Annotated in this window: 151 protein-coding genes and 6 pseudogenes (1 of these 157 running past the window's edge); 106 read left to right on the top strand and 51 right to left on the bottom strand. The window is 73.8% G+C overall.

Annotated elements, in window-relative coordinates; all coding sequences use genetic code 11:
• Positions 1-145 precede the first annotated feature (145 nt).
• Complete coding sequence (locus tag ACFVVO_RS07865) at positions 146-583, bottom strand: hypothetical protein (protein WP_390052699.1); 438 nt, start codon at positions 581-583, stop codon at positions 146-148.
• 171 nt (positions 584-754) lie between these two features.
• On the opposite strand from ACFVVO_RS07865, the gene ACFVVO_RS07860 reads away from it, so the two are divergent.
• The 3 genes from ACFVVO_RS07860 (at position 755) to ACFVVO_RS07850 (ending at position 3,687) form a co-directional block, all read left to right on the top strand.
• Positions 755-1,627, top strand: a complete 873-nt coding sequence (locus ACFVVO_RS07860) for a CBS domain-containing protein (RefSeq protein WP_390052698.1) — start codon at positions 755-757, stop codon at positions 1,625-1,627.
• A gap of 301 nt (positions 1,628-1,928) precedes the next feature.
• A complete protein-coding gene (locus ACFVVO_RS07855; protein WP_390052696.1) occupies positions 1,929-2,792 on the top strand; it encodes a universal stress protein in 864 nt (287 codons plus the stop codon).
• Between the two features lie 22 nt (positions 2,793-2,814).
• Positions 2,815-3,687: a universal stress protein gene (locus ACFVVO_RS07850; RefSeq protein WP_390052694.1), complete on the top strand. Its 873-nt coding sequence runs from the start codon at positions 2,815-2,817 to the stop codon at positions 3,685-3,687.
• Here ACFVVO_RS07850 and ACFVVO_RS07845 read toward each other — a convergent pair.
• From ACFVVO_RS07845 to ACFVVO_RS07835, 3 genes and pseudogenes are all read right to left on the bottom strand, one after another.
• Positions 3,572-4,676, bottom strand: a pseudogene (locus tag ACFVVO_RS07845) (PEP-utilizing enzyme); the annotation flags it as partial. The gene ACFVVO_RS07850 and the pseudogene ACFVVO_RS07845 sit on opposite strands and share 116 nt — an antisense overlap.
• 48 nt (positions 4,677-4,724) lie before the next feature.
• Complete coding sequence (locus tag ACFVVO_RS07840) at positions 4,725-5,519, bottom strand: recombinase family protein (protein WP_390052693.1); 795 nt, start codon at positions 5,517-5,519, stop codon at positions 4,725-4,727.
• 337 nt (positions 5,520-5,856) lie between these two features.
• Positions 5,857-6,795 (bottom strand): GlxA family transcriptional regulator, encoded by a 939-nt coding sequence (locus ACFVVO_RS07835; protein ID WP_390052691.1) that lies wholly within the window; start codon positions 6,793-6,795, stop codon positions 5,857-5,859.
• 211 nt (positions 6,796-7,006) lie between these two features.
• On the opposite strand from ACFVVO_RS07835, the gene ACFVVO_RS07830 reads away from it, so the two are divergent.
• The 4 genes from ACFVVO_RS07830 to ACFVVO_RS07815 are packed head-to-tail and all read left to right on the top strand — an operon-like array spanning position 7,007 to position 8,869.
• Positions 7,007-7,696, top strand: coding sequence for a DJ-1/PfpI family protein (locus ACFVVO_RS07830; protein ID WP_390052689.1), 690 nt, complete (start codon positions 7,007-7,009; stop codon positions 7,694-7,696).
• 56 nt (positions 7,697-7,752) lie between these two features.
• On the top strand, positions 7,753-8,073 hold the full coding sequence (locus ACFVVO_RS07825; protein ID WP_390052687.1) for a hypothetical protein: 321 nt from the start codon (positions 7,753-7,755) through the stop codon (positions 8,071-8,073).
• A gap of 2 nt (positions 8,074-8,075) precedes the next feature.
• On the top strand, positions 8,076-8,543 hold the full coding sequence (locus tag ACFVVO_RS07820; RefSeq protein WP_390052685.1) for a DUF2269 family protein: 468 nt from the start codon (positions 8,076-8,078) through the stop codon (positions 8,541-8,543).
• A 2-nt stretch (positions 8,544-8,545) separates the two neighbouring features.
• The gene (locus ACFVVO_RS07815; RefSeq protein ID WP_390052683.1) at positions 8,546-8,869 is read left to right on the top strand and encodes a hypothetical protein; all 324 of its coding nucleotides are present in this window, start codon (positions 8,546-8,548) and stop codon (positions 8,867-8,869) included.
• A 214-nt stretch (positions 8,870-9,083) separates the two neighbouring features.
• Here ACFVVO_RS07815 and ACFVVO_RS07810 read toward each other — a convergent pair whose 3' ends face one another.
• The gene (locus ACFVVO_RS07810; protein ID WP_390052681.1) at positions 9,084-9,536 is read right to left on the bottom strand and encodes a hypothetical protein; all 453 of its coding nucleotides are present in this window, start codon (positions 9,534-9,536) and stop codon (positions 9,084-9,086) included.
• A gap of 243 nt (positions 9,537-9,779) precedes the next feature.
• On the opposite strand from ACFVVO_RS07810, the gene ACFVVO_RS07805 reads away from it, so the two are divergent.
• The gene (locus ACFVVO_RS07805; protein WP_390052680.1) at positions 9,780-10,064 is read left to right on the top strand and encodes an SHOCT domain-containing protein; all 285 of its coding nucleotides are present in this window, start codon (positions 9,780-9,782) and stop codon (positions 10,062-10,064) included.
• A 250-nt stretch (positions 10,065-10,314) separates the two neighbouring features.
• On the opposite strand, the gene ACFVVO_RS07800 is transcribed toward ACFVVO_RS07805, so the two are convergent.
• Positions 10,315-11,193, bottom strand: coding sequence for a universal stress protein (locus tag ACFVVO_RS07800; RefSeq protein WP_390052678.1), 879 nt, complete (start codon positions 11,191-11,193; stop codon positions 10,315-10,317).
• Between the two features lie 329 nt (positions 11,194-11,522).
• Here ACFVVO_RS07800 and ACFVVO_RS07795 point away from each other — a divergent pair, with 329 nt between their 5' ends.
• From ACFVVO_RS07795 to ACFVVO_RS07775, 5 genes are all read left to right on the top strand, one after another.
• The gene (locus ACFVVO_RS07795; protein ID WP_390052677.1) at positions 11,523-12,341 is read left to right on the top strand and encodes a universal stress protein; all 819 of its coding nucleotides are present in this window, start codon (positions 11,523-11,525) and stop codon (positions 12,339-12,341) included.
• A 160-nt stretch (positions 12,342-12,501) separates the two neighbouring features.
• Positions 12,502-13,908 (top strand): nicotinate phosphoribosyltransferase, encoded by a 1,407-nt coding sequence (locus tag ACFVVO_RS07790; protein WP_390052675.1) that lies wholly within the window; start codon positions 12,502-12,504, stop codon positions 13,906-13,908.
• An 11-nt stretch (positions 13,909-13,919) separates the two neighbouring features.
• Positions 13,920-14,207, top strand: a complete 288-nt coding sequence (locus tag ACFVVO_RS07785; RefSeq protein WP_390052674.1) for a DUF1876 domain-containing protein — start codon at positions 13,920-13,922, stop codon at positions 14,205-14,207.
• 16 nt (positions 14,208-14,223) lie between these two features.
• Positions 14,224-15,135, top strand: coding sequence for a pyridoxamine 5'-phosphate oxidase family protein (locus ACFVVO_RS07780; protein WP_390052672.1), 912 nt, complete (start codon positions 14,224-14,226; stop codon positions 15,133-15,135).
• A 95-nt stretch (positions 15,136-15,230) separates the two neighbouring features.
• Complete coding sequence (locus tag ACFVVO_RS07775; RefSeq protein WP_390053354.1) at positions 15,231-16,106, top strand: universal stress protein; 876 nt, start codon at positions 15,231-15,233, stop codon at positions 16,104-16,106.
• A gap of 189 nt (positions 16,107-16,295) precedes the next feature.
• Here the strand turns inward: ACFVVO_RS07775 and ACFVVO_RS07770 are convergent, their stop codons facing one another.
• A complete protein-coding gene (locus ACFVVO_RS07770; protein WP_390052670.1) occupies positions 16,296-16,736 on the bottom strand; it encodes a cold-shock protein in 441 nt (146 codons plus the stop codon).
• Positions 16,737-16,947: 211 nt separating this feature from the next.
• Here ACFVVO_RS07770 and ACFVVO_RS07765 point away from each other — a divergent pair, with 211 nt between their 5' ends.
• The 4 genes from ACFVVO_RS07765 to ACFVVO_RS07750 all read left to right on the top strand — a co-directional run bounded on the left by ACFVVO_RS07765 (position 16,948) and on the right by ACFVVO_RS07750 (position 18,974).
• A complete protein-coding gene (locus ACFVVO_RS07765) occupies positions 16,948-17,565 on the top strand; it encodes a chloramphenicol phosphotransferase CPT family protein (protein ID WP_390052668.1) in 618 nt (205 codons plus the stop codon).
• Positions 17,566-17,746: 181 nt separating this feature from the next.
• Positions 17,747-17,893, top strand: coding sequence for a hypothetical protein (locus ACFVVO_RS07760; RefSeq protein WP_390052666.1), 147 nt, complete (start codon positions 17,747-17,749; stop codon positions 17,891-17,893).
• Positions 17,894-17,977: 84 nt separating this feature from the next.
• Positions 17,978-18,295: a DUF2795 domain-containing protein gene (locus ACFVVO_RS07755; protein WP_390052664.1), complete on the top strand. Its 318-nt coding sequence runs from the start codon at positions 17,978-17,980 to the stop codon at positions 18,293-18,295.
• 277 nt (positions 18,296-18,572) lie between these two features.
• Positions 18,573-18,974, top strand: a complete 402-nt coding sequence (locus tag ACFVVO_RS07750) for an SseB family protein (RefSeq protein WP_390052662.1) — start codon at positions 18,573-18,575, stop codon at positions 18,972-18,974.
• A gap of 62 nt (positions 18,975-19,036) precedes the next feature.
• Here ACFVVO_RS07750 and ACFVVO_RS07745 read toward each other — a convergent pair whose 3' ends face one another.
• The 3 genes and pseudogenes from ACFVVO_RS07745 to ACFVVO_RS07735 form a co-directional block, all read right to left on the bottom strand.
• Complete coding sequence (locus tag ACFVVO_RS07745; protein ID WP_390052660.1) at positions 19,037-19,435, bottom strand: MarR family winged helix-turn-helix transcriptional regulator; 399 nt, start codon at positions 19,433-19,435, stop codon at positions 19,037-19,039.
• Between the two features lie 73 nt (positions 19,436-19,508).
• Positions 19,509-19,859 (bottom strand): VOC family protein, encoded by a 351-nt coding sequence (locus ACFVVO_RS07740; protein WP_390052659.1) that lies wholly within the window; start codon positions 19,857-19,859, stop codon positions 19,509-19,511.
• Positions 19,860-20,029: 170 nt separating this feature from the next.
• Positions 20,030-20,227: pseudogene (locus tag ACFVVO_RS07735) on the bottom strand (substrate-binding domain-containing protein); the annotation flags it as partial.
• Between the two features lie 2 nt (positions 20,228-20,229).
• Between ACFVVO_RS07735 and ACFVVO_RS07730 the strand changes: the two are divergent.
• The 13 genes from ACFVVO_RS07730 (at position 20,230) to ACFVVO_RS07670 (ending at position 31,356) form a co-directional block, all read left to right on the top strand.
• Complete coding sequence (locus ACFVVO_RS07730) at positions 20,230-20,433, top strand: hypothetical protein (RefSeq protein ID WP_390053394.1); 204 nt, start codon at positions 20,230-20,232, stop codon at positions 20,431-20,433.
• Between the two features lie 184 nt (positions 20,434-20,617).
• Positions 20,618-20,908: an ArsR family transcriptional regulator gene (locus tag ACFVVO_RS07725; RefSeq protein WP_390052657.1), complete on the top strand. Its 291-nt coding sequence runs from the start codon at positions 20,618-20,620 to the stop codon at positions 20,906-20,908.
• A 6-nt stretch (positions 20,909-20,914) separates the two neighbouring features.
• On the top strand, positions 20,915-21,871 hold the full coding sequence (locus ACFVVO_RS07720; protein ID WP_390052656.1) for an SMP-30/gluconolactonase/LRE family protein: 957 nt from the start codon (positions 20,915-20,917) through the stop codon (positions 21,869-21,871).
• A 68-nt stretch (positions 21,872-21,939) separates the two neighbouring features.
• Complete coding sequence (locus tag ACFVVO_RS07715) at positions 21,940-22,401, top strand: CrcB family protein (protein ID WP_390052654.1); 462 nt, start codon at positions 21,940-21,942, stop codon at positions 22,399-22,401.
• Positions 22,398-22,778 (top strand): DUF190 domain-containing protein, encoded by a 381-nt coding sequence (locus ACFVVO_RS07710; RefSeq protein ID WP_390052653.1) that lies wholly within the window; start codon positions 22,398-22,400, stop codon positions 22,776-22,778. Before ACFVVO_RS07715 ends, ACFVVO_RS07710 begins: the two co-directional genes overlap by 4 nt.
• On the top strand, positions 22,775-23,149 hold the full coding sequence (gene crcB, locus ACFVVO_RS07705) for a fluoride efflux transporter CrcB (RefSeq protein ID WP_390052651.1): 375 nt from the start codon (positions 22,775-22,777) through the stop codon (positions 23,147-23,149). Before ACFVVO_RS07710 ends, crcB begins: the two co-directional genes overlap by 4 nt.
• 78 nt (positions 23,150-23,227) lie before the next feature.
• Complete coding sequence (locus tag ACFVVO_RS07700; protein WP_390052649.1) at positions 23,228-24,064, top strand: undecaprenyl-diphosphate phosphatase; 837 nt, start codon at positions 23,228-23,230, stop codon at positions 24,062-24,064.
• Positions 24,065-24,236: 172 nt separating this feature from the next.
• Entirely contained in the window at positions 24,237-24,914 is a 678-nt protein-coding gene (locus ACFVVO_RS07695) for a FadR/GntR family transcriptional regulator (protein ID WP_390053352.1), read from the top strand.
• Positions 24,915-25,006: 92 nt separating this feature from the next.
• Entirely contained in the window at positions 25,007-26,029 is a 1,023-nt protein-coding gene (locus ACFVVO_RS07690; RefSeq protein WP_390052648.1) for an asparaginase, read from the top strand.
• A gap of 42 nt (positions 26,030-26,071) precedes the next feature.
• Positions 26,072-27,481 (top strand): aspartate ammonia-lyase, encoded by a 1,410-nt coding sequence (gene aspA, locus ACFVVO_RS07685; RefSeq protein WP_390052646.1) that lies wholly within the window; start codon positions 26,072-26,074, stop codon positions 27,479-27,481.
• A 44-nt stretch (positions 27,482-27,525) separates the two neighbouring features.
• Positions 27,526-28,464: a glutaminase gene (locus ACFVVO_RS07680; protein ID WP_390052644.1), complete on the top strand. Its 939-nt coding sequence runs from the start codon at positions 27,526-27,528 to the stop codon at positions 28,462-28,464.
• Positions 28,465-28,573: 109 nt separating this feature from the next.
• Positions 28,574-29,968 carry a polyprenol phosphomannose-dependent alpha 1,6 mannosyltransferase MptB gene (gene mptB / locus ACFVVO_RS07675; RefSeq protein ID WP_390052642.1) on the top strand — a complete coding sequence of 465 codons (1,395 nt, stop codon included), beginning with the start codon at positions 28,574-28,576 and terminating at the stop codon, positions 29,966-29,968.
• Positions 29,965-31,356: a glycosyltransferase 87 family protein gene (locus tag ACFVVO_RS07670; protein WP_390052640.1), complete on the top strand. Its 1,392-nt coding sequence runs from the start codon at positions 29,965-29,967 to the stop codon at positions 31,354-31,356. The genes mptB and ACFVVO_RS07670 overlap by 4 nt, the downstream gene beginning before the upstream one ends.
• Positions 31,357-31,415: 59 nt before the next feature.
• Here the strand turns inward: ACFVVO_RS07670 and ACFVVO_RS07665 are convergent.
• Both ACFVVO_RS07665 and rho read right to left on the bottom strand, forming a co-directional pair.
• Positions 31,416-32,249, bottom strand: a pseudogene (locus ACFVVO_RS07665) (D-alanyl-D-alanine carboxypeptidase family protein); the annotation flags it as partial.
• Between the two features lie 137 nt (positions 32,250-32,386).
• Positions 32,387-33,535, bottom strand: a complete 1,149-nt coding sequence (gene rho / locus ACFVVO_RS07660) for a transcription termination factor Rho (protein ID WP_390052638.1) — start codon at positions 33,533-33,535, stop codon at positions 32,387-32,389.
• A 413-nt stretch (positions 33,536-33,948) separates the two neighbouring features.
• Here rho and ACFVVO_RS07655 point away from each other — a divergent pair, with 413 nt between their 5' ends.
• Positions 33,949-35,178 (top strand): cytochrome P450, encoded by a 1,230-nt coding sequence (locus ACFVVO_RS07655; protein ID WP_390053351.1) that lies wholly within the window; start codon positions 33,949-33,951, stop codon positions 35,176-35,178.
• A gap of 164 nt (positions 35,179-35,342) precedes the next feature.
• Here ACFVVO_RS07655 and ACFVVO_RS07650 read toward each other — a convergent pair whose 3' ends face one another.
• Positions 35,343-35,741 (bottom strand): nuclear transport factor 2 family protein, encoded by a 399-nt coding sequence (locus ACFVVO_RS07650; protein ID WP_390052637.1) that lies wholly within the window; start codon positions 35,739-35,741, stop codon positions 35,343-35,345.
• 72 nt (positions 35,742-35,813) lie between these two features.
• On the opposite strand from ACFVVO_RS07650, the gene ACFVVO_RS07645 reads away from it, so the two are divergent.
• Positions 35,814-36,395, top strand: a complete 582-nt coding sequence (locus ACFVVO_RS07645; protein ID WP_390052635.1) for a PadR family transcriptional regulator — start codon at positions 35,814-35,816, stop codon at positions 36,393-36,395.
• Between the two features lie 9 nt (positions 36,396-36,404).
• Positions 36,405-37,151 (top strand): class I SAM-dependent methyltransferase, encoded by a 747-nt coding sequence (locus tag ACFVVO_RS07640; RefSeq protein ID WP_390052633.1) that lies wholly within the window; start codon positions 36,405-36,407, stop codon positions 37,149-37,151.
• Here ACFVVO_RS07640 and ACFVVO_RS07635 read toward each other — a convergent pair.
• The 6 genes from ACFVVO_RS07635 to ACFVVO_RS07610 all read right to left on the bottom strand — a co-directional run bounded on the left by ACFVVO_RS07635 (position 37,121) and on the right by ACFVVO_RS07610 (position 42,640).
• On the bottom strand, positions 37,121-37,864 hold the full coding sequence (locus tag ACFVVO_RS07635) for a GntR family transcriptional regulator (protein WP_390052632.1): 744 nt from the start codon (positions 37,862-37,864) through the stop codon (positions 37,121-37,123). The genes ACFVVO_RS07640 and ACFVVO_RS07635 overlap by 31 nt on opposite strands.
• A 128-nt stretch (positions 37,865-37,992) precedes the next feature.
• A complete protein-coding gene (locus ACFVVO_RS07630) occupies positions 37,993-39,159 on the bottom strand; it encodes a serine hydrolase domain-containing protein (protein ID WP_390052631.1) in 1,167 nt (388 codons plus the stop codon).
• Between the two features lie 145 nt (positions 39,160-39,304).
• Positions 39,305-40,273 carry an acetylxylan esterase gene (locus tag ACFVVO_RS07625; protein WP_390052630.1) on the bottom strand — a complete coding sequence of 323 codons (969 nt, stop codon included), beginning with the start codon at positions 40,271-40,273 and terminating at the stop codon, positions 39,305-39,307.
• A 213-nt stretch (positions 40,274-40,486) separates the two neighbouring features.
• Positions 40,487-41,071 carry a hypothetical protein gene (locus ACFVVO_RS07620; RefSeq protein ID WP_390052629.1) on the bottom strand — a complete coding sequence of 195 codons (585 nt, stop codon included), beginning with the start codon at positions 41,069-41,071 and terminating at the stop codon, positions 40,487-40,489.
• Between the two features lie 203 nt (positions 41,072-41,274).
• Positions 41,275-42,042: a ferredoxin reductase gene (locus ACFVVO_RS07615; RefSeq protein WP_390052628.1), complete on the bottom strand. Its 768-nt coding sequence runs from the start codon at positions 42,040-42,042 to the stop codon at positions 41,275-41,277.
• Complete coding sequence (locus ACFVVO_RS07610) at positions 42,035-42,640, bottom strand: sulfite oxidase-like oxidoreductase (protein ID WP_390052627.1); 606 nt, start codon at positions 42,638-42,640, stop codon at positions 42,035-42,037. Before ACFVVO_RS07610 ends, ACFVVO_RS07615 begins: the two co-directional genes overlap by 8 nt.
• 188 nt (positions 42,641-42,828) lie before the next feature.
• On the opposite strand from ACFVVO_RS07610, the gene ACFVVO_RS07605 reads away from it, so the two are divergent.
• Positions 42,829-43,755, top strand: a complete 927-nt coding sequence (locus ACFVVO_RS07605) for an NADP-dependent oxidoreductase (RefSeq protein WP_390052626.1) — start codon at positions 42,829-42,831, stop codon at positions 43,753-43,755.
• Entirely contained in the window at positions 43,752-44,504 is a 753-nt protein-coding gene (locus tag ACFVVO_RS07600; RefSeq protein WP_390052625.1) for a GNAT family N-acetyltransferase, read from the top strand. The genes ACFVVO_RS07605 and ACFVVO_RS07600 overlap by 4 nt, the downstream gene beginning before the upstream one ends.
• On the opposite strand, the gene ACFVVO_RS07595 is transcribed toward ACFVVO_RS07600, so the two are convergent.
• Complete coding sequence (locus ACFVVO_RS07595) at positions 44,501-44,908, bottom strand: MarR family winged helix-turn-helix transcriptional regulator (protein WP_390053349.1); 408 nt, start codon at positions 44,906-44,908, stop codon at positions 44,501-44,503. The genes ACFVVO_RS07600 and ACFVVO_RS07595 overlap by 4 nt on opposite strands.
• A gap of 133 nt (positions 44,909-45,041) precedes the next feature.
• On the opposite strand from ACFVVO_RS07595, the gene ACFVVO_RS07590 reads away from it, so the two are divergent.
• Complete coding sequence (locus tag ACFVVO_RS07590) at positions 45,042-46,115, top strand: hypothetical protein (protein ID WP_390052624.1); 1,074 nt, start codon at positions 45,042-45,044, stop codon at positions 46,113-46,115.
• 50 nt (positions 46,116-46,165) lie between these two features.
• On the opposite strand, the gene ACFVVO_RS07585 is transcribed toward ACFVVO_RS07590, so the two are convergent.
• Genes ACFVVO_RS07585 through ACFVVO_RS07575 form a run of 3 tightly spaced genes read right to left on the bottom strand, consistent with a single transcriptional unit; the run spans position 46,166 to position 50,095 of the window.
• Positions 46,166-47,419: a VWA-like domain-containing protein gene (locus tag ACFVVO_RS07585; RefSeq protein ID WP_390052623.1), complete on the bottom strand. Its 1,254-nt coding sequence runs from the start codon at positions 47,417-47,419 to the stop codon at positions 46,166-46,168.
• On the bottom strand, positions 47,416-48,669 hold the full coding sequence (locus ACFVVO_RS07580; protein WP_390052622.1) for an AAA family ATPase: 1,254 nt from the start codon (positions 48,667-48,669) through the stop codon (positions 47,416-47,418). Before ACFVVO_RS07580 ends, ACFVVO_RS07585 begins: the two co-directional genes overlap by 4 nt.
• 46 nt (positions 48,670-48,715) lie before the next feature.
• Entirely contained in the window at positions 48,716-50,095 is a 1,380-nt protein-coding gene (locus tag ACFVVO_RS07575) for a hypothetical protein (protein ID WP_390052621.1), read from the bottom strand.
• Positions 50,096-50,399: 304 nt separating this feature from the next.
• Between ACFVVO_RS07575 and ACFVVO_RS07570 the strand changes: the two genes are divergently transcribed.
• The gene (locus ACFVVO_RS07570) at positions 50,400-51,197 is read left to right on the top strand and encodes a putative protein N(5)-glutamine methyltransferase (protein WP_390052620.1); all 798 of its coding nucleotides are present in this window, start codon (positions 50,400-50,402) and stop codon (positions 51,195-51,197) included.
• A 6-nt stretch (positions 51,198-51,203) separates the two neighbouring features.
• On the opposite strand, the gene ACFVVO_RS07565 is transcribed toward ACFVVO_RS07570, so the two are convergent.
• Positions 51,204-53,282, bottom strand: a complete 2,079-nt coding sequence (locus ACFVVO_RS07565) for a SpoIIE family protein phosphatase (RefSeq protein ID WP_390052618.1) — start codon at positions 53,280-53,282, stop codon at positions 51,204-51,206.
• Positions 53,283-53,599: 317 nt separating this feature from the next.
• On the opposite strand from ACFVVO_RS07565, the gene ACFVVO_RS07560 reads away from it, so the two are divergent.
• The 4 genes from ACFVVO_RS07560 to ACFVVO_RS07545 all read left to right on the top strand — a co-directional run bounded on the left by ACFVVO_RS07560 (position 53,600) and on the right by ACFVVO_RS07545 (position 57,794).
• Positions 53,600-54,487 carry a hypothetical protein gene (locus ACFVVO_RS07560; protein WP_390052617.1) on the top strand — a complete coding sequence of 296 codons (888 nt, stop codon included), beginning with the start codon at positions 53,600-53,602 and terminating at the stop codon, positions 54,485-54,487.
• A gap of 119 nt (positions 54,488-54,606) precedes the next feature.
• Positions 54,607-54,978 (top strand): hypothetical protein, encoded by a 372-nt coding sequence (locus tag ACFVVO_RS07555; protein WP_390052615.1) that lies wholly within the window; start codon positions 54,607-54,609, stop codon positions 54,976-54,978.
• Positions 54,979-55,162: 184 nt separating this feature from the next.
• Positions 55,163-57,178, top strand: a complete 2,016-nt coding sequence (locus ACFVVO_RS07550; RefSeq protein ID WP_390052613.1) for an FAD-dependent oxidoreductase — start codon at positions 55,163-55,165, stop codon at positions 57,176-57,178.
• A 31-nt stretch (positions 57,179-57,209) separates the two neighbouring features.
• Positions 57,210-57,794, top strand: a complete 585-nt coding sequence (locus ACFVVO_RS07545; protein ID WP_390052611.1) for a PadR family transcriptional regulator — start codon at positions 57,210-57,212, stop codon at positions 57,792-57,794.
• A 92-nt stretch (positions 57,795-57,886) separates the two neighbouring features.
• Here the strand turns inward: ACFVVO_RS07545 and ACFVVO_RS07540 are convergent, their stop codons facing one another.
• Both ACFVVO_RS07540 and ACFVVO_RS07535 read right to left on the bottom strand, forming a co-directional pair.
• Positions 57,887-58,438, bottom strand: coding sequence for a hypothetical protein (locus ACFVVO_RS07540; RefSeq protein ID WP_390052609.1), 552 nt, complete (start codon positions 58,436-58,438; stop codon positions 57,887-57,889).
• A 193-nt stretch (positions 58,439-58,631) separates the two neighbouring features.
• A pseudogene (locus ACFVVO_RS07535) lies at positions 58,632-59,618 on the bottom strand (fibronectin type III domain-containing protein).
• 264 nt (positions 59,619-59,882) lie between these two features.
• Here ACFVVO_RS07535 and ACFVVO_RS07530 point away from each other — a divergent pair.
• Positions 59,883-60,581, top strand: coding sequence for a glycoside hydrolase family 75 protein (locus ACFVVO_RS07530; protein ID WP_390052607.1), 699 nt, complete (start codon positions 59,883-59,885; stop codon positions 60,579-60,581).
• Between the two features lie 102 nt (positions 60,582-60,683).
• Here ACFVVO_RS07530 and ACFVVO_RS07525 read toward each other — a convergent pair whose 3' ends face one another.
• The 3 genes from ACFVVO_RS07525 to dhaK are packed head-to-tail and all read right to left on the bottom strand — an operon-like array spanning position 60,684 to position 62,740.
• Positions 60,684-61,094 (bottom strand): PTS-dependent dihydroxyacetone kinase phosphotransferase subunit DhaM, encoded by a 411-nt coding sequence (locus ACFVVO_RS07525; RefSeq protein ID WP_390052606.1) that lies wholly within the window; start codon positions 61,092-61,094, stop codon positions 60,684-60,686.
• Entirely contained in the window at positions 61,087-61,701 is a 615-nt protein-coding gene (gene dhaL, locus ACFVVO_RS07520; RefSeq protein ID WP_390052604.1) for a dihydroxyacetone kinase subunit DhaL, read from the bottom strand. Before dhaL ends, ACFVVO_RS07525 begins: the two co-directional genes overlap by 8 nt.
• Before the next feature lie 46 nt (positions 61,702-61,747).
• Entirely contained in the window at positions 61,748-62,740 is a 993-nt protein-coding gene (dhaK, locus tag ACFVVO_RS07515) for a dihydroxyacetone kinase subunit DhaK (RefSeq protein WP_390052602.1), read from the bottom strand.
• 279 nt (positions 62,741-63,019) lie between these two features.
• On the opposite strand from dhaK, the gene ACFVVO_RS07510 reads away from it, so the two are divergent.
• On the top strand, positions 63,020-63,376 hold the full coding sequence (locus tag ACFVVO_RS07510; protein WP_390052601.1) for a DUF3040 domain-containing protein: 357 nt from the start codon (positions 63,020-63,022) through the stop codon (positions 63,374-63,376).
• 125 nt (positions 63,377-63,501) lie between these two features.
• Here ACFVVO_RS07510 and ACFVVO_RS07505 read toward each other — a convergent pair whose 3' ends face one another.
• The gene (locus ACFVVO_RS07505) at positions 63,502-64,065 is read right to left on the bottom strand and encodes a hemerythrin domain-containing protein (protein ID WP_390052599.1); all 564 of its coding nucleotides are present in this window, start codon (positions 64,063-64,065) and stop codon (positions 63,502-63,504) included.
• Between the two features lie 103 nt (positions 64,066-64,168).
• Positions 64,169-65,062 (bottom strand): polysaccharide pyruvyl transferase family protein, encoded by an 894-nt coding sequence (locus ACFVVO_RS07500; RefSeq protein WP_390052597.1) that lies wholly within the window; start codon positions 65,060-65,062, stop codon positions 64,169-64,171.
• 321 nt (positions 65,063-65,383) lie between these two features.
• Between ACFVVO_RS07500 and ACFVVO_RS07495 the strand changes: the two genes are divergently transcribed.
• The 16 genes from ACFVVO_RS07495 (at position 65,384) to ACFVVO_RS07420 (ending at position 80,851) form a co-directional block, all read left to right on the top strand.
• A complete protein-coding gene (locus ACFVVO_RS07495) occupies positions 65,384-66,442 on the top strand; it encodes an NAD-dependent epimerase/dehydratase family protein (RefSeq protein ID WP_390052596.1) in 1,059 nt (352 codons plus the stop codon).
• A gap of 38 nt (positions 66,443-66,480) precedes the next feature.
• Positions 66,481-68,115, top strand: a complete 1,635-nt coding sequence (locus ACFVVO_RS07490) for a carbamoyltransferase (protein WP_390052594.1) — start codon at positions 66,481-66,483, stop codon at positions 68,113-68,115.
• A complete protein-coding gene (locus ACFVVO_RS07485; RefSeq protein WP_390052592.1) occupies positions 68,112-69,113 on the top strand; it encodes a glycosyltransferase family 2 protein in 1,002 nt (333 codons plus the stop codon). The genes ACFVVO_RS07490 and ACFVVO_RS07485 overlap by 4 nt, the downstream gene beginning before the upstream one ends.
• Positions 69,110-69,685, top strand: a complete 576-nt coding sequence (locus tag ACFVVO_RS07480; protein WP_390052590.1) for a D-glycero-alpha-D-manno-heptose-1,7-bisphosphate 7-phosphatase — start codon at positions 69,110-69,112, stop codon at positions 69,683-69,685. The genes ACFVVO_RS07485 and ACFVVO_RS07480 overlap by 4 nt, the downstream gene beginning before the upstream one ends.
• Positions 69,682-70,692 (top strand): glycosyltransferase family 9 protein, encoded by a 1,011-nt coding sequence (locus ACFVVO_RS07475; protein WP_390052588.1) that lies wholly within the window; start codon positions 69,682-69,684, stop codon positions 70,690-70,692. Before ACFVVO_RS07480 ends, ACFVVO_RS07475 begins: the two co-directional genes overlap by 4 nt.
• Positions 70,689-71,651: a glycosyltransferase gene (locus ACFVVO_RS07470; protein ID WP_390052586.1), complete on the top strand. Its 963-nt coding sequence runs from the start codon at positions 70,689-70,691 to the stop codon at positions 71,649-71,651. Before ACFVVO_RS07475 ends, ACFVVO_RS07470 begins: the two co-directional genes overlap by 4 nt.
• Entirely contained in the window at positions 71,648-72,886 is a 1,239-nt protein-coding gene (locus ACFVVO_RS07465; protein WP_390052585.1) for a glycosyltransferase, read from the top strand. Before ACFVVO_RS07470 ends, ACFVVO_RS07465 begins: the two co-directional genes overlap by 4 nt.
• 13 nt (positions 72,887-72,899) lie before the next feature.
• Positions 72,900-73,655: an SIS domain-containing protein gene (locus ACFVVO_RS07460; RefSeq protein WP_390052583.1), complete on the top strand. Its 756-nt coding sequence runs from the start codon at positions 72,900-72,902 to the stop codon at positions 73,653-73,655.
• Positions 73,652-75,088 (top strand): PfkB family carbohydrate kinase, encoded by a 1,437-nt coding sequence (locus ACFVVO_RS07455; protein ID WP_390052581.1) that lies wholly within the window; start codon positions 73,652-73,654, stop codon positions 75,086-75,088. Before ACFVVO_RS07460 ends, ACFVVO_RS07455 begins: the two co-directional genes overlap by 4 nt.
• Positions 75,085-76,128 (top strand): glycosyltransferase family 9 protein, encoded by a 1,044-nt coding sequence (locus tag ACFVVO_RS07450; RefSeq protein WP_390052580.1) that lies wholly within the window; start codon positions 75,085-75,087, stop codon positions 76,126-76,128. Before ACFVVO_RS07455 ends, ACFVVO_RS07450 begins: the two co-directional genes overlap by 4 nt.
• The gene (locus tag ACFVVO_RS07445) at positions 76,118-77,044 is read left to right on the top strand and encodes a glycosyltransferase family 2 protein (protein WP_390052578.1); all 927 of its coding nucleotides are present in this window, start codon (positions 76,118-76,120) and stop codon (positions 77,042-77,044) included. The genes ACFVVO_RS07450 and ACFVVO_RS07445 overlap by 11 nt, the downstream gene beginning before the upstream one ends.
• A complete protein-coding gene (locus ACFVVO_RS07440) occupies positions 77,041-77,961 on the top strand; it encodes a glycosyltransferase family 2 protein (RefSeq protein WP_390052576.1) in 921 nt (306 codons plus the stop codon). The genes ACFVVO_RS07445 and ACFVVO_RS07440 overlap by 4 nt, the downstream gene beginning before the upstream one ends.
• Positions 77,962-78,132: 171 nt before the next feature.
• Positions 78,133-78,552, top strand: coding sequence for an STAS domain-containing protein (locus ACFVVO_RS07435; protein ID WP_390052574.1), 420 nt, complete (start codon positions 78,133-78,135; stop codon positions 78,550-78,552).
• A gap of 133 nt (positions 78,553-78,685) precedes the next feature.
• Complete coding sequence (locus ACFVVO_RS07430; RefSeq protein WP_390052572.1) at positions 78,686-79,936, top strand: ANTAR domain-containing protein; 1,251 nt, start codon at positions 78,686-78,688, stop codon at positions 79,934-79,936.
• Positions 79,937-80,071: 135 nt separating this feature from the next.
• Positions 80,072-80,266 (top strand): hypothetical protein, encoded by a 195-nt coding sequence (locus ACFVVO_RS07425; protein ID WP_390052570.1) that lies wholly within the window; start codon positions 80,072-80,074, stop codon positions 80,264-80,266.
• Between the two features lie 132 nt (positions 80,267-80,398).
• The gene (locus tag ACFVVO_RS07420) at positions 80,399-80,851 is read left to right on the top strand and encodes an RpiB/LacA/LacB family sugar-phosphate isomerase (protein WP_390052569.1); all 453 of its coding nucleotides are present in this window, start codon (positions 80,399-80,401) and stop codon (positions 80,849-80,851) included.
• A 73-nt stretch (positions 80,852-80,924) separates the two neighbouring features.
• Here ACFVVO_RS07420 and ACFVVO_RS07415 read toward each other — a convergent pair whose 3' ends face one another.
• On the bottom strand, positions 80,925-81,290 hold the full coding sequence (locus tag ACFVVO_RS07415; protein ID WP_390052568.1) for a DUF6479 family protein: 366 nt from the start codon (positions 81,288-81,290) through the stop codon (positions 80,925-80,927).
• Between the two features lie 143 nt (positions 81,291-81,433).
• Between ACFVVO_RS07415 and ACFVVO_RS07410 the strand changes: the two genes are divergently transcribed.
• The 12 genes from ACFVVO_RS07410 to ACFVVO_RS07355 all read left to right on the top strand — a co-directional run bounded on the left by ACFVVO_RS07410 (position 81,434) and on the right by ACFVVO_RS07355 (position 95,716).
• Positions 81,434-81,805: a ferredoxin gene (locus tag ACFVVO_RS07410; protein WP_390052566.1), complete on the top strand. Its 372-nt coding sequence runs from the start codon at positions 81,434-81,436 to the stop codon at positions 81,803-81,805.
• Positions 81,806-82,197: 392 nt separating this feature from the next.
• Complete coding sequence (gene kdpF, locus ACFVVO_RS07405) at positions 82,198-82,287, top strand: K(+)-transporting ATPase subunit F (protein WP_037817630.1); 90 nt, start codon at positions 82,198-82,200, stop codon at positions 82,285-82,287.
• An 8-nt stretch (positions 82,288-82,295) separates the two neighbouring features.
• Positions 82,296-83,957 carry a potassium-transporting ATPase subunit KdpA gene (gene kdpA / locus ACFVVO_RS07400; protein ID WP_390052564.1) on the top strand — a complete coding sequence of 554 codons (1,662 nt, stop codon included), beginning with the start codon at positions 82,296-82,298 and terminating at the stop codon, positions 83,955-83,957.
• Entirely contained in the window at positions 83,957-86,086 is a 2,130-nt protein-coding gene (gene kdpB / locus ACFVVO_RS07395; protein WP_390052562.1) for a potassium-transporting ATPase subunit KdpB, read from the top strand. Before kdpA ends, kdpB begins: the two co-directional genes overlap by 1 nt.
• A gap of 5 nt (positions 86,087-86,091) precedes the next feature.
• Complete coding sequence (locus tag ACFVVO_RS07390; RefSeq protein WP_390052561.1) at positions 86,092-86,799, top strand: potassium-transporting ATPase subunit C; 708 nt, start codon at positions 86,092-86,094, stop codon at positions 86,797-86,799.
• A gap of 484 nt (positions 86,800-87,283) precedes the next feature.
• Positions 87,284-89,506, top strand: a complete 2,223-nt coding sequence (locus ACFVVO_RS07385; RefSeq protein ID WP_390052559.1) for a tetratricopeptide repeat protein — start codon at positions 87,284-87,286, stop codon at positions 89,504-89,506.
• 59 nt (positions 89,507-89,565) lie between these two features.
• Positions 89,566-91,125 carry a phytoene desaturase family protein gene (locus ACFVVO_RS07380; RefSeq protein WP_390052558.1) on the top strand — a complete coding sequence of 520 codons (1,560 nt, stop codon included), beginning with the start codon at positions 89,566-89,568 and terminating at the stop codon, positions 91,123-91,125.
• A 58-nt stretch (positions 91,126-91,183) separates the two neighbouring features.
• Positions 91,184-92,686, top strand: coding sequence for an acyl-CoA synthetase (locus ACFVVO_RS07375; RefSeq protein WP_390052556.1), 1,503 nt, complete (start codon positions 91,184-91,186; stop codon positions 92,684-92,686).
• A gap of 175 nt (positions 92,687-92,861) precedes the next feature.
• Positions 92,862-93,716 (top strand): alpha/beta fold hydrolase, encoded by an 855-nt coding sequence (locus ACFVVO_RS07370; protein ID WP_390052555.1) that lies wholly within the window; start codon positions 92,862-92,864, stop codon positions 93,714-93,716.
• A 92-nt stretch (positions 93,717-93,808) separates the two neighbouring features.
• Positions 93,809-94,051, top strand: a complete 243-nt coding sequence (locus ACFVVO_RS07365; protein WP_390052553.1) for a DUF397 domain-containing protein — start codon at positions 93,809-93,811, stop codon at positions 94,049-94,051.
• Between the two features lie 142 nt (positions 94,052-94,193).
• A complete protein-coding gene (locus tag ACFVVO_RS07360) occupies positions 94,194-95,096 on the top strand; it encodes a universal stress protein (protein WP_390052551.1) in 903 nt (300 codons plus the stop codon).
• A gap of 122 nt (positions 95,097-95,218) precedes the next feature.
• Entirely contained in the window at positions 95,219-95,716 is a 498-nt protein-coding gene (locus tag ACFVVO_RS07355) for a hypothetical protein (protein WP_390052549.1), read from the top strand.
• Between the two features lie 9 nt (positions 95,717-95,725).
• Here ACFVVO_RS07355 and ACFVVO_RS07350 read toward each other — a convergent pair whose 3' ends face one another.
• Together ACFVVO_RS07350 and ACFVVO_RS07345 are read right to left on the bottom strand one after the other, a co-directional pair.
• Positions 95,726-97,696 carry an N-acetylmuramoyl-L-alanine amidase gene (locus ACFVVO_RS07350; protein ID WP_390052547.1) on the bottom strand — a complete coding sequence of 657 codons (1,971 nt, stop codon included), beginning with the start codon at positions 97,694-97,696 and terminating at the stop codon, positions 95,726-95,728.
• A 300-nt stretch (positions 97,697-97,996) separates the two neighbouring features.
• Entirely contained in the window at positions 97,997-99,142 is a 1,146-nt protein-coding gene (locus tag ACFVVO_RS07345; protein ID WP_390052545.1) for an aminoglycoside phosphotransferase family protein, read from the bottom strand.
• 266 nt (positions 99,143-99,408) lie between these two features.
• On the opposite strand from ACFVVO_RS07345, the gene ACFVVO_RS07340 reads away from it, so the two are divergent.
• Positions 99,409-100,902, top strand: a complete 1,494-nt coding sequence (locus ACFVVO_RS07340; protein WP_390052543.1) for a hypothetical protein — start codon at positions 99,409-99,411, stop codon at positions 100,900-100,902.
• Between the two features lie 21 nt (positions 100,903-100,923).
• Here the strand turns inward: ACFVVO_RS07340 and ACFVVO_RS07335 are convergent, their stop codons facing one another.
• A complete protein-coding gene (locus ACFVVO_RS07335; protein WP_390052542.1) occupies positions 100,924-102,354 on the bottom strand; it encodes a PP2C family protein-serine/threonine phosphatase in 1,431 nt (476 codons plus the stop codon).
• Positions 102,355-102,707: 353 nt separating this feature from the next.
• Between ACFVVO_RS07335 and ACFVVO_RS07330 the strand changes: the two genes are divergently transcribed.
• Positions 102,708-103,121: an SsgA family sporulation/cell division regulator gene (locus tag ACFVVO_RS07330; RefSeq protein ID WP_390052540.1), complete on the top strand. Its 414-nt coding sequence runs from the start codon at positions 102,708-102,710 to the stop codon at positions 103,119-103,121.
• 8 nt (positions 103,122-103,129) lie between these two features.
• Here ACFVVO_RS07330 and ACFVVO_RS07325 read toward each other — a convergent pair whose 3' ends face one another.
• Positions 103,130-104,155: a Gfo/Idh/MocA family protein gene (locus ACFVVO_RS07325; protein ID WP_390052538.1), complete on the bottom strand. Its 1,026-nt coding sequence runs from the start codon at positions 104,153-104,155 to the stop codon at positions 103,130-103,132.
• 71 nt (positions 104,156-104,226) lie between these two features.
• A complete protein-coding gene (locus ACFVVO_RS07320) occupies positions 104,227-105,321 on the bottom strand; it encodes a chemotaxis protein (RefSeq protein WP_390052536.1) in 1,095 nt (364 codons plus the stop codon).
• A 456-nt stretch (positions 105,322-105,777) separates the two neighbouring features.
• Between ACFVVO_RS07320 and ACFVVO_RS07315 the strand changes: the two genes are divergently transcribed.
• The 5 genes and pseudogenes from ACFVVO_RS07315 to ACFVVO_RS07295 form a co-directional block, all read left to right on the top strand.
• Positions 105,778-107,499, top strand: coding sequence for a fatty acyl-AMP ligase (locus ACFVVO_RS07315; protein ID WP_390052534.1), 1,722 nt, complete (start codon positions 105,778-105,780; stop codon positions 107,497-107,499).
• A gap of 191 nt (positions 107,500-107,690) precedes the next feature.
• Positions 107,691-121,421, top strand: coding sequence for an SDR family NAD(P)-dependent oxidoreductase (locus ACFVVO_RS07310; protein ID WP_390052532.1), 13,731 nt, complete (start codon positions 107,691-107,693; stop codon positions 121,419-121,421).
• A gap of 33 nt (positions 121,422-121,454) precedes the next feature.
• Entirely contained in the window at positions 121,455-123,998 is a 2,544-nt protein-coding gene (locus ACFVVO_RS07305) for a thioester reductase domain-containing protein (RefSeq protein ID WP_390052530.1), read from the top strand.
• Positions 123,995-125,134: an alpha/beta hydrolase gene (locus tag ACFVVO_RS07300; RefSeq protein ID WP_390052528.1), complete on the top strand. Its 1,140-nt coding sequence runs from the start codon at positions 123,995-123,997 to the stop codon at positions 125,132-125,134. The genes ACFVVO_RS07305 and ACFVVO_RS07300 overlap by 4 nt, the downstream gene beginning before the upstream one ends.
• Positions 125,135-125,229: 95 nt before the next feature.
• Positions 125,230-125,997, top strand: a pseudogene (locus ACFVVO_RS07295) (alpha/beta fold hydrolase); the annotation flags it as partial.
• 202 nt (positions 125,998-126,199) lie between these two features.
• Here the strand turns inward: ACFVVO_RS07295 and ACFVVO_RS07290 are convergent.
• Both ACFVVO_RS07290 and ACFVVO_RS07285 read right to left on the bottom strand, forming a co-directional pair.
• A complete protein-coding gene (locus ACFVVO_RS07290; protein WP_390052526.1) occupies positions 126,200-126,721 on the bottom strand; it encodes a DUF4232 domain-containing protein in 522 nt (173 codons plus the stop codon).
• A gap of 130 nt (positions 126,722-126,851) precedes the next feature.
• Positions 126,852-128,501, bottom strand: coding sequence for an alpha/beta hydrolase (locus tag ACFVVO_RS07285; RefSeq protein WP_390052525.1), 1,650 nt, complete (start codon positions 128,499-128,501; stop codon positions 126,852-126,854).
• A 307-nt stretch (positions 128,502-128,808) separates the two neighbouring features.
• Here ACFVVO_RS07285 and ACFVVO_RS07280 point away from each other — a divergent pair, with 307 nt between their 5' ends.
• Positions 128,809-129,462 (top strand): chaplin, encoded by a 654-nt coding sequence (locus tag ACFVVO_RS07280; protein ID WP_390052523.1) that lies wholly within the window; start codon positions 128,809-128,811, stop codon positions 129,460-129,462.
• A gap of 212 nt (positions 129,463-129,674) precedes the next feature.
• On the top strand, positions 129,675-130,529 hold the full coding sequence (locus ACFVVO_RS07275; protein WP_390052521.1) for a GNAT family N-acetyltransferase: 855 nt from the start codon (positions 129,675-129,677) through the stop codon (positions 130,527-130,529).
• Between the two features lie 156 nt (positions 130,530-130,685).
• Here ACFVVO_RS07275 and ACFVVO_RS07270 read toward each other — a convergent pair.
• A pseudogene (locus ACFVVO_RS07270) lies at positions 130,686-130,796 on the bottom strand (nucleoside deaminase); the annotation flags it as partial.
• 116 nt (positions 130,797-130,912) lie between these two features.
• On the opposite strand from ACFVVO_RS07270, the gene ACFVVO_RS07265 reads away from it, so the two are divergent.
• Positions 130,913-131,689: a GNAT family N-acetyltransferase gene (locus ACFVVO_RS07265; RefSeq protein WP_390052519.1), complete on the top strand. Its 777-nt coding sequence runs from the start codon at positions 130,913-130,915 to the stop codon at positions 131,687-131,689.
• 7 nt (positions 131,690-131,696) lie between these two features.
• Here ACFVVO_RS07265 and ACFVVO_RS07260 read toward each other — a convergent pair whose 3' ends face one another.
• The gene (locus ACFVVO_RS07260) at positions 131,697-131,960 is read right to left on the bottom strand and encodes a GlsB/YeaQ/YmgE family stress response membrane protein (RefSeq protein ID WP_390052517.1); all 264 of its coding nucleotides are present in this window, start codon (positions 131,958-131,960) and stop codon (positions 131,697-131,699) included.
• 213 nt (positions 131,961-132,173) lie between these two features.
• On the opposite strand from ACFVVO_RS07260, the gene ACFVVO_RS07255 reads away from it, so the two are divergent.
• The 10 genes from ACFVVO_RS07255 (at position 132,174) to ACFVVO_RS07210 (ending at position 137,767) form a co-directional block, all read left to right on the top strand.
• A complete protein-coding gene (locus ACFVVO_RS07255; protein WP_390052515.1) occupies positions 132,174-133,622 on the top strand; it encodes a hydrolase in 1,449 nt (482 codons plus the stop codon).
• A gap of 111 nt (positions 133,623-133,733) precedes the next feature.
• Entirely contained in the window at positions 133,734-134,054 is a 321-nt protein-coding gene (locus tag ACFVVO_RS07250) for a gas vesicle protein (protein WP_390052514.1), read from the top strand.
• Between the two features lie 36 nt (positions 134,055-134,090).
• Positions 134,091-134,624, top strand: coding sequence for a gas vesicle protein GvpJ (gene gvpJ / locus ACFVVO_RS07245; protein WP_390052512.1), 534 nt, complete (start codon positions 134,091-134,093; stop codon positions 134,622-134,624).
• 2 nt (positions 134,625-134,626) lie between these two features.
• Positions 134,627-135,373, top strand: a complete 747-nt coding sequence (locus tag ACFVVO_RS07240; RefSeq protein WP_390052511.1) for a GvpL/GvpF family gas vesicle protein — start codon at positions 134,627-134,629, stop codon at positions 135,371-135,373.
• 4 nt (positions 135,374-135,377) lie between these two features.
• On the top strand, positions 135,378-135,659 hold the full coding sequence (locus ACFVVO_RS07235; RefSeq protein ID WP_390052509.1) for a gas vesicle protein GvpG: 282 nt from the start codon (positions 135,378-135,380) through the stop codon (positions 135,657-135,659).
• A 58-nt stretch (positions 135,660-135,717) separates the two neighbouring features.
• Complete coding sequence (locus ACFVVO_RS07230; protein ID WP_390052507.1) at positions 135,718-135,975, top strand: hypothetical protein; 258 nt, start codon at positions 135,718-135,720, stop codon at positions 135,973-135,975.
• A 16-nt stretch (positions 135,976-135,991) separates the two neighbouring features.
• Positions 135,992-136,348: a gas vesicle protein gene (locus ACFVVO_RS07225; RefSeq protein WP_390052505.1), complete on the top strand. Its 357-nt coding sequence runs from the start codon at positions 135,992-135,994 to the stop codon at positions 136,346-136,348.
• Entirely contained in the window at positions 136,345-137,232 is an 888-nt protein-coding gene (locus ACFVVO_RS07220; protein ID WP_390052504.1) for a GvpL/GvpF family gas vesicle protein, read from the top strand. Before ACFVVO_RS07225 ends, ACFVVO_RS07220 begins: the two co-directional genes overlap by 4 nt.
• On the top strand, positions 137,229-137,477 hold the full coding sequence (locus ACFVVO_RS07215; protein WP_390052502.1) for a gas vesicle protein: 249 nt from the start codon (positions 137,229-137,231) through the stop codon (positions 137,475-137,477). Before ACFVVO_RS07220 ends, ACFVVO_RS07215 begins: the two co-directional genes overlap by 4 nt.
• Entirely contained in the window at positions 137,474-137,767 is a 294-nt protein-coding gene (locus tag ACFVVO_RS07210) for a gas vesicle protein K (RefSeq protein ID WP_390052501.1), read from the top strand. Before ACFVVO_RS07215 ends, ACFVVO_RS07210 begins: the two co-directional genes overlap by 4 nt.
• 29 nt (positions 137,768-137,796) lie before the next feature.
• Here ACFVVO_RS07210 and ACFVVO_RS07205 read toward each other — a convergent pair whose 3' ends face one another.
• Complete coding sequence (locus ACFVVO_RS07205; RefSeq protein ID WP_390052499.1) at positions 137,797-140,523, bottom strand: exo-beta-D-glucosaminidase; 2,727 nt, start codon at positions 140,521-140,523, stop codon at positions 137,797-137,799.
• A gap of 250 nt (positions 140,524-140,773) precedes the next feature.
• Between ACFVVO_RS07205 and ACFVVO_RS07200 the strand changes: the two genes are divergently transcribed.
• Positions 140,774-142,219: an APC family permease gene (locus ACFVVO_RS07200; RefSeq protein WP_390052498.1), complete on the top strand. Its 1,446-nt coding sequence runs from the start codon at positions 140,774-140,776 to the stop codon at positions 142,217-142,219.
• 164 nt (positions 142,220-142,383) lie between these two features.
• Here ACFVVO_RS07200 and ACFVVO_RS07195 read toward each other — a convergent pair whose 3' ends face one another.
• The 3 genes from ACFVVO_RS07195 to ACFVVO_RS07185 all read right to left on the bottom strand — a co-directional run bounded on the left by ACFVVO_RS07195 (position 142,384) and on the right by ACFVVO_RS07185 (position 145,949).
• Positions 142,384-142,821 carry an SPW repeat protein gene (locus tag ACFVVO_RS07195; RefSeq protein ID WP_390052496.1) on the bottom strand — a complete coding sequence of 146 codons (438 nt, stop codon included), beginning with the start codon at positions 142,819-142,821 and terminating at the stop codon, positions 142,384-142,386.
• 137 nt (positions 142,822-142,958) lie between these two features.
• Positions 142,959-144,335: a cryptochrome/photolyase family protein gene (locus ACFVVO_RS07190; RefSeq protein WP_390052495.1), complete on the bottom strand. Its 1,377-nt coding sequence runs from the start codon at positions 144,333-144,335 to the stop codon at positions 142,959-142,961.
• A gap of 84 nt (positions 144,336-144,419) precedes the next feature.
• The gene (locus tag ACFVVO_RS07185; RefSeq protein WP_390052493.1) at positions 144,420-145,949 is read right to left on the bottom strand and encodes an SDR family oxidoreductase; all 1,530 of its coding nucleotides are present in this window, start codon (positions 145,947-145,949) and stop codon (positions 144,420-144,422) included.
• 194 nt (positions 145,950-146,143) lie between these two features.
• Here ACFVVO_RS07185 and ACFVVO_RS07180 point away from each other — a divergent pair, with 194 nt between their 5' ends.
• The 6 genes from ACFVVO_RS07180 (at position 146,144) to ACFVVO_RS07155 (ending at position 150,577) form a co-directional block, all read left to right on the top strand.
• Positions 146,144-146,311: a hypothetical protein gene (locus ACFVVO_RS07180; RefSeq protein WP_390052491.1), complete on the top strand. Its 168-nt coding sequence runs from the start codon at positions 146,144-146,146 to the stop codon at positions 146,309-146,311.
• Between the two features lie 263 nt (positions 146,312-146,574).
• Positions 146,575-147,480 carry an aldo/keto reductase gene (locus ACFVVO_RS07175; protein WP_390052489.1) on the top strand — a complete coding sequence of 302 codons (906 nt, stop codon included), beginning with the start codon at positions 146,575-146,577 and terminating at the stop codon, positions 147,478-147,480.
• Between the two features lie 153 nt (positions 147,481-147,633).
• Positions 147,634-148,005, top strand: a complete 372-nt coding sequence (locus ACFVVO_RS07170) for a BlaI/MecI/CopY family transcriptional regulator (protein ID WP_390052487.1) — start codon at positions 147,634-147,636, stop codon at positions 148,003-148,005.
• A complete protein-coding gene (locus ACFVVO_RS07165; protein WP_390052486.1) occupies positions 148,002-148,931 on the top strand; it encodes a M48 family metalloprotease in 930 nt (309 codons plus the stop codon). Before ACFVVO_RS07170 ends, ACFVVO_RS07165 begins: the two co-directional genes overlap by 4 nt.
• A gap of 120 nt (positions 148,932-149,051) precedes the next feature.
• Positions 149,052-149,459 carry a VOC family protein gene (locus tag ACFVVO_RS07160; RefSeq protein ID WP_390052484.1) on the top strand — a complete coding sequence of 136 codons (408 nt, stop codon included), beginning with the start codon at positions 149,052-149,054 and terminating at the stop codon, positions 149,457-149,459.
• 47 nt (positions 149,460-149,506) lie between these two features.
• The gene (locus ACFVVO_RS07155; protein WP_390052482.1) at positions 149,507-150,577 is read left to right on the top strand and encodes an adenosine deaminase; all 1,071 of its coding nucleotides are present in this window, start codon (positions 149,507-149,509) and stop codon (positions 150,575-150,577) included.
• On the opposite strand, the gene ACFVVO_RS07150 is transcribed toward ACFVVO_RS07155, so the two are convergent.
• Positions 150,559-151,074: a DinB family protein gene (locus tag ACFVVO_RS07150; protein ID WP_390052480.1), complete on the bottom strand. Its 516-nt coding sequence runs from the start codon at positions 151,072-151,074 to the stop codon at positions 150,559-150,561. The two genes, ACFVVO_RS07155 and ACFVVO_RS07150, sit on opposite strands and share 19 nt — an antisense overlap.
• Before the next feature lie 162 nt (positions 151,075-151,236).
• Positions 151,237-152,127, bottom strand: coding sequence for a LysR substrate-binding domain-containing protein (locus ACFVVO_RS07145; protein WP_390052478.1), 891 nt, complete (start codon positions 152,125-152,127; stop codon positions 151,237-151,239).
• A gap of 111 nt (positions 152,128-152,238) precedes the next feature.
• Between ACFVVO_RS07145 and mgrA the strand changes: the two genes are divergently transcribed.
• A complete protein-coding gene (gene mgrA / locus ACFVVO_RS07140) occupies positions 152,239-153,231 on the top strand; it encodes an L-glyceraldehyde 3-phosphate reductase (RefSeq protein ID WP_390052476.1) in 993 nt (330 codons plus the stop codon).
• Positions 153,232-153,369: 138 nt separating this feature from the next.
• Here the strand turns inward: mgrA and ACFVVO_RS07135 are convergent, their stop codons facing one another.
• The gene (locus tag ACFVVO_RS07135; RefSeq protein WP_390052474.1) at positions 153,370-153,744 is read right to left on the bottom strand and encodes a nuclear transport factor 2 family protein; all 375 of its coding nucleotides are present in this window, start codon (positions 153,742-153,744) and stop codon (positions 153,370-153,372) included.
• A gap of 311 nt (positions 153,745-154,055) precedes the next feature.
• On the opposite strand from ACFVVO_RS07135, the gene ACFVVO_RS07130 reads away from it, so the two are divergent.
• The 4 genes from ACFVVO_RS07130 (at position 154,056) to ACFVVO_RS07115 (ending at position 158,410) form a co-directional block, all read left to right on the top strand.
• Positions 154,056-154,466 (top strand): hypothetical protein, encoded by a 411-nt coding sequence (locus ACFVVO_RS07130; RefSeq protein ID WP_390052472.1) that lies wholly within the window; start codon positions 154,056-154,058, stop codon positions 154,464-154,466.
• A gap of 85 nt (positions 154,467-154,551) precedes the next feature.
• Positions 154,552-156,903 carry an FHA domain-containing protein gene (locus ACFVVO_RS07125; RefSeq protein WP_390052471.1) on the top strand — a complete coding sequence of 784 codons (2,352 nt, stop codon included), beginning with the start codon at positions 154,552-154,554 and terminating at the stop codon, positions 156,901-156,903.
• Positions 156,900-157,451 (top strand): hypothetical protein, encoded by a 552-nt coding sequence (locus tag ACFVVO_RS07120; RefSeq protein ID WP_390052469.1) that lies wholly within the window; start codon positions 156,900-156,902, stop codon positions 157,449-157,451. Before ACFVVO_RS07125 ends, ACFVVO_RS07120 begins: the two co-directional genes overlap by 4 nt.
• Positions 157,451-158,410, top strand: coding sequence for a serine/threonine-protein kinase (locus ACFVVO_RS07115; RefSeq protein WP_390052468.1), 960 nt, complete (start codon positions 157,451-157,453; stop codon positions 158,408-158,410). Before ACFVVO_RS07120 ends, ACFVVO_RS07115 begins: the two co-directional genes overlap by 1 nt.
• Positions 158,411-158,532: 122 nt before the next feature.
• Here the strand turns inward: ACFVVO_RS07115 and ACFVVO_RS07110 are convergent, their stop codons facing one another.
• On the bottom strand, positions 158,533-159,813 hold the full coding sequence (locus tag ACFVVO_RS07110) for a streptophobe family protein (RefSeq protein ID WP_390052466.1): 1,281 nt from the start codon (positions 159,811-159,813) through the stop codon (positions 158,533-158,535).
• 129 nt (positions 159,814-159,942) lie between these two features.
• Here ACFVVO_RS07110 and ACFVVO_RS07105 point away from each other — a divergent pair, with 129 nt between their 5' ends.
• Positions 159,943-161,244 carry a DUF6777 domain-containing protein gene (locus tag ACFVVO_RS07105; RefSeq protein ID WP_390052464.1) on the top strand — a complete coding sequence of 434 codons (1,302 nt, stop codon included), beginning with the start codon at positions 159,943-159,945 and terminating at the stop codon, positions 161,242-161,244.
• A gap of 124 nt (positions 161,245-161,368) precedes the next feature.
• Positions 161,369-161,821, top strand: a complete 453-nt coding sequence (locus ACFVVO_RS07100) for an ATP-binding protein (RefSeq protein WP_390052463.1) — start codon at positions 161,369-161,371, stop codon at positions 161,819-161,821.
• Positions 161,822-161,954: 133 nt separating this feature from the next.
• Here ACFVVO_RS07100 and ACFVVO_RS07095 read toward each other — a convergent pair whose 3' ends face one another.
• Positions 161,955-162,842, bottom strand: a complete 888-nt coding sequence (locus tag ACFVVO_RS07095; protein WP_390052462.1) for an RNA polymerase sigma factor SigF — start codon at positions 162,840-162,842, stop codon at positions 161,955-161,957.
• 244 nt (positions 162,843-163,086) lie between these two features.
• On the opposite strand from ACFVVO_RS07095, the gene ACFVVO_RS07090 reads away from it, so the two are divergent.
• The gene (locus ACFVVO_RS07090; protein WP_390052461.1) at positions 163,087-163,497 is read left to right on the top strand and encodes a helix-turn-helix domain-containing protein; all 411 of its coding nucleotides are present in this window, start codon (positions 163,087-163,089) and stop codon (positions 163,495-163,497) included.
• 20 nt (positions 163,498-163,517) lie between these two features.
• Here ACFVVO_RS07090 and ACFVVO_RS07085 read toward each other — a convergent pair whose 3' ends face one another.
• A protein-coding gene (locus tag ACFVVO_RS07085) for an epoxide hydrolase family protein (protein ID WP_390052459.1) crosses the window boundary here: on the bottom strand, positions 163,518-163,746 show its end. The gene runs 977 nt beyond the window's last position; only the last 229 of its 1,206 coding nucleotides appear in the window; the start codon falls outside the window, past its right edge; the stop codon is at positions 163,518-163,520.

Genomic DNA, 163,746 nt, shown 5'->3' with positions numbered 1-163,746 from the left:
GCGGGCTTCCGGTGCGGCGTTCCGGCCGGCTGCCGCAGGGCTTCGTCGAGGCCGGTGCCGGCCGCGAGCTCCCGCGCCCCGGCGGTGCCCGCGCACCGTTCGGCGAGGGCCCGGGCCCGGACCGTTCCGGCGACCCGTGCGGCGCTCATGGCGTTCCGCCGGCCCCGGTCGCCGGACGCAGGGCGTCGGCCACGGTCCGGTCCACCAGCCCGGGCATGCGCTCACGGGCCCGCTCGCGGACCTCCTCGGCGGCCCGTTCACCGGCGGCGCGCACGTCGTCGGCCTCCCGCCGCGCGTCCTCGAGGACGGGCGCCGCGGCTCGCCGCCGTACCTCGGGCGCCCGCTCCCGCGCGTCCGCCACGACCCGCTCCGCCTCCCGCGCGGCGTCCCGCCGCAGGGCCTCGGCGGCCTCGTCCGCCGCCACGCGAATCCGCGCGGCCTCCTGCTGAACGTCCGTCAGCCGGGCCAGCGCGGGTTCCAGTTCCGTGGCCCGCTCCGCCGCCCGGTCGGCGGGCACGCCGACGGCGGCCGCTCCCGGTGTACCGGTGGGACGGAACCGCTCCAGGAAATCCCGCAGGCTCATCTCCCGGCCTCCTGCCGGTCGGCTGCTCCTCCAGTGTCACCGTCCCCGCCCCGGCCCGCACCGGATAGGGCCGTCACGCCGCTCCACCAGGGCCGTTCGGCTCTAGGCGGCGAGCACAGGAGCGCGGTGACACTGGGACAACAGGCAACCCGACGGAGCGCGGAGGCCACCGTGAACAGGCACGAGAACTTCTCCACGGGGGCGGAGGCCCGGCGGAGCCAGCCCGGCCGTCCCTGGAGCCCCGGTGAGAGCGCCCGGCAGGACATGCTCGTCCGGTACCTGGGCGCCGTTGCCGCCGCCGCGGCCCGGCACGTCGGCACCGAGGAGCTCCCGCCGAGCGAGACCTCCCAGCCGGCCTCCCGGGCCGCACCGCCCACGCGGCCGTCCGCGCCGGAGCACGGCGCCGGCCCGGCGCTGGTGCGGGACGTGATGGACGTGCCCGCCGCGTCCCTGCGGGACGACCTGCCCTACCGGGAGATCGCCCGGCTGCTCGCGCGCGAACAGGTCGGCGCGCTCCCGGTCGTGGACGCGGAGGACCGTGTGCTGGGCGTCGTCTCGGAGTCGGATCTGCTGGCCAAGGTGGCGTTCGAGGCCTCCGGCCACCGGCCCGGACCCATCGGCAGGCTCCGGGAACGGCGCCTGCACGGCAAGGCCCGGGGCGAGACGGCGGCCGACCTGATGACCAGCCCCGCGATCACCGTGCTGCCGGGCACCACCGTCGCCGAGGCCGCCTGGCTCGCCGCGCTGTCCCGGCTGAAGCGGCTGCCGGTCGCCGACCACGAGGGCCGGCTGGTCGGTGCCGTGGGCCGGGACGCCCTGCTGCAGACCCTGATCAGGGACGACGCCGGAATCCGGGCGGAGGTGGAGACCAGAATCCGGGCCGTCTGCTCCCCGCACGACCGCGGGGTCGTGGACGTGACCGTCCACGACGGCATCGTCGAGCTGGCGGGGCAGGTGTCACAGGCGACCGGGGCCCGGCTGCTGGCCGAGGTCGAGCGGATCGCCGACGTGGTCGAGGTGAAGAACCTCCTTCGCGCGGACTGACACCGCGCCCGGTCACGGGCACCGGACGCCGGACGCGGAGCCCACCGGTCCCGCGGCAGGACCCCTGCCCACCGGCCGGACGGGACCCGCGGACCCGGCGAACGCGCACCGACCCGGCCAGTCCGCCGACGGGTGCCCACACCGGCCAGGTCCGCAGCGGCATCGACGGCACCAGCGGCCCCCGGCCGACGGCGCCCGCCGCCCGAGCCGCGCGGCCCCAACGCCAGGACATCCGAACCGGCCCCTCGACCCGAACCGCCCCTCGTCCGATTCGTACCCCCCGACCCCGTAGGTGGAGACCATGACCCGAATCATCACCGCGGGCCTCGACGGCTCGCCCGAGAGCCGGGCCGCCGTCGAATGGGCGGCCCGCGAAGCCCTGCTGCGCCGGCTGCCGCTGAAGATCGTCAACGTCCGCGAGCCCGGCCCCGCCGAAGGCACCGGCGGCATCCCGCGCGAGGCCGCCGAGGGCATCCGGCTGCGCCACCCGGGCGTCGAGGTGGTCACCGACCAGTTCACCGCCAACCCGGCCGAGGCCCTGACCGAGGCGGCGGACGCCGCCGAGCTGATGGCGCTGGGCTCGCACGGGCTCGGCACGGTCGGCGGGTTCCTGCTCGGATCGGTCAGCCTGGCCGTCATCGCCCGCGCCGAGCGTCCGGTGGTACTGGTCAGGGCGGGTGAGCAGGCAGCCGACGAGCACCGGCCGGACCCGTCGGGCGTACCGTCGGCCGGCGCGCCCTTCCGGCCCGTCGTCCTCGGCCTCGACACCGGCGCGCCGGACGACACGCTGCTGGAGTTCGCCTTCGACACCGCCGCGTGCCGGGACACCGCCCTGCGGGTCGTGCACGGCTGGAACGAGCCGCACGGCTCCGTGCACCCCGTCCAGGGCGACGCCGGAGCGCACGCCTCGCACGCGCGCGGGCAGGCCACCGTTCTGACCGAGCTGCTGCGTCCCTGGCGGCAGAAGTTCCCGGACGTCCAGGTGATCGAGGCGAGCCGGTGCGGCAGCGCCGCGCGGGTCCTCGTGGGCGCCGCCCGCGACGCCGCCCTGGTCGTCGTCGGCCGCCGAGTCCGCACCGGCCCCCTCGGTGCCCGCATCGGCCACGTCACCCACGCCGTGCTGCACCACGTCGAGGCCCCCGTGGCCGTCGTCCCGCACACCTGACCCTCGAGTGAAGGAGAGCCCGATGGACCTTCCGATCGTCGTCGGCATCGACGGATCCGGGCCGAGCCTGCGGGCCGTCGACTGGGCGGCCGACGAGGCCGCCCAGCGCGGCGCGCCGCTGCGGCTGGTGTACGCCTCGCTCTGGGACCGGTACGAGGGCGCCCTGCTCGCCCAGGAGCTGGACAGACCGAAGGAGGAGGTCATGGCGCAGGACGTGGTCGGCACCGCCCGGCTGCGTGCCCAGCGCCGGCGTCCCGAAGTCGCGGTCGGCACCGACGTGCTGCCCGAGGAACCGGAGTACGGGCTGGTACGGGAGAGCCGTACCGCCCTTGCCGTGGTGCTGGGCTGCCGCGGCCGCGGCGGCGTGACCGAGACGCTCCTGGGCTCCGTGAGCCTCACGGTGGCCGGGAGGGCGCACTGCCCGGTGATCGTGCTGCGCGGCAGCCACGACAACCGGGCCGGCTCGGCGCCGCGCGGCCCCATCGTCCTCGGCGTCGGTGAGAAGCCGACGGTCTCGGCCGCCGCGCGGTTCGCGGCCGAGGAGGCGGTGCTGCGCCGGGTGCCCCTGGAGGCCGTACGGGCGTGGCGGCACCCCGCGCACGCGACCACCGGGCATCCGCTGCTCGCCGGCGAGCCCGCCCACTTCGAGGAGCAGCGGGCCGCCGAGGCGCTGGAGGAGGCCCTTGCGGACGCTCCGGCCGGTCTCGAGGTGACCCGCCGAGCCGTCGAGGGTCACGCCCGGGACGTCCTGGTCGCCGCATCCCACGAGGCCGGCCTGCTCGTCGTCGGCGCCCGGCACCGGCACGGCCCCTTCGGGCTTCACCTCGGCCGGGTCGTCCACGGCGTCCTGCACCACGCGGCCTGCCCGGTCGCCGTCGTACCCGAAGCCTCCTGAACCGATCGAACCTGACGGGAACCCAACCGCACCGGACGGCATCCCAACCGCACCGGACGGCATCCCAACCCCACCGCACCGCACCGGACGGGAACCGCACCGCACCGGACGGGCGGACCCGAAGAGGGCCGGCCCGTCTACACGTCACCGCTGGAGCCGTCCACCGAGACGACGGTGCCCTCCTCGACGACGGTGCCGGCCCGGGTGGTGAAGCGCCGTGCCCCGGTGTGGACGTTGATGTCCTGCGCGCCGCAGACGCACACCTTGCCCATGCCGCGGGCGACGACGGCCGCATGGCTGGTCTTGCCGCCCCGGCCGGTGAGCACCGCCTGCGCGGCGACCATGCCGGGCAGGTCGTCCGGTGTGGTCTCCTCCCGCACGAGCACCACCCGCTCGCCGGACGCGGCCCGCCGTACGGCCTCCGCGGAGTCGAACACGGCCGCGCCCACCGCGGCGCCCGGCGAGGCGGGCACGCCGTGGGTGAGCGGGGTGCCGGCGGTGGTGGTGTCGAAGCGGGGGAACATCAGCCGCGCCAGCCCGTCGCCGCCGACCCGGGCCAGGCCCTCGTCGGCCGTGATGAGCCCCTCCTCCACCAGCTCGGCGGCGATGGCGAACGCGGCCCCGGCGGTGCGCTTGCCCACCCGGGTCCGCAGCATCCACAGGGTGCCGCGCTCGATGGTGAACTCGATGTCGCACAGGTCGCGGTAGTGCCGCTCCAGGGTCCGCGCGTGATCGCGCAGGCGGCGGTACGAACGCGGGTCCAGCCGCTCGAGTTCCGCCAGCGGCACGGCGTCGCGGACACCGGAGACGACGTCCTCGCCCTGGGCGTTCGACAGGTAGTCGCCGTACAGGCCGGGGCGGCCGGTGGCCGGATCACGGGTGAAGGCGACACCGCTGCCGGAGTCCGGTCCCAGGTTGCCGAACACCATGCGCTGCACGGTGACCGCGGTCCCCAGGTCGTCCGGGATGTGCTCGCGCCGCCGGTACAGGCCCTGTTCTCGTATAGCTACCGCCAGGTGGCGTGTAGCGCCGAGTAACTACTTGAGGGTGCGGTCGCGCTGTTGGAGGGCGGCGAAGTCGGCGTGCGCCGTCTTGACGGCCTCGGGGTACGCCTGGGCTTTCTCGTGCTCGGCGAGTGCCCGGTAGATGCTGGAGAGGCTGGGGTTCCGTCCCTTGCGCTTGCCCGTGGGGATGAGCAGGTCGGGCTGGATGTCCTCGACGGTCTCGCCGTTCGTGCGGCGGCGGAGCACGGTGTGCAGCATGTCGTCAGTGATGACCGGGGGCCGACCTCCGTGGTTGCCCTTGCGTGCGGCGGCGTCCAACCCTTCGAGGGTGGCCTCCCGGATGTTCTCACGCTCGGTCTCGGCCATCGCGGCGAAGAACCCGAACAGGAGACGGCCAGGCCCGCTGGGGTCGTACATCCCTTGGAGGGGGCCGGCGAGCATCTCCAGCACCAGGCCGTGCGCGGTGAGGTGATCGGCGAGCGCGGTCAGCTCTGCGGCGTCACGCCCCAGCCGCTTCATCTCGTATACCGTGAAGATCACCCGGCAGTGCGGGGCGTGGGCCTTGATCTCCCGGGCGGCGGTGAGCGCGGCCTCGAACTGCGGGCGGACCCGGACCCGGGTGCTGATCTTCTCGGCGAAGATCTTGTCCCGCGGGATGCCGTGTCCGGCAAGCGCGTCGAGCTGCGACTGGAGTTCCTGGGTGAGGCTGGAGCACCTCGCGTACCCGATGCGGATGTCTGCGGTTGGGGTATCCGCGTCGATGGGCGCGGGAGCGGGGGTGCCGGGCCGCCACGGCTGGCCGGGGCAGCGGTTGGCGGGGGTGGGCACGCGCAGGAGTTTCGCGAGCCGGGGCACCTTTGTGAAGCGGCCTGTGTGATAGGTGCCGGCGACCGCGCCGGAGCGCGAGCGGCAGGGTGAGCCTGGCTGAGCGTCACAGCGTGGGCAGGGGTGGCGCTCGACGTCGTCCGCGTCGGATCCGAGTGTGGTTTGAGGGTCCGTCATGACCCCGGAGACTGTCACAAATATTTCCCAGAACATGCCCGGTTCCACTTTTGAGTGAGAACGAGTTATGAACAGTGAATCCGTGCTCCGGACCGCTTCCGTCGACCCTTTCCGACCTTGCTCCGGGAAAGGGTCGTTTGTGGGAGCGGCGCGATGGGCTGTGTCAGCTAAAGGCACGGCGGTAGGTCTGCGGGCTGACGCCGGTGGTCTTCTTGAACCGGTCGCGGAAAGCGGTGGGCGAGCCGAATCCGACCTGGGCGCCGATGCGTTCGACGGAATGGCGGGTGGTCTCCAGGAGATGCTGGGCCTGGCGGATGCGTGCGCGGTGGAGCCACTGGAGCGGGGTGGTGCCGGTCTGTTCGCGGAAGCGCCGTATCAGGGTCCGGGTACTTGTTCCGGCGTGGGCGGCGATATCGGCGAGGGTGAGATCGGAGCCCAGGTTGTCCTGCAACCAGGCCAGCAGCGGCTCGAGTGTCGATCCCTGAGGGGCGGGCGCGTGATTGTGGACGATGAACTGTGCTTGTCCGCCCTCGCGTTCCAGGGGCATGACGGACAGCCGGGCGGCGTCGGCGGCGACGGCTGAGCCGTAGTCACGGCGGATCATGTGCAGGCATAGGTCCAGGCCCGCGGCGGCGCCGGCGGAGGTGAGAATCTGGCCGTTGTCGACGTACAGGACGTCCGGGTCCACCTCGATGTCCGGGTGCCCTGCGGCCAGGAGGTCGGCCGCGGTCCAGTGGGTGGTGGCACGCAGGCCGTCGAGGAGCCCGGTGGCGGCCAGGGGGAACGTGCCCGAGCAGATGGAGGCTATGCGCGTGCCGTTCGCGGCGGCTGCGCGCAGCGCGTCGCGGACGGCGGGAGCGAGCGGGGCCGCGGGGTCGGCGATACCGGGAACGATGATCGTGTCCGCGGCTCTGAGACCTTCCAGTCCCCAGGGCACGCGCACGGTGAAGACACCGGCATCGATCTCCGGACGTTCGGCGCAGACGCGGATCTGGTAGCCGGGGCGTCCGTCCGGGAGGCGGGTGCGGGAGAAGACCTCGATCGGCGTGGACAGATCGAAGGGGATCACCTGGTCCAAGGCGAGGACGGCAATGGCGTGCATGGCGAGAAGATACCTGCCCTTCGGTGGCCATGCCTCGGTCTCAGTGTCTTGAGTTTTGCGGTTTAGGCAGTTCAGAGCCTTGCCTACAGTCCTGGCTATATTCCGTTGGAAGGTGTCACTAATGCCACTGGGGGGCGGGCTGGCGGCCGGTTAGCGTCGGGAGCGACTCCGGCATGGGCCGGATGCCGACCGCCCGCGAAGGAACTTCTCCATGCATGCCCAGATCATCCTGTTCGACGGCTTCGATCCGCTCGATGTCGTCGCTCCCTACGAAGTGCTGTACGCCGGCGGCACCGCCTCCGGCGGCGCGGTGAGTGTGGAACTGGTCTCCGCGGAAGGACCGCGTGACGTGGCCAGCGGCACCGGGGGCCTGGTACTGCGCGCCACTGCCGCACTGGACCCCGCACGCGCGGGCCTGATCCTGGTCCCCGGCGCCTCGGGCCGCGTGGGAGAGCCCGGCGAGGTTCCCGACCACGACGCGGCGGCCGGGGAATGGCAGCAGGACGAATTCATCCCCGTACTGCTGGGCCGCGCCCTGACGACCGAGCTGCCCACACTGCTGAAGGCAGCTAGGGACAACCCCGAGGTGACGCTCAGCGCGGTGTGCGGCGGCTCGCTCGTCCTGGCCATGGCCGGCCTACTGGAGGGCCGCTACGCCACCACCCACCACATGGGCCTGGACATGCTCGACGCCACCGGCGTCCACGCGGTCAGCGCCCGCGTCGTCGACGACGGTGACCTCGTCACCGGGGCCGGGGTCACCTCCGGCCTCGACCTGGGCCTGTACCTGCTGGAGCGCATGGTAGGCCCCCAGATCGCCCACGCTGTCGAAGAACTATTCGCCCATGAGCGCCGCGGCACCGTCTGGCGCCACGAAGGCCCCGTGCCCGCCGGCCTCTGACCACACATGCCGCCCCGCACTTCAACCGCACCGCACGTGTAAGGAAGAACAGCACCATGGCCGCAGAAGGCGTCTGGGACCTGTCCATCTCCACCCCAATCGGCAGGATCGAAGCCGTGGTCGAATTTGCCCGGCAGGACGGTGTCCTGACGGGGGCAGCCCACGGGGCGGGAGAGAACGTCCCGCTCAGCGACATCACCCTCGATGGTGACCGAATTACCTGGAAGCAGGCCATCACCAAGCCCCTGCGCCTGAACCTGGCCTTCGCGGTCACGGTTGACGGCGACACTCTGACCGGCACGTCCAAGGCCGGACGTCTTCCGGCCTCGAAGGTCACCGGCCGACGCCGTGCTGTCCCGGCGGCCGTGGAAGACTGAGCATGACGAAACTTCTCCTCTCCCTGCACGTCCTGGCGGCGGTACTGGCCATAGGACCGGTCACGGTCGCCGCGAGCATGTTCCCCAAAGCGCTGCGTCGCGCCCACAGCGCCCCGGATGACTGTGAGGCGCTCGCGGCCCTGCGAACTTTGCACCGCATCTGCCGCGTCTACGCCGGCATCGGCATCGCGGTTCCCGTCTTCGGGTTCGCCACGGCCAGCACCCTCGGCGTCCTCGGCAGCGGGTGGCTGATCACCTCGATCGTCCTGACCACCGCAGCGGCCGCCATCCTGGGCCTGCTGATCCTGCCCGCCCAGGACAACGCCCTCACCGCCGCGCAGGCATTCGGCCCCAGCCCCGCCCTTCACCCCGCTGCCCGACTTGCCATGCTCACCGGCGTCTTCAACCTGCTGTGGGCAACCGTCACCGTTCTGATGATCGTCCGCCCCGGCTCCACCACGGGAGCGTGACCGTGCACCTTCGCCCCCTGCGCATCGCGGCGCACGTCGAACTCATCTCGTTGATCGTCATGCTGGCCAACCTCGCCACCGCCCACCTCAAGCCCATCTCCTCCTTGATGGGCCCCACCCATGGCTGTGCCTACCTGTTCGTCGTGATCGCGACCTGGCGCCTGACGTCGGCCACGACCACCACCAAGGCCGTTGCCGTCATCCCCGGCATCGGCGGCCTCCTCGCACTGCGCCGGCTCCGCCCTTTCGGCGTCATCGACCAACCCACCGAGGACTCCGTCCTGCCCCAAGGGATCGCGCCCGCCACACCCGCGCCGAGGAAGTAGTACGCCGAGCGCTGGGCTGTCCGGGCGGAAGCCGGCGGCCAGCCGCGCCCAACAGCCAGGCGGGCATCCCGTGCCGCTACGTGCACCACGCGCAGGGGCCCGTCCGGCAAGTCATGGCGCCCTATCCGGCCATGACCTGATCAGTCTTCGGTGTCCTCATCATCAACCTTGTTGGGGTCGGGGTCCGAGTATGAACGGACCAGAGCCCGGGGTGTCACGCCGGGGCTGCGGCTGCCTCCTCCTGCGGGGTGCGGGGGCCGGGCACCGTCGCGCGGATGGACAGGTCCAGATCGAGGCGGCTGTTCATGTCCAGCTCGAACCGCCCGTACGGATTCACGGCCTCCGCGACCCGCAGCAGCATGCCCTCCTTGCCCCGGACCTTCTTCAGCTCGGCGTTGAGTTCCTTGTCGACCTTCCGCTCCGCCCGGGTGTTGATCTTCAGCACGAGCTGGATGAACAGGTCCACCAGCGAGTCGGTGATCTCCGTCTGCCGCACATGGCACAGGGCGGCCAGCAGGGTCAGGCGCCCGGGCGGCTTCATCCGCTCCAGGTTCGCCGGGTACTTCTTCGACGCCCGCGCCCGCCACGCGTCCACCAGCTTCTCCGACACGTCCGCGAACAAGTCCGCGGGCAACTCCAGCCGCCGAACCCGCTGGAGCTTGTTCACCTCCGCCAGCAGGCTCTCCAGCCCCGGCGCCCCCGGGTCGGCCTTCAGCTCGGCAAAGTGCCGACCGGCCCCGGGTGCGCGGCCGGGACGGGCATGCGGCCCGATGAGGGTCCAACGGCCCTCCGAACGGGCCTCATCGGCTCATGACGCGTCGCCCGGCGCTGGCGACCGTGGACACAGACAGGTCGGACCCCGCGCACCGGAGCGCTCGTCCCGGTGCCCTCCAGGAAGTGAGTCGCCGTGATGTTCTGGTACGACCACGATGCCGGGTGGGGCTGGTTCGCCATGTCCGTCGGCATGCTGCTCTTCTGGGCCCTGATCATCGCCCTCGGCGTGCTGCTGTACCGCGCCCTGGCCCGGTCGGGCGGGGGCGGTGCTCCCACCGGGTCCCGGCCCATGGGTTCCGCGGCCGAGCATGTCCTCGCCGAGCGCTTCGCCCGTGGCGAGATCGACGAGGAGGAGTACCGCCGCCGGCTCGCCGTCCTGCGCGAGGACATCGGCGACGCCCCGGGGTCCGCCAGACGCTGACCCGTATCCGCACCCGCACCCGCTCGCCTGGGGCTGCCGTGCCCGGGCCGACGAACGGGCCTGCCGTGCCCGGACCAGGGGTCAGGACTCCGCCGCGCCCGCCGGCGGTCAAGGACTCTGCCGTGCCCGGACCACTGGTCAGGCCGCTGTCGCACCCGGCGGCGGTGAGGACTCTGCCGTGCCCGCCGGCGGGCAGGACTCCGCCGAGCCTGAACCAGCGAGCGAAACCCCGCCGTGCCCGGGCCGGCGGTCAACCCCCCGCCGTGCCCCGCACCACGGCGACCGGACAGTGCGCGTGGTGCAGCAGGGCCTGGCTCACCGAGCCGAGCAGCAGGCCCGTGAAGCCGCCGCGGCCGCGGGCACCGGTGACGAGCAGCCGCGCCTCGCCGCTGGCCTCGATCAGCGCCGGACGCACCCGGGAACGCACCACGCGCCGCTCCACCTCGACCTCCGGATGACGCTCCTGCCATGGGCGCAGACTCTCCTCCAGGGACCGTTCCTCCAGGGCCTGGAGCCGTTCGGCTTCCACCACCACGTCCAGCGGATGGGCGGGTTCGTCGGCGCCCTCGCTCCAGGTGTTCCACACCCGTAGCGCCAGCAGGTCCGCGCCACGCAGCGACGCCTCGGCGAAGGCGAAGCCGACGGCCGCCTCGCCCGCCGGTGAGCCGTCGGACGCCAGCAGCACGGGACCGTCCGGATCGGGCCTGCCGCGCACCACCAGCACCGGGCAGCGGCCGTGCGCGGCCAGGTGCACGCCGGTGGAGCCGAGCAGCAGGCCGCCGAACCCGCCCAGCCCGCGGCTGCCGACCACGACGAGCGAGGCGGTGTGCGACTCGATCTCCAGCACCATCAGCGGCTCGCCGACGGCCACTTCGCGGGTGACCGCCGGCTCCGGTACGGCCTCACGGGCCCGCTGTTCGGCCTTCACCAGGGTTCCGTCCACCATCTCGCGCACCCCCGCCGCCGGACTCCACGGGGGCCCGCCGGGCGGCAGGTGCATCGACGGCCAGCCGAAGGCGTGCACCAGGCGCAGCTGCGCGCCCCGTAGGCCCGCCTCACGGGCCGCGACCTCGACCGCGTCCAGGCTCGACGGCGATCCGTCCACTCCGACCACGACCGGGTTCGTCATGACACACCTCCGGGTAGCCGGGTGTTCCTCCCGGCACTGCCCCCGGCACGCGTGGAGCCGGGGGCCGCCCGCTTCTCGCGGGCCCTGATTGCACGGTGCACGGTTTCGCTCCGCTTCACCGTGTCTCCTTGTGGCCCTCGGCTCAACTCCAGGACACCGCGTCTCGGCCGCGATTCCCAGGGCCGTAGGGCCCCGGCCGGGGGTCCGGCAGGCCCCGTCGCCGGTCGCGTGGCGGCCGCACCCGTCCCGTAAGAAGCTGGAGACCCGGGTGACCGGGTCCGCCGGCTCGCATGGGCCGGACGTGGCCGGCCCGAGAGGAGACGACGGCGGTGACGATTCCCCTGGTGGTCGGCCTCGACGGTTCCGAGGCGAGCCTGGCGGCGGTGGACTGGGCCGCCGGTGAGGCGGTCCGGCACGGCGCGCCGCTGCACCTGGTGCACGTGACGACGGGGGACCGGGCCGCCTCCGGCCTGATCGGCGCCGCCACGGAGCGTGTCCGGCAGTACGCCCCCACGGTGCCGCTGTCCAGCGAGGTGCTGCACGCCGACCCGGCGACCGCCCTGGTCGGCGAGGGACGCGACGCCTTCGCGCTGGTCCTCGGTTCCAGGGGACTCGGGGACCTCGACGCCATGCTCCTGGGGTCCGTCGGCCTGGCCGTGGCGGCCCGGGCCGAGTGCCCGGTCGTCGTGGTGCGCGGCGCCGCCGAACACCGGGAGACCAGGTTCGGCAGCGTCGTCGTCGGCGTCGAGAACGGGGAGGGCAGTGGCACGGCGGTCGCGTTCGCCTTCCGCGAGGCCCAGGTGCGGCGCTGTGGGCTGGTGGTGGTGCACGCCTGGACCGCGCCGCTCGACGCGCACGCCACGGCACAGGCCCCCTCTTGGGCCCTGGAGGCCCACCGGCGCCCGCCCGCGCAGGTGCTCGACGACGCCGTGCGCGGTCTGACGGAGCGTTACGGCGACGTCCAGGTGACCCGCAGGGTGATCGAGGGGCCGGCCCGCCGGGAACTGCTCGATGCCGCCTCCGGCGCGGACCTGCTGATCGTCGGCGCTCCCCGGCGGCACGGCCACCCGGGCCTCCAACTGGGCCTGATCAGCCACGCGATGCTCCACCACGCGCCGTGCCCGGTCGCGGTCGTACCCCGGACCTGACCAGGGCCGGGGACCTGCCCACGACCGGCCGGCGGGAGCCGCCCCCGCTGTCCGGCCGCCGGGGCCGGACGTCGGCACGGCAGGGACGTTCGGCCCTGTGAGCGAGGCCCGCCGCCGTCCGATCGTGGGACGACAGAGGGGAGCCGAGGAGGCGACGCCGATGTCGGAGGCGACGACCACCGATCTGTACGAGGTCACGATGGCCCTGTCCTACCTGCGGGAGGGCATGTCGGGCCCCGCGACGTTCAGCCTGTTCGTCCGCGACCTGCCTCCGGAGCGCGGCTTCCTGGTCGCCGCGGGTCTCGAGTCGGCCCTGGAGTACCTCTCCGGCCTGCACGTCGGCCCCGAGGACGTCGAGGACTTCGCCGCCGCGCTGCACCGGCCGCCGGACGAACTGCGGCCTCTGCTGGGACTGGAGTTCACCGGCCGGGTACGGGCCGTGCCGGAGGGGCGGATCGTGCTCGCGGGCGAACCCCTGCTGGAGGTGACCGCGCCACTGCCCGAGGCACAGCTCGTCGAGACGTACGTGCTGAACCGGCTCAGTCACCAGACGCTGATCGCCTCGAAGGCGGCGCGCTGCGCGCTCGCGTCGGACGGACGCCCGGTCGTGGACTTCTCCCTGCGGCGCACCCACGGCCCGCAGGCCGGGTTCCAGGCCGCCCGGCTCGGCGCGATGGTCGGCTGCGCCGGGACCAGCAACGTGGCCGCCGCCACGGCCGCCGGCATACCCGCCGTGGGCACCATGGCCCACTCCTACGTGGAGGCGTTCCCCGGTGAGGAGGAGGCGTTCCGCGCCTTCGCCCGGACCCACCCGGGCCCGCTGACCTTGCTGGTGGACACCTACGACACCGAGGCCGGCGTCCGCGTCGCGGCACGCGTCCTGCGCGACCTGGACCGCGGACCCGGCTCGGCCGTACGGCTGGACAGCGGTGACCTCGGGGCCCTGGCCGTACGCGCCCGGGCCCTCCTGGACGACGCGGGCCTGCCGGACGTACGGATCATCGCCAGCGGCGGACTCGACGAGTACGCCGTGGACGACCTGATGCGCTCCCGGGCCCCGATCGACGTCTTCGCCGTCGGCACCCGGGTCGGCGTCTCGGCCGACGCACCGTATCTCGACTCCGCCTACAAGATGGTGGAGTACGACGGCCGGCCGGTGATGAAGCTGTCGTCGGCGAAGGTGACGGCGCCCGGCCCCAAGCAGGTGTTCCGCCGCCCCGGGTACGCCGATGTGATCGCCCTCGCCGACGAGCGGCCGCCCGGCGACGGCACCCCGCTGCTGGAGACCGTGATGCTCGGCGGGCGACGCACCGGCGGCCGGCCCACACTCGACGACGGCCGGGCGCGCTTCGCCGCGGACCTGGACGGGCTGCCGCCCGCCGCCCGCCGTGTCCGCGCCCCGGTCGCGCCCCGCGCGACGGTGTCCGGGCGGCTCGCCGCGCTCGCCGCCGATGTCCGGCGGCGCATCGAGGAGCGGAGGTCCGCCGCCGGCCCCCGCCCGCCCCACGCGGGACCCACCGTCCGCGGGCCGCTCCGGCCGGCTGCCCACCGACCGGTATCCAGGTGAGGAGAGAAGCGATGTCGCACACGGCTGAGTGGAAGGTCCGACTCCACCTCTACGAGGACGACGAGGGGACGACCAAGGCACATGTGGTGCTGGACACCGGCACCACGGCGCTCACCGGTGAAGGGGCGGCGCACTGCCACCCGGCGGACGCGAACGTGCCGGAGATCGGTGACGAACTGGCGGCGGGCCGGGCGATGGTCGACCTCGCCAAGCAACTGCTGACCACCGCCGAACGGGACATCCAGGGCATGGGGACAACCGGGCCGGGCCCAGGGACCCTGAAGACGGCATCACTCTGAGGAGAGGGCGGCGATCATGCGAGCTCACCTCGGCGACCAGCTCGTCGTAGAAAGCCCGGCGACCGGCATCGCCCGGCGCGACGGCGAGATCGTCGGACTCCACCACGAGGACGGCACACCGCCCTACGACGTGCGCTGGTCGGACACGGAACAGGTGTCGCTGGTGTTCCCCGGGCCCGACGCGCACATCCGCCACATCGGGCACGGCACGCCCCCGTCCGGCCAAGAGGTCTGGGTTGCGTCCGGGGCCGCGTCGGGGGCCGCCCCGGCGTTCGGCGGCGCCCCAGGAGCCGGCGACATCGGCCGGCGCGTGGCGGTGGAACGCCGGCGGCGGGGGCTCAGCCGGGAGGAGACGGCGGGCCGCGCCCGCATGTCGCCCGACTACCTGACCTATCTGGAGGAACATCCCGCCGACCCGACGCTCACCACCCTCGTCAGGCTGGCAGACGCGCTCGGCACCACCGTCGCCGCGCTGCGCGGCGGGGGCGCCGATCTGCCACCCGGCCGGGGCCACGCGCTGCTTCACCCGCACCTGCGGGACCTCGGCCCGGAGGAGTGCCGCGCACTGCTGTCCACCCACGGTGTCGGCCGCGTCGCGGTGACGGCGCCCGACGGCCGGCCCGCGGTCGTCCCGGTCAACTACGAGATCGTCGACGACGCGATCGCCTTCCGGACCGCGCCGGGCTCGATGCCCGCGGCGGCCGTGGGCACGGACGTCGCCTTCGAGGTGGACCACCTGGACGAGGCGCTCAGCCAGGGCTGGAGCGTGCTCGCGGTGGGCCCCGCGCGTGCCGTCACGGACCCGGACGCCGCACGGCGTCTCGCCGGGGGCGCGTACGGCGAACCGTGGGCGGGCGGTGAACGCGAGATGTGGGTGTCGATCCGGCCCACCCGCCTCACCGGCCGCCGCATCAGCCCCGGCCCCTGACCGGGGGCGCGGCGGCAGGACGGCGGCGCGCGAGTGAGGACGAGGGGTTACGACAGGGGGGTTGTGGCAACCGGACGGAGAAGGCGGTGGCGACGATGGAACTCCCGCTGGTCGTGGGTGTCGACGGCTCGGACTGCAGTCTGCTCGCGGTCGACTGGGCGGCGGCCGAGGCGGCGCGGCACGGGCTGCCGCTGCGCCTGGTCCACGCGTCCCTGTGGGAGCGCTACGAGGGCGCCCGGCCGTCCTTCGGCACCGGCCGTCCCGCCGAGGAGGTCATGGCCCAGCACATCGTCGCCTCCTGCGCGGAACGCGTCCGGGCGCGCGAGCCGGAGGTGAAGGTGTCCGGCGAGGTGCTGCCCGCCGACCCGGTGGCCGTGCTGCTGGCGGCGGCGCCCACGGCCTCGGCCCTGGTCACCGGCGCACGCGGGCGGGGCGAGATCGCCGGTCTGCTGCTGGGGTCGGTGAGTCTCGCGGTGGCGGCACGCGCCGTGTGCCCGGTCGTCGTGGTGCGGGGAGCGGAGCGGAACATCGCGGGGTCCCTGGGCCGGATCGTGGCCGGAGTGGGCGAGTCGGCCGGCAGCGCCGGCGCCCTGCGGTTCGCCGCCCGTGAGGCGGAGGCGTGCGGCTGTGCCCTGACGGCCGTACGGGCCTGGCGCACCCCGGCCCAGCAGCCCGTGGACCACATGCTGATCGCCGACGACGCCGCCCGGTCCCGCGAGGAACGGGCCCTGTCCGGCCTCGACGAGGCGTTGCGCGAGACCGAACGGGAGCACCCGGGGCTGGAGATCGAGCGCCGGCCGGCCGAGGGCCCCGCTCACCGGGTCCTGCTGGAGGCGTCGGCCGAGGCCGATCTGATCGTCGTCGGCGCAGTGCGGCGCCAGGGCCATCTCGGTCTGCAGCTCGGCAGGGTCGCCCACACCCTGCTGCACCACTCGCGGTGCCCGGTCGCCGTCGTCCCACACCGCGTCTGAGGTCCGCCGCGACCATCCGGTCTCCCAGGCCGGGACAGCCACCGGCCACGGTCCGGCTCCCGGCAACCGGACCGGTGGCAAGCGGGTGGTGAGCAGGGGCAAGGTCTGACGACATGACGTGACCAGGGGGATCGTCACCGGTGCACGACGTCGTGGTCCCGGCCCGGGCCGGGACCACGGCATGGCGTCTCAGTCCTCGGTCCACCCGTGGTTCCTGCCGAACCGCAGCAGCCCGAGCCGGACCTGAAGGATCTGCTCCCCGGTCAGGGACGGCGCGGCGGCCAGCAGGATCTCGGTGACCTCGTGGAGGTACTCGTCCGGGGTGAGGACGTCGCACAGCGAGTCGTCGCCGTCCGGCTGCCTCGCGGCGACCGGGAAGGGCACCGCGGCCCCGCCCCCGACCAGTGCCGGCGGCCGGCCGGTGGACGCCGGAGCCAGCTTCACCGCCGAGGCCTTCAGACCCCGGTCGCCCTCCTCGACCTCGAACTCCACCGCGAGCCCCGGACGCAACTGCTGCTCGGGAATGAGCAGATCGTTCACGTGCAGGAAGACGTCCTCGGTGCCGTCGTCCGGAGCGATGAACCCATACCCCCGGGAACCGTCGAACCGCACCACCCGACCAGCGACCATGCCACCAACCCCCCAAGAACCGGCCCCGTTGCCCGGGCCGTCATCAGCGCAGAAGACTAGGCCACCGCAGCCGCCGGGGCGAGTCGCGTCCGGCCCCGCCCGCCCGTGCGGGCCGCCGCGCGTGCCACCACGCATGCCGCCGTACGCGCCGAGATGCGATGATCATGGCGCCTCGCCCGGCTCCGGGCCCTCGCCGACGGAAGGACGACCCATGGCGACCGAAGCGGCTCCGCACCCGGCCGATCCGGACCACGCGCGCATCCCCGACACACCGGCCGGGGGCACGGTCGTCCTGCTCAACGGCACGTCCAGTTCGGGCAAGTCGAGCATCGCCCGGGCGCTCCTGGAAGTGCTCGACGGCACCTGGTTCCACATGCCCGTCGACACCTTCCACGCCATGCGCGGCGGCCGGCCGGTCGCCGGCGCGGACCTCCCGGCCGAGATCGACCGCACCGTCAAGGGCTTCCACCGCGCCGTCGCCGGGATGGCGGCGGGCGGCAACAACCTCGTCGTGGACCATCCGCTCAGCCGCCGCTGGCGGTTGCTCGATCTGCTCGGGTTGCTGGTGCCCGACGACACCGTCCTGGTCGCGGTCCGCTGCCCGCTGGCCGAGCTGGAGCGCCGGGAGCGAGCCCGGGGCGATCGGCAACCGGGACTGGCCGCCCTGCAGTACGAGCACGTCCACGCTTACGGGCCGCACGACGTCGAGGTGGACACCAGCGTCCTTTCCCCGCGTGGATGCGCCCTGCGCATCGCCGACTTCATGCGGGACCGGCCACGCCCCACCGCCTTCGAGAGGCTCCGGACGGCATCGCGCGACGGGGAGTGACCCCGATCGGCGGCCCAGGCGTACGCGCGACGCCCGGCCGCCGCGCGCCCTCGATCGGCTGATCCAGGTACCCCCGTCCCCGGGGTGACGGATTCACCCCGAATCCTCCGGTCATGGGACCCGATGCGCACGGGTACTCGGAGACTTCCTACCGGCACGCGACAGGTGTGGAGGAACCGGGATGACCGAGCAGACCCCCTCCCAGGCCGAGGGCGAACGCGACGACGACGCGACGACGGCCGGACCGCCGCGCACCACCCCCTCGCAGGCCGAGGGCGAGCGGGACGACGACGAGAACGACCGCGACGGCCCCGACGGCGGCGAGTGACGACGAGCAGACCTCACCGACCAGCAGCTCTCACCGACAACAAGAACCCGGAACGAGCAGAGGAGATCTCAAGGAGGAGACCCCATGGCACGCACCAGCGTTCCCGACGTGCTGGCCGCGATCAGGGGCGTCGACTTCCCCGCCGGAAAGGACCGGCTGGTGACGGCGGCCCGTGCCGCGAGCGCGCCGGAAGAGGTGATCAAGGTCCTGCGCGGCATGCCGTCCGAGCGGTACGCCAACCGCGAGGAGGTCGCCAGGTCGGTCCGGGTGGACCCCGCCGCGGACCTCGACCACGACGCCGCGCAACGGATCGAACGGGCACGCGAGGGCGGGAGGCCCGGACTGTCCCAGCATCTGCGCGAGGAGCCGAGGACGCCGATCCAGGAGGAGTTCGGCCGCTGAGCCGCGCGGCCGTCACAGCCCCGCGTACGCCTGCCGGGGCCTTTGCGCGCCCCGGTTGACGCCCCACGGGTCCCGCCCCGGCGTCCGCCGGAATGGAGACGTCTGGACAGGCGATCCCGCCCCCGGCCGGCCGGCCCTCACCGGCCGGCCGCCGCACCTCCCCGGAATCCGCACGCATGGCCCGAATCCGAACCGGGTACGCGAGGCGGGAGCACGCCCGGGCCCGCCCCGGTCGTGTGCCCGTACCGCCCGTACCGCCGCTACCTGGGGATCTGCCATGGAGACACCCGCCCACGACGACCAACTGCCCACGCCGGCCCAGCAGGCGCTCGACGCGCTGGCCGTGAACGCCGAGGACCAGATCGCCCTGGACACCCTCGCCCACAGCGAGGTGCTCGTCCCGGTGCCCGACGAGGCGGTGGACGGGGAGGGCGCCGACGCCTCGACCGTCGCACTGCCCATCCTCGAACAGGCCGGTGGCGATCCGGTCGTCCCGGTCTTCACCTCGGAGGGGATGATGGCCGAGCTGCTGCCGTTCATCTCCCGCTACCGCCTGATACCGCTCGGCGCCCTGGCCTCCCAGTGGCCCGAGGAGGACCTCTCTCTCGCCATCGACGGCAGCTCCGCCCACGGGCTCACGCTGACCTCACAGGGGGTGCGCACCCTGCTGGCCCGCTGAGCGGCCCGTACGCACGACAGGACCGCGGGGCATCCGATGGTGCCCGCGGTCCTGTCGTGTGGTCAGCCGGCCCGTTCGGCCAGCATCCGCTCCAGCACGGACCGCTGCAGCGGCAGTACCTCGGCGTGCAGATCGCGGCCCTTGCGGGTCAGCGCGACCCACACCCCGCGCCGGTCCTCCGCGCACACCGAGCGCTTGACCAGGCCGTCCTTCTCCAGCCGGCCGATCAGCCGGGACAGTGCGCTCTGGCTGAGATGGACCCGTCCGACCAGGTTCTGCACCCGGCACTGGTCGCCCTCCGCGGGCGACTCGGCGGCGAGGAGGTCCAGCACCTCGAAGTCGCTGGCGCCGAGCCCGTGCGGATGCAGGGCCCGGTCGATCTCGCACATCGTGCGCGCGTGCACGGTGAGGATGTCCCGCCACCGTTCCTCGAGCCGGGCATCGACCGTCTTGACTGCCATACCCGCACCGTAACACCGTTCCGGCCAATCGTTGAGTGTGCAACTAGTGCGGCTGCCGGGGGCCTCCGGCGGCTCAGGCGGCCGGGTCCTGAAGCAGGCCCACCAGGTTGCCGTCGGCGTCCCTGACGAACGCGATCAGCCGGCCGCCGCCGACGTCCTGCGCGTCCTGCAGCAGCTCGGCGCCGGCCGCCACCAGCGCGGCCAGCCGCTCCCGCAGATCGGTGACGTGCCAGTAGGGGACCGGCCCGGTCATGCCCTTGGCGTGTCCGTTCGGATCGAGACCTACGTCCTGTCCGGCGGCCTTGAAGCCGACGTAGTACGGCTCGTCCGCGTACGGCTCGACACCCAGCAGCGCCGCGAACAGCGGCTTGGCCTTCTCCAGGTCCTTGACGGGGTAGATGATCGTCTGCACGCCGGCGGTCATGGAACTCACTCCTCGGAGGTGACTGTCCCGACGGCTCCCCGCCGGTGACTTCCACGCTAGGGCCGGCGGGCCCGCCGCCGCTTCTTCGATCCTGACCGGTTGCGGCGACGGGGCCCGGGCGCCGTCACAGCGACGACGGCACCGCGCCCGGCGGCGCCGGCCGGCCCCGCTCAGGTCGACTCGCGGCGGACCAGTTCCGTCGGGAGGATCACCGCGGCCGGGTCCTCGCCGCCTATCTGGGCGAGCAGCACCCGCACCATCTCGTTGCTGATCCGGTCCCACGGCTGACGGATGGTGGTGAGCGCCGGGGTCGCCGCGGTCGCGGCGGGGGAGTCGTCGAAACCGCCGACGGCGATGTCGTCCGGCACCGGTGGAGGAGTTCTCACCGCTGCTGCACGGCGAACGGGTGGGCCTGACGGGGGTGGACGGCAACCGGCCGGACTCCGGCCCGACCGGTGACGTCTGGACCGAGTTCGTGGTGCCGCGCGGCGCCGAGACCGTATGGACCTACGCCGACGGCCTCACCGCGGGCCGCAGGGCGCTGTCCTCGATGACCTGGTTCGGCCACCGCTGAACCAGCCCTGACCGGGCCCGGCCGTGAGCGGACGGCCGGGCTCCGCCCCGTCTCCGTGAAAACCCGCCGCAATAACGGCCGTTCGGTACCGGTCAAGGGCCGACGAGTCCCGTACGGGACGTGTCCGGCTGCGCCAGAGTGGGAAGACCGCGCACGAGGAGGCCGGGGGACGGAGGCGGGACGGATGACGGGAACTCCCTCGGGCCGTATACGGCAGACCATCCTTGAGTGGCTCAAGGATCCGGCGGCGTACTTCCCGGCGGGGCGCGGGACCGGCGACCCGGCCGAGACGGGCGTCACCGCGCGGGCTGTGGCCGCCAAGCTGGGCGTGCCCCGCCGGACCGCCGCCGCCCACCTCGACCTCATGACCTGCCTGGGCCTGCTGCGCACCCGGCGCATCCGGTGCCGCACCCACTACCGGCGTGACGAGATCCGCATCGCCGAGGTGGCCCGCATGTTCGAGAAGGGCTGGTGAAGACGTATGACCACCGCACTCGTCCCGCTCCATTACGTCGGCCTCGGCGGCCGCGGCCCCGAGGACGTGGTGACCGACGCCGAAGGCCACGTCCTGACCGGGACGGCGGACGGCCGCATCCTGCGGATCCGCCATCTCGCCGACCCGCACACGGCCCGGGTCGAGACACTGGCCCACACCGGCGGCCGCCCGCTCGGTCTGGAACCGCTCTCCGACGGCGGCCTGCTGGTGTGCGACGCGGAACGCGGCCTGCTGCGGGTCGACCCCGACGGCGCCGTGCGGGTCCTGGCGGACTCGGTGGCGGGGGAGCGGCTGCGGGTGTGCAGCAACGCCGTCGCGCTGGACGACGGCAGCGTGTGCTTCACCGTCTCCAGCCGCCGCTATCCCCTGGACCAGTGGATCGGCGACATCGTGGAGCACACCGGCACCGGTCGGCTGCTCCGCCTCCCGCCCGGCGGCGGCACCCCCGAAGTGCTGCTGGACGGCCTCCAGTTCGCCAACGGCCTCGCCGTGAGCGGTGACGGCACCTTCCTGGTGATCGCCGAGACCGGCGCCTGCCGGCTCACCCGCTATCACCTCACCGGACCGCGCGCCGGCCGGTCCGAACGCTTCGCGGACCTGCCGGGCATGCCCGACAACATGTGGCGCGAGGGCCCGGACGGTCCGGTCTGGGTAGCCCTGGCCGGGCCCCGCGTCCCCCCGCTCGATCTGCTGCACCGCACCCCGCCGGGCGCCCGCCGCGCCGCCGCCCGGGCCGCCGTCCGCGCCCCGTTCCGTCCGGGTGGCACGATCGGCGTGGTGGCGGTCGACGACCACGGCCGCACCGTGCACCACCTGAGCCGCCACCGCCACCGCTCCCGCTTCCGCATGGTCACCAGCGTCTGCGTGACCGGTGGTCTGCTGGTCCTCGGCAGCTTCTGGGAGCCCGGCGTCGCCGTCTGCGCGGCTCCGGCCACCGGGTGACCCGGCGGTACCCTGGTGCCCGGCCGTGATCAGCCGTCGTGATCCGGCCGAACAGGAGACCCACGAGCATGACAGCCCCGGAAGCCGAGAGCCTCCGCGCCCGCCCCGCGCCGCGGGGGCGGTCCGAATGGCGAACCCAGGCCCCCGTCGTCGCGGTGGTCGCCGCCGGCGGGGCCCTCGGGGCGACGGCCCGCTACGCGCTCACCCTGGCCTGGCCCACCCCGCCCGGCGGTTTCCCCTGGGCGACCTTCTGGACCAACGTCACCGGATGCGCCGTGATCGGCGTGTTCATGGTGCTGATCACCGACGTGTGGGCCGCCCACCGCCTGGTGCGCCCGTTCTTCGGCACCGGCGTGCTCGGCGGCTACACCACCTTCTCCACCTACGCCGTCGACATCCAGAAGCTGGCCGACGGCGGGCACCCGCGCACCGCTCTCGCCTGTCTCGCCGCCACCCTGCTCGCGGCCCTCGCGGCGGTGTGGGCGGCCTCGGCCGCCGCCCGTGCCCTGCTCACCAGGAGGCAGCGATGACATCCCTCACCGGCCGGGCCCTGCGGCTGACCGTGTACATCGGCGAGGACGACACCTGGCACCACAAGCCCCTCTACTCCGAGATCGTGCACCGCGCGCACGCCTCCGGCCTCGCCGGGGCCAGCGTCTTCCGCGGTGTCGAGGGCTTCGGCGCCTCCTCCCGCATCCACACCTCCCGGCTGCTGTCGCTGAGCGAGGACCTGCCCGTCGCGATCGTCGTCGTGGACACCGAGGAACGGATCCGGGCCTTCCTCCCGCAGCTGGACGAACTGGTCGGCGAAGGGCTGGTGACTTTGGAGGAGTGCGAGGTCATCCGGTACGTGGGGCGGGGCGCGGACCCGGACGCAACGGACCGGAAGGGTAAGAGGTCGTTGTGAACTGGCTGCTGGTCGTGCTGGGGGCCATGGTCGGCGCGCCCCTGCGCTATCTCACCGACCGGGCCGTCCAGGCCAGGCACGACTCGCTGTTCCCCTGGGGCACCTTCGTGGTGAACGTCACCGGCTGTCTGGTCCTGGGCCTGCTCACCGGCGCCGCCGCCGCGGGAGCCGCAGGTCAGCACCTTCAGCTGCTGCTGGGAACCGGCCTGTGCGGAGCCCTGACGACGTACTCGACCTTCTCCTACGAGACACTCAGGCTGACCGAGGCCGGTGCGGCCCTCTACGCTGCGGCCAACGCCGCGGCGAGCGTGGTGGCCGGTCTGGCGGCGGCCTTCGCCGGGGTGTGGTTCGCCGGCGCCCTGTGGGCGTAGCGACCGGTCCGCCGGACCGGGCATAGTAGGAACGTCTACAGCACTGTCGACCAACTCATCTCCTCAGAACTGGATCCCATGAGCGCCATCTCCGTCGGTCAGGCCGTCGTCCTCGGAGTCGTCGAGGGGGTGACCGAATTCCTCCCCGTGTCCTCCACCGGCCACCTCAAGATCGCCGAGGGGCTCATGGACATCCCCGTCGACGACAAGTCCGTCGTCGGGTTCTCCGCCGTCATCCAGGTCGGCGCCATCGCGGCGGTGCTCGTCTACTTCCTCAAGGACATCAAGCGGATCGTCTCCGCCTGGTTCCGAGGTCTGACCAAGCCCGAGGAGCGCTACCACCACGACTACAAGTTCGCCTGGTGGGTGATCGCCGCGACCATCCCGATCGTCGTGGTGGGCCTGGCCGCGAAGCCGCTGATCGAAGGCCCGCTCGCCTCGCTCTGGGTGGTCGCCGGCTCCCTGATCGTCGGGTCCGGCGTGATGTGGGCGGCCGACCAGATGGGCCGCCACAAGCGCGGTGAGGACGACACCTCCTTCAAGGACGCGATGCTGGTCGGCTGCTCGCAGATCCTCGCGCTGCTCTTCCCCGGCTTCTCCCGCTCCGGCGCCACGATGTCCACCGCGCTCGTCCTCGACCTGGACCGGGTCGCGGCCACCCGGCTGTCCTTCTTCCTCGGCATCCCGGCCCTGACCGGCGCCGGCATCTATGAGCTGAAGGACGCCCTCGGCGCGGGCGTGGGCGCCGCCCCGCTGGCCGTCGGCACGATCGTGTCCTTCGTGGTCGCCTACGCCTCCATCGCCTGGCTGCTGAAGTTCGTCGCCAAGCACTCCTTCAACGCCTTCGTGATCTACCGGATCGTGATCGGCGTGGCGCTCCTCGGCCTTCTCTCCACCGGCACGCTCAGCAGCTGAGCGGAGCCACCGGTCACCCACGGGGTGCGGCAGCCCGGCCCGGGGCGCCGCACCCCGTGCCTGTTTCCCGGATCGGCCCGCCTTGACATCGCCCTCCCGCCCGTCGCAGGATCGCTCCGTGAACCTGTCAGACAGCCAGACAGGTGGTCCCGCTCCCCGGCGCGTCAGCGCCATGGAGGCGGTCCTCGGCCACCTTCGCGGCGCCATCGAACGCGGCGAGTACGCCGTGGGCGACAAGCTCCCCTCCGAGGCCGAGCTGTGCCGCACGCTCGAGGTCTCCCGGCCCGTGCTCCGCGAGGCGCTGCGCGCCCTGCAGACGATGGGCCTGACGGTCTCCCGGACCGGCAAGGGCACCTTCGTCGTCGCGAACTCCGTCGACGAGCCCACCTTCGGCGACTACACGGCCGGCCACCTGCTCGAGGTCCGCCGCCACATCGAGATCCCGGTCGCCGGCTACGCGGCGGTCCGCCGCACACCGGAGAACCTGGACCGGCTCGACCGTCTGCTCGACCGCATGGAGCGGGAGACGGACACCACCGCGTGGGTCGCGATGGACAGTCTTTTCCACCTGGCCGTCGCCGAGGCCGCGCAGAACCCGGTCTTCCGCCGGGTCATCGAGGAGATCCGCGACGCGCTGGCGCGCCAGTCGGCCTTCCTCAACGAGCTGGGCGGGCGCCGCGAGCAGTCCAACCGCGAGCACCGGGCGATCGTCGAGGCGCTGGTCGACGGCAGCGAACACGACGCCGTCCAGGCCATGAGCCACCACCTCGACCGCGTCGAGACGACCCTCACCGACATCGTGCGCGCCGGACGCCCGGACACGCCCGCCGACGGCGGACAAGGCGCGTGACCCGCGGCCGGTCCGCCGGTCCCCGTCCCGCTCCGCCGGTCCCCCTCCCGCTCCTCCCGCCCGTCCCGCTCCGACCACCGATACAGGCAGTGATGTACAGCAGCTCTCCCGCCACCGCGACCGCGCCCGCCGTCCGTGAACCCCGGCACGCCCCCGTCGCCCATCTAGTACGCGGCGGAGTGGTCGAGGGCGTCCACTACGGCTCGGTCGTCGTGCTCGGCGCCGACGGCCGTGTCCGGCTCCAGCTCGGCGACATCGAGGCCGCGTTCTACCCCCGCTCGGCCCTCAAGCCCCTCCAGGCCGTGGCCATGCTGCGCGCCGGGCTCCCGCTGGACGGCGCGCTGCTCTCGCTGGCCGCCGCAAGCCACTCCGGCGAGGAACGGCACCTCGACGGCACCCGGCGGATCCTCGAACTCGCCGGCCTCGGCGAGGACGACCTGCGCAACGTGCCCGACATGCCGTACGGTCCGGCCGTCCGGGACGCCTGGGTCCGCGAGGGCCGGGAGCCCAACCGGCTCGCCCAGAACTGCTCCGGCAAGCACGCGGCGATGCTGTGGACCGCGAAGCTCAACGGCTGGTCCCTGCCCGACTACCTGGACCCGGCCCACCCGCTCCAGCGGGCCGTCGCGGACACGATCGAGGAACTCACCGGCCAGCGGATCGCCCGGGTGACCGTGGACGGCTGCGGCGCGCCGCTGTTCTCCGTCTCGCTGCACGGCCTCGCGCGCGCCGCCGCCCGCCTCACCACCGCCGCGCCCGGCACGCCCGGTGCCCGGGTTGCCGACGCGATGCGCGAGCACGCCGAGATGGCCTCCGGTGCGGGCCGCGACGTGGCCGAGCTGATGCGGGCCGTGCCCGGCCTGCTCGCCAAGGACGGCTTCGAGGGCGTCCAGGTCGCCGCGCTCCCCGACGGCCGCGCCGTCGCCGTCAAGATCGCCGACGGCGCGAACCGGGCACGCATACCGGTGGCCGCGGCGGCCCTGGCCCGGGCCGGCGTCGACCCCGCCGCGCTCACCGCGTTCGCGGGCGAGCCGCTGCTCGGCGGAGGGGAACCGGTCGGCCGGGTGCGGCCGGTGCCGGCACTGGACCCGGTCCCGCTGCCGACCTGCGCCTGACCCCACCCCTCACCCCGTACCTCCGAAAGAGGCCGCACCCCGATGACCGCCGCCACCCGAAGCGAGCACGACCTGCTCGGCGACCGCGACGTCCCCGCCGACGCGTACTGGGGGATCCACACCCTGCGCGCGACGGAGAACTTCCCCATCACCGGAACCCCGATCTCCGCCTACCCGCACCTGATCGACGCCCTGGCCGCCGTCAAGGAGGCCGCCGCCCTCGCCAACGAGGAACTCGGCCTGCTGGAGCCCCGGAAGGCGGCGGCGATCGTCGCCGCCTGCCGGGAGATACGCGCGGGCGAGCTGCACGACCAGTTCGTCGTGGACGTCATCCAGGGCGGCGCCGGGACGTCCACCAACATGAACGCCAACGAGGTCGTGGCCAACCGCGCGCTGGAACTGCTCGGCCACGGCAAGGGCAGGTACGCGCACCTGCACCCCAACGAGGACGTCAACCTCGGCCAGTCCACCAACGACGTCTACCCCACCGCCGTCAAGATCGCGACGGTGTTCGCGGTGCGCGGCCTGCTCAAGGCCATGGCCGTCCTCCAGGACGCCTTCGCGGGGAAGGCCCTCGAGTTCCGCGACGTGCTGAAGATGGGCCGCACCCAGCTCCAGGACGCCGTGCCGATGACGCTCGGCCAGGAGTTCTCGGCGTTCGCCGTGATGCTCGACGAGGACCGCAGCCGGCTCGCCGAGGCCGTGGAGCTGATCCACGAGATCAACCTCGGCGCCACCGCCATCGGCACCGGCCTCAACGCCCCGGCCGGTTACGCCGAGGCGGCCCGGCGGCACCTCGCCGCGATCACCGGACTGCCCCTGGTCACCGCGGCCAACCTGGTCGAGGCCACCCAGGACTGCGGCGCCTTCGTGCAGATGTCCGGCGTGCTGAAGCGGATCGCGGTCAAGCTCTCCAAGAGCTGCAACGACCTGCGTCTGCTGTCCTCCGGTCCCCGTGCGGGCTTCGGCGAGATCAACCTGCCGCCGGTGCAGGCCGGTTCGTCGATCATGCCGGGCAAGGTCAACCCGGTGATCCCCGAGGTCGTCAACCAGGTCGCCTTCGAGGTCATCGGCAACGACGTCGCCATCACCATGGCCGCCGAGGCGGGGCAGCTCCAGCTCAACGCCTTCGAGCCGCTCATCCTGCACTCCCTGTCGGAGAGCATCACCCACCTGCGCAGCGCCTGTCTGACGCTGGCCGAGCGGTGCGTCACCGGCATCACCGCGAACACCGAGCGGCTGCGCGCCGCCGTGGAGAACTCCATCGGGCTGGTCACCGCGCTCAATCCGCACATCGGCTACACGGCCGCCACCGACATCGCCAAGGAAGCCCTCGCCACCGGCCGCGGCGTGGCCGAACTCGTCCTGGAGAAGGGCCTGTTGCCCGCCGACCGGCTGGCCGCCCTGCTGCGCCCCGAGATCGTCGCGGGCAGCGGGGCGCCCGCCGCCTGACCCGCGCGGGCACGCACGCGCGCCCGGACCGGCCCGGAGGCACAATGGCGATCATGACAACGACGTCGTCCCCCGCCTTCCTGCCGGTCCTGGAGCGCATCGCGCAGGAGCTGGGCCGCACGCCCGGCCGCGGGCGCCCCGCCGACTACATCCCGGCGCTCGCGGCCTGTGATCCGCGGAGCTTCGGCATGGCCGTCGCCGAACTGGACGGCACGGTCTACGGGGTGGGGGAGTGGCGGCAGCCGTTCTCCACGCAGTCCATCACCAAGGTGTTCACCCTCGCCCTGGACCTGGCCCGCGAGGGCGACGAACTCTGGGAGCACGTCGGCCGCGAGCCCTCCGGCAACCCGTTCAACTCCCTGGTGCAACTGGAGTACGAGAACGGTATCCCGCGCAACCCCTTCATCAACGCGGGTGCGCTGGTCGTCACCGACCGCCTGCAGACCCGCACCGGGGACGCCGCCGGCGAACTGCTCGCCTTCCTGCGCACCGAGAGCGGCAACCCCGGCCTGGACCTCGACCTGGAGGTCGCCGCCTCCGAGGCCGCGCACGGCGACCGCAACGCGGCCCTCGCCCACTTCATGGCGTCGTACCACAACATCGACAACGACGTACCGGTGCTGCTCGACCAGTACTTCCGGCAGTGCTCCGTCGCCGCCTCCTGCGCCGACCTCGCCCTCGCCACCGGCTTCCTGGCCCGGCACGGCATCCGAGCCGACGGCACCCGGCTGCTCTCCCGCAGCCAGGCCAAGCAGGTCAACGCGGTGATGCTGACCTGCGGGACGTACGACGCGGCCGGTGACTTCGCCTACCGGGTCGGGCTGCCCGGCAAGAGCGGCGTCGGCGGCGGGATCATCGCGGTGGTCCCGGGCCGCTGCACCCTGTGCGTGTGGAGCCCGGGCCTCGACGAGCGGGGCAACTCGGTGGCGGGCGTGGCGGCCCTGGACCGGTTCACCACGCTCACCGGTCTCTCGGTGTTCTGACCCGGGCCGGCCCCGCTCCGCGCACGCCGGTCACGTACGGGCCGCCCGCCGGTGTGGGGAGCGTCGTCTTCCGGCCACCCGGCATTGCCACGCTGACCCGGTGCCCGCCATGGCCTTTCCCCTCGACCTCCGCCGCTGCCAGGTGCTCGGGCTGGTCGGCACCGCCTTCCTCGCGCTGGGCGGGGAGACGGCCGGCGCCCTGCCCGTGCGGGACCTGCTCGCCCCCGCCTCCGCACGGGCCGCGCTCGGCCTGGTCGGGGTCTACTGCGGGGTCGTGCTGCTCACCGCGGCCTGGGCGCTGCTCGGCCGGCTGGTGCGCGGCCCGCGGCCGCCCGGCGAGCGCTCCCTGCTGCTGGTGCTCGCCGTCTGGGCGGCCCCGCTGCTGCTCGCGCCCCCGCTCTTCAGCCGGGACGTCTACAGCTATCTCGCGCAGGGCGCCATGGTCGACGCCCACATGGACGTGTACGCCCACGGCCCCGCCCGGCTCGGCGGCCCGCTGGCCGACGAGGTGGCCCCGGTGTGGCGGCACACGGCCGCCCCCTACGGCCCGGCGTTTCTCGCCCTGGCCTCCGCGCTGTCCGCCCTGACCCGTGGCGAGCTGCCCGCCGGTCTCCTCGGCATGCGTCTGGTCGCCGTGCTCGGCGTCGGCCTCATGGCGGCGGCGCTGCCCCGCCTGGCCCGGCACAGCGGCGCCGACCCGGCCGCCGCGCTGTGGCTCGGCGCCCTGAACCCGCTGGTCCTGCTGCACCTGGTCGCGGGCGCCCACAACGACGCGCTGATGCTCGGCCTGCTGGGACTCGGCCTGGTCGCGGCCCTCGGCCGGTGGCCCCTCCTCGGCACGGTGCTGATCACCCTGGCCGCCCTGGTCAAGGCGCCCGCCGCGCTCGGCCTGCCGGCGGCGCTGATCCTGCAGCTCCATGCCGGCCGCGGCCCGCTGCGCGCCGCGGTGACGACGGCGGCCGGCGCCGCGGCGACCACGGTCCTCGCCACCGCCGTCGCCGGCACGGGGTACGGCTGGATCGGCGCCCTCGACACCCCCGTCTCCTCGCACAACTGGGCCCTGACCAGCCTGCTCGGCCGGGCCACCGGCGCCCTGCTCGAACACCTCGGCAGCGGCCTGGCCCCGCTCGCCGTGCCCACCTGGCATCTGCTGGGACTGGTGGCCACCGCCGTCGCCCTGACGCTGATCTGGCTCCGGCTGCGCCCGCTGCCGGTCTACGCCCTCGGACTGAGCCTGCTCGCGGTCGCCGTGCTCGGCCCGGCCATCCGGCCCTGGTACGTGCTGTGGGGTCTGTTCCTCATAGCGGCGGCCGCGCCCAGCACCTCGGTGCGGCACCGGGTGGCCGCCCTGGCCGGTGCGCTGGCGCTCGCCGTGCTGCCGAGCGGCGGCCCGCCCGGCCCCGGCCAGCTCGCCCTCGCGGTCTGCGGCGGCGCGCTGGGCCTGGTCGTGCTGTGGCAGGCCCACCTGGCCGCCCAGGCGCCGACGGCGGGGCGCACGGCGTGACGGGCCCGCCGCTGCCGCGCACCGGCCGCGGGCGCCTGCTGCTCGTGTCGGCCCTGGCCGCCGCGGTGACCGTGTTCACGGCCACGGTGCCGCTGCTGCGGGACTTCTTCGACCTGCGCGTCTACTACGGAACCGTGCACACCTGGGTCGGGCACGGCGGCCGGATCTACGACTACCGGGTGCCGGGGACGTCGTACGGCTTCACCTACCCGCCGTTCGCCGCGCTGCTCATGCTGCCCCTGGCCGCGATGGGCCGGCCCACCGCGATCGCCGCCTCCCTGCTGGTGAACCTGGCCGCGCTGGCGGTGGTCCTGCGCGTCCTGGCCGGGCCCGGCCGGCGGCGCCACGGCTGGTTCCACTGGTCGCTCACGCTGTGCCTGCTCGCGCTGTTCGAGCCACTGCGCGACACCGTCAGCTTCGGGCAGGTGAACCTGGTGCTGCTGGCCCTGGTGCTCGGCGACGCCTGGCTGCTGCGGACCGGCCGCGGCCGCTGGGCGGGCGCCGGGATCGGGCTGGCCGCCGCGGTGAAGCTCACGCCCGCCCTGTTCATCGCCCTGCTGCTGCTCGCCCGGCGCCGACGGGCGGCCGCCGTGGCGAGCTGCGTGGCCCTCGCGGCGACCGGACTGGCCGCCTGGGCGGACCCCGGCGCGTCCCGTTTCTACTGGACCGGGGCGCTGTGGGACACGAGCCGCGTCGGGCGGCTCGACTACGTCTCGAACCAGTCGCTGCAGGGCGTCCTGGCCCGCCTCGGCGAGTCGGACCGCGCCCTGTGGGCCGGTGCGGTGCTGCTGGTGCTGTGCGGGTGGGCGTGGCGCACCCGCCGGGCGCTGGCGGCCGGCGACTGGCCGGCGGCCTTCGCGCTCACCGGCGCGGCGGCCTGCCTGGTCAGCCCGGTCACCTGGGTCCACCACCTGGTGTGGCTGCTGCCGTCCCTCGCGGTGCTGGCACGCGCCGGGTACCCGCGGCTCGCGGGCGCCCTGTACGCGGTGCTGTGCACCAGCGTGGTGTGGCTCTGGGTCCGGGACGCCTCCGGCCTCGGCGGCTTCCTCGGCGGCAACGCCTACACCTGGGTCACGCTCGGTCTGCTGCTGGGCCTGCCGGCCGGTCAGCCGCGGGCGTCCCGGCCGTTCTTGGCCCGCAGCGCCAGCGCCACCGCCGCCGCGCCTAGCCCGGTGAAGCCCACGACGGCCGCGGTGGGCGACCAGCCCGAGTCCTCGTCCGGCGCCGGGGCGGGCGTCGCCGCGGCGGGTGCGGCGGCCGCGGCCGCGGTGCCTCCGGGGCGCAGTGCGTCCAGCGACCCCACCGGGTCCACCCACCCGGCCGAGGCGAAACCCCAGTCGAGCAGTTGGCGGGCCTCCTCGTACACCGCGAAGCCGCCGCCCTCCTGAGGGTTCATCACGGTCACCACGAGGGTGCGGCCGTCGTGGCGCGCCGCGGCGACGAGGGTGTTGCCCGCGTTGCTGGTGTAGCCGTTCTTGATCCCGATCAGCCCGGGGTACGGGGCCACGCCGTCCTCACCGGTCAGCAGCCGGTTGGTGTTCTCGATCTGGTACGGCCATCCGTCGCCCGGGAACTGGGACCGGGCGGTGGAGCAGTACCGGGCGAAGTCGGGGTTGCGCAGCCCGGCACGCCCGAAGACGGCCAGGTCGTACGCCGAGGACACCTGGCCGTCGGCGTCGTAGCCGTCGGGGGAGACGACGTGGGTGTCCAGGGCGCCCAGGGAGCGTGCCTTGGCCTGCATCTTCCGGGCCGTGGTCTGCCAGCCGCCGCCCAGCGAGGCGAGGACGTGCACGGCGTCGTTGCCCGAACTGAGGAAGACCCCGCGCCACAGGTCGGCCACCTGGTAGCTGTGCCCCTCCTCGACGCCGACCAGGCTGCTGCCCTCGCCGACGTCCTCCAGTTCCCGGTAGTCGACGGTGTGCCGCATGCCGGAGGGCAGGCCGGGCAGCACGGTGAGCGCGAACAGGGTCTTCATGGTGCTCGCGGGCGGCAGCTCGCGGTGCGCGTCGGCCGCGGCCAGCACCTCGCCGCTGTCGGCGTCGGCGACCAGCCAGGACAGCGCGGAGACGTCCGGGACCTCGGGGGCACCCCGACGGAGCTTGACCTGCGTGCCGGACCGGTGGAGCAGGGACGGTTGCGGCACCGACGCACGCGGCCCGGGCGGTGCGGGATCCCCCGCACGGTGTGCGGTGGAGGCGGCGGCTGGTGCGAGGGCGAGGGTGCCCGCCACACACAGGGAGCAGGCCGTGACGGCGACCCGACGAGAGAATCCGGTGATCATAAGATCAACGTAGGAAGGTGGGGCGGGTCCGGCGCGCTGCCCGGGCCGGACGGCCTACGGGAGCAACCCGGATGTAGCACCCACGGGCGCCCCGGAGGGGTTCAGCCCCCGCCGCTCATGGGCGACCGGGAACCGGGTCAGCCGCCGGGCAGGGTCGGCTGGACGCGGCGCAGGAACGTGGCGTTGTCGGGGGTGTCCTGCATGCGCTCGAGCAGCGTCTCGAGGGCGCCGGGCCCGCCCTCGCGGGAGCGCAGGGCCCGGCGCAGGCCCCGGGTGGCCGTCAACTCCGCCCGAGTGAGCAGCAGTTCCTCGCGGCGGGTGCCGGTGGCGTCGATGTCCACGGCCGGGAAGACCCGGCGGGCGGCGGGTTCCCGGTCCAGCCGGAGCTCCATGTTGCCGGTGCCCTTCAGCTCCTCGAAGAAGTAGCCGTCGGCACGCGAGCCGGTGTCCACCAGGACGGTGGCGAGGATGGTGAGCGAGCCGCCCTCCTCGGCCTGCCGGGCGGCGCCGAAGAACCGCTTGGGGCCGAGCAGCGCGCCCGCGTCGACACCGCCGCTCAGGGTGCGGCCGCCGGCGGCGGAGGCGTTGTTGTGGGCCCGGCACAGCCGGGTCAGCGAGTCCATCAGGACGACGACGTCCTCACCGGCCTCGACCAGCCGCTTGGCCCGTTCGACGACCAGTTCCGCCAGGGCGACGTGCTCCCTGGCCGCCCGGTCGAAGGTGGAGGCGTACACCTCGCCGCGCACCGAGCGGCGCATCTCGGTGACCTCCTCGGGCCGCTCGTCCAGCAGCAGCACCATCAGCCGGCAGCCGGGGTGGTTGGCGGCCACGGCGGCGGCGAGCTGTTGCAGCAGCACGGTCTTACCGCTCTTCGGCGGGGCCACGATCAGCCCGCGCTGCCCCTTGCCGACCGGCGCGAACAGGTCGGTGACGCGCCCGGCCAGTCCGGACGCCGGGTGCTCCAGGCGGAGCCGCTCATGGGGGTGCAGCGGAGTGAGGTCGTGGAAGTGCCGGCGGGAGCGGAGTTCCGCGAGGGCGTGGCCGTTGACCAGCGTGATGCCGGTCAGGCCGCGCTGCGCCGTGCTCTCGCCCTGCACGAGGTCGCCCTTGCGCAGGCCGTGACGGCGGATCAGCGCGGAGGAGACCTGCGGGTCGGCGGGGGAGGGCAGCAGGTGCGCGGCCCTCAGGTGCCCCTTCCCGCGCGCGTCGATGTCCAGGACACCGGTGACGGGCCGGGCGGCCGGGGGCTGCTGTGCGACAGGGGGGTGTTCGAGTGTGGTGGTCATGGCGGGAAGGTCCTTTCACGGACGGAAGGCAGAGAGGAAGAGGGAGAGGCCGCGAGCGGGAGGCGGACACACAGGTGCCTCCGGGCGGCGGGAACGGCACCTCGGGTACGGCGCGGAAGGCCTGCTCACGAGGTGGTGCCGGGAAGCCGATGAGCCGGAGCCGGAAACCGGCGGGCGGATCGGTGCGATGAGGGGGGACTGGCACCGGCGTCCGCAAAGGGACGTGCACGAGTGCTGTCGGCACCGTACCACCCGGTCGAGCGGTATGTCCGTGACCACGCCAACACGCCTTCGCCGCGGAACATTCCCCATGGCGCGAAACCCCAGGCCAAGCGGCTCCGGTGAGCCTACGATCGTCGGCGTCACCCTCGTCTTACGACCGTCAGGAGCTGCCGGTGGAGACCACGCCCGCCATGCCGTCGCACCGCCTGGACCCCGCCGGCGGCTGCCCGCACGCCGACAACGCCCGACTGCTGGCCCGCGGTGCCGTGACCCCGGTCGAACTGCCCGGTGGCATCGAGGGCGCCGCAGTCCTCGGGCACGAGGCGCTCCGGGAGTTCCTGCAGCACCCCGGTGTCGCCAAGAACGCGCGTCACTTCACGGCGCTGCACGAGGGGTTGATAGCCGAGGGATGGCCGCTGCTCACCTTCGCGACCGTACCGGGCATGACCACCGCTGACGGCGAGGACCACCGGCGACTGCGCTCCCTGGTCAGTCGCGCCTTCACCCCGCGACGCACCGAGGAACTCCGGCCGCGTATCGAGGAGTTGACCGAGTCGCTGCTGGACGGGCTGGCGGCGGCCGCCGCGGCGGCCGGGGGCGTCGCGGATCTGCGCCGGCACTTCGCGCTCCCGCTGCCCATGGGCGTCATCAGCGAACTCCTCGGTGTGGACGCCGGGTTCCGGGACCGGCTGCACCACCTCAGCAGCCGCATCGTGGCCACCGACACCGAGCCCGCCGCGGCCGTCGCCGCCAACCGTGAACTCCTCGCCGTGCTCGGGGAGATCGCCGCCGCGAAGGCCGCCGCCCCCGGGGACGACCTGACCAGCGCGCTCATCGCGGCCCGGGACGAGGGCGGCGACCGGCTCAGCCAGCAGGAGCTGATCGGCACGCTCGTCCTGATGATCATCGCCGGGCACGAGACCACGCTCAACCTGATCACCAATGCCGTACGCGCCCTGTGCGGCCACCGCGACCAGCTCGACCTGGTGCGGGCGGGCGGGGCGAGCTGGGCCGACGTCGTGGAGGAGACCCTGCGCTGGGACGCCCCGGTCAGTTACTTCCCGTTCCGCTACCCGGTGCACGACCTCACCGTCGACGGCACGCTCATACCCGCCGGCACCCCCGTCCTGGCCGGCTACTCCGCCGCGGGCCGCGACCGGGCGGCGCACGGCCCGGACGCCGACCGCTTCGACGTCACCCGGCCGGCCCGTCCCGACGCCGTACGCCATCTCTCCCTCGGGCACGGCGCCCACTACTGCCTCGGCGCCCCGCTGGCCCGTCTGGAGGCGACCGTCGCCCTGGAGCGGCTGTTCACCCGCTTCCCCGGGCTCGAACTCGCCGTCGGCGAGGCGGAGCTGGCTCCGCACGCCGGCTTCGTCGGCAACAGCGTGCGCGCCCTTCCGGTGCGCCCGGTGCCCTGAGCCGCGGGGCCGCCGCGCGCCGGGAGCCGCACCGCAAGTCACCGATCCGTGCCAGATGTTCCCACACCATAACGATTCGGGATATCAGGGGACTTGACCGTCAACCCCGCACTATCGTCATGACATGTCCACGGCCCCGCCGGGCCACGGCCCGGCCGCGCCGCTCACGCGGACCGCGCCTCCGCCTCCCGCGCGATCGAGTCGAACCGGGCGCCCATGGCCGCGGCGAGCGCCTGGGCGCCCGAGAGCGGACGCACCATCACCGTGAGCTCGTCGATCAGCCCGTCGTCGTCGAGGTGGATGAAGTCGCAGCCGCTCAGCTCCCGGTCGCCCACCCGCGCCCGGAAGACCAGCGCGTGGTCGCGGCCGTCGGCGCCGGCGAGTTCCCGCTCGTACCGGAAGTCCTCGAAGACCTGGGAGACCCCGCGCAGGATCGCGGCGGTGATCGCCTTGCCCGGGTACGGCTTGAAGACGACGGGGCTGGTGAAGACGACGTCATCGGCCAGCAGCGCCTCGACGGCGTCCAGGTCGCCCACCTCGACCGCCTCGCGGAACGCGCGCATCGGATCACCTCACATAGTCAAGAAATTGAATAGGTGCGGATGAGAGTAATCAGCTCCTGCTAGCGTGTCCACATGTCGCTCAAGTACGCCGTCCTGGCCGCCCTGCTGGAGGGGGAGGCCTCGGGCTACGAGCTGTCGAAGGTGTTCGACGTCTCGCTCGCGAACTTCTGGCCCGCCACCCCCCAGCAGCTCTACCGGGAGCTGGAGCGCCTCGCGCAGGACGGACTGGTCGAGGCCCGGACGGTGCCGCAGGAACGCCGGCCCACCAAGCGGATGTTCACCCTGACCGAGGCCGGCCGGAGCCGGCTGCGGGCCTTCGCCGACGAGCCGCCGAAACGGCCCACCGCCATCCGCGACGAACTCCTCATCAAGATCCAGGCCATGGACGGCGGCGACCCCGGGGTGGCCCGGGCGCTCGTCCAGGAGCGCAGCGGCTGGGCCCGCGGCAAACTCGACCGCTACGAGCGGGTGCGCACCCGTCTCCTCGACGGGCGGACCGAGGAGGAGTACCTGCGCACGGCCGACCGGATCGGCCCGTATCTCACCCTCATGGCGGGCATCGCCTTCGAGGAGGAGAACCTGCGCTGGTGCGAGCGCGTGCTGCGCGTCCTCGACCAGCGAGTGCCCTCGTCATCCAGCGACGAGTACGCCTAGGCTGAGGCGATGTTCAGCACCGAAGGCCCCAGCCTGCGCGAACTCGCCGTACAGGCGCTGTCGTCCGTCGAGCACGGCTACGACCTGCTGGCCCCGAAGTTCGACCACACCCCGTTCCGTACGCCCGACTCGGTGCTGGAGCCCGTCGCCAAGGCGCTGGGGCCGCTCGGGCCGTTCGAGGACGGCCTCGACCTGTGCTGCGGCACCGGAGCCGGGACGGAGCTGCTGGCGGCACTGTGCGGCCGGAGCGTCACCGGTGTCGACTTCAGCGCCGGAATGCTCGACGTCGCCCGCCGCCGCGTGCCGTCCGGAGGCCCGGACGTCGCCTGGGTGCGCGGCGACGCCCGGGCCCTGCCGTTCGGGCCCGCCTTCGACCTGGTGGTCAGCTTCGGCGCGTTCGGCCACTTCCTGCCCCGCGAACTGCCGGGGCTGTTCGCCCAGGTCCGCTCGGTGCTGCGGCCGGGCGGCAGCTTCGCCTTCCCCCTCTTCGCCCCGCCCCGCCTCTCCAGTCCCGCGTTCTGGACGCTGCTCGGCTTCGACACGGCGATGCGGGTGCGCAACGCCCTGTGGCGGCCGCCGTTCGTCATGTACTACCGGACCTTCCGGTTCGGCGACGTCATGAGCGGGTTGGCCCGTGCCGGCTTCGCGGTCGGGCTGCGGCCGCTGCCCGAGTTCGGGCGGCGCGGCGACGGCAGCCCCCGGGCCCGCCTCGTCGTGGCCCGGGCTCAGCCGGCCGCCGGCAGGGTGAACTCGTAGACCAGCGCATCCCGTTCGGAGTCGACCACCAGGTCGGTGATCTCCAGCGGGCGCGCGTACTGGTCGTGCACCCGGCGCGTCACCCGGACCGACGAGGCGTCGCCCACCTGGGTGATGGAGTCCCGGTGGTGCAGGGTGAGCCCGGCCTTGCGCATCCAGTCGTAGGCCCGGCGCAACTGCGCCGGGGTGGCCCCGTCCGCCCGGTCGCGGTAGCGGCCCAGCTCCGCGACCTCGCTCAGCGCCACCGCCGAGAACGTTGTCACCGCCGTGCGCAGCGAGTGACCGTCGGGCGCGGCCGAGCGGTAGCGGTGCACCAGCGTGGGCCGGTGCGGGGCCAGCCCGAGCGCCTGTGCGTGCTCCGGTGACGGTTTCTCCCAGGTCACCGTCGCCCGGTCCACCGCGCACGGGTCCGCGGGCCGGGCGCCGACGGGGAAGGTGAGCGAGACCGGGTCCTCGACCGGGCGGCCGGGCAGCGTGGCGTGGCTGCCCCGCCGGTCGGTGGCGACCAGGCCGCCGCGGCGCAGCACCTCCAGGGCCTGCCGTACGGTCTCCCGGCTGACCCCGAAGTGCCGGGCCAGGTGCCGCTCGCTGGGCAGCCGGTCACCGGGCGGGACGGTGCCGTCGTGCAGTTCGTCGAGGAGCTGCGACGCGACCCGCCAGTACAGGGGCCGGTCGTCGGTCTGCGGGGGGTCGAGCGGGGTGGTGCGGGCCATGCCGCGCCTCCTGTGGTGACAAGACGTAGCCGAACGGGCTCATTGCGCGACCACATCTAGCATTGGTCTAAACCACAAGGGAAGAGTGGTCCGGTGGTTCGGCCGAAACCCACCCGCGCGACCGGGCCTCACAGGGCGCTGTAGACCGCGTTCACCAGGGCCGTCTTGCGTGGGTCGTCCGCGATGTGCGGCCCCATCCGGTTCATCGCGTACCCGAGCGAGACCCCCGCCTCCGGGTCCGCGAGTCCGCAGGAACCCCCGAACCCGTCGTGTCCGAAAGCCCGCGGGTTCGGTCCGTAGGAGCCGTGCGGACCGCTCAGCCACAGCCCGAGCCCGACCTCCGTCTCACCCTCGAAACCCGCGCCCAGCACCAGATCGCGGCAACTGCCCTGCCCCTCGCGCACCCGTTCCGCCGCCAGCGGTGACAGGATCCGCCGATCGCCGTAGGAGCCCCGGCCGGCGAAGGCGCCGTACAGGGCGGCGACCGAGCGCGCGGTGCCGTGCCCGTTGGCCGCCGGGATCTCCGCCGCCCGCCACGCGGCCGTGTTCGCCTGTGCCGCGCCCACCGGCGGATTGGCGAGGGCGGCGATCGCGGCCGGCGGCAACTGACCGAAAGCGGCGGCTCGTTCACCGTCGTCCCGGGACCGAGCGTGGACCAGCTCGGCCGCCCGGCCGGCCTCCTTCTCCGGCAGGCCGATCGTGAAATCCAGCCCGAGCGGCCCGGTCACCTCCCGCTCCAGAAACACCCCGGGTCGCAGCCCCGACACCCGCCGCACCACCTCACCGACCAGGAAGCCCCAGGTCAGCGCGTGATATCCGGATCGGGTGCCCGGCTCCCACCAGGGCTCGGTGGCCGCCAGCCGCGCGGTCGTCAGCTCCCAGTCGTAGAGCTGCTCGACGGAGTGCGGCTCCCGCAGGCCGGACAGCCCGGCGCGGTGCGACAGCAGATCCCGAACACGTACGTCCTCCTTGCCCGCCGCCGCGAATTCCGGCCAGTACGCGGCCACCGGCCGGTCGAAGTCGAGCAGGCCCCGGTCGGCGAGGAGATGCGCGCACAGGGCCACCGGCCCCTTGGTGGTGGACCACACGTTGACCAGCGTGTCCCGCTCCCAGGGCCGGGTGCGGGCCGCGTCCGCCCAGCCGCCCCACAGGTCGACCACCGTCTCACCGCCGACGGTCACCGCCACGGCGGCGCCCAGTTCGTCGCGCTCCCGGAAGTTCTCCTCGAACGCCTCCCGCACCGCGGTGAAGCGCGGATCGCAGTCGCCCTGAACCTGTGCCTCGTGCGCGGACATCCAGCCTCCGTCGTCGCCGGGAGCCCGGGCGGCGGCAGCACGGCCCGGGACGCCCCCCGAACGTACCGACTGGTCGGACTGGAGGGAAGAAGGCGGACGGCACCGGGCCGGCTTGCGCGGGCCCGGCCCTGTCCCACCCCTCCGGTCAGGCGTACGCGCGCAGCCAGCGCAGCTTGCGTTCCTCCTGGAACGGGCCGCCGCCCTCGTGGTCGTTGAAGTCGTACACCTCGATCGCCTTGTCCTGGTGCGCCCAGGCGTTGAACGCCGCGAACACGGTCGACGGCGGGCACGTCTGGTCCTCCAGGGCGGCCGAGAAGAGCGCCGGGGCCCGGCCGCGGGCCGCGAAGTGCACGCCGTCGAAGTAGGAGAGCGTGCGCAGCGCGTCCTCCGCGCGGCCGCGGTGCGTCTTGAGGAACAGACCGATCTCCCGGTACGGGTGACGGTCCGTCAGCGTCGTCGCGCGCGGGAAGTCGCACAGGAACGGGACATCGGGGGCGACCGCGACCAGATCGGGCAGCAGTCCGCCGACGGCGAGGGAGATCCCGCCGCCCTGGCTCTCACCGATCACCACGGTCCGCGCCGCGTCGGTGAGCGGATGTGACCGCGCCGCCTCCACGGCACGCACGGCGTCCGTGAACACCCGGCGGTAGTAGTAGTTCTCGGGCGCGTCGATGCCCCGCGTCATGTACCCGGGGAAGGCGGGCGCGGCGCCCACCGGGTCCGCCGTGCCGCCACCGCCGCCCCAGGCGCTGCCCTGGCCGCGCGTGTCCATCACGAAGTGGGCCCGGCCCGTCGACGCCCACAGCAGGTCCTCGTGCGCCAGCCCGCGCCCGCCGCCGTAGCCGATGAACTCCACGACCAGCGGCAGCGGTTCCGAGGCGCCGGCGGGCAGCCGCAGCCAGCCCTTGACCGGGTGGCCCCCGAAACCGGCGAACGTCACGTCGTACACCTGGACCGTGGACAGCCCGGTGTCCACCGGCTCGAACCGGGCGTCCAGCTCGAGCTCGCGCGCTTCCTGGAGGGTGTTGTCCCAGAAGGCGTCGAAGTCCTCCGGCGCGGTGGAGGCGCCGCGGTACTCGCGGAGTTCGTCGAGAGGGAGGTCGAACAGGGCCATCAGGAACCGCCTTTGGGAACGAAAGACTGCGCTGGGTTCACGGTACGTGGGTGGTCGGACGACTCGCCAGGCCCGTCGGGGACACGGTTTCCGTCCGTCGTCGAGACGCGCGATCATCATGCTGGTCACCGAGGCGAAAGCGTTTGCTGCTCCGGCCTGTCGGAAACGGTCAGGTCGATCCAGCAGAACGCAGTGGTCGGGTCACCCGCCCGGTCAGGCCCGGGGCTGGGTCCACTTCGGGCCCGTGCGCGCCCATTCCCGTTCCCACTCGTCCATCCGGTGGCGCAGCGCGGCCCGGCGCTGCACGGCGTACCCGAGGAGGATCACGGCCACCGAGCCGCCCGCCGCGCACAGGCCCACCGTGACGGTGTGCTGCCAGACGGCCACGTCGTTCGGCGGCGGGGCGACGGCGCGGCCCCGGGCGTCGAACCACACGGTGACCACGTCACCCGCCCGGCTCCCGGCGGGAACGCGGGCCACGGCGGTACGTGTTCCGGTGCCCTGCTCCGTCCAGCGGACCTTGGCCTGATAGGGGTGCGCGCGGTCGCCCCGCACGGGGCGCGACCGCTCGGACTCGCCGCCGGTCACCGAGGCGCGCACCTGGTGCCGCTCGGTCCGCAGCGCCGTGGCGCGCGACCGCGCCTGGTCATGGGCGTACAGACCGGCCGCCAGCCCGGCCAGCGGTGTGACGACGAACAGCAGGACGGCGGCGACCAGGACCGTCCAGGCCTCCATGACGTCCGACCGGCGCCGCAGCGGATTGTGCCGCCAGCGCCAGCCGCGCACCCGGGTCCGCATGCCCACCTCCTCGCCGCAGCCGGAGCCGGAGGACGGCCGGACCGGGACACCGGCCGGCCGCCTCCGTCGCCTCGCACGAAGCGTCCGCACCCGTCTGGTACCCCGTACGGCGCGCCTCGCGCGCGCCGCCCACCGCGAGTTCAAGCCCTCCTGGGGCCCGGCGCGCGGCACGCTCCGCACCGCCGCGCCGGCGGCCGGCGGGCTCAGCCGAAGCGCTCGATGCGGATCCGCTCGACCGGCTGGCCGGCCTCGACCAGCAGACGGGAGGCGTGCTCGGCGAACCCGTTGGAGCCGCACACATAGGCCTCCCATCCACCCGGAGGCCGCTCGGCCAGGAGCGGCGCCACATGGGCGGCCGCCATGCGACCCACCGGTACCCCCGAGGGGGCGCTCCGCGTGAACACGGCCGTGGTCTCCGCGCCCAACTCCCCGGCGTAGATCAGCTCCTCGGGGCTGCGCGCCGACACCAGCATCCGCAGCGGCACGCCGAGGCCCTGCGCCCGGTGATACCGGACCATCGACATCAGCGGTACGACGCCGGAACCGGCCCCGAGCAGCAGCGCGGGCCGGTCGCCCGGCCAGGCGAAGAAGCCGCTCAGCGGGCCGCGCATCTCGACCGTGTCACCGGGCCGGGCCGTGGTGTGGAACCAGCCCGAGACCTCGCCGTCCCGCACATGGTCCAGGGTCAGCTCGATGTGGCCCGAGTCGTCGGGGGCGGACGCGATCGAGTAGTGGCGCTGGGCCACGTAGCCGTCCGGCGCGGTCAGCCGCAGCATCAGGTGCTGGCCGGGTAGATGCCGCGCCCAGTCCGGCACCGCGAACCGGAAGGTGGTCGCGTGCGGGGTCTCGCGGCGGATCCCGGTCAGCGTGGCGGTCTGCCACACCGACGCGGCCCGCTCGCTCACGGCGATGCGCCCGGGCACGGCGAAGCGCGTCGGGGGAACGTGGGCCGGGGTCACTGTCTCAGTCACCGGAGTACCGCTGCTCCTCCCAGGGATTGCCCCGCTCGTGGTAGCCGTTCCCCTCCCAGAAGCCGGGCTCGTCGTGATCGAGGAGCGTGATGCCGGCGATCCACTTGGCGCTCTTCCAGAAGTACAGGTGCGGCACCAGCAGCCGCGCCGGGCCGCCGTGCTCGGGTGCGAGCGGCTCGCCGTCGTACTCCCAGGCGATCCACGCCCGGCCGCCGGTGAGGTCGGCGAGCGGCAGGTTCGCGGAGTAGCCGGTGTGCGAGTAGGCGACCGCGTGGGTGGCGGTCGCGGCCGGCCGCACCACGTCGAGGAACGTGTCCAGCGAGACGCCCCCGAAGCGCACCCCGAACTTCGACCAGCCGGTCACGCAGTGGATGTCACCCTCGTACGCCGAAGCGGGCAGTGCCCGGGCCCGCTCCCAGTCCCAGGTGTGCGGCCGCTCCACCAGCCCGTCGATGCGGAAGGACCAGTCGGCGGGGGCGAGGTCCGGGGTGACCTCGGCGGACAGGACGGGCCACTCGTCCCGCGCGTCGTACTGCCCCGGTGGCAGTCCTGGATCGGTGACGCGGGGGCGACCCGTGAAGCCTCGGGTGACGTTCATGGTTTCCACCGTACGCTGTCCCCGCGAGTGCTCCGCCCCAGGTCAGTACGTCGTTCGGGACAGCCGTGCGAACTCGTCGCGGCTGTGTGAACTCTTCGCGGAGCCGGGAATAGCCGTCGGCCGCTCCTCCTTGCCGCTGAGTGCCGGCCGGTGCGCCGGTGACGGTGCGACGGAAGCGAGGAACGAGGATGCCCAAGGCGTACGTCTTCACGCGGTACGGCGGTCCGGAGACCGAAGCCCTGACCGACGTGGACCGGCCCAGCCCCGGCCCGGGTCAGCTCCTGGTCGCGGTGCGCGCGGCCGGGGTGAACCCCGTCGACTGGAAACTGCGCGAGGGCCTGCGCCGCCCCGGCGACCCCGCCGAGCGCGTCTTCCCCGCGGTGTTCGGCAGCGAGGCCGCCGGCGTCGTCGAGGCGGCCGGGCCGGGAGTGACGGGGTTCGCCGTCGGCGACCCCGTGTTCGGCAACACCGTCGACGGCGGGTACGCCGAGTACGCCCTGCTGAGCGCAGGGGCGACCGCGCACAGGCCGGACGGGCTGTCGTTCACCGACGCCGCGACCCTGCCGGTCGCCGCGGCCACCGCCTACGACGGCGTCCGCCAACTCGGCCTGCCCGAGGGCGCGACGTTGCTCGTCACCGGCGCGGGCGGCGGGGTCGGTGCCGCCGCCCTGCAGATCGCCCGCGCCTTGGGCGTGCGGGTGGCGGGCGTGGCGAGCGAGGCCAAGAAGGACTTCGTCGAGTCGCTGGGCGCCGTGCACGTGCCGAGCGGCCCGGGTCTGGCCGAACGGGTGCGCGCCGCCGCCCCCGAAGGCGTGGACGCGGTGTACGACCTGGTGGGCGGCGACACGCTCGCGGAGGCGGCCACCCTGCTCACCGACCGGACGAGACTGATCACGGCCGGGGCCCCGCCCGGCACCGTCGCCGCGCTGGGTGGCTCCCGGGTCGCCCGGGCCCGCACGGCGGCCGTACTGGAGAAGGTGGCGGCGCTCGTGCTGCGCGGCGCCCTGGATCCGCACGTCACCCGCACCTTCCCGCTGGAGCGCGCCGGGGCGGCCCTGCGCGCCGTGGAGGACGGGCACGCCCGGGGAAAGATCGTCATCGAGGTGGGCGGATGAGCGCCGAGGCCTTCGCCTGCCCCCGGACGACCGTGGCCCCGCACGTCCTCGACAATCCCGCCCTCGCCTCTCTGACCGGCCCGCACGCGCACTTCGCCGAGCGGCGCGGCCGGGTGCTGCGCTACCCGCTCGACGTGTCCCCGTGGCTGGCGCTGCCGGACGATCCGGACGCGGACGACTGGGCGGACCTCGCGGCGCTGGCCGGTCCCGGCGCCGAGGTGCCCCTGTCGGGCTACGTCGGGGAGGTCCCGGACGGCTGGGAGGTGACCTTCCGGTCGGAGGGCGTGCAGCTCGTGGACGACGGTCTCGCCGCCGCACCGGACCCGGAGGCGGTCCCTCTCGGCCCGCGCGACGTGCCGGAGATGCTCGACCTGGTGCGGCGCACCCGGCCGGGCCCCTTCCTGGCGCGCACCGTCGAACTGGGCACCTACCTCGGTATCCGCCGCGAGGGCGCCCTCATCGCCATGGCGGGGGAGCGGCTGCGTCCGCCGGGCTGGACCGAGGTCAGCGCGGTCTGCACCGACCCCGCCCACCGCGGCGAGGGACTGGCCGGCCGGCTGATCCGCGCCGTGGCGCACGGCGTCCGGGAGCGCGGCGAGAAGCCGTTCCTGCACGCCAGTGCCCGCAACACGAACGCCCTGAGGCTCTACGAGTCCCTCGGCTTGCGGCCGCGGCGCCGCACGGCGTTCCTCGCGGCCCGCGCGCCAGAGCGCCCGGCGGCCGGCCGGACGGCCGTACCAGTGTCCTAGAGTCCGTCGGGGCCGGCCGTCGGGGCCGGCCCCGCGTTGTACCGCTCCAGGTACCGGGCGAAACGCACCAGGTCCTCCTCCGGCCATGCGGCGAGCCGCTCCCGGAAGGCGGCCCGGCGGCTGCGCGTGACCTGGGCGAGGATCTCCTGGCCGGCCTCCGTCAGGTCCAGCACCTGGACGCGGTGGTCCTCCGGGTCGGTGCGGCGCTCGACGAGGCCGGCCCGCTCCAGCGCGGTCACCTGGCGGCTGACCGTGGACTTGTCCAGGGCGTAGTGCGCGGCCAGATCGGTGGCCCGGCAGCCGCCGCTCTCCTCCAGATGCCCGAGCAACGTGTACGACACCAGGGACAGCTCGGGGTGCATACGCCCCGCCGAGGCCCGGGCCCGGCGGGCGAAGATCGTCATCTCGCGCTGGATGGTCTCGACGGCCGTCTCCGTTGCCGCTGTCACGGAACACCTCCTCCGACGTTCTAGTTGTATAGTACAACTTGAATGGAAGTTGTATAAGCCAACCATCGGACATTGGAGGCCGCCCGCGATGAGGTCACCGGCACTGCGCCATGTGCTCACCCACCTGATCACCCCGCTGCTGATGTGCCTGGGCATGGGGCTCGCGTACATGGGCGCCTTCGTCACGCCGGAGCCGAACCACCTGCCCGTCGCCGTCGTCGGCGCCGGCCCCGGGGCGAAGGTGTTCGCCCAGACCGTCAAGGACACCGCGGGGGACCGGCTGGACGTCCGCACCGTCGCCACCCGCGCCGACGCCGTGCGCCTGCTCCGGTCCCGTGACATCACCGGCGCCTACGTACCGGCCGCGAGGACGCCGGAGCTGCTGGTCGCCACCGCCGCGTCCGACATGGGCGCGACGGCCGCCGAGAAGGTCTTCACCCCCGTCGCCGCGGAGCGGGGCGCCCCGCTGAAGGTGACCGACGTGGCCGCCCCGGTAGCCGACGACCCCACCGGGCAGGGCCTGTTCTTCCTGCTGATCGCGATCAGCATCGGCTCCTACGCCTCGGTCGCCGCCCTCGGCGCCGCGGGCGCCGCCCTCCCGATGCGGGTGCGGGCGCTGCTCGCGCTCGGTGTCTCGGCCGTGGTCGCCGGCATCGGCAGCCTGCTCGCCGGACCGGTGTTCCACCTCGCGCACCACGATCTCGCCGGTGTGTGGGGGATGGCGTGGCTCTACTCCGCGGGCATCCTGCTCATCGGCGTCGGCCTGCACACCTTCCTCAGGCGGTGGACCACGCTGACCATGATGGTGCTGTTCGTGATGCTCAACTTCACCAGTTCGGGCGGTTTGTTCAGGCCCGAGCTCCAGAACGGCTTCTTCGGCGCCCTGCACTCCTTCTGGAACGGCGCCGGCTTCGTCGAAGGCGTCCGCAGCCTCCTCTACTTCGGCGACGACGGCCTCGGCCGCACCGTGTGGACCCTGCTGATCTGGCTGCTCGCCGGCCTCGCGGTGACCGCGATCGCCGCCGCCTTCGAACACTCCCGGACCCCCGAGGCGGCGGCCACGCCTCCCGCGACCGCCACGGCCCCGAAGCGGCCCGAGCGCGTCACCCGGCGGGAGACCGAGGCGGCCGAGGAAGAGGTGGAGGAGACGGTGGGGGTGTGAGGGGCGGTCGTACCGAAGATCCGGAGCCGGTGGGCGCACTGCCCGCCGGCTCACCGGCTCCCCGACCCGAGCGTCACGACCCGGGCCCATTCCGGTGGTGTGTCCGGCCGGTAGTCGGGCTCGTTCTCGTTGTAGGAGGCGCCCGCCCACTGCCGCGGGAACAGACCCACCACCGTCCGGCACGGTGGCCGGGTGTCCGGCCAGGGGGTCTGGCCGTCGGTCAGGACCACGACGACGTCGGGCGCCGGGCGTGTCCGCAACGCCCGGGCGAAGCCCGTCCGCAGGTCCGTCCCGCCGCCGCCCATGAGAGTGATGCCCTCGGCCCGGCACAGCGGATGCACGGACTGTGCCGCCGCGTCGCACGAGACCACCGTGACCAGGTCACGACGGCCGCCCACCGCACGGGAGATGGCGGCCACCTCCAGCAGCGCGCCGCCCAGTTCGGCGTCGCTGACGGACCCTGACGTGTCGACCACCACGCAGACCCGGGGCGGCCTGCGCCGCAGAGCGGGCAGGACGGCGCCGGGCACCCCGGCCGAGCGCCTTGCCGGACGGCCGTAGCTGTAGTCGTCGCCCGAACCCGCCCCGGAGACCGCCGAGCGCATCGCCGCGCCCAGCAACTCCCGCCAGGACAGCGGCGGATGGAACGCCTCCTCGGCCCATCGCCGCCACCCCTTCGGGGCGCTGCCCGGGCGGCCGGCGATGCCCTGGGCCACCCGGAAGCGGACCGCGTCCTGCTCCTGCTCGCCGAGACCGTGGGCGCCGTCCGGCCCGAGATCCCACGCGCGCTCCAGCCCGTCGGCACCGCTGCCGCAGTCCAGCCAGGCAAGCGCCTGGAGCCGGGGCCCGAGCCGGAACTGCCGCAGGTAGTCCTCCATCAGCTCGTCGCCCGGCAGCCCCAGATCCTGGGGGACGACGGCACCCCGAGGCCGTACCAGACCGTCGCCGTACACGTCGTCGTTGATCTCCAGGTCGGCGGCGATGTTCATCCTCAGCCGTTCCCCCGGCCCGGTCAGCCCTCGTTCGCGGGCGACCCGGTCGCTGCGTCCATGATGGTCGCGAAGCAGATGCGCCACCTCGTGCACCCAGACACCGGCCAGGTCCTCCACGGGTGTCCGGTCCACGAAGGCCGGTGACACGTAGCACCGCCAGTGGCGGTCGACACCCATCGTGGGCACCAGCCGCGACTCGACCGGGTGCAGTGCGAACAGCGCCGTCGCCAGGTAGGGCCGTGCCCGGGCCGCGTGCAACCGGGCGGCGAACAGCTTGCCGAGGTCCAGCTCCCCGGGCGCACCCGCCGTCATCGGCGGCTCCCGGTCGCGACCGCGGCGCGGCGGGCGGCTTCGTCGGCCCGCCGGGACAGGGACACCACACCGGCGAGTCGCTCGATCGCCGCCGGTACCTCCCAGTCGTCCCGGCGCAGGGAGGCCAGCGTGGTGGCGGGGACGACCAGCACATCCGGTGCTCCGGTCTCCAGGGCACGCACCAGCAGCGCCCACGCCGCGTCCCAGCGGGCCCGATCGGGGCGGGCGCGGACCGCTTCCACCACACCGTCCAGCGCCGCCTGCCGCCTGTCCCCGCGCCCGGGCAGTTCGGCACCCGCGGGATCGGCCAGCAGCGCCTCGGGATCGGGGAGGTCCATCCGGTCCACGCTCGCCAGCAGCTCAAGACCCGGACCGTCTCCCACGGTTCCCCTGACCAGCAGGGACAACGCGTCGCGCGTGGAGCCGGCGGCGGTCGCGAAGGCGATCAGACGCAACGTCATCTCCCAGCTCCGGGGCGACGGCCAGGCACCGCCCCGACGGCTCTCACCGCTGGGCAGCCGGTGCACGAGTCCCGGGCGGGCCGTGAGGAATCCGCAGACCGCGCGCCGCGCGAAGTCCACGGCGTCCGGCAGCCTTCCCGCGTCCAGCCGGGGAAGGGTGGCCCGGGGCCAGGTGCCGCCCAGGCCGCGCACGACCACGTCATGGTCGTGGGCCCACTGCAGGTGCACGAACCGGTTGGCCAGCGGGGGACTCAGTTCCCAGCCGTCGGCCGCCGAGGAGCGCGGGTTGGCGGCTGCCACGATCCGTACGCCGGGCGGCAACCGCAGGGCACCGATCCGCCGCTCCAGCACCAGCCGGAGCAGGGCGGCCTGGACGGCGGGAGGCGCCGTGGACAGTTCGTCCAGGAACAGCAGCCCGCGCCCGGCCCGGACCAGCCGTACCGCCCAGTCCGGCGGCGCCATGGGGACTCCCTGTTCCGCGGGGTCGTCCCCGACGACGGGCAGCCCGGAGAAGTCGGACGGCTCGTGCACGCTGGCGATGACGGTGGTCAGCGGCAGCTCCAGGGCGGTCGCGAGCTGGTCCAGGGCCGCGGTCTTGCCGATGCCGGGCTCGCCCCACAGCAGCACGGGGAGGTCGGCGGCCACGGCCAGCGTGAGTGCCTCCAGCCGGAAATCGGCGCGCGGTTCGGTGCTCGACTCCGTCAGCAGGGCCAACAGGTCGGCCGCGGTGTCGAGTTGAGAGGGGTGGGCGGGGGAGTCGGGCATCGCGAAGGGGGTGTGTGCAGACATGAGTGATCACCTGGGGGTGTGAAGTCGGGAGGAAGAGGGGGCGGAATCAGCGGAGGAAGGCCGCGTGGCGTGAGCGACCCCGGCGGTGCCGGGCGGCGAGACGCATCGGATCGGGGGGCGTGCGGTCGGATCGGTGAAGACCCGCCCGATAGAGCCCGTAGGTGATCCGGCGCGCCGCGGCCGCCTCCAGCTCGTCCCGCAGGGGGCCGTCCCGCAGCAGCGCGCCGGGACCCAGCAGGCCCTCCACCACGGCCAGCGCGCCCGCGGTGTCACCGTGGTCCAGGCGTTCGCGGACGCCCGTGAGACAGTCCGGACGCCGGTGCGCCTCGTCGATGGCCCGAAGGCAGGGGAGCGGCGGCCCGCCGAGCGCGGCCAGCAACTCCTCCCGACGGATCTCCGCCGGGGAGTGGTCCAGCGGGGCCAGGACGCCGTCGACCAGCGCGATCCGGTGCCGGGTGCCCTCGCAGTCCACGAGGCGCGGCCCCGGCGGGTCGGCCGCACCCGGCGGACCGGAGGGCTCATGGCCCGGTACGAGCGCGGACGCCACCAGCGGGTGCAGCTCACCGGGCCCGAGCAGACCGGCCCGGAGCAGTTCCAGGTCGGGCAGGACCCAGGTCGCCGCGTCGGGCAGGACGGGCGGCGCGGGAAGGCCGCCCTCCGGTGGCGGAGCGGCGACCCGGAGGGCGTACGGCGGACCGCCGTCGCGGCGCGGCTCCAGTGCGAGCGTCAGCCGGCACCGGCCACCGCAGCGCACGGAGAAGGTGCCGGTGGGCCACCCCTCCGCGCCGAGCAGGACGGCCGCCTCCGCCGCCCACCGGTCCACGGCACAACCGAGTCCCGGCGGTACCACGTCCAGCAGTTCGGGATCCGTCACCGGCTGTCCGGCCGGCGACCGTGTCCGCAGCTCCCCGCTGCGGGACGCGTCCCACAGGTGCCGGTGCAGATCGAGCCGGTAGCGGCGGCTGGGCAGCGGATGCGGATGCCCGCCGGCGCCCGGGCGGCACGCCTCCCACAGCGCGAGGCTGATCCGCTGCCCCGCATCCGCCCAGGCCGGCGGAGTGCGCGCCACGACGTGCACCGGGCCGTCCCCGGCACCCTCCGGGCTGTCGTACCGGGCCAGCGTGATGGTCAGCCCCGGCCGCAGCAGCCCGTCCGGGGCGATCCTCGGCAGGTGCCAGCGCAGCAGGTCGGGAGCGAGACGGCGCAGGTCGGCGCGGACCCGTGCCGCCAGTTCACGGCCGTGGGAGCGGGCGACGGAGCGCAGGTCGAGATCGACGTCGACGCGTGCCGCGGCACACGCCCCCGCCCAGTCCCCGGCACGGCGGCGGGCGGTCGCGGTCTCGATCATGGACGGCGGCACGGCGAACCGGCGCACGCGCAGCCACAGGGAAAGCCGGGAATCCCCGTACGCGGTGTGAGTGTGCATCAGCACTCACCTTGCGCGGACGGGACCCCCGATCTGTCAGGAGAATGAGTCGTCATCGCGGCGAGCCTAACGGGCCGCACCGCCCCGCGGCAGGCCTTTTTTCCGGACTCCGTGTGCGGCCCGGCGGGTCCGGGGCGCTGGGGTAAGGTGGCCGTCCGGTCGCGGAGTGTCCGTGGCCGGACGGCTGTTGAGGAGGTGGGACCCATTACCGCTGTGTCAGCCCGGGTGCTCTCTCCTTGTGACAGCTTGCTGTGAGCGTGGGAGCGCCCTTCGGCTCCGGTTCTCCGAAAGGCTCTCGGCCCGCATGTCCTCCGTGCCCTCCCTGCCCCCGCTCTCTGCCTCCGCCGTCGTTTCCGCGTTGCGTGCCGCCGGGTGCGTCTTCGCCGAGGACGAGGCGGAGTTGATCCTCGGCACCGCCCGCACCCCCACCGAACTGGCCGCGATGGTGGAGCGGCGGGCCGCCGGGCTGCCACTCGAACACGTCCTCGGCTGGGCGCGGTTCCACGGTCTGCGCATCGCCGTGGAGCCGGGTGTCTTCGTGCCCCGCCGCCGCACCGAGTTCCTGGTCGACCAGGCCCTGGCCCAGGCCCCGGACGCCACGGTCGTGGTCGACCTGTGCTGCGGCTCCGGCGCGCTCGGCGCGGCCCTGGCCGCCGCGCTCGGCCCCGTCGAGGTGCACGCCGCCGACATCGACCCGGCCGCCGTGCGCTGCGCCCGCCGCAACCTCGCCCCGTACGACGGCCGATCCCACGTGGGTGACCTGTTCGACGCGCTGCCGCCGGCGCTGCGCGGCCGGGTCGGCATCCTCACGGCCAACGTGCCCTACGTACCGAGCGCCGAGGTGCCGCTCCTCCCCGCGGAGGCCCGCGACCACGAGCCGTCGGCCGCGCTCGACGGCGGCGCGGACGGACTCGACGTCCTGCGCCGGGTCGCCGCCGGAGCCCCCGGCTGGCTGGCGCCCGGCGGCGTACTGCTGACCGAGACCAGCGAACGCCAGGCCCCGGCGGCGGTACAGGCCTTCATCGACGCCGGCCTGACGGCCCGTACGGCGGTGTCCGCGGAGCTGTACGCGCATGTTGTGATCGGCGTGCGGGAACGGTGACGCGGCCTACGGCAGCTCCTGCGCCCGGGCGATGAGCAGCGCCACGTCGTCGTGGTTGTCCGGGTGGTGCAGTGTGCGCAGGAGCAGGTCGCAGGCCTCCTCCAGCGGGCGGGCCGGGTCGTCCAGCAGGGACAGCAGGAAGTCCAGGCGCTCGTCCAGCGAATGGCAGCGGGTCTCGACCAGACCGTCGGTGTAGAACACCAGCACGTCGCCCGGCTCGAAGTCGACGGTGACGGTCGAGAACTCCACGCCGCCCACCCCCAGCGGCACCCCGGTGGGCAGGTCGAGCAGTTCCGGGGGGTGGCCCGGCCGGACCCGGGCCGGGGGCAGATGCCCGGCGTTGGCGATCCGGCACTGGCGCAGATGCGGATCGTGGACGGCGTACACGCAGGTGGCGATGGAGTGGTCAAGGGCCGAGGTCGTCTTGTCCAGGTGCTCCAGCAGCAGCGCCGGGTCGAGGCCGAGCGCCGCCAGCGTGGTGGTCGCGGTACGCAGCCGGCCCATGGTCGCGGCCGCGCTGATGCCGCTGCCCATCACATCGCCCACCACGAGCGCGGTCCTGCCGCCGTCCAGCGGGATGACGTCGAACCAGTCGCCGCCGACCTCGCTGGTGGCGTCCGCCGGCTGGTACCGAGAGGCCACCTCCAGGCCGGTCGTCACCGCCGGCTGGCTCGGCAGCAGGCTGCGCTGCAGGGTGAGCGCGGTGTTGCGGGCGTCCTGGTACCAGCGGGCGTTGTCGATGTGCACGGCGGCGCGGGCCGCCAGCTCCCGCGCCAGCAGGACGTCGTCCCCGTCGAAGGGCGCCGGGTTGCGGGTCCGCTTGAGATCAAGAGCGCCGAGCACCTCGCCGCGCGCGATCAGCGGCACGGCCAGATAGGAGTGCAGGCCCGCCCGGCCCAGCAGGGCGGCCGCCTCCGCCGAGCGGGCGATCCGCGGCAGGTCCTCGTCCTTCACCCGCGCCACGAGCACCACCTCGCCCGTGCGCACGCACTCGGTGACCAGCCGGTCCGGCCCGTACCGGGCGACCTGGCCGGGCGGGTCGGCGGCGCACACACCGTCCGAGCTCTCCGCCGGGCGCACCGCGAGGGCCCGGATCACCGCCTCCTCCGACGGGCCCAGCGTGCTGGGCCGGCCCTCCACCACCGCGTCCAGGAGATCCACGGCGGCGATGTCGGCCAGCGCCGGCACCGAGACGTCGGCCAGCTCGCAGGCGGTGCGCTCCAGCTCCAGTGTGGTGCCGATCCGTACGGAGGCGTCGGCGATGATCGCGAGCCGGCGGCGCGCCGTCTCCGCCTCCTGCGAGGCCCGGTGCTGCTCGGTGATGTCGACCAGCGAGAGGGCGACCCCTAGCACGTTGCCCATCGCGTCCTCGAGGCGGTACAGGGACTGTGACCAGGTGCGGTCCCGGTCCGGGTCGGCCGGGGTCCGGCCGACCAGCGGCGAGTCGATGACCGGGACGCCGGTCTCCAGGACCCGGCGGGTGGCGGCCTCCAGCGCGTCGGTGTCCAGCATGGGCAGCACGTCGCGCAGTCTGCGCCCCATGTGCTCCTCGGCCGGTACGCCGTTGTTCCTGGCCAGGGCGGGGTTGACCGTGACGAACCGCAGCTCGGTGTCGAGCACGGCGAGCCCGATCGGCGACTGCTGCACCATCCGCTCGGACAGCGCCACGTCCTGCTCCAGGCGCCGCACGGTCGACTGGTCGGCGGCGAGCCCCAGCGCGTACACGTCCCCCCGGTCGTCCAGCAGCCGCATGTTGCGGAACTCCACCAGGCGGGTGCTGCCGTCCTTGCGGCGGATCGGGAAGCCGCCGGCCCAGCTCTGGCCGGTGCGCATCACATCGGCGAACAGCTTGCCGACGAGCTGGATGTGCCGCTCGTCCACCATCAGCCGGGCGGCGTACTGGCCGAGGGCCTCCTGCGCCGAGTAGCCGAACAGCTCCTCGGCCTGCGGGCTCCACAGCACGATGCGGCCGCTGTCGTCCAGCACCACCGACGCCACGCGCAGCACGTCGAGCAGCCCGCCGGCCCGCACCGGTCCGCGCACCGGCTCGTTGCCGTCCGACACCTCAGGCCCGGCTGCACTCATGCCACGCACCGCCTTCGCCCGATCGCACGGCACGCCGTCCCCCGTGCCGACTCCCTCAGTTTTACCGCGCTCACCCGACTCTCCGCGCCGTCGCACCTATCTCCACCATCTCTCAACCGGGCGGCGGACGTACGCCGAAAGTACCGGGCCGGCGGCGCGGACGGGATGGCCGTGACCCGCGGCGGCCGCGCAGGACGGTGCCCGGGGCCGTGAGAGTTCACGCTCATATTGCTCCATTGGCCTGTACATGACCACTCCTCCGGGCCAGACTGTCCGCCGACCGAGTGCACCCACCCCCCTCCTCCGAGGAGCCGGCCATGCCCGCGTCCCCCTCCGCCAGGCAACGTTGTCACGCAGTCCTCACCGGACTCGTCATCCTGGCCACCGCCGCAGTCGTGTCCCTCGCCGCCCCCGCCCCGGCGCACGCCGCCGACACCTGGACCGAGACCGGCTCCGACCGGGCCGATCCGCTGACCGAGAGCCAGGGGCTGGCCTCGATGGAGGTCCCGGCGAACAGCCCCAACCGGTACACCGGCATCGGCACCATCCCGATCGGGGTGTCCAGCCGCGGCTGGAACCACGTGGGCGACCCCGACGCCTCGTACGACGGCCACTACATCGAGCCCTACCAGCGCGACTCGGGCGACTCGAAGATGTACCGCGTGCAGGCGCCGGGCGGCGGCTGGTCTGAATACGTCCACACGCTGAGCGCCGGAGAGGCCCTGAACAACTCCTGGGTGGCGATCTCGCCCGACGGCCAGTGGATGCTGTCCGGCGAGTGGGGCACCATGAACCGCCTGCTCGTCTTCCCGACCCCGGGCGTGAACCCGGCCACCTCGCCCTCGGCGAACCTGCCGCAGGCCTCCACCGTCAATCTCGACCACGCCGTGCGTGACGTCCAGGGCTGCGACTTCTCCGGTCCCACCACCCTGCTCTGCTCCTCCGACGACCCGGACGGCTCCCTCTTCGGCGTCACCAAGCCGCTGCTGCGGATCGACCTGTCCGCCGCGCCGAACGGCACGGCGGACGTCACCGGCCATGTCACCGCCCTGCGCCAGTTGCCGCTGCGCAGCTCCTGCTCGGGCGGCTTCGAGGCGGAGGGCATCGACTACGACCGCCGGACCGGGGTCCTGCGCGTCATCGTCGTGTCGCCAGGCTTCTGCGTCCTCACGGACAGCAAGACGTACAAGTTCACCCGTGGCTGAGACGTACGGGGCCTCCCGCGGCTGAGGTGTGCTCGCCGGTCCGCGGTGCTTTGCTGAGGATGGACGCGGTTCGGCGGGGTACCCCGTTCCACCGCAGCGCGGCCAGGAAAGGAGCGATCATGGAGAACACGGACCGGTCGCACCAGGAGACCGTCTCGGTGGAGATCAGCGGTTCCAAGGAGGACGCCCGTCTTGTATTCGATGCGTTGAACAGTTGCTTCGCGTCGGATCGGGCCCCCGAGGAGGTTCCGCGACAACTCCACGAGGTCCGTCCGATGGTGTGGCTCGGCACGTACGACGTCGCGGACGCCCGTGGGCCCGGCTGTCCACCGGTCCACCTCGACTCGTCCATCCTCGCGGACGTCCAGGGCGGCTACTGGGCCGTGGACCGGTTCCGCACGACGCTGGACTCGATGTTCACCGTCGAGGAGACCTGCACCGCCTCGGGCGATCAGGAGCGGGACCTGCACCTGCGGCTGGAGAGCCGCTGACGGGGTCCGGCAGGACCGGACCACAAAACACACCACGGCGCCCCGGCCGGCGAAGAGCCGGCCGGGGCGCCGTCGTGTCCGCGTGAAGTGGCCGGGCTCACCTCCCCTCGTTTATGCAACTAGTTGCACAACAGGGTGCGCTTCCTCTACAACAAGAGGCGACCGCACCTGTACGGAGGGCCCGATGAGCCGTTACCCGCACCTGATGTCCCCGCTCGACCTGGGCTTCACCACCCTGCCCAACCGCGTGCTCATGGGCTCCATGCACGTCGGCCTCGAGGAGGCCGAGCGCGGCTTCGAGCGGATGGCCGCGTTCTACGCGGCCCGCGCGCGCGGGGGAGTGGGCCTCATCGTCACCGGTGGCATCGCGCCCAACGACGAGGGCCGGCCCTACGAGGGCGGCGCCAGGCTCACCACCGAGGCGGAGGCCGAGCAGCACCGGACCGTCACCGAGGCCGTGCACCGCGAGGGCGGCCGGATCGCCATGCAGATCCTGCACTTCGGCCGGTACGCCTATCACCGGGACCTGGTGGCCCCGAGCCCGGTGCAGGCGCCCATCAGCCCCTTCGTGCCGCGCGAGCTCAGCGACGCCGAGGTCGAGCGGACCATCGAGGACTACGCCCGCGCCGCCCGCCTCGCCCGGCGGGCCGGCTACGACGGCGTCGAGATCATGGGCTCCGAGGGCTATCTGATCAACGAGTTCATCGCGGCGCAGACCAACCACCGCACCGACCGCTGGGGCGGCTCGTACGAGAACCGGATGCGCCTGCCCGTCGAGATCGTCAAGCGGGTGCGCGAGGCCGTCGGCGAGGACTTCATCATCATCTACCGGCTTTCCATGCTGGACCTGGTCCCGGGCGGCTCCTCCCTGGAGGAGGTCGTCACCCTCGCCAGGGCCGTCGAGGCCGCCGGGGCGACGATCATCAACACCGGCATCGGCTGGCACGAGGCCCGCATCCCCACCATCGCCACCTCCGTGCCGCGCGGCGCCTACACCTGGGTCACCAGGAAGCTGATGGGTGAGGTGTCCGTCCCGCTGGTGACCACCAACCGCATCAACACCCCCGAGCTGGCGGAGGAGTTGCTCGCCGGCGGCTGCGCGGACATGGTGTCCGTGGCCCGCCCGATGCTCGCCGACCCCGACTTCGTCGCGAAGGCCGCCGCCGGGAAGCCGGAGGCCATCAACACCTGCATCGGCTGCAACCAGGCCTGCCTCGACCACACCTTCAGCGGGCAGATCACCTCCTGCCTGGTCAACCCGCGCGCCTGCCACGAGACCGAGCTGGTGCTCTCCCCGACCCGGCTGGCCAAGCGGGTCGCGGTGGTCGGCGCCGGACCGGCCGGACTGGCCTGCGCGGTCAGCGCCGCCGAACGCGGCCACGCCGTCACCCTGTTCGACGCCGCGAGCGAGATCGGCGGTCAGCTCAACGTGGCCCGCAAGGTCCCCGGTAAGCAGGAGTTCGACGAGACGCTGCGCTACTTCCGCCACCAGCTCGACGAGCACGGCGTCGACGTACGGCTCGGCGCCTGGGTCACCTCGACGGACCTCGACGGCTACGACGAGGTCGTCGTCGCCACCGGCGTCACCCCGCGCGTCCCCGACATCCCCGGCGCCGACCACCCCCGCGTCCTCGGCTACCTCGACGTGCTGCGGGACGGCGCCCCCGTCGGCGACCGGGTGGCCGTGCTCGGCGCCGGCGGCATCGGCTTCGACGTCGCCGAGTACCTCACCGACAGCGGCGACAAGGCCGGCGATGACCCGCGGGCGTACTTCCGCAACTGGGGCGTCGACATGGACTACCAGGCGCCCGGCGGCCTCACCGCACCGCGGCGGCCCGCGCCGCCCCGCACCGTCCACCTCCTGCAGCGCAAGACCACCAAGGTCGGCGCCGGACTGGGCAAGACCACCGGCTGGATCCACCGCACCGAACTGAAGCACCGGGGCGTCACCATGGTCCCGGGGGTGCGCTACGACCGGATCGACGACGCCGGACTGCACATCACCGTCGGCGAGGAGAGCACGGTCCTGGAGGTCGACACGGTGGTCCTGTGCACCGGCCAGGAGCCGCGCCGCGACCTGTACGAGGAGCTGGTCGCCGCCGGCCGCAGCGCCCACCTGATCGGCGGCGCCGACATCGCGGCCGAGCTGGACGCCAAGCGGGCCATCAAGCAGGGCACCGAGCTGGCGGCGGCACTGTAGGGGTCCCGGCGCGCGTCCCTAGGATGAGCCCATGTCACTCCCGCACGCCATCCTCACCGCCCTGCTGGAGAAGCCGTCGTCGGGCCTGGAGCTGACCCGCCGGTTCGACAGGTCGATCGGCTACTTCTGGTCCGCGACCCACCAGCAGATCTACCGCGAGCTGGGGAAGCTGGAGGGTGAGGGGTTCATCCGCGCGCTGCCGGCCGAGCAGCCGGCCCGCGGGCAGAAGAAGAGCTACGAGGTCCTGCCCGCGGGCCGCGCCGAACTGGCCCGCTGGACCGCCGAGTCCCAGGACCCCAGGCCGCACCGCGACGCCCTGTTCCTGCGGCTGCGCGCGGCCGCGGTCGTCGGCACGGCGGGTCTTGAGGCCGAACTGGCCCGTCATCTGGAGCTGCACCGGCGGCAGTTGGCCGAGTACGAGGGGATCGAGGGGCGCGACTTCCCACCGGGCCGGGACACCCCCGAGGACCGGCTGCGCCACCTGGTCCTGCGGGCCGGCATCGACCTGGAGACCTTCTGGACCCAGTGGCTCACCCGGGCGCTGACGGAGTTCACCGAACTCCCCGGATCCGCAGGGGAGAACGGCACGGGACCGGGGGACGGCACGCCCGCCTGAGGGCCGCCGGCCCCGGCGGCCGCCCGGGCGGGGCGTGCGGGCGGCCGCCGGGGCCGCCGCGCGCGGGACCGTAGGAGCGCCGGACCGCCGGCTCAGAGCCGGTACGGCTTCGAACGGCGGCGCAGGAACCAGACCGTGGCGGCCACGGCGGCCGTCACCAGGGTCGCGCCGATGCCCAGGGTGAGCGGGCCGTAGTCATGGGAGGCGCCGCCGACGCCGCCCTTCACACCGCGCGAGGGCGCGGGTGTGGACGTGGACGAGATCGTGGGCGGCGCGCTGGGTGCGCTGGGCGCGGAGACGACCACCGACTGGGTGCCGGCGGTCGTGCCGTTGGAGCACATCACGACCACCGTGTACGTCCCCGGACTCACCCCCGACCAGGCAGCGGACTGGCTGACGGTGGTGCCCGAAAGGGCGACCTGCCGCCCCTGGGAGAAGTTCGCCTGGCGGCTGCTGATGAGTGAGGCGTTGCCCCAGCTGCCGTTGCTCTGGGTGCACGCACTGGTGACGACCGAGACCGTGGAACCGGTGGTGCTCACCGATATACCCGTGGCCGCGGCCGACTGCCCGGCGAGTGAGGCCGGAAGCGTGGCGGCGGCCGCCAGGGTCAGACCGGAGCGGAGGAGAAGTCGGGAGTTGCGCATTGGCTGGCCCTCCGGCGGCACGGTTGGCGGTACGTCCCATGCGCCGCCTAGGGTCGGGAAACGTCCGTGCTGCCTCAACGGCAGCAAACGCGGCCCCGGACCCCGCCGCACCCGGACCGCGCCCAGTCGGGTGACCGGTACCCCGTCCGGCGCGCCCCGGCGCGCGCTCCGGGCCGCGGCCCCCTTCCGCCCGTCAGCCGCCCGCGTTCTCGCCCAGGGTCACCGTACGTTCGGCCGAGAAGCCGCCCCAGGTGCCGTCCGGCAGCCGCGCCCCGAGCCGCACCCGGTGCTCTTCGCCCGTCTCGCGTCCGGCGAAGAAGCTGTAGTGCGCCCGGCCGCGCGGCGGATCGCCGCCCCACACCAGTGAGGTGGCCGTGGCGCCGTCGAGCCGGATCCGGTACTCGGTGATCACCCCGTCCACGGCCGGAGGATCCCAGGACAGGTCGATGTAGTACGCCCCGTCGGACCGGTGGCTCGAGGCGGTGAACGAGGCCGGCGCGGTGTTCCGGCCGTCGTCGGTACCCGGCGTGGTGACACGGACCGGCGCGCTCGCGGGGGAGAGGTTGTCGGCCGCGTCCCGGGCCCGCACGGTGAAGACGTAGTGGGTGCCCGGGCGCAGCCCGGTGACCACGGTCGCGCCCTGGCCGCCGCCGACGCTGTGGATCTTCGCGCCGCCCTGCTGTATCTCGTACGACACCACGCCCCGGTCGTCCCGGGAAGCGGACCAGGACAGCTGGACCGCGCGGCTGCCCACCGCTCGCCCGGCGGGGCCGGCCGGGCGGGTCGGCGCCGAGCGGTCCGCCGCCACCGCGGCCGGCGTCCCCGCCCGCACCGCCCGGCTCGGCGGCCCGAGGCGGCCGTCCGCGTCCCGGGCCCGCACGGTGAAGGCATACATGGTGGACGGCCTGAGCCTGGTGACGTCCACCATGTGTTGTTAGCCCGGCACTTCGCTGACTCTCGTGTGGCCGCGATAGACCTCGTAAACGCGGACCGCCGGGCCGCCCGCCACGGCGTTCCACATCACGTGCACGCTCGTGGCGCTGCCGGCCGCGGCGGTGACCCCCGTCGGAGCGCCCGGCGCCCGGCCGCCGTCGCCCTCGGCCGCCCCGCCCCAGCCGCAGGACGCGACCAGCACGAGGACGGCGGGGACCAGCAGGGGCGGAAGAGGAACGCGTCGCACGGCTCTGCCTCCCCGGGGACGGCGTCACGGCAAAGGTCCGGACCAATATGCCCGGTGGGTGCGGGCATGGCAAGGGGGCCGTGCCGGTGCCGTCCGGGGGGTCCGGACCGGCGCCGGATCAGGCCCACGAACACCTTTTGGCTTCTCATCAGACGAACGCGTCAAGGCGCTGCTCCATCCGGACCCAAAGGAGTGTCGCACTCGCCGTTTGGTGCCGTTTTGGGCATGGTGTCCGGAATGTTCCCAAGGAGAGGGTCCCCCAGAGTGCGTGTCCAGACGCTGACGCTGGCCGCGGCCGGTGCCGCCCTACTCGCCCCGACAACGCTGCCCGCCGCGGCCGTCCCGACCCGGGAGAGACCACCGGCCGCGCGCGGCGAGGGTGCCGTGACCGCCGCCGACCTGCTGGACCGGGTGCGCTCCTGCGACCGGGTCTCCCGGGGCACATACCGCACCGACGACGCCTCGTCCGCGAAGGTCTCCGTGTGCGGCACCCGCGGGGCGGTGTTCTGGAAGGCCGACCTGGACATCGACTGCGACGGACGGCCCACCGCCCGCTGCAACCGCCGCACCGACCCGTTGTTCTCGGCCGCCACCGCCTACCAGCAGTCCGACGGCCGCCATCTGAACGCCGCCTCCCTGCCCTACATCGTGCTGCCGGTCCCGAGCGGCATCTGGGACCACCGCGCCTACGGCATCCGGGGCGGCTGCGTGGCGGCCGTGATCTACCGGGACCGGGTGCAGTACGCGGTCGTCGGCGACGCCGGCCCGCGCGACATCATCGGCGAGGCCTCCTACGCCACCGCCCGCGGCCTGGGCATCCACCCCGACCCGATCCGCGGCGGAGCCGCCTCCGGTGTCACGTACATCGTCTTCAAGGACTCGCGCATCACCCCGATCGAGAACCACCGAGCGGCGGTGAAGGCCGGCGAGCGGCTGGCCCGCCACTTCGTGGACCGCCACTGAGCGCGGTCATGCGGGGCCTTGGAGCGGGGCCTCCGCCCGCCGGGCCTGCCGCCGGCGGCAGGCCCGGGTGATCGTCTCGCGGTCGGCCGCCGGCTCCGGATCTCATTCCTTCCGGTAGCTGTACGCCTCTGCCGCCGCCGCCTCGACCGCGTCCAGGTCTGCGCCCGTGGCCGCCGTGACCACCGCGGCGACCGCGCCCTCGACGAACGGGGCGTCCACCAGGCGTGCGCCGGCCGGGAGTTCGTCGCCCTCGGCGAGCAGCGCCTTCACGGTGAGCACCGCGCTGCCGAGGTCCATGAGCACGGCGACACCCGCGCCCCGGTCCACGGCGGCGGCCGCGGCGGAGATCAGCTCGGCGCTGGTGCCGAGCCCGCCGCCCTCGGTGCCGCCCGCCGGGGCGACGGGCACCGCCGTGGCCCCGCCCGCCAGGCTCTTCGCCAGCTCGGCGACGGAGGCGGCGACCTCCGCGCTGTGCGACACCAGCACGATCCCCACCAGCTTCTCGTCACTCACCGCGGGCCTCCTCACCGGCCGCTTCCTCGAGGCCGGCGATCAGCAGGGCCGAGGACGTGGCGCCCGGGTCCTGGTGGCCGATGCTGCGCTCGCCGAGGTAACTGGCCCGGCCCTTGCGGGCCTGCAACGGAATGGTGGCCACCGCGCCCTCCTCGGCGGCCGAGCGCGCCGCGGCGAACCCGTCGCCGAGCGCGTCCACCGCCGGGACCAGCGCGTCGATCATGGTCTTGTCGCCGGGGGTCGCCTTGCCGAGCGCCATCACCCCGTCCACGCCCGCCCGGAGCGCCTCGGCCAGTTGTCCCTCGCTCACCTCGGCGGCGTCCCCGAGCGCCTTGCCGGTCCGGCGCAGCAGCGTGCCGTAGAGCGGTCCGGACGCCCCGCCGACCGTCGAGATCAGCAGCCGCCCGACCAGGGTCAGCAGGGCCCCGGGAGTGTCCGGCGTCTCCTTCTCCAGGGCGGTCACGACCGCCGTGAACCCGCGCTGCATGTTGCTGCCGTGGTCGGCGTCGCCGATGGCCGAGTCGAGGGCGGTGAGCCGGTCCGCCTCCCGGTCGACCGACGCGGCGGTCGCGGTCATCCAACGGCGGAAGAAATCGGCGTCGAGCACTGGATCTCCTTGCGTGGTGGAAGGGCTGGCCGCTTCGTCCGCCTCGTCACATCCCCCAGCGCAGCCCGGGGGTCTTCACCGGCGCGTCCCACAGCCGCAGCAGTTCCTCGTCGACCTGGCACAGGGTGACCGAGGCGCCCGCCATGTCGAGGGAGGTGACGTAGTTGCCGACGAGAGTGCGGGCCACGGTCACGCCCCGTTCGGTGAGCAGCCGCTGCACCTCGGCGTTGAAGCCGTACAGCTCCAGCAGCGGAGTGGCGCCCATGCCGTTGACCAGGACCAGCACGGGCTTGTGCGGGGGCATGTCCTCCAGGATGGCGTGCACCGCGAAGTCGGCGATCTCCCCGGAGGTCATCATCGCCCGGCGCTCCCGGCCCGGCTCGCCGTGGATGCCGATGCCCAACTCCAGTTCGCCGTCCGGCAGATCGAAGGTGGGGCTGCCCTTCGAAGGCGTCGTACAGGCGCTGAGCGCGACTCCGAAGCTGCGCGCGTTCTCGTTCACCTGGCGCCCGATGGCCTCCACCCGCTCCAGGGGCTGCCCCTCGGCCGCGGCCGCGCCCGCGATCTTCTCGACGAACAGCGTCGCGCCGGTGCCGCGCCGCCCGGCCGTGTACAGGCTGTCGGTCACCGCCACGTCATCGTTGACCAGCACCTTCGCGACCTGGATGCCCTCGTCCTCGGCGAGTTCCGCCGCCATGTCGAAGTTGAGCACGTCACCGGTGTAGTTCTTCACGATGAACAGCACGCCGGCCCCGCTGTCGACGGCCGCCGCGGCCCGCGCCATCTGGTCCGGCACCGGCGAGGTGAACACCTCTCCGGGGCAGGCCGCCGAGAGCATGCCCGGGCCGACGAAGCCGCCGTGCAGCGGCTCGTGCCCCGACCCGCCGCCCGAGACGAGCGCGACCTGGCCGGCCACGGGGGCGTCCCGGCGCACGATCACCCGGTTCTCCACGTCCACGGTCAGCTCCGGATGGGCGGCCGCCATACCCCGCAGCGCATCCGCCACGACGGTCTCGGGGACGTTGATCAGCATCCTCATGGGTGCCTCCTGGCAAGCCTGGCGGGGGGCCGTCGGCCCGGTACCCGCTGGTCATATAGGGCGATGTGAGAGGGCTGGAGACCTTGCTACTGGCAGTATCGGCCCTGCGGCACGGAAGGTCACGTGCGCGCCCTCGCGTGCGGCGGCGTCCGGCCCGGTGGCGGCGGGGCCCGCGGCGGCGGCCGCTTCGGGACGGCCGCACGGGGAACTCGGCCCCCCGCAAGAGCCCGGAAGAGGGGGCACGCGGGCCGCCGGCCGGTGCGAGGAGGTGCCGTTTCCGTGGACGACTGGGAGACCCCCGAGGACGTACGGCTCTCGCCGAGCGAGCGGCTCGCGCTGCTGCAGATCGAGGCGAACCTCCGGCAGGACCGCCGGCTCGCCCACCGCATGCACGCCGCCGCGCACCGGATGACAGGGGACCATCGGAGCAGGCGGGGCGTGTGGCTGCCGCTCTCCGTCCTGCTGCTGCTCACGGCGTCCGCCTTCGCGGCCGTCACGGGCGTGCGCACCTCCGCACCCGCGCCGCTGTGGTGCTTCGCCCTGCTGTGGCCGCTCACCCTGATCCAGTCCTTTCGGCTGCTGTGCCGCGTCACCCGCCGTGCACGGCCCGGCCGCCGGCTCACCCGGTGGCTCTGAGCATCCGCGGACGGGGCCCGGGACCGGTGTCCACGGGGCACGGCAGACCTCCCGGTGCCCGCCCGCCCCCCGAGGGGCGGGCGGGCACCGGGAGGTCCCGAGCGGGTCGGCTGCCGTGAGCCTCCTCAGCTTTCCTTGCCCCGCCCCGACATCGCGTCCCGCAGCCGGTCCACCATGCCGGCGCCGGGCGCCAGCAGCTTGTTGGCCGGGGGCTTGTCCGGGGCCATCGGGTGCGGGCGGGTGGGCGCGGTCTTCTTCGCCTTGCGCACCTTCTCGCCGAGCTCGTCCAGCGCCTCCGGTGTACAGGCCGCCTGCAGCCGCGGGAAGAGGTTCCGCTCCTCGTCGGCCAGGTGCGAGCGGATCTCGCTCATCAGCCGGGCCATGAGGGTGTCGAACCGCGCGTCGTCCGCGTCCAGGCCCTCCAGGTCCTTCATGATCTGCTCGGCCTGGGCGTGGTCCTCGAGCTCCTTGTCGGCGAGGGTGTCCCCGCCCTCGATGTGCTTGCGCACCGCCGGGTAGAGATAGGCCTCCTCGGCCACCGAGTGGCGGACCAGTTCGATGGTGGCCTGGTCGGCCAGCGTCTTGCGTTCCCTGGAACCGGGGGGCATCGCCTCGATCCGGCCGAAGATCTCCTCGACCTCCCGGTGATCGGTCGTCAGTTCCTGAATGACGTTTCCGCCGTGACCCATGTCGTTACCTCCTCGGATACGCGCGGGAGCCGTGCGCGGCCCGTCGCTCGTCGCCCCGCCGAGTGCCCCGCCCCGGACCCGCTACACAGCCGGCCCCCGCCCCTCAGCCCATCGAGTGGCGTTCCGCCGCCGTCCGGCCCGCCCCGGACAGCGCCCACCCCCACCAGTGGTCCAGGATCCGCGCGGACAGCGCACTCGCCTCGATCACCGCCGGCCACCCCAGCGCCTCCGCCTGGGCGCTCACCTTGGCGCCGCCCGCCACCGGGTCCACGGCGATCGCCGGGGTGCCGGTGCGCAGGGCGAGCACCAAGCCGTGCAGCCGGGTGGTGACCACCAGGTCGAGCCGGGAGACCAGGGCCAGGAACTGCTCGGCCGTGGCGCACAGCCGCCAGTCGTCCCCGGCCAGCCGGGTGTCGACCGACAGCCGTACGCAGTCCTTGGTGGCGAGCCAGCCGGTGAGGCGCTCGTTCACCCGCTCGTGCCGGCGGCGCCCGCCGTACTCGCCCTGGCCGTGCGTGAGCACCAGCCCGGCCACCGGCGGCAGCGGGTCCACCGGGGCCGCGACGGCCAGGTCGCGCCGGGCGGGTGCCGGGGTGCCGTCCCGGGGCACGACCTCGTGGAAACCGGTGACCGCCGGATCCGCCGGGTCGATCACGCTGACCCCGGCCGCGAGCCGCCGGCAGTGAGCGAACTCACGGTGCAGGGCGGCGACTTGCGGACCGTGCGCCGGACCGCAGACGAAGAGGAGCGTGTCGTACGCGCGCGGGTCCGCCGTCTCCAGGGACAGCGCGCCCGGCCGGAAGCCGGGGCTCCACGCGGTGTCGTGCCGGATGCCGGCCCGGTCCAGCGCCGCCGATACGTGCCGCTGCGCCAGGACGTCACCCGCCGTGGCCTCGCCGTCCAGGAAACTGAACCAGCCGGTGAGGAGCAGCCGCCGGGGCGGATGTCCGGGCCGCCGCAGGAGGGGCAGCAGAATGTCCGGGATCTCGTCGTCCATGGGCGTCTCCCCCCGGGGGTGGGCGATCATCCTGAGTCGCGCGAGTACCCGTCATCCCGGACAATAAGGATCTAAGGTGTGAAGCCAACTGGCACGGGAACACAACTGCCAGTGCCGTCCAGCCAGCGGCGGCCGACGAGGGCGGTCCTCCGGATGAGCGGGGACCGTGGCCCCTTCCGTCTTCCATCACAGTCCCGCTCGACGAGCCGGCGACGAGGCCGGCCGGGCCGCACACACACGCCGAACGCCCGCTTCCACGGGACGTTCCGGCGCCCCGGCGAGCCCGGCGACGCGGATGACGTTGACTAAGGACGAGCCTCCATGACTGGTGAGACCTTCGCGGTTCCCTGGCGCCGTGCCGTCGTGACCGGCGGCGCCGGCTTCCTGGGTTCCCATTTGTGCGAACGGCTGCTGGATTCGGGTGCCGAAGTCGACTGCGCGGACAACCTGGTCTGCGGGCGGCGGGAGAACGTCGCCCAACTGGAGGCCCGGTCCGGGTTCCGCTACGTGCACTGCGACGTCAGCGCGCCCGACTGCCCCAGGTTGCTGCCGGGGCCGTACGACCTGGTCCTGCACTTCGCCTGCCCGGCGTCGCCCGCCGACTACCTCAGGCTGCCGCTGGAGACCCTGGACGCGGGCAGCCTCGGCACCCGCAACGCCCTGACGATCGCCGAGCGCGACGGCGCCCGCCTCCTGCTCGCCTCCACGTCCGAGGTGTACGGCGACCCGCTCGTGCACCCCCAGCACGAGGGCTACTGGGGCAACGTCAACCCGGTCGGCCCGCGCAGCGTGTACGACGAGTCCAAACGGTTCGCCGAGGCGCTCGTCACCGCGCACGCCGGCACCCATGGCGCCGACGCCGGGATCGTCCGGCTGTTCAACACGTACGGACCGCGCATGCGGGCCCACGACGGACGCGCCGTGCCCACCTTCATCAGCCAGGCCCTGGCCGGCGAACCGCTCACCGTGACCGGTGACGGCAGCCAGACCCGCTCGCTGTGCTACGTCGAGGACACCGTCGACGGGGTGCTGCGGGTGGCGGCCAGCCGGTCGGTGCGGCCCGTCAACATCGGTGGCGCCGACGAGATCACCATGGCCGAACTCGCCCGCCGCGTCATCGCCCTGACCGGCTCCCGCTCGCCGATCGCTTTCGTCGACCGGCCCGTCGACGACCCAGGCCGGCGCCGCCCCGACACCGCGCTCGCGCGCGAACTGCTCGGCTGGTCCCCGCAGGTGCCCTGGGAGGAGGGCCTGAAGCAGACGATCGCCTACTTCACCGCCCTGTCCCCGGAGGAGCGAACCCTGCTTCCGCGGGAGCCCGCCAAGCCCCCGGACGGGCAGGCCCCACGCCCGGACGAGGAGCCGCCCGTACAGACCTGACCACTCGACCGCCCCGCCCGCCGCCCAGGAGACAGCGCATGCACGTCCTCGGTATCAACGCACTCTTCCACGACCCCGCCGCCGCCCTCGTGACGGACGGCAAGGTCGTGGCGGCGGCGGAGGAGGAACGGTTCTCCCGTCGCAAGCACGGCAAGCGGCCCGTCCCCTTCTCCGCCTGGGAACTGCCCGAGCTCTCCGCCCGCTGGTGCCTCGAGCAGGCCGGCCTGACCCCGTCCGACCTGGACGCCGTCGCCTACTCGTACGACCCCTCGCTGGCCCGCCCCGCCGAGCGGATGGGCCTGCACGACCCCTGGGACCACCTGCGCCAGGAGTACGCCCGCGGGGCCCCCGGCTTCCTCGCCGAGGCAATGCCCGGCCTGGACCCGGCCAAGGTCCGCTTCGTCCCGCACCACGTCGCGCACGCTGCCTCCGCCGGACCCGTCTCGCCCTACCCGGACTGCGCCGTCCTCGTCCTGGACGGCCGCGGCGAGTGTGGCTCCCACCTGGCCGGCCGGTACACCAACCGCGAGCTGACCGTCCTCGGCACCCAGGAACTGCCCGACTCCCTCGGTCTGTTCTACGAGGACCTCACCCAGCACCTCGGATTCCTGCGCAGCAGCGACGAGTTCAAGGTGATGGCGCTGGCCTCCTACGGCACCCCGCGCTTCGCCGGCCGGCTGCGCGAGTACGTCGGGGCCGACGACCGGGGCGGCTTCCGGGCGCGCCCGGTGCCGTGGGCCTCCATCGTCCCGCCGCGTGAGGCGGGCGGAGTCTGGAGCCAGGACCACGCCGACCTCGCGGCCAGCGCACAGCGGTGCCTGGAGGAGACCGTGCTCGCCCTGGCCCGGTGGCTGCGCGAGCGCACCGGCGAGGACGCCCTCACCATGGCCGGCGGCGTCGCCCTCAACTGCGTCGCCAACACCCGGATCTGGCGGGAGAGCGGCTTCCGGCACGTGTGGGTGCAGCCCGCCGCCGGCGACGCCGGCACCGCCCTGGGCGCGGCCGCCCACGTGGCCGGCCAGAAGGACACCCTGGAGCCGATGCCGACCGCCGCCCTCGGCCGCGGCTGGAGCGACACCGAACTGCGCGACTGGCTCGAGCGGGCGGCGGTGCCCTACGAGGAGCCCGCGGACATCGCCGAGACGGCCGCCGGGACACTGGCCGCCGACGGCATCGTCGCCTGGTTCCAGGGCCGCAGTGAGTACGGGCCGCGCGCCCTCGGCCACCGCTCACTGCTCGCCCACCCCGGACACGCCGCCAACCTGGAACGGCTCAACGCGGTCAAGGGACGCGAGGAGTTCCGGCCGGTCGCGCCCATGGTCCTCGCCGAACGCGCGGCGGAACTGTTCGACGGGCCGCTGCCCAGCCCGCACATGCTCTTCGTGCACGACGTGGCGGCCGGCTGGAAGGACCGCGTCCCGGCCGTGGTGCACGTCGACGGCACCGCCCGCGTCCAGACCGTGGACCGTGCGCAGGAGCCGCTGATGGCCCGCGTGATCGACGGGTTCGAGCGGCGCACCGGCCTGCCCGTGGTGGTCAACACCAGCCTCAACACCGCCGGACGGCCCATGGTGGACGACCCCCGGGACGCCCTGGAGTGCTTCGGCTCCGCCCCCGTCGACCTGCTGGTCCTCGGCCCGTTCGCCGTCCACCGCGGAAAGGCCTTCGCATGAGCGCCGCTCCCGCCTACACCGTCGTCGTCCCGACGATCGGCCGCCCCTGTCTCGCCGAGTGCCTGCGCGCGCTGGCCGCGGCCCAGGGACACCCGCCGCACGAGGTGATCGTCGTCGACGACCGGCCCGCCACCGATCCCGATACCGGCCTGCCACTGGAGGCCGCCGGCCAATTGCTCGACCGGGTAAGGGCCCTGCACACCGGCGGCAAGGGCCCGGCCGCGGCCCGCAACGCCGGGTGGCGGACCGTCCGTACGCCCTGGACCGTCTTCCTCGACGACGACGTCCAGGTGCTGCCGGACTGGTCCCGCAGACTCGCCGACGACCTCCGGACGGCCGGCGAGTACGCCGGCGGCATCCAGGGGCGGCTGCGTGTCCCCCTGCCCCTGGACCGCCGGCCCACCGACTGGGAGCGCACCACCAAGGGCCTGGAGAACGCGGCCTGGGCCACCGCCGACATGGCGTACCGGACCGCCGCGCTCACCCAGGTCGGCGGCTTCGACGAGCGCTTCCCGCGGGCCTTCCGGGAGGACGCCGACCTCGCTCTGCGCATGGAGCGGGCCGGGTGGACCCTGCACCGCGGCACCCGCCTCACCCGGCACCCGGTCCGCCCGTCCCAGTGGTGGGCCTCGCTGCCCGCGCAGCGCGGCAACGCCGACGACGCCCTGATGAGCCGGCTGCACGGACGCGACTGGTGGGCCCGCGCCAAGGCCCCCCGGGGACGGCTGCCGGGGCATGTCGCGGTGACCGGCGCCGCGCTCGCCTCCGCCGTCTGCGCGCTCACCGGCCGCCGCCGCACCGCCGCGGTCTGCGCGGCGCTGTGGACGCTGGGCACGGCCGAGTTCGCCCTCGCCCGGATCCGGCCCGGCCCCCGCACCGCCCGGGAGATCGCCGGGATGCTGGGCACCAGCGTGCTCATACCCCCGCTCGCGGTACGGCACTGGCTGCGCGGAGCCGTCCGCCACCGGGGCGCCGTACCCCTCGGAGGCGCCGCGTGAGCACGGCCCGGCCGCCCGTCTGCGCCGTCCTGTTCGACCGCGACGGAACCCTGCTCGCGGACGTCCCCTACAACGGCGACCCCGACCGCGTCCGCCCGCTGCCCGGTGCCGCCGAGGCCGTGGCGCTCGCCCGCCGCGCGGGGCTCGCCACCGCCGTGGTCAGCAACCAGTCGGGCATCGGCCGCGGACTGCTCACCACCGACCAGGTCCACGCCGTCAACGAGCGGGCGGACGAACTCCTCGGCGGCCTCGGCACCTGGGTCTTCTGCCCGCACACCCCGGACGCCGGCTGCGCCTGCCGCAAGCCCCGCCCAGGCCTCGTCCTCACGGCCGCCGACCGCCTGGGCGTCCGCCCGGACCGGTGCCTGGTGATCGGCGACATCGCAGCGGACCTGCTGGCCGCCCGGGCGGCGGGCGCCCGGGGCGTCCTCGTCCCCAACGCGGCCACCGCGCCCGCCGAGGTACGGCGCTTCGCCGCCCGGAGCGCGCCCGACGTCCTCACCGCGGTGCGCACGGCACTGGGCACCCCGGTGCGCGAACACCGTGCTTGTGGCGGGAGGCCGTCCTCGTGAAAGCGCTCGTCGTCCGGCTCGACAGCTTCGGTGACGTGCTGCTCGCCGGACCCGCCGTCCGTGCCGTCGCCGCGCACCGCTCGCACGTCGCCATGCTGTGCGGGCCGCGCGGCGCCGAGGCCGCCCGGCTGCTGCCCGGCGTCGACGAGGTGCTGGTTTGGGAGGCGCCCTGGGAGGGCTTCGACCCGCCCCCGGTCGACGCAGCCGACGTCCACGCTCTGGCCGGGCGGCTGCGCGCCGCCGCCTTCGACTCCGCCCTGATCCTCACCTCCTTCCACCAGAGCCCCCTGCCGGCCGCGCTCGTGCTGCGCCTCGCGGGGATCGCGCACATCGGCGCCGACAGCGTCGACCACCCCGGCCGGCTGCTGGACGTCCGCCACCGGCGGCAGCCGGGCCGGCACGAGATCGAGGCGGCCCTGGACACCGCCGCCGCGATGGGCTTCCCGCTCCCGCCCGGCGACGACGGCCGCCCGCGGGTCCTGCCGCCGCCGGATACCGACGCCCTGACCGGCCACGGCCCCTACGTGGTGCTGCACCCCGGCGCCACCGCCCCCGCCCGCGCCTGGAGCCCCCACCGGTGCGAGGAGGCGGTCGCGCTGCTGGCCGACGCCGGGCACCGTGTGGTCGTCACCGGCGGGCCGGACGAGACTGCCCTCACCCGCCGGGTGAGCGCCGACCTGGCTGTGGACCTCGGCGGCCGCACCACCCCGCGTACCCTCGCCGGCGTGCTGCGCACGGCCGACGTCGTGGTGAGCGCCAACACCGGACCGGCCCATCTGGCGGCAGCGGTCGGCACCCCCGTCGTGTCGCTGTTCGCGCCCGTGGTCCCGGCCGGCCGCTGGGCGCCCTACGGCGTCCCCGTCATCCTTCTCGGCGACCAGTCGGCGCCGTGCGCGGACACCAGGGCCCTGGTCTGCCCGGTGCCCGGCCATCCCTGCCTGGACGAGGTCACCGGGCAGGACGTGGTGCGCGCGGTGCACAAGCTCATCCAGGAGCGACAGTCATGAACATCCTCGTCTGGCACGTGCACGGATCCTGGCTCACCACCTTCGTGCGGGGCCCGCACACCTACCTGCTCCCGGTCACCGAGGACCGCGGACCCGACGGCCTGGGCCGCGCGGTGACCTGGGACTGGCCCCCGACGGTGCTCGAACGGACCCCTGGGCAACTGCGCGACGCCGGCATCGACCTGATGGTGCTGCAGCGTCCGCACGAGATCGACCTCGCCCGGCGCTGGACCGGCCGCCGGCCCGGTGTGGACGTGCCCGCCGTGTACGTCGAGCACAACAGCCCCGACGCGTCCCCGGGGCGGCAACTCCACCCCCTCGCCGGGCAGACGGACATCCCCGTCGTCCATGTCACCCACTTCAACCGGCTGATGTGGGACAGCGGCAGGGCCCCGGCCGAGGTCGTGGAGCACGGCATCGTCGACCCCGGCCACCGCTGGACCGGCACCGAGCGCCGCGCCGCTGTCGTCGTCAACGAGCCGGTGCGCAGGGGCCGTACCACCGGAACCGACCTGCTGCCCCGCTTCGCCCGCTCGGCGCCCCTGGACGTCTTCGGGATGCGCACCGAGGGACTCGCCGAACACCTCGGCCTGCCCGCCGGGCGCTGCCGCGCCCGGGACCTGCCCCAGCACGAACTGCACCGCGAGATGGCCCGCTGCCGGCTGTACCTGCACCCCGTGCGCTGGACCTCGCTCGGCCTGTCCCTGCTGGAGGCCATGTTCCTGGGCATGCCGGTGGTCGCCCTGGACACCACCGAGGTCCGCGAGGCGGTCCCCGCGGGCGCCGGGGTGGTCTCCAACCGGCTCGACGTCCTCGAGGACGCCGTACGGACATTCCTCGCCGAACCGGACCACGCCCGCCTGACGGGGCAGGCGGCCCGCGTCGCGGCCCTGGCCCGCTACGGAGAACGACGCTTCCTCGAGGACTGGGAGCGCCTGATCAAGGAGGTCACCCGATGAGCCGCATTCTGCCCCCGGCCGGGCGCGTCGCCATGGTCTCCGAGCACGCAAGCCCGTTGGCCGCGCTCGGCGGGCCGGACGCGGGCGGCCAGAACGTGTACGTGGCACAGGTGGCCCGGCAACTGGCCCGCAAGGGGTACCGGGTCACGGTCTACACCCGGCGGGACTCCACCGGCCTGCCGGACCGGATGACCCTCATCGACGGGGTCCAGGTGGTGCATGTGCCCGCCGGGCCGCCCGCACCCGTACCCAAGGACGAACTGCTGCCCCACATGGCCGCGTTCGGCGCCTTCCTGGCCCGGCAGTGGGCCGCGGACCCGCCCGACGTGGTGCACGCCCACTTCTGGATGTCGGGCCTCGCCGCCCTGACCGGAGCCCGGGGCCTGGGCATCCCCGTCGTCCAGACCTACCACGCCCTCGGTACCGTCAAGAAGCGCTACCAGGGCGCCGACGACACCAGCCCGCCCGAACGCGTCGCGATCGAGGAGGCCGTCGGCCACGAGTGCGCGCGGATCATCGCCACCTGCTCCGACGAGGTGGCCGAACTGCGGGCGATGGGCCTGCCGGAGGACCGCGTCACGGTCGTGCCCTGCGGGGTGGACCCCGACCAGTTCGCGCCGTCCGACCGCCCCCGGACCCTGCCCGGCGGCCGCAGACGGCTGCTCGCCGTCGGCCGGCTCGTGCCCCGCAAGGGCTTCGACCGGGCCATCCGCGCCCTCGCCGGGATACCCGACGCCGAACTCCTCGTAGCCGGCGGGCCCGAGGCGGATCTGCTGGGCACCGAGCCGGAGGCCCGGCGGCTGCACGCCATCGCCGGCGAGTACGGCGTCACGGACCGGGTGACCCTGCTCGGCGGGGTCGGCCGGACCCGGATGCCGCGCCTGATGGCCGGCGCCGACCTCGTGCTGTCCCTGCCCCGCTACGAGCCCTTCGGCATCGTCCCGCTCGAGGCCATGGCCTGCGCCACCCCGGTCGTCGCCACCGCCGTGGGCGGCCAGCTCGACACGGTCCTAGACGGCACCACCGGCGTCCACGTCCCGGCGGACGACGACCACCACCACCTCGGCGACCTCGTCCGCGAACTCCTCGACGACCCGGACCGGCTCGCCCGCCACGGCGCCGCCGGCCGCGAACGGGTGCTGGCCCACTACACCTGGGACCGCGTGGCCGACGGCGTGGCCGGGGTGTACGGCGCCGTGTCCTCGATGCCCTCGCGCTCGGAAGTCGTCCGATGAAGGGAGCCGTCCGATGAAGACCGTCACCGACACCGCGCACTGCGACGACCTGATGAAGGCCCTGGAGACGTTCCGCGACCAGGGCTCCCTCATCGAACGCTGGGGCGCCGAACTCGCCCGGCGGCTGGGCTCCGGAGGCCGGCTGCTCGTCGCGGGAAACGGCGGCAGCGCCGCTCAGGCGCAGCACCTCACCGCCGAACTCGTGGGCCGCTACCGGGACGACCGGGCGCCGTTCTCCGCACTCGCCCTGCACGCCGACACCTCCTCCACCACCGCGATCGCCAACGACTACGGCGTCCAGGAGGTGTTCGCCCGCCAGACCGCGGCGCACGGCCGCCCCGACGACGTGCTGATGCTGCTGTCCACCAGCGGTGCCAGCGCCAACCTGCTGGCCGCGGCGGACCGCGCGCACCGGCTCGGCATGACCGTCTGGGCGCTGACTGGCCGGGCCCCGAACCCCCTTCACCTGGCCGCAGACGACGCGCTGTGCGCGGACGCGCCGGCGGCCGCCACCGTGCAGGAACTGCATCTGGTCGCCGTGCACATGCTCTGCGAGTCGTTCGACCGGGCCGTCGAACGGGGCGAGGCGGACGGAGGCACGGCGGACGGCCGGGGTGACGGCCGGCCGGGTGTGAGAGGCCGGATGGACGGCCGGGTGGACGGCGCCCGGCCGGACGGCCATGGCGGCGCCGCGGGCCGACCCGCCGACCGGCCGGTGGGCCCGCGCACCGCGGGCACCCGGGCACGGCGCGGGGAAGGAGACGCATGAACACCTCCCGTACCCCCCTGGTCGTCGTCGGGGATGCGCTGCTCGACCACGACCTGTGCGGCCGGGCCGAGCGGCTGGCCCCCGACGCGCCCGTGCCGGTGGTGCACGGCACCCGGCGCAGCTCCCGCCCGGGCGGCGCGGCCCTCGCCGCCTGCCTGGCCGCCTCCGACGGCCGCCCGGTCACCCTCGTCACCGCCCTCGGCGACGACGGGACCAGCGGCATCCTGCGGGACCTGCTGGCCGGCCGCGTCGATCTGGTCGAGGTGCCGCTGGACGGCGAACTCGGCAGCAAGACCCGCGTACTCGCCGGAGACCGGCCGCTGCTCCGCCTCGACGACGGCGAGGGACGCGCCCGCGAGACGAGCCGGGCCGCCCTGGCCGCGGTCCGCGCGGCGGACGCCGTCCTGGTCGCCGACTACGGCCGGGGCACCGCCGACGTGCTCCGGGAGGCACTGGCCGGCGCCGCCGCGCGGGCGCCCGTGGTCTGGGACCCGCATGTGCGGGGCGGCCCGCCGGTCCCCGGAGTACGGCTGGCCACCCCCTCCGCGCAGGAGGCCCGCCTCCTCGCCCGGCGGCCGGCCGAGGACACCGGCACCGCGCCCGGCGACGGGGGCGCACTGCGCACGGCCGCCCAGGACGCCGGCGCGCTCGCCCGGGCCTGGCGCGCGCACGCCGTCGCGGTCACCCTGGCCGAACGCGGCGCGCTGCTCTCGTACGGCGAGACCCCCCTGCTGGTGCCGGCCCCGGCCACCGCGGCGGGCGACCCCTGCGGGGCCGGGGACCGGTTCGCCGCGACCGCCGCCGGGCTGCTCGCCGACGGCGCCTTCACCGAGGCGGCCGTCCAGGCCGCCGTGCACGCCGCCACCCGGTACGTCGCCGAGGGCGGCGCCCGCGCGGTCGCCGTGCCCGGGGCGCCGGACACGCAACCGGAGCGGCCGGCCGGCGAGGACTCCACGGCCGCCGCCCGGCGGACCGCCGCCCGGGTACGGGCCGCGGGCGGCACCGTGGTCGCCGCGGGCGGCTGCTTCGACCTGCTGCACGCCGGCCATGTCGCCCTGCTGCAGGCCGCGCGCCGGGCCGGCGACTGCCTGATCGTCTGTGTTAACTCCGACGACTCGGTGCGCAGGCGCAAGGGCGGCGGCCGGCCCCTGGTCCCGGCGGCCGACCGGGTACGCGTGCTGAGCGCGCTGGAGTGCGTCGACGCGGTCGCCGTCTTCGACGAGGACACACCGGAACGCGTCCTCGGCGAACTGCGCCCGCACATCTGGGCCAAGGGCGGCGACTACGCCCGCACCCGACTGCCCGAGCAGCCGCTCGTGGAGAGCTGGGGCGGCCAGGTCCTGCTGCTGCCCTACCTCGACGGCCGCTCCACCACCGGCCTCGCCCGCCGCGCGGCCCTGGCACCCGCCCGCACCGGAGGACCCGTCCAGTGACCCGCTTCCCGCCCCCGCCGTCCGGGGCCGATACGGTGATACCCGACTCGCATTCCCCGGCCGTGCTGGTGCTGCGCGCCCTGGGCCTCGGCGACCTGCTCGCCGGGGTGCCCGTGCTGCGCGCGGTCCGACGGGGCTTCCCGGGGCACCGGGTGGTCCTCGCCCTGCCGCCCGGGCTGACCGGCATCGCCCTTTCCACGGGGGCGGTCGACGAAGTGCTCCCGGCCGAGGCGCCGGGCCGGGCCGTACCCTCCCTCGCGCACTGGCCGGGACCGCCGCCGGACGTCGCGATCGACCTGCACGGCAACGGCCCCGAGAGCCGCGACGCGCTGGCCGCCCTGCACCCGCGCCGGCTGCTCGCCCACGCCCTGCCGGACGGCCCGCCCTGGCAGCCGCACGTCCACGAACGGGACCGCTGGTGCGGCTTCCTGCGCGCCCACGGCATCCCGGCCGACCCCCTCGACCTGCGCCTGCCGACTCCGTCCACGCCGTCCCCGGCGCCGGGCGCGGTCGTGGTGCACCCCGGGGCCGCGTCGGGCGCGCGCCGCTGGCCGGGGGAGCGGTTCGCCGCCGTCGTGCGGTGCCTGCGCGCGGCCGGACACCGCGTGGTGCTGACCGGCGGCCCGGGGGAGGACGCCCTCGTCGGGTCCGTCGCCGAGCGCGGCGGCGGGCCCGCGGCGGACGTGCTCAGCGGGGGCCTGCCCCTGGACGAGCTGTCGGCGCTGGTGGCCGGGGCGTCGCTGGTGCTCAGCGGCGACACCGGCATCGCACACCTCGCGGTGGCCCACGGAACCCGGTCGGTCACCCTGTTCGGCCCCGTCTCCCCGCGACTGTGGGGACCGCCGCCCGGCCATCGGCACCTGGCCCTGTGGAAGCCCGGCCGGCCCGGGGACCCGCACGGCCGGAACCCGGACGCCCGGCTGCTGCGCGTCCACACCGGCGATGTTGCCGCCGCCTGCCTGCTGCAGCTCCGGGGCCGGCAGGTCCGCGCCGGAGCGTCCGGAGCCTCCGGACGGGGGGTGGCGGCGCGTGTCCACTGACCGGGCCCCCGGACCCACCCGCCGGCCCACCGCCGGACCGGACCCCAGGATCACGGTGGCCGTCATCACCCGAGACCGGTCCGGCAGCCTGCTACGCACCCTCGACGCCCTGGCCGCGCTGCCCGAACGGCCGCCCGTGATCGTCGTCGACAACTCCCGCCACGACACCACCCGGCTGGCGGTGCACGGCCACCCGGCGGTCACCCGTCTGCTGCGGCCCGCCACCAACACCGGCGCCCTCGGCCGCAACCTGGCCGTCCGGCGCGCCCGCACCCCTTACGTCGCCTTCAGCGACGACGACTCCTGGTGGGCCCCGGGCTCCCTGCGCCACGCGGCCGACCTGCTCGACGGTCACCCACGGCTCGGGCTGCTCGCCGCCCGCACCCTGGTCGGTGAGCGGGGGACGGAGGACCCGCTGAACGCCGTCCTCGCCGCCTCGCCCCTGCCCCGCGAACCGGATCTGCCCGGCCGCCCGGTGCTCGGCTTCCTCGGCTGCGCGTGCGTCGTGCGCCGGGAGGCCTTCCTGGGCGCCGGCGGCTACCACCCGCTGCTCTTCTTCGGCGGAGAGGAGACCCTCCTCGCCTACGACCTCGCGGCCGGCGGCTGGGGCCTCGCTTACGAACCCTCCTTGTGCGCCCGCCACCACCCCCAGGCCGACGGCCGCACCGGCCGCTCCAGCCTGGTCAGGCGCAACTACGTGCTCACCGCCTGCCTGCGCCGCCCCTGGCCCGTCGCTCTGCGCGCCGGCGCCGACCTCGCACTGGCCGCCGTCGCCGCCCGGCCCGGCGCCCGCCGTGCCCTGCGCGAGACCCTCGTACGGCTGCCCGCCGCCGTCGCCCGGCGCCGGCCGCTGCCCCCGCACGTCGAACACGCCGCGCGCCTGCTCGACTGGCAGCCCGCCGGAGGCACCCGATGAGCCGGACACGCCCCCAGGGACACCCGGACGGCCGTACGACGGTGGTCCTGATCACCCACGACCGCCGCGACGAACTCCTGCGCACCCTCACCCGCCTCAGGCGGCTCCCCGAGCGGCCCCGGGTGATCGTCACCGACAACGCCTCGGCCGACGGCACCGCCGAAGCCGTCGCCCGGCACTTTCCGGAGATGACCCTGCTGCGCCCCGGCCGCAACCTCGGGGCCGTCGGCCGCAACCTGGCGGTACGCCACGTCCGCACGCCCTACGTCGCCTTCTGCGACGACGACTCCTGGTGGGAGCCGGGCAGCCTGTGCCGGGCCGCCGACCTGCTCGACACCCGGCCCGGCCTGGCGGCCGTCTCCGCGCGGATCGTCGTCCAGCCGGAGGGCACCGAGGACCCCGTCGTGCGCGAGCTGCGCGAATCGCCGCTGCCCGGTCCGGGCTGGCTGCCAGGACCGGCGCTCGGATCGTTCCTCGCCGCCGCCACCGTGCTGCGCACCGACGCCTTCCGGGCCGGCGGTGGTTTCCACCCCGGGCTGTGGCTCGGCGGCGAGGAGGAACTGCTCGCCTGCGACCTGCTACGGCAGGGCTGGTGGCTCGCCTACGCCGAGGAACTCACCGTCCACCACCAGGCGTCCCGGCTGCGCGACAGCACCGCGCGCCGCGTCCTCGGGATCCGCAACACACTGTGGTTCACCTGGCTGCGCCGCCCTCTGCTGCCCGCCCTGCGCCGCACCGTGCACCTGATGCGCACGGTGCCCCGCGACGCCGCCTCCGCGCGCGCGTTTGCCCGCGCCACCGCCGGGCTGCCCTGGGTGCTGCGCCAGCGCGACCCGGTGCCGCCGGAGCTGGAGCACCGGCTGGCCGCGCTGGAGCGGGCGCGCCGGACGTCAACCGCGCGGCGATACGTCGGGTAGGGGCTCGGAGGCGGGCAGGGGCGCCGAGGAGCACGGAGCCCGCGAGTCCGGCCGGGCGGCGACACGCCCGGAGACACGTCGTTGCTTCGGGCACCCGGGGGCGGCACAGTGGTCCCCTCCCCGGTCAAGAAGCGGCTGGCCGAGCCCTCCCTCCCAGGAAGTGCCCCGCCCATGGAAAAAGGCCAGCTTCCCGCTGCCCCGCTGCTGCTCCACGCCGTACGGGCGAGCCGCCCAGAGTCCGGCCGGATCACCCTTCTCAAGGCGCGCGGAACGGTCGACGCGTCCAACGCCACGGAGTTCTCCGAGGCCCTGGCGGAGCATCTGCGGCAGTCCGACCGGGCCGGCGAACACCTCGTACTGGACATGACCGAGGTGTATCTGGCCAGTGCCGTCGCGGTGCGCTCGCTGGACCGGGCCACCGGCGGGCTCGCCCTGTCGGGCCGCTGCCTGCCGATCGTCCAGCCCAGGCCCCATGTGCGCGAGGCGCTGCGGCTGGCTGGTCTGCCGGGCGTCCGGGTGCACGCCACCACGACGTCCGCCCTGGACTCCCTGCCGGCGGGCGAACCGGCGCGGCCCGGCGGCCGCCACTGAATCGAATCGACGGCCGGGGCCCCGCGCGGTGCGGTTGAGGGCCGGGCACCGAGCGTGCAAGGTGGTGGTCCAAGGCCAGAAAGAGGCCTTTGCGGATATTCGAGGCTTTGTGACGTCCTGGTGTGGTGATGCCGTGAAATCCTCCTCCGCCCGCCCGGGCGCACCGGCCCCTCTCGTCATCGAGTCGTCCCTGGTGGAGGGCCTGCCCGCCGAGGGCGCCCTGCTCCTGCGCATGTCCGGCAGCCTGAGCCCGGACGGGGCCGAGGTCTGGTCGGACGAGCTGCGCGGCCATCTGGAAGAGGCCGACCGCGCCGGACTGCGGCCGGTTCTCGACATGGCCCATGTGCAACTGGGCGGCGCCGCCGTCCTGCACGCGCTGAGCGAGACCACCCGGGTCCGCGCCGGGCGCCCCGACCTCATCATCATCCGGGCCCGCCCCGGCGTACGCGAGGCCGTGCACCTCGCCCGTCTCGACGGCGTGCGCCTGTACGCCACCCTCGACGAGGCGCTGCGGGAGCTGGCGCGGGCCACGGCCCCGGTGGAGGACCTGCCGGCCTGGCGTTCGCAGATGGCCGACCTGTGGCGTCCGTCGTACGAGGACCTGCACAAGGAGGTCCGGGCCCTGCGGGCCCGGGTGCGCACCGCCCCGGTGATCGGTATGGCGCAGGGCACGCTGATGGCCCGCTACGGCCTGCCCGACTCCGGCAGCGCCTTCCGGGTGCTGCGCGAGGCCTCCCAGCGGTTCAACGTGCCGCTGCGCGTCCTGGTCTCCGCCGTCGTGGTGGCCCGGCCCCCGGACGGCGGGGTGTGGTTCCCCGGCCGCCGCTCCCTGCCCGTGCCGCAGCTGCGGATCCTGGCCCGGGAGGGCCGGGACCCGCGCTGCCGGCGCCAGATGATCGACGCGGTGCTGCACGAGGCACTGGCCGTCGGCCGGGCCACCGCCGGTTACGTGCAGTTCGTGGACCCGGCGGTGAACGCCCTGACGCTGGAGACCCACTACGGCTGTGACGAAAGGTTTCTGGACCACCTCGTCCGGGGCCAGGACGAGGGCATGGCCGACGCGGTGGCCCGGGTCCGGGGCCGCCGGGTGAGCGTGCCCGACGTGGCGGCGGAGCCGTTGCTGTCCGACGAGGCCAGGCGCGCCCTGCTGGCCACGGACACCCGCGCCCTGCACAGCGTCCCCGTCGTCACCGCCGCGGGATCCTGCACCGGCGTGATCACCCTGCACTGGCCCGAGGCCGGCTGCCTGCCGGCCGGCGCCCGGAGCGAGACTCTCGACGTGCTCGCCGCCGACACGGCCGCCTGGCTGAGCTGGTACCACCGCTCGGTGCTCCTGGACGCGCTGGAGCACCTGCACAGGCTCCTGACCCGCCGCGCGCCCTGAAGCGGTCCGGCACCGCGGATCGCAGGCGTGGGCCGCGGTGTGCGCCGGCCGGGTGCGCCGCGGTGTGCGTCACCCGTGGCACCCTGGGAACCCGGACTCCGCAAGCAGCACGTACACCCGGAGGGAGCCCGGAGCATGTCCAATCCGCAACAGCCCGAACAGCGGCGCAGTGACAAGGGGGGCGGTACCCCGCAGGACAGTGGCGAACTCAAGGCCCGCCAGACGGCCGGACGCGATGCGGGTGCCCGCCCGCACGGCTCGGACAAGGGCGATAAGGGCGGGGGAGAGGGCGGCGGAGTGCCCCCGGCGCAGCAGCCCGACCACCCCTGACCGTCGAAGGGTCCGCAGACCCGATCGGCCGGCCCCGGAGGCGTCACCGGACGCCCTCCGGGGCCGCTCACCGGCCGGGCCGGCAACGCTTGGGCCGGGAGCCGTGGGCCGGCAACCGTTAGGCTCCGGAGCATGCGGATCTCCGTCTCCTCCGACATGGACGAACCCGTGGCCCGGTACCTCGTCGAGGAGCTGCGCCGGCGCGGCCACGAGGTGCGCGAGCACGGCGCGCTGCGCCCCGGCGCCGACACGGAGTGGGCGGTCTGTTCCGAGGCCGCCGCCCGGGACGTCGCCGACGGCGCGGCCGATCAGGCGGTGGTGTGCTGCTGGACCGGCACCGGCGCCTCCATCGCGGCGAACAAGGTACCGGGCGTCCGCGCGGCCCTGTGCACGGACGCCGGTACGGCGGAGGGGGCGCGGCGCTGGAACGACGCCAACGTCCTGGCGCTCGGACTGCGGCTCACCTCCGCGCCGGTGCTGCGGGAGATCCTCGACGCGTGGTTCGCGGCCGAGCCCAGCCAGGACCCCGAGGACCTGCGCAACGTGGCCCGCGTCGGCCGCCTGGACGCCGGGAGGGACTGCTAGTGCTGTGGCCCGGCGCGGGCCACGTGCAATCGGGTGTCGGGTCGGGTGTCGGCTCTTGTGTCGGGGTTCGGGGTCAGTGGGCGCCCAGCCCGCCGCCGCCGAACGAGCCGCTCGACCCCTTGCTCCAGCGCCGGCGCTCCTTCGAGTCGCTGGGCCTGGAGTCGAGGTTGGTCAGCTCGTACGGTGTGAGCGGGCGACCGCCCTTGGGAGTGACGGGAACATCCTGGGATTCCCTGTTCTCCCGGATCTCGTGCACCGCGCCCTCCGGTGGCAGGTGCGGTTGCTCCTCGGGACGCGGTCGGGGAGGCTCGCGGTACTTCTCCCGGGAGTTCATCCAGAAGCCGCCGGCGAGCAGCGCCAGCACGGCCACGGCTATGACGAAGAACACGAGGCCCATCAGGCCGCTTGCCGCGGCCAGCTGCATCTGTGCAGTACTCATAGCTCAGGAATACCCCGCCCAGAATGGGACGAACCGGACACCTTGCGTGACCGTCCGTCACGGTCGGCGACCTGTCTCCGGTTGCGGTATCTCCCTTCGCGGCCTAGGCGTTTGCCCTGCCCGGGCCCGGCTACCCGCCGGGTGTGACCTCGCCTACGCAGCAGCAGCTCTACCGGTTCCTCGAGGACCGGTTCACGTGCGCCCAGGCGTGCGCGGAGTGCGCCAGGGCCTGTGCGGTGCGCGCGAGCCTCCTGGACCCGGACGGCACCGAGCAGCAGGAGCGCGTACGCCGGCTGGGGATCATGTGCGCCGAGGTGTGCGACGCGACGTGCCGCACGCTCTCCGAGCAGAACGGTCAGGACGAGGAAGGGATCAGAGTGCAGCTCGAGTGGTGCCGCTCGGTCTGCCTCGAGTGCGCCCACGCCTTCGACGAGCACCCCGGCGCCGAGTCCGCCGCGGCGGTGTGCCGCGCCTGCGCCGTGGCGTGCACGGACTTCATGGTGGCGCTCGCCTGAGCCCGGGCGGCTCCCGTACGAACGTCGACACCCTCGCCTCCACGGACACCGACAGCCTCGCCTCCACGGGCATCAGCACCCTGCCCCCAACGGGCATCAGCACCCTCGCTCCTCCCCACGGGCATCAGCACCCTCGCCTCCCACGGCGCCACCGCGAGCCACGGACGAGAACTCCGGAGCAGAGGGCCGTCAGGGTCCCGTCAAAGCAGGACGCACGGCCGTAAGAGAGCCGTCAACGGCGGTCGCGACCGGTCGCGGAGGCGGTTTCCTCGAATCGTCCGATGCAACCGCACCTCACTCCAGGAGTTCACGATGGCCGATCTGGCCTTCGTCGTCACCGTGCTCGCGGCCTTCGCGCTGGTGGCCCTTGTCGCAAAGGGGGTGACCAAGCTGTGACCGCCGAGAACGTCGTCGGCCTCGTCGTGGCCGTCGCCCTGCTGGGCTATCTCGTCCTCGCCCTGCTCTTCCCGGAGAGGTTCTGAGCACACACATGGGTCCCGTACTCGCCGGCGTGCTCCAACTGCTCGCCCTGACAGGCGCGCTGGCGCTCGTCCACGTCCCGTTCGGCAACCACATGGCCCGGGTCTACTCCTCCGGCAAGCACCTCAGGGTGGAGAAGTGGGTCTACAAGGGCATCGGTGCCGACCCCGACACCGAGATGACCTGGCCCGCGTATCTGCGCGCGGTCCTCGCCTTCTCGGCCGTCGGCGTCCTGTTCCTCTACCTGCTGCAGCGCCTGCAGGGCGTCCTGCCCGGCTCGCTCGGCTTCTCCTCGGTCGACCCCGCGCAGTCGTTCAACACGGCCGTGTCCTTCGTGACGAACACCAACTGGCAGTCGTACTACGGTGAGCAGACCATGGGCCACGTCGTGCAGACGGCCGGCCTCGCCGTGCAGAACTTCGTCTCCGCGGCCGTCGGCATGGCCGTCGCCGTGGCCCTCGTCCGGGGGTTCACCCGGTCCCGCACCGGTGAGCTTGGCAACTTCTGGTCCGACCTGGTGCGCGGCACCCTGCGGATCCTGGTGCCGGTCGCCGTCGTCGCCGCGGTGATCCTGGTCGCCTGCGGCGCGATCCAGAACTTCTCCGGTATCCACGAGGTCGGCCGGTTCGTGGGCGGTTCGCAGCAGTGGAACGGCGGCGCGGTCGCCTCCCAGGAGGCCATCAAGGAACTGGGTACGAACGGCGGCGGCTACTTCAACGCCAACTCCGCCCACCCCTACGAGAATCCGACCCCGTTCACCAACCTCTTCGAGATCTTCCTGATCCTGGTCATCCCGTTCTCGCTGACCCGCACCTTCGGCGTGCTGGCCGGAAGCGTCAGGCAGGGCTACGCGCTCCTCGCGACGATGACCACCATCTGGCTCGGCTTCACCGCGCTGATGATGTGGACCGAGTTCGCCCACCACGGCCCGGCGTTGCAGGCGGCCGGCGGTGCGACGGAGGGCAAGGAGGTCCGCTTCGGCGTCGGCGGTTCGTCCATCTTCGCGGTGGCCACGACCCTGACCTCGACCGGTGCGGTGGACTCCTTCCACTCCTCCTTCACCGGGCTCGGCGGCGGCGTCGCGATGCTCGGCATGATGCTGGGCGAGATCGCGCCCGGCGGCACCGGCTCGGGTCTCTACGGCATCCTGATCATGGCGGTCATCGCGGTGTTCATCGCCGGTCTGATGGTCGGCCGCACCCCCGAGTACCTGGGCAAGAAGATCGGCGCCCGCGAGATGAAGCTCGCCGCGGCCTACATCCTCGTCACCCCGGCGCTGGTGCTGGTCCTCACCGCTGCCTCCATGGCGCTGCCCACCCCGCCGCACTCGACGCTCAACTCCGGTCCGCACGGGTTCTCCGAGGTGCTGTACGCCTTCACGTCGGCCGCGAACAACAACGGTTCGGCCTTCGCCGGCCTGAACGCGAACACGGACTGGTTCAACACCATGACGGGTCTGGCGATGCTGCTCGGCCGGTTCCTGCCCATGGTGTTCGTCCTGGCCCTGGCCGGCTCGCTCGCGCGACAGAGGCCGGTGCCGGTGACCGCGGGCACCCTGCGCACCGAGAAGCCCCTGTTCACCGGCCTGCTGGTCGGCGCGATCCTCATCATCACCGGTCTCACGTACTTCCCGGCCCTCGCGCTGGGCCCGCTCGCGGAAGGGCTGGCGTGATGACCACCGACACCGAGAAGTACGAGGACTCCATGTCCACTCCCACCCTCGCGCCCCACCAGGACGCGCCGACCGGGCACGATCCGGCCGGGAGCCGCGTCGGCGCGGGCCTCTTCGACCCCAGGCAACTGGTCAGGTCCTTGCCCGAGGCCTTCCGCAAGCTCGATCCGCGGGTGATGGTCAAGTCGCCCGTGATGTTCGTGGTGTGGATCGGCTCGGTGCTGACCACCGTCTTCTCCTTCAAGGACCCCGGCGACTGGTTCGGCTGGACGATCAGCGCCTGGCTCTGGCTGACCGTGGTCTTCGCCAACCTCGCGGAGGCGGTCGCCGAGGGCCGTGGCAAGGCCCAGGCCGACACCCTGCGCAAGGCCAAGACCGACACCGTCGCGCGTCGGCTCCGGAAGGACGGCCCCGAGGAGCGGGTCCCGGGCACCGGCCTGACCATCGGCGACCTTGTGGTCTGCGAGGCCGGCGACGTCATCCCCGGTGACGGCGACGTCGTGGAGGGCGTCGCCAGCGTCGACGAGTCCGCGATCACCGGTGAGTCCGCGCCGGTCATCCGCGAGTCCGGTGGCGACCGCAGCGCGGTGACGGGCGGCACGAAGGTCCTGTCGGACCGGATCGTCGTCCGGATCACGACGAGGCCCGGCGAGACCTTCATCGACCGGATGATCAGTCTCGTCGAGGGCGCCGCCCGGCAGAAGACGCCCAACGAGATCGCCCTGAACATCCTGCTGGCCTCGCTCACCATCGTCTTCCTGCTGGCCTGCGCCACGCTGCCGCCGTTCGCGGACCACGCGGGCACGCACCTGACGACGGTGGTGCTGGTGGCCCTGCTGGTCTGCCTCATCCCGACCACCATCGGGGCCCTGCTCTCCGCGATCGGCATCGCGGGCATGGACCGTCTGGTCCAGCGCAATGTGCTGGCGATGTCGGGGCGCGCGGTCGAGGCCGCCGGTGACGTGTCGACCCTGCTGCTCGACAAGACGGGCACCATCACCCTGGGCAACCGCCGGGCGGCGGAGTTCGTGCCGGTGAGCGGCACGACGGAGGCCGAGGTCGCCGACGCCGCCCAGCTGTCCTCGCTGGCCGACGAGACCCCCGAGGGCCGCTCGATCGTCGTCCTGGCGAAGGAGAGGTACGGGCTGCGCGAGCGGCACCAGGGTGAGCTGGCGCGCGCCGAGTGGATCGCCTTCACCGCCCGGACCCGGATGTCGGGCGTGGACGTCGACGGCCACCGCGTCCGCAAGGGCGCCACGGCCTCCGTCATCGCCTGGGTGACGGAGCAGGGCGGCGAAGTCGCCGCCGACACGCAGAAGTTGACCGACCGGATCGCGGCGGACGGCGGCACCCCGCTCCTGGTCGCCGTCCACGACGACGACGGTGCCCGCGTGCTGGGCGTCATCCATCTCAAGGACGTCGTGAAGCACGGTATGCGGGAGCGGTTCGAGGAACTGCGCCGCATGGGCATCAGGACGGTCATGATCACGGGTGACAACCCGCTGACCGCGAAGGCGATAGCCGAGGAGGCCGGCGTCGACGACTTCCTCGCCGAGGCCACTCCCGAGGACAAGATGGCCCTGATCAAGCGGGAGCAGGCCGGCGGCAAGCTGGTCGCGATGACCGGCGACGGCACCAACGACGCGCCCGCGCTGGCCCAGGCGGACGTCGGTGTCGCGATGAACACCGGCACGTCGGCCGCCAAGGAGGCCGGCAACATGGTCGACCTCGACTCCAACCCGACCAAGCTGATCGAGATCGTCGAGATCGGCAAGCAACTCCTCATCACCCGGGGTGCGTTGACGACGTTCTCCATAGCCAACGACGTCGCGAAGTACTTCGCGATCATCCCGGCGCTGTTCGCCGCCGTCTATCCCGGTCTGGACAGGCTCGACATCATGCGGCTGTCCTCGCCCGACTCCGCGATCCTGTCCGCCGTCGTCTTCAACGCGCTGATCATCGTCGCGCTGGTGCCGCTGTCCCTGAAGGGCGTGCGGTACAGGCCGGTCGGCGCCGACAGGATGCTGCGCCGCAATCTCGGGATCTACGGCATCGGCGGCCTGGTGGCGCCGTTCATCGGCATCAAGCTCATCGACCTGCTCATCTCCCTCATCCCCGGAATCGGCTGATCGGCATGAACAACTCCTCTGTGAACACGGCCCGGTTGCTGGGCGCGGGTCTGCGCGCGCTGCTCGTGCTGACCCTGGTCACCGGCGTCCTCTACCCGCTGGCCGTCACCGGCATCGCCCAGGGGCTGTTCCACGGCAGGGCGAACGGCTCCGAGGTCGAGGCGGACGGCCGGGTCGTCGGCTCCTCCCTGATCGGGCAGTCGTACGACCTGCCGCCGAAGAACGGCCGGCCAACCGCCGGGCCCGACCTGAAGTGGTTCCAGGGCCGCCCGGCCGACGGACTCGGCGCCAACAGCGTCAACACCCAGTACAGGCTGATCCTGTCCGGCGCGACCAACCTGGCCGCGGACAGCGGTGCGGTGCACGGCAAGTGCCCGGCCGAGCCCGCGGACGGCACGCTCTGCGCGCGGGTGCTCGCCGCCAGGGCGGCCGTGGTCAGGGACAACTCGGTGCCCGGCTACACCGTCAGGCCGTCCGACGTCCCCGCCGATGCCGTCACCTCCTCCGGCTCCGGCCTGGACCCGGCCATCTCCCCGCAGTACGCCGAACTCCAGGCGCACCGGGTCGCCGCGAGGAACGGCCTGCCCGTCGCACGGGTCGAGAAGCTGGTCGAGGACCACACCGAGGGCCGCACCCTCGGCTTCATCGGCGAGCCCCGCGTCAACGTCCTGAAACTCAACATCGCGCTGAGGGAACTCACGGCGAAGAGGTGACGCCCCCCGGCGCGTCCCGTACGGGGGCCGAGGGGGCAGGCGTCGGCGGTTGGGAAACCGGGCACGCCCGGTGGGTGACCGCCCTCTCCGCCCGCCGACGCATCCCCTGCTCGTCCGGCGCGCGAGGCGCGATGGCGGCGGGTGGCGCATCCGATGTACGCCGTCCTGCTCCCGTACGCCGACGAGGTGTACGGCGGACCGGCCCCGCACCGCCGTCGTCACCGGCCGGCGCAGGGCCGGCGGCGTCCTGACGCATCGCGTTCCCGCAGGTCCGCGTCGGCGGCCGCGGTCCAAACACCTCGCACGGGGCGTGGCGGGGCCCGGTCCGGGTGGCCGGCCGGCACCGTACAAAGTCGGACGATAAGCCGCCATACTGGACGAGCAGGGGGGTGTGTCACTGATCGGGCCGGGTTCCTCGCGGCCCCGCCGTCGTGACGACGTCTCCCAGGGGGCGGGCGTACAGCGACGGGGGCGACGGCGCGCGATGGGGGAGAACAGGCTGATTCAGGGCCGCTACCGGCTGCTCGAACCGATCGGGCGGGGCGGCATGGGCGACGTGTGGCGGGCCCGCGACGAGTCGCTCGGCCGGCAGGTCGCGGTGAAGTGCCTCAGGCCGCCCGGCCCGCAGCACGACGCGTCCTTCATCCGCGTCCTGCGGGAACGGTTCCGCCGGGAGGCGAGAGTGGCCGCCGCGCTGTCCCACCGGGGCGTCACCGTCGTCCACGACTTCGGCGAGCACGACGGCGTGCTCTACCTCGTCATGGAGCTGCTCGACGGGCGCGACCTGAGCCGGCTGCTCGAGGACAACAAGGGGCATCCACTGCCCGTGGACGACGTGCTCGCCGTCGCGGAACAGGTCGCCGCCGCCCTCGCCCACACCCACCGGCAGGGCATCGTGCACCGCGACCTGAAGCCCGCGAACATCGTGCGGCTGACCGACGGCACGGTGAAGATCTGCGACTTCGGCATCGCCCGCCTCGGCCAGGACATCGGCTTCACCACCCGGCTGACCGGCACCGGCGTCGCGATGGGCACCCCGCACTACATGTCCCCGGAGCAGATCGGCGGCTCGGGGGTCGACCAGCGCAGCGACCTGTACTCGCTGGGCTGCGTGCTGTACGAGATCGCCACCGGGGCACCGCCGTTCGACCTGGAGGACGCCTGGGGGATCCTCATCGGCCACCGTGACACCCCGCCCCTCCCGCCCCGCGGTCACCGTCCCGAACTCCCCGCCCACCTCGAGCGGATCATCCTCGACCTGCTGGCCAAGCGACCCGAGGAACGGCCCTACGACGCTGTCGAGTTGGGACACCGGCTGGCCTCGGGGCGTACGGCGGCGGGGCACTCGCCCACGGTCGTGGCCGAGCGGCCGCGGACCGGCGGGGCGGCCGTGCGCGCGAGGCGCCCGCCGTCGTGGACCCGGGACGTCACCACCGGGCACAAAGCGGTCGGGGCTGCGCTGAGCCCCGTCCCGCCGGACCCCGGCGCCGCGCTCACCGTCGCCTGGACCGCCCGCCGGTACATCGCCGGTGCGGAGGTGGCGGTGCCGCCCCGGCCGTCACCGGACAACGTCGCGGCGCTCGCCGCCCGACACCACGAGGGCCTGTCCCTGGCGCGGAGCGGTCGCTGGGCCGAGGCGCGCGAGATCCACCTGGCCGTCGCCGCCGAACGGGCGGCACTGCTCGGACCCGGCCACCCCGACACCCTCACCAGCCGCTACGAGGCCGCCTTCGCCCTCAGCCGCACCGGCCGGGCCGCCGACGCGCTGCGCGCCTACACGGACGTCGCCGAGGCCAGGGAGCGCGTCCTCGGCCCCGACCACCCCGGCACCCTCGCCGCCCGTCAGGAAACGGCGTACGTGCTCGGTCAGTTGGGCCGCCACTTCGAGGCGCACCAGCGTTACACCTCGGTGCTGGCCGCCCGGACGCGCGTCATGGGCCCCGACCATCCGGACACCCTGCGCTGCCGCCACAACCTCGCCGTCAGCCTCGGCAGGCTCGGCCGCCTGGAGGACTCGTACCGGACGGCCCTCGACGTGGCCGCCGCCCGCGCCCGGGTGCTCGGCCCCGACCACCCCGACACCCTGGTCAGCCGCTGCGAAGTCGCCTACGCGCTCGGCCAGTCGGGCCGCTGGGAGGAGGCGCTCGGCACCTACCGCGAGGTCGCCGGGGCGCGCGCCCGGACCCTCGGCCCCGACCACCCGGATACCCTCGCCGCCCGCTACGAGACCGGCATCAGCCTGGGCCGCCTCGGCCGCAGCGCGGACGCCCTCCTCCTCTACCGCGACCTGATCGCGGACCGCGCCCGCGTCCAGGGGCCCGCCCACCCCGAGACGCTGCGCGCCCGACACGGCCTCGGCGTCAACCTCGGCCGTCTCGGCCGCTGGGAGGAGGCCCTGGCCGAGGCCCGCGACGTGTGCGCCCACCGCGACCGGGCCCTCGGCGCCGACCACCCGGACACTCTCGTCAGCCGCCGAGAGGTCGCGGTCGCCCTGGGCTGGCTGGGCCGCTGGACGGCCGCGCTCACCGAGTACCGCCGGGTCGCCGCCGCGCGCGAACGCGTCCTCGGCCCCGCCCACCCCGACACCCTCGCCAGCCGCAACGACGAGGCCCACTGCCTGGAACAACTGGGCCACGACGCCGAGGCCGCCGAGCTGTACCGCAGGATCGCGACGCTGAGCCGCCAACGGGGGTCCGGCGGCCGCTGAGTCCGCGCCACCCGCGCACGCCTCTGGCCCGTCTTGATCATCACGTGTTACGAAGGACCATGCCTGCCAACGAGGGAACCCGGACCTACGACGCCGTCATCGTCGGTGGTGGTCACAACGGACTGGTCGCCGCCGCCTATCTGGCGCGGGCCGGGCGGTCCGTGCTGGTGTTGGAGCGGCTCGGCCACACCGGTGGGGCCGCCGTCTCGACGCGTCCGTTCGCCGGGGTGGACGCCCGGCTGTCGCGCTACTCGTACCTGGTCAGCCTGCTGCCGCGGAAGATCGTGCGCGACCTCGGGCTCCGGTTCCAGGTCCGCGGGCGCACCATCTCCTCGTACACGCCCACCGAACGCGGCGGGCGGGCCACCGGGCTGCTCGTCGGCGGAGGGGAAAGGCGCACCCGAGAGGCGTTCGCCCGGCTGACCGGCGGCGAGCACGAGTACGCGGCCTGGCAGCGCTTCTACGACATGACGAGCCGGGTGGCCGAACGGGTGTTCCCCACGCTCACCGAACCGCTGCCCGGCCGGGACGAGCTGCGCCGGCGCATCGACGACGAGACCGCCTGGCGGGCGCTGTTCGAGGAGCCGATCGGGGTCACCGTCGAGGAGAACTTCACTGACGACCTGGTGCGGGGCGTGGTCCTCACCGACGCGCTCATCGGGACCTTCGCCGACGCCCACGACCCCTCCCTCGCCCAGAACCGCTGCTTCCTCTACCACGTCATCGGCGGCGGCACCGGAGCCTGGGACGTACCCGTCGGCGGCATGGGCGCCCTCACCGACGCGCTGGCCGCCGCGGCGCGCACGGCCGGCGCGGTGATCGCGACCGGGCACGAGGCGGTCCGCGTCGCCACCGACGGGAAGACCGCCGAGGTCACCTACCGCACGGCCGACGGCGAGGGTGTCGCCGCCGCCCGGCACGTCCTGGTCAACGCCTCGCCGCAGGAGCTGGCCGCCCTCACGGGAGACCCGGCGCCGGAGCCGGCCGAGGGTGCCCAGCTCAAGGTCAACATGCTGCTCACCCGGCTGCCCAGGCTCCGCGACGACTCGGTCGACCCCCGTGAGGCCTTCGCCGGCACCTTCCACATCGCCGAGGGCTACCGGCAACTGGCCACCGCCCACGCCCAGGCGGCCGCCGGGGAACTCCCCGCCGCGCCACCCTCGGAGATCTACTGCCACTCCCTGACCGACTCCACCATCCTCGGCCCCGACCTCGCCGGGCGCGGCTACCAGACCCTCACCCTGTTCGGACTGCACACCCCCGCCCGGCTGTTCGCCCGGGACAACGACGCCGTCCGCGAGGAACTGCTGAAGTCCACCCTGGCGCAGCTCGACGCCCATCTCGCCGAACCCCTCGCCGACTGCCTCGCCACCGACGCCGACGGCCGCCCCTGCATCGAGGCGAAGACCCCACTCGACCTCGAACGGGACCTGCGCCTGCCCGGCGGCAACATCTTCCACCGCGCCCTGTCCTGGCCGTACGCCCAGGAGAGCACCGGGCGCTGGGGCGTGGAGACCGGGCACCCGGGCGTGCTGCTGTGCGGCGCGGGCGCGGTGCGCGGGGGAGGGGTGAGCGGGGTGCCGGGGCACAACGCGGCGATGGCGGTGCTGGAGTCGTAGCGCGCGAGCGGCCACGGGTTCTTGACCCGCCCGCCCGGCGGGCCGAGGATCGGCTGTCATGACGCAGGGACACGGCAGCACGGTCGACGGGGTGCTGCGGCGCAGCGCCCGGCGCACCCCGGCACGCATCGCACTGGACTACGGCGAACGCGGCTGGACGTACGAGGCACTGGACGACGCCGTCACGCGCGCGGCGGGGCTGCTCCGCGCGGAAGGCCTCGCCCCGGGGGACCGGGTCGCCGCCTACGGGCACAACTCCGACGCCTATCTGATCGCCTTCCTGGCCTGCGCCCGCGCCGGCCTGGTCCATGTGCCGGTCAACCAGAACCTGACCGGCGACGACCTGGCGTACATCGTCCGCCAGTCGGGCAGCGCCCTGGTGCTCGCCGACCCGGACCTCGCCGGCCGGCTACCGGAAGGCGTACGGGTGCTGCCCCTGCGGGACGCCGACGGCTCCCTGCTCGCCCGGCTGGCGGACGCCCCGCCGTACGACGGGCCCGAGCCGCGCACCGAGGACCTGGTGCAGCTGCTGTACACCTCCGGCACCACCGCCTCGCCCAAGGGCGCGATGATGACGCACCGCGCGCTGGTGCACGAGTACCTCAGCGCGATCACCGCCCTCGACCTGAGCGCCGGCGACCGGCCCGCCCACGCGCTGCCGCTCTACCACTCGGCGCAGATGCACGTGTTCCTGCTGCCGTACCTCGCGGTCGGCGCGACCAGCGTGCTGCTGGACGCACCGGACGGGGACCGGCTCTTCGACCTGATCGAACAGGGCCGGGTGGACAGCCTGTTCGCGCCACCCACCGTGTGGATCGGCCTGGCCAACCGGCCCGACTTCGCCACCCGCGACCTCGACGGACTGCGCAAGGCCTACTACGGCGCCTCGATCATGCCCGTTCCGGTGCTCCAGCGCCTGCGCGAACGCCTGCCGAAGCTCGCCGTCTACAACTGCTTCGGGCAGAGCGAGATCGGCCCGCTCGCCACCGTGCTGGCCCCCGACGAGCACGACGGCCGGCCGGACTCCTGCGGCCGGCCGGTGCTGTTCGTGGACGCGCGCGTGGTGGACGAACGGGGCGAGGACGTGCCGGACGGCAAGCCCGGTGAAATCGTCTACCGTTCACCGCAGTTGTGCGAGGGCTACTGGGACAGGCCCGAGGAGACCACCGAGGCCTTCAGGGACGGCTGGTTCCACTCCGGCGACCTCGCGGTGCGCGACGCGGAGGGCTACTACACGATCGTCGACCGGGTGAAGGACGTCATCAACTCCGGTGGCGTGCTGGTCGCCTCCCGCCAGGTGGAGGACGCGCTCTACACCCACGAGGCGGTCGCCGAGGCCGCCGTCATCGGCCTTCCCGACGAACGGTGGATCGAGGCCGTCACCGCGGTCGTCGTCCCCCGCGGTGCGGTGACGGAGGAGCAACTCCTCACGCACGTACGGGAGAAGCTCACTCCCTTCAAGGCGCCCAAACGGGTGCTGTTCGTGGACGAGCTGCCCCGCAACGCCAGCGGCAAGATCCTCAAGCGCGAGCTGCGCGACCGGTTCGGAGGCGGCTCCTAGTCCCACGGACGACGGATCATTCGGTCGGTCCGTTCGAGGCCGGTGATGCGGGCCATCCGGCCGGCAGGCAGGAGGGGAGCCCGAAATGCTCCGGGCGGGACCGCGCAGAGGGATGAGGGCCTCCGTCCGGGCAAAGGCGTTGCGGCCGGGCGGTGCGGGCCTGAATGATCACGGCATGTTGACCTTCACCGCCGCCGACGGGACCACGCTCGCCTACCACCTCAGGGGCGAGGGCACGCCTCTCGCCGTCCTGCCCGGCGGACCCATGCGCGCCTCCGGCTACCTCGGCGACCTGGGCGGCCTCACCGCGTACCGCCGGCTGGCCCTGCTCGACCTGCGGGGCACCGGCGACTCCGAGGCGCCGGCCGACCCGGCGACCTACCGCTGCGACCGCATGGTCGACGACGTGGAGCGGTGGCGGGCCCACCTGGGCCTGGAACGGATGGATCTGCTCGCCCACTCGGCGGCCGGCGGTCTCGCGCTGCTGTACGCGGCCCGCCACCCCCACCGGATCCGGCGGCTGGCGCTGATCACCCCCAACCCCTCGGCCCTCGGCATGCGGGCCACGCCCGACGACCGGCTCGCCGCCGCCCGGCTGCGGGCGGACGAGCCGTGGTTCGGCCGTGCCTTCCCCGCCTACGAGGCATGGCTCGCGGGTGACGCCGACTTCGACGAGGTGTTCCTGCCGTTCTTCTACGGCCGCTGGGACGACGCGGCCCGGGCGCACGCGGAGCCCGAGGAGACACAGACCAACGACGAGGCGGCCGAGCGCTACTCCGCCGACGGCGCCTTCACCCCGGACGCCACCCGGGCCGCGCTCGCCGCCCTCACCGCCCCGGTCCTGATCCACGCGGGGGAGTACGACGGCGGGCCCCGCCCCGCCCTGGCCCGCCGTGTCGCCGAGGCCCTCCCCAACGCCGAGGTGAGCGTCCAGCCCGGCGCCGGTCACTACCCCTGGCTGGACGACCCGGAGCACTTCGTCCGCCGCGTCCTCCGCTTCCTCGGGGAAGACGGTGCCCCGTCCCGGTGAGGCGACCCGAAAGTCCTCCTCACGTGGCCTGTCCGCCGTGGGAACCGGTCGCTAGGCTGGCTCGCGGACGACGAACCGGGAGGAGCACGGACGTGGCCGAGACCATCACCCAGCAGCAGTCGCTCGTGGGCTGGGACAAGCCGGAGCTGGACCTCAGCGGGGCCGAGTGGCAGTCCAGCAGCCGAGGACTGGGCGATGTGCAGATCGCCTTCGTCGAGGGATTCATCGCGATGCGCAACAGCGGCCGCCCGGAGAACCCGTCCCTGATCTTCACGCCCGCGGAATGGGGCGCCTTCGTCTCCGAGGCGCGCGAGGGCCAGTTCGACCTCACCTGAGCCCATCGCCCATCGCACGCCGATCCGGGGGTGTTCCCCGCGGAATTCCGGACACGCGACCCACAGCGCCCTGCCGGGGCCGCAGCCTGCGCCAGGCTTGGCCCCAGCAAGGGGAAGGTCGTGTTCCGGAGGTGGGCAAGGAATGAGCACTGCGCCGGTCATCGCCGCGGTCGACGGCTCCGACGACAGCCGGCGGGCCCTGGAGTGGGCCGTGGACGCCGCCCGGCGCCGCGCCGCACCGCTGCGGGTGGTGCACGTCCGGCAGTACGCCGCCTGGGGACAGGCCGACGTCCTGGTCGCCGGGCCGCCCGAGGCGGAGGGCGACCCGGTGCTCGACGAGGTGCGCGCCCTGCTGCGGGACAGCGCGGACGCCCCGGCCGCCGAGTACGTCGCCGTGGAAGGCGTGCCCGGCGCGGTGCTGCCCGAACTCGGCGTCGACGCCCAGCTGTTGGTGCTGGGCTCCCGGGGCCGGGGCGGCTTCGCCGGCCTGCTGCTCGGCTCCAACTCACTGGCCGCCGCACGCGACGCCGACTGCCCGGTGGTCATCGTGCCCCGGCCCGGCCGAGAGATCCCCGAGGGCGGCCCCGCCGGACCCGGTACCCGGGTGGTCCTCGGCGTGCACGCCGACAGCCCCGACGAGGCCACCCTGGAGTTCGCCTTCACCGAGGCCGCCCTGCGCCGGGCCCGTGTCCAGGTGATCGCCGCCTACCCGTGGCCGGCGCAGACCTGGTCCGCGCCCGGCCAGATGGTGCCGCCCCCGGTCGGCCAGGACGCCGTCGAGCACGAGACCCGCTCCCTCGTCGAGGGCTTCCTCGCCCCGCATCGCGAGCGGCACCCCGGCGTCGACACCGAGGTCCAGGTCCGGCCCGGCGACGCGGCCGGCCATCTCGTCACCGCGTCCGGGGACGCCGCCCTGGTCGTCGTCGGCCGTCACCGGCGGCGCCTGCTCGCACCCGCGCGCATGATGGGCTCCGTCACCCAGGCCGTCCTGCTGCACGCCGCGTGCCCGATCGCGGTCGTCCCGCCGGCACCACCGAAGGAGTGACGCCCCCGCTCCCCGGTGCCGCCCGGCCCGGACGAAAGATCCAGGCCGGCCGGGGTAATCCGGGTGCCGCCGTGCGGGCGCCCGCACGGCGGCGGACACGGGCGTGCACGTACCATTGCGGCATGTCGTTCCTCCGCCGCCGCAGCGCCACTCCCGCCGGACCCGAATTCGACGTGCTGGCCATGGACCCGGGCGACTGGCCGGGCAACCTCGGCGCGGGCCTGCTGCCCGCCCCCGACGGATCCTGCCAGGGCGTCTTCCTGCGCTACGACCTCTTCGGCGGCCGCGGTCCCGCCATGATCATCGGCAATCTTCCCGAGGGCTCCCCGGCCCGCGAGGTGGCCGAGGGCGAGATCCCCTTCGAGGTGGCCCAGCTGCTGATGGCGCTGGAGAACGACGAGGAGATCACCGTCGTCGGCACCGAGGACACCCCGGTCCTCCAGGGCGACAACCTGCTGATCGTGCGGCGCCTGAAGCTCTCCGAGGGCCGGATCTCCTGCGTCCAGTTCGACCGCAGCGACGGCGTCCTGGTGACCATCGCCGCCTGGGACCGCCCCATCACCGACGACCTGTACGCCCTGCTGAAGCCGCTCCCGGCGGAGCTGTTCCAGCAGGGCTGACGGCAGGTCCTAGCGGGCCGCTCCCGCCACGGTGACGTCCGCCGCGCGCACGAACGCCACCCGGTGCCCGTACTGGATCTCGTAGTACAGGTCCTTGCCGATCACGACCCGGTGCGAGTCGGGGGTGAAGGTGACCGCGTAGTAGTACTCGCCGGGCACCAGGTCACCGACCGCGTACTTCTGCCCGGCCGGGATCGTGTACTTCAGCGGCACCACCGACTGGGCGGGCACCCCCGCCGGGTAGGCCTCCTTCTCCGGGTACGCCCTGCCGTACACCGGGATGCTCGCCGCGCCGTCCTTCGGGGTGACGACGAGACCCGCGGCGCGCACCGCCGTGGGCTGCTTGCGCGGGTTGTGGAACCAGGCCTTCTGCCCGAGGTACCAGATCGCCGTCCAGTCGCCCCAGCGGTCGGCGACGGCGAACCGCTGACCGGTCGAGACCCGGGACGACAGGTCGTTGACCCCGTCGGTCGGTGCAGTGCCGAGGCCGATGTCCTGGATCAGCGGGGCGCTCTCGTCGTGGTCGGAGTACAGCCGCACCTCGCCGGAGCCGTGCGCCGCGCAGGGCTCGCCCTTGGTGGTGCAGCCCGTGTACACCGGCTGGTTGGAGGCGTAGTCCGGCAAAATCGTCACCAGCGAGGAGTGCTTGCCGCCGGTGCGCTTGAACGGGTGGCCGAGCAACTGGAAGTAGTGCCGCCAGTCCCAGTACGGCCCGGGGTCGGTGTGCATGCCGGGGACCGTGGCCGCCGTCGGGCCGGGCACGTTGTCGTGGCCCAGGATGTGCTGCCGGTCCAGCGGGATGCCGTAGCTGCGGGACAGGTACTTCACCAGCCGCGCCGAGGACCGGTACATCGCCTCCGTGTACCAGGCGTCCGGCGAGGTCAGGAAGCCCTCGTGCTCGATGCCGACGGAGCGGGCGTTGATGTCCCAGTTGCCCGCGTGCCAGGCCACGTCCTTCGCCTTCACGTGCTGGGCGATCAGACCGTCGGTGGAACGGATGGTGTAGTTCCAGGACACATAGGTGGGGTCCTGGATCAGCTTCATGACCCCGTCCCAGGAGCCCTCGGTGTCATGGACGACGATGTACTTGACGCGCTGCGACTGCGGACGGTCGCCCAGGTCGTGGTTGCCGTAGTCGTTGTCGCCGAACTCCTCGTACGGCGCCGGGACCGACTCGCAGGACACCGACTTCGGGCACTCGACGCCGTCCGCCGGGGCCGTGCGCAACCCGGCCCGCTTCAACTGCTCGGTTTCCGGTTTCAGTTGGGGCTGGGCGGCGAGCGCCACCCGCAGGCCCTCGTCCGTGACACGTTCCTCGCCCGTGTGCAGCACGTCGTAGACGTCGTTCGCGTACGCCGCCGCGGTCGCCGTATCGTCGGCGCCGGAGAAGCGGGCCACCGCGCCGTACCAGCCGGCCGGACCGGCGCTGAGCGGCTCGCCCAGCTCCTTCTGCGCGGCGGCGAGCAGCGCGGCACCGCCGGCGATGTTCGCCGCCGGGTCGGTGCGCAGCTCGGCCGCCGGCAGGCCGGTCAGCTCGGCGGCCCGGGGCAGCGTCCTGAGACGGGCCGGCAGCGCGGAACTCGCGGGCACCTGGACGTCGGGGTGAAGGGCCGGGCGGGCACTGTCGCCGCGGGCGTCCTCGGTGCCCTCGGCGAAGTGCTCGGCCGTGGCGAGCGCGGTGCGCGCGTCGGTGAGGTGCATGGGGCCGTAGCCGCCGGTCACGCTGGGCGCCCCGGCGTGCGTGTCCCAGCGGGACTGGAGGTAGGAGACGGCCAGCAGGACGCTCTGCGGTACCTGGTACTCGGCGGACGCGGTGGCGAACGCGCTCCGCAGCTCGCCGCTGGAGGAATCAGGGGCGCTCTGGGCCGGGCCCGCGCCGAGCAACGGCAGCAGCAGAGCCGCGGAGGCCAGGGTGACGGCGGTGTGCCGCAGATGTCTCCGGCCGGGTGTGGACGTGGGGTCGGTGGCGGATCCTCGCAATGCGGACTCCTGTGACAGGCGGATCGTGGCGGGGCGTACGGGGCCGAGCTTGGTCAGTGGTACCGGCTTGCCGACGATCCGTCAATGATGCCTTCGGCGGGGTGATTTCCCATGTCACGCAGGGGTCCGGCGAGTTTCGCAGCGGTGGTGCACGGGCCTGCGGGGCGTCAGTGGCGTACACCAGTGGGAGTGTCCGGCGAGGCGGGGACCCTACCCCGGGGGAAGGTTCCGCGCGAGGCCCAGACGCACGAAGGTCCGCGGTGCGCCGCCGTTTGGGGCGCACCGCGGACCTTCGTCCCGTCAGCGAGTGCCGACCGCCGCGCGTACAGCCCTGCGGGCCAGCTGGCAGTCGTCGTGCAGCCGCCTGAGCAGCAGCCGCTGTTCCTCGCCTGTCGGCGCGGCGCCCGGGAGGGCCGTGCCGGGTGCCGCCGGGGGCGCCTCGTGCATCGACCGCTGTACGGCCGTCTCGTAGGTGCGGATCTCACGGGTCAGCAGGAGCATCAGGTTTACCAGGAACGCGTCCCGGGAGGCCGGTCCCGCCGACTGGGCGATCTGGCTGATCTGACGCCGTGCCACCGGCGCGTCCCCGAGCACCAGCCACAGCGTCGCCAGGTCGTATCCCGGCAGGTACCAGCCCGCGTGCTCCCAGTCCACCAGCACTGGACCGGCCGGTGACAGAAGGATGTTCGAGAGTAAGGCGTCGCCGTGGCAGAACTGACCCATCCCCTGGCGGCCCGCCGCGTGCGCGATGCCGTGCAGCAGCTTCTGCAGATCGCCCAGATCCCGGTCGGTCAGCAGACCCAGCTCGTGGTACCGGGCGATGCGCGCCGCGTAGTCCAGCGGGGCGTCGAAGGTGCCCGCCGGGGGCCGCCAGGCGTTCAGCCGGCAGATCGCGCCGAGCGCGGCCCGGATGTCCGGCCGGGGCGGGGCCTCCACCGGATGCCGCTGGAGCGCGGCCACCCGGCCCGGCATGCGCTCGATCACCAGGGTGCAGTTGTCCGGGTCCGCCGCGATCAGCCTCGGCACCCGCACGGGCGGGCGGTGCCGGACGAACGAGCGGTATGCGGCTATTTCGTGGCGGAACCGCTCCGCCCAGGCCGGTGACTGGTCCAGCAGACACTTGGCCACGGCCGTGCTGCGTCCCGTCGTCCCGACCAGGAGGACCGAGCGTCCGCTGCGGCGCAGCACCTGCACCGGGGCGAACTCCGGGCAGATTCGGTGCACCGAGGCGAGCGCGGTGCGCAGTTGCGCGCCCTGCGGACCGGAGAGATCGAGTCTGCCGCTGAGCGGCTGGGAGCCGGGCTGCCCGGGAACGCGCCGCGGCCGGCCCGCGCCCAGCACGGGGGCCGCCGGCCGGGCCGCCGGGTCGAGGTAGGGTCCGCCGCCCACCGGGCGGGGACGCAGCGGCCGGGGCGGAGCGGACACGGAGGATGATGCTGCGTACATGGGAGATACAGATCCCTTCGTGTGCCTGCGGTGCCTGCCTGTACATCCACGCTGTGCGTGCGCCCGCCCGGCCCGGCCGCCCGGGCACACCCTGGGGAGTGGGCCCGCTCTGGATGGTGACGACCGGGGCGGGGTGGCGCGTTCCTACTCGACACCCGATGCCCAGTGGCACACCATCTGGCGCACCCTGGCGAACCCTGGCGAATAGTCGCCCGGCAACCTCCACGGGGCTACTGTCAAGTCAGCCGAGAACCTGGGGGCTTGACGTGAGCGGACAACCCAACACCCGCCTTGCGGACCTGTTCGGCCTGGCCGGCTGGTCGAAGGGCGAACTCGCGAGGCTGGTCAACAAGCAGGCGGCGGCCATGGGCCACCCCCAGCTGTCGACCGACACCTCCCGGGTGCGGCGTTGGATCGACACGGGAGAGATCCCGCGCGATCCCGTACCGCGGGTGCTGGCGGCCCTGTTCACCGAGCGTCTCGGCCGTGTCGTGACCACTGAGGACCTCGGTCTGGTACGGCACGGGCGTGCGGGAAGACGGCAGGGCGACGGGATCGATGAACATCCCGACGGTGTGCCGTGGGCGCCCGAACGTACCGCCGCGGTCCTCACCGAATTCACGGGAATGGACCTCATGCTCAACCGACGCGGCTTGGTGGGCGCGGGTGCCGCGCTCGCCGCGGGATCCACACTCAGCAGTGCCATGCACGACTGGCTGCACACCGACCCTGCCCTGAAGGCCGACTCCCCTGTCGTCGACGACCCCCTGCACGCCGACCCCGCCGGGTTCGACCGCTATGAGGCCGCCCCCATCGGGTCGCAGGAGATCGAGGAACTGGAGCGCTCCGTAGAGGTGTTCCGGGCCTGGGACGCGGCCCGTGGCGGCGGGCTCCAGCGCAAGGCGGTCGTGGGCCAGCTCAACGAGGTGGGCGGCATGCTCGCCTACAACCACCCACCCCATCTGCAGCGGCGCCTGTGGGGCGTCGCCGCCAACCTCGCCGTCCTCGCGGGCTGGATGTCGCACGACGTCGGCCTCGAGCCCACGGCCCAGAAGTACTTCGTCATCGCCGCACACGCCGCCCGCGAGGGCGGTGACCGGCCCCGCGCCGGGGAGGCGCTGTCCCGGGCGGCCCGCCAGATGGTGCACCTCGGCCGGCCCGACGACGCGCTGGACCTGATGAAACTCGCCCAGTCCGGGGCGGGGGAGCGGCTCCAGCCGCGTACGAAGGCGATGTTCCACACCATCGAGGCCTGGGCGCAGGCGTCGATGGGCAAGGGCCAGGCGATGCGCCGAACGCTCGGCCAGGCGGAGGACCTGTTCGTCTCCGACCGGCAGGACGTGGAACCGCCGGGCTGGATGCAGACCTTCAAGGACGAGGATCTGTACGGCATGCAGGCCCTCGCCTACCGCACGCTCGCCGAGTTCGACCCGGACGCGGCCGTGCACGCCCAGCACTACGCGGAGAAGGCCCTGGCCCTGCGGGTGGACGGCAGGGAGCGGTCGAAGATCTTCGACCATCTCTCCATGGCCTCGGCCTGCTTCATCGCCGACGACCCCGAACAGGCCGACCGCTACGCACGGCTGGCCCTGATGTCGATGGGCTCGAACTCCTCCCGGCGCACCTGGGACAGGCTGCGCGAGATGTACCGGCTCACCGCCGAGTACGCCGGCTACCCGGGCATCCACGAACTGCGCGAGGAGATCAGGCTCGCCCTGCCGAAGCCGAGGGGCAGGAGCGACGGCAGCGCGCCGGCATAAGGGGCGGTGCGCCGCGTCCGGTCAGCCGGTCACCCTGGCCACGAGGACGCAGCCGTCGTCCTCGCGCTCGGCTCCGCCGAACTCCTCCATGACCGTACGCACACAGTCCTGGGCGGTGCGTGCCGCGCCGAAGCGGGGAGCGAGGTCGAGCAGACGGTCCATGGCGCTCGTGGAGCTGTGGCCCGGTACGAGTCCGTCGGTGTGCAGCAGTACGAGGTCGCCGGGCTCCAGGGTGACTTCGGCCTGCCCGTAGGTGGCGCCCGTGGTGGCGCCGAGCAGGACGCCGTCCGGCGCGTTCAGCGGATGCCCCGTCCCGTCGCGGTACAGCACCGGGGCGGGGTGTCCGGCCTGCGCCCACACCAGCGTGCGGTCCTCGGGCCGGTAATGGCAGCAGACGGCGCTGCCGAGGGCGGGCTGCACGGTGGCGTCCAGTAACTGGTTGAGCATGGCGAGCAGTTCCCCGGGGCGGGTGCCGGCCATGGCCATGCCGCGCACCGCGCCGAGCAGCATCGCCATGCCGGAGGTGACCGCGACCCCGTGCCCGGTGAGGTCGCCGACGCTGAGCAGGGTGGCGCCGTCGGCCAGCTCCAGCGCGTCGTACCAGTCGCCGCCGATCAGCGTGCCGGCCGTGGCGGGCAGATAGTGGGCGGCCAGGTCGAGGGTGCGCGGCCCCTGGTGCGGGAGCCGCAGCGAGCCGCGCCATGGCGGCAGCACGGCCTCCTGCAGCTCGACCGCGATCCGGTGCTCGGTCTGCGCCCGCCTGCGGTGGTGCTGCAGCGAGTCGTGGCTCTCCCGCACCGTCCGCCGGTGCCGGCGCAGCGCGCTGACGTCCCGCAGCACGGCCCACATCGAGGTGGTGCCGCCGTCGTGGCCGAGCACGGGCTCGCCCATCATGTGCACGGTCCGTACCGAGCCGTCCGGCCGTACGACGCGGAACTCGCCGTCGATGGGCCGCGCGTCCACCAGGCAGTCGGTCACCAACGCGGTCAGCTTCGGCCGGTCCTCGTCCAGGACCAGGGACGGCAGCTCGTCCAGGGTGAGCGCGGGGGCGGCCGGGTCGCGGCCCAGGATCTCGTACAGCTCCCCGGACCAGCTCGCCTCGTCCGTCAGGAAGTTCCACTCGGCGCTGCCGACCCGGCTGAGCAGTGAGCCGCGGGTGGTGCCGGCCGGTACGGGCCGGACGGCCGGGACCTCGGCCGGTTCCGCCTCGGTGGGCACCGGCCCGTCCCGCAGTTGGGCCAAGTGTGCGTCGAGGTCGTCCAGTTGATGCAGTGCGAGGTCGTACAGAGCTCGCTGCCAGCGCTCCTCGGGGTCCGATCCGTCATTCCGCGTGTCCCTCCGCACGGCGACCATGTCGCCTTTGAGCCGCCGCGTCTGCGTTATCAACGCCTCGACCGAGCCGCGCCCTGGCGGCTGGGCGGCTGAGCGGTCCGCGGAGACTGGGGACGGCATGACGCACTCCGAATGGGGAGGGGACGGTACGGCCAGGAAGGACGGAGGGACCGTTATGACTGTTGCACAGCCCGCGACGCCCTGTAAGGGATTTGGCAACACACGATACGGTGGTGCTTCCGGCATATGCCAGAGTCTTCCCGGAGTGTTCCGAGGGTACGTACGGCGTACGCGCACGGGAGAGCAAGTCGTAGGCGCACTACGGGACTTGTGCCATGGCGAAGGCTTTCCGAGTCGCGCTCAGTCGTGTGTTCGATGTTCTGGTGTTCCATCGCGGCGCCCGCTGTTCGACGCGCATCAATTCTGTCCGGAATTGACGTCCTGTGAAAGGCCGTCGCGGACTCCTTAATTGCATGGACCTCATTGTCGAACAGGCCGCCCTTGCCCGTCTCATCACCGCCGAGGACCGGGAGCTCCCGGTGTCGGCGACCCTGCGCTACACGGCGGACGATCCACTGGCCGTCTTCGTGGACTTCCCGCCCGAGGCCACCCTGGTGGGCGACGAGGTCACCTGGACCTTCGCCCGCTCGCTGCTGGACCAGGGACTGCGGGCCCCGGCGGGCCACGGCGACGTGCGGATATGGCCGTACGGCCGCACGCGGACGGTCCTGGAGTTCCACGCGCCGTGCGGCCTCGCCCTGCTGCAGTTCCCGACCTCGGCGCTGCGCCGCTTCCTGCTGAACAGCCACGCCCTGGTGCCGGCCGGACAGGAGGATCTGGCGGCGGTCGTGGAGCGGGGGCTTAGCAGCCTGTTCGACGGGGTCTGAGCGCCGGCTCAGCGGCCGGCGCCGGCGTACAGGGCCGGGCGCGGCGCGAGGTGGACGGTCACCCGGCCGCCGGTCTCCAGCGCCCGGACCCCGGCCTCGGCGACGACGGAGGCCGCGTAACCGTCCCAGACGCCCGGGCCGGTGACCTCGCCGCGCCGGGTGGCGTCCACCCACGCCTGCACCTCACGGTCGTAGGCGTCGGCGAACCGGACCAGGTAGTCCTGCGCCACCTCCTCGCCCGCGCCGCCCCGGGTGGTCACGACCATGGAGTGCCCGTCGCCGATCCGGGCGCTGCCCGCCTCGCACACGGCCTCGCAGCGCACCTGGTAGCCGAAGCCGCAGTTGACGAAGACCTCCACGTCGACCAGCGCGCCGCGCTCGGTCTCGAAGAGCACGAACTGCGGATCGGCCAGGCCCTCGGGCGCGCCCGCCGAGGGGGCCGGACGCAGCACTGTCACCGCCGTCAGCTCCTGCCCGAGCAGCCAGCGGGCCGCGTCGATCTCGTGCGACACGGAGCTGTTGATCAGCATGGCGCTCGTGAAGTGACCGGGCGAGGAGACGTTGCGGTGCGTGCAGTGCAGCATCAGCGGACGGCCCAGGGCGCCCCCGTCGAGGAGCGACTTCAGCCGGCGGTACTCGGCGTCGTAGCGGCGCATGAAGCCGATCTGCGCCAGCCGGCGGCCGAGCCGGGCCTCGGCCTCGACCACCCGCAGCGCACCCGCCGGGTCCGGCACCATGGGCTTCTCGCACAGCACCGGCAGGCCCCGCCGGAAGGCCGCCAGCAGCGCCTCCTCGTGCGCGGGTCCGGGGGAGGCGATCAGCACGGCCGCGACGCCGGGCGCGTCCAGCGCGGCCACCGGGTCCGAGTGCACGGTGACGCCGTCGATGCCGGCGACCGCCTCCTTCGCCCGCTCCGGCTCGGGGTCGGCGACGGCGGCCACCCTGGCGCCACTGACGACCCGATCCAGGCGCCGTATGTGGTCGGCTCCCATGTGTCCGGCACCCAGTACGGCCACACCCAGCAGGTCACCCACGCGCGTGCTCCCTCTCGCCGACGATCACGCCGTAGCGTACGCCGCCGGGCAAGCGCTGTCCGTGGGGTGCGTCAGTACCGCAGCACCCCCGCGATCCCGCCCGCGTCGCCCAGCGCGCCGTCGGGTACGAACCGCACGTCGGCGCCGGTCTGCAGGCACTGCTCGACGATCTCGTCGACGATGTCGTCCCGGGCGTCCATGTCACCGGGCTCGGCCGGGACGAGGTGGTCGCCGTCGTCGCGGACGGTCGTGCGGTAGTTCTCCTCCACGGCGAGGAGCCGCACCCGGCCCTCCCGGGCGTTCTGCCACAGCTCGTCCACCCCGGCCGCGAAGTTCCGCCGGCCCCGCGCGGAGACCAGTTCCCCGACGATCAGGTCGGTGCCCTTCCAGTCCTCCTCCCGCAGCACGGGTTGCAGCGCCTGCCAGACCGCTTCGGCCCCGGCGTGCGCGAGACCGCCGTGCCGTACGTGGACGGCGCTCCCGGCGATCTGGCCGGCCTCCTCCAGCAGTGACAGCGCCGCGTCCTCGCCGGTGATGTACAGCCGGCGGGGCTGGTCGCGCAGGACCATGCTCATCGCGGTGTCCGCCTCGCGCAGGAACTGGCGCGTGCCCTCGTCGGTGAAGGTGCTCGGCAGGTCGCCGCGGCGCATCTCGCGCTCGGCGTCGAAGTTCTCCTGTCTGCGGATCAGCGGGAAGCCGCCGGTGCGGTCCTCGACCACCCGGTCCTCGCCGCCGCTCCACAGGGTGACGCGGTCGGCGGAGACGGACATGACCCAGAAGGGGCGCTCGGCGACCTGCGCGGAGACGAGGTTGCGGGTGAGGAAGGTGTCCGAGAGCACCACGCGCTCGGGGACGGTGCGGGACAGGGACCAGACCTGGTGTTCTCCCGGGGCGGCGAAGATCACCAGGCCGTCCTCGGCGTGCGCCAGATCCACCTCCGCCAGCGCGCGGTCGAGCTGGGTCACGACCTCGGCGCGCCGCTCCCGGGTGACCGAGGGGTCGGATTCCAGCCGCTTCTTGGCCTCGGCGACCACGTTGCGCAGCCGGACGGGATCCTGCCCGTTCTCGGGTTCGCGGCGGTGTGTCGGCGTCAGGACGGACACCGCCGGGTAGGGACGCGGGCGCCGCAGTTCGGCGAGGGTTGCGGGACTCAGTGCGTGCTCCATGACAGAACGATAGGGCGGTTTCACATATCCGGCACTTGGGCCGAAAGGGCGACATGGGGTTGCGCTGTGTGGCGGACCGGGCGCGCCCCGTGAGAAGCCCCGGCTTGACGCCGGGGGGAGGCCGGGAACCCCGCTTCGCCGCCGGGGCGGGACGGCCCTCCGGTAGCGTCTGTTCACGCCGTCGTCATCAACGCGGTTCCGGCCGATGTGCTTGGATACGAAGCGTTTACGCGCAGTCGGCATTTCGACCAAACAGACTTGCTATGGTGCTACTTGTCGGTAGCAAATGCTGCGGGGGGACCGCGAGGAGCCGTCGGACCACGGCGTCCTGTGCGGAGGGTCGAGCTCGACGACCCGGCAACGAGGCCGGGTTGCCGCGGGCTTTCGGGTGTGCGCGTGACGCCGCACCGAACTCCTGTCTCCTCGCCACCTATTCAGACAGGTGAGACTCGTCCCATGGCACGATCCCTGGTCGAATTACTGACCACGCACGCCTCGAACCACCCCGAGCGCACCGCGTACCGTCACCTCGTCACCGGTGACTGCGACGGAGAGATCCAGGAACTCACCTACCACCGCCTGGCCGTACGCTCCCGTGCCGTCGCCGCCTGGCTCCAGGACCGCGGGCTGGCCGGCTCGCGGGCCATGCTGCTGTACCCGCCCGGCCTCGAGTTCATCTGCGCGTACCTGGGCTGCCTCGCCGCCGGTGTGATCGCCGTACCGGGCGTGCCCCCGCAGGGCCGCGCGCAGAACCACCGGGCGCTGACCCGGATGAAGCGCCTGATGGCGGACGCGGACGCCAAGGTGGTGCTGGGCGACCGCGGTGTGCTCGCCGCGCTCGACGGCATGGCGGAGCACCTGCCCGAGCTCGACCGGATCGCCCGCGTCGCCACCGAGGACATCCCCGACGACGCGGCGGCCGGCTGGCGCGAACCCGAACTCACCCCGGACACGGTCGCGTTCCTCCAGTACACGTCCGGCTCGACCTCCGCGCCCCGCGGGGTCGCCGTCACCCACGGCAACCTGCTGGACAACGAGGCGGTCATCACCGAGCGCATGGGGCACACGCCCGAGGCGATGGCCGCCCACGACCACGAGGCGTTCGTCAGCTGGCTGCCGGTCTACCACGACATGGGCCTCATCGGCCCGGTCCTGAACACGGTCTACCTCGGCGCCACCGCCACCCTGTTCTCGCCGCTGCACTTCCTGCAGCAGCCGGCCCGCTGGCTCACCGCCGTCAGCCGCTACCGCCCGCACACCAGCGGCGGCCCCAACTTCGCCTACGAACTCTCCCTGAAGCACGCGGACCCGGAACTGCTCGACAGCCTGGACCTCAGCTCGTGGAAGGTGGCCTTCAACGGCGCCGAACCGGTGCGCGCGGCCACCCTGCGCCGGTTCGCCGACACCTTCGGCGCGGCCGGCTTCCGCCGCGAGGCCCTGTACCCCTGCTACGGCCTGGCCGAGGCCACCCTCATGGTCACCGGCGGCACCGCGGGCACCCCGCCGACCCTGCTCGCCGCGGCCGACGGGACCCCGAACGCGGGCGAGGCCGACGCGGCCGCCGTCGGCTGCGGCCGGCCCGGCCCCGGAGTCACCGTGGCGGTCGTCCACCCGGAGAGCCGGCAGGAGCTGCCCGAGGGCGAGGTCGGCGAGATCTGGGTCGGCGGAGCCAGTGTCGCCAAGGGCTACTGGCGCAACGCGCTCGCCACCCGCCAGACCTTCCGGGCCGAACTCGAGGGGCACGACGGCCGGTTCCTGCGCACCGGCGATCTCGGCCTCCTGCGGGACGGCGAGCTGTTCGTCACCGGCCGGCTTAAGGACCTCATCGTCATCGACGGCCGTAACCACTACCCCCAGGACCTGGAGCTGACCGCCGAAGTGACCCATCCGGCGCTGCGCCCCGGCTGCACCGCCGCGTTCTCCGTGGACGCCGGGGCGGACGGCGAACGGCCCGTGATCGTCGCCGAGATCGCCCCGGACAGCGCCGGTGAGTCCGAGAAGATCACCGATGTGATCCGGGCCGCCGTCGGCGAGGCCCACGGCCTGACGTTGCGCGACATCGTGCTGGTCCGGCCCGGCACCATCCCCAAGACGTCCAGCGGGAAGATCCAGCGCCGCGCCACCCGGGGCGCGTACCTCGAGGGCACGCTCGCCGTGGTGACCGAGCCCGCCGTGTGACACCGCCCGCCGCCGGCGCCCCCTAACCGGCGCCGGCGGCCCGGCACGCCCCCGGCCACTTCCGTACGGCCCCGACCACCCTGCCGTCCGGCCCCGGTCAGGGGCGTACGGCCCCTACTTCGCCGTACCGCGCACCCGAAGCCCGGTACGGAGCCCCGCCTGAGCCCGAGTTCACGAGGACACCTGCCCAGATGCCTGCGAACGAGTCCCCGAAGCAGACCCCCGAGCCGTCCCTGACGACCTCCGAGGGCGTCCGGGCCTGGCTGGTGTCGGCCGTCGCCGAGGCCGCCGGGACCGACCCGGCCCGCCTCGACCCGAACCGTCCCCTCGCCGAACTCGGCCTCGGATCACGGCATCTGGTCACCCTGGCCGCCGAACTCGGCACACTGACCGGCCGCCCCCTGGAACCGTCCCTCGTCTTCAACCACCCCACGATCGACGCCGTCGCGGAGGCCGTCTTCGCGCCGTCCCCGGCGCAGCCGCCCACGCCGGGCGCCGCCCCCGACCGCACCGACCCTGATCGCACCGGCCCCGGCGACGACGTGGCGATCATCTCCATGGCCTGCAGTTTCCCCGGCGGCGCCGATCACCCCGAGGCCCTGTGGCGGCTGCTGGACGCCGGGCGGGACGCCATCGGCGAGGTCCCGGCGGGTCGTTGGGACACCAGCGCGCTGTACGACCCCGACCCGGAGGCCACCGGCAAGGCGTACACCCTGCGCGGCGGCTTCCTGGACGGCGGCATCGACCGCTTCGACGCGGCCTTCTTCGGCATCTCACCGCGCGAGGCCGCCGCCATGGACCCCCAGCAGCGGCTGCTCCTGCAGACCTCCTGGGAGACGTTCGAACGCGCCGGCATCCTCCCGGAGTCCCTGAACGGCAGCTCCACCGGCGTCTACCTCGGCCTGTACGACAGCGGCTACCTCGCCGCCGCCTCGCTGGGGCAGCTCGACGGGCACGTCGGCACCGGTTCTTCGGCCGGCGTGGCCTCCGGGCGCATCGCCTACACCCTCGGCCTGCAGGGGCCCGCCGTGACCGTGGACACCGCCTGCTCGTCCTCGCTGGTCGCCCTGCACCTGGCGGCGCGCGCCCTGGCGAGCGGGGAGTGCGACCTCGCCCTGGCCGGCGGCGCCACCCTGCTGGTCACCCCGCGCGGACACGTCGAGTTCAGCCGGCTGCGCGGGCTGTCCCCGTCCGGGCGGTGCAGCCCCTTCTCCGCCGACGCGGACGGGGTGGTGTGGGCCGAGGGCTGCGGTCTCGTCCTGCTCAAGCGGCTCACCGACGCACGCCGGGACGGCGACCGGATCCTGGCCGTCGTCAAGGGCTCGGCGATCAACCAGGACGGCCGCAGCCAGGGCCTGTCCGCCCCCAACGGCCCGGCACAGGAACGGGTGCTGCGGGCCGCCCTGCACGCGGCCGGGCTCGGCCCGCACGACCTGGACCACGTGGAGGCCCACGGCACTGGCACCCGGCTCGGCGACCCCATCGAACTCAGGGCGCTGGCCAACGTGTTCGGCCCGGACCGCCCGGCCGACCGGCCGCTCGTCATCGGCTCCCTGAAGTCCAACATCGGTCACACCCAGGCGGCCGCGGGCATCGGCGGCGTCATCAAGACCGTCCTCGCCCTGGGCCACGAGCACATACCGGCCTCCCTGCACGCCGAGCACCCCACCGACCACATCGACTGGTCCGGCACCGGGTTGCGGGTGCCGGCCGAGGGGCTCGCCTGGCCGCGCGGCGCGGAGCGGGTACGCCGGGCGGGGGTCAGCGCCTTCGGGATCAGCGGCACCAACGCCCACGTGATCGTCGAGGAGGCGCCGCACACCCCGGCCGCCACCGCCACCCCGGCCGCCACTGCCACGCCGGCCGATACCGTCCCGGCCGCCGCCCCCGCCGAGCGGCGCGCCCCCGCCCTCTTCCCCCTCTCCGCGCGCAGCCTCCCCTCGCTCCGGGGACAGGCCGCCCGGCTGCTGGAAGCCGTCGAAGCCCGCCCCGAGCTGCCACTGTCCTCGGTCGCCGCGACCCTCGCCCACCACCGCACCCACTTCGAGTACCGCGCCGTGCTCCACGCACCCGACCGCGCCGGGCTCCTCGACGGCCTGCGCGCCCTCGCCGGCGGCAGGCCCGACCCCGACCGCGTCACCGGACCCCAACAGGCCGCCCCCGGCGGGAAGCTGGCCTTCGTCTTCCCCGGTCAGGGCAGCCAGTGGGCCGGGATGGCCCGCGACCTGCTGGACCGGGACCCGGTGTTCGCCGACGAACTCGACCGCTGCGACGCCGCCCTGCGCCCCTTCACCGACTGGTCGGTGGCGGCCGTGCTGCGGGGCGACGAGGGCGCCCCGTCGCCGGACCGCGTGGACGTCGTCCAGCCCGCCCTGTTCGCCGTGATGGTGTCGCTGGCCGCCGTGTGGCGGGCCCGGGGCGTGCTTCCGGACGCCGTGATCGGGCACAGCCAGGGCGAGGTGGCCGCGGCCTGTGTCGCCGGCGCCCTCAGCCTCAACGACGCGGCCGCCGTGGTCGCCCTGCGCAGCCAGGCCCTGACCAGCCTGGCCGGCACCGGCGGCATGGCCGTCGTCGCGCTGCCCCACACCGAAGTCGAGCCCCTGCTCGGCGACGGCGTCTCCGTCGCCGCCGTCAACAGCGGCCGGGCGACCGTGGTCGCGGGTGCCGTCGAACCGCTCGAGGCCCTGCTCACCGGTCTCGAGGCGCGCCAGGCGTTCGTCCGCCGCCTCGACGTCGACTACGCCTCGCACAGCGCCCAGGTCGAGCCCGTCCGGGCGCCGGTCCTCGACGAACTCGACGGTGTCGTCACCTGCCCCACGGACATCGCCTGGTACTCCACGGTCACCGCCGAACCGGTCACCGGGGAACTGGAGGCCGACTACTGGTATGCCAACCTGCGCGAGACGGTCCGTTTTGGACCCACCGTCGAGCGCATGCTCGCCGACGGCTACCGGCACTTCGTCGAACTCAGCCCCCACCCCGCCCTGCTCACCGCGCTGCGCACCCTCGGCGAGGACACCGGCCACGAACTGACGGCCGTCGGCTCACTGCGCCGCGACGAGGACGGCCCCGGCTGTCTGGACCGGGCCGCCGCCGAACTCCACGCCCACGGACGCCGGATCGACTGGCGCCGGCCGGTCCCCGACGACACCGCCGCCGATCTGCCCACCTACGCCTGGGACGTGCAGCGCCACTGGACCGAACCCGAGTCCGGCGCCGACGGCCCCGCCCTGTTCGACCGCGCCGCGCACCCGTTGCTCGGGGTCCAGCTCCAGTCCGCCGACGAGACCCGCTGGACCTTCCGCAACGAGTGGTCCCCGGCCACCGCCGACTGGCTGCCCGACCACACCGTCTTCGGCCGCACCGTGGTCTCCGGCACCACCCTGCTGGAGCTGTGCCGTGCCGCGCTCGCCGTGGCCCGCCCGGACGAGGCCGCCGACGTCACCGACCTGCTGCTGGTGGGCCCGCTCGTCCTGCCCGGCTCCGGTACGGTCGAGGTCTCCGTCGAGGTCGTCACTGCCGGCCCCGTGCCCGAGGTCACCGTGCACAGCCGTCCGCGCGGCCAGGAAGCCCCCGGCTGGACCCTGCACGCCACCGCCTCCGCCGCCCCCTCGACCCCGCTCACCCCAAAACGCCCGCCCGCCTGGCCGGAGTCCGCCCCAGAGGCCTGGACCGAGGGGACCTACGACCGGCTGGCCGGGCTCGGCCTCGGCTACGGGCCCGCCTTCCAGGGCGTACGGTCGGCGGTCCTCACCGGCGACGGGGAACTCCTCGCCCGTCTCTCGCTGCCCGCCGAAGCCCGTGACACCGCCGACCCGTACCCCGTGCACCCCGCCCTGCTGGACGCCGCCCTCCAGGTGACGGCCGCGCTCGGCCCGGCCGGGCAACGCGCCCTGCTGCCCGTAGCCGTGGGCCGCTGCGTCCTTCCGGCCGTCACCACGGGCGACCTGACCGCGCGGGTGCGGCGCACCGGGGACACCGGCACCGACCTCACCCTGGACGTCACCCTGTGGGACGCCGACGGCCTCCCCGCCGGACGCCTGGAGGCCGTACGGCTGCGCGCCGCCGACCCCGCCGACCTCGACGCGGGCTCGGAGAACGCCCGGCACCTGTACGAGGTGGCGTGGACGGCCGTCGGCGAGGAGTCCGCCGACGCGCCGGACCTCACCTGGGCCGTGGCCGGCGACCCCGCCGACCCGCAGGTCGCGGCCGCCCGGCACGGCCTGCCCGGCGCCGAGGGCCGCGCCGACGTCGCCGTACGCTTCTGGCCGCGCCCGGTACCGGATGCCGGACCGGCGGCCGTCGCACACGAGACGGCCACCGGCGCCCTCGAAGAACTGCGGCGGCTCATCGCACTTCCCGAGGACCAGGCACCCGCACGGACCGTGTGGGTGACCCGCGGCGCGATCGCCGCCGCCGACGGCGACCGGGTGCCCGCGTACGCCCAGTCGGTGCTGTGGGGCCTGGTCCGCGGCGCGCGTGCCGAACACCCGGACCTGGGACTGACCCTGCTCGACCTGGACGACGCCGACCCCGATCCCATCTCCGCGCTGAGGACGGCCGCCGGTCTCGCCGACGAGCCCGAACTGGCGTGGCGTGATACCGAGTTGCTGGCGCCCCGGCTGGTGCGGGCCCGCCCGGGGAAGGCCGGACGAGGACCAGAGCCGGGCCATGACCGGGCCCCCGCGGTGCCCACGGACGGCACCGTCCTGATCACCGGCGGTTTGGGAGCCGTCGGCGGGCACATCGCCCGCCTCCTCGCCGAACGCGGCGTGCCGAGGCTGCTGTTGACGGCACGCGGCGGTGCCGAGGACCCGCGCGCCCAGGAGGCCGTCGCCCGGCTGGCCGCGCTCGGCGCGCGGGCCGAGGTCGTCGCCTGCGACGTCACCGACGCGGCCGCGATCGCCGGCGTACTCGCCTCGGTGGGCGAGGAGTTCCCGCTGCGCGGTGTCGTCCACTGCGCCGGAGTCCTCGACGACGGCGTGATCGGCGAACTGACGCCCGAGCGGCTTGAGCGGGTGCTGCGCCCCAAGGCCGACGGCGCCGCCCATCTGCACCGGCTCACCGCGGGCACCCCGCTGGACCTGTTCCTGCTGGTGTCCTCGGCCGCCGGTGTCGTGGGCAATCCCGGCCAGGGCAACTACGCGGCCGCCAACGTCTTCCTCGACCAGCTCGCCCACCACCGGCGGGCCTCGGGCCTGCCCGGCCTCTCCCTGTCCTTCGGCGCCTGGGCGGGCGAGGGCCTCGCCGCCGCCCACGCCGACCTGGACCGCATGGCCCGGCTCGGGCACCGGGCCCTCACCCCGGAGCAGGGCCGCGACCTGGTGGCGCTGGCCCTGCGCGGCGACGCCTCGCACCTGGTCGGCTGGGTCCTGGACCTGCCCCGCCTGCGCACGACGGACGCCGCGGGCACCGCCCTGTGGCGCACGCTGCTGCCCGCGCCCCGCACCGCCACCGCGGCGGGCGACGCCCTGGCCGGGCGGCTGGCCCGGCTGCCCGAACCCGAGCGGTCCGAACGTGTCCTGGCCCTGGTCCGGGAGGAGGCGGCCCGCGCGCTCGGCCTGCGCTCCGCCGAGTCCGTACAGGCCGGCCGGCCGCTGCGCGACCTCGGCATGGACTCCGTCACCGCCGTCGAACTGCGCAACCGCCTCGCGGCCCGGCTGGGTGTCCGCCTGCCCGCCACCCTGCTCTTCGACCACCCCACCGCCGACCGGCTGGCCGAGTACCTGCTGGCCCACGCGCTCGGCGACACCGCCCCGAGGACGGCCCCGGCGCGGGCGCGCCGGAGCGATCCGGCCACCGACGAGCCCATCGCCATCGTGGCCATGGCCTGCCGGCTACCCGGCTCGGTGGGTGACCCGGAGGGGCTGTGGCAGTTGGTCGCCGAAGGCCGGGACGCGGTCGGCCCGTTCCCGGCGGGACGCTGGGACGTCGAAGCGCTGTACGACCCCGACCCGGACGCGCCCGGCAAGTCCTACGCCCGCGAAGGCGGCTTCCTGGACGACATCGAGTCCTTCGACGCGGGCTTCTTCGGCATCACCCCGAAGGAGGCCGCCGCCATGGACCCCCAGCAGCGGCTGCTGCTGGAGACGGCCTGGGAGGCGCTCGAGCGGGCCGGCATCGTGCCCGCCCGGCTCGCGGGCAGCACCACCGGCGTGTACGTCGGCATGTTCGGCAGCGACTACCTGGCCGGCTCCCGCCTCGACCAGCTCGACGGCTACGTCGGCACCGGCTCGGCACTCAGCGTCGCCTCCGGTCGCCTGGCGTACGCGCTCGGCCTGCACGGCCCGGCGCTGACCGTGGACACGGCCTGCTCCTCCTCACTGGTCGCCACCCATCTCGCCGCCCAGGCACTGCGCGCGGGCGAGTGCGATCTGGCGCTGGCCGGCGGGGTGACCCTGATGGTGACCCCGCAGACCTTCGTGGAGTTCAGCCGGCTGCGCGGGCTCTCCCCGACCGGGCGCTGCCGCGCCTTCTCCGACGACGCCGACGGCGCCATCTGGGCCGAGGGCGCGGGCATGCTCGTCCTCAAGCGGCTCGGCGACGCGCGACGGGACGGCGACGAGGTGCTGGCCGTGCTGCGCGGCACGGCGGTGGGCCAGGACGGCCGCAGCCAGGGTCTGTCCGCGCCCAACGGACCGGCCCAGGTACAGGTCGTCCGCCGCGCGCTGGAACGGTCCGGACTCGACCCCGCCGACATCGACTACGTCGAGGCCCACGGCACCGGGACCACCCTCGGCGACCCGATCGAGGCGAACGCCCTCGCCGAGGTCTTCGCCGGCTCCCGGCCCGGGGGCCGCCCGTTGTACCTGGGATCGCTGAAGTCCAACATCGGCCATGTGCAGGCCGCTTCGGGCGTCGCCGGACTCATCAAGGTCGTGCAGGCGATGCGGCACCGGACCCTGCCGCCCACCCTGCACGCCGGCACGCCCAGCCGCCACGTCGAGTGGGAGGGCAGCGGACTGCGGCTGCTCCAGGAACCGGTGGCCTGGCCGGCGACGGGGGAGCGGGTGCGGCGGGCCGGTGTCAGTGCCTTCGGGATCAGCGGCACCAACGCCCATGTCGTCGTGGAGGAGGCCCCCGCCCGGCCCGCCGTGGAGACGGAACTCCCGGACCGCAAACGGTTGTTCGTGCTCTCCGGGCGCAGTGAGGCCGGGCTGCGCGGACAGGCCGCCCGGCTGGCCCGCCACCTCACCGCCGACACCGCCCTTCCGGACGTCGCCCACACCCTGGCCCGGCACCGCAGCCACTTCGAGTGGCGCGCGGCGGTCGTCGCGGACGGCCGGGAGGAGCTGCTGTCCTCGCTCCGGGCACTGGGCAGCGGCCGCAAGCCGGTACCCGCGCCCCACGAGGAGCAGGCCGGCAAGGTCGCCTTCGTGTTCGCCGGACACGGCGGCCAATGGACGGGCATGGGAATGGAGTTGATGGACCGGTCCGAGGCCTTCCGGGCGGAGCTGACCCGGATCGACGCCGCCGTCGAACGGCACGCCGGCTGGTCGGTGCTCAACGTGCTGCGCGCACCGGAGGAGTTCTCCCCGCTCGACCGCACCGAATACCTCCAGCCGGTCCTGTTCGCCGTGAACGCGGCCCTCGCCGCCGCCTGGCGCGAACTCGGCGTCGCCCCGGACGCCGTGGTGGGCCACAGCCTCGGCGAGATCGCCGCCGCCTACAGCGCGGGCGCCCTCACCCTGGACGAGGCGGTGACCGCCGTCACAGGCCGGGCCCAGGCGGTGGTCCCCCTCGTCGGGCACGGCGGCATGCTCGCCGTCGAACTGCCGCCCGCCGACGTCGAGGACCTGCTGCGCCCCTACGCCGGGAAGCTGTTCGCCGGAGCAGTCAACGGCCCCACCGCCACCGCCGTCTCCGGCGAGTCTGAGGCGCTCACCGCGCTCCGCGCGGAACTGGAGGAACGGGGCGTCCCCACCAGGGTGCTGTCGACACCGTTCGCCTCCCACACCCCGCTCATGGAACCCCTGCGCGCGGACCTCCTCGACCGCTTCTCCGGCATCCGCGGCACCCGCACACCGACCCCCCTCTACTCGTCGGTGCTCGCCGAACCGGTCCCCGGCGACGCTCTGGACGCCGCCTACTGGTACGCGAACCTGAGCCGGCCGGTCCGCTTCGCGGACACGATCAGGCGGATGCTGGACGACGGCTACCGCTACTTCGTCGAACTCAGCCCGCACCCCTCGCTCCTCCCGGCGATCGAGGCGGTCGCGGGCGAAGCGGGCGTCGAAGCGGCCGGTGTCGGCTCGTTGCGCCGCGGCCGCGACGGGCACGACGTACTCCTCGGCAGGCTGGGGGAGTTGTACACGGCCGGGCACACGCCCGACTGGACCGCGCTGTACCCGCGCGGCCGCCGCACCGACCTGCCGACCTACGCCTTCGCCCGGGAACGCCACTGGCTCGCCCCGGTCCAGTCGAGCGCCACCGGAGGCTCACCGCTCCTCGGCACCCACGTCCAGGCCAGCGACGAGCCCGGCCGGGACCTCTTCCAGACCGAGATCGACCTGAACGACGGCCGCTTCGCCTACCTGACCGACCATCGCGTCACCGGCGAGGTGTGGCTGCCGGGCGCCGCCCTCCTTGACATGGTGCTGGAGGCCGCCACCGGCTTGGCGGCGGACGGTGACGGGGTGCGGCTGACCGACGTCCGGTTCGTCCAGCCGCTGCGCCTGGACGCCGACCGGCCCGTACGCCTGCAGTTGGTGCTGCGCCCGGCCGAGGACGGCCACCGGGACTTCACGGTCGCCTCCGCCCCGGCCGGCCGCCGGCAGTGGGAGCGGCACGTCACCGGCCGCATCGCCCTGGGGCCTGTCGCGAACGCCCCGGAACCCGGCCCGGCCGACGGGCCCGGGCTCGCCGCGCTGCGCCAGCGGTGCACCGAGCGGGTCGACGTGAGCGCCGTGTACGCGGGCCTCGCCGCCCTCGGCATCGACTACGGGCCCGCCTTCCGGGGCCTGGAGGAGGGCCACCGGGACGGAGGCACGACAGCCCTCGCCCGGCTGGCCGCCCGGCCCGCCGCCGGGCACCTGCTGCACCCCGCCACCCTGGACGCCTCCTTCCACAGCGCGGCCCTGCCCGCCGCCGCGCCCGCCGGCCGGGCCTTCGTCCCCGCCGGCGCCGGCCGCGTACACCACGGCGGTGCGCGCACCACGCCCGCCTGGGTGAGCTGCGACCTGCGCTCGGTGGACGGCGACACCGCCACGCTGGATCTGCGCCTGTGGGACGAGGACGGTCAACTCGTGCTCGCCATCGACGAGTTCCGGCTCGCCGCGCTGTCCCCGCTGGACGGCGCCCTCTTCGAGACCCGCTGGCAGCCACGCCCCGAGGCGCAGGAACCGCCCGGCGAGGGTGGCTGGCTGATCCTCGCCGACGAGACCGGTACAGCGGACGAACTCACCGCCCGGCTGGACGGCCTGGTGCCGTACGTCGTCGCCCGCCGGGGCACCGGGTACGCCGTCGAGGCCCCCGGCCGCCACGTCCTCGACCCGGCCGACCCGGCGCAGCTCGCCAGGCTCCTGGACGAGGCCTTCGGGGACGCGCCGCCCGAGCGTATCGTCCAGCTCTCCGCGCTCGACGCCCCGCCGGTCGCGGACGGCGGCAGCGCGGAGGAAGCGGCCCGGCTGTGCTGCCTGACCACCCTCCACCTGGTCCGGGCCCTCACCGGACGCGACCGGCCGCAGGGCGGGACACCGCGCCTGTTCGTCGTCGCACGCGGCAGCCAGGCCGCCGGCGACAGCACCGCCGTGACCCATCCGCAGCAGGCCCTCGCCTGGGGGTTCGCCCTCGCCGTGGCCCAGGAGCACCCGGAACTCGCCACCACCCTGATCGACCTGCCCGCCGAAGGCGGCACCGACCGGCTGTGGACGCAGCTGTGGCACGCGGACGACGAACGCCTCGTCGCGCTGCGCGACACCGGCCGGCTCGTCCCGCGGCTGGCGCGCACCCGCCCTGACGACGGCGGCCACCCCGAGCGGCCGGACGGCGTGCACCTGATCACCGGTGGCCTCGGCGGGCTCGGCCGGGTCGTCGCCGAACGGCTGGTCCGCCGCGGCGCCCGGCGGATCGCCCTGCTCGGCCGCGGCACTCCGGACGCGGCCGCCGCCGCCTGGATCGCCGACCTGGAACGGCGTGGGGTGGGCGTGCACCTGGCCCGCGCGGACGTCGCCGACCGCGACGGGCTCACGGCCGCCCTGGACGCCGTACGCCGCGCGGCCGGACCCATCACCACCGTGGTGCACGCGGCCGGTGTCCTGGACGACGCCACCCTGGCCAACCTCACCGAGGAACGCGTCCTGCGCGTCCTCGCGCCCAAGGTGCTCGGCACCGCGCTGCTCACCGAACTCGTCCCCGAGGCGGACAACCTGGTGCTGTTCGCCTCGGCGGCGGGGCTGCTCGGCTCGGCGGGACAGAGCCCGTACTCGGCGGCCAACGCCTTCCTCGACGCCTGGGCGCACCATCTCTCCCGCACCGGCCGGCGGGCGCTCAGCCTGGACTGGGGTGCCTGGGCCGGTGTCGGCATGGTCGCCGGGTCCGGCACCCGGGCCGCCGAGACCGGCCGCTCGGGTCTGGTCGCCTTCTCCCCGCAGGACGGCGGCGAGCTGTTCGACCGGGTGCTGACCACCGGCCGCCGCCAACTCGCGCCGATGGCACTGGACATGGAGCTGCTCGCCCTCGATCCGGACGCGGCGCGCGGCCGGCCCCTGCTCGCCGACCTGGTGACCGTCCCGGCCGCCGGCGCGGACGGCGACGACCTCGTGCGGCGGGTACTCGCGGCCGCCACCGAGGAGGAGCGCGCCGAGTGGCTCGAAACCTATGTACGGGCCCGGGTCGGTGAGGTCTCCGGCGGCGCCGTGGACGTGTTCGCCACCACCGCCCTGAAGGAACTCGGCCTGGACTCGCTCATGCTCGTCCGGCTGCGCAACGCCTTCGCCCGCGAGCTGGGCGTCGAACTCCCGGCCGCCGACGTGTTCTCCGCCGCCGACATCCGCGGCCTCGCCCGCGCCCTCGGCGAGGGGCTGCCCGAGCGCACCGCACCGGCCGAAGCCGGGCGGGACGCACCGGCGCGGGAGGTCCCGGAGACCGAACTGCGGCCCGCCACCCGGGACGTCGTACGCCTCCTGCGCAGTGCCCAGCCGGACATGCCGCACGCGGCCCACGGCGTCGGCCTCGCCGTACGGCTCACCACCCCGGTCACCCGGGAGGATCTCACCGGCATCCTGGACCGGCTCGTCGCCCGGCACGCCGCCCTGCGCACGGCCGTCGTGACCGGCGCCGAGGGCCGACGGCAGCTCCGGGTGGACCGGGAGCTGCCCGCGCCGCCGCTGCGCTGGACCGACGGCACGGACGTGGACGCCGCAGAGCGGCTGCGGCTGCTGCTGGAGCCGCCGTTCGACCTGGCGGCCCCGCCGCTGTGGCGGTTCGAGCTGGCCGACGGCGGCCCGCGGGGCCAGGTCCTGCTGTTCGGCGCCCACCACGCGGTCAGCGACCTGCAGTCCCTGCTGCTGGTGGCCGCGGAGATCGACGCCGAGCTGTCCGGCACCCCGCTGGACGGCACCGTCACCAACCGGGACCTGGACCTGCTGATCGAGGCTCAGCAGGGCGGCGGAGAGGGCCCCGGTGACGAGTGGCGCGCGGCCTTCCGGGGCAGCGAACGGCTCGACCTGACCCTCGCGCGTCCCCGCCCGGACACCCGCTCGTACCGGTCCGGCAGCGTCAACGTGACCGTCCCCGACGGGCTCATGCGGCGCGTCGCGGACGCCGCGAGCGGCCTGGGCGTCACCCCCGCCGCCTACTGCCTCGGCACCCTCACCGTGCTGCTGGCCCGGACGCGGGAGCGGGAGCGGTTCGTGCTCGCGGTACCGGTGGACACCCGTATCCACGTCGACGCCTTCGGCGCGGTGGGCTTCTTCGGCGTCCCCGTGCCGTTCCCCGCCCAGGCGGCGGCGGGGGAGCGGGTCGCGGACGTACTGCTGCGCACCGACCGCCGGCTGCGGCAGATCCTGGCGAAGGGCGCCATGTTCTCCGACGTGCTCGCCACCCTCGCCCGGCAGGGCCTGCACCGGGCCAACGCGCCACTCGTCGAGGTCTACTTCAACTACGTACGCTTCTCAGGCGAGTTGAAGCACCTGGAGGTGCTGCCCGCCGGGGTCGGGCACACCGACCTGGACCTGATGATCACCATGACCCCGGACGCGGGCACCGTCCGCCTCGACCACAACCTGGACATCCTGGACGCGGACACCGCCGCTCGACTGGGAGAGGAGTTCCTGCTGTTGCTCGCCAGGACCACCGAGGACGCGACCGGCCCGGTGCGCGAGCGGCGGCCCGAGCCGCCCGCCGAGGGACCGCGCCTCGCCCTGGCCGCCACCTTCGCCCTCGGCCATCTGCCCCTGATGTGCGAGGCGGCCCTGGAGGACGAGCGGGCGAGTACCGCCGAGGCGCCCTACCACCAGGTACTGGCCGCCCTCCAGGACCCGTCGGGCGTCCTCGCCGACCCGGCCACGGCGGTGGGCGTCGTCCTGCTGCGCGCCGCCGATCTGGAACGCTTCGGACCGGTCGACGACGCCCTCCTCGCCGAACTGCGCGGCGCCTACCCGGCCGCCCTGAAGTCCCTCGCCGAGCGCACCCGCAGGCCCCTCGTCGTCGGCATCCTGCCCAGCGCCGGGACCACCGACCGGCTCCTGGACTGGGAGCGCGGTATCGCCGCCGACCTGGCCGAGCCGCCGGGGATCGCGGTGCTCGGCCCCGACGAGTGGACCCGCCACCACGCCGTCGGGCAGCGCTTCGACGAGCGCACCGAGCGGCTCGCCCACCTGCCCTTCACCCCCGACTTCCAGGCCGCGGTCGCGCTGCGCCTCGCCGAGGTGGTCCGGGCCGTACGACGGCCCGCGCCCAAGGTGATCGCCGTCGACGGCGACGAGACCCTGTGGGGCGGGGTGGCGGGCGAGATCGGTCCCGACGCGGTGGACCTCACCGGCCCGCGCGCCCTGCTGGCCCGCAGGCTGCTGCGGTGGCGGGCGGCGGGCGCGCTGCTGGCCCTGGTCAGCAACAACGACGAGGCCACCGTCCGGGCGGTCCTCGACCGGCCCGACAGCACCCTGAAGGCCGAGCACTTCAGCGTGATCTCGGCCGCCTGGGGGCCCAAGCCCGCCCGTCTCGACGAGGCCGCCCGCGGCCTCGATCTCGGCCTGGACAGCTTCCTGTTCCTGGACGACAACCCGGCCGAGATCGCCAAGATGCGCGCGGCACTCCCGCAGGTGCTGTCGGTGACCTGCGCGCCGACCGGTGAACTCCAGGCTTTCCTCGACCGGTTGTGGCCCCTGGTCCCGGCCCCGGCGACGGCCGAGGACGGCCTCAGGGCCCGGTTCTACGAGGCGGAACGCGCCAGGGACGCCGTCCGCGCGGACGCCGGGTTCGAGGACTTCCTGGCCCGGCTCGACCTCGAGGTCGACATCCGTGAACTCACCGACGCGGACGTCGAACGCGGTGAACAACTCATCCGCCGCACCAACCAGTTCACCCTGCGCGCCCGCTCCGCCGACGGCGGTGACCTCACCCGGTGGCGCGAACGGGGCGAGGTGTGGACGGCGGCGGCCCGCGACCGCTTCGGCGACTACGGCCAGATCGCGCTGCTCGCGGTCGCCGCCGACGGCGACCTGCTCGACGTCCTCGCCTGGCCGATGAGCTGCCGCGCCCTCGGCCGCGGGGTCGAGGAACGGCTGCTCGCCCGGCTCGCCGACCGGGCCGAGGAACTGGGCTGCACCAAGGTCCGGCTCACCGCGGAGCGCACCCCGCGCAACGCACCCGCCCGCCGGCTGCTGGCCGCACTCGGCGGCGGCGACCCGGACGACGCGCGGCTGGACGTCGTCGTCACGCCCGAGCACCTGCGGGCGTTCCGCTCCTGGGAGCAGCAGTGAGCGACAAGACCAAGCACAACGCGAAGGGCTCTCATGCGTGACGTGAACGAGGCGATCGCCGAGTCGATCGAGCGGGGCGGCGGCGGAATCGGCGTGTCCGACCTGCTGGCCAGGGTGCGGGCGGCGGGCGCCGGCCCCGAGCCCGCGCCGGCCCCGGCGCCGGACCTGGACGGCCTGACCGCCGCCGTCGCCGCCGCGGCCGGCCGCCACCTGCCCGCCGGCCGGCTGGACCCCGACGCCGACTTCTTCGACGCCGGCGGCACCAGCGTGGACGCGGTGGAACTCATCGCCGAACTCGAGGGCGAACTGGGCATCGAGGTCGACCTCGACGAGGTCTTCGCCGACGCCCGCCCCCGCAGCCTGGCCCGCCGCTGGCTGCCGCTCCTGGCCGCCGCACCGCCGGCGGCGCCCTCCGGAGCCGCCGGCGCGGCACCGGACACCACCACATCTCCGCCGAGCCCGGAGTCCATCGCCGCCGAGGCATCCCGCACGGCTCCGCCGGGCCCGTCCTCGGCTGCCGCTGAGGTCGGCGGCGCCGCCCCGGCCCCGGCACCCGGCCCGGCACCCCGCGCCACGGGAACCCCCGCCGCGGCACCGGCCTCCGCCTCCGCCCCGGCGTTCGCGGACGCCCCGCCCGCCTTCCCCGCACCGGCGGCGGCCCCCGGCACCCTCCCCGTCCCGTCCCCCCGGACCCCGCCCGCCGTACCCGGCACCCCGCACCGCACCGACGGCGACCGCTACTCCCGCGCCCGCCCGGAGGATCTCGAGCAGATACTCGCCGACCTGGCCCTCGCCGACCGGCTGCCGTTCACCGATGTGCCCGAGCCGGTGCCGCCCCGCCGGGTCCTGCTGACCGGCGCGACCGGCTTCCTCGGCAGCCACATGCTGCTCGACCTGCTGCGGCACAGCGACGCCCATGTGTACTGCCTGGTCCGCGCGGACGACGAGGCGGCGGCCACCGCACGGCTCGGCGAACAACTGCGCGGCTACCGGCTGCCGTGGTCGTCCGAGGTCCGCCGCCGGATCACCGTGCTCCCCGGCGACATCCGCCGCCCGCGCCTCGGCCTCACCGACGAGCGGTGGCACACCCTCGCCCACGAACTCGACAGCGTCGTCGGCGTCGCGGCCGCCGTGGACTTCCTGCGCGGCTACCAGTCGCTGCGCGGCAGCAACGTCCTCGGCGCGCTCACCCTCGCCGAACTCGCCGCGACCGGCCGTCCCAAGCCGCTGCACCACATCTCGTCGATCGCGGTGTTCAACGAGGTGGGCATCACCTCGATGGGCGAGGACGACCCGCTCGCCCACATCGACCGGCTCGTCTCCGGCTACGACCAGTCCAAGTGGGCCGCCGAGGTCGCCCTGCGCCGGGTCCGCGACCACGGCCTGGTCGTCACCGCGCTCCGCCCCGGCGGCATCGGCGGCCACACGAAGACCGGCGCCTACAACCCGCAGGACCTCAGCAGCGGCCTGATCTCCGCCTTCGGCCGCTTCCGCACCGTGCCGGCGTTCCGCCATCTCAACGCCGCTCCGGTGGACTGGGTCAGCAGGATCGCCGTCGCCACGATCTGCGAACCCGACGCGTGGGGCTTCGACTACAACCTCACCGGCGTACCCAACACCCTCGACGACGTCGTACGGGACATGGCCTTCGGTGGCATGCACGTACGCGTCCAGGACTGGGACGAGTGGCGCACCGGCGCCCTCGCCCGGCTCGAGGCCGAGCCCATACCCGAACTCGGCTTCCTGTCCCGGGTGTTGCAGAGCCCCACCGCCCTGAAGCTGTGCGAGGCCACCCTCAAGGGCCCGGCCGCCGAGGCCGAACGCACCGACGCCCTGGTCGCCGCGCTCGGCCTCGCCCCCGCCGCCCGCTACGACGCCCAGGCCCAGTTGAAGACCTTCGAGAAGCTCGCCGGCGACGGCCTCGCCCGGCTGCCGCACAAGGACGACCAGCCCTACCTCTGGTTCTCCGAGACCACCGAGGGCACCGTCGGACCGGTCGGCGCCAACGCCGCGACCCCCTGCTCGATGGCGCTCACCCTGTCCATCGCGAGCATGTACCAACTGGTGAAGGAGCGCCGGGTGGACGTCACCGGACAGGTGACCTGCGCCGCCCTGCACCCCGAACCGCTCACCGTGGAACGCGGCGACCTGTGGGTGCGCCCCGAGGAGGGCATTCCGCAACAGCACGGCATGCGGCACCAACTTCTGCGATACCGGCTCAAGTTGCGGGACGCGGACGGTGGCCGGTGGTGGCTCGAGGGCCGCAAGTACGCGCGCGCCCGCCGGGACCTGTGGCGGCAGACCCGGGCGCTCACCGTGGAGATCGGCCGCGACGGCGAGGCGGCGAGCCTGCTCGGCGAGGTCGTGGTGCCCGCCGACTCCTACGTCCGCGACCAGATCGACGGCATGCGTGTCGACCCGCGCCTGACCGGCCAGGAGAAGCGGGCCGCCAAGCTCACCTGGCTCGCCTGGTTCGGCCTGGAGATGGGCCGCGGCCTGGTCGCCCCGTTCGCCCGGGCCGCCGCCGACCTGCTCGACCTGCGCCGGACCCCGACCCCCACGGAGCACAACCGATGATCTTCAGGACCACCCCCGCCAAGGCGGCCCGCCCGGCGCTCCGCAAAGTCCGCACCGGCGTGGCACCGCGCCCCCTGCGCCACCGCCTGGACCCGGCCCACGTCGAAGAGGTCCCGTTCCGGACCGGCGACGGCGTCCGTCTCGGCCTGACCCGGATCGGCCCGGGTGACCCGGGCCGCCCCGCCGTGCTGCTGCTGCACGGGCACACCGCCTCCGCCGACATGTTCCTGCTGCCCGAGACCCGCAACCTCGTAGACGTCCTGCTCGACGACGGCTACGAGCCCTGGCTGCTCGACTGGCGGGGCAGCCGCAGGCTCCCGTACAACGAGACCGGGGGCCGGTACACGTACGACGACGTGGCCCTGTACGACATCCCCGAAGCCGTCGCCCACGTCCGTGAACGCATCGGCGACCGGCCGCTGTTCGTGATCGCGCACTGCATCGGCTCGCTCACCCTGTCGATGAGCATGGCGGCCGGTCTCGTCCCGGGCCTGGCCGGGGTGGTGTCCCAGGGGGTCTTCCTCACGCCGAAGCTGGCCGGGCGGACCTCGCTGCGTATGTCCGTGGCGGGGGAGCTGCTGAAGACCCGGATCGACCACATCCCGGTCGACATCCGCAAGGTGGGCCTGTGGTCGAAGTACACCCCGCTGTTCGCGCTCGCCTCCCGCAAGGCGGCCTGCCCGGACCCGACCTGCCAGATCCTGCACAACTCGGCCTGGGGGACCGGCGCCTCCCTCTTCGTCCACGAGAACCTCGACCCGGCCACCCACGACCGGCTCGCCGAACTGCTCGGCCCCGCCCCGCTGTGGATCCTGCCCCACCTGCGCCGGATCGAGCTGGCCCGCACCGTCGTCCGCTGGCACGACACCGACCACCGCTACCGAGCGCTCCCGCCCAACGCGCTGGACGCCGCCGGCCGCATCGACACCCCGGTGCTGCTGCTGTCCGGCAGCGAGAACGGGCTGTGGCTGGACTCGCAGAAGCTCTGCCACGAGGTGCTGTCCCGTCGGCAACCGCAGCTCGACGTGTCCTACACCGAGATCCCCGGCTACGGCCACCTCGATCCGTTCCTGGGCCGCGGCGCCGCGCTGGACGTCTTCGGGTACATCCTGGAGTTCCTCGGCGCACACCGCTGAGAATCATCCCCGGAGGCCGGTGACGGCGGAGGGCGCCGCCGGTACCGTACCCGTCAGTAACCGGACTCGCCCCGATCCGCACCCCAGGAGGCCCCATGCCCCAGCTCGACGTCGCCGGCGCCGTACTGACGTACGACGACGAGGGCCCCCGCGACGGCGCGGCGGTGCCCCTGGTCTTCGTGCACGGCTGGACCGCGAACCGGCACCGCTGGGACCACCAGGTGGCGCACTTCTCGGCCGGCCGGCGGGTGATCCGGCTGGACCTGCGCGGGCACGGGGAGAGCACCGGGGCCGGGGTGCGGACGGTCGCGGAGCTGGCGACGGACGTCCTGGCGCTCCTCGACCACCTCGAGGTCGAGCGGTTCGTGCTGGTCGGCCACTCCATGGGCGGGATGATCTCCCAGACCATCGCCCTGTCCCACCCCGAGCGGGTCGAACGGATGGTGCTGGTCAACTCCATCGGCCGGATGACCTACAGCCGTGGCCGGGGACTTCTCATGGCGGCCTCCACGCTGGCACCGTACAAGCTGTTCATCGCGGCCAACATCCAGCGGGCCTTCGCGCCGGGCCATCCGCGCGAGGAGGTCCGCGAGTACATCCGCGCCTCCGCGGAGACCCCGCGCGAGGTCGTCATGACGCTGTACGGCGCCATGCGCGCCTTCGACGTCCTCGACCGGGCCGGTGAGATCCGCACGCCCACCCTGATGGTGCACGGCTACCACGACATCCAGCTGCCCGTGCGGCAGATGCTGCGGCTGGCCAAGGCCTACCCGGACGCGGTCGTCCGCATCATCGACGCGGGCCATGAACTGCCGGTGGAGAAGCCGGCCGAACTGACCGCGGTCCTGGACATGTTCCTGACCCCGAAGCCTGCGGAGGCCGAGCAGCCCGAGGAGACCCCGAAGCCTGCGGAGAACGAGAATCCCGAGGAGACCCCGCAGCCTGCGGAGAGCGAGCCGCCCGAGGAGACCCCGAAGTCCGAGGAGACGGCACAGCCGGCGAAGCCCGCGGCGACCACACAGCCGTAGCGCCGGCCCGGGAGCGGCCGCGCGCCCGGAGCGGGTCTCAGCCGACGCCGAGAGCCCGGTCCGCGGCCGCCGCCGTCGGCTGCCACCTCGTCGTCACCGGCTCCCACACCAGCACCTCGTTCCCGGTGCCCAACTGGGCGGCGGTGAAGGAGCGGCCCCACTGGGACGCCGACGCGGCCACCGTGACCGAGCCCGTCCGGCGGGCCTCGGGATCCACCGGGTCGGCGATGGTGCGCACGGCCGCGTACGCCGTCCTGCCCGCCTTGAGCGCGTACGTGCCGCTGCCGCCCTCGGGCACCGGCAGCGCGGCCCCGTCCAGGTCGCCGAACGTGATCGTGGGCACCCGGTCCACCACACAGGCGTGGCCCCCGCGATTGGTCACGGCCACGCGCAGCACGGAAGGATCGGCGGACGCGGCCTTCGCCCGTACGGTCAGGGCCCGTTCCGCACAGCGGGCGGGCCCGGCCTGCTGGGCGGCCGCCTGGCTCTGCGGTGCGGCGCACAGCAGTGCGGCGGCGGCGCAGACGGCGGGTACGGCGACGGCGGCTCGGATGTGCATGGCGGGCTCCCCCTGTCATGGTCGGGTGCGGTACGGCGGGCCGGGGCGCGCCTTGTCGGATGTGACGAGCCGGGCGGCCGGGAGGTTGCGCCGCGATCGCCCCTGTCACCCGTTCGCTCCATGTCCGTCGTCAGTGGGCGGTGCCGGACGTGGGACTCCAGCCCTTCCGGTCCGCCGGGCAGGAACTGCCGTCGGCCGGCAGGGAGCCGTACAGCAGGAAGTCGTCGACCTTGCGGTGCACGCACTTGGACGACGAGTAGCCGGTGTGCCCCTCACTCCTGTTGTCCAGCACGACGGCCGCCGTGCCGAGCCGCCGGGCCGTCTCCTCGGTCCAGCGGTACGGCGTCGCCGGGTCGCCGCGCGTGCCGACCAGCAGCATCTTCGCCGTGTCGACGTCCTTCACCCGGTCGCGGATGAAGTCCGTGCCCCTGGGGCGGCCGTAGCACATGAGGAGCTGGGTGAGCTTGAACCGGCCGAAGACCGGTGAGGCCTGGTCGTAGGCGGCCCGCAGGCTCTTCAGGTCCTTGGTGAGCTGTGCGTCGGTGGGCCGGTCGGGGTCGTCCGCGCAGTTGATCGCCAGCAGTGCGGCCGGCAGGTTGTCGGCCGGGACGTCGTCGGAGTTCACGAGCCCGCCGTCCCGCTTGTCCACCGCCGGCCCCTGGGCGGGTCCGGGCCGCCGGACGGGCGGGGTGAAGCCGCCGCCCGGCCAGAAGGCGCCGGCGGAGAAGCTGAGCACGCCCCGGGTGTCGCCGTCGTCGACCAGCGAGGCGAGCGCGCGTTCCAGGGTGGGCCACAGCTCCTCGCTGTACAGGGCGGTTCCGATGGCGCCCGCCAGGTCCTGCCCGGAGAAGGCGCCGCCGAAGTCCGTGGGCACCGGGTCCTCGTCGAGCGAGCGCACCAGACGGAGCACCTGGCTCCCGGCCATGCGCCGGTCCCGCCCGAACGGACAGGCGATGTCCGTCGTGCACCAGTCCAGGAAGTCGTCCAGCGCCGTCTGCAGCCCCTCGGCGCCCGCGACACCCTGTTCGGACAGTGGTTCGGTCAGGGTGTCGACACCGTCCAGGGTCATCCGGCCGACCCTGTGCGGGAACTGCGCCGCGTACACCGCGCCGAGCCGTGTTCCGTAGGAGAAGCCCAGGTAGTTGAGCTTCTTGTCGCCGAGTGCCTGGCGTATGACGTCCAGGTCGCGGGCGGCGTCCATGGTGCCTATGTGCCGCAGCACCGGGCCGGAGTTCCGGGCGCACTGGTCAGCGGCCTGCCGCAACCGCTTCAGCAGGGACTGGGGCCGGGTGATGTCGAGGGTCTGGCCCGTCGCCACCGAGGTCTGGTCGCCGCCCTCGCCGCAGCTGACGGGGGAGGACCGGCCGACCCCGCGCGGATCGAAGGTGACCACGTCGTAGCCGTTGGTCAGGCCCATGAACGGCTTACCACCCAGCGCGAGTTCATGCACGCCGGAGCCGCCGGGACCGCCGAAGTTCAGCAGTACCGAGCCCCGCGATCCGCCTGTGGCCCGGTAGCGGGCCAGCGCCACGTCGAGCGTGCCGGCGCCGGGGTGGGCGTAGTCGAGCGGGACGGTCACCTTCCCGCACTGCAGGTCTCTGGGCATGTCCGCGCCGTCACAGGCCGCCCATGCCACCTTCTGCCCGTAGAAGCGGGACAGGCCGGGCCGCGGCTCGTCGGCCGCCGCCGCGGGCAGCCCGGACCCGAGCAGCGCCAGGGTCAGCGCGCCGGCGCCCGCGCACTTCCGCGCGGCGGGCCGGGTGGACAGCTTGGCCAGCATCGTTCGCCTCCCGGGGGCGCACCCGACGGGGACCGGGCGGCGCCCTCGCTCACCATAAGCGGGCTCCGGAAGGGCCGCCTCCGGGCGAGCGGCACGACTGTCGATGATCTATTCTTCGCACTTTCTGCGACGATCGATGACTATTCGAAACTTTACGTGCGACTCGAAAGATCATGTCGCTCAATGGGGTGAAAGACTGATACGCCATAACCCCGATGGTTCGTCTGCGTTCTATCCGGTGTGGGCAAGTGCCCGCGACGATGTCTAGAAAGCAGGGAAATCCATGAGACGGGCTACCCGAAACGGTGTGATCGCTGTCGTTGCCGCCTCAGGCGCGATGGCCGTGGCGATGCCGGTGTCCGCTGCGTTCGCGGCCGACGGGGCCTCCGCCGACGGTGCGGCGACCGGTTCGCCCGGGGTGATCTCCGGCAACACCATCCAGGTCCCGGTGCACATCCCGCTGAACGTGTGCGGCAACACCGTGAACGTCGTGGGACTGCTCAACCCCACGGCGGGCAACGCCTGCAGGAACGGCGGTGACGAGGACGGCTCGGACAGGGCCGGTTCCTCCTCGTCCAGGGGCGGTGCCTCCGCGCGCGGCGGCAGCAAGGACTCGCCGGGAGTGATCTCCGGCAACAGCATCCAGCTCCCCGTGCACGTGCCGGTGAACGTCACCGGCAACTCGGTGAACGTGGTGGGCGTGGGCAACCCCGCGGTGCGCAACCACTCCTCCAACCACCACTCGGACACGCCGGTGACCACCACGCCGGAGCCGACCCGCACGACTCCGGTCAAGTCCCACCCGGCCCCGCACACCCCGCAGGCCGCTCCGGAGCCCTCCGTGGCCACCCTGGCCCACACCGGAGCGGACATGATGGCGCCCGCGGTCGCCGGCAGCGCGGCTCTGCTGCTCACCGGAACGGTCCTGTACCGCCGCTTCCGGCCGAGCCGCATGCGCTGACCCCATCGGTAGTAAGGCCCCACCGGACGCCGGCCCGGTGGGGCTCACCGCTGTCCCGGTCCCGACAGCGACTGTCCGAAAGCCGGTTGGGAACCGCGCCACGGCCGGTCCCGGCATGGCGCGGGCCCGGGGTGATCGGGAAGGATGCCCGGTGCGCGGCCGAGCGCCGCGCCGTACGGCAGCCCGAACCTCACGGACAGTGGAGCGCACCGATGACCTCACCGGCCCCGCAGGACCTCGTCGTCACCCAGGCCACGCTCGCCGACTGGCCGGTGATCAGCGAGTGGGCGGCGGCCGAGGGCTGGAACCCCGGGCTGTCCGACGGGCCCGCCTTCTTCGCCCAGGATCCCGACGGCTTCTTCCTCGGCCGGATCGACGGGGAGCCCGTCTCGGCCATCTCCGTCGTCACCTACGGCTCCGGCTACGCCTTCCTCGGCTGCTACCTCGTCCGCCCGGACCTGCGCGGCCACGGCCACGGCCTGACCACCTGGAAGACCGCCCTGGCCCATGCCGGGAACCGCACCGTCGGCCTCGACGGAGTCGTCGCCCAGCAGGACAACTACCGCCAGTCCGGCTTCGAACCCGCCCACCGCACCGTCCGGTTCACCGGCGTCGCGCCCGGCACCGGATCACCCGCGGGCGTCCGCCCCGCGAGCCCCGCCGACCTGCCCGCCATCACCGCGTACGACGCCCTCTGCACGCCCGCCGACCGCCCCCGCTTCCTCGCCGAGTGGCTCACCGGCCCAGGCCACCGTGCCTTCGTCCGCCACATCGGCGACCGGCTCACAGGCTACGGAGTGATCCGCCCCGGCCGCGACACCCTCCGCATCGGCCCCCTCTTCGCCGACACCGCCGCCGACGCCCGGGCGCTGTTCGCCGCCCTCACCGCCGACGCCGCCGGCCGCGCGGTCGCCGTCGACGTGCCCGAGCCGAACACAGCCGCGATCGCACTCGTCGAGGAGGCCGGCTTCAGTGCCTCGTTCGAGACGGCCCGCATGTACACCGGGCCGGTCCGCGCCCACGCCCAGGAACGGGTGTTCGGCGTGACCACACTCGAACTCGGCTGACCCGCGCGGCACGCTGCCCGCACGTCACCGGCTGACGCGGCACCCCGGCTCAAGCGGCCCCGGCCCGCGCTGCACGCCGGCCCGCGCGGCGCAGCACCGGCCGGCGCGAGACCCGGTCGGCACGGCGCCCGGCTCACGCGGCACCTGCTCTCGGCGACCCCGGCCCCAGCGGCACACCGACCCGAACGGCTCGTCGCCGGACTCCAGCGCCTCGCACGCGAGTTCCACGCAACGGCGCAGATCGCGCAGCTCGCCGTCCGTCACCATGACCTCCGGCCCTCCTCACCCGACAGCCCCGGCGTGGCACGCCACGGGCCCCGCCCGCTCCCGGCGACCGGAAAACCCCGTTGCCCCGGAGGGGAAGCCGGTGCTGGAGTGGGGGCATGGATCATGCCGCGGTGCTCGCCCTGTACGACCGGGACATGCGCGAGGGCGCCCGCCCCGACGGGCCCGGTGCCCGGATCGAGCGGGCCGGTGCCGTGGTGCGCCAGACCGGCGACGCGCACGGCTGGAGCGGGGTTCTCTGGTCCGGCCTGGACGAGGCGACGGCGGACCGTGTGATCGGCGAACAGATCGCCCACTTCACCGGCCTGGGCCTGGACTTCGAGTGGAAGCTGTACGGCCACGACCGGCCGGCGGACCTCGGCGCCCGCCTCACCGCGGCCGGCTTCCGGGCCGAGCCCGAGGAGACACTGCTGGTCGGTGAGGCCGGCCGACTGGCCCTGGATCCCGGAACACCCGACGGGATCCGGGTCGTCCAGGCCACCGACGCGGCCGGCGTCGAACTCGTGGTGAAGGTGCACGAGTCGGCCTTCGGCACCGACGGCACCCGGTTGCGCCACCAGCTGCTGGCCCGGCTGGCCGCCGACCCTGGCACGGTCGTCGCCGTGGTGGCGCTCGCCGGGGACGAGCCGGTCTGCTCGGCCCGCATGGAACTGGTGCCCGGCGCCCGCTTCGTGGGCCTTTGGGGCGGCGGCACCGTGGAGGCCTGGCGGGGCCGGGGCGTCTACCGCGCCCTGGTCGCCCACCGGGCCCGCGTCGCCGCCGCCCGGGGCTACCGCTACCTCCAGGTCGACGCCTCACCGATGAGCCGCCCGATCCTGGAACGCCTCGGCTTCCACGCGCTCAGCACCACGACGCCCTACCTGTACGGAAGCTGACCGCCGCTCAGCGGTGGGCCCTGGCCCGGTCCAGCGCGGCCACGCCCACGGCCGCCAGGGCGATCTGGATGAGCCACTCGATCCAGTCGGGCCCCTTGGTGTCCGCGACCCCGATGCCGGCGGCGATCGCCGAGCCCACCAGCGCGGCCACGATGCCGACCACGAGGGTCCACAGGATGCCGATGTGCTGCCGCCCGGGTACGACGAGCCGGCCCAGCACACCGATGATGACGCCGATGACGATGGCACTGATGATGCCTGATATCTCCATGTCAGCCCCTCGGTTGTCGCCCCCGCCGATGTGCCGTCTGCCCGCTGCCGCCGGATGCACGCCGGCGCGGTCATTGCCGGGACTTTCTGTTCACCGGACCTTTATGCCATGTACCTTTCAATCAATCGACGCGTGTAGAACCCTCATGCGTGCTCTACGCGCGCAGACAAGGCGCCCCCACCGCCTCTCCCCACTCCCATGGAGGTTCGCCGGATGTTCGGATCGAGGAGATCCCCCCGCTCGCTCACCACCGCGCTGGCCGGACTCGGACTGCTCGTCACCGCAGCGGCACTGCAGTTCGGCGCCGCATCCGCCCCCGCCCACGCGGCCACCACGCACCGGATCCTGTTCGACAACGCCCATGCCGAGACGGCGGGCAACGCGGACTGGATCATCTCCACCAGCCAGCCCGACCCGCTCGGCCAGGACTCCACCCCGTCCGCGGAGACCGACTGGACCGGCGCCCTGTCCTCCTGGGGCGTTTCCCTGCAGAAGGCCGGCGGCTACAGCCTGAAGACACTGCCGTCCGGCTCCAGTCTGAGCTACGGCGGCTCGTCGACCACCGACCTGTCGAACTTCGACACCCTGGTGCTGCCCGAGCCCAACACGCTGTTCACGACCGCCGAGAAGACGGCGATCATGAACTTCGTGAAGAACGGCGGCGGCCTGTTCATGATCTCCGACCACACCGGCGCCGACCGCAACAACGACGGCCAGGACGCGGTCGAGATCCTCAACGACCTGATGACCAACAACAGCGTGGACTCCACCGACCCGTTCGGCTTCTCCATCGACTCGCTGAGCATCAGTTCGGACTACCCCTCGGCGATCAGCGACAGCACCGACCCGGTCCTGCACGGCTCGTTCGGCACGGTCAGCAAGAGCCTGATCGCCAGCGGCACGACGGCCACCCTCAAGCCCGCCGACAACTCGAGCGTCAAGGGCCTGCTCTACCGCACCGGCTACTCCGGGAACACCGGCGCCTTCTTCCTCACCAGCACCTTCGGCAGCGGCCGGGTCGCCTTCTGGGGTGACAGCTCGCCCATCGACGACGGCACCGGCCAGTCCGGGAACACCCTGTACGACGGCTGGAACGACACCGGCGCCACCAACGCGGCCCTCGCCCTCAACGCCACCGCCTGGCTGGCCGGTTCCGGCACCACGGGAGGCGGTGGCGGCACCGGCACCTGCACCGCCGCCCAGCTGCTCGGCAACAACGGCTTCGAGTCCGGCGCCGCCTCCTGGACCGCGTCCAGCGGTGTCATCACCAACGACTCCGGCGAGGCCGCCCGCACCGGCTCCTACAAGGCCTGGCTGAGCGGCTACGGCTCCGCCCACACCGACACGCTCGCGCAGACGGTGACCATCCCCGCCGGATGCACGAACGCCAACCTGAGCTTCTACCTCCACATCGACACCGCCGAGACCACCACCTCCACGGCCTACGACACCCTGAAGGCGCAGGTCCTCAACAGCGGTGGCACGGTGCTCTCCACCCTCGCCACGTACTCGAACCTGAACGCGGCGAACGGCTACACCCAGCGCGGCTTCAGCCTCGCGGGCTACGCGGGCCAGACGGTCACGGTCAAGTTCACCGGCACCGAGGGCTCCACCCTGCAGACGTCGTTCGTCGTCGACGACACCGCGCTCAACGTGAGCTGACCCCTTCAGCGACACCATGGGCCCGGCACCTGGTGCCGGGCCCACAGTGCTGTCTACCGGACGGCCCAACCCCACAAGCGCTCACCACCCCCTGCGGTCAGAGTGGGCAGCATGACAGAACCTGGCGGGCGACGGCGTGGCGGCACGGCTTCGACCACGGCGCGCAGGCGCGAACCCCGCGGCGCCCAGGACGCCGCACGGATCGCCGCCGACGAGCTGACCGAGCTGATCAGCCACCGCCTGGAGGGCGTCTCCGCGGTGAGCCGCAGCGAGGACGGCGGCTGGATCGTCAACGTCGACGTACTGGAGCTGGCCCGCATCCCCGACACGACCAGTCTGCTCGCCACCTACGAGGTCGAGCTGGACTCGGCGGGCGAGCTGCTGCAGTACCGCCGGGTCGCGCGCTACCGGCGCGGTGCCCAGGATCAGTGATCAGCCCGTCGGGCTCGTATCCGGAAGGACCGCCGCATGATCACCTACGACGACGAAATAGTCTGCGCGCCTCGCGCCGGAACCCTCTACGACGTCCTCGAACTCATCCTCGACCGCGGCATGGTGATCGATGTCTTCGTGCGCGTCTCCCTGGTCGGGATCGAGATCCTCAAGGTGGACGCCCGGATCGTGGTCGCCAGCGTGGACACCTATCTGCGCTTCGCCGAGGCGTGCAACCGACTCGACCTGGAGCACGACGTGCGCAGCAAGACCGTGCCCGAGCTGTTCGGAGGAGGGGCCGCCAAGACCGTGGCCAGGGCGGGTGCCAGGCGAACCGCCCGCTCGCTGACCTCGAAGGTGCGGGACATCCTCACCCCGGAGGAATCCGAGGAACCGGAGGAGTCGGAGGAGCTGGAGGAGGAGCCCAGGAGGGCCCGAGGCACTCGCGAGCCGGAACGGAAGCGGCCGCTGCGCCGGCCGCCGGAGGAGGGACGCGGCGGTACGGGCCGGCGCCGCGATGACGACGAGCGGCCCCGTCCGCGCTCCCGACGCCCCGCCAGAGAGGACTGACCGTGACGGACACCGCCACCACCCAGGGCACGCTCTACGTGTACGGCATCGCGCACGCCGGTGTACGGGCCCCGCACACGCCGGGCGTGGGCGGGGCCCAGGTACGGCTGCTCACCGAGTCCGGTCTGTGCGCCGCGGTCTCCGACCCGCCCGAACAGGTCCGTGCCCGGCGCCGCGACCTGACGGCCCACCAGGCGGTGCTCGGCGAACTCACCGCGCAGGGCCCCGTCCTGCCCATGAGGTTCGCGGTCGTCAGCCCCGATCCCGCCACCCTGCGGGCGCAGCTGCGCGCCGACCAGGGCCGTCTGTCGGCACAGCTCGACACCGTGCGGGGCTGTGTGGAGATGAACGTCAAGGGCTCGGTCGTGTCCGGCTTCTTCGCCGATCTCGTGCGCCGGGACGAGAAGCTGCGTGATCTGGCCCGCCGGACGCGACGCAGACCCGACTACGAGGCCAACGTACGGCTGGGCGAGGCCCTCGCCCGCAGTGTCCGGCGCGAGGCCCGGCGTGCGGCGCAGGAGGTCCTGGCCCGCCTGGCGCCGCTGGCGGTGCGAACGGCCCAGGGACCGCTCGACGACGAACTGGTGCTGAGCGCCTCCTTCCTGCTGCGCTCCGCCGACGAGGAGCGGTTCAGGCAAGCGGCGGCCGCGCAGGCGCGAGGCTTCGGGGACCGGCTGGCGCTGAGTGTGACCGGCCCCCTGCCGTGCTACAGCTTCGTCGAGACGCGCCCCGCGCCGGCCGGGCGGTGAAGCGATGGGCATCGTGAGCGGACTCCTGCTGCTGCCCCTGGCTCCGGTACGCGGCACGGTGTGGGTCGCCGACCATCTGCTGCACGAAGCCCGGCGTCAGACCCACGACCCGCGTGCGGTGCAGGCACGGCTGGCCCAGCTCAACCGGGACCTCGACGACGGCGTCGTCGACGAGGCGGCCTTCGAGCAGGAGGAGGAGCGGCTGCTCGGTCTTCTCGACGATCCGGCGCGCCCCATGGGCCATGCGCCGGGGCCCACCGGCTCCGCGCGGGGGAGGCGCGGGTGAGCGACGACGCGGCGGAGACGCGGACGAGGGCTCACCGCCCCGCCGTGCGCCCGGGACCGTGCCGGTCCGCCGGTGCGCCGTACGGCACGGGGACGAGGAGGTGGAGGGCTGGCACGGTGAGATCCGCGACGGCGAGGTCGTCCGCACGCACGAGGAGGCGTGCTCCGAGGAGGACGGCGAAGAGGACGAGTACCGCGACGCGTACGACGAAGAGGACGAGTACGGCGAGGGCGAAGAGAACGAAGAGAACGAAGAGGACGAGACCGCCGACGAGTACGACGACGCCTTCCGTGACCGCGTCGCCCGGCAACGCTGAAATCCCTGGAGCCCCTGTGACCGACGTCTCCGCCTGGCACACCGATCCGGCGCCGCAGGATTACGTGCCCGCGACCACCAACCTCGCGGACCTGCTCGAACGTATCCTCGACAAAGGCATCGTGATTGCGGGCGACATCAAGATCGACCTGCTCGACATCGAGCTGCTCACCATCCGTCTGCGGCTGTTCATCGCCTCGGTCGACACCGCCCGAAGGGCGGGCATCGACTGGTGGGAGACCGATCCGGCACTGTCCTCGCGGGCCGCCCACGACGTGCTGGCGGAGGAGAACGAGCGTCTGCGCGCGCGACTGGACGCCCTTGAGGGCACCGAGACCGACGCGCTGGGCACCTCCCGGGAGGAGGTCCGGTGAATCGGCCTCCGGCACGCGCCACCGTCCCCGCCGGCCGGCAGAGCACGCGGGACACCCTCACCTATGTGTTCGCCGTGACCCGCACCCCGCCGTCCTCCGACGTGCTGACCGCGACGACGGGCCACGACGAGGGCGGTCCGCTGCGCCTGGTGGCCGCCGGACCCCTCTGGCTCGTGGCCCAGGACGTCCCGGCCGCGGCCTTCGACGCGTCCTCGCTCGGGGAGCGGCTGAACCGGCCGGAGGAGCTGGAGCGTTGCGCCCTCGCCCATCACCGGGGCGTGGGGGCGGCCGCCCGGCCGGGCCCCGTGGTGCCCCTGCCGATGGCGACCCTCTACCTCGGTGACCTCAACGCGGCGCGCGCCGTGTCCGGGCGGGAGGCGGATCTGTGTGTCCTGCTGGACCGGCTGCGCGGCCGCACGGAGTGGTCGGTCAAGGTGCACGCCGCAGAGGCGTCCGCTCCCGGTGGCGCGGGCTCCGGCGCCGCCGAGGAGGCCCCGGCCGGCGGGCGGTCCTACCTCAGCCGGGTCAGCGCGCGACAGCGCACCCGCTCGGAGGCACATGAGCGAGCCCTGGCCGGGGCCCACGAGGTCGACCGGGAGCTGCGGCGGTACGCCGTCGCCGCGACCCGGCACCGCACGCAGAGCGAGCAGCTGACCGGCCGGACCACCCCTCAGCTGCTGAACGCCGCCTATCTCGTCGACGACGCGGAACGCGCGGGCTTCGCCGGGGCGCTGGCACGGCTCGCCGCCGTTCCGGCCCGCCCGGGGATCGAGGTCACCGCGTCGGGGCCCTGGATCCCGTACTCCTTCGCGAGGCTCGACCAGGAGTGGGACGTCCTGGCGGACCCGGAAGGGGCCACCCCGGAGCACGAGGGCCGCGCATGACCGCACCGGCGAACCGCGAATCCGCCCCGGCGGCCGTGCCCTGGGAAGTGCCCGAACCGTACGCGCCGATCGGAGTGCCCCTCGTCGACCTGCTCGACCGCGTGCTGGGGACCGGGGTCGTGATCAGTGGCGACCTGGTCCTTGCGGTCGCGGACGTGCCACTGGTGCGGATCTCCCTGCACGCCCTCCTCGCGTCGGTCAGCGACCGGGTGCCGGCGCCCTGGCCGGACAGCGGGCCGCTGTGACCACGCCGCGCGCCCACACCCTGGACCTCGACCCCGAGGCGGTCGCGGGCGACCTGGCCGCTCTGGTCCTGACCGTGGTGGAGCTGCTGCGCCAGCTGATGGAACGTCAGGCCGTGCGCCGCTTCGACGAGGGGACGCTGAGCGCCGAGCAGGAGGACCGCCTCGGGACCGCGCTGATGCTGCTGGACCGGCGGATGGACGAGCTGTGCGCGCAGCACGGTCTGAGCCGAGCCGACCTCAACCTCGACCTGGGCCCGCTCGGCCCGCTCCTGGCCGATCCCGGTCCCTGACCCCCGCGCCGCTGCCGTCCGGGACCGCGTCAGCCGGCCGGCAGCGTCCGCTCCGGGGTGTTCCATCCTGACACCCGCACATGCGGCGCCGAGCCGTGCAGATCGGCGGTCCGGTAGGTGGCGGTCAGCGTCACCGACTCGCCCGGCCAGAGACCGGCCTCGTTGTCCGACCACCGCACCGGCAGCACCGGCCGGCCCCGGTCGTCGACCACATGCACGTCCGTGAACAGGGACGGCGTCCTCCCGCTCCCGGTGCGCCGCAGGGTCACCGTCGTCGTGGACGTGTCGCCGGACGACCTCGTCGCGGCCGTCGCCTCCACCGGCACCTGGGCCATCGAGGCGAGCCCCTTGAGGTCGGCGTAGCGGCTGGTCGGCGTGTAGTACCAGTCGGTGTGCGCCCAGTCCAGCGTGTCCTGTGCCGTGGAGAGCCAGTAGACGTTACGGCTCACCTCCCGGCCGTCCTCGTCGGTCAGCGTCAGCCGGAGCAGATATGTGGAGGGCAGGCCGCTCACCGACGCGGGCAGGGTGAGGGCGGTGCGGCGCGCGCCGTCGCCGTCCACGGACACGTCGCCGACGGACCTGTCGTACCTCTGCGTGCCGTCGGGGTCGAACAGCGTGGCCCGGGCGGTGAGCCGGCCGGCCGGGCCGTGCCGGCCGTTCACGACGACGACCGAACGGTCGTCGTAGGAGTACTGGATGTGCAGCGGCTCGTTCGCCTTCTTCGCGCCGAAGTAGGCTCCGCCCTGGTCCAGGTAACGGTCCGTCAGTTGCCAGTGCAGGGACGTCCAGCCGCTGTTGAACATCCAGTAGACCACCCCGGTGGCGGGCTTGTCCGCGTCCGTGGCGTTGCGCGCGTAGGCCTCGTACTGGGCCCGGACGTTCTCGTACTGGGCGAGCTGCGCCTTGCGGACGTAGTCGGTCAGGTCCTTCGGAGCGCCGTAGCGGCCGGTGAGGGCGGCGTCGTAGATCTTCAGCGTGCCGAAGACGGACGAGGGGGAACGGTGGTACTGCCGGGCGCCCGGGTCCTTCCAGAGGGTGTCGAGCTCGGCCGGGGTCATCATCCGGCGCAGGGTGTCCAGGGTCGGGATGTCGGGGCCCGCGCTGGTCTCGGAGTTGAAGCCGGTGGCCCCGCCCTCGCGCTTGGCGTACCAGTAGCCGGGCGGGACCCAGTCGTACGGCCCGGTCATCTTCATCCCCGAGCGGCCGAGTTGCGGTGAGGACTTCTCGGAGGCGGCCGGGATCACCGGGTTGGGCCAGTCGGCGGCCTTCAGTGCGTCCAGGTAGTTCCGCTCGATCTCCGCGTCCGGAGCCGCGTCGCTGCCGATCAGGAACGAGATCACGCTCGGGTGACCGCGCAGCCGGGCGGCCTCGGCGGCCATGGACGCCTTGGCGACCCGGTGGTCCGCGTCGGTCCACTTCTCGCCGGAGCCGTCCTCGTTGACGTTCCCCTCCCACTTGTCGCAGCACTCCCAGCCGGGCAGCGCGAGCAGGCCGTAGCGGTCGGCGAGGTCGAAGAACTCGTCCGGCTCGATGTGGCCCTCCAGCCGGAGGGTGTTGAGCCCGAGGTCGCGGGCGTACTCGAGCCGGTCCGCGGCATAGGTGGGGTCCCAGCGCAGGAACTCGTCCGGGGACCAGCCGCCGCCCTTGATCAGCAGCCTGCGGCCGTTGATCCGGTACTGGCGGGCGCCGTCGGCGTCGAGGGGGGCCTGGACGTCACGGATGCCGAAGGTCTCGTGGGCGGTGTCCGAGGCCGTGCCGGACACCGATGCGGTGAGGTCCAGGTCGTACAGGGACTGCTCGCCCATGCCGGCCGGCCACCACACGCGGGGGGAGGCGAGGCGCAGAGAGGGGACGTCGGCGGGGGAGAAGGTGACGGCCTTCGTCTCGTGCGGGGCGAGCGGCACGCTCCGGGTGAAGGCCTTCCCGGCGACATGGCCGGTCACCTCCGCGGTGACCGGCTCGGCGGAGTCGTTGCGGGCCCGCGCCTCGACGGTCAGGTCGGCGGTGGCGAGGGACGGCACCGCCAGCCGGGTCACCACGTGCGCGTCGCGCAGCGCCACCGGGCCACCCCGGCGCACCAGGACGTCACGGACGATGCCCATGTTCCGGTCGGGCGGCGGCTGGAGCCAGTCGAGCCAGCCCATGGTGAGGTCGGCGTCCGGGTTGTTGGGCCGGATCCGGAACGCGACCGTGTTGGTGCCGGGCCGCACCAGCGAGGTGATGTCCAGCTCGTGACGGGTGTAGGCGCCGGTCACGTCCGCCGCTCCGGCCACCGCGTGGCCGTTGACGTAGACGTCGGCCGCCGAGACGACCCCGCTGAAGTCCAGGTGGGTGCGCCGGCCGGTGTCCTCGACGGTGAAGTCGGACCGGTACCACCAGGGGACGTCGAAGTCCTTCCGCGCGATCTTCGTCAGGTTGGTGGAGTGGAAGGGATCGGCGTACACGCCGTCGGCGAGCAGGGCGGCCAGGACCGTCGACCGGGGGCCCGCCGGATGCCAGCCGGCGGCCCGGTAGCCGGGGGAGGAGACGGCCGCCGCCGGGTCGCTCACCTTCGCCGTCGACTGGATGGCGTACCCGGCGAGCGGGGTGGCGGAGCCGGCCGCGGAGGGCACGCGGGTCACCGCGGCCGGCTGTTCGCGGGGCGCCGCACTCCGGTCCGCCGTCGCGGCTCGGGCGCTGGTGCACAGCGTGGCCAGCAGGCCCAGGAGTACGACTGCCGTGGCCGGCCGGCGTCCGGGGGCGGGGCGAGCGAACACGGCGGTCTCCAGCCTCGTGAAGTCAGGAGCCCAGTAAAGTCAGGAAACTTTACTAACCTGGCTCAAGGTAGGGCGCGGCGCGGGCCGCGTCAACGACCGTAGGCCCCGCCCGCCTTGACGAGCGGCACGAACCGCTCGGCTGTCGCCCGTCCGGCGCCGTAGGGCCGCACAACTTCATCCGCCAGCCAGTCCGGCCGGGCGGACCGCCGCCGCGCACGCGGTCCGCGCGCCCGTCGCGTCAGGAGTCCCCATGTCCGGTAGCCCGCCACCCACGGGTGGCTTCGTCCGCCGTGTCGGCCCTTTCCAGGCCACGGCCATCAACATGAGCCAGATGTGCGGCATCGGCCCGTTCGTGACCATCCCGCTGATGGTGAGCGCGTTCGGCGGCCCTCAGGCGGTCGTCGGTTTCGTCGCGGGCGCCGTGCTGGCCCTGTGCGACGGGCTGGTCTGGGCCGAGCTGGGCGCCGCCATGCCCGGTTCGGGCGGCAGCTACGTCTACCTCCGCCAGGCCTTCCGGCACCGCACCGGCCGTCTGATGCCGTTCCTGTTCGTGTGGACGGCGATGCTCTTCATCCCGCTGATCATGTCCACCGGCGTGGTGGGCTTCGTCCAGTACCTCGGCTACCTCGCCCCCGGCCTCGGCCGGACCTCCGGCGACCTCGTCGGCCTCGGTGTCATCGCCCTGGTCGTGCTCCTGCTCTGGCGCGGCATCGAGCACATCGCCCGCATCACCGCCGTGATGTGGACCGTGATGATCGCCTCGGTGCTCCTGGTGATCGTCGCCGCGGCCACCGGCTTCAGCCCGCACCTGGCCTTCACCTACCCGGCGCACGCCCTCGACGTCACCTCTGACCACTTCTGGCCCGGCTTCGCGGCGGGCCTGACCATCGGCATCTACGACTACCTCGGCTACAACACCACCGCCTACATGGGAGCCGAGATCAAGGACCCCGGCCGGACCCTGCCGCGCTCCATCATCTTCTCGATCCTCGGCATCATGGCGATCTACCTGCTGCTGCAGATCGGCACCCTGGGCGTCGTCGACTGGCACCGCATGACCGACCCGCACGACATCGCCTCCACCTCCGTGGCCTCCGCCGTGCTGGAGCGGACCTGGGGCAGGGGGGCCGCCGACACCGTCACCGTGCTGATCCTGATCACGGCCTTCGCCTCGGTCTTCACCGGCCTGCTCGGCGGCTCCCGGGTGCCGTACGACGCCGCCCGCGACCGGGTGTTCTTCCGGCCGTACGAAAGGCTGCACGCCAGGCACCGGTTCCCGGCGCTGGGGCTCGCGACCATGGGGGTGATCACCGCGATCGGCTTCCTGATCGGCCGGCACACCGACCTCGCGACACTGATCCAGCTGCTCACCACGGTCATGGTGATCGTCCAGGCGCTGGCCCAGATCGTGGCCCTGACGGTCCTGCGCAGACGCCGGCCCACCCTGCGCCGGCCCTACCGGATGTGGCTCTACCCGCTGCCCGCAGCCGTCGCCTTCACCGGCTGGTGCGTGATCTACGGGTACGCCGACGAGAACTCCCCGGGCCGCCACCCCATCGAGTGGTCCCTGGCCTGGCTGGCCCTCGGCTGCGTCGCCTTCCTGATCTGGGCACGGCTGGAGCGGTCGTGGCCCTTCGGGCCGAAGGAGACCCCGCAGGAGCACACGGGGGGACACCCGGCCCTCGAAGTGGGCTGAACCCCGGTCGACCGTGAAGTCCGGGGGCATGGGGAGGCCGGTCCGCCCGGGCGGACCGGCCTCGCATTCTGCGTGTCCTTCACTTTCTTCGCCTGGTCCTCCTTCCACGCGTCCGTGTACAGGAGCCCTTCTCCCAACGGCCGGTCTCTCTTTGGCCGGCCTCTCTACGCTCGTGGGGCGCTCTTCTGCGCCGTACCGGCGCACATCAGCCCGAGGACCACGGCCAGCGCGCCGATGACGATGTTGTTCACGGTCACGCCTGCGTCCGGGCCGCTGCCCACGATCCACGGGGCGATGATCATCCAGACACCCATGGCGCACATGGCCCAGCTCAGGCCGTACATCCGTGCCGGAGCGGTGGTGAAGCCCAGGGCCAGCAGCCCGATCGCGATGCCCATGATCAGGTTGTGGGTCGCGAGCGCCGGCTGACTCGCCGTGTAGTGCAGGATCCACGGGGACGCCGCGCAGTACAGGCCGAGCAGGAAGACCGGCCCGTCCACGAGCGCCACGTCGCGGCCGCCGAGCATGCGGGCGTAGCGCGTCCGCATCTCGGATATGTCGGGGTGAGTCGCCATGTCACCCCTGTGCGAGACGTTGGTCATGTCCCGCCTCCTTCGTGACTCGCAGGCCCGACCGCGCCCGGATGGAGCGCGCGGTAAGCGCCGCTTCTTCGCATTCTGCCCTTGTTTCCCGCTTATGTGTAGGGTCTGAACGCGCGGAGCCCGGCGGCGGCCGCGTCTCAGTCCTCGCGGCCGCGGGCCCGCCTGAACCGGGCCAGGCCCTCGGACAGGTCGACGATCGGCTCCGGGTAGTCCAGCGCGGCCCGGTCCGGTCCCGGCAGCTTCCACGGCTCGTGCACCAACGGGGCGTGCAGCGGCTCCAGTTCGGGTACCCAACGGTGAACGTACGTGCCGTCGGGGTCGTACCGCTTGCCCTGGGTGACCGGATTGAGGACGCGGTTGGGACGGGTGTCCGTACCGGTACCGGCCATCCACTGCCAGTTGAGCTGGTTGTTGGCCACGTCCCCGTCGACCAGCAGGTCGAGGAAGTGCCGGGCGCCCACCCGCCAGTCGACGTAGAGCGTCTTGGCCAGGAAGCTCGCGGCCAGCAGCCGGCCGCGGTTGTGCATCCAGCCCTCGTACCTGAGCTGACGCATCGCGGCGTCGACGATCGGATAGCCGGTACGCCCCTCCCGCCACGCCTGGACGTCCTCCCGGGCCGTCCGCTCGGTACGCCAGCGGTCGTGCTTGGTGCGGTAGTCGGCGCTCGAGGCGGCCGGCCGGGCCGCCAGCACCTGCCGGTGGAAGTCGCGCCAGGCGAGCTGCCGTACGAACGCCTCGGCGCCCGGGCCGCCCGCCCTGCGGGCGCGGTGCACCAGTTCCACGGGGGAGAGCGTGCCGAAGTGCAGGTGCGGGGAGAGCCGGCTGGTCGCGTCGCCGGCCAGGTCGTCGTGCCGGTCCTCGTACCGCGCCACACCACGGCGCAGCCAGGCGGTGACCAGCTTGCGGCCGAGCACCTCCCCGCCCCCGGCCAGCCCCTCGGACACGCCCGTCAGCCCAGCGCGGGAGGGGAGCTCCTCGGACCCGACGCCCTCCGGTACCAGGATCGTGCGCGGCGGGCCGAGCGCATCGCGCAGTCCCACCTGCGACCACTGCCGGAAGTACGGGGTGAACACCGCGAAGTGGTCCGAGGAGGCGGGCGTCACCGCGCCCGGCGTCAGCGCCGTGGTCACGGTGTCGTGGACGTGCAGCCGGCGCCCGTCCGCCTCCAGGGCCCGGCGCAGCCGCTCCTCCCGGCGATGCGCGTAGGCGCTGACGTCGGCGGCCATGTGCACCTCGTCGGCGTCGGCCTCGGTGACCACCTTGCACACCTCCTCGACCAGATCGCCGGAGCGGAGCACAAGCCGGCCGCCCCGCTCGCGCAGGCCCACGTCCAGATCGCGCAGGCAGTCGGCGAGGAACGCCAGCCGGTTGGGCGCCGCGTATCCGGCCTCGTCCACTCCCCGGTCCCGCACGAAGAGGGGCACCACGTGCCGGGAGCCGTCCAGCGCCGCCCGCAGCGGCGGATGGTCGTGCAGACGCAGGTCGGCGGTGAACAGGACGACCGAGACGTTCATGGTGCGGCTCCGGGGCGTCGGGCGGGAGAGCGGGCGCTGGACGGTGGTTGCTTCCGGTCCGCGGCGCCCGGTGGATGCGGGGCGTCAGCGAGCTGCCGCCCGTTCCCTCCGGCGGGGGAGCGGGGTCGTGGTGGCGGCGCGGGCGATGTTGCGGGCCATGCCGCCGAACACCACGGCGTGGAACGGGGAGACGCCCCACCAGTAGGCCTGGCCGAGCAGCCCGTGCGGATGGAACAGCGCGCGCTGCCGGTACCGGCAGCGCCCGGCGCCGTCGGGTTCCACGTACATCTCCAGCCAGGCCTGCCCCGGCAGCCGCATCTCCGCCCGCAGCCGCAGCAGGTGCCCGGGCTCGATCTCCTCGACCCGCCAGAAGTCCAGCGAGTCCCCGACCCGCAGCCGCTGCGCGTCCCGGCGGCCGCGGCGCAGTCCCACCCCGCCCGCCATCCGGTCCAGCCAGCCGCGCAGCGCCCAGGCGAGCGGGAAGGAGTACCAGCCGTTCTCTCCGCCCACCCCCTCGACGACCCGCCACAGCGCCTCGGGCGGAGCGTCCACCGCGGTCTCCCGGACGTCCGTGTACAGGCTGCCGCCGGCCCAGTCGGGGTCGGTGGGCAGCGGGTCGCTCGGCGCTCCCGGTACCGCGGCCGACGTCCAGCGGGTGACCACCTGGGCGTCGCGGACCCGCTGCAGGGCCAGCCGTACCGCCTCGTCGAAGGGCAGCGGCTGCCCGGGCGGGTGCGGCAGATACGTCTCGATGTCGCGCTCGTGGCACACCACCTCGTGACGCAGCGACTCCGCCAGCGGCCGGGCGATGGACGCGGGCACCGGTGTCACAAGACCGACCCAGTGGCTGGACAGCGCCGGGGTGAGGACCGGCACGGGCAGGATGACCCGGCGCGGCAGCCCCGCCACCGCCGCGTAGCGGACCATCATCTCCCGGTACGTGAGTACCTCGGGGCCGCCGATGTCGAAGGTGCGGTTCACGTCCGCGGGCAGATCCGCGCTGCCGACCAGGAGGCGCAGCACGTCCCGTACGGCGATGGGCTGGATACGGGTGTGCACCCAGCTCGGGGTGACCATGACGGGCAGCCGCTCGGTGAGATAGCGCAGCATCTCGAAGGACGCCGAGCCGGAGCCGATGATCACGGCCGCGCGCAGCACCGCGGTGGGCACCCCGGAGTCCATCAGGATGCGGCCCACCTCGGCGCGGGACCGCAGGTGCGGGGAGAGCTCGTGCTCGGGGACGTCCTCGGGGGTGAGCCCGCCCAGGTAGACGATGCGTCTCACGCCGGCCGCCCGGGCCCGCTCGCCGAAGATCCGGGCCGCCTCGCGGTCGGTCTTCTCGAAGCCGTCGCCGGTGCCGAGGGCGTGGACAAGGTAGTAGGCCACGTCGACGTCCCGCATGGCCTCCGCGACGGAGTCCGCGTCGGTGACGTCCCCGCGCGCCACCTCGATGTCGCCGGCCCAGGGATGGTCGCGCAGCTTGCCGGGGGAACGGGCGAGGCAGCGGACCCGGTGGCCGGCGGCGAGCAGCTCCGGGACGAGCCGGCCGCCGATGTACCCCGTGCCGCCCGTCACCAGACAGCGTGTTCCGCCCTTCACGTCGTCGCCGTACATCCGTATCCGCCCTTCGCGCCGCTGATCCGGGTCCTGCCGAGTTCCCCCCGTCCGACTCTTCGACGCGGGCGCGCCGTACGGATGCGGGATGCGCGCCGTGCGGATGCGGGACATGACGGCGGCCGTCCCGGGCAGGCGGACTACACGGGCCGCGAACGTCCGGGCCGGTCCCGACGCTGGAGGTGTGAGCCGCCATGAGTGCGAAGGTGCTGGAGCGATTCCCCGCGGGAGCCCCCCGCGGATCGTGGCCCGCGGAGGAGTACGCGGCCGCGCGCCGCGCCCTGGGCGAGGCCGCCACCGTGGTGATGGACCTGAAATCGGACGCCTTCCTCGTCGTGCTGCCGGGCCAGGACGAGGACTGACCGCCCCGTCGGACGCCACGGCCGTCCCGGCGCGGGTGCCGCGCGCCAGGCCGCCGACTCCGTTCGACGGGCTGCGGGTCCATGACACGAGAACCGCGGGAGGTGGGCGCGTCCGTCACCCTCGGACAGCCGGCCGCCGCCGCGAAGGGCACCCCGCGCCGGCCCGGCGCCTCGTGCGCCGCCGCGGCTGAGCGTGCCCTCTCGGGGATCCATGGGGATCCATCACCCGTGCCCCGCGGGGTGCCGCGTGCGAGACTCCGCCGATGACCTTCGAAACGATCACCGCGGACGCCTCCGGCACCATCCGTCTCGGTGACCTGCCCGTCCACCGCATCGGCCTCGGCGCGATGCGGCTGACGGGCAGCGCCGCCTTCCATCTCGGCACCCCGAGCGAGCGGGAGCGTTCCCTCGCCGTGCTGCGCAAGGCCGTCGAACTCGGTGTGAACCACATCGACACCGCGGCCTTCTACTTCTCGTCCCTGCGCTCCGCCAACGAGCTGATCAACACCGCGCTCTCCCCGTACCCCGACGACCTGGTCATCGTCACCAAGGTCGGCCCCCACCGCGACGAACAGGGCGAGTGGGGCGCCTCGGCCCGCCCCGACGAACTGCGCGGGCACGTCGAGGAGAACCTGCGCCAGCTCGGCCGGGACCACCTCGACGTCGTCAACTACCGCCGTCAGAGCCAGGATTCGATAGCCGAGCACTTCGGCGCCCTCGCCGAACTGCGGGAGGCCGGGCTGATCCGGCACCTCGGCGTCTCCGGCGTCGAACCGCGGCACCTCGCCGAGGCCCTCAAGATCGCGCCGGTGGTGTGCGTGCAGAACCGGTACGCGGTGGACCGGCCCGACCCCGTCGGCGACGAGGTCCTGCGCCTGTGCGCCGAGCACGGCATCGCCTTCGTCCCCTTCTACGCCGTCGCCGGCGAGGCCGGGCAGCACGGCGCGACCACCGCCCACGACGACGCGGTCCTCTCCGTCGCCCGGGCGCACGACGTGAGCCCCGCCCAGATCCGCATCGCCTGGACCCTGCACCAGGGCCCGCACGTCCTCGCCATCCCCGGCACCGGCGATCCCGCCCACCTCGTGCAGAACGTCGCCGCCGGCGCGCTGCGCCTCACGGGTGAGGAGCTCGCCCGGCTCGGTGAGGCCCGCTCCCAGACCGGCTGACCGCCGGACCCGCCACGCACGCGCGGGCGGCCGCGACCTGGGTCGGTGCCCGGTGGCGGAGGCACCCGCCCGGGTGGGCGCGGCGCCCGGCCGACTACACTGGTGTCGCCGGTCCGGTGGACCGTGGACCAAGACGGGGTGAGGAACGATCCGATGACCGACGCCAGGGACGCGCGCAGGCCGGCCGGCGAGCTCGAAGCGAGCGTGATGGCCGCCCTCTGGGCCGCCGGCACGCCCCGGACGCCCGGCCAGGTCCAGCTCGGTCTCGGCGGCGACCTCGCCCGTACGACGGTCACGACGATCCTGACCCGGCTGCACGACAAGGGCATCGTCGACCGGCGGCGCCAGGGGCGCGGCTACGCCTACTTCCCGGTCCAGGACGCACAGGGCCTCACCGCCCGCCGGATGCACACCGAACTCGACCGGGACAGCGACCGCGAGACCGTCCTCGCCCGCTTCGTCGCCCAGCTCGGCCCCGACGACGAACGCATCCTGCGGGACCTGCTCGAACCCGGCGACCAATGACCGCCCTGCTCCTGCTGCCGCTGCTGCTGCCGTTCGCCCTGCCGGCCCTGGCCCGGCGGGCACTCGACCGGCTCGCCCCGGTCGCCGCGCTGTGGGCCGTCACCGCGTGCGCGGTCGTGCTGGCGGGCTGCTCGCTGGGCGCGCTCGGCGTCCTCCTGCTGACCGGTCTGCTCAAGTTGCCGCTGTTCGCCGCGCTCGGCGAGCTGGTTCACCCCCTGCGCACCGCCTCCGACCTCGTCGTCCTGCCCGCCGCCGCGGTCTCCGTCGGCGCCCTCGCGGTGTGCGCCTCGACCCTGGCCCGCTCCGTCCTGCGCCAGGCCCGCGCCTTCCGGGTCGCCCGCACGGAGGCCGGACGCGGGCCCGCCGCGGGGGACCTGTGCGTGGTGGACTCCGTCCGCCCGGACGCCTACGCCCTGCCCGGCCGCCCGCACCGCATCGTCGTCACCACCGCCATGCTGCGCTGCCTCGACGGCCCCGAGCGTGAGGCGCTGTTCGCGCACGAGCGGGCGCACAACGAGGGTGGCCACCACTACTTCCTCGCCGCCGCCGAACTCGCGGCGCACTGCCACCCCGCCCTCCGCCCGGTCCGCGAGAGCATCCGGCTCGCCGCCGAGCGCGCCGCCGACGAGGCCGCCGCGGCCCGGGTCGGGGACCGCCGGCTGATCGCCCGTGCCATCGCCCGCGCCGCCCTCGCGGCCCAGGACGACCACTCCGAGCGGCCCGCCTTCGCCGCCGCCGCGACGGCCGGCCCCGTCCCGCAGCGGGTCCGGGCCCTGCTGACCGGCGGCCGAGCTCCCCGCCGGGCCGGCCGCCCGATCGCCGCCCTGCTCCTCGTCTGCGCCGCCGTCTCCTGCGTGGCCTCGGCGGCCGGCCTGGCCGACGTCCACCACCGGGTCGAGGTCGCCCAGGGCGATCAGAGCCCGTAACCGGACCGCCGGACCACGGGCCATCGAGCCCGCGTCCACCCGCCTCCGCGGCGGTGACTGGCGCTCGCGGGGTTTTACGTATAACCTCACCCGCCAGTCCACCCCCACCGGAAGGTCCCGATGCGTCGCGTTGCCCTGGTCACCCTCGTCGTGGACGACTACGACGAGGCCGTCCGCTTCTACACCGACGCCCTCGGGTTCCGGCTGGTCGAGGACGAGCCCCGGCCGGACGGCTCCCGCTGGGTCGTCGTGGAGCCGGGCGCGCGGGGCGAGGACGTGACGGGCCACGGCACCGGCCTGCTGCTGGCCCGGGCCAAGGGCGAGGAGCAGCGCGCCCGGGTGGGGGACCAGACCGGCGGCCGCGTCGGGTTCTTCCTGCACACCGACGACTTCGCCCGCGACCACGCCCGGATGACCGCCGCCGGCGTGACCTTCCTGGAGGAGCCGCGGCACGAGCCGTACGGCACGGTCGCCGTCTTCCAGGACCTGTACGGCAATCGCTGGGACCTGCTCCAGCCCGCCGGCTGACCGCTCCTCCCCTCACTCAGAACCGCCCGCCCAAGGAAAGAACCGCCATGACCGCTACGCGCGTAGACACCGACGTCCTCCGCCGCCTGCCCAAGGCCGTCCTGCATGACCACCTCGACGGCGGCCTGCGCCCCGCCACCGTCGTGGAACTCGCCGCCGCGGTCGGCCACACCCTGCCCACCACCGACCCCGACGAGCTGGCCGCCTGGTACTTCGAGGCCGCCAACTCCGGCGACCTGGTCCGCTACATAGCCACCTTCGAGCACACCCTCGCCGTCACCCAGAACCGCGAGGGCCTGCTGCGGGTCGCCGAGGAGTACGTCCTCGACCTCGCCGCCGACGGTGTCGTCTACGCCGAGGTGCGCTACGCCCCCGAGCTGAACACCGGGGGCGGGCTGTCGATGAGCGAGGTCGTGGAGACGGTCCAGGAGGGCCTCGCCGCCGGCATGGCCAAGGCGGCCGCCGCCGGCACCCCGGTGCGCGTCGGCACCCTGCTCTGCGGCATGCGGATGTTCGACCGCGTCCGCGAGGCCGCCGACCTGGCCGTCGCCTACCGCGACGCCGGTGTCGTCGGCTTCGACATCGCCGGCGCCGAGGACGGCTTCCCGCCCGCCGACCACCTGGCCGCCTTCGAGCACCTGCGCCGCGAGAGCGTGCCGTTCACCATCCACGCCGGCGAGGCGCACGGTCTGCCCAGCATCCACCAGGCCCTGCAGGTGTGCGGCGCCCAGCGCATCGGCCACGGTGTGCGCATCACCGAGGACATCGTGGACGGCAAGCTCGGCCGACTGGCCGGCTGGGTGCGCGACCGCCGGATCCCGCTGGAGATGTGCCCGACCTCCAACCTCCAGACGGGCTGCGCCGGCTCGATCGCCGAGCACCCCATCACCGCGCTGAAGGACCTCGGCTTCCGGGTCACCCTCAACACCGACAACCGTCTGGTGTCGGGCACGACGATGACCCGGGAGATGTCCCTGCTGGTCGAGGAGGCCGGCTGGACGGTGGAGGACCTGCGCACGGTCACCGTGAACGCCGTCAAGAGCGCGTTCCTCCCGTTCGACGAGCGCAGGGCGCTCATCGAGGACGTGGTCCTGCCGGGCTACGCGGCCGCGCTCTGACCGAGCCCCCGCAGATAGGCGGCCTGTCCGACGTGCTGGAGATCGTCGGACAGGACGCTCACCAGACGCGCGCCCAGCGTGACCGGAGGGTCCCAGCGCTCGTCCACGATCCGTTCGAGATCCTTGGCGGCGAGGCCGCGCAGGGCGCCCAGGGTCTGTTCGTGCACGGCGTCGTAGTACCCGGTGAGCAGTCCCGCCGACTCGACCCGCACCTTCGCGACCTTCTCGGGGCCGTGCCCGTAACCGGTGTCGTGGCGGGGCAGATCGAGGCCGAAACGCTTCTCCCAGTCCTGGGACAGCCAGACCTGGTCGAGGCCGAAGGCGTCGGCGACATGGTCGTCCTGCACCCGCGTGAGGTGCCAGACGAGCCAGGCGGCGGAGTTGGCGCCGGGCGCCGGACGGAAGTGCAGCTCGTCGGGTCCGAGGCCCTCGAGGGCGGCATGGACTTCTTCCTGGATGCGGCCGTAGCCGTCGATGAGGATGTCCTTGGCATGCATGACGTCCACCTTCGCGCATCGCGGCCGCCCACGCGCCCGCAATCGCCCGGCCGGCGCCGGGGGCCGGCCCGGCCGGCCCCCCGGCCCCCGGCCCCCGGCCCCCCGGCCCCCGGCCCCCCGGGGGCCGGCCCGGCGGGCCGGGGGCCGGCCGGGCCGGCGCCGTCAGGCGGCAGCGCCGTCCGTCTCCAGGAGCGTGACCAGGGCGCGGGCCGCGGGGCTGGTGGCGCGCTCCGGCGGCAGCAGGGCGACGGTCTCGTACTCCGCCTCGACCGCCCCCTTCACCGGCAGCGCCGTCAGCGAGGGGCGCTTGTGCCGGAAGTGCCGTGGCACGACGGCGATGCCGAGGTTCTCGTCGACCAGGTCCAGCAGGCTGTGCACGTCGTTGACCTCCAGCGCGACCGTGCGCCGGACGCCGGCCGCGGTGAAGGCGGCGTCGGTGGTGCGGCGCGGGCCCCAGTCCGGGTGGAAGTCCACGAACACCTCGCCGGCCAGGTCGTCCGGCGCGAGCACCGCGCCCGCCGCGGCGAGCCGGTGGCTCGGATGGCACAGCACCGTCATGGGCTCGCTGGTCAGCGACACCGAGCGGAGCTGGTCGGTGTCCGCCTGGGTGCGGTAGGCGAAGGCCAGGTCCAGCCGCCCGGCGGCCACCTCCTCGGACAGTGCCCCCGAGCCCGTCTGCCGCAGCCGGATCTCCACGTCCGGGTGCAGGCGCCGGAAGGCCGCCAGCAGCCCCGCCACATGCACCCCGGCGATGCACTGCTCGGTGCCCAGCGCCAGCGTGCCGCGCAGCACACCCTGCACCGCGGCCACCGCCTCGTGCGCCGAGCGCACCTGCGCCAGGATCCGCTCGGCCTCCACCAGCAGCGCACGCCCCGCCTCGGTGAGCGTCACCCGGCGGGTGGTCCGCACGAAGAGCGGCGCCCGCAACTCCCGCTCCAGCGCCCGGATCGAGGCCGACAGGCCGGACTGGGACACCATGAGGCGCTCGGCGGCCCGGGTGAAGTGCTGGTCCTCGGCGACCGCGACGAAGTGCTGGAGATGGCGCAGTTCCATGATTGAGAAGCCTATCCGCTGAATTCCATCGGATTCTTCTGTTGGACCGCTGCCCGACGTTCGGTGAAGGGTGGAACTGGTAGATCTTGTGCCAACCCCTCTGGAGTCGCGTTGTACACCGCACACCCCGACCGCTACGCCGACATGCCCTACCGGCGCACCGGACGCAGCGGCTTGAAGCTCCCCGCGCTGTCGCTCGGCCTGTGGCACAACTTCGGGCCCGACCGGCCCGCCGAGACCCAGCGCGCCATCCTGCGCCGCGCCTTCGACCTCGGCGTCACCCACTTCGACCTGGCCAACAACTACGGCCCGCCGCCCGGTGCCGCCGAGTCCGCGCTCGGCGAGGCCCTGAAGGCCGACTTCACGCCCTACCGCGACGAACTGGTGATCTCGACCAAGGCGGGCTACCTGATGTGGCCCGGCCCGTACGGCGAATGGGGCTCGCGCAAGTACTTGCTGTCCTCGCTCGACCAGAGCCTGAAGCGGATGGGCCTGGACTACGTCGACATCTTCTACTCGCACCGCTTCGACCCGGACACTCCGCTGGAGGAGACGATGGGCGCCCTGCACACGGCGGTGCGGCAGGGCAAGGCGCTCTACGTCGGCGTCTCCAACTACTCCGCCGAGCAGACCCGCGAGGCCGCCCGGATCCTCGCCGGCCTCGGCACCCCGCTCCTCGTCCACCAGCCGCGCTACTCGATGCTCGACCGGCGCCCCGAGGACGAGGGTGTGCTGGACGCCCTGGACGAACTGCAGGCAGGCTCCGTCGTCTACTCCCCGCTGGAGCAGGGCCTGCTCACCGGGCGCTATCTCGACGGCATCCCGGAGGACTCCCGGGCCGCGAGCGACAGCCCGTTCCTGAACTCGGACGCCGTCACCGAGGACCTGGTCGGCCGGCTGCGCGCCCTGAACGCGATCGCGGAGTCCCGCGGGCAGACCCTGGCCCAGATGGCGCTGGCCTGGGTGCTGCGCGGCGGCCGGGTCACCTCGGCGCTGGTCGGCGCGAGCAGCCCGCGGCAGCTCGAGGACAGCGTCGGGGCGGTGCGCAATCTCGACTTCGACGACGAGGAACTGGCACGCGTCGACGCCATCGTGAAGGGCTGAGCACACCGGAAGCGGCGGCCGGACGCAGCTGCGTCCGGCCGCCTTTCGCCGCGCCACCGCGATTTCCGCGCGGCACCGCGATGCGTTCCCGGAATTCCGAATCCGGAATTCCGTTTGACGTCCTCGCCGGTCCCGGCCTCAGGCCGCCGGCGGAATCCGGTCCAGGAAACCCAGCACCTGCCGGATGCGGCCCTCACCGTCCAGGGTGACCACGTCGAACCCGGCCACCGGGGCCGAGCCGTCCTCTTTGTTCACCAGCTCCCAGCCGAAGCGCGCGATGTCGTGGTGCCCGTCCACCGCGCCGTGGGGACGGAACACGAAGCCGGGGAACTGCTCATGGACCGCGGCGATCACGGCCGCGATGCCCTCGTGACCGCGCACCTCGGCCAGCGGATCGGTGTAGCCGCCGTCCTCCGTCCAGGCCGCGGCCACCGCCTTCCTCAGCGCCTCCGGCTCGACGGCGTTCCAGGCCTCGAAGTAACGGGCGACGGCGCTCTCGTAGTTCACGGACATGGTGAATCAGCCTCCATCGAGGTCGTAACCGCTGGTCAAGAACCGGATCCGGGATTCGCCGATCCGGTGTGACCACCATGCCCGAGCGGCGCGGGGCCGGTCGATTACCTCCCGGGTAATGACGCGCCTCCGTATACCCGGGGTATTTCGGCCAGAGAGTGCGGTGAATATGCCAGGACACTGGCCGGAAAGTCATGGTGACAGTGTTTCGGGAGTGGCGATACTCGAATAGCAGGGGCACTTCACCGCACAGGGGCCGCACGGGAAGCGAGGGCCGGCCGGCACACCAGCGAGGCGACGGGGGAGTGATCGTGCACGACGAATTCCTGTGCCATGTCACCGCGTACGGCACGTGCGGCGGGCGGCGTATCGGCGTTCCGCTCGGTACCTATCGCGCGCCCACTCTGGCGCTGGCCCTGTGGTGGCTGCGCGACCGGGCGTCCTGGATCGCCGAGCGGCTGGATCCGAGCCCGCAGGCTCCCGCCTTCCCCGCGGCCGCGCTGGTCCCGGTCGCGGACACGGTGGCCGACGTCCCCGCCCTGCTGCGCGCCTGGTGCGCCGACGACGCCCGGCAGGAGCTGATCGCGGACGAACTGGCGGGCGGACGGCTGGTGCGGATCGCCGCCAGCGACGACACCACCGAGTACGAGCTGCTCGCCGAGTCGGTGGACGCGCTGCGCATGCAGCGCACTCTCCCGGCGCTCGTCGTGCCCGTCGCCTGACACGTGCCACGGTGCCCGTCGCGTGCCGCCGGGTCACTTCCCCCAGCCCGGGCACACGGATGGTCGAATCGGTACAATTCTGGGCATGGCGGAGCGGCCAATCGCCCCGGCGGCACCCGAACTCGTGCTCGAGACCGACGCGGGTTCCACGGTGATGAACCCGGGCCACGACTACCACGTCGGGCGCGATCCGCTGAGCGACATCGTGTTCGACGACGACCGGGTCTCCTGGCACCACGCGGTGCTCCGCTGCGACCACGACCGCTGGACGCTGCGGGACGCGCAGAGCACCAACGGCACCTACGCCGACGGCCGACGCATCGACGAGTGGGACGTCCGCCCCGGCAGCGTCATCCGCTTCGGCAACCCCTCCGACGGCCCCCGCGCCGTCCCCGTGGGCCCGCCCGAGCCCGCCGCGCACGGCCCCTCGGTCGTCTCGCACCCCGAGCTGACCGGTACCTACCGAGCCCCGAGCAGCGTCCGGCCGCTGCCCGTCCGCACCATCCGCATCGGACGCGCCGAGGACAACGACCTCGTCGTCGACGACCTGACCGTCTCCCGCCACCACGCCGAGCTGCGCGCCCACGCCGACGGCAGCTACGAGATCGCCGACCTCGGCAGCCACAACGGCACCTATCTCGACGGCGCCCCCGTCACCCGGGCCCCGGTCGGCCCAGGCGACCTCGTCGGCATCGGCCACATCACCTACTGCCTGGTCGACGACGAACTGCAGGAGTACGTCGACACCGGTGAGGTCTCGCTCGACGTGCAGGACCTCACGGTCACCGTCGACGACGGCGGCAAGGTCATCCTCGACCACGTGTCCTTCCCGGTGGGGGAGAAGTGCCTGCTCGCGGTCGTCGGGCCGAGCGGCTCCGGCAAGTCCACGCTGCTCGGCGCCCTCACCGGACAGCGCCCCGCCGATCACGGCACCGTCCTGTACGACGGCCGAGACCTCTACCACGACTACGCGGAACTGTGCCGGCGCATCGGCCTGGTCCCGCAGGACGACATACTGCACCCCCAGCTCACCGTGCGCGCCGCCCTGTCCTACGCCGCCGAGCTGCGCTTCCCCGGAGACACCGCGCAGGCCGAACGGCGGGCCCGGGTGGACGAGGTGATCAGGGAGCTCGGCCTCGAGGCACGGGCCGACCAGGCCGTGCACAGCCTCTCCGGCGGCCAGCGCAAGCGGGTCAGCGTGGCCCTGGAGCTGCTGACCAAACCGTCACTGCTCTTCCTCGACGAACCGACCTCCGGACTCGACCCCGGCATGGACCGGTCGGTGATGCACATGCTGCGCGGCCTCGCCGACGACGGCCGCACCGTCATCGTCGTCACGCACAGCGTGCTCAGCCTCGACGTCTGCGACCGCCTGCTGGTGCTCGCCCCCGGTGGCCGGATCGCCTACTACGGCCGGCCCGAGGACGCCCTCGCCTTCTTCGGCTTCGAGCAGTGGCCGGAGGCGTTCGAGGCCTTCGACCGCGACCAGGACCGCGACTGGGCGGAGGAGTACCGCGACTCCCCGTTCCACCGGTACTACGTCACCGAGGCCGGCACCCAGCCCCGCCTGCCGTCCGCCGCACCGGCCGTACCCGTGCCCCCGCTCCGCCCGCGCGGCTGGGGCGCCCAGCTGCGCCCCCTCGTGCGCCGCTACACCGCCGTCCTCGCCGCCGACCGCACCTTCCTCGCCGTGATGATCGCGCTGCCGTTCGTCATGGGCGCCATGGCCCGGGCCCTGGCCGGCAGCCGGCTCACCCGGGACACCGCGATGAACGCGCTGCTCATCCTGTGCGTCGGCGCCGTGCTCACCGGGGCCGCCAACGCGGTGCGCGAACTCGTCAAGGAACGCGCGGTCTACCGGCGCGAACGCGCCGTCGGCCAGCCCAGATCGGCCTATCTGATGTCCAAGGTGGTGGTGCTGGGCACGATCACGGTCGTCCAGGCCGTCGTCCTCACCCAGGTCGCCCTGCTCGGCGTCGACCTGAACGCCCCCGGCGGCCGGGGCGTCCTGCTGCCACCGCTCGCCGAGATCACCCTCGCCGTCGCGCTGCTGGCCTTCACGGCGATGATGCTCGGTCTGCTGGTCTCCGCGCTGGTGCGCAAGGAGGAGGTGACGATGCCGCTTCTGGTGCTGCTCGCCATCGTCCAGGTCGTCTTCTGCGGCGCGCTGCTCCCGCTGCACGGCGTGCCCGGCCTGGAACAGCTGTCCTGGCTGGTGCCCTCCCGATGGGCGCTCGGCGCAATGGCCGGCACGATCGGGCTCGCCCGGATCGTGCCGGGCACCGTCACCGCCGACCCGCTGTTCCGGCACTCGGCCGGCATCTGGCTGCTGGATCTGGGCATGCTGCTGGTGCTCTCCACCGGTTACGGCCTGCTGGTCGTCCCGCTGCTGCGCCGGCACGAACCCGCCGTGATGCGGAAGCGGGCGGCCCGATGAGCGGGCAGCGCGCCTCCGCGTTCCGGCCGACCCACGTCGTCCCGCCCGACGGCATGCCGGCCTGGGAGGCCCCGGACCCGGCCCGCCCCACGGTGTCCCTCGACCCGCTGCTGCCCGTCGAACTCGTCGAACGGCTCGGCGACTGGGGACACATCCGCTGCGCCAACGGCTGGGCCGCCTGGGTCGACGGCCGTCACCTGGTCGCCGTACCCCGGGACCCGCCCGCCGCCGAGGACCCGCCAGCCGGCACCACCGACCCGCTCCCGCTGCTGGCCCGCGCCGAGCGGGCCCTGGCCGGCTACCGGGCGGCCCTGCGCGAACTCGCGGACGGCGGCCTGGACGGCCGGGCCTTCGAGGACCGCACCCGCGAGCTGCGCATCGGGGTCGTGGTCGACGGCGAGTCGATGTGGGTCTACGACCCCGACGAGGGCCGCTGGATGTACGGCGACGGACGCCGGCTGCACACCTACGCCACCGAGCGCCCGGCCTCCGACGGCACGTCCGATCACGCCCCCACCCGGTACGCCGCCCCCGGGGGTGAGCCCTGATGGCCGGCCGGGCGGGCCTGTCGTCGGGGCGGCCCCCGGAACTCGTGGGACGCCGGGTGGCGGGCTACCTGCTCGAGAGCGTGATCGGCCGCGGCGGCATGGCCGTCGTCTACCGCGCCCGCGACCTGCGCCTCGACCGCACCGTCGCGCTCAAGCTGCTCGCCCCGGAACTCGCCCGCAACGACACCTTCCGCAGGCGTTTCACCCACGAGTCGCGGGTGGCCGCCGCCATCGACCATCCGCACATCGTGCCCGTCTTCGAGGCCGGCGAGACGGACGGCGTGCTCTACATCGCCATGCGTTACGTCCCCGGCAGCGACCTGCGCCATCTGCTCGACGAGCGCGGACCGCTGCCCTTCACGGACGCCGTGCGCATCGCCGCCCAGGTGGCCTCCGCACTGGACGCCGCCCACGAACACGGCCTGGTCCACCGGGACGTGAAACCCGGGAACGTCCTGATCGCCCGCGGCACCGACAGCGACCACCCCGAGCACGTCTACCTCACCGACTTCGGGCTGACCAAGAAGTCGCTGTCCCTGACCGGGTTCACCAGCGTCGGCCAGTTCGTCGGCACCCTCGACTACGTGGCCCCGGAACAGATCTCCGGCCGGCCCGTCGACGGCCGCTGCGACGTCTACGGCCTCGCCTGCGTGGTCCAGGAGACTCTGACCGGACGCCCGCCGTTCCAGCGCGAGGACGACATGGCCCTGCTGTGGGCCCACCAGTACGCCGAGCCGACCCCGCCCAGCGCCGTCAGCCCCGGCCTGCCCCGAGGCCTCGACGCGGTCTTCGCCCGGGCCCTCGCCAAGAGCCCGGACGCCCGCTACGACACCTGCCTCGACTTCGTCGCCGCCCTGCGCGCCGCACCCGCCACCCCGGCACCGGACCGCCCGGCGCCGGTCGAACCCCAGCCGCCACCGAGATGGGCCGAACCGGTCTTCCGCCGCGCCGGGTCCTAGGTCGGGTCCGCGAAGTCGCGTCGTTCGCCCGCAGGACGGGCGTCGCGGCGCAGGCGTGACTTCATGGACATTCACCCATCAGCCGTGTGAACAACCCTGCGGGCCAGTACACCTGGGGCCGGTCAGGCCGGGCCCTCAGGGACGTCGACCCGGCCCCGCCGGTGCACCGGCCGGGCCAGCAGGGCGCCCGCGAAGCCGGCGACCAGCCCCCACAGCGCGCCCAGGCTCACCGCCTGCCACAGCCGGGGCCTGAGGAACAGCTCCCCGGACAGGCCGCCGCCCAGATCGCCGATGCCGAGCAGCGACAGGCCGTAGTGCGCCGAGATCCGGCAGAGCAGACAGACCATCAGGACCGTCAGGGCCAGGGCGACGGCCAGACGCACCGCGTGCTGCCAGACCCGGACCCCGGCCGGGCACCGTGCCGCCATCAGGAAGGCCACCGCCGACGTCAGCACCACCTGGGCGACCAGCAGCCACCACATCCCGCTGTCCTGGTCGGTGAGCGTGCGCAGGTTCAGCGTGGCGATGCCCGGCGTGCGCAGGACGTGGTCCAGCACCTCGGGCATCGGCAGCCCGAACGGGCCGTCCACCCGGCCGTGCCAGGTGGCGCCCTGGCCGAGGGTGAGAGCGAGCCAGGCCAGGTTGGGCAGACCGAGCAGGATCACCGCGAACGTCTCGGCGGGGTGCCCGCGCGTCGCCGCCGACACCAGCGCCACGACGAGGCCGACGACGACGTAGCCGAGCAGCAGCAGGACCATGGCGTGCGCGGCCGGGCGCACCGGCTCGCGCAGCCGCAGCAGCCGCCCGGGCAGCGGCGCACCGGGCGCCACCAGCAGGGCGAGCAGCAGTACCCCGGCCAGCCACAGCAGCCCGAACAGCACGGTCGGCGGCACATCGGTGGTGAACCCGACCGTCGGGGCCCCGCCGAACAGATCGGTGAGATCGCTGAGCGTGCCGTTGCCCACGTCCACGGCGAAGGTCTGGCGTGCGGCGAGGCCCAGGCCGATCAGCGCGAGCAGCCAGAGCAGTGCGAGCCGGGCGGCCCAGCCGGCCAGTTCCCCGGCCGAGGCGACCGCCCGGTGCCGCAGCGGCCGAAGGAAGCCCGCGCCGATCACCAGGGCGCCGGCCAGGGTCACGGAGAGCGGCATGACGGTGAGACCTGCCCGGGTCCGCGCCAGCGGACCCGCGTCCCCGGTGAGTTCGAGCGTGCCGCCCACCGCCGTCACCACGGTCGCGGCCACGACCCGGGCGAACGCGCCGTCGGGCAGCCCCGCGGCGCCGGCCGCCCACAACCCCAGTGCCGAGAGGACGAACATCACGGCCAGCCCCGACAGCACCGTCACCACGGCCCGCACCCAGCCGTGGCGGGCGGCGGGCCGTGCGGCGACGGTCACAGGGGTCACCCTTGCCAGGCTAGGCAGGACCGGGACGCCCCGCCCGCCGGATGAGCCGTCCGGCGTCGGCTTGCGAGTGCCGGGGGACCGGAGCACACAATCTGATATGAGTCGCGATCGCGACGGGAAGAAGTGCTCGTGAGCGTCGAACCTCCGTCCTCCGGCCCTCCGACCGGGCCACCCTCCGGCCCGCTGTCGGGGCCCTCCCAGCCGCCCACGGGACCACCCTCACCACCGCCGGGCGGCGGCTCCGGCCCATGGGGCGGGGGAGGGGGACCCCACCGACCGTGGTGGAAGTCCGCGCCGCGCGTGGCCGCGCTCACCGCGGTCGTGGTCGCGGTGGCCGTCCTGGCGGTGGTCCTCACCCGTCCCGGTACCGGCTCCTCCGCCAAGGGCGGCGAGGTCTTCCTGCAGCCCGCCGGCCAGACCGGCCCGGACCCCTTCACGGAGTCGACCGTGCGGGAGGCGGGCGCGCCGACCTCCACACCGAGGACACCCACACCGGGCACCCCGACGGCGCCCTCCGCACCCGCCAACGCGGTGCGCGGGGTGGACGGAGGCGCCCCGGGGCTCTACAGCGGGGTCAGGAACCGCCCGAGCTGCGACGTCGAGAAGCAGATCAGGGCCCTGCGGGCCGACCCGGCGAGGAACCGCGCCTACGCCGCCGCGGCCGGCGTCCGTCCGTCCGACGTCCAAGCCCACCTGCGGTCGCTCACCCCGGTCACACTGCGCGCCGACACCCGCGTCACCAATCACGGCTACCGCGACGGCCGCGTCACCGGCTTCCAGGCGGTCCTCCAGGCGGGCACCGCCGTCCTGGTCGACGGACACGGCGTGCCCCGCGCCCGCTGCGCCTGCGGCAACCCCCTCACCCCGCCGGTCGCACAGCACGGCACCGTGCGGCTGACCGGCGACCGCTGGGCCTCCTACCGGCAGTCCGACGTCGTCGTGGTGACACCCGCCCCGGCGGCCGTCAGGGCCTTCGTGATCTACGATCCCCAGCGCGACGACTGGTTCCGCCGTGAGCCCGGCGACGACACCGGCCGCCAGGACGAGCACACCGAGCCCCCGAAGGACACGCACCCCTGGATCCCACCGGCCGGCTGTGTGTCACCCGGGGCGACCGGCACCTCGGGCCGGCCCTGCCCGCCGACGTCGACCCTGAACAATCCGTCCGGGTCGCCCTCGTCCTCCCCGGCTCCGTCCGGCTCGGGTTCACGGCCGCCGTCGTCCGAGTCCCCCTCGCAGGCGCCGTCGTCCCCGTCGCCCCCCACCGGGGCGCCGTCCTCCGGGCCCTCGACCGAGTCGCCCCCGACCCGGGCGCCGGCCTCCGAGCCTCCGTCGTCCCGGGCCCCCTCGTCCGCGCCCTCCGCGCCCGGCTCCGAACCGGCCCGGACCGCGACCTCGGGGCCGCCCGCCGGGACCCGGTCGGCGGCGTGACCGGCGGGCATGACAGGCTGTGCGCGGTGGGCGAACGCACCAGGGGGACTGCCGGGCCCGGCTCTGGGTACGAGGACAGGTGCAACAGTGACCGGCCGGACCGGGCCTTCCGAGAGAGACACGCATGACCGAGCACCTGGGCGGGGCAGTGATACCGATTGGTTTCGACGTACCCGTGGAGCCGCTGAGACGCGCGGCGCACTACACCGGCGAACCCGGATGCATCGCCGAGGCGCGGTCCTTCGCGGCCCAGTTCCTGGAGCAGCTCAGGCACGAGTGGTGCGCGGGCATCGACGGCCGGACCGACGGTGAGCTGCTCCTCGTCGTGAGCGAACTGGTCACCAACGCCGACCGGCACAGCAGCGGCCCGTACATCCTGGAGCTGGAGGGCACGGACGCGTCGGTCACCGTCGCGGTCTACGACAGCAGCGCGACCCTGCCCCGGCGCTATCCGAAGAATCCCGAGCGCGTCGGCCGGCACGGTCTGGAGATCGTGCACGCGGTGGCGGCCCAGGTCACCGTGGAGCGCGTACCGGTCGGGAAGCGCGTGTGCGCGCGGGTCGAACTGAAGCGGTGAACCCTCCGGCGGTCCTGGACACGGGCTCCTGAGCGCGGTTGGACGGCCCTGCGGGGACTCGTGGGAAGGCCCCCTCTACGGCAGACGTGAGCCCGGGCGCGCCGAGCGCCCGGGCTCACGTCGTGGTGTCGTGTCAGGCGCAGCCGAGTTCGCCCAGCATCCCCTGGCGCAGCCGGGAGATGATCCGCTTGATCAGCCGGGACACGTGCATCTGGGAGCATCCCAGCCGCTCCCCGATCTCCGCCTGGGTCGCCTCCTCGACGAACCTCATGTGGATGATCTGCCGGTCGCGGTCGCTGAGCTCGTTCATGAGCGGGGCCAGCGCGTGGAAGTCCTCGACGAGCCGCAGGCCCTCCTCCTCCACGCCGATGAAGTCGGCGAGCACGGCCTCGCCGTCCTCGGGGCCGTCCCCGGTGAGCGCGGCGTCCAGGGAGGCGGAGTTGTAGCCGTTGGAGGCGAGCTGGGCCTCGACCACCTGGCTCTCGGTGATGTTCATGAGGGTGGCCAGCTCGGCGACCGTCGGGTCCCGGTCCAGCCGGCTCGACAGCTCCTCGCGGGCCCGCGCCAGCTCGACGCGCATCTCCTGCAGCCGCCGAGGCACGTGCACCGCCCAGGTGGTGTCGCGGAAGAACCGCTTGATCTCGCCCACGATGTACGGCAGCGCGAAGGAGGTGAACTCGACCTCGCGCGCGAGCTCGAACCGGTCGATGGCCTTGATCAGGCCGATCATGCCGGTCTGGACGATGTCCTCCATGTCGTCACCGCGGTTGCGGAAGCGGCCGGCCGCGAACCGCACCAGCGACATGTTCATCTCGATGAGGGTGTTGCGCGCGTACTGGTACTCGTGCGTGCCCTCCTCCAGCTCCGTCAGCCGGCGGAAGAACTGGCGGGACAGCTCCCGGGCGTCACGCGGCGCGACGGCGGCCGGGTTCGCGATGCCGGGCAGTGACGCCTCTCCCACCCTCTCCTGCTCGGTCCTCCCGACGACCTCTGCCTCCGACCGGATCCCGGCGGTTTTCATTACCTCTCCCCACGTCAGTCACGGTTCGAGCCTGCCGCATCGGACGGTGGTCCGATCCCTGCCCATGTCTTGCGTGTCCCCCGCATACCCGTAATCCGGGTACGCATGCCTGCCCACGGTGCTCACGCGCCGGGTACCCCCGTCGACCCGATGCATGCCTGCCCAGGTCCAGCCGATTTTCGCGCCTGGGGGAATCGGAGCGCGGTCCGGCGGTGACGGCCGCTTCGGCCCCTAGGCTGAGAGGGTGACCGACCAGGTGAGCAACGAAGCCCGAGTGATCCCCCTGCGCCGCGAGCCCCGCCGCCCGGACGCCGGCGGCCCGGAGCCCGCCCGCCCCGGCGCGCCGGAACCGGCGCGCGCGGAGCCCCTGTGGCGCGATCTGGTCGGGGACGTGCTGCGCCGCGAGCGGAAGGCCCAGGAGCGCACGCTCAGGGACGTCGCCGACGCGGCCCGTATCTCCCTGCCCTACCTGTCCGAGATCGAACGCGGCCGCAAGGAGGCCTCCTCCGAGGTCCTCGCGGCCGCCGCCCGCGCCCTCGGGCTCGGCCTCGGCGATCTTCTGTCGCGCACCCGGTCCGAACTGACCCGCCGCACGAGCGCGACGCCCCGCACCGCGCACCGGGCGCCGTACAACGGCCTCTGCCTGGCGGCCTGAGCGGACCCCGGCAGACCCGGTCAGCCGACCGGGCTCTCCCGCAGCCGCCGGAAGAACGCCCGGACGTCGCCGACGAGCAGGTCCGGTTCCTCCATGGCCGCGAAGTGCCCGCCCCGGTCGAACTCCGTCCACCGCGCGATGTTCTCGGTCCGGTCCGCCTTGTGGCGCAACGGGATCTGGAGTTCGGCCGGGAACAGGGCCAGGGCCGTCGGCACCGGGGACGGTTCGCCGGGCCGGGCGGCACGGCCG

It is taken from the genome of Streptomyces sp. NPDC058145, from assembly GCF_042884245.1.
Classification (GTDB): domain Bacteria; phylum Actinomycetota; class Actinomycetes; order Streptomycetales; family Streptomycetaceae; genus Streptomyces.
This window is presented reverse-complemented; position numbering and strand designations above follow the sequence as displayed.

What these genes read in the sequence shown, in the direction of transcription:
- ACFVVO_RS07180 (WP_390052491.1), top strand. Translation starts at nt 146,144, where the DNA reads ATGAGTGCGAAGGTGCTGGAGCGATTCCCCGCGGGAGCCCCCCGCGGA.
- ACFVVO_RS07265 (WP_390052519.1), top strand. Translation starts at nt 130,913, where the DNA reads ATGGATCATGCCGCGGTGCTCGCCCTGTACGACCGGGACATGCGCGAG.
- ACFVVO_RS07830 (WP_390052689.1), top strand. Translation starts at nt 7,007, where the DNA reads ATGCATGCCCAGATCATCCTGTTCGACGGCTTCGATCCGCTCGATGTC.
- ACFVVO_RS07460 (WP_390052583.1), top strand. Translation starts at nt 72,900, where the DNA reads ATGAAGACCGTCACCGACACCGCGCACTGCGACGACCTGATGAAGGCC.
- ACFVVO_RS07310 (WP_390052532.1), top strand. Translation starts at nt 107,691, where the DNA reads ATGCCTGCGAACGAGTCCCCGAAGCAGACCCCCGAGCCGTCCCTGACG.
- ACFVVO_RS07115 (WP_390052468.1), top strand. Translation starts at nt 157,451, where the DNA reads ATGGCCGGCCGGGCGGGCCTGTCGTCGGGGCGGCCCCCGGAACTCGTG.
- ACFVVO_RS07345 (WP_390052545.1), bottom strand. Translation starts at nt 99,142, where the DNA reads ATGTACGCAGCATCATCCTCCGTGTCCGCTCCGCCCCGGCCGCTGCGT.
- ACFVVO_RS07635 (WP_390052632.1), bottom strand. Translation starts at nt 37,864, where the DNA reads ATGGCCCGCACCACCCCGCTCGACCCCCCGCAGACCGACGACCGGCCC.
- ACFVVO_RS07175 (WP_390052489.1), top strand. Translation starts at nt 146,575, where the DNA reads ATGACCTTCGAAACGATCACCGCGGACGCCTCCGGCACCATCCGTCTC.
- ACFVVO_RS07440 (WP_390052576.1), top strand. Translation starts at nt 77,041, where the DNA reads ATGAGCCGGACACGCCCCCAGGGACACCCGGACGGCCGTACGACGGTG.
- ACFVVO_RS07185 (WP_390052493.1), bottom strand. Translation starts at nt 145,949, where the DNA reads ATGTACGGCGACGACGTGAAGGGCGGAACACGCTGTCTGGTGACGGGC.
- kdpB (WP_390052562.1), top strand. Translation starts at nt 83,957, where the DNA reads ATGACCACCGACACCGAGAAGTACGAGGACTCCATGTCCACTCCCACC.
- ACFVVO_RS07720 (WP_390052656.1), top strand. Translation starts at nt 20,915, where the DNA reads ATGACCACCGCACTCGTCCCGCTCCATTACGTCGGCCTCGGCGGCCGC.
- ACFVVO_RS07095 (WP_390052462.1), bottom strand. Translation starts at nt 162,842, where the DNA reads ATGAAAACCGCCGGGATCCGGTCGGAGGCAGAGGTCGTCGGGAGGACC.
- ACFVVO_RS07255 (WP_390052515.1), top strand. Translation starts at nt 132,174, where the DNA reads ATGTTCGGATCGAGGAGATCCCCCCGCTCGCTCACCACCGCGCTGGCC.
- kdpA (WP_390052564.1), top strand. Translation starts at nt 82,296, where the DNA reads ATGGGTCCCGTACTCGCCGGCGTGCTCCAACTGCTCGCCCTGACAGGC.
- ACFVVO_RS07605 (WP_390052626.1), top strand. Translation starts at nt 42,829, where the DNA reads ATGCCCAAGGCGTACGTCTTCACGCGGTACGGCGGTCCGGAGACCGAA.
- ACFVVO_RS07285 (WP_390052525.1), bottom strand. Translation starts at nt 128,501, where the DNA reads ATGCTGGCCAAGCTGTCCACCCGGCCCGCCGCGCGGAAGTGCGCGGGC.
- ACFVVO_RS07835 (WP_390052691.1), bottom strand. Translation starts at nt 6,795, where the DNA reads ATGCACGCCATTGCCGTCCTCGCCTTGGACCAGGTGATCCCCTTCGAT.
- ACFVVO_RS07650 (WP_390052637.1), bottom strand. Translation starts at nt 35,741, where the DNA reads ATGCGCGCGTTCCGCGAGGCGGTCGAGGTGGGCGACCTGGACGCCGTC.
- ACFVVO_RS07145 (WP_390052478.1), bottom strand. Translation starts at nt 152,127, where the DNA reads ATGGAACTGCGCCATCTCCAGCACTTCGTCGCGGTCGCCGAGGACCAG.
- ACFVVO_RS07825 (WP_390052687.1), top strand. Translation starts at nt 7,753, where the DNA reads ATGGCCGCAGAAGGCGTCTGGGACCTGTCCATCTCCACCCCAATCGGC.
- ACFVVO_RS07485 (WP_390052592.1), top strand. Translation starts at nt 68,112, where the DNA reads ATGAGCGCCGCTCCCGCCTACACCGTCGTCGTCCCGACGATCGGCCGC.
- ACFVVO_RS07190 (WP_390052495.1), bottom strand. Translation starts at nt 144,335, where the DNA reads ATGAACGTCTCGGTCGTCCTGTTCACCGCCGACCTGCGTCTGCACGAC.
- ACFVVO_RS07760 (WP_390052666.1), top strand. Translation starts at nt 17,747, where the DNA reads ATGACCGAGCAGACCCCCTCCCAGGCCGAGGGCGAACGCGACGACGAC.
- ACFVVO_RS07355 (WP_390052549.1), top strand. Translation starts at nt 95,219, where the DNA reads ATGTCGTTCCTCCGCCGCCGCAGCGCCACTCCCGCCGGACCCGAATTC.
- ACFVVO_RS07565 (WP_390052618.1), bottom strand. Translation starts at nt 53,282, where the DNA reads ATGAGTGCAGCCGGGCCTGAGGTGTCGGACGGCAACGAGCCGGTGCGC.
- ACFVVO_RS07200 (WP_390052498.1), top strand. Translation starts at nt 140,774, where the DNA reads ATGTCCGGTAGCCCGCCACCCACGGGTGGCTTCGTCCGCCGTGTCGGC.
- ACFVVO_RS07125 (WP_390052471.1), top strand. Translation starts at nt 154,552, where the DNA reads ATGGCGGAGCGGCCAATCGCCCCGGCGGCACCCGAACTCGTGCTCGAG.
- ACFVVO_RS07775 (WP_390053354.1), top strand. Translation starts at nt 15,231, where the DNA reads ATGGAACTCCCGCTGGTCGTGGGTGTCGACGGCTCGGACTGCAGTCTG.
- ACFVVO_RS07590 (WP_390052624.1), top strand. Translation starts at nt 45,042, where the DNA reads ATGAGGTCACCGGCACTGCGCCATGTGCTCACCCACCTGATCACCCCG.
- ACFVVO_RS07620 (WP_390052629.1), bottom strand. Translation starts at nt 41,071, where the DNA reads ATGCGGACCCGGGTGCGCGGCTGGCGCTGGCGGCACAATCCGCTGCGG.
- ACFVVO_RS07420 (WP_390052569.1), top strand. Translation starts at nt 80,399, where the DNA reads ATGCGGATCTCCGTCTCCTCCGACATGGACGAACCCGTGGCCCGGTAC.
- ACFVVO_RS07820 (WP_390052685.1), top strand. Translation starts at nt 8,076, where the DNA reads ATGACGAAACTTCTCCTCTCCCTGCACGTCCTGGCGGCGGTACTGGCC.
- ACFVVO_RS07595 (WP_390053349.1), bottom strand. Translation starts at nt 44,908, where the DNA reads ATGACGATCTTCGCCCGCCGGGCCCGGGCCTCGGCGGGGCGTATGCAC.
- ACFVVO_RS07740 (WP_390052659.1), bottom strand. Translation starts at nt 19,859, where the DNA reads ATGACCGCCGGCGTGCAGACGATCATCTACCCCGTCAAGGACCTGGAG.
- ACFVVO_RS07630 (WP_390052631.1), bottom strand. Translation starts at nt 39,159, where the DNA reads ATGTCCGCGCACGAGGCACAGGTTCAGGGCGACTGCGATCCGCGCTTC.
- ACFVVO_RS07135 (WP_390052474.1), bottom strand. Translation starts at nt 153,744, where the DNA reads ATGTCCGTGAACTACGAGAGCGCCGTCGCCCGTTACTTCGAGGCCTGG.
- ACFVVO_RS07655 (WP_390053351.1), top strand. Translation starts at nt 33,949, where the DNA reads ATGCCGTCGCACCGCCTGGACCCCGCCGGCGGCTGCCCGCACGCCGAC.
- ACFVVO_RS07300 (WP_390052528.1), top strand. Translation starts at nt 123,995, where the DNA reads ATGATCTTCAGGACCACCCCCGCCAAGGCGGCCCGCCCGGCGCTCCGC.
- ACFVVO_RS07455 (WP_390052581.1), top strand. Translation starts at nt 73,652, where the DNA reads ATGAACACCTCCCGTACCCCCCTGGTCGTCGTCGGGGATGCGCTGCTC.
- ACFVVO_RS07385 (WP_390052559.1), top strand. Translation starts at nt 87,284, where the DNA reads ATGGGGGAGAACAGGCTGATTCAGGGCCGCTACCGGCTGCTCGAACCG.
- ACFVVO_RS07500 (WP_390052597.1), bottom strand. Translation starts at nt 65,062, where the DNA reads ATGGACGACGAGATCCCGGACATTCTGCTGCCCCTCCTGCGGCGGCCC.
- ACFVVO_RS07790 (WP_390052675.1), top strand. Translation starts at nt 12,502, where the DNA reads ATGTCGGAGGCGACGACCACCGATCTGTACGAGGTCACGATGGCCCTG.
- ACFVVO_RS07625 (WP_390052630.1), bottom strand. Translation starts at nt 40,273, where the DNA reads ATGGCCCTGTTCGACCTCCCTCTCGACGAACTCCGCGAGTACCGCGGC.
- ACFVVO_RS07780 (WP_390052672.1), top strand. Translation starts at nt 14,224, where the DNA reads ATGCGAGCTCACCTCGGCGACCAGCTCGTCGTAGAAAGCCCGGCGACC.
- ACFVVO_RS07470 (WP_390052586.1), top strand. Translation starts at nt 70,689, where the DNA reads ATGAACATCCTCGTCTGGCACGTGCACGGATCCTGGCTCACCACCTTC.
- ACFVVO_RS07560 (WP_390052617.1), top strand. Translation starts at nt 53,600, where the DNA reads ATGCCCGCGTCCCCCTCCGCCAGGCAACGTTGTCACGCAGTCCTCACC.
- ACFVVO_RS07695 (WP_390053352.1), top strand. Translation starts at nt 24,237, where the DNA reads ATGGAGGCGGTCCTCGGCCACCTTCGCGGCGCCATCGAACGCGGCGAG.
- ACFVVO_RS07330 (WP_390052540.1), top strand. Translation starts at nt 102,708, where the DNA reads ATGGACCTCATTGTCGAACAGGCCGCCCTTGCCCGTCTCATCACCGCC.
- ACFVVO_RS07755 (WP_390052664.1), top strand. Translation starts at nt 17,978, where the DNA reads ATGGCACGCACCAGCGTTCCCGACGTGCTGGCCGCGATCAGGGGCGTC.
- ACFVVO_RS07570 (WP_390052620.1), top strand. Translation starts at nt 50,400, where the DNA reads ATGTCCTCCGTGCCCTCCCTGCCCCCGCTCTCTGCCTCCGCCGTCGTT.
- ACFVVO_RS07425 (WP_390052570.1), top strand. Translation starts at nt 80,072, where the DNA reads ATGTCCAATCCGCAACAGCCCGAACAGCGGCGCAGTGACAAGGGGGGC.
- ACFVVO_RS07260 (WP_390052517.1), bottom strand. Translation starts at nt 131,960, where the DNA reads ATGGAGATATCAGGCATCATCAGTGCCATCGTCATCGGCGTCATCATC.
- ACFVVO_RS07850 (WP_390052694.1), top strand. Translation starts at nt 2,815, where the DNA reads ATGGACCTTCCGATCGTCGTCGGCATCGACGGATCCGGGCCGAGCCTG.
- ACFVVO_RS07160 (WP_390052484.1), top strand. Translation starts at nt 149,052, where the DNA reads ATGCGTCGCGTTGCCCTGGTCACCCTCGTCGTGGACGACTACGACGAG.
- ACFVVO_RS07855 (WP_390052696.1), top strand. Translation starts at nt 1,929, where the DNA reads ATGACCCGAATCATCACCGCGGGCCTCGACGGCTCGCCCGAGAGCCGG.
- ACFVVO_RS07505 (WP_390052599.1), bottom strand. Translation starts at nt 64,065, where the DNA reads ATGGGTCACGGCGGAAACGTCATTCAGGAACTGACGACCGATCACCGG.
- ACFVVO_RS07805 (WP_390052680.1), top strand. Translation starts at nt 9,780, where the DNA reads ATGTTCTGGTACGACCACGATGCCGGGTGGGGCTGGTTCGCCATGTCC.
- ACFVVO_RS07380 (WP_390052558.1), top strand. Translation starts at nt 89,566, where the DNA reads ATGCCTGCCAACGAGGGAACCCGGACCTACGACGCCGTCATCGTCGGT.
- dhaK (WP_390052602.1), bottom strand. Translation starts at nt 62,740, where the DNA reads ATGAGGATGCTGATCAACGTCCCCGAGACCGTCGTGGCGGATGCGCTG.
- ACFVVO_RS07645 (WP_390052635.1), top strand. Translation starts at nt 35,814, where the DNA reads ATGTCGCTCAAGTACGCCGTCCTGGCCGCCCTGCTGGAGGGGGAGGCC.
- ACFVVO_RS07275 (WP_390052521.1), top strand. Translation starts at nt 129,675, where the DNA reads ATGACCTCACCGGCCCCGCAGGACCTCGTCGTCACCCAGGCCACGCTC.
- ACFVVO_RS07745 (WP_390052660.1), bottom strand. Translation starts at nt 19,435, where the DNA reads ATGGCAGTCAAGACGGTCGATGCCCGGCTCGAGGAACGGTGGCGGGAC.
- ACFVVO_RS07575 (WP_390052621.1), bottom strand. Translation starts at nt 50,095, where the DNA reads ATGCACACTCACACCGCGTACGGGGATTCCCGGCTTTCCCTGTGGCTG.
- mptB (WP_390052642.1), top strand. Translation starts at nt 28,574, where the DNA reads ATGGCCTTTCCCCTCGACCTCCGCCGCTGCCAGGTGCTCGGGCTGGTC.
- aspA (WP_390052646.1), top strand. Translation starts at nt 26,072, where the DNA reads ATGACCGCCGCCACCCGAAGCGAGCACGACCTGCTCGGCGACCGCGAC.
- ACFVVO_RS07170 (WP_390052487.1), top strand. Translation starts at nt 147,634, where the DNA reads ATGACCGACGCCAGGGACGCGCGCAGGCCGGCCGGCGAGCTCGAAGCG.
- ACFVVO_RS07545 (WP_390052611.1), top strand. Translation starts at nt 57,210, where the DNA reads ATGTCACTCCCGCACGCCATCCTCACCGCCCTGCTGGAGAAGCCGTCG.
- ACFVVO_RS07600 (WP_390052625.1), top strand. Translation starts at nt 43,752, where the DNA reads ATGAGCGCCGAGGCCTTCGCCTGCCCCCGGACGACCGTGGCCCCGCAC.
- ACFVVO_RS07195 (WP_390052496.1), bottom strand. Translation starts at nt 142,821, where the DNA reads ATGACCAACGTCTCGCACAGGGGTGACATGGCGACTCACCCCGACATA.
- ACFVVO_RS07580 (WP_390052622.1), bottom strand. Translation starts at nt 48,669, where the DNA reads ATGTCTGCACACACCCCCTTCGCGATGCCCGACTCCCCCGCCCACCCC.
- ACFVVO_RS07540 (WP_390052609.1), bottom strand. Translation starts at nt 58,438, where the DNA reads ATGCGCAACTCCCGACTTCTCCTCCGCTCCGGTCTGACCCTGGCGGCC.
- ACFVVO_RS07550 (WP_390052613.1), top strand. Translation starts at nt 55,163, where the DNA reads ATGAGCCGTTACCCGCACCTGATGTCCCCGCTCGACCTGGGCTTCACC.
- ACFVVO_RS07680 (WP_390052644.1), top strand. Translation starts at nt 27,526, where the DNA reads ATGGCGATCATGACAACGACGTCGTCCCCCGCCTTCCTGCCGGTCCTG.
- ACFVVO_RS07120 (WP_390052469.1), top strand. Translation starts at nt 156,900, where the DNA reads ATGAGCGGGCAGCGCGCCTCCGCGTTCCGGCCGACCCACGTCGTCCCG.
- ACFVVO_RS07610 (WP_390052627.1), bottom strand. Translation starts at nt 42,640, where the DNA reads ATGAACGTCACCCGAGGCTTCACGGGTCGCCCCCGCGTCACCGATCCA.
- ACFVVO_RS07865 (WP_390052699.1), bottom strand. Translation starts at nt 583, where the DNA reads ATGAGCCTGCGGGATTTCCTGGAGCGGTTCCGTCCCACCGGTACACCG.
- ACFVVO_RS07710 (WP_390052653.1), top strand. Translation starts at nt 22,398, where the DNA reads ATGACATCCCTCACCGGCCGGGCCCTGCGGCTGACCGTGTACATCGGC.
- ACFVVO_RS07800 (WP_390052678.1), bottom strand. Translation starts at nt 11,193, where the DNA reads ATGACGAACCCGGTCGTGGTCGGAGTGGACGGATCGCCGTCGAGCCTG.
- ACFVVO_RS07305 (WP_390052530.1), top strand. Translation starts at nt 121,455, where the DNA reads ATGCGTGACGTGAACGAGGCGATCGCCGAGTCGATCGAGCGGGGCGGC.
- ACFVVO_RS07315 (WP_390052534.1), top strand. Translation starts at nt 105,778, where the DNA reads ATGGCACGATCCCTGGTCGAATTACTGACCACGCACGCCTCGAACCAC.
- ACFVVO_RS07770 (WP_390052670.1), bottom strand. Translation starts at nt 16,736, where the DNA reads ATGGTCGCTGGTCGGGTGGTGCGGTTCGACGGTTCCCGGGGGTATGGG.
- ACFVVO_RS07155 (WP_390052482.1), top strand. Translation starts at nt 149,507, where the DNA reads ATGACCGCTACGCGCGTAGACACCGACGTCCTCCGCCGCCTGCCCAAG.
- ACFVVO_RS07375 (WP_390052556.1), top strand. Translation starts at nt 91,184, where the DNA reads ATGACGCAGGGACACGGCAGCACGGTCGACGGGGTGCTGCGGCGCAGC.
- ACFVVO_RS07370 (WP_390052555.1), top strand. Translation starts at nt 92,862, where the DNA reads ATGTTGACCTTCACCGCCGCCGACGGGACCACGCTCGCCTACCACCTC.
- ACFVVO_RS07100 (WP_390052463.1), top strand. Translation starts at nt 161,369, where the DNA reads ATGACCGAGCACCTGGGCGGGGCAGTGATACCGATTGGTTTCGACGTA.
- ACFVVO_RS07390 (WP_390052561.1), top strand. Translation starts at nt 86,092, where the DNA reads ATGAACAACTCCTCTGTGAACACGGCCCGGTTGCTGGGCGCGGGTCTG.
- ACFVVO_RS07490 (WP_390052594.1), top strand. Translation starts at nt 66,481, where the DNA reads ATGCACGTCCTCGGTATCAACGCACTCTTCCACGACCCCGCCGCCGCC.
- ACFVVO_RS07585 (WP_390052623.1), bottom strand. Translation starts at nt 47,419, where the DNA reads ATGACGGCGGGTGCGCCCGGGGAGCTGGACCTCGGCAAGCTGTTCGCC.
- ACFVVO_RS07640 (WP_390052633.1), top strand. Translation starts at nt 36,405, where the DNA reads ATGTTCAGCACCGAAGGCCCCAGCCTGCGCGAACTCGCCGTACAGGCG.
- ACFVVO_RS07465 (WP_390052585.1), top strand. Translation starts at nt 71,648, where the DNA reads ATGAGCCGCATTCTGCCCCCGGCCGGGCGCGTCGCCATGGTCTCCGAG.
- rho (WP_390052638.1), bottom strand. Translation starts at nt 33,535, where the DNA reads ATGACCACCACACTCGAACACCCCCCTGTCGCACAGCAGCCCCCGGCC.
- ACFVVO_RS07725 (WP_390052657.1), top strand. Translation starts at nt 20,618, where the DNA reads ATGACGGGAACTCCCTCGGGCCGTATACGGCAGACCATCCTTGAGTGG.
- ACFVVO_RS07235 (WP_390052509.1), top strand. Translation starts at nt 135,378, where the DNA reads ATGGGCATCGTGAGCGGACTCCTGCTGCTGCCCCTGGCTCCGGTACGC.
- ACFVVO_RS07320 (WP_390052536.1), bottom strand. Translation starts at nt 105,321, where the DNA reads ATGGAGCACGCACTGAGTCCCGCAACCCTCGCCGAACTGCGGCGCCCG.
- ACFVVO_RS07765 (WP_390052668.1), top strand. Translation starts at nt 16,948, where the DNA reads ATGGCGACCGAAGCGGCTCCGCACCCGGCCGATCCGGACCACGCGCGC.
- ACFVVO_RS07250 (WP_390052514.1), top strand. Translation starts at nt 133,734, where the DNA reads ATGACAGAACCTGGCGGGCGACGGCGTGGCGGCACGGCTTCGACCACG.
- ACFVVO_RS07435 (WP_390052574.1), top strand. Translation starts at nt 78,133, where the DNA reads ATGGAAAAAGGCCAGCTTCCCGCTGCCCCGCTGCTGCTCCACGCCGTA.
- ACFVVO_RS07150 (WP_390052480.1), bottom strand. Translation starts at nt 151,074, where the DNA reads ATGCATGCCAAGGACATCCTCATCGACGGCTACGGCCGCATCCAGGAA.
- ACFVVO_RS07335 (WP_390052542.1), bottom strand. Translation starts at nt 102,354, where the DNA reads ATGCCGTCCCCAGTCTCCGCGGACCGCTCAGCCGCCCAGCCGCCAGGG.
- ACFVVO_RS07415 (WP_390052568.1), bottom strand. Translation starts at nt 81,290, where the DNA reads ATGAGTACTGCACAGATGCAGCTGGCCGCGGCAAGCGGCCTGATGGGC.
- ACFVVO_RS07700 (WP_390052649.1), top strand. Translation starts at nt 23,228, where the DNA reads ATGAGCGCCATCTCCGTCGGTCAGGCCGTCGTCCTCGGAGTCGTCGAG.
- ACFVVO_RS07715 (WP_390052654.1), top strand. Translation starts at nt 21,940, where the DNA reads ATGACAGCCCCGGAAGCCGAGAGCCTCCGCGCCCGCCCCGCGCCGCGG.
- ACFVVO_RS07165 (WP_390052486.1), top strand. Translation starts at nt 148,002, where the DNA reads ATGACCGCCCTGCTCCTGCTGCCGCTGCTGCTGCCGTTCGCCCTGCCG.
- ACFVVO_RS07750 (WP_390052662.1), top strand. Translation starts at nt 18,573, where the DNA reads ATGGAGACACCCGCCCACGACGACCAACTGCCCACGCCGGCCCAGCAG.
- ACFVVO_RS07785 (WP_390052674.1), top strand. Translation starts at nt 13,920, where the DNA reads ATGTCGCACACGGCTGAGTGGAAGGTCCGACTCCACCTCTACGAGGAC.
- ACFVVO_RS07215 (WP_390052502.1), top strand. Translation starts at nt 137,229, where the DNA reads ATGACCGCACCGGCGAACCGCGAATCCGCCCCGGCGGCCGTGCCCTGG.
- ACFVVO_RS07495 (WP_390052596.1), top strand. Translation starts at nt 65,384, where the DNA reads ATGACTGGTGAGACCTTCGCGGTTCCCTGGCGCCGTGCCGTCGTGACC.
- ACFVVO_RS07690 (WP_390052648.1), top strand. Translation starts at nt 25,007, where the DNA reads ATGTACAGCAGCTCTCCCGCCACCGCGACCGCGCCCGCCGTCCGTGAA.
- ACFVVO_RS07290 (WP_390052526.1), bottom strand. Translation starts at nt 126,721, where the DNA reads ATGCACATCCGAGCCGCCGTCGCCGTACCCGCCGTCTGCGCCGCCGCC.
- ACFVVO_RS07360 (WP_390052551.1), top strand. Translation starts at nt 94,194, where the DNA reads ATGAGCACTGCGCCGGTCATCGCCGCGGTCGACGGCTCCGACGACAGC.
- ACFVVO_RS07555 (WP_390052615.1), top strand. Translation starts at nt 54,607, where the DNA reads ATGGAGAACACGGACCGGTCGCACCAGGAGACCGTCTCGGTGGAGATC.
- gvpJ (WP_390052512.1), top strand. Translation starts at nt 134,091, where the DNA reads ATGATCACCTACGACGACGAAATAGTCTGCGCGCCTCGCGCCGGAACC.